This window comes from Janthinobacterium sp. TPC_1, from assembly GCF_056037845.1.
Map to the genome: position 1 here is coordinate 803,784 of NZ_CP195157.1, position 222,632 is coordinate 1,026,415.

The window sequence follows — 222,632 nt, forward strand, 5'->3', positions numbered from 1 at the left end:
CCAGTCTTCCGCTTTTTCCGCCGTCAGTTTTTCGCCGAGCATGGCCAGGCCCATGGCGCGCGCCGAACCGATCAGCCGTGGCAGGAAGAAGGTGCCGCCCGTGTCCGGGATCAGGCCCAGCTTGCAGAACACTTCGACGAAACTGGCCGACTTGCCGGCGATGACGATGTCGCAGGCCAGCGCCAGGTTGGCGCCCGCACCCGCGGCCACGCCGTTAACGGCGCAGATCACTGGCATAGGCAAGGCTTTCAAGGCCAGCACCAGCGGCGCGTAGTTCTTTTCCACCGACTCGCCCAGGTCCACGCCCTTCGAACCGGGTTCCACGGCGCGGTCGGACAAATCCTGGCCCGCGCAAAAGCCGCGGCCCGCGCCCGTCAGCACGAAGACGCGCACGGTGCTGTCGGCGTTCACTTGCGCAATCGCGTCGCGCACTTCCTCGTGCATGGCTTGCGTAAAGCTATTGAGCTTGTCGGGACGGTTCAGGGTCAGAGTGGCGATACCCTGCTCGATGGTGAAGAGGATGTTTTGGTAGGTCATGGCGTCTCGCTTTTGTAATGGATACGGCAGGGCGTCAGCCCTGCGCCGGCTTTATTCAGCCTGGTCGAAGTCCACCACGACCTTGTCGGTCAATGGAAAACTCTGGCAACTGAGGACGAAGCCGCGCGCCACTTCGTAGTCTTCCAGCGCGTAGTTGACGTCCATCTCGACCTTGCCGTCGAGGATCTTGCAGCGGCAGGTCGAGCACACGCCGCCCTTGCACGAGTAGCGCATGTCCAGCCCATGGCGCAGGCCCGCGTCGAGGATGGACTCCTTGTCCTTGTCCATCGTGAAGGTAGTGTGGTTGCCATCCATGATGACGGTCACTTCCGTTTCCTGCACCGCATCCGCAGCCAGCTGGGCGCGTGGCTTGTGGGCGTTTTTCGGGATGCTGGCGGCGAACAGTTCAATCTTGATGTTCTGCTTGGGCATGCCGGCTGCCTGCAGGGCGGCGGAGACACCGAGCATCATGTCTTCCGGGCCGCAGATGAAGGCGTTGTCGTAGTCTTCGACCTTGATCCAGTGCTGCAGGAATTGCTCGCATTTTTCCTGCGTGATGCGGCCGTTGAACAATTCGATGTCCTGCTGCTCGCGGCTCATCACGTACACCAGGTTCAAGCGCTCCAGGTACACATCCTTCAAATCCGTCAATTCTTCCTTGAAGATGACGGACGACGAGGCGCGGTTGCCGTAGAACAGGGTGAAACGGCTCAGGGGTTCCGTCAGCAGGGTCGTCTTGATGATGGAGAGGATGGGCGTGATGCCGCTGCCGGCCGCAAACGCCAGGTAGTGCTTGCGGTTGACGCAATCGAGCGGCACGTTGAAGTGGCCCATGGGCGGCATCACCTCGATGGTGGCGCCGGCTTTCAGGGTATCGTTGGCCCAGGTGGAAAAGGCGCCGCCCGGCGTGCGCTTGATGGCCACGCGCAGGGTGCCGTCCTGCACCGCCGAACAGATGGAATACGAACGGCGCACGTCTTCCGCATTGATATTGGCGCGCAGGGTCAGGTGCTGGCCCTGCTGGAAGCGGAACTGCTGCTGCAGTTCCGCTGGCACGTCGAACGTGACGGCGATGGTGTCGCGCGTTTCATTGCGCACGTTGGCCACGGACAGCGGATAAAATTTACTCATGCTTCATCTCCAGTTTCTTCGGAACGTGTGCCTGATTTTTTTAGTGGCACTTGAAGTAGTCAAACGGTTCGCGGCAAGCCAGGCATTTGTACAGTGCCTTGCACGGCGTGGAGCCGAACTGGCTGGTCAGCTGCGTATGCGTCGAGCCACAGTTCGGGCAGATCACGTCCAGCTTCGGCATCGGTTGCCGTTTCACGCCACCACGCAAGCCACTGATGTCGATCACCTGCTGCTGCGGCGGGGCGATGCCATAGCCTTTCAGCTTGGCCTTGCCCGCTTCGCTCATCCAGTCCGTGGTCCAGGCGGGCGCCAGCTGGTTCACCAGGGTCACCCTGGCCACGCCATGGCTGCGCAAGGCATCGGTGACGGCGTCGGCGATCACCTGCATCGCCGGGCAGCCCGAATACGTGGGCGTGATCGTCACGACGCACTCTTCGCTGCTGACGACATCAACGGCGCGCACGATACCCAGGTCCACCACCGAGATGACGGGGATTTCCGGGTCGGGCACCTCGCCCAGCCAGGTCCAGACCTGTGCCGCGTCCAGCGCTGCGGCGCCACCGGCCGTGTTCATTACCACTCCGCCCCGGGATAGGCGCGCTGCAGGAACTGCATCTCGGCCAGGATAAAACCCAGGTGCTCCGTGTGCGTGCCCTGCTTGCCGCCCTTTTGCATCCAGGCGTCGGGCGCCGGCATGACCAGCGTCGCTTCGGCGAATATCTCGGCCACGTGTTCGAGGAAGGCCCGGCGCAGCACGTCCGATGGCGGCGCGATGCCGGCGGCGACCATGGCCTGGTCGACGGCGTCGTACGTGAACATCTCGCCCGTGTACATCCACAGCTTGTCGGCCGCGGCCTGCGTTTTCGCATGGCTGTCCGCCGTGCCGTCGCCGAGACGCACGATCAGGTCGCCGCTGCGACGCAAGTGATAGGTCACTTCCTTGATCGACTTTTGCGCCACGTCGACGATGCGGGCATCCGCCGATTTTGTCAGTTCCAGCAGCTGAAAGTAGTGCCAGCTGTCGAAGAAGAACTGGCGCATCATGGTGTCGGCGTAATTGCCGTTCGGCTGTTCGACCAGCAGGCAGTTCTTGAAATCGTGGGCATCGCGCAAGAAGGCGATGTCGTCCTCGTCGCGGCCGGCGTTTTTTCCAGTTCGGCCGCATAGCTGAACCACAAGCGCGTCTGGCCCAGCAAGTCGAGCGCCACGTTGGTCAGCGCCATGTCTTCTTCCAGCGCCGGGCCCTTGCCGCACAGCTGCGACAGCTGCTGGCTGAGGATCAGGGCATTGTCGCCCAAACGCAGGAGGTAGTTGACCTTGTCATCCATTGCAGGCGCTCCCATCACAGATTCTTGACTTCTTCCGGCATCGGGAAGAAGGTGGGATGGCGGTACACCTTGCTGTTCGACGGTTCGAACAGGGCGCCCTTGTCACCGGGGCTGCTGGCGACGATATCGGCCGCGCGCACCACCCAGATGCTCACGCCTTCATTGCGGCGCGTGTAAACGTCGCGCGCATGGTTGACCGCCATGGCGGCGTCGGAAGCGTGCAGGCTGCCCACATGCTTGTGCGCCAGGCCGTGCTGGCTGCGGATGAACACTTCCCACAATGGCCATTCTTTGCTCATGTTGCTATCCCCTTTTTATAGATATTTCAGGCTGCCGCTTTGCTAGCGGCTTGCTTGTCTGCATACGCGACCAAGGCATCGCGGAACCATGCACCGTCTTCATACGCTTTCACGCGCGTTTGCAAACGCTCGCGGTTGCACGGGCCGTTGCCCTTCAGGACATTGTTGAACTCGGACCAGTCGATCTCGCCGAATTCATAGTGGCCCGTTTCCGCATTGAACTTCAGGTCGGGATCGGGCACGGTCAAGCCCAGGTATTCGATTTGCGGCACGGTCTGGTCGACCATGCGCTGGCGCAATTCATCGTTCGAAAACAGCTTGATGCGCCATTGCGCCGATTGGGCGCTGTTGACGGAGGCGGCGTCGGACGGGCCGAACATCATCAACGATGGCCACCACCAGCGGTTCAAGGCATCCTGCGCCATGGCTTTCTGCTCGGGCGTGCCCTTGCACAGCGACATCATGATGTCGTAGCCCTGGCGCGCATGGAACGATTCTTCCTTGCAGACGCGGATCATGGCGCGCGCATACGGACCGTAGGAGCAGCGGCACAGGGGAATCTGGTTGATGATGGCGGAGCCGTCGACCAGCCAGCCGATGGCGCCCATGTCGGCCCACGACAGGGTGGGATAGTTAAAGATGCTGGAATACTTGGCTTTGCCCGAGTGCAAGGCGGCCAGCAAGTCGTCGCGCGAAACGCCCAGGGTTTCCGCGGCGCTGTACAGGTACAGGCCGTGGCCCGCTTCGTCCTGGATCTTCGCCAGCAGGATCGACTTGCGTTTCAGGGTCGGCGCGCGCGTGACCCAGTTACCTTCAGGCAATTGGCCGACGATTTCCGAGTGCGCGTGCTGCGAAATCTGGCGGATCAGGGTCTTGCGGTAGGCGTCCGGCATCCAGTCCTTGGCCTCGATCTTGATGCCTTCGTCGATGCGCGCCTGGAAAGCGCGCTCTTCCTGGCCCATGTCGTCGATGGAGCGGACGTTCTTGAGGCCGGTTTCAACCATTTGTGCGTACATGATCTGTCTCCCATGTCTTTGATTTTGCGCAGTAACGCGGTGCGATGAACAGATAATACGATACAAAAAACGATTTGCATACACTTGATGTGAGTCATTTTAAAAAATCGTATCTTGTGCAGCTTTTTTGTGCGTATGATATTGCTTATCAGAAAACACTACGGAGCGCCCCCAGCGCTTCCGGCAAATTATTGCCGCGCTACCCGCGCAGCCAAGTAAACTGCTGCTTTTATTGAACCGACCGCAACACGGCCAGACCGGAACCTCATGAAGAACACCCGCTGCACGGCATGGATAGCCGATTTCCTGGAAAGCGACCCACCGCGCTCGAAGTCCCTGGTGATGACCATCTTTGGCGACGCCATCGTGCCGCGCGGCGGCGCCATCTGGCTGGGCAGCCTGATCGAACTGCTGGCGCCATTTGGCGTCAATGACCGGCTATTGCGTACCAGCGTGTTCCGCCTGGCACAGGAAGGCTGGCTCAGCTCACAGCGCGACGGCCGCCGCAGCGCCTATACGATACGCCCGGAGGCGCTGGCCCGCTTCGAACGCGCCTACCGCCGCATCTATGCGCCGCTGGTCGTGCACTGGGATGGCAGCTGGACCCTGGTGATCGGCCCGGCCGGCAGCATCGGCGCGGCCGAACGGGGGGCGCTGCGCAAGGAATTGTTATGGGCCGGCTATGGCTTGATCTCCCCGGGCATCTTTGGCCACCCGGCCAGCAATACGGAAGCGCTGGAAGATATCCTCGTGCGCAACGAGGTGCAAGGCAAGCTGTATGTCTGCCACACAACAGAGTTGCCGGGTGTCAGCACACGCCCCCTGCGCGACATGGTGGGCGAATGCTGGGACTTGTCGGAAGTGATGGCCGGCTACGAAAAATTCATCGCCAGCTTCCAACCCCTGCTGACCCTGCTACAGGAAGCGCCCGTCTTCGATGCGGAGCAAGCCTTCGTCATCCGCTCGCTGCTGACGCACGCCTACCGTCGCGTGCAATTACACGACCCGCAACTGCCCGTCGAACTGCTGCCCGAACCGTGGCCCGGCACGCAAGCCTATGCGCTGGCGCGCGACCTGTACCGCATCACCCATGCGGCCGCCGAGGAACATATCCTGGCCACCCTGCGGCGCGAGGATGAGCATGTGCCCGACGTGGAGCCGTGGTTTTTTGAACGTTTTGGCGGACTGAACACCTGATAAAACGTCCATGGCGGCGTTGCAGGGCCTGGGCGTACGTTCGTACTGCCTGCGGCCCTGCGCCTTGCCCTGGCCATTTTTCAGGTGTTCAGGAATAAGAACACCTATCAAAACCTACTGCGCGTCGGTATTTGCGGCCTGCGATGCTCACTGTACCTTCGTACAGTTGCGCTTCTCAACCACAACTCCCTTCCGCTCGCTACGGTTTTGTTAGGTGTTGTAAGTCACCGCCTGCTCACTGTTTTGCCACCACCTGCTTGGCCCCTGCCAGCAAATCCTGCCCTAGCTTTTCCAACGCATTGGCCTGCACCAGCATGGTGTCAAGGATGGCGGCGTTGAAGGTGAACTCGGCCGGCGTCGTATAGCCGGGGAAACGTATGATGCGCAGCAATTCCTGCAAGGTCGTGCCCTTGCCCAGGTGCGCCAGGGCGTCGCTGAGGGCGCTGATTTTCTTTTCCAGTTCGCGTATGTGGTTGCTATGGTCGTCCATGATGATCTCCCCATGTCGGAGCTTCCACGTTAGCAAAGCACGTCCGTCGTCGTTTGCGCCAGCACAAAGGCGTGGCTAAAACGGGTATCATCGCGCCATTGCACACGATGCAAAACCCATATGTTTTTATCAGGAACACTCATGACCATTAAAATCAGCCAGCAATTCGACGCCGGCGCGATCGAGGTGCTGCGCGCCGACGATGCCCAATCCATCGAGCTGAACATCCGCAAGGATTCCCACGCCGACATCACGCAGTGGTTTTATTTCCGCCTGCAAGGCGCGCAAGGCGAGGCGTGCACGATCCGCTTCATGAACGCAGGCAAGTCGGCCTACCCGGACGGCTGGAAAGATTACCAGGCCGTGGCCAGCTACGACCGCGAAACCTGGTTCCGCGTGCCCACCAGCTTTGACGGCACGGTGATGACCATCGAACACACCCCCGAGGAAGAAAGCGTCTACTACGCCTACTTCGAGCCGTATCCATGGGACCGCCACCTGGCCCTGATCGACAGCGCGCAAGCATCGCCGCTGGTGCGCCTGATCGACCTGGGCAGCACCGTGGAAGGCCGCGACATGAACCTGCTGGTCGTCGGCGACGCCGATGCCGAGAAAAAAGTCTGGGTCATCGCGCGCCAGCATCCGGGCGAAACGATGGCCGAGTGGTTTGTCGAAGGCATGCTCGAAGCCTTGCTGGACCAGGCCAATCCGTTTGCCCGCCAATGCCTGCAGGACGCCGTCTTCTACGTGGTGCCGAACATGAACCCGGACGGTTCCGTGCATGGCAACCTGCGCACCAACGCGGCCGGCGCCAACCTGAACCGCGAGTGGATGACGCCGACGATGGAGCGCAGCCCGGAAGTACTCCTGGTGAAACAGAAAATGCATGAAATCGGTTGCGACCTGTTCCTCGACGTGCATGGCGACGAAGGCCTGCCCTACGTCTTCGTGGCCGGCAGCGATGCGCTGGAAAACTTCACTGCTGAACAAAAGGCCGAGCAAGACCGCTTCATCGCCGACTTCAAGGTGGCCAGCCCCGACTTCCAGGATGAGCACGGCTACGAAGACGGCCCGTTCACGCCGGAAGTGCTGACCATGGGCTCGCCCCACATCACCCATGCCTTCGGCTGCCTGTCGCTGACCCTGGAATTGCCGTTCAAGGACAACGCCAACGATCCCGATGCCCAAACGGGCTGGAGCGGTGCCCGCAGCGCCGCCCTGGGCGCTGCCGTGCTGCAGCCTATCCTGTCCACCTTGCGCGCCTGAGCGCCAGGGCCGACACGGCCCGCCTGATCCCATGCCCCGCTCGCCGGGGCTTTTTTTTTTTGACCGCACGACAAGCGTTGCTGGCCGAGCAGATTTTTTTCTTAACATCTTGCTTGCCAGAAATTATCGTCCTACACTAAGCAACAGAATCGGGCCGCGCCACGCTGCGCGGCCCCGCAAGAATATCTCGCCGGGCGGGTCGCCATGACTTCCCGGCCACCGGCAATACGCATCCACGGCCTTGTCCCTGCCGAATTAGCTTTCTGTAACGCAAACTGACCGCATCAGCATCGTCTTGAATGGACACCGCCTGTCCGCGGGACGATTCCCTGCGCACGCTTTCCGCTTTTCGCCGAGGATGAATGACCTATGTCTAAGCTTAAAATCAGCACCCGCCTGGCCTGCAGTTTCGGCCTGATCATTATCCTGCTTGCCATGGTGGCATTTGTTTCCGTCAGCCGCATTCGCAACATCAACACCTCGACGGAAAAAATTCTCAACGACCGCTACGTCAAGGTCATGCTGTCGAATACGATACAGTCCGAGGTCAATATCCAGGCCCGACTGCTGAGCATCGCCATCATCGGCGCCAACGATGCTGACGAAGTCAGCAGTTCCGTGACCAAGATTCAGGCCTCGGTCAAAAAGAACCTGGAACTGCTGGCGCGCCTGAAAACCATGGTCAATACGCCCAAGGGCCAGGAACTGTTACAGGCCGTGATGACCAGCCGTGAAAGCTATGCCAGGACGCGCGATGCGAATATCAAGCTGTTACAAGAAGGCAAGTCGGAAACGGCGGGCATCTTCCTGTTGACTCAGCTGCGCTATCCGCAAGAAAAATTCTTGACTGCTCTGGCGGCCATGGCCAGCTTCCAGGAATCGCTGATGGAAAGCGAAGGCAAGCAAGCCGCCGCCGATGGGCGCATGGCCATCATCCTGACCTTGTCCCTGTCCATCGCGGCGACGGCCATTGCCATCGCGCTGGCCGTCCTGATCAGCCGCTCCATCAGCCGGCCCATCGCCGAAGCCGTCAAGGTGGCGCAACGGGTGGCGGCGGTGACTTGTCGGTCAGCATCGACGCGCGCGGCAACGATGAGACGGGCCTGCTGCTGCGCGCCCTGAAAGACATGAACGACAATCTCCAAGGCATCGTGGCCCGCGTGCGCCATGGCACGGATGCCATCGCCCATGGCTCGCGTGAAATCGCCTCCGGCAATATGGACCTGTCCTCGCGCACGGAACAGCAAGCCAGCTCGCTGGAAGAAACGGCCTCGTCGATGGAAGAACTGACGTCGACCGTCAAACAGAATGGCGAAAACGCGCGCCAGGCCAACCAGATGGCGCAATCGGCCTCCAGCGTGGCCAGCAAGGGCGGCCAGGTGGTGGCGGAAGTGATCACGACCATGGACTCCATCAATGCCTCGTCGAAGAAAATCGTCGACATCATCAGCGTCATCGACGGCATTGCCTTCCAGACCAATATCCTGGCCCTGAATGCGGCCGTGGAAGCGGCCAGGGCGGGCGAACAGGGACGGGGCTTTGCCGTGGTAGCCACGGAAGTGCGCAACCTGGCCCACCGCTCCGCCTCCGCCGCCAAGGAAATCAAGATCCTCATCGATGATTCCGTGCACCAGGTCAGTCTCGGCAGCACCCTCGTGAACCAGGCGGGCAGCACCATGGAAGAGATCGTCAATAGCGTGCGGCGCGTCACGGACATCATGGCCGAGATCACGTCCGCCAGCAACGAACAGGAAGCGGGGATCGAACAAATCAACCAGGCCATCACGGAAATGGATGCCGTGACCCAGCAAAATGCCGCCCTCGTGGAAGAAGCGGCTGCCGCCTCCGAAGCGCTGCAGGATCAGGCAGGCATCCTGGCCGAAGCCGTCAGCGTGTTCAAGCTCGACGGCACGCAGGCGCTGCCAGCCACCGCGCCAGCACCGCGGCCGGCGCCAAAGCCGGCGCCACAGCCCGCAGCCACCAAGGCGGTCCAGCCCCGTCTCGTCGCCCAGGCGCCCGCCAGCCGCAAGAGCGCCGCACCCGCCATGGCGGAGGAAGGCGAGTGGGAACAATACTGACCGAGCCGCAGCCAGCCGCCCGTGCCGCCCTCTGGCACGGCGGGCGGCACCGCCATGGCGCAGCGCAGCATCGCAAATCGTTGCCACACCGGCCATTGCTGCCTATACTGGGCGCAGCATTGCCTGTCCCTCACCTTGCCGATAGCGACCCCACCTATGACCATCAAAGACCAGCCACGCGCTGAGGCGCGATTTTCACCGACCCGATTTGCACACGTGTGCATATTCTTGTTTCTTGGCGCGTACGGCATGCCGGGCACGGCGGCCGAACTCAGCCCTGCCGCACAGCTGGGGCAGCGCATCTTCCACGATGCCGGCCTGTCCGCCTCGGGCAAGCAGTCGTGCGCCAGTTGCCATGACCCGGCCCATGCTTACGCGCCAGCCAACAAGCTGGCCGTGCAACTGGGAGGGGCCGATGGCCAGACGCACGGCTACCGCGCCACGCCATCGCTGCGCTACCTGGAACACAATCCGCCCTTCCGTTTTGACGAGGAGGGCGCGCCCAACGGCGGCATCAACCGCGACGGCCGCGCCGCCAGCCTGGCGGAACAGGCGGAACGGCCTTTCCTGGCAGCGCACGAAATGGCCAATGCCAGCACGGATGAAGTGGTGGAACGGCTGCGCAACGGCAGTTACGCGGAAGCATTCCGGCACGTCTTTGGCGACGCCATCTTTGCGCAACCGCAACAAGCATTCCGCCGTATCACCTATGCCTTGCAGCAATTCCAGCAGGAAGAGCCGGACTTCCACCGCTACGATTCCAAATATGACCTCTACCTGGCCAACAAGGTTCCGCTGGAGCTCGCGGAATTGCGGGGCCTGGCCCTGTTCAACGATGAACGCAAGGGCAATTGCGCCGCTTGCCACCCCAGCGTGCGGGGCGAACATGGCGCACCGCCCTTGTTTACGGACTTCAGTTTCGACAATCTGGGCGTGCCGCGCAATACGCGCATTCCCGCCACCGCCGATTCCGCCTACTTCGACCTGGGCTTGTGCGGCCCCGACCGCACGGACCTGGCAACAAAAACAGCGTTATGCGGCGCCTTCAAGGTGCCCAGCCTGCGCAATGTGGCCACGCGCCAGGTGTTTTTTCATAATGGCGTGTTTGACAACCTGACGGATGCCCTGCGTTTTTACGTGCGGCGCGATACGCATCCACAAGAATGGTATCCGCGCGACAAGCGGGGAAAAGTGCGGAAATTCAATGACCTACCCGCCAGATACCGCGCCAACGTGAACGTCAGCGAAGCGCCGTTCGACCGCAAGCGCGGCATGGCGCCCGCGCTGACGGCGGGCGAGATCGAGGATATGGTGAAGTTCCTGGCCACGCTGACGGATGGCTATCAAGTCCAGCAGTAAAGCGTGGGGCGCCTGCCCGGCGTTGCCGCGGCGGGCAGGCAAGCGCTCAGCCGCCGGCCACCACCATGCGCTCGATGAGGATGGAACCCGTCTCTTTGGTGCCGCGGCGCAAGACGTCGGCGCCGCCCACGGCAACGATGTTGCGCAGCATGTCCTTCATGTTGCCGGCGATGGTGATTTCTTCCACAGGGTATTGAATCACGCCATTTTCCACCCAGAAACCGGAGGCGCCGCGCGAATAGTCGCCCGTCACGTAATTGGTTCCCTGCCCCATCAATTCCGTCACCAGCAAGCCCGTGCCCAGCTTTTTCAGCATGGCACTGAAATCGTCGCTGGCAGCCGTCTGGGAAGACGTCAGGTACAGATTGTGCGAACCTCCCGCATTGCCCGTCGTCTGCATGCCCAGCTTGCGGGCCGTATAGGTCGACAGAAAATAGCCTTGCACCACGCCATCCTTGACGACGTCGCGGCTGACGGTTTTCACGCCCTCTTCGTCGAACGGCGCGGAACCGACGCCGCCGATCACATGCGGGTCTTCGAAGATCTGCACGTGCGACGGCAGCACCTGCGTGCCCAGGGAATCGTTCAGGAAAGTGGATTTGCGGTACAGGGCGCCGCCCGAGGTCGCTTGCACATAGGTACCCAGTAAACCAGCCGCCAGCGGCGCCTCGAACAGCACGGGGCAAGTGCGCGTGCCCAGTTTGCGCGCATTCAGGCGCGACAGGGCGCGCTCGGCGGCGTAGCGGCCGATGGCTTCCGGGCTCGACATTTTGGCGGGGTCGCGCACGGACGAATACCAGTCGTCGCGCTGCATCTTCGCGCCCTTGCCCGCGATGGGTGCCACGGACAGCGTATGGCGCGAAAACGGGTAACCGCCGATGAAACCGCGCGAATTGGCGGAAACAAAGTGCGATTGCTGTACGTGCACGCTGGCGCCCTCGCTGTTCGTGATGCGCGGGTCGACGGCAAAGGCGGCCGCTTCGGCCCGCTGGGCCAGGGCGACGGCTTCCTCGGTCGAAATGAGCCAGGGATAGAACAGTTGCAAATCGCGGGGAGACATTTCCAGCATGTCCGCGTCCGCCAGCCCCGCGCAATCGTCCTCGGCCGTGAAGCGGGCGATATTGTAGGCGGCGTCCACCGTGGCGCGCAGGGCGGACGGCGAAAAGTCGGAGGTGCTGGCATTGCCGCGTTTCTTGCCGACAAACACGGTCACGCCCATGCCCTTGTCCTTGTTTTGCTCGATCGTTTCGATCTTGCCTTTTCGTACAGAAACGGACAGGCCGCCGCCTTCGCTGACTTCGACGGCAGCGTCGGTGCCGCCCGCTTCCCGCGCAAAAGACAACACATCACGGGCCAGTTGCTGCAATTGCTCTTGACTATGGGTAAATACGGAGTCGTTCATGCGCTGTTTTCTTCGGAAAGCCGCTAAAAAGGTTATCATAGCAGTCGTTTACAGTTTACAGGTGCGGCCTACGCGGCCAATCCCGCCTTATCATGCCAAATCCAAACCGGGGAGCTTGCGGCTTCCAATCCACCGAATTCGAACAGGAATATGAACGTCCGTCGAAGTCGGAACTCAAGCGCCAGATGACCGTCCTGCAAAAGCTGGGCGAAGAACTCGCAAATGAGGCACGTGACCGCGTCAAGCGCGTCCCGATGCCGGAAGACGTGCGCGACGCCATTCTCGAATGCCAGCAAATCAAGGATCACGAAGGCCGCCGCCGCCAGCTGCAATACGTGGGCAAGAAAATGCGCACCCTGGATGAAGAAGAAGTTGCCGCCATCCAACGCACCATCGATAGCTGGAAAGGCTTGTCGAAAGCCGACACGGCCAATATGCACGCGATGGAGCGCCGCCGCGACAAACTCTTGACGGATGACAAGGCCCTGACCGTCTTGCTGTCGGAAAACCCGGAACTGGACGTGCAGCATCTGCGCACCCTTATCCGCAATGCCCGCAAGGAGCAAGCCGAGAACAAGCCGCCGAAAGCCTACCGCGAAATCTTCCAGATCTTGAAAGAGATCGCCAAGAAGAACAATAGCGGCAAGAAAGATGCCGATGAAGATGGCGTCGAGCCGGAAGAAGACGAATAAGCAACTGGGTCTGACCCGCGGGTCTGACCCGAAAGTAGCTAAAAACCGGGATCAGCCCGGTTTTTTTACGACATAGACAGGTGCCCCATGACCACGATAGAAGACGAATTGATTATCGGCCTCGTGTCGATCTCCGACCGCGCCAGCGGCGGCGTGTATGAAGACCAAGGCATCCCGGCCCTGGAAAGCTGGCTGTCCGCCGCCATCCGCACGCCTTTCCGCCTGGAAAAACGCCTGATTCCGGACGAGCGCTCGCAGATTGAAAACACCCTGATCGACATGGTCGACCTGAATCACTGCCATCTGATCCTGACGACGGGCGGCACGGGCCCGGCACGGCGCGACGTGACGCCGGATGCGACCTTGACCGTCGGAACCAAGGAAATGCCCGGTTTCGGCGAACAGATGCGCCAGATCAGCCTGCAATTCGTGCCGACGGCGATCCTGTCGCGCCAGGTGGCCGTGATCCGCGAGACGCCCGAGCGCGCTTGCCTGATCATGAACTTGCCGGGCCAGCCGAAAGCCCTCAAGGAAACCCTGGAAGGCTTGAAGGATGTTGATGGAAATCAATTGGTGAACGGCATCTTTGCCGCCGTGCCGTATTGCATCGATCTCATCGGTGGCCCCTACATGGAAACCGACCCGGCCATCTGCAAGGCCTTCCGTCCCAAATCGGCGCTGCGTCCGGCGCAACCATTACCTGAGGAAAATACATGAGCACCTTGCTGGAAACCATAGAACTCGACAGCGCACCGAATCCCACCGTTTCCATCATCTGGATGCATGGCCTGGGCGCCGACGGCAACGATTTCGTGCCCTTGGTAAAAGAACTCGATTTGCGCGGCTGCCCCGCCATCCGCTTCATTTTCCCCAGCGCCGGCACCATGCCCGTCACCATCAACAATGGCTACGTGATGCGCGCCTGGTACGACATCCTCGTGAACGACCTCGTGCGCCGCGAGGACGAGGCTGGCCTGCGCGCCTCGCAGGGACAAATCGAAGCGCTGATCGCGCGCGAAAAGGCGCGCGGCATTCCCGCCAGCCGCATCATCCTGGCCGGCTTCTCGCAAGGCTGCGCCATGACCCTGCAAACGGGCTTGCGCCACGCAGAACCGCTGGCCGGCCTGATGTGCCTGTCCGGCTACCTGCCGCTGGCCGACAAGACGGCTCTTGAGCGCACGCCAGCCAGCCTGCAGACGCCCATCTTCATGGCGCATGGCACGGCCGACCCCGTGGTGCCGATTACCCGCGCGCAGCAATCGCGCGACTTGCTCACCGGCATGGGTTACAAGGTGGAATGGCACGAATACATGATGCAGCACTCGCTGTGCCAGGAAGAAATCGACGCCATCGGCGCCTGGCTGAAAAAAATATTGGCTTAAAGTAAAACAGGCGCGGTGTGCGCCGCGCCTGTTGTCATTCGGAACGCCGGGAACGATCAGTTCGCCGGCGTTTTTTCATTCCAGACTTTCAACATGTCGGGCGACGCTTCCGAACGGATACCGTTGTCCGTCAGCACCGATTCCGTCGCTGCCAGCATGTCCTTGCGGGGCACGACGAGCATTTCCGCATCGCGCTGCTGGAAGCGGAACGTCAGCAATTCGTCCGTCTGGTCGCGCAGCAAGGCCACCAGGTGCGCCAGGCTGCGCACGCGCACGCCGTTGACGGAATCGACGACCGAGAAGAAACGGGTGCTGTAGCCGTTCATCAGCTTGTGCGGGAAGAACGGCGCGGCGATCACCACCAGCTCTTCGCGCTCGCTGTCGGGCGCATCCCCGCGCCGCGTGGCCAGTGGATTGCCGGCAAACGCCATGCCGCCCAACATTGCCGGGTTGCCATTCGGCGCGGCCATGAATTCCGTGGTGGCGCGCGAAAACACCATCGGGCCGAAGATGAAATAGGACGGATAGTTGCCCTGCAGACCGCTGATGAGCATCGGGTGCGCCGCCGAGACGGGCACCTTGATTTTCAGGGGCGCGCCCTGGCGCACCACCGTCAACGGCAATTGCCCGTCTTTCGCCAGCTGCTGCTGCACGCGGTACTGGAAGCGCACGCGGCTGTTGGCATTCAGCTTGACCATGCCCTGGTTGTCGATAGGAAATTCACCGATATGCGTGATGACATCCCACTCCTTGAGCGGATAGGCGGCATCCTTGCTGGCCGGCGTCATCACGACGGCGCCCTCGACACCCTTGGCCAGCTTCAGATACGTGCGCAGCGCGGGATTTTCCAGCGTTTGCGTCACGTCGCGCATGGCGGGCTTGCCCTTGGGCGCGCCACTTTCCTGGTCGCGCAGGAACAGCTCGATTTCCTCGTTGGGAATGATGTAGCCGATGTTTTGCGCATTAAGCATGCCGGCAAAGGCCAGGCCGATCATCTTGTCGCCCGCAATCACGGGGCCGCCGCTGTTGCCGGGGTTGATGGCCGCATCGATCTGGATGCGCAGGCCGGAGACGGGAAAGTTGTAGCGCACGAATTCGATGCGCGACACGATGCCCTTGGTGATCGACAGCGAGGTGCCGCCCGTCGGCCATAGCCATACGCCAGCACGGCATCGCGCACGTCGGGCAGGACGTTGGCGCGCGGCACGGCTTTATGGCTGGCGAAAAAACTGTCATCGTCGATTTTCAGCAAGGCCAGGTCCATGCCGCGCGAAATGGCCAGCACGGTCGCCGGTATCTTGTCGCCCGCGCCATTCGCCTGGATCTGCACCTGGCTGGCATAGCCGACCACGTGCGCATTGGTGAGGATGCGGCGGCCCTCGATGACGACGCCGGAGCCCGTCACCTCTTGCGGCGCGGCCTTGCTCCAGGGTTTATAGGGATCCGGCCCGCGCAGGGTGGAAAACACCTTGACGACGGAATTTTCCAGCGCGGAAGCGCTGGGGTTAGCCGTAGCGGCGGTCTCGGCGGCAAGCGCCCGTACCGTCATCAAGGGGCAAAAAGAAAGGGCCAGCGCCAGGAAGGCGCGGCCCATCAGGGTGATGCACGGACGAGTTTTCATTGAGCTAGTGGGCAATGGAAGGGAAGTAAATTATATATTGAATAATTTCAACTTCATTACACTTTGCCCATCTTTGCCCGAAGAACTATTCTAATCGGGCAAAGGCGCGACGCCCAAGGCGGGCACCGCCGTCTGCGCCCCATTCATCACCATGGCCAGGAAAGTATAGTAGCCATTGATGCCCATCAAGTCGACCACGCCATGCTCGCCGAACAGGGCCAGCGCCCGTGCATACGTGGCATCGCTGACGCGCTTGTTCTGCTGCAACTCGATACAAAAGTCATGCACGGCTTGCTCATCTTCCTTCAGGGCAAGCGGCGCGCGCCGCGCCGCGATGGCGTCCACGGCCGCTTGCGCGATGCCGTTCTGCACGGCCAGCGGCGCGTGGATGGCCCACTCGACTTGCTGATCCCACTGGCGCGCCGTCACCAGGATCGCCAATTCCGACAGGCGCGTGCCGATGGCGCTGCGGTAGCGCAAATATTCTCCCATGCGCTGCGCCGTTTCCATCAGCTCGGGGCTGCGCATCAGCGGCACGAAGGGGCCATACAGCGCCCCGCGCGGACCGTCGATGATGGCTTGCGCGGCCGCACGCTGCTGCGGGTCCAGTTGCGCCAAAGGCAACGCGGGCAAACGGTCGATAGCGCTACCGGCCATCAGGCAGTCCAGGCGACGACGTCCTGCTGCTGTTCGCCCAGGCCGGCGATACCCAGGCGCATGCTATCGCCTTTTTTGAGGAAACGCTGCGGCTTGCGGCCCTGGCCCACGCCCGGCGGCGTGCCCGTGGCGATGACGTCGCCCGGTTCCAGGGTCATGAATTGCGACAGGTAGCTGACGATCTGCGCGACAGTAAAAATCATGGTTTGCGTATTGCCCGTCTGCATGCGCTTGCCGTTGACTTCCAGGTACAGGTCCAGGTCTTGCTCGTCGATGACTTCATCGCGCGTCACCAGCCACGGGCCGACGGGGCCGAAGGTGTCGCAGCCCTTGCCCTTATCCCACTGGCCGCCCCGCTCCAGCTGGAACGAGCGCTCGGAAATGTCGTTGACGACGCAATAGCCGGCCACGTATTTCAAGGCGTCCTCTTCGCTCACGTACTGTGCGCGCGTACCGATGATCACGCCCAGCTCCACTTCCCAGTCCGTCTTCTTCGAACCTTTCGGCAGCACAACATTGTCGTCCGGGCCGTTCAGGCAAGTGATGGCCTTCATGAAGACGATGGGTTCGGCCGGGATCGGCATGCCGGACTCGGCCGCGTGATCCGCGTAGTTCAGGCCGATGCCGATGAACTTGCCGACTTTCGCCAGCGGCACGCCGAAGCGCGGATTGCCGCGCACGAGGGGCAGCGTCTTTTCGTCGATCTTGGCCAGCTTGCGCAGGGCCTTGTCGGACAGTTGCGCGCCGTCAATATCCGCGATCACGCCGGACAGGTCGCGCAGTTTGCCTTCTTCATCGATCAGGCCCGGTTTTTCCTTGCCTGGACGTCCATAACGAACGAGTTTCATAGTCTTCCTTGGAGTTGATCATCATTGCCGCTGTGTGCAGGCTGCCATTTTACCGGATGGCCCGGCACGCCTGTAGTGGTTGATGAAAAACATCGCAAGTCCCGGCAGTTGCAAGGCGGCCAGCACGCCAAACGCCACCTGGTACGCCTGCGGCGGATACTGCTGCAGGCTGTTCAGGGGCCAGCAGCCGAGGATCAGGCCAAAGCCCGCCTGCACCAGGAAGGCGCCCGTAAAAATGAGCAGATTCAAACAGGTGGCCGCCCTGCCCGTCAAGCTGGCCGGCATGCTTTGCGCGACGATCGCATATTCGAGGCCCGTCACCGTGCCCAGCAAGGTAAACAGCACGGACAGCAAAGGCAGGCCGGGCACCACATTGCACGCCATCGCCACTTGCACGGCGACAAACAGGACGATGCCGGCGGCCGCCACTTGCATGGGTGCAATGCCACGCCGGCCCGCCCACTCCGTCAGCATGCCCATGCCGATGGCGCCGAAGATGACGGCCGCCATGCCCAAGTACAACAAATACGCCACGCTGTCATCGGACAAGCCGCCCACGTCGGCCAGCCAGCGCCCCACCCACAAGCCCTGCACGCCAAAAAACACCGTGTGCGGCAGCAGGATCAGCGCGATGGTGCGGCGAAAGCCGGGATCGCGGTACACGCTCCAGACGCTGACCTTGCTCGCCTGGTTCATGCCTGCGGCAGCGGCGGGCATGGCCGGCGACAGCAGGCGGATCAGCAGGCCGATGGCCAGCGCCGCCAGCGCCAGCCCCAGGAACACGCCGCGCCAGTCCGTGTAATGCAGGGCCAGCTTGACGGGCATCGTGGCCGTGGCCGCGCCCAGGCCGCCCACGGCGATCAGGTAGCCATGCACGGAGGGCAGGCGCGATGGCGCGATGGCGCACGAAATCGCTTTCACGGCGGCCATGAAACAGCCGCCCAGCCCGGCGCCCATGATGGCGCGGGCCCACATCAGCTCGGCAAAGCTGTGGCCCCGGCTGAACAGCCACACGCCCAGGGCCGCCAGCGCCAGCAGCCACAGTTGCACCGTGCGGGGGCCATAACGGTCGAGCGCCATGCCAACCGGCAATTGCACCAACGCAAAGGCGAGAAAAAAGGCGCTGGTCAGCAGGCCCAGCTGCGCTGGCGTCAGGGCGATGGCGCCCAGCAACTCCGCCGTCAGCACGGCATTCACGCCGCGCAGGAGGCACGACAGGTAATGCCCGAGCGCGAACGGCAGAAATACCAGGCAGAACACGGTCACGCCGGAGCGGGCAGGCGCACCGGCGGCAGGCATGCTCAGGCAGCCTGCGCCAGGCGGATGATTTTGTGCGGCATGTGCGGTAGAGGTTCATCCGTTTCAAAGAAAAACTTCTCGTGGCCAAAGGCCGGCTTCAAATCGTCCATCCACGTCGCTTCCGCGTCGAACTTCGCATAAAACGGCCGGCGTACCCAGTCCGGGTTGCGCGCCTGCAAAAATTGCAGGGCAAACAGTTTCTCGCCATTGATGCTGACGATGCCATCGATGACAATCTTGCCGGGAAACGCGCTCATGGATGGCCCACGCACCGTGCGCGACAGGCCGGACACCATCTGGTAGGCGGCCTGGAAGACTTCGTACGCCTTCGCCAGCGGCAACTCGAAATAGCCGCGCGGCCCCGTGTCGCGTTCGACAAACATGTAATACGGAATGGCTCCCAGGCGCGTGCCCGTCTGCCACAGCTCGGCCCAGCATGCCGGATCTTCATTGATGTGGCGAATCAGCGGCCCCTGCGTGCGCAGGGTGGCGCCCGTGGAAACGATACGTTTCACGGCTTGCTGCGCGATGTCCTGGCGCAACTCGACAGCGTGGCTGTAATGGCCCATCACGGCCAAGTTCTTGCCCGCCTTGACGATGCGCTCGAACAGGCGCATCAAGTCATCCGCATCGCGGTCCGAGACAAAGCGCTGCGGCCAATACGCCACCGCCTTGGTGCCGATGCGAATGTTCTGGATATGTTCCAGGCCCGGCGCCAGCAGCGGTTCCAGGTAGGCCGCCAGTTGCCGCGTGTTCATGATCATCGGGTCGCCGCCCGTGATCAGCACGTCCGTCACTTCCGGATGCAGTTTCAGGTAGGCAACCAACTCATGCGATTCGCGCGCATCGAATTTCATGTCATCCATGCCGACGAACTGGGGCCAGCGGAAGCAAAAGGTGCAATACGCGTGGCAAGTCTGGCCCGCGCTGGGGAAAAACAGCACCGTTTGCGCATATTTATGCTGCAAGCCGCGCACAGGCGCATCATTGACCCTGGGCACGTTATGCGTCATCTGCCCGGCCGGATGGGGATTCATGCCCAGGCGAATACCGTGTACATAGGCATCAATGGCAGCCTTGTCCCGCTGCACCAGCACCAGGTCGCGCAAATGCGCATATTGCTCCGGCGGCAGCATGTCGCGGTGGGGAAAGACGAGACGGTAGATAGGATCGTCAGGGATGTTGTTCCAGTCGATCAGCTGATCGAGCACATATTCATTGGTGCGAAATGGCAAGACGTGCGAAACCACTTGCACGGCTTCACGCTGCTCTTCCGGCAGCCATTCCCACTGCCGCGCCTGTTGAATGGTTTGCCGCGTGTACGGCTTGAACTTGGGTGAAAACGGCTCGGTAGTGAATGCGGACACGGTCGGCTCCTTGCCATAAATAGCGACAACTTCCATGAAATCAGCCGTATATCAGCCAATTTCACCCTTTATACCCCCATGCCAACCCAGCGCGGCATGCTGTGAAAGTCATCATAATTCTTGCTGCATGGAACCTAATTGCTACATATCAACAAGCCCGTCGATCCGTTGCACGCTGCCTACAAGCAACACCTTAGTTTGTTCCACCGCAATTTGATGCCGCCGACGGCGACGTAAATTACGACTTGGCAACACATCCCTCGATACCACAAGGAGCTTTCATGAAACGCTTATTCACGGGTAGCCTGCTGTGCCTGGCATTTGCCGGCGGCAGCGTCAGTGCCGCGGTCGAACCAACGGAAAAAAGACGCCATCGCCATGGCCGAACGGGGCGCCGCCTTCATGAAGGCGCATGGCAAGGAAGAAATGATGAAGAAAATCACGGCGAAAGACCCGGACTTCGTCCAAGGCTCGCTGTATGTGGACATGCGCGACATCAAGACGGGCATCGTGCTGGCCCACCCCATCAATCCTTCCATCGTGGGCAAGGATTTGACGGATGTGCCCGATGCGAATGGCAAGAAATATCGCCGTGAAATCATTGAGCTGGCGCAAAAACAGGGCAAGGGCTGGGTCGATTATCAGTACAAGAATCCCACCACCGGCAAGATCGAGCCGAAGACCACGTACATCCTGCGCGTCAACGATGTGGTGCTGGAAGCGGGTATCTACAAAAAATAAGGCAGGGGCGGCGCGCGCGCTCGCCGCGCGCCGCCTGCCGTTCGAACAGCCACTGCCAGGAGTCAAGCATGCTCAATCAATTACGCATCGGACCAAAATTGTTGCTGGCGCCCGCTCTGGTCTTGCTGCTGCTGATACTCAGCTCGAGCGGCGCCTGGTATGGCATGGTGCGGCAAAATGCCTCGCTGGAAAACATGGTGCGGGTGCGCATCGCGCATTTGAAAGCTGCCGCCGACGTACTAGGCGACGCCAGGCATGTGCATGGCAATATGTACCAGTTGCTGTCGTGGACGAATGGCAGCTTCGCCAAGGCCCGCCTCGATACGCTGGAGCAGCAGATCAAGGCGCGCCATGCAGCCATCGGCACCCAGCTGGCCACCTTGCGCGCCACGGCCACGGGCGCCGAGCGCAGCCTGGTCGATGCGGCCATCGCGGCCCTGGCCGGCTACCGCAAGGCCGTGCTGGAAACCATGGAAATGGCGCAGATGGACCAGTCGATCGCCACCAATTCCATGCTCAAGGCGGAAACGCAATTCGGCCAGTTCAATACGCAGCTGGCGCAGCTGTCGGCGCTGGAAACGACGCTCAGCAGCCAGGCCCATGCGACGGCCAGCGCCGAGTTTCGCCGCCTGGGCTGGAGCCTGTTGCTGACGGTGCTGCTGTCCATTCTCGTCTCCATCGTGGTCACCATGCTGGTGCGCCGCGCCATGCTGGTGGAAATCCGCGGCATTGCCGACGCCGTGCAAGACCTGGCGGCAGGCAAGCTGATGGCCGGCGCTCCCAAGCAGGGCAATGACGAAATCGCCGCCACCTCGCGCGTGCTGGACCAGACCATCGCTCACCTGAACCAGACCTTGCGCACCATCATGGGCGCCGTGCAATCGATCGACACGGCCTCGCGCGAAATTGCCACCGGTAATCTGGACTTGTCCGCGCGCACGGAAATGCAAGCCAGTTCACTGGAAGAAACGTCGAGCGCCATGGAAGCGCTGACGCAAGCCGTCAATGACAACGCCGACAACGCCCAGCTGGCCTGCGAGCTGGCGGGGCAAGCGTCCACCCTGGCCGTGCAAGGGGGCATGTCGATGCAGCAAGCCGTGACGACGATGGCGACAATTCGCGCCAATTCGCGCCAGATCGTGGATATTATCGGCGTGATCGACGGTATTTCCTTCCAGACCAATATCCTCGCGCTGAATGCGGCGGTGGAAGCGGCGCGTGCGGGCGAGCAGGGCCGCGGCTTTGCCGTGGTGGCGTCGGAAGTGCGCACCCTGGCGCAGCGCTCGGCGCAGGCGGCCAAAGAGATCAAGACACTGATCGCCACGTCCGTCACCACCATCGACGGCGGCAGCGTGGCCGTGCAGCTGGCGGGCGACAGCATGGGCGCCATCGTCGCCTCGGTGCAGCAGGTCAACGAGATCATCCAGCGCGTGAAAGAGGCCAGCGCCGAGCAGGCGTCCGGCATCACGGAAGTGAACCAGGCGGTGGCGCAAATGGATGACGTCACGCAGCAAAACGCGGCCCTGGTGGAGCAGGCGGCAGCGGCGGCGGCCAGCTTGCAGAACCAGGCCGTCAAACTGTCGGCGGCGGTCAGCGTCTTTACCCTGGATCCAGCCACACGGCGGCGCCCGCCAGCGCGGACAGCGACGCCTTTCAAGACCCCGCCAGGACGCCCGGCCAGGAACGGCGCGCGTTGCACAGCCCGCTGCGCGGCATGTCCGGCAAGCGTGGCGCCAAGGATGCGCCGCAGCGCCGGCGCGGCTAGCGAGGTGACTCAATGACAGGCGTGCGCATCGGTTTGCTCAGATAGCGCGAACCGGCCAGCACGAAGCGCCACGGCGTGTCCATCGCCCTGGAAATGCCGATGCGCGGGCCCGCCTGCACAGCAAACTCTTCCTCGCGGGCCAGCAGGGTGAACGGCGGCGCATCGAGCGCCAGCCGGTTCTGCAGATGGCTCACACCGAGCGCCTGGCACACCTTGCCCGGCCCCGAGCACAGCAGTCGGGCATCCTCGACGCCGCGCCGCTGGCGCATGGCATCGAGTCCCGCCACGGGTTCGATGGCGCGTATCAGCACGCCCGCCCCATGCCCCGCTTCGCGGCAGACAAAGTTCAAACACCAGTGGATGCCGTACGAGCGGTAGACATAGGCGTGCGCGGGCGGGCCGAACATGGCCGCATTGCGCGGCGTCAAGCCCCCATACGTGTGCGAAGCGGGGTCCAGCCGGTCATACGCTTCCGTTTCCACGATGCGCCCGCCCACGCCATCGACCAGCACGGTCACGCCGATCAACTGGCGCGCCACGCTGCTGGAATCGTCCGCAAAATCGATACCGGCGAGGATTTTTTTCATCCGGTAATTGTACTGCCGCACTGTCCGCCGCACGCCTGGCCCCACCTTGAAAACAAATAAAACTTGATTTTTTCATCATGAATGCCGGGATAGGGAGCGTCGTAAAATGTGGAAAACAGGGGATGGAGCAGGCCAGAATGGGGATTTTTTCCAGAATAATTTGCAGAGACGAACTATTGCTATGCATAAACAGCGATAATCGTCGGGCACTGCGCCAGACGCCCACGAGGCCGGCAGCGACAGTGCGCAACAGAATAACCACAGGCAAGGCAATGATGATGAGAGCGGCAGCGCAAAAGCAGGTAGTGCAGGAAGATCCGGTTGACGCCCTGATGCGTTCCATCCGTATCCCGCCGCGTCCCAGCCTGCTGGTCGACTTGCAGAGCGAATTGGCAGAAGAAGACCCGTCGCCGCGGAAAATTGCACGCATTATCGCCGACGATGTCGGCATGTCCGGCGCCCTGCTGAAGCTCGCCAATTCGCCATTCTATGGCGCCGCGCGCAAGGCCAAATCCGTCGAGCAAGGCATCAATTTTCTCGGCATCAACCAGTGCAGCGCCATGATGACGGGGCTGCTGGCGCGCCAGGCGCTGGAAGCGGAAGGCGTGGAACTGACCAATTTCTGGGATGTGTCGGCCAAGCGCGCGCGCGCCTTGGTATTTACCTCGCGCAAGCTGCGCATCGCCCCGCCCGACATCGCGCATACCTTCGGCCTGTTCTGCGATATCGGCGTGCCCCTGCTGATGAACCGCTTCCCCGACTACGTCAAGACGTACGCGGCGGCCGCCAACGATGCGCACAACTGCTTTACCAGCCTGGAAGACGCGCGCCACCAGACCAACCATGCGGCCATCGGCTGCTTGCTGGCGCGCAACTGGGGCCTGTCCTCCGACGTCTCCTGGGCGATTTTGCACCACCACGACTACACGGTGCTGGCCGACCCGTCCACGGACGACGCCATCCGCTCGCTCGTCGCCCTGTCGCTGCTGGCCGAAAAGGGCATTCAGCGCTACCATGGCAACAGTACCTCGCTCGAATGGGACAAGGGCGGCGAACTTGCTTGCCAGCATCTTGGCCTGTCGCAGGAAGAAGCCGCCGACCTGCTCGACGAGCTGCACGAGATGTTCGATACCGACCATTGAGGTATCAGGCGGCCGCGGCCGCCTGTATGATCCGTCCCGGCGCCTGGCAGAGTCCTGGCGCCCGTTTCCGTTTGCCTGACCGTATTTCTTAACCTGTTGATCGCCATGCCCAAAAATAAGCGCCCTGTCCCCCGTAAATCCGCCAACACGCCAGAAGACAAGGATGAGTCCGTCACGCGCATGCTATGCACGATGGCCCTGAATCTGGCGGAGCAGGAAGACAGCGAATCGCAGGGTACGGTGCTGGCCGAGCAAGCCGTCGAGTTCGGCCGCCTGATCCGCAAGGCCTTGAATCAAAAGAAGGATGAAATCCTGTACGACGCCATCGAGCGTTCCAAGTACGAAGACGTGGGCGCCTACCAATACCTGCGCAGCCATATCGAGGAAGCGGCCTCCATTTCCGTGATCCGCCGCGAAAACGCCCCGGCCATGGAAATCAACGCCTTCGTCGTACCCCTGCTGGTGCAAAGCACGGGCGGCCTGAAGGAAGCGGACAGTTTCCAGGACCAGGATGCGTTCGAAGCGCTGGTAAAAAGTTTCCAGCAAGCAGAATTGGAAAGCGCCAAGGCCAAGGTGGTCCTGATGAGCCATGCCTACGACCTCGATGAAATCGACCGCATCACCTACAGCCACCTGCATGACATGGTGCGCGATGCGTATTCGTCAATGACGGACAAGAAAATCGTCGCCACGCCGGGCCTGGAAAGCAGCATCGCCGGCTGGAGCGAAACGGCCTTCGGCCCGCAGGACACGGCCGTCGAACTGCGCTTCCTGCTGGGCTTTGCCCTGAAGCGCGTGGACGACCCGTTCTATGCGGAACCGAAGGATGAAGCGGCGCTCGACGCCTGGTTCGACGCACGCATGGCCCGCTACCAGCAGTGGACGACGGAAGTGGGCGACCTGGTGAAACGCTGCCTGGCGCCGGCCGGCAGCGCCCTGGAAGTCAGCTTCCTCTACCAGGATCTGTTCCATGGCGGCAAGGAACAAGGCATGAGCGAGTATGCGATGCTGCTGCAAATGATGTCCGGCATCAACCATGCATTGGCGGAAAACAACGTCGATGCGGGCGACGTCGCGGTGGTCGTCGGCCCGGCCGATGAACACGGCGAAATGTTGTTGCGCGTCAACGTCAGCACGGCGGGCGGCGCACTGCTGCACAGCGCCGACAAGCCGCTGGACCTGGCCGCCGACCTGCAGGACGAAGTCGACGACATCTGCGATGCGCTGGCCACCATCGGCGTGACGCAACTGTCCGTGGCGCTGAAGTTCGATGCCAAGGGACAGCCGCTGGAAGTGCAAGCCTACGCGCCAGCGTAAAGCCGGCAACACGATCAACGCGCGGCCGGCTCCCGTTGGCCGCGCAGCGACAGCCACGCCTGCAATTTCTGCGCATACGCCAAGGTATAAGCCGGGCTGCTCGACGGCAAGCTGACGATGCGGTAGCGCTGCGCGTGCTCGCCCAGCACCTTGACGCCCAGCTTCGCGGCCGTGCCGCCGTTGAAGGCGATCGTGTGCAATTGCGGCAAGCTGGCGGCCAATGCCACCAGGTCATTGTCGTCGCGGGCGCGGATATTGCTGTCCAGGCTGCCCGTGCGCTGCGCCTGCGCCACCACGTCCCACAGGCCCACGCCGTGCGCCAGCAAGCTTGCCAGACGCGCCTCATAGGGCAAGCTCTTCAAATCCACGTCCAGCACTTCGCCCAGCAGCATCCAGAACTTGTTTTGCGGATGCGCATAGTACTGGCTGTGCGCCAGCGATTTTTCGCCGGGCAGGCTGCCCAATATCAATAAGCGCGTGCCGGCATCGACGACGGGATCGAAACAGCGTTTAAGCGGGTCGGCGCTTTCGTCTGGCAAGAAGGCTGGGCTATTCAAATCAGATATCCGGAAGGAAAGACGAAGGACCATTTTACCCGGCCACGCGACGGTGTAGAATTCCCGCACAACCCTCCCTCTACAAGAGACCGCCCATGCGCACCATCGACACCCTGCTGGCCCAGTATGGCGAAAGCCACCGCAACCACGTCAATGAATGGGTGCACATCGTGTGCGTGCCGCTGATCGTTTTCAGTCTGCTGGGGCTGCTGTGGAGCGCGCATCCCAGCGTGGCGCTGCTCGGCAGTATTCTTGCCTTATACTATTATTACAAGCTGTCGCGCCCGTTTGCGGCGGGTATGCTGGCGATGCTGGCCGCCATGCTGGGCCTGCTGCTGCTCATGCCGGCGCTGACCATTCTGCCCGTGTCGCTGGCGCTGTTCGTGCTGGCCTGGATAGGCCAGTTCATCGGCCACCAGATCGAAGGCAAGAAACCGTCGTTCCTCGACGACTTGCGCTTTTTACTCGTGGGCCCGCTGTTCGTGCTGGGATTTTTGTACCGGCGCCTGCGGCTGGCGTACTGAGCGGCAAGACGTCACGCGTAACCGGTAACAGATTTTTACTATTCGCAACTAGTTATATGAGGCAAGTGTCCTTATGATAAGTCATCATCTGCCGGTCAATGTAATCGGCAACTAACTTTTGTCCAAGGGAGTTCCACATGAAAGCACCAATTATTGCAGTGGCATTGCTGGCCACCCTGGCCGGCTGCGCCGTACAACCGAACTCGGCGAATGTGTACAACGCGCGCCAGGCGCAGAATGAACAATCGGTTCGCATGGGCACGGTTGAATCCGTGCGCCAGGTCACTATCGACAAGGGCGAAACGGGCACGGGCGTGCTGGCTGGCGCGGCGCTGGGCGGCGTGGCCGGCTCGACCGTCGGCGGCGGCAAGGGCGCCATCGCGGCCAGCATCCTGGGCGCGGTTGCCGGTGGCATGGCCGGCAAGAGCATCGAAGCGAATGCCTCGAACAAGCCTGGCCTGGAAATCACCGTACGCCTGGACAATGGCGACATGCGCGCCATCGTGCAAGACGCGGACGAACTGTTCCGCCCGGGCGAGCGCGTGCGCCTGCTGTCGGATGGCCGCAAGACCCGCGTCACGCATTGATCTGCATGCCGGCGCATGGGCTTTAACCGAAGGCGCCGGCAGCCATCAGCAAGGCCGAGGGCGACATGCCCTCGTGCAGCCAGATGGCCATCAAGGTTGCCACGACAACATACACAAGCACGCTCCATACTTTGATCTGCAGTGAGGCTGGCATGGCGGTCTCCGCTCAAAGATGCAATTCAGAAAATATTTACTTGATATTAATGTAAATATTTTCATAAATTCAACATTCTCCAGAAGCACTGCGCTGGCTCAATACCGGAGTGTCTCCTCGTGCGCATGCCGCCCATCCAGATGGCAAGCTCGACCGGGAGACGCTATGCCCGTATACTTGCGCGATGTCCTCTCCTCTCCTGTTCATCATTGCCTGCCTGATCTGGGGCTCCACCTTCTGGGCCATCACCTTGCAGCTGGGCGATGTAGCCCCCGCCGTGTCCGTCGTCTACCGCTTCGGCCTGGCGTCCGCCACCCTGTTCGCCTGGTGCGCGCTGCGCGGCGACCGCCTGCGCCTGCCCTGGCGCGCGCAAAAATGGATGCTGCTGCAGGGATTGGCCTCGTTTGCCCTCAGCTATGTGTGCACCTACAGCTCGGAGCAATACCTGGTCTCGGCCCTCGTCAGCGTGCTGTTCGCGCTGATGGTGTTCTGGACGCCCTTGCTCAACCGCATCGCCTTCGGCACGCCGATCACCTGGAGCACCTGTTGCGCGGCGTTTGTCGCCATCTGCGGCATCGTGCTGCTGTTTTACCAGTCCATCGGCGCGGCGCTGCACGATATCCTCGGCGGCGGCAACGGGCATTTCCTGCTCGGTTTCATGCTGGCCCTGGTGGCCACCGTCTCCAGCACGGCAGGCAATGCCCTCGTCATGAAAGTGCGCGAACAGTCGGGCAACGTGATGCTGACCATGGCCTGGACCATGCTGTGGGGCACCTTGATGGTGGCTGCCTGGGCCATCGCCACGGGCCAGTCCTGGCAGCTGCCCGCGCGCGCCAGTTACTGGATGGGATTGCTGTATCTGGCCCTCTTCGGCTCGGTGATCGCCTTCAGCGCGTATTTCACTTTAATCGCGCGCATCGGCACGCAAAAAACCGTGTATATCGGCGTCGTCACGCCCGTCATTTCCGTGCTGCTGTCGGTACAGTTCGAACACTACCGGCCCGCCCCCATCGAATGGGTGGGCATGGTGCTATGCCTGTCCAGCGTGGCATGGGCACTGACGTCGGGCGCGCGCAAGACGGCTGTCGCATCCTCTCTTTCCACCACTCCATCCGCAAAGGCAACATGAGCACCTCTTCCTCCCTCGCCATCCGTCCCGCGACCGCATCCGACGTAGCCGCCATCTTCGGCATGATCCATGAACTGGCCGTGTTTGAAAAACTCGAACACATGATGATCGCCAAGGAATCCATGCTGCACGACAGCCTGTTCGGCCCGCACCCCGCGTGCGAAGCACTGGTGGGCGAGGAAAACGGCGAGGTGGTGACGTTCGCCTTGTTCTTCCACAACTTTTCCACCTTCCTGTGCCGCAAGGGTCTGTACCTGGAAGACCTGTATGTAAAGCAATCGGTGCGCGGCAAGGGCTATGGCAAGCAGATGCTGGTGGCGCTGGCGCAACTGGCCGTCGAACGCGATTGCGGCGCGTTTCGAATGGTCGGTGCTGGACTGGAATGAAAACGCGATCAACTTCTACAAGGGCATGGGCGCGGACGTGATGCCGGACTGGCGCATCTGCCGGGTCGCGGGCGATGCCTTGACGCAATTGTCGGCAGGCACGCCAAAAACCATCGCATTGGAACCGTCAGAGTAAGTTCCCCAAAAAAAATCCCCGCGGGCTAGCGGCACCGCGGGGTGAACCCATTGTCAAGTGGGAGGGGGAGAATGCAATCAACGGTTATCAATATAAACGCTACGACTGGTCACCGCGCCGACCTTTACATTTGCTTACCGGGCCTTACATTTTCCTTAAAGCTGACACCTAACTGTCCACCATTTGCGACAGTTTATTTCCGTGGCTCAATCAATGTGCCGTGCAAGCCGATATGTTGTTGCGCAACCCCACTGCCACCCTGCGCATTTTTATAGATTTGGTACACTGTCAGGCAGGCAATGCAGCCAGCAACCACGGCAAAAATGACCATGCAACGCTCCTTGAGTATGCTTGATGGGATCAGGGCTCGCGGCTGATGACGTCCAGGCGAGCAGGGAAGATTCAGTGTGGCATCTTCGACGTTGGGGGCATTGCGCAATGTCAAACGCGCCAATGTGACGGGGTCAAGGCGTTTGATATGACGCAACGTGGCGGCATTCCGCTCACACAAAATGAACGCATCGTTACGCACCTGGGAGCCACATCATGAATGTCTCTGCCAAACCGCTCGTCATGAAAATCTACCGCGCCTATCTGCGTTCCCGCCTGGAACGCTACACGCGCGACTTGCAAGCCATCGCGGAACAGCGCGAAAACGACTTCCAGGCCGAACGCATCCTGCACCAGGCCGTCGTCTCGGTGCGTTCCAAACTGCACTCGCTGTAACCGTGATGCCGTCAGTGCTGCCGGCCGGCCACGGCCCAGCGCTCCACCAGTTCGAACAGGCCCTGCGTCAGCAGGGCCAGCACGGCTGCGGGGATCGCGCCGGCCAGCAGCATGTCGTTGTCGTTCAGGGCCAGGCCGATGGTGATGCGTTCGCCATAGCCGCCCGCGCCGATGAAGGCGGCGATGGTGGCCGTGCCCACGCTCATCACGGCCGCCGTTTTCACGCCCGCCAGCATGACGGGCAAGGCCAGCGGCAAGTCCACGTGCAGCAGCCGGTCGCGCCGGCTCAGGCCCAGCGCCAGCGCCGCCATGCGCAAGCCTTGCGGCACCTGCAAGATGCCCGTGCACGTGTTGCGCACGATGGGCAGCAAGGCGTACACGAATAGCGCCGCCAGCGCCGGCACGGTGCCGATCATGCCCAGCACGGGGATCAATATCGCCAGCAGGGCCAGCGACGGCACCGTCTGCAGCACGCCGACCAGCGCCAGCACCGTTTGCCGCAGCGGCGCCGAAAATGCCGCCAGCACGCCCAGCGGAATGCCGGCCAGGCAAGCCAGCGCCACCGACAGCAGCACCAGCGTCACATGCTGGCGCGTCAGGGTCCACAGATCGTCGCCGAGGATTTTATCGAGCAGGCCGCTGCGCGCGGCCGCCGGCTTATTCGCCCGCGTGCCGGACGCCAGCCACTGCCGCGCCACGCCGGCAAAGCTCTTGCCGTCGATTTCCACGGCCGCATTCATGGCGATCATGTCGGCCTCGCTGATGCGCCCTTGCAGCGCCTGCAAGGCTTGCCAGGCGGCGGGAAAGCGCCGCGGCACGTCGAGCCGGTACAGCAGCATGGCGTCGTAGCGGGGAAAGTACTGCTGCGTGTCGGCCAGCACGCGCAAGCCATACTGGCGGATCTTCGCATCCGTCGAATAGATGTCGATCACATCCACCTGGCGCTGCGCCAGCGCTTCATAGGCGATGCCGTGATCGAGCCCGCGCGGGCGCTGCGGCAAGCCATAACGCGCGGCCAGGCCCGGCCAGCCATCGATCCTGCCGATGAATTCATGCGACAGGCCGAATGTCAGGGATGGGTGCTGGGCCAGCTGCGCCAGGTTCGTGATGGATGTTTCATCGCCGCGCACGGCCAGCGCATAGGTATTATTAAAACCCAGCGGCACGGCCACGCCCAGGCCCAGCGGCGCCAGCTCGCGCCGCATCTGATCCAGATCAATCGGTTTGTCGTGCTTGAGGATTTCGCTGGCGATGGTGCCCATGTATTCGGCATACACGTCGATGCTGCCCGCCTGCAGCGCGGCCAGCACGATGGCCGTATTGCCCAGGCCCTGGCGGTGCTGCGCCGCCACGTGCGGCGCGGCGCTCTGCTTGACGATTTCGCCGAGGATGTACGATTCCGTAAAGCGCTTCGAGCCCACCTTCAGGGTGCCGCCTTCGACGGCATGCGCGGGCGCGGCGACGCTGAAAACAAGCAGCAACAACAGGTAAACACAACGCACGCGGCGCTCCAGGACGGATGATCAATCCGGCAAGCTTACCACCGGCGCGCGCCAGACACCGCCGTACACCACGCCCGCGCACGGGTTCAGGCCCAGCGCATACGCCAGGTCGGCCGGGCGCGCGATGCGCCACAGGGCGAAATCGGCGCGCTTGCCCACCGCCAGGCTGCCCGTGTCGTGCTGCTGGCCCAGCGCGCGCGCCGCATGGATCGTGCATCCAGCCAGCGCTTCCTGCGGCGTCAGCCGCCACAGCGTGCACGCCATGTTCATCGCCAGCAGCAAGGACGTCATGGGCGAGGTGCCCGGGTTGCAATCGGTGGACACGGCCATCGGCACGCCGGCCGCGCGCAGCGCCGCCACGGGCGGCGGCTGCGTCTCGCGCAAGAAGTAATACGCGCCCGGCAGCAGCACGGCCACCGTGCCGTGTTCCGCCATGGCGGCGATGCCCCCGTCAGACAAAAATTCCAGGTGGTCGGCCGACAGGCCGCCGTAGCGGGCCACCAGCGCCGCGCCGCCCAGGTCCGACAGCTGCTCCGCATGCAGCTTGACGGGCAAACCCAAACCTTGCGCCGCGTCAAACATGCGCTGCGTTTGCGCCGGCGTAAAGCCGATGCGCTCGCAAAACGCGTCGACGGCGTCGACCAGGCCATCGCCGGCCAGCTTGGGCAGCATCTGCGCGCACAGCAGGTCGATATAAGAGTCGGCCTGGCCCGCGTATTCGGGCGGCAGCGCATGCGCGCCGAGGAAGGTCGTGCGCACGGATACAGGTAGCTGTTCGCCTATCCTGCGCGCCACGCGCAGCATCTTCGCCTCGCTGTCCACAGCCAGGCCGTAGCCGGACTTGATTTCCAGCGTCGTCACGCCCTCGGCCAGCAGCGCCAGCACGCGGGGCAGGCTTTGCCGCAGCAATTCGTCGTCGCTGGCCGCGCGCGTGGCGCGCACGGTGGACATGATGCCGCCGCCGGCACGGCTGATGTCTTCATAGCTGGCGCCATTCAGGCGCGCCTCGAATTCATCGCTGCGGTTGCCCGCGTGGACGATGTGCGTATGGCAGTCGATCAGGCCCGGCGTCAGCCAGCAGCCCTGCCCATCCTGCAGCACCGCGCCGCTGGCCGGCAGCTCGTCGCCGGGGCCGATCCAGGCGATGCGGCCATCCTTGACGGCGATGGCCGCGTCGAGCAGCTCGCCATAGCCGTGCTCCATGGTGGCCAGGTGGACGTTGTGGATGACCAGGTCCCAGTCTTGCATCGTTTTTACTCCCTAGGTAAACAGGTCGACGCACAACACGGCCGAACGCTGCAAGGCATCGAGCCGCCATTCCTGCGCATCGTCGGCGTCCAGCAGCAGCGCATCATGGCGGGCCAGCGCAAACTGCTGGTCGCTTGAGCGCGCCAGCACGGCACCATCGCCGGCGACAAACAGCAAGGTCATCTCGCTGCGCCGCACCAGCCGGCCCGGCGCCGTGATTTTTTCCAGCTGGTGGCGGCAGCGGTCGCGCCGCGTCATCACGTTGAAATCCGTCGTCGTCCCCTTGACTTGCGCCTCCACGGCGGCCTCGCCGGGAAACCACAGCATCGGCTGCGCCGCGCTCAAGGTCACCTTGCGCGTGCCGTCGAGCGTCAGCTGCACGCTGTCGCCATCGACCAGCATCAGGCTGCGGTCGATGCCGGGAAAGCTGGAAAACGGCCCGCTGGCCGTGATCGTCGCCAGGCTGATACGCCAGTCAAAATCGTCGAAACCGGCGTCCGGCGGAGAAATGGCGATTTCCGTCGTGCTGCCGCCGCCGTTTTTCCACGGTGCGGCGCGCAGGTATTCCTGTGGGATGAAGGTCGCCATCAGAGCGCCCTCAGTTGCGCCAGCGTACGCCGGTAGGCGGTGGCGATGGCGTCCTGCGCCACGTGGCGTCCATCGCGCACCTGCCACTGGCCGCCGCACAACACGTCGCGCACCAGGTTGTCGTTGCCGCAGAAGAGTACGCTGCCCAGCACATCGGCGATGGCCACGCCGCACAGGTTCACGTGCGCGTCGTCGAGCACCAGCAAGTCGGCGCGGCAGCCCGGCGCCAGCGCGCCCAGCTTGCGCCCGGCCGCCTGCGCCCCGCCCCGCAAGGCCGCTTGCCACAGGTAGTCGCCCACATGGCGTTCATCCGGCGTGGCGGCGACATTGCGCTGCTGGCGCTGCAAGCGCTGGCCGTATTCGAGCCAGCGCAATTCTTCCACCGGCGACTGCGATACGTGGCTGTCGCTGCCGACGCCGAAACGCCCGCCGGCGGCGATGAATTCGGCCAGCGGGAACAGGCCGTCACCCAGGTTCGCCTCCGTCGTCGGGCACAGGCCCGCCACGGCGCCGCTGGCCGCCATCCGCGCCACCTCGTCAGGCTGCACGTGCGTGGCGTGCACCAGGCACCAGCGCGCATCGACGTCGAGCTGATCGTACAAATACTGCACCGGGCGCCGGCCGCTGTAATCGAGGCATTGGCGCACCTCGTCCTGCTGCTCGGCGATGTGGATGTGGATCGGGCGATCCACAGGCAGCGCTTGCGCCACTTCGCGGATCTGCGCCACACCGGCCGCGCGCAGCGAATGCGGCGCAAAGCCCACTTCCACCTGCCCGCCGCGCTGCGGCGCCAGCGCCTCGACGATGCGCAAGACATCGTCCGCCCCCGTGCGGAAGCGCGCCTGCTCGGGTTTCAGCGGCTGTGCGCCGAAGCCCGCATGGCTGTACAGCACGGGCAGCATGGTCATGCCGATGCCGCTGAGGCGCGCCGCGGCCAGCACCCGTTCGGCCGTTTCGGCGGGACGCGCATACAGGGCGCCTGCCGTATCGCGCTGCAGGTAGTGAAATTCGCAGACGGACGTGTAGCCATGGCGCAGGCATTCGGCAAACAGCTGCGCGGCGATGGCCTCCATCTGCTCCGGCGTGATGTGGCGCGCGAAGCGGTACATCAAGTCGCGCCAGGTCCAGAAGCTGTCCACTACATGATTAACCTCGTCGCCTGCAACCTCCGTCATGCCGCCCAGCGCCCGCTGGAAGGCATGCGAATGCAGGTTGACCATGCCAGGCAAGACATATTCGGCCACTTCCGCACCGGCGGGCGGCATGGCGCCCTCCTTGACGTGGGTCAAGTCGCCGGCCGCATCCCATTCCAGCAGCACGTCGCGGCGCCAGCCCTGCGGCAGCAGCGCGTGGCGCGCGAACAGACAGGTACTCAATGCGCCACCCATGCCACGGCCGCTTCCATCATCTGGCGCAGCAGCGGCTGCACCCGGGCCGCCAGGTCGGGCCGGTAGCCGAATGGCGCCGCTTCGTCCATGCCAGGTTCATTCATGTACAGGCACTGGCACATCTCGAGCTGGATCGCATGCACGCGCTTGTCCGGCTGGCCGTAATGGCGCGTGATGTGGCCGCCCTTGAAGCGGCCGTTGAGCGCCACGGTAAATTGTTCCTGCGCGCGCGCGATGCCGACCACGACGGACGTCAGGCCCGCATCGCAGCTGGCGCCATCGGCCGTGCCGAAGTTCAGGTCGGGCAGCTTGCCGTCAAAGAAGCGCGGCACGCGCGAGGCGATGGAATGGGCATCCCACAGCACCACGGCGCCATGCACGCGCAACAGCCGGTCCAGTTCCGCGCGCAGCTGCGCATGATACGGCGCCCAGTAGCGCTGCAATCGGCGCTGCACGTCGGCCGCATCAGGCTCCTTGCCGGCCAGGTATAGCGGCTCGCGGTGGAAGGTATCGTTGGGCAGCAAGCCCGTCGTATCCTGGCCCGGATACAGATTCGTGTCTTCCCGCGGGCGGTTCAGGTCGATGGTGTAGCGCGACCAGCGCGCCGACAGCACGGACGCATCCATCTCCTGCAAAAAACCATACAGCTCGCGCAAATGCCAGTCCGTGTCGGCCTTGATCAAGGCTTGCGGCGTCATGCGCGCGGCGATATCGTCCGGTATGTCGGTGCCCACGTGGGGCATCGATACGAGCAGCGGGATGCTGCCCTCATTAAAGCGGAAATCCATGCTTGTCTCCTTGCGCCCGCTCAAGCGTACAGCGGGGCGAACAAATTCTTGCAGGTGCTGCTCAACTCACCCTGCAGCACCATCTGCTTGGCCGCTTCGATATCGGGCGCAAAAAAACGGTCGGCGTCGAAGAACGGCACCTTCTGGCGCAGCTGGTGGTGCACGTGTTCCAGGTGCGGCGAAGTTTTCAGGGGACGGTGGAAATCGATGCCCTGCGCGGCGGCCAGCAGCTCGATGCCGACGATGACGGCCGTGTTGTGCGCCATGTCGTCCAGGCGGCGCCCGGCGAACGTGGCCATGCTCACGTGGTCTTCCTGGTTGGCGGACGTGGGCAGGCTGTCGACGCTGGCCGGATGGGCCAGCGACTTGTTTTCCGACGCCAGCGCGGCCGCCGTCACGTGGGCGATCATGAAGCCGGAATTGACGCCCGGGTCGCGCACCAGGAACGGTGGCAGGCCGGAGAGCGTGGCGTCGATCAGCAGCGCGATGCGGCGCTCGGCCAGGGCGCCGATTTCGGCGATCGCCAGCGCCAGGGTGTCGGCCGCAAAGGCGACAAGTTCGGCGTGGAAGTTCCCGCCCGAGACGATTTTCGCCTGGCCGTTGGGGCCATCCTGGAAGATCAGCGGGTTATCCGTGACGGCATTGGCTTCGATCAGCAGGGTACGCCCCACGTTGCCGATCAAATCGAGGCAGGCGCCCATGACCTGCGGCTGGCAGCGCAGGCTGTACGGGTCTTGCACGCGCTCGTCGCCTTCCAGGTGCGAGGCGCGGATGGCGCTGTTGGCCACCAGCTGGCGGTACATCTGCGCGGCCAGGATTTGCCCCGGCTGCCCCCGCACGGCGTGCACGCGCGCGTCGAACGGCGAGTCGCTGCCCTTGGCCGCGTCCAGCGACAGCGCGCCCGTGACCATGGCCGCTTCCAGCAGGCGCTCGGCCATGAACAGGCCATGCAGCGCCAGCGCGTTCGACACCTGCGTGCCGTTGATCAGCGCCAGCCCCTCTTTTGCCGCCAGCACGACGGGCGCGATGCCCGCCTGCGCCAGCGCTTCGGGCGCCGGCATCAATTCACCGTTGACGCGCACCTCGCCCACGCCCAGCATGGCCAGGGTCATGTGCGACAGGGGCGCCAGGTCGCCCGAGGCGCCGACGGAGCCCTTGGCGGGAATGGCCGGCATGATGCCCGCGTTGTACAGGGCGATCAGGGTGTCGACGATCAGCGGGCGCACGCCGGAAAAGCCGCGCGCCAGGCTGCCGATCTTCATCAGCATGATCAGGCGCACGACGGCGTCCGACAGCAGCTCTCCCGTGCCGACGGAATGCGACAGGATCAGGTTGCGCTGCAATTGCTCGAGCTTTTCATCGGGGATGCGCGTCTTGGCGAGCAGGCCGAAGCCCGTGTTGATGCCGTAGGCCGCATCGCCCTTGGCGACGATGGCTTGCACGGCGGCGGCCGACGCCTCGATGACGGGATAGGCCTCGGCGGCGAGGATCAGTTTCGCGGGTGCGGCCCAGACGGCGCGCAGGTCGCCCAGGGTCATCGCGCCCGGCTTCAGGGTCCAACTTTTGGCATGCTGTGTCATAGTCATTCGCATCAAGGTCTCAAGGAAGCATTGGAAGAATCAGGCCGTTGCGCTTGGCGCAGGCGGCCGCGGTTTCGTAGCCGGCATCGGCATGGCGCATCACGCCCGAGCCGCTGTCGTTGACCAGCACGCGCGCCAGGCGTTTCGCCGCCGCTTCGCTGCCGTCGGCCACGATGACCATGCCCGCATGCTGAGAATACCCCATTCCCACGCCGCCGCCATGGTGCAGCGAGACCCAGGTGGCGCCGCCGGCAGTGTTCAGCATGGCGTTCAGCAGCGGCCAGTCGGAGACGGCGTCCGTGCCGTCCTTCATGCTTTCCGTCTCGCGGTTCGGGCTGGCGACGGAACCCGTGTCCAGGTGGTCGCGGCCGATGACGATGGGCGCCTTCAGCTCGCCCGTGCGCACCATCTCGTTGAAGGCCAGGCCGGCGATGTGGCGCTCGCCCAGTCCCAGCCAGCAGATGCGCGCCGGCAGGCCCTGGAAGGCGATGCGCTCGCGCGCCATGTCCGCCAGTGGTGCACCTGCTTGTGGTGCGGGAACAGCTGCTTGATCTTCGCATCCGTTTTATAGATGTCTTCCGGGTCGCCGGACAAGGCCACCCAGCGGAACGGCCCCCGCCCCTCGCAGAACTGCGGGCGGATGTAGGCTGGCACGAAGCCGGGGAAGTCGAAGGCATTCTGCACGCCCTGGTCAAACGCCACCTGGCGGATGTTGTTGCCGTAATCGACAGTGTGCACGCCCATGGCGTGGAAATCGAGCATGGCTTGCACGTGGGCGGCGCAGGAATCGGCGGCAGCCACCGTCAGGCGCGCGTGGCGCTGCGGGTCTTGCTGCGCGGCCTTCCAGTCCGACACGCTCCAGCCGCGCGGCAGGTAGCCGTTGACCAGGTCGTGCGCGGACGTCTGGTCCGTCACCAGGTCCGGCACCAGGCCGCCCGCCTTGGCGCGGCGCACCAGTTCCGGCAGCACTTCGGCCGCGTTGCCCAGGAGGCCGATGGAAATGGCTTCCTTGCGCTCCGTATGGTATTTCACCAGTTCCAGGGCTTCATCCAGGCTGGCCGCCTGCTTGTCCAGATAGCGCGTGCGCAGGCGGAAATCGATGCTGCTTTGCTGGCATTCGATATTGAGCGAGACGGCGCCCGCCATGGTGGCGGCCAGCGGCTGCGCGCCGCCCATGCCGCCCAGGCCCGCCGTCAGGATCCAGCGCCCGCCCCAGTCGCCGCCGAAATGCTGGCGGCCCGCCTCGGCGAAGGTTTCATACGTACCCTGCACGATGCCCTGCGTGCCGATGTAGATCCAGCTGCCGGCCGTCATCTGGCCGTACATGAACAGGCCCTGGCGATCGAGTTCGTTGAAGTGTTCCCAGTTGGCCCATTTCGGCACCAGATTGGAGTTCGCGATCAGCACGCGCGGCGCGTCGGCGTGGGTCTGGAACACGCCCACCGGCTTGCCGGACTGGATCAGCAAGGTCTGGTCGTCTTCCAGTTCGCGCAGCGAGGCGAGGATCTGGTCGAAGCAGGCCCAGTTGCGGGCGGCGCGGCCGATGCCGCCGTAGACGACCAGGTGCTGCGGATTTTCCGCCACTTCCGGGTCCAGGTTGTTTTGCAACATGCGGTAGGCCGCCTCGGCCTGCCAACTCTTGCAAGCCATGACCGTGCCGCGCGGCGCGCGGATGGTACGGCTGGCATCAAAGCGTGGATCGGTGTCCATTGTGCTGTTCATGCTGTCTCCTCGTAGGGTGCGAGCGGGCGTATTTAGCCCGCTCTTGTGCTCCCAGCATAGGTTGTCTATACAACCAAGTCAACAGGTTTTTGCAAGCGCAAACTGCCTATTTTTTCTCGAACACGCGCTTGCCCGCCACCCACGTCTGCAGCACCTGCGTCTTGCCGATGGCCTTGGGGTCGACCTTGAACAGATCCTGGTCGATGACGACGAAATCCGCCCATTTTCCCACTTCCAGGGTGCCGATGACCTTTTCCTGGTGCGCCGCCCAGGCCGCGTCCAGCGTGAAGCAGCGCAGCGCTTGCGTCACCGTCATCGCCTGCTGCGGATACCAGCCGCCGGCCGGGAACCCCTCGCTATTTTGCCGCGTGACGGCCGCGTGGATACCCTCGAACGGATTCGGCGACTCGATGGGGAAGTCCGATCCGCAGGCGATGCGCGAACCCTGCTGGAGGAAGGTGCGCCACGCATACGCGCCCTTGATGCGCTCGTGGCCCACGCGCTGCTCCGCCATGTTCTGGTCGGACGTGGCGTGCGTGGGCTGCATCGACGGGACGATGCCCAGCACCTTGAAACGGGGGATGTCGGATAATTGCACCACCTGCGCATGCTCCATGCGGTGGCGCAGGCCCACGCTATGGTATTGCGCGGTCAAGGCCTGGTAGCCGTCGAGGATTTGATGGTTGCCCGCGTCGCCGATGGCGTGCACGTTCACCTGGTAGCCGGCGCGCATGGCTTTTTCCATCTTCGCGCGCATGGCGTCGTCCTTGTAGAACAGCAGGCCGCTGGTAGAAGGATCGTCGCTGTAGGGCGCCAGCAGGGCCGCGCCGCGGCTGCCCAGGGCGCCGTCGGACAGCAGTTTGACGGCGCGCAAGGCGTACATGTCGCGCGCATAGCTTTTTAATGGGCCGTTTTTCGACAGCGCGTCGAAGTCTTCCGTCGTGTCGGCAATCATGCCGTAGACGCGCACCGTCAGCTTGCCGTGGTCCGCATAGTCGCGGAACAGCCGGTCCTGCATCTGGCCGATGCCCGCATCGTGCACGCTGGTCAGGCCCGCCTGCGACAGCTGCGCCAGCGCGCCATCGAGGGCGGCGCGGTTTTCCACGTCGCCCGGCTTGGGCAGCACGGCATCCACCAAGTCCATGGCGTTATCGACCAGCACACCGGTGGCATTGCCATCCGCATCGCGCTCGATCTTGCCGCCGGACGGGTCTTGTGTGGCGCGCGTGATGCCGGCCAGCGCCAGCGCGCGGCTGTTGGCCCAGCCCGCGTGGCCGTCGACCGGCGCAGCCACACGGGCCGCGCGCTTTCCGCCGCATCAAGTTCCGCGGCCGTGGGAAAGCGCCCCAGCTTCCAGATTTCCTGGTTCCAGCCATTGCCGACGATCCAGCCGCGCTCGGGATGCGCGCGGGCGAATTCGCCCACGGCCTGCACAGCGGCCTGCAGCGACGACGAACCGTACAGCATCACGCCGCTGGCAATCGTCCCCAGGCCGAACACGTGGCCGTGCGCGTCGATCAGGCCCGGCAGCACGGTCTTGCCCTGCACGTCGACGTGCAGAGCGCCCTTGGCCGCCTTGCGTTTCACCTGCGCGGCGCTGCCGACGGCGAGCAGCTTGCCCGCGTCGTCAAATGCCAGCGCCGTGAAGCGAATCACCTTGCCGGCAGCATTGAGCGTGTAGCCATTGGCGTTGTCGATGATGGTATCGGCGTGGGCGTGGGCCAGGGCGCCAAGGCAGGCGAGCGTAAGCAGGGTACGGCGCAAGGGCAAAGTCGGCATTTCCATCTCCAGGTCTTTTAGTCGTTAGCAAAAAGACGAGTGTATAGAAATTGGCAAAATGGTCAATCAGGCAGCAGATGGTTGCCGCAGCATCAGCCAGTAATCGCAGCCCGTGACGGCTTCCGCGTAACGCCCCGCCACCACGAAACCCAGGCGGGCATAAAACGGCAGGCTGCGCTCATTGTAGGTCTCCAGGAAGCACGCGGCACCCGCCGCATCGACGGCCGCCAGGCCAGGCGCCAGCACGGATGCGCCCAATCCCCGCCCCTGCGCGTCCGGGGCGATGCCGGCGATCGACAGATACCATGCGTGCTGCAGACCGTGCGACGCCAGCGCATGCTCCATGTTCTCGACGATGGCCGAAAAATGCGCGAAACCCTGCTCGCCCAGCAGCACGCGCAAGGCGTCTTCGCGCTGCGCATACGCGGCCTGGCGCCGGGCTGCCGGCGTATCCGTCGTCCAGATGGCCGCGCCATTGCGCCCGTCATCAGCCAGGTCGACGCGACCCGCCTGCCAGCCTTCGGCCAGTGCCAGCGCGAAGTAGGCTTCCAGCATGGCCAGCCGCGCCGCTTCTTCGTCGCCGCAGGCCACCGTGACGGCGCGGTAAAACGGGTCGCCGATCAGGGCGGCGGCCAGGCTGCGGGCGGCTTGCGATGCTTGAGTATGGGGTGCGCTGGGCATGGATTCTCTTTCTTTTCATCGTAACGGGGAAACGCCCGGCATCTTAACGCAAGCGCCCAGGCCTTGCGCCCAGTCAATACCTCCCCGCCGCCGCTGGCTTAGGCTGAGGTTTTAAGACGGAGGTTCCATGGCCAGGCACCATGTCATCAGCACCACCGCGTGCGACGTGTTCTTCAAGCTCGTGGCCCACCAGAAGAAAAGCCTGGGCGCGCGCTTCGACAGCATGATCGTCACCTTCAGCGCCAACGGCCGACCCGTGCTGGGTGCCACCCTGCGCAACGCGACAAGCGGCTGCGAACTGCACCGCCTGGCCGGCCAGCCCGACGAATGCTGGTGCTGCGGCTACGACGAGCAGCTGGAATTCGTCTCGCAAAACAAGGTGCCGCTGGCGCACGCCGACTACCGGCTCACCTTGAGCAATGGCGAAACGTGGACGGGGACGACGGATGCGAAGGGGCGCACGGGGCGCGTCGCCAGCAAGCGGGAGGCGCAAATTACCCAGGCCGAATTCCTGCCGCACGCGGACAAATCGCCATGCTGCGCCGCCGCCCCGAAACACGCGGCGCCTGCAGTCAAGGTCATTCAGCTGGAAGGCATCAAGACGACCGACAAGGACGTCGGTTCGTCCGTCAAACAGGTCAAAGTCAAGGACAAGGTTCGCCCGCTGACCAGGGGCGAGATCGACATGGCGTGGATGCTGTTCCAGGATGCGATCGACTACAGCAAGGTCAAGGTGCATGGCGAGCCGTATTTGTGGTTCGGTTTACAGCCGAAGAACGTGGCCATGACGCCGGATGGGGAGATGTATTTTCATGAGTCGGAGTATCGGGAGGATTTTTCCATAGCTCAGCCAATAGACAAAAACTGGTTCATGCATGAAATGGTCCATGTCTGGCAGTATCAATTGGGCTATCCGATTGCATTGCGTGGGGCGATCCGTTTCGGATTGAATTACACGTATTTTTTAAAGCGAGGAAAAAAACTATCTGACTTCAACATGGAGGCACAGGGCAACTTACTGGCAGATTATTTCGGACTAAGGTATTTGAAAACACCAAAAGCTATGAATCAAAAAGAATACCGGAACTCCCTGATTCTCTACGAAGAGGTGATCAATGAATTTCTTAAAAATAGAAAAAGCAAGACCAATCTTCCTGGAAATGACATTGACCATGAGCCTTTGTTTGACATGCCGTGACGCGTACCCGATGTCCCGCATGGCCGAAGCCGAGATTAGCGCATTCAAAGGCATACCATGCTTTACCATTTCAAAAAAAGAAGAACGCCGCAATGGAACGCCAATGCTGGGCGCACTCATGGTTTACGATATTTCCATAAAGCCGCCTGTAGAGGTCTGGTCCTTCATTCTCCCTGGAGCGACGACCCTACCCATGCATGCAAAAACCTGCTATTTGTATGGCCAAGTACCAGCAGGAGCCGAATCGACTGCCGCGACGATGTTGAAAACAGGCAGGATGTACAGCGTCTTTTTGAATGGCAGGCCGGATGACCCATCTGACTCGACCTACGGCTACAAAGGGAAATTCTGTCTCATCACGACAGCTAACTACGGCCAACAGGTCATTCCCATCAAGCGCGACATGCAAGCCTGGATCGATGAAGTTTGTCCAGCAAACCTCCAAGCACAAAAGGGCCAATAATGCCCAACTGCCACAAGACCCAATTGATGCTTATCTTTCTGACCAGCATGAATGCCTCGGCCACCTCCCGCATGGCATACGCGGAAGTACAGCTAAAAAATGGCACTCCCTGTTTCACCATTTCGCAAAAAGAAGAAGCACGCAACGGGCTTCCTCGGATTAGTGCGATCGTACTGACAGATGTATCCGTCAAGCCTGCAGTAGAAGTATGGTCTTTTCTTTTACCGGGCACAGCAACTATCCCTGTGCATGCCAAGTCCTGCCTTTTGTATGGGCTTGCTCCAGCAACGGCAGAGGTCAAGCCACCCAAAGCGCCGCCGCTGAAAACGGGGCGCATGTACGACGTCTTCCTGAACGGTGGGCCAGCCGATCCTTCAGATCCTACTCGCGGCTACGTCGGGAAATTTTGCTTAATGACAGGTATCTCCGGGGAGCGCAAGATTCTTCGTATCGACAGCGATAGCCAGGCCTGGATAGATGAAATCTGCCCCGTTCAGAAATAGGAAAAAGAGGATGTCCTTGCAGCAGAATGCCCTGTTCATACTGTTCATGTTCCTCAGTCTGCATGCCTGTGCGACATCGCGCATCGCCGATGCTGAAATCAGTTCAATTGACGGCGTACCGTGTTTCACAATCTCGCAGAAGGAAGAAAGTCGCAACGGCCAGCCACTCCTGGGAGCACTCAGCATTTCAGACCTGTCAGAAAAGCCCGTCGTTGGTGTGTGGAGTTTTTATATGACTGGTGGAAAAAAAGTACCGCTCTCGTCAAAAAGCTGCCTTCGGTATGGTGATCTTCCTCAGGGAGCGAACGGCATGCCCGCCCCTGAACTGCAAACAGGACGGGTCTACAGCATTTTCCTCAATGGAAGACCAAATGATCCTGCAGACCCTACCTATGGCTACATGGGAAAGTTTTGCATAGTAGCCACGGCCACTGGTGAACGAAAAATCATCGCCATTGGCAGCGACACGCCAGCGTGGAAACAGGGTAGTTGCCCGGAACATTCGCTCATCAGATAGTGCGGGGATCGCCATGCCATATCGTCACACACTGCTATTCCTGCTTGCCACGCTGACGACTATCAATGTCTCGGCGTGGTCGCGCATCGCTGATGCCCACATTCACTCTGTCAACGGCATACCGTGCTTTTCAATTACAAAAAAGGAAAGAGGCACGCAATGGCCTGCCATTTCTTGGCGCAATCATGGTTTCTGACATGTCCGTGCAACCGGTAAAAGAAGTATGGGGATTCTCCCTACCGCCAGAAATGGCGCTACCCATCCGTGCCAGCACATGCATCCGCTATGGAAACGTGCCTGCCGGCGCGACGGACATACGCGCTGAAAAACTGATACCCGGGCATTTTTATCATGTGTTCTTGAATGGCAGCCCCAAAGATCCGTCCGATCCAACGTATGGCTATCAAGGAAAATTCTGCGTGAGAACTATGGCTGCTGGCGGCCAGCAAGTCATTCCCATCAACAGCGACATGCAGGCCTGGATCGATGAAGTCTGCCCATCCCTTCCCTAGCAATTTCCCGGCTTGGATGGCACCACTTGACTCGTCGATTCCTCCCCCCGCTTCGCCGGCGCCCTGAACCATTCACCGGGCGGCACCACGTGCGATTCTTTCGGGTCGTCGATGTAGTGCGGCGAGGTGATTTGCACGTCGAATTCGTTGAAGACGTCGATGATGTTCTGGTGCAAGCGGTTCAGTACTTCGGCGCGCTGGCGGGGCACTTCGGCGCTGGCGTAGGCGACGAGGCGGTATTGCACGTAGTAATCCTGCAACGCCAGCTGCATCACGTACGGTTTCGGCGTGGTCGACAGCTCCGTCGTGCGCGATGCGGCCAGTTCCAGCATGGCGTGCACTTGCCGCCATGGCGTGGCGTAGCCGATGGTGACGGTGGAGTCGAGCACGAAGCCGCCGCCGGGCTGGGCGCGCGAATAGTTTTTCGTCGTTTGCGACATCACCCACGCGTTCGGCAAAGCGACCTCTTCACCTAGTCCCGTGCGCAGGCGCGTCTCGAACATGCCGACGTCGACCACGGTGCCCTCGCTGTCGCCCACGCGCACATATTCTCCCTTGCGCAGGGCCCGCGTGTACATGAGGATCAGGCCGCTCGCGCCCTGGCCAACGATGCTCGACGCGCCGATCGACACCATCAGGCCCACCAGCACGGAGAGGCCCTGGAAAGCGGCCGTGTGCGAACCGGGCAGATACGGATACGCCATGGCCAGCGCGAACAGCCAGATCACCACGCTGGCGATGCGGCGCGTGGGCAGGGCCGTGTCCTTGTCCAGCCAGCCGATCTGCAATTCGCCGCTTTCCACGCGCTTGAACAGCGAGGCGGCCGTGGCGGCGATCAGGCGCGCGATGGCGAAGATCACGCACACCAGCACCAGCCCCGGCAAGGCGCCGATGATGGCGTGGAAGACGTCGGCCGCCACGTCGAACAGGTAGCCGCTCAGGCTTTCGCCCCACGAGCGCGTGTACGGCAGGCGGCCCAGCACGAAGGCGGCCCACAGATAGGTGGCCATCAGGCGCAAGCCCCACAGCACGGCGCTCAGCAGTTGATACGCGAAGGCGATGTAGTGCTCGGCGTCGAGCACGCGCACGTTTTTCAGGCGCACGTCGCGCAGGCGAGAAGCCAGCAGGATGCCGCTGCGGCGCTTGGCCCAGCGGTACAGACGCGTCAGGCCCAGCCACACGAGCCAGAACACGAGGGTAGCGGCCGCGCACACGGCGGCGGCGATTGCCAGGTAGCGCCAGCTGCTCTGCTCGCGATAGTCAAAGACGGCCTTGCTCAGTTCCTCGGCCGCCGTTTTCGCCACGCTTTCCGTCGTATCGCCGGCCAGCTGGTTGACGTCGCCAGGCACGACGACGAACAGCTGCACGCCGTCGAGCAGCACCTGCGTGCCTTCGGGAATCATGCGCGTGCTTGCCTGCAAGGGGCCGTTCTTGGCCAGCACGCCGTCCAGACGGCGCTGCGCGCCGATGGCCCGTTCATCGGGCGGGTAGCCGGCCAGCGCGGCGCGGAAGACGAACACCTTGCGGTTGGCGAACATCAATGGCGCCGTCCTGGCCGCCGCGGCATGCGCCGGCGCGATGGCGGTCGCAGCCTCCGCAACGAGCGATGGCGCAGCGTCCTGCGCATGGGCCACGGGCAAGAGGAAGATCGTCAACAGGCACAACAGGCGGAGCAACGCGGACATGGCAGAAATGAAAGAGTGACAAGGAGTAGCCATCATGCCATGTAATTGCGGAAACTCAAGCGCCGCACCTACCGTTCAGCTCGCATCATGGAAAATGATGCCCAGGGTGTGGCGCATGCCCGAGCGCAGGCGCGACACGCCATGGCGCATGTTGACGCGGTAACTGCCCCGGGTGCCGTTGACGGGACGCTGCGCGACAGGAAAGAGGACGGCGTCGCCCTGCGCCAGCGGCACGACCTCCAAGCGCGACTGCATGCGCGGGCGCTGCTCCGTCAGCACGAACTCGCCACCCGTGAAATCGACTTGCGGGCGCGACAGCAGCACGGCCAGCTGCAGCGGAAACACGTGCTCGCCATACAGGTCCTGGTGCAGGCAGTTGTAATCGTCCTTGCGGTAGCGCAAGAGCAAGGGCGTGGGCCGCGTCTGCCCCGCCGCATGGCAGCGCGCGCCAGGAAGTCGGCGTGCGCCAAAGGAAAACGGCTATCGAGGCCCATGCTGGCGTGCCAGCGGTTGGCAATCGCCGCCAGCGGCCCGTACAGCTGTTCGCGCAAGGCGGCCACCACAGCGGGCAGCGGATACGCCCAGTACTGGTACTCGCCCTGGCCGAAACCGTGGCGCTGCATCACCACCCTGCTGCGGAAATGCGCCGCATCGTCGTACTGCGCCGCCAGTGCCGCGCAGGCATCCGCAGCCAGCAAGCCCGGCACGACGGCGCAGCCGTATTGATTCAGCTCATCCTCGATCTGCCGCCAATCGAGCGCCCTCACCGTCCGCCCTCGCGTTCCAGCAACGCCTGCTTGCGCTCCACGCCCCAGCGGTAGCCGGACAGCGCGCCATCGTTGCGCACCACCCGGTGGCAGGGGATGGCGACGGCCAGGGCATTGGCGGCGCAGGCGCCCGCCACGGCCCGCGCGCCTTGCGGGGCGCCGATGCGCCGCGCCAGTTCGGCATAGCTGACCGTGCTGCCGGCAGGAATCTCGCGCAAGGCTTGCCACACGCGCTGCTGGAACACGGTGCCGCGCACGTCGAGCGGCAAGTCCAGGCCGATCGCCGGCGCCTCGACGAGGCCCACCACCTGCGCCACCGTCCGTTCATAGTCAGGCTCGGCGCCGCGCAGTTCGGCCCGGGGAAAACGGTCCTGCAAGTCGCGCAGCAGCACTTCCGGGTCGTCGTCGATCAAAATCGCGCAGATACCCTTGTCCGTGCTGGCCACGAGGATGGCGCCCAGCGAGCAGGCGCCGATGGCAAAGCGGATCACGGCGCCGCTGCCGCCGTCGCGGAATGCGCCCGGCGTCATGCCCAGCAAGCCCGGCGTGGCCGCATACAGGCGGCCGCTGGAATTGAAACCGGCCGCATATAACGTTTCCGTGACGTTCGCCGCGCCCTGCAAGCCGGCCTTCAGGCGCTCGCCGCGCCGCGCCGCCGCGTAGGCTTTCGGCGTGATGCCCGTGTGCGCCTTGAAGACGCGGTGAAAGTGAAAGCGGCTCATGCCGGCCGCATGCGCCAGGCTGTCCAGGTCGGGCAACTCGTCGCTGGCGTCGATCAGGCGGCAGATATCGGCCACGATGGCCGCCTGGCGCTGGGCCAGGGGCGGCAAGTCCGGTTTGCAGCGCAGGCAGGGGCGGAAACCGGCCGCCTCCGCCTCTTCGCACGTGGCGTGGAAAGCCACGTTGCGGCGCAAGGCGGGGCGCGCCGCGCAGGAAGGGCGGCAATACACGCCCGTCGTGCGCACCGAGTAATAAAAAACGCCGTCGGCGTCGGGGGCGCGCCGCTGCAGCGCATCCCAGCGTTCATCGTCAGTCAGGTAAGCGTGTTCCATGGCGAACTCCGTGCAAGTCAAGGATAAGTCACCAGCATAGCCAGCGCCAAGGCGCGCCACACTCCGGCGCTTGCTTTTGAATTCAAAAAAAGGCTGGCGGCAGGCATCGCGCTCGGTGCTAAAATCGGCCATCGCGCCTCCAGCCGGCGGCGCGCCCTGCCCGCGCCCCGGAGAAACCGCATTGGACGATCACAATACCCAGGAAAATACGCCCATTTTCCAGCGCATCAAGGATTTTCTGCTGGCCGGCATCGCCGCCGGACGCTGGAAGGAAGGCGACGTGATTCCCTCCGAGCAAGCCCTGGTGAAACAATTCGGCGTCTCGCGCATGACGGTCAACCGCGCCGTGCGCGAACTGACCAGCGAGCAAATACTGACGCGGCGCCAGGGTTCCGGCACCTATGTGGCGCAGCAAAAATACCAGGCGACCTTGTTGGAAATCAAGAGTATCGCCGATGAAGTGCGCGCGCGCGGGCATATCCACCGCAGCAGCCTGCAATTGCTGGAGCGCACCAAGGCGTCCGATTTGCTGGCCAAGCAATTCGGCCTGCCGCCGGAGCACCCGCTGTTCCATTCGCTGATCGTGCATTTCGAGAACGGCGTACCGATCCAGGTGGAAGACCGCTGGGTCAACCCCGAGTGCGCGCCCGACTACATGACGCAGGATTTTTCCAGCATCACGCCAAACGAATACCTGATGGCCGCCGCCCCCCTGCAAGGCGCCACTTACAGCATCGAAGCGCTGTCGGCGCCGCGCGACATCGCCGAAATGCTGGCCATCGACACGAAACAGGCGTGCCTGGTGCTGCGCCGCCAGACGCGCTCGGGCGGCAGGATCGCCTCGATCGCCACCATGTGGCATCCCGGACACCGCTATCAGTTTGCGGGAAGTTTCGCCTGAGGCTATCAGCTCGATTGCGTAGCACGATTTCGCGCCAACTTTCTCACGAATTCTCACCAAATCGCGAAAAAAACAGCCATTCCGGGGCAAAAAAAATCCCGTTTTGGCTGTTTCAGAACTTAACTACTCCGACTAAATATTCGATGCTATAGTTGCCGCCAGAAAGCGCCGCAGGCGTTTATTTGAACGCGCATCATGCACTGCCAGCCCCGTCCAATCACGCCCCAGAAAGGGATGCATTTGTCGTATTGCAGCCACACGAGTTTCGGCGCACCACGCCCACGGCGCCCTGCGCTGCACCGGCTCGCGCGTACGATGCTGGCGGCGGGCATGGCATTCTCGCTGCCGGTGCAGGCGGCGGCACCCGGCATGGCGCCGGCACTGCTGTGGCCGTATGCAGCCGCCAGCGCCACCGCCCTGGCGGGACTGGCTTGCTGGCAAGCCTGGCGCCTGCGCCGGCAGTTGCAGCGCCAGCCCCTGCCCGCCCATGCCCTGGCCGAACACGATGCCATGCAAGCCTTGCGCGGCGCCATCATGGCTGGCTGGACCTGGCGGCGCCAGTCCGACCGGCTGCAATTCGCGCCCCAGTACCAGGACGTGCTGGGCGACAAGAATGCCAGGCTCGAGCATGCACTGGCCGACTGGCTGGCCGAAGTCCACCGCGACGACCGCGCACGGCTGAGCCTGGCCTTTCGCCAGCATCTGGATGGGCAAGCGCCCGGCACCTTCAATTGCGAATTCCGTTTGCGCCACAGCGACGGCCACTGGCGCTGGCTGCTGGCGCGCGGCGCCGTGCTGGCGCGTGCCTCGGATGGCGCCGCCACGCAGGCCAGCGGCATCGTCTGCGATATCAGCGAGCGCAAGCAGGACGAGGAATCGCGCATGCGCTCGATGCTGGAAGCGGCGCCCGAAGCCATGCTGGTGGCCGACGTCGAGGGCAAGGTGCATTACGCCAACCAGATCGGCGCGCGCTGCTTCGGCTATCCGCTGGCCGAATTGACGGGTATGTCGCTGGAACAATTGGTACCGGAAAGCACGGCCAGCCACTCCGTGGGCGACCCGCAAGGGCGGCACAGCCTGCCAGGCCGGGTGATGATGGCGCGCCGCCGCGACGGCACGCATTTCCCGGCCAAGGTCAGCCTGTCGCCGCTGCGCATGGCCGGGCAAGTGTTTTCCATCGTCTCGCTGCGCGACATGACGCAGCGGCAACGCGCCGAGGAAGCGCTGCACGCCAGTTCGGAACGCTACCGCCTGATCGTGCAGACGGCCGCCGAAGGCATCTGGATGACGGATGCGAACGGCAAGACCACCTTCGTCAACCCGAAGATGGCGCACATGCTGGGCTACACGGTGCAGGAAATGCTGGGCCGCCCCCTGCTCGACTTCATGGACCGCGACAGCCAGCTGCTGATGCAGCGCCGCCTGGCCAGCCACGGCAATGCCGCCAGCCAGCCGGACCAGGTCGATTTCCGCTTCTTCCGCAAGGACCAGTCCAGCCTGTGGGGCTTGCTGTCGAGCACCAGCATCCAGTCGGACAACGGCGAGCCGGGCGGCACGCTGGCGATGATTACCGACATCACGGAACGGCGCCAGGCGTCGATCGCCCTGTCGAACTCGAGCCAGCGCATGGCCTCCGTCTTCGGCGCCGTGACCAACGGCCTGGTGGTGCAGGACAGCCACGGCCACATCCTGGAAAGCAATGCCGCCGCCGAGCGCATGCTGGCGGCCAGTCCTGCCGGCAACAGCCTGTGGCAAGCCATCCGCGAAGACGGTTCCGCCTTCGACCAGCGCAGCCATCCCGTGCACATCACCCTGTCGACGGGCGAGGCCATGCGCGACGTGCTGATGGGCGTGCAGCAACCCGACGGCAGCCTGTCGTGGCTGTCCGTGAATACCGAGGCCATCCGCGATGAATACGGCAAGGTGGGCATGGTGGTGGCCAGCCTGACGGACATCACGTATCACAAGCGCAGCGAGAGCGCCTTGCGCGAGCTCAATGAACATCTGGAAGAGCGCGTGGCACAGCGCACGGAGCAGCTGGACCAGGCCAAGCAGGTGGCCGAAGAGGCGAGCCTGGCGAAGGGACAATTCCTGGCCAACATGAGCCATGAAATCCGCACGCCCATGAATGGCGTGATCGGCATGGCCTACCTGGCCCTCAAGACGGACCTGGAACCGCGCCAGCGCGATTACCTGGAAAAAATCCGCTTCGCCGGCGAACATTTGCTGGGCATCATCGACGACATCCTCGACATCTCGAAAATCGAGGCGGGCAAGCTGGAAATCGAGCGCGTCAACTTCAGTTTCGACCACGTGGTGCAAACCCTGATGACGGTGGTGGCGCCGCGCGCCGCCGGCAAGAACCTGGAATTGCTGTTCGAAATCGACCCGCAGTTGCCCGCCGTGCTGGTGGGCGACCCGTTGCGCCTGGGGCAAGTGCTGATCAACTACGCCAATAATGCCATCAAGTTCAGCGAACAGGGCAGTATTACCGTGAAAGTGCGCAAGGTGGTGGCGGACGCCAGGCACTGCCTGGTGCGCTTTGAAGTATGCGACCACGGCATCGGCCTGTCGCAGGATGAAATGAGCAAACTCTTCCAGTCCTTCCAGCAGGCCGACACCTCCACCACGCGCGAGTACGGCGGCACGGGCCTGGGCCTGGCCATCTGCAAGCAGCTGGCGCAGCTGATGGGCGGCGACGTGGGCGTCGACAGCCGTCCCGGCGCCGGCAGCACCTTCTGGTTCACGGCCAACCTGGGCATTTCCGACCAGGCGGCGCCCGCCATGCTCGACAGCATGGTGCAGACGGCGGCCGCCATGCGCGCCAGCGCCGACGCGGCCCTGGTGATGCGCACGCTCAAGCATGCGCGCATCTTGCTGGTGGAAGACAACACTTTTAATCAGCAGGTGGCGCTGGAGCTGCTGGAGGAGGCGGGCGCCTCCGTCTGCCTGGCCAACAATGGCGAAGAGGCACTCGATTTGCTGCGCCAGACGCAGTTCGACTGCGTGCTGATGGACGTGCAGATGCCGCTGATGGACGGCTTGCAGGCGACGCGCCACATCCGCGCCGACCCGCAGCTGGCGCACCTGCGCGTGCTGGCCATGACGGCCACGGCCACCAGCGAAGACCGCGTGCGCTGCCTGGACGCGGGCATGGACGATTTCATTTCCAAGCCCATCCAGCCGGCCATGATGTACCAGACCATCGCCAGCTGGCTGCCGCGCGCGCGACACGCCGCCACCGCCGGCGCGCAGCCGCGCCGCGCCCGCCTTCAAGACCACGCTGGCGGGCGATCCTCAGGTGATCGACCTGTCCATCCTGGCAAAGTTGCTGGGTTACAACCCGGAAAAGGTGCGCAAATTCGCCTTCAAGTTCCTGCAGACCACGCAGGATGGCTTTGGCGACATCGATGCGGCCCTGGCGCGCGGCGACGTGCACCAGGTGCGGGAACTGGGGCACCGCATCAAGTCGTCGGCGCGCACCGTGGGCGCCCTGGGACTGGCCGAGCTGTGCCACAACCTGGAAACCCTGGCGCCGGGCGAACCGGCCGACGAGGCGGAACGGGCCCGGCGCATCGTGGCGCGCCTGTGGCCCCTGCTGGAACAGATTACCGAACAAATCATGAATAACACCAGCTTTGCCAATGACGATTAGCTACCGCCAAATTCCGTTAAGGCAAGGTATCGGCATCGACAGCGATGCAGCATATCAATAGAAAGACAGGACGATGAACACTGTATCAAACCAAGCAAGCCGGGAACACAACGAAGCAGGCCTGGCGCCATTGCGCGTGCTGCTGCTGGACGATGACGTCTTCATGCTCGACGTGCTCAGCGACATGCTCGAGCAAATGGGCCCCTTCGACATCCGCTGCGAGTCGCACAGCGAACAGGCGCTGGCCACCCTGAAGCAGCACCAGCCCGACCTGCTGATCTGCGACCTGTCCATGCCCGACATCGACGGCATCGAATTTTTGCGCATGGCGGCGGACAATGGCTTCCGCGGCGGCGTGGTCCTGCTGTCGGGCCTGCATTCGGCCGTGCGCCTGGCAGCCGAACGCCTGGCCGTGGCCAATGGCCTGCATATATTAGGCACCTTCCGCAAGCCGATGGAAAGCGCGGAATTGCAGCTGATGGTGAACTTGCAACTGCAGCACACGGCGCGTCAGGCCAGCGTACAAGCCTGATCGCGGAGGGCGGGCATGGCGCTGCAGGCCAGCAGGCATGCGGCTTTGCCGCCCTGCCGGCACGTGCGGGGACGATATGCCTCAAGTTTTTCTGCAATAATCGCCACGCTTTGAAAAAATGGGTTATTATTTCAGCCATCCCCGCCTGCATACCTCTGGTCGCACCTTCCAAGAACATTGAAGTCGTGCCCATTGCCCCCATCTGCTAGCTGTACTCCAGGAAGCATGGATGGCGAACCAGCGTATGGTGAATTCCAGGCATTATTGATCCCACCCTCATTTGAGGAAAATATGAGCGAAAATATCAAACACATTAGCGATGCATCTTTTGAAGCAGACGTCCTGAAATCCGACTTGCCCGTCCTGGTGGACTTCTGGGCCGAGTGGTGCGGTCCCTGCAAGGCCATCGCCCCGATCCTGGAAGAAGTGGCCAAGGAATACGCCGGCCGCATCGTGATCGCCAAGATGGACGTGGACGCCAACCAGGCAGTGCCTGCCAAGTTCGGCATCCGCGGCATCCCGACCCTGATCCTGTTCAAGGATGGTGTTGCAGCAGCTCAAAAAGTGGGCGCCATGGCCAAGGGCCAGTTGACCGCTTTCGTCGACAGCAACATTTAATGTATGATAGGCAGCGCTGCGCCCGCAGCGCCGCCTGACTGGATAGACCGGGAAGCACTTTGCCATCATTCGTGCACAGCCTTCCCCAATAATTAATCAACGCCACGCAGTCCCCTCCCCTACCTTTACATCCCGTCTCGGGACACTCAACACATATGCATTTATCCGAACTAAAGGCCTTACACGTATCCGCCCTGCTTGAGATGGCGATCGGTCTTGACATTGACAACGCAGCCCGCTTGCGCAAACAGGAGCTGATGTTCGCTATCCTGAAGAAACGCGCCAAGTCCGGCGAACAGATTTTTGGCGACGGCGCCCTGGAAGTGCTGCCTGACGGCTTCGGCTTCCTGCGCTCGCCCGACGCCAGCTACATGGCGTCCACCGACGACATTTACATCTCCCCTTCGCAAATCCGCCGCTTCAATCTGCACACCGGCGATTCGATCGAAGGCGAGGTACGGACCCCGAAAGATGGCGAACGCTATTTCGCACTGGTCAAAGTAGACAAGGTCAACGGCGAATCGCCGGAAGCCTCGAAGCACCGCATCCTGTTTGAAAACCTGACGCCGCTGCACCCGAACGAGCCGCTGCGCCTGGAACGTGAAATGAATGGCCAGGAAAACATCACCGGCCGCATCATCGACCTGATCGCCCCGATCGGCAAGGGCCAGCGCGGCCTGCTGGTGGCATCGCCGAAATCCGGCAAATCCGTGATCCTGCAGCACATCGCGCATGCGATCACGGCGAATCACCCGGACATCACCCTGATCGTGCTGCTGATCGACGAACGTCCGGAAGAAGTTACCGAAATGCAACGCTCCGTGCGCGGCGAAGTCGTCGCCTCGACCTTCGACGAGCCGGCCACGCGCCACGTGCAAGTGGCCGAGATGGTGCTGGAAAAAGCCAAGCGCCTGGTCGAAATGAAAAAAGACGTGGTCATCCTGCTCGACTCGATCACCCGCCTGGCGCGCGCCTACAACACCGTCATCCCTGCCTCGGGCAAGGTCCTGACCGGCGGTGTCGACGCGAACGCGCTGCAACGTCCAAAACGCTTCTTCGGCGCCGCGCGCAATATCGAAGAAGGCGGCTCGCTGACCATCATCGCCACGGCGCTGATCGAAACGGGTTCGCGCATGGATGACGTGATCTTTGAAGAATTCAAGGGCACCGGCAACATGGAAGTGCACCTGGAACGCCGTTTGGCCGAAAAACGTGTCTATCCGGCAATCAACCTGAACAAATCGGGCACCCGCCGCGAAGAACTGCTGATCAAGCCGAACGAGCTGCAAAAAATCTGGATCTTGCGCAAGTTGCTGTACTCGATGGACGAGATCGAGGCGATGGAGTTCATTCTCGACAAGATGAAAGCCACGAAGAACAACGCAGAGTTCTTCGACATGATGCGCCGGGGCGGTTAATTTGCTGTGAACCCGTGAACCGCCGGGGTCGGACCCTGAGGGTCCGACCCCAGTTTCCGCCTTGGGTTATCGATACAAGCCGCTCATTGAGCGGCTTTTTTATTGCCTGCTGCGGGAAAGCGCTATATAATCGACGGTTGCATTATTTTAAACCCTGGCAAGTGATCGGCAATCGGGTCAAGAAGCAGGACGACCGACGAAGTGCTGTTTGGCTACCAAACTAGAGAGAAGACCATGAAAGTCGATACCCATCCAGAATACCGCGAAGTTGTTTTCCACGATCTGTCGTGCGATTTCAAATTCGTTACCCGCTCGACCATCCAAACCCGCGAAAAAATCACCCACGACGGTAAAGAATACCCACTGGTGAAGATCGAGGTTTCGGCTGAATCGCACCCATTCTTCACGGGCAAGCACAAAATCGTCGATACCGCCGGTCGCGTCGAGAAGTTCCGTCAGAAGTTCGGTTCGGTTGGTTCGAAAACCGCAGTCGCAGCAGCTGATTTTTGCCGCTTTGCGGCAAAAAAGGGCAGCTTCGGCTACCAGAGAAAAAGGCAGCCACGGCTGCCTTTTTTGTCTTTGGCCGCTTTACTTTATACTCGCGCATACCCGACGCCATTCGTCGCGTCTTGCCACTATTCTGATACCGATTATCGATGAAGCCAGTCCGCCTTCCCGCCGCTGCCACACTCGCGCTGCCACGATGGGCCTTGTTTGCGCTCGGCCTGCTGTACATCCTGCCTGGCCTGATCGGCCGCGAACCGTGGAAGAACGATGACGCCGCCAGTTTCGGCATCATGTGGACCATGGCACATGGCGGCCTGAACGACTGGCTGTGGCCCAACGTGGCCGGCCTGTCGCTGCCCGATGAAGGCCCGCTGGCCTTCTGGCTGGGCGCCATCTTCATCAAACTGTTCGGCTGGATCGACGGCGACGTCTTCGGCGCGCGCATGTCGACCATCGGCATCTTCGTCGTCAGCACCCTGTCCGTCTGGTACACGGCCTTCAATCTGGGCCGCCGCAACGACGCCCAGCCGCTGCGCCTGGCCTTCGGCGGCCAGCCGGAGCCGGACGATTTCGGCCGCACCCTGGCCGATGCCGCCGTGCTCATCTACCTGGGCTGCCTGGGCCTGCTGCAGCACAGCCACGACATCACGGCCGAAGCGCTGTACGTCTCCCTGATGGCTTATTTGCTGTACCGCGCCGTGCGCTACATGGAAGGCCCGTCCGTGCGCAATGCGGCCCTGCTGGGCCTGGCGATGGGCGGCCTGACCCTGGCGCGCGGCTGGATCACGCCGGCGGCGCTGAGCATCGCCTTGCTGCTGTGCACCGTCTTCCTGCGCCTGCCCTTGCTGCGCAGCATACGCCACCTGGCGCTGGCCATCCTGATCGGCGTCGCGCTGACCCTCGTCTGGCTGCTGCCGGGCGAATGGCTGCAGCCGTACGGCCATTCGCCGCTGCAAGCCTGGATGGAATGGAATTGCCGCCAGTTCAGCGCGCCCAGCCTGAAAAGCGTGCAATATTTCTTGCGTGTCGGCATCTGGTTCTTCTGGCCTGCCTGGCCGTTCGCCGCCTGGGCCGTGTATGCCTGGCGCCGCCAGCACCACGTGCTGCATATCGTCGTGCCGCTGACCTTTGTCGCCATGCTGGCCATCCTGGGCCTGTGCCATCCCGATCCCGACCCGAGCCAGCTGCTGCCCCTGCTGCCGCCGCTGGCCGTCATGGCCGCGTTTGGCTTGCTGACCATGAAACGGGGCGCCATCAACGCCATCGACTGGTTCTCCGTGATGGTGCTGACCATCTGCGCCCTCGCGCTGTGGCTGTTCTGGTTCGCCATCCTGACGGGCTGGCCGCCGAAACTGTCGCACAATGCCCTGAAACTCATGCCGGGCTTCAAGCCTGAACTGGACTTGCTGGCCTTTTTCGTGGCCGCCTGCGCCAGCGCCGGCTGGGTAACGCTGGTGCACTGGCGCATCTCGCGCCAGCCTGCCGTGCTGTGGCGCGCCGTGGTGCTGTCGTCCGGCGGCCTGATCCTGATCTGGGTGCTGATCATGACCCTGTTCCTGCCGCCGCTGAACTACAGCAAGAGCTACGCCAGCGTGGCGCACCAGATTTCCATTCACCTGCCGCCAGGCAGCAGTTGCATCAACAGCAACGTCGGCGCCGCACAGCGCGCCTCGTTCGCCTACTTCGGCCACCTGCCGTTTGCCAGCGTGGGGCAACAGCAGTGCGATGTGTTCCTGTTGCAAGACAGCATCAAGGTTCCCGACAGCAAGGAGAAACTGCCCGAGCACCATGGCGCGGACTGGATCAAGCTGTGGGAAGGGCGCCGCCCCACGGATGACGTGGAACGTTTCCGCCTGTACCAGCGCGTCAGGTAGCACATGAAAAGAACCGGGCTAGCCCGGTTTTTTCTTGCCCGTAAAGCAAGCTTTGCAAACAGCAAAAGTGTTGCTTTTAAATATACTTAATTACCTAAATTGAACTAGAATTGTTTTTTAGATTATAATGATGGCTTGCGCGATGGCGGTGTCTTGCTTTCCCGCCCGATTCGTCCCCCCATTCACCATGAGATTGTCCATGAAATTATTTGCTACACGCACCTTGCCGCTCATCAGCGCCGCCCTGTTCGCTTTCTCCTTCAGCGCCTCGGCCCAGGCGACCGTGATTGACCTCGGCGTCGCCAACGGCTACTCGGCCTTCATCTTCGGCAACATCGGCAGCGGCTCGGCCAGCGGCTTCACCAGCGTCAGCGGCAGCCTGGCCGCTGGCGGCAATATCTACCTGGACAACTACAACGTTGGCACGAATAAAAAACCAGGCAGCGCGACCAACGCCATCGTTGCTGGCGGTAACCTGAACACGGGCTGGGGCACCATCGTCGGTTCCTCCGTGTATGGCGTCAGCAACCCCAACGCCACCTTGACAGCCCCACAATGGTTCCCAACCAGCAACATCAGCAAGGGCAATGCCTCCACCCTGGACTTTGCGGCCGCCCAGCAACAGCTGACGACCCTGTCGGGCGACGTTGCCAAGCTGCAATCGAACGGCACCGTGATTTCGCAATCGGGCGGCTTCAAGCTGGTGGGCGACGTCAACGCCGACGTGAATGTCTTCACCATCGCTGCAAACGACCTGCATAACCTGACCCTGGACGTGTCGTCGCTGAAAAGCACGGCCAGCATCATCATCAACGGCACGGCCACCAACATCACCATGAGCGGCGGTTTCGACAATTTCGGCAGCTTCGCCGACCGCACGCTGCTCAACTTCGCCAATGCCACCACCACCAACCTGAACAACGTCGGCATCAACGGCAGCATCCTGGCGCCGAACAGCGCGTTTTCCGGTTCGGGCAGCATGAACGGCACCCTGGTCGCCAATTCGGTCAGCTCGATCAATTATGGCCACGTCTCGATGAACGGCGCCGGCTTCAATACGGTGAACGTGTCGGCCGTGCCGGAACCAGGCACCTACGCCATGCTGCTGGCCGGCCTGGGCTTGCTGGCCTTCGTGCGCCGCCGCACGCCAGCGCGCGCACCGCAAGCGCAACTGGCTTAAGCTTTACGCAGGATCAATAAAAAACACCGGGCCGCGCGAGCGTCCCGGTGTTTTTTTATGCGCGGGCGAAAGACTTAGTCCCCGCTCAGCCCCAGATCCGTCGCCACCTGCTGGCGCAACAGGTATTTCTGGATCTTGCCCGTCACCGTCATGGGGAATTCCTCGACGAAACGCACATAGCGGGGAATCTTGTAATAGGCGATCTGCCCGTCGCAAAAGGCGCGGATATCCTCGCTGGTGGCCTGCGTGCCCGGGCGCAAGATGATGCAGGCGCACAATTCTTCGCCATACTTGGCATCGGGCACGCCCACGCATTGCACGTCGAGCACGCTCGGGTGGCGGTACAGGAATTCCTCAACTTCGCGCGGGTAGATGTTTTCGCCGCCGCGTATCACCATATCCTTCGAGCGGCCCACAATACTGCAAAAACCGTTGTCGTCGATCACGGCCAGGTCGCCCGTGTGCATCCAGCGCGCCGCGTCGATGGCTTCGGCTGTTTTTTCCGGGTCGCCCCAGTAGCCCTGCATCACGGAATAGCCGCGCGTGAGCAATTCGCCCTTCTCGCCGCGCGGCACGATGCGGCCTTCCGCATCGACAATCTTGACTTCCAGGTGCGGGTGGACGCGGCCGATGGACGACACGCGCATCTCGCGCGGGTCTTCGATCGACGTCTGGAAGCTGACGGGTGACGTTTCCGTCATGCCATACGCAATCGTGATTTCCGCCATGTGCATCAATTCGATGACCCGCGTCATGACTTCCATCGGGCAGGGCGAGCCGGCCATGATGCCGGTGCGCAAATTCGACAGATCGTATTGCTTGAAATCAGGATGGTCGAGGATGGCGATGAACATGGTCGGCACGCCATGCAGCCCCGTGCAGCGCTCGGCCTGCACCGTTTCCAGCACGGCTTTCGGATCAAACCCTTCGCCGGGAAACACCATGGCCGCGCCGTGCGTGACGCAGGCCAGGTTGCCCAGCACCATGCCGAAACAGTGGTACAGGGGCACGGGGATGCACAAGCGGTCCTGTTCGGTCAGGCGCATGGCTTCGCCGATGAAAAAGCCGTTATTCAGGATATTGTGATGCGTCAAAGTGGCGCCTTTCGGCGCACCCGTGGTGCCGGAAGTGAACTGAATGTTGACGGCATCGTCAAACTGCAAGGTAGCGCTCACTTCTTCCAGGCGCGCCAGGTCGGCATCCGTGATGCCATCCATCAGGGCGTCGAAGCTGTGCATGCCCGGCGTGGCGGCCGCGCCCAGGCGGATGACGTGGCGCAATTGCGGCAGGCGCGGCGATTGCAGGGCGCCGGCGCGCGAACGGGCGATTTCCGGCACCACGTCCTGCACGATGGCCAGGTAATCGCTGGACTTGAAGCTGGGCGACAGGATCAGCGCGCTGCATTGCACCTTGTCGAGCACGTATTCGAGTTCCGAGGCCGGTAGGCGGGGTTGATGTTGACCATGATCAAACCGGCTTTCGCCGTGGCAAACTGCGTCAGCACCCATTCCGCGCAATTCTGCGACCAGATGCCGACCCGGTCGCCCGGCTGCAAGCCCAGTTTCAACAGGCCGGCGGCCAGGCGGTGTACGCGCTGCTGGAATTCCAGATACGTCCAGCGCACGTTCTGGTGCGCCACGATCAGGGCGTCGTGCTGGCCATAGCGGGCGGCGATACCGTCCAGGTAGGCGCCTATCGTTTCGCCGATCAACGGCGTCTCGTGGGCGCCGTGTACATAACTCATTACTTGCATGCTGTCTCCGGGGTGGGTGGCGCGCTGCGCTCTTGTTATCGTCTTCGATGCAGAAAATTATAGCCGCAACCGCCCCCGCCCTGCATCAGCTTGCTGTAATGTGCAGGCCAGCACACCAGACACTCACGCACCATGACAGGCAACGCGCAGCACCCGCCCGAACAGGGCTTTATCTTGACCCGCCACTGGCGCGACACGCGCGATGGCACGGAGGTCGATTTCTGGCTGGCAACGGATGCCGGGCCCCGCCATGTGCGCCTGCCCGTGCAGACGGCCGTCGCCTTTATCCCCATGGAGCAGCAGGAACAGGCGCAACAGCTGCTGCGCGGCGAGCGCCATGCCGAGCTGCGGCCCCTGTCGCTGTGCGATTTTCACCACCGTCCCGTGCTGGGGCTGTACTGCAAGCAATACCGGCATTTGCTGAAACTGGAAAAGCAGCTGCGCGCACACGGCGTCGACGTGTACGAAGCGGACATCCGCCCGCCCGAGCGCTACCTGATGGAGCGCTTTATTACGGCGCCGGTGACATTCAGCGGAGAAACACTGCAGGAAGTGCAGTTGAAACCGGCCCCAGGCTACCGCCCCACATTAAAACTGGCATCGCTCGATATCGAGACGACGGCGCATGGCGAGCTGTATTCGCTGGCCCTGGAAGGCTGCGGCCAGCGCCAGGTCTACATGCTGGGGCCGCCAAACGGCGGCGACGAGCTACTCGACTTCGACCTCGCATACTGCGACACGCGCGCGCAGATCCTCGAACGCCTGAACACGTGGATGGAAACGCACGATCCGGACGCCATCATCGGCTGGAACCTGGTGCAGTTCGACTTGCGCGTGCTCAAGGAACATGCTGAGCGTTATCAAGTGCCCTTGCGGCTGGGCCGCGGCGGCGCCGTGATGGAATGGCGCGAGCATGGCGGCAAGCAGGAGCATTACTTTGCCGCCGCCGCCGGACGCCTGATCATCGACGGCATCGAAGCCTTGCGCTCGGCGACGTGGAATTTTTCGTCGTTCAGCCTGGAAAACGTGGCGCAGACCCTGCTGGGCGAAGGCAAGTCCATCGACAACCCCTACCAGCGCATGGCCGAGATCGACCGGCGTTTCCGCGAGGATAAACCTGCGCTGGCCCGCTACAACCTCAAGGATTGCGAGCTGGTCACGCGCATCTTCGCCAAGACCGAGCTGCTGACCTTCTTGCTGGAACGGGCCAGCGTGACGGGCCTGGCGGCCGACCGCAGCGGCGGCTCCGTGGCCGCCTTCGAACATTTGTATTTGCCGCTGATGCACCGGCAGGGCTATGTGGCGCCCAACCTGGGCGACGTCTCCGGCGACAACAGCCCCGGCGGCTTCGTCATGGATTCGCAGTCGGGCCTGTACGATTCCGTGCTCGTGCTCGACTATAAAAGCCTGTACCCATCCATCATCCGCACTTTCCTGATCGACCCCGTGGGCCTGGTGGTGGGCACCAGCGGCGACGAAGCCGACACCGTGCCCGGCTACCGGGGCGCGCAGTTTTCCCGTGTAAAACATTGCCTGCCGGCCATCGTGGAACAGGTGTGGCAGGGCCGCGAGGCGGCCAAGCGCGAACGCAACGCACCGCTGTCGCAAGCGTTAAAAATCATCATGAACGCGTTTTACGGCGTGCTGGGCTCCAGCGGCTGCCGCTTTTTCGATCCGCGCCTGGCTTCGTCGATCACCTTGCGCGGCCACGACATCATGCACCGCACGCGCGAGCTGATCACCGCACAGGGTTACCAGGTGATCTATGGCGACACGGATTCCACGTTTGTCTGGCTGAAAACGGCGCATAGCGACGAAGAAGCGGGCAAGATCGGCCGCGCCCTGGTGGCGCACGTGAACGCCTGGTGGGATGCACATCTGCGCGAGGAATTCGGTCTGGACAATGCGCTGGAGCTGGAATTCGAGACGCATTACCGGCGTTTCCTGATGCCCACCATCCGCGGCTCGGAAGAAGGCAGCAAGAAGCGCTACGCGGGCCTCGTCGGCAAGCCCGACGGCAGCGAGGAGATGGTCTACAAGGGCCTGGAAACCGTGCGCAGCGACTGGACGCCGCTGGCGCAGCAATTCCAGCAAGAGCTGTACCGGCGCATCTTCCAGCGCGCCGCCTACCAGGACTACGTGCGCGACTACGTGGCGCGCACGGTGCGCGGCGAATGCGACGCTTTATTGGTCTACCGCAAGCGATTGCGCCGCCCGCTCGACGATTACCAGCGCAACGTGCCGCCCCACGTGCGCGCGGCGCGCACGGCCGACGCCTACAACCTGGCGCAGGGACGGCCGCTGCAATACCAGAACGGCGGCTGGATCAGCTATGTCATCACGGTGGCGGGGCCGGAACCGCTGGAAACGCAGCGCTCGCCCATCGACTACCAGCATTACCTGACGCGCCAGTTGCAGCCCGTGGCCGACGCGATACTGCCCTTCCTGGGCGACGATTTTTCGCGCCTGGTCTCGGGGCAGCAGGATTTGTTTTAGGTCAATTTTTCTGACCAGCATGGCCAAGCTGGGGTAATATCGGCGCCTGCCGGGCCAGTCCGCGGGCGCTGTGCGCCGCGGCAGCGTAAAATACGCCATGGCGAAAGAATAAGAGCTCCACCGCAGAAGAAGATGCCATTCCAGACGAGAATCGTTCGCAAGAAGATTTTTACGGCTGAAATGGCGCATAATTTACAACTATGTTGAACCTGCAGGCAGCGCGTTTAGCCGTCTGCCCTGCTAATTTTTGAATGAATTGACACCATGACCGAGATCACGTCCCTGAGAGACATCCCGCAAAAAAATATCTTCCGCAAGGGCGACACCTTTGTGCTGTTCGGCGAGCTGTTCGGCCGCGGCTATGTGAATGGCTTGCTGGACGAAGCGCGCAAGGCGGGCATGAATATCGTCGGCATGACGGTCGGCCGCCGCGATGAAAACATGGCGCTGCGTCCGCTGAACGCGGAAGAGCTGGCCGAAGCCGAAGCCAACCTGGGCGGGCGCATCATCAATGTGCCGCTGATGGCCGGTTTCGACCTCGACGCGCCGGCCGGCGAACCGACGCCGACGGCCCTGCTGGCCGACATGACCCTGAAAAGCTGGCAGGAAGACAAGCTGGACTGGGCGCAGATCGAACGCTGCCGCGAAGCCGGCATCGCCCGCTTCAGCGCTTCCGTGGCAAAAGCCATGGCCGAGCTGGACAGCCTGATTCCTGACGGCAGCAATGTGTATTTCGCCCACACCATGGCTGGCGGCATTCCGAAGGTCAAGGTCTTCCTGGCCATCGCCAACCGCATCTACAAAGGCCGCGGCGAGCGCTTCATGTCTTCGCGCGCCCTGCTCGACAGCGACCTGGGTAAATTGATCCTGATGAACTTCGACGAAGTCACGGCCAACACCCTGCAACACCTGATCGACGGCAGCGCCGCCATCCGCGCCCGCATCGAGCAAACGGGCGGCCAGGTGCGCTACAGCGCCTACGGCTACCACGGCACCGAGATCTTGATCGACGGTAAGTACCAGTGGCAAACCTACAGCAACTACACGCAAGGCCTGGCCAAGATGCGCCTGGAAAACGTGGCCAAGGCCGCGTGGGAAAAAGGCATCAAGGCGACCGTCTTCAATTGCCCGGAAATCCGCACGAATTCGTCCGACATTTTCGTCGGCGTGGAACTGTCGCTGTTCCCCCTGCTCGACGCGCTGAAAAAAGAAGGCGGCGGCGCCTGGGCCGAAGAGCAGTGGAAAATCTGCCAGGGCTTGCTGGAAGACGGCGTGTCGCTGCAAGACTTGCTCGACCGTATCGCCGCCTACAACGGCGACGCCACCAGCGTGCAGTTCCGCAACTTCGCCGCCTGGCCGATGGACAACACGCCAGAGCTGGCCGACGTCATGATCGGCACCTCGGACGACATCACCAAGCTGCACAAGGACCGCAAGGAACTGATCACCGACCACCTGAGCTCGCTGGTGCTGGAAGGCACGGGTCCGCTGATGTTCCACACCATGTCGGAACCGCCAGCGCCCGTCGTCTGGCTCAACCACGACATCATCGCGCGCCAGCTGAACTCGGTTCACAACTGAGCTTGATGTAGCGTAAGGTAAGCTGCAAGACACCGACGGCCCGGCTCATCCCCGGGCCGTCGGCGTTTCTGCGCATGCCTTATGCGCGCACGACGGACACGCCGCCATCGGCCAGCAGCGCCGTGCCGGTGGTAAAGCTCGATGCATCGGACGCCAGGTACAGCGCCGAGCGGGCGATCTCGTCCGGCGTAGCCAGGCGTTTTAACGCATGCAAGCCCGCCACGAAGGCCAGCGCTTCGGGCGTGGCGGCCACCGCGCGCCCCATGGGCGTATCCGTGCCGCCCGGCAACAGGGCGTTTACACGCACGCCGGCCGCGCCATACTCGGCCGCCAGGGCCTTCGTCAAGCCGATCACGCCCGCCTTGCTGGCCGCATACGCGGCCATGCCGGCCATGCCCAGCGTATGGCCGACAAACGTGGAGGTGAAGATCAGCGAGCCGCCGCCGCGCGCCGCCATGGCGGGCAGCTGGTATTTGGCCGCCAGGAAGGCACTGGTGAGATTGGTGTCGATCGCCGCTTGCCAGTCTTCCAGCGCCAGCTCCGGCGTGGGCCCCATGGGCCCCAGGCTGCCCGCATTGTTAAAAGCGATATCGAGGCCGCCAAAGCGTTGCAGCGCCAGCGCCAGCGCCACGGCCCCTTGCGCGCACGCGGCGTCGGCCACATCGCCCACGCAGGCCACGGCCTGCGCGCCGCCGTCCGCCAGCTGCGCCACCAGCGCCTCAAGTTCCTTCCGCCGCCGCGCCACCAGTACCAGCCGCGCGCCCTCGCCCGCGAACAGGCGCGCCGCCGCGTGGCCGATGCCCGAGCTGGCGCCCGTGATGATGACGACCTTATTTTCCAGTTGCAACATTTGCTTCCCCTTCAAGTGGTTGAAAGGGAAAAGATAGGCCGGCAAGCCGGGCGCGGCACTCCGCTTCTTGCGCTGGAATCGGCATCGTCACAGATTCGCCAGGCTTGGGCAAAACGCACGCCAAGCATAAAACTTGCCAGATTGTGACAAATCAGTGATAATGCGTCTCGCGTTGCCGGGATGGCGGAATAGGTAGACGCACGGGACTCAAAATCCCGCGCTGGAAACAGCGTGCCGGTTCGATTCCGGCTCCCGGCACCACAGAACATATCAAAGAAGTACCGATCAAGCCATTAAATCCAATAAAATCAAGGATTTAGTGGCTTTTTTCTTGCCTGATCAAGCCGATCACTCCCGATTAAACCCGATAAGAACGGATGGGCGTTACGCCATGAAACGCTCAGGGGACTGGTGCGCGGAAATTGCCGTACTCGCGTTCGAACGCTGGCGTGATCAAGTCTCCGCGCGCAAAGAAACGCCCGCTCAACTCAAAGCCAGCGGCAATTTGCCCATGCCCTGAGCAAGGGCCATGAAGCACATCAAGGCAATGCCTGATGGCATGCCGATGCGGCCCTGGCCGCATCGGCATGCCATCAAAGGAAGGTCATTTCCAGACCGGCCATCCTGACGACGAAGAAGGTGACGATCCCCAAGGCCAGCAGCAATAGCATGAAGACTGCGACCACCTTGCCGCTTGCGCGCAGCACCGCGCGGTTCTGCTTCGCCTTATCCTTGTCCTTCTTCCCTTGATCGTAATGCCACTTGATGCGAAGAACATGCCCGTGCAGAGCACGAAAGCCTTGAAGGTAACGAAGACTATAGGAGTCCAATCGATCATTTTGCGTATTTCCAGTCTATTACTTGACACTATCTATCGCGGGGAGCACTGCCTCAACACGCCGCTTCAGCAGCTGCTGCTCAAACCATCCCCCCGGCATTCCCGGTTTGAGTCTTTCATTATATCCAGCTATGAAATAACCATGGCATCTTGCCCATTGATTTGCCGAATGCAAAGGAGAGAGGAGAAAACGTCAGCAACTGCCATGCAAGGATGGTGCTGCTGTACGTTCTGATGCATACTACCTGAAAACAATTTCCATACATTGAGACAAAATGTCCCAGTTAAAAACCATACAAGATGAACATTTGACTATCTGGATGCCCCGCCTGGCCGGGAACAAAGGGCCACGTTTTTTGCAGATTGCGGATGCCTTGCAAGCGGCGCTGGCAGTCGGATCGGTGAAGCCGGGCGACCGCCTGCCTACGCAGCGCCAGCTGGCGGCACAGCTGGACGTCGACCTGACGACGATCACGCGCGCCTACGACGAAGCCAGACGCCGCAACTTGCTCGAGGGCCGCGGCGCCCGCGGCACTTATGCCGCGGCGCCGAAAGTCGAATTGACCGCCATCCTCGACCTGAGCATGAATACCCCGCCACCGCCGGATGGCGTGGACTTCGACGACATGTTGAAACAAGGTTTGTCGCAAGTATTGATGAGGTCAGACAATGAATTGCTGATGACTTATCACCTGGGCGGGGGAAGCGACTCCGACCGCAAGGCTGGCGCCACGTGGCTGGCACCGATGTTCGGAGATCTGGATGCTCGGCAGGTTGTCGTGTGTCCGGGTGCGCAAGCGGCGATCGCCGCATTGATCCTTGCGCTGACGGAGCCTGGCGAGGTCATCCTGACCGAGCCAATCAGTTATCCCGGCTTGCGTACCGCAGCGACCCAATTCGGCCGGCACCTCATTGCCGTCGAAGCGGACAAGCACGGGATGCTGCCCCAGATGCTGGAGGAAGCGTGCCGCCGGCACAAGCCCGGGCTGGTCTACCTCAATCCGACCTTGCACAACCCGACCGCCATCACCATGCCGGAACACCGGCGCAAGGAGCTCGCCAGCGTCGCGCAGCGCTGCAATGTACGCATCGTCGAGGACGATCCCTACTGGCTCCTTGCCGAGGCCCCACCGCCGCCGATTGCCACGTTTGCCCCGGAACAGGTGGTCTACATCTCCACCCTGTCGAAATGCCTGACGCCCGGCTTGCGTGTCGCCTTCGTGCTGCTACGCGACCCGTTCGAGCGCGAACGCTTCCTGGTCGCGCTACGATCCTTTGCGCTGATGGTCGCGCCTCTGACGGCCGCACTGGCCACGCAGTGGATACTCGACGGTTCGGCTGACGGCTTGATGGAAGGCGTACGCAAGGAGGCGCGCCTGCGCCACCGGATGGCGCGCGATATCCTGGCGGGGCGCTACAGCGGCGCGGAAGACGGCCTGCATGTATGGATCGAGTTGCCGGCGTACTGGAACTCCTCGCAGCTGGCGCATGCCGCCGCCAGCTCCGGCATCGCCGTCACGCCGGCGGAGGCATTCGCCACCGGCGGCGCATCCGTGAATGCCATTCGGATTTCCCTGGGCAGCATCAAGGACCGTGGCCGCCTGCAGGCGGGTCTGCAACGACTGTCCCATCTGCTAGCGCGGCGGCCCGAGTCGTTCAGCGCCGCCGTGGTGTAACTGACCAGGAAACACGGCGAGAAAGCCACGCCAGCCGCCGGCGACGATGCGCACCGAGTGCACGCCGAGGCACAGCAGCAAACCGGGTATCAGCACCGTCATCGTCCACTCCTCCAGTCAATGCCCGCTACCGGGCATGGCCGACGCCATGGCCGGCGTCGTGCGCGCAGATCAACGCTCCTCGCGGTAGTAATCGCAGCCCTCGAACGTGGTGCGCAGCGCCTGCTGCAGCTGGGCGTAGCGCTCGGGCGTCAGGTTGAAACGCACGTCGATCTGGCCGTCGTCATCCATCTGCATGGCGGCCTCGGCATCCATCTGCACGGACAGGCGGTTCGGATGCAGGATCACGGCGTGCATGTGGCCATACCACGCAAATTCCTGGCCGCAGTATTCGATATACGGCTCGTCCATGCCCGTGGCCACGTCCTGCTCGTCGTATTCGTCGGCGCGCTGCAGCATCAGGTAGACGGGCTCGCCTTTGCCGGCTGGCGCGGCCAGGGTGGTGATCAGGGCGTCGTCTTCATGGATGACGGACAATTCGGTGGCGGTAAATCCTGCGGACATGGCATGCTTTCAACAATTCTAGGGATGGCGCCACGATAGCGCAAAAGCGCCGCGCACGACATAGGGCGCGGCGAATAAAGCGTGCCGCCCCCAACCGCGCTGGCCGCCTATAATGGCCATTCCATCCATATTGCACAGGAGAACGCCTTGTCCGCAGCATCGTCCTACACCACCCGCCTGGCCATCCCCGCCATCGCCACCTACCAGCAGCTGCGCGTTGCCGCCGGGCTGAGCGCGAAAAGCACGGAGGCGGCGGCCAAGGGCTTGCCGAATTCCCTGTTCGCCGTGCAAGTGCTGCTCGGCGACACGGTGGTCGGCATGGGCAGGGTCATCGGCGATGGCGGCTGTTTTTACCAGGTGGTCGATATCGCCGTGCTGCCGGCTCACCAGGGCAAGGGCCTGGGCAAGCTGATCATGCGCGAAATCCGCCAGTTCATCGACAGCGACGTGCCGGACAGCGCCTACGTCAGCCTGATCGCCGATGGCCAGGCGCAAGACCTGTACGCGCAGTTCGGTTTCCAGCATACGGCGCCCGCCTCCGTCGGCATGGCGCTGAAGCGCTAGGCGCCCGATGCCTGCCTGGCTGCTGTGCAGCATGGCGCTGGCGCTGCTGCTGGCGGCCGGCGCCTGGCGCGCCGAGCCTATGCTGCAGCGGCGCGGGCGCGCGACACGCTGGCTGTGGCTGGCGGCCATCGCCGCGTCCGCCATCGTGCCCCTGGCGTGGCTGCCCGGCGTGCTGAAGGCCATGCCGGCGGAGCAGGCGCAGCTGAAACTGGGCTGGTTTATGGTGTCTGCAGGCATGCTGACGCTGCTGGCGCTGCGCAGCGTCTGGCTGCTGTCGCACCAGCGGCGCTGGCAAAAAACATCGCTGCTGGGCACGCCCGTGTACTTGAGCGGCGGCATCGGCCCCTGCGTGGCAGGCTTGCTGCGCCCCCGCATCGTGATGCCCGTCTGGCTGCAACTGATTCCTCCCCAGCAACAGGCGCTGCTGCTGGCGCACGAGCAATGCCGGCTGGCCGCGCGCGACCCGCAGCTGCTGGCCCTGGCCTACGCCTTGATCCTGATCATGCCGTGGAACCTGCCCCTGTGGTGGCAGCTGCACCGGCTGCGCTTTGCCATCGAGGTCGATTGCGACGCGCGCATGCTGGCGCACGGCCACGCGCTGCGCGACTACGCCACCGTCCTGCTCCGGCACGGCCAGTACTATTCGGGCTTGACGGGCGCCTCGCCCATCGTGCTGAACGACCCGCGCGCACTGCGCCGGCGGCGCCGCCTGATGGCCAGATTTACCCGGAACCAGGCGGCGAACTTGCTATAGTAGCGGCAACGCCGCGCAATGCGCCCGCGCCACCGGCTTCCCCTTCAGAAATCAGAGAGATACCATGCTTTACCTGCTTGCCATCGTGATCGTCATCGCCCTGCTGTACTACGTCTTCAGCGGCCGCACACCCGTCAAACCGCTGCACAAGCCGCTCGTCTCCGTGCGCCAGTACGTGCCGGCGATCCCTGCCGGCGCACCGGCGCACCACTGGAGCGATGAGGGGCGCTTTGCGTCGGAAGTGGAAAACGAAGCGATGTACCAGCCCGCCATCGCCAGGCTGGCCGGCGAGCACGGTCCCGGCAACGCGGAAGAAAAATGCCTGGCCCTGCTCGTCTGCGACGATGCCAACCCGTTCCAGGACAAGGCCATCGCCGTCTTCATCGATGGCCAGCTGGTCGGCTACCTGTCGCACAACGACGCGTTGCGCCTGCGCCGCAACCTGGGCCGCATGGATCTGGTGGGCCAGCTGACCTCGTGCGACGCCGTCATCCGCGGCGGCGGCCTGTGGAATGGCAAGCGCCTGTCGTACGCCGTCTGGCTGGACTTGCAGCCGTACAACTAATGACCGCTATGCCGCGCGCGCCAGCCTGACGGCCCGCGTGGCAATAAAGCTGGGCAGATACTTTTCAATTTCAAAGCGCGGGTGGGGATGCATTTCCTCGTGGTAACCCGCCAGCATGAAACCCGCCGCCAGCTGGCCGCCGATCTGGCTGTCCAGGCCATGGCCGAAGACCAGCGCCTCGCCCTTCTCCATGCGCGCCGCCAGCGCATCGGCATCCATATCCTCCACATCCGAATACGGCAGCACGAAACGGGGGCGTATCAAGCCCTGCTGTGCCCATTGCGGATCGCGGTCGCCGATGAAGACGGCCGGATTGAAGAAACTGCTCAGCAACACACCGCCATCGGCCAGCACGCGCGCGGATTCGCGCCACACGGGGGCGATATCGGGCACGTACTGGTTCGACACGGGGTGGATGATGACATCGAAGCTGGCGTCGGCAAAGCGGGCCAGGTCGCGCATGTCGCCCTGGACGGTGTCCAGTTGCAAGCCGTCGCGTTCAGCCACCATACGGTCTTGCGCGAGCTGCTGTTCAGACAGGTCGAAGACGGTGACGTGCGCGCCGGCGGCGGCCAGCACGGGCGCCTGCTGCCCGCCGGCGCCGGCCAGGCACAGGATGCGCTTGCCGCGCACCTCGCCCAGCCAGCCGGCCGGCAAGGGGCCGGGCGTCAGATGGATTTGCCACTGCCCGGCACGGGCCGCGGCGATGGTGGCGCTGTCGACGGGCTGCGACCAGGGACTGTTGCGTGCAGCCTGCGCATCCCAGGCTTGCTGATTGTGCTGCAAGAAGTTGTTACCGTGATTACCTAAAGGCATCGTCATCCTTTCAGAAAAACAGGATGCGAATGTAGCATGACTCCAGGCAAGGCGCCGAGAAGTGAACTCCCGCCACGGCCAGCGTTGTTGCGTCACACAAGGAAGTGCCGGACAGATGGCGCCGGCGCCGTTGCAGACCACTGGAAGGGCAAGGAGTTCAAGGCCATTATGGCTGGTGGCGGACCCGGCATTTTGATGCACATCAAACACCTCGCAATTTCCTGGCGGCGGCCTTGCGAAAGGTCATGGCCCGTGTTTTTTTGACCCACGTCAAGCGCCGCATAAGAAAACCGCCGTCCAGCACGGCAATGCTGGACTTGCCCGTGTTGCCGTTCTAGCCTTGTTGCCATCCTGACTAGCGAATGACACCATGGCCTACAAATCCATCCTCGTCCACGCCGACCTGTCGCGCCATGCGCCGCAGCGCATCGCCATCGCGGCGCGGCTGGCGCACGCGCACCAGGCGCACCTGATCGGCGCCGCCATGACGGGCATGTCGCGCTTTACCCTGCAAAACAACCGCGGCATGCGCGGCAGCGCCGTGGCAGCGCAGATCAATGCCCTGCACGGCCAGGCGGAGCAGGCGCTGGACCAGTTCGAAACGCTGGCGCGCCAGGCCGGCGCCGTCTCGCTGGAACGGCGCCTGATCGAAGACGATGAAGATGGCGGCATGGCCGTCAGCGCCCGCTACAGCGACCTGACGGTGCTCAGCCAGCACGACGCCAGCGAGGCGCTGCCCGGCGCCATGAGCGACCTGGTGCCCTACGTGATGCTGAACGCGGCCCGTCCCGTGCTGATCGTGCCGCACAGCGGTCAATTCGCGCAAGTGGACAACACGGTCGTGGTGGCCTGGGACGGCAGCATGGAAGCGACGCGCGCCATCGGCCACGCCCTGCCGCTGCTGCGCGCGGCGCGCCTTGTGGTGCTGGCCCTGCTGCACCCGCCCGCGGGCCATGCGCAACCGGCCCGCCATCCGGGCGCCGACATCGCCGCCTACCTGAGCCGCCATGGCGTGCCCGTCGAGGTACGCCAGACCGTCGCCATCGGCGACATCGGTGCGGCGCTGCTGGCCATGGCCGCCGAGGTGCATGCGGACTTGCTGGTGATGGGCGGCTACGGCCACGCCCGCTTCCGCGAAATCCTGCTGGGCGGCGTGACGGAAACCGTGCTGCGCCAGATGACCTTGCCCGTGCTGATGGCGCACTGAGGTTCCGCGCGCCACGTTCTGTTGCACAATGGCTATACTTGCCTGATTTTCCATATCAAGGCAATGTAGATGAAGCAACAACTGATCAATTGGGGCAGCGCCCTGGCGCCGTTCGGCAGCGACCTGCTGTGGACCGTCCTGCCGTGGCTGCTGCTGTATGGCGTGCTCGGCTTTGTGCTGGCGCTCGGCATCTGCCACCAGCTGGCCAAAAAATGCCTGCTGGTGCGCCGTCCGCCCGCCTGGCATGTGGCCGCCAAGCTCAGCTATGTGTTGATCCTGCTCGCGCTGCCGCTCCTCGGCAGCGGGTTTGGCGCCGTGCACAGCGTGCACCGCGTGGTCAACCAGGCCCTCGAGCGCGACCTGCAGCCCGTGGTAGAGGCACAGATGCCGGCGCTGCGCGTCTACCTGGAGCAGCAGGTCAAGCTGATCGCCCCGGGCCAGCCCATCAGCGTGCGCAGCCTGCTCGAGCCCTTCGTGCAAGGCATGTATTACCAGCCCACGTCCAGCAGCTACTGGGAACGCAGCAAGGCGCGCTGGATCAATGAATTCATCCTGCGCCGCGGCAGCGTGCTGCTGACGCAAGTGCTGCAGGAACAGCTGATCGCCAGGGTCGGCCTGCTCGGCGAAGCGCTCAAGGGCGCCAACTTCCGTGGCCAGGCGACGGGCGAGCTGGCCGCGCTGGGCACCGATCTGGCCGTGCGCCTGACCACCGACGTGGCGCGCCAGGCCGACTTCAGCAAACTCGACAAGTCAGTGCCGATGATCTTCATCATCGACGCCATCAAGCGCCAGGCCGGCGCGTATTTCAATTCGCTCAAGATCACGCTGGGCCTGTTCGCCCTGCTAACGCTGCTGCTGGTGTGGGGCGAAATCTTGCTGTACCGCCACTATTACCTGCGCCGCCAGCCGGCCGCCACGGCCCTGCCCGTGCCACCGATGTAAAAAAGCCGCGCCCCCTTGCGGATGGCGCGGCTTTCAAGCAACAGCTAAGAGCTTAGGCTTTGCGCTGCGCCACGGCGTCGACGACGCACAGGGCCGTCATGTTGACGATGCGGCGCACGGTGGCCGATGGCGTCAGAATGTGCACGGGCTTGGCGCAGCCGAGCAGGATCGGGCCGACGGCGATGCCGTTGCCGGCCGCCGTCTTCACCAGGTTGTAGGCGATGTTGGCCGACTCGATGTTCGGCATGACGAGCAGGTTGGCGTCGTTCTTCAGTGCCGAATTCGGCATGAGTTTTTGACGCAGCTTGCTGTCGAGGGCCGTATCGCCGTGCATTTCGCCGTCGATTTCCAGGTCCGGCGCGCGTTCCTTGACGATGGCCAGCGCGGCGCGCATCTTTTGCGCCGAGACGCTGTCGCTGGAACCGAAGTTCGAGTGCGACAGCAGGGCCGCGCGCGGCGACAGGCCGAAACGGGTCATTTCTTCGGCGGCCATGATGGTGATCTCGGCCAATTGGTCGGCATCCGGGTTTTCGTTGACGTGCGTGTCGACCATCACCAGCTGGCGCTCCGGCATGATCAGCACGTTCATGGCGGCGTAGACATTGCTGCCCGCGCGCTTGCCCAGCACCTGGTCGATGTATTTCAGGTGCAGCTGGGTGGTGCCGAAGGTGCCGCAGATCATGCCGTCCGCGTCGCCCTTGTGGATCATCATCGAACCGATCAGGGTGTGGCGGCGGCGCATTTCCAGTTTAGCGTATTCCTCGGTGACGCCTTTGCGGCTCGTCATGGCGTAGTACGTATTCCAGTAATCGCGATAGCGCTCGTCGAAGTCCGGATTGATGACGTCGAAGTCGACGCCTTGCTTGAGGCGCAGGCCGAACTTCTGGATGCGCGCTTCGAGCACGGGCGGACGGCCCACCAGGATGGGACGCGCCAGTTTTTCATCGACCACCACTTGCACGGCGCGCAGCACGCGCTCTTCTTCGCCTTCGGCGTAGACGATGCGTTTCAGTTCGGCCGGCGTGGATTTGGCCATCAGGAACAGCGGCTTCATGAAGGTGCCGCTGCGGTAGACGAATTGCTGCAGGCTGTCCGCGTACGCCTGCAAGTCCTTGATCGGACGCGTGGCGACGCCGGAATCCTCGGCCGCCTTGGCCACCGCTGGCGCGATCTTGATCAAGAGGCGCGGGTCGAACGGCATCGGGATCAGGTATTCAGGGCCGAACGACAGGTTGCTGATGCCATAGGTGGTGGCGACGATGTCCGACTGCTCGGCGTGCGCCAGGTCGGCGATCGCGTGCACCACGGCGATTTCCATTTCGCGCGTGATGGTGGTGGCGCCGCAATCGAGGGCGCCGCGGAAGATGTACGGGAAGCACAGCACGTTGTTGACCTGGTTCGGATAGTCCGAACGGCCCGTGGCGATGATGGCGTCGCTGCGCACGGCCTTGACTTCTTCCGGCAGGATTTCCGGATTCGGATTGGCCAGCGCCAGGATCAGCGGGTTCGGCGCCATCTTGCGCACCATGTCCTGTTTCAGCACGCCGGCGGCGGAAACGCCGAGGAAGATGTCGGCGTCCGGGATGACTTCGCCCAGGGTGCGCAGCGGCGTGTCTTGCGCGAAGCGTTCCTTGTCCGGGTCCATCAGTTCCGCGCGGCCCTTGTAGACGACGCCGGCCAGGTCGGTGACGTAGATATTTTTCAGGGGGAAGCCCAGGTCGACGATCAGGTCCAGGCAGGCCAGCGCCGCGGCGCCCGCGCCCGAGACGACCAGCTTGCAGTCCTCGATTTTCTTGCCGACGGCTTTCAGGCCGTTCAGGATGGCCGCGCCGACGATGATGGCGGTGCCGTGCTGGTCGTCATGGAAGACGGGAATCTTCATGCGGTCGCGCAGCTGGCGCTCGATGTAGAAGCACTCGGGCGCCTTGATGTCTTCCAGATTCACGCCGCCGAAGGTCGGTTCCAGCGAAGCGATGATGTCGACCAGTTTATCCGGGTCCGATTCGTTGATTTCGATGTCGAAGACGTCGATGCCGGCGAATTTCTTGAACAGCACGCCCTTGCCTTCCATCACCGGCTTGGCGGCCAGCGGGCCGATATTGCCCAGTCCCAGCACGGCCGTGCCGTTGGTGATGACGGCCACCAGGTTGCCGCGCGCCGTGTATTTATAGGCGTTCGCCGGATCGATGACGATTTCTTCGCACGGTGCCGCCACGCCTGGGGAATAGGCCAGCGCCAGGTCGCGCTGGTTGGTCAGTTGTTTGGTGGGCGTCACGCTGATTTTGCCGGGGCGCGGGCACTCGTGGTACTCGAGTGCGGCCAAGCGCAATTGTTGACGCAATTCTTCTTTTTTATCAGATGACGAATCCATGCTGTGCTGCCTTCCTGTTTGGTCGATCGGGGTGCTTCCGATTTTATCAGACCGAATCTTTCAATTAGCTAGGTATTTTCCGCTAGCCACAGTCTGATATCACGAAAACGCATAACCTAGCATTGTAAGGCCGTCCGGCGGCACAAACGTCCTCAACAGGAAAAACTATCAAATTTTAGATTTCAATTAGTTTTTATGATGACTGGCCGGGCGCGCGCCACAGCGGCAGCGCGGCGACGGCGCGCTCGAGATCGTCCATGTCGTCGTCGCCCAGGCGGGTGTCGAATGGCGCGGACAGGATGCGGCGCATCAGCGCCAAACGCGTCGTGGCTTGCTCTGCGTCGATGAAGCGCGTCGTTTCGGCGCAATACCGTGCGCGGCGCTGGGCATCGGCGCCGTCATCATCGCCGTCGGGATAATAATGGCGGCCGATGTTATTGAGCGATATCAACAAAAATTCGATCTCGCGCAGGATGCGCAGCGCATCCTCGCCGGACAGCACGATGCGGCGGTTGGCGGGCAGCAGGGAGGGCGGCGCGGCCGGACTATTCAAAATTGTCCTCGATCAGGAAGCCGTAGTCCTCATCGATCAGCATTTGCAGATAGGCATCGAAACTGTCCGCGATAACCTGGTAATTGTCGGGATCGTGCAGGAAGCGCACGACCTGTCCCACCTTGCCCGACGCCGCGGGCGTGAAATCGACATACAGCCGCGAGGAGCCGCCGTTGTTCATGCAATGCGAAAAACACAGGCGCTGGCCCTGTTTGATGCCCGCGTCGATGCGGGCGTCGACGATGCCGGGGTCGTCTTCCAGGTAATGGCCGTAAATATCCGCGATGCTGCGCTGGTTCGCTTGCCGGTCTTCCAGGATCTGTTCGACGGAACTCAGGTAATACGGGTACTCGAACACGTCCGAGCCCAGCATGTACACCAGCACCATGCCGCCCGCATATTCCTGGTAATAGGTGCCGTTGTAGTGGCCCAGCAGGCGCAGCAGGCTGTCCGGGCACAGCGGATACGCCTGGCGCAAGCTGTCCAGTTGCTCCGCGCTGGCGCCGCTGGCCAGCGCCAGTTCCGCCAGCGGCTCCGGCGGCATGGCCTGGCGCAAGCCGGTTAAATAGTGGTCGACAATGTTCATAGCCGAAATATATCAGTTGGCCGATCCGCCATGCGCACGCTAGCGCATAGCGGCCAGCCGCGCCCCCGGCGCAAAGCGCGTGGCAATCAGCAGCAACAGCACCACGCCGCCCGCCATCACCATCCACGCCTGGGCCAGGCTGGACGAATGCTGGCGGATCAACCCGGCGATGAACGGCATGCTGCTGGCGATGATGTAGCCGCCGCCCTGCACGAAACCAAGCAAGGCGCCGGCGCCGGCAGGCTCAACCACGTGATCCATGCTGACGATCAGCGACAGGGGAAACAAGGAGCCGATGCCGCAGCCGAGCAGGATCACGGCGGGAATGGCCAGTTGCGCGGGCGCCACGATCAGGCAAGCGAGGCCGGCCAGCACGGCCAGCAATACCGACAATAACAGGATGCGGCGGTCGGGAAAGCGGTGGATGACACTGGAAATGACCAGTCCCGCCAGCACTTCCACCAGGGTCAGGGCGCCCAGCAGCAAGCCGCTGTCGGCCGCGCTCCAGCCCAGTTCCGTGTAAAACGGCGGCAGCCAGGCCAGCACCAGCGTGTAGGCGCCCGTGCCGACGCCAAAGAACACCATCAGCAGCCAGGCCCGTGTGCTGCCCACGGGCAGGCGAGCGCCCGCGCCGCCGGCCACGTCCACGCGCGCGGCGGCGGCGCGGCGCCACAGCAGCGCGGCGGCCACGGCGGGCAGCGCCCACAGGGCCAGCAGCGCCTGCCAGCCCAGCGACTGCGCCAGCGGTGAAGCGGACGCGGCGGCGATGGCCGCGCCGCCCATGATGCCCGTCGTATAAAAGCCCATCAACTGGCCCGCCCGCTCGGGGAAATGGCGCTTGATGAAGGCCGGCAACAGCGCCTGCACCAGCGCGATGCCCAGGCCGCCCAGGGCCGCCGTGGCGATCAGGCCGCCGCTGCCATGCAAGGGCCAGCGCAGCGCGCAAGCGGCAGCGATGATGGCGATGCCGATACCGATGCCGCGCGCCACGCCCAGGCGGCGCTGCAGTTGCGCGCCCGCCAGCGCGCACAGGCCCATGGCGAACACGGGCACGGTGGTCAGCAAGCCCGCGTTGGCATTGCTGATGCCCGTGCTGGCCTGGATGCTGTCGAGCAAGGGACCGATGGCGGCCAGGATGGGCCGCAAATTCAGGCCCAGCAGGATGATGGCGGCCACCAGCAGGGCGGACGAGGGCAGCGGGGAAGATACGGGGCGTTCAACAGGCATGGCAGAGTTGTCCTTGCCTCGCAGGGAGGCACATGGTTTAATGCGTGACATAATCACTTGATGAAAAGTATCTTAACATAAAGATAGAAATCTATCTTATGTCGAGATACATGCCTACGCCATGACGGATACCCCGCAAGAACACACGCGCGCGCAATTTGCCGCAGCACAATGGCAGCGCGAACTGCCGCAGATGGATACCGCCGCCATGCAGCTGGTGGGCCAGCTGGGCACGGTGGCGCAGCTGATGGCGCGCGACTGGCTCAACCCGCTGTTCGCCGAACACGGCTTGCAGCCGGGCGAATTCGACGTGCTGGCGACCCTGCGCCGCTCGGGCGCGCCCTACAGCCTGACGCCGACGGCCCTGTACGAGGCGGCCATGCTGTCCTCGGGCGGCATGACCAACCGCATCGACCGGCTGGAAGCGGCCGGCCTGATCGAACGGCAGAAACACCCGACGGACCGGCGCGGCGTGCTGGTGGCCCTGACACACAGGGGCCTGGAATTGATTGAAAAACTGGTGCTGCTGCACGTGGAAAACGAACGCGCCATGCTGTCGGCACTCAGCGCGGACGAGCAGCGCCAGCTCGACCAGTTGCTGGCCAAGCTGCTGCACGGCATGGCGCAGGCGAAGAAAGGCTAGGAAAGCAGCTGCGCCAGCTCGCGCAGCGCTGCACTGCCGCGCCGGGCCAGGCGCTGCAGGTCGGCAGGATCGCGGCTGTCGTACAGGGCCTGGACATGGCCCACGCTGGCGGCGCGCAAGTCGATATCGCTGTCGCGGTCCGCAAGCTCGGCATCGGCCACATGGCCCTCGACCAGGGTCAGATAGTAATGGCGGGGCTTGCCGCGCAAATTGGCGGCAAACTGCAGCACCAGGCCGCTGTCGAACAGCAGGGCGCCGCTGCGGCCGCCCTGTTCCAGCAGCACGCGAAACGCCGGCAACGGTTGCCGCGCCGCGCGCAGGAAACCGGCCAGGTGCACCTGGTAACCGAGATCGAGTCCATTCGCGCCCAGCTGGCCGCGCTGCAGATACGCCTTGAACGACGCCAGCACGGGACGCTGGCCCCTGCGGAACAGGCGTTCGTCCTCGTACAGGCACAGCTGGCCGCCGTCGCTGATGGCGTCGAAGCCCCACGCCACCAATTCCTGCGCCTCGAAGGTGGCCAGGCCGACGGCTTGCGGGTCGCGCAGCCAGCCGTGATCGAGCCAGGATTGCAGTAAGACGTGAATATCGAGAATAGGCATGGCAAGTTGTTCGGCAGTGGCAAAGACCCGTATTGTAGGCCAGCCTATAATAGCCGGGCCACACCATCATTCAACGACCAGACTACGCCATGGCCCCACACGACGCGCTTTCCGAATTCGACCTGATCAAACACTATTTCGTGCGCCAGCGCCCCGGCCGCGCCACCCTGGGCATCGGCGACGATTGCGCGCTGATGACGCCAGCGGCCGGCAAGCAGATCGCCATCTCCTCGGACATGCTGGTCGAGGACCGGCACTTCTTTGCCGGCGCCGACGCCCGCATGCTCGGCCACAAAAGCCTGGCCGTGAACCTGTCCGACCTGGCCGCGATGGGCGCGCGCCCCGTGGCATTCACTTTGGCCCTGGCCCTGCCGCAGGCGGAGCGCGCCTGGCTGGCCGGCTTTGCCGAGGGCCTGTTTGCGCTGGCCGACGCCTTTGATTGCGAACTGATCGGCGGCGACACCACCAAGGGCTCCTTAAATATCTGCATCACCGTATTCGGCGAACTGGCGCCGGGCCAGGCCCTGCGCCGCAGCGCGGCCGTGGCGGGCGACGACATCTGGGTCAGCGGGACTGTCGGCGACGCGCGCCTGGCGCTGGCCGGCTACCGCATGGAGCACGAATTGGCGCCAGCGGACCTGCTGACGGCGGCCGCGCGCATGCACACGCCGACGCCGCGCGTGGCGCTCGGCTGCGCGCTGGCCGAAGCGGGCCTGGTGCATGCAGCCATCGATATTTCGGATGGCCTGGCGGGCGACCTGGGGCACATCTTGAAAGCGTCGCAGGTGGGTGCCACCCTCGACGTCGACGCCCTGCCGGCAGGCCCCGTGCTGGCGCGGCAAGCCACCGCCCGCGCCGCCGCTACACGGCCGCCGGCGGCGACGACTATGAGCTGTGCTTCACGGCGCCAGCGTCCTCGCGCGAGGCCATCGCCGCGCTGGCGCTCAGCTGCGGCACGCCCGTCACGCGCGTGGGCCGCATCGAGGCGCAATCAGGCTTGCGGCTGGTCGACGCGCAGGGACTGCCGCTCGATCTGCAGTTATCGTCGTTCGACCACTTCAGCGATTAACTCGGCTAGCGCACCGCCGTGCGCGCCAGCCCCGGCTGGTTCACCATCCAGTAGTGCTGGAAGGCCAGGCGGATATTGTCGCGCAGCTGGGTGTCATCCCACGGTTTCGTATAAAAACGATAGATGGCGCCCCGGTTGATCGAGTCGAGCACGGCTTCCAGGCCCGTGTAGCCGGACAGGATGATGCGGATGGTTTCCGGATACAGCTCCTTGACCTTGCTCAAGAACTCCGTGCCGCTCATGCTGGGCATGCGCTGGTCGCAGACGATGACGTGGACCCTGTGCAGGGCCAGCATTTCAAAGCCTTCGGCCGGCGTGCTGGCCGTGAGGATCTGGTAGCCCTCGGGGCGGAACAGGCGGTGCAGCGAGGACAGCACGTTGACGTCGTCGTCGACGATGAGCAGGGTTTGCGCGGACTGGGCGGCCGGGTCGTGGCCGGGCGGCAGACCGGCGCCGGCGGCGATCATCTGCCCCAGTTCCAGCGCCGGCAGGGCGCGGCTGAAATAAAAGCCCTGGATCTCGTCGCAGCGGTTGCGCCGCAGATATTCGAGCTGCGGGCGCGATTCCACGCCCTCGGCCACCACGCTCAGTTTCAGGCTGTGCGCCATGCTGACGATGGCCAGCGCGATGGCCGCGTCGTTCGGGTTGCTGGTGATGTTGCGCACGAAGGCGATGTCGATTTTGAGCTTGTCGATGGGGAAGCGCTGCAGATACGCCAGGCTCGAATAACCGGTGCCGAAATCGTCGATGGCCACCTTCACGCCGATTTTCTTCAATTTGCTCAGCACGACGATGGTGCGCTCGGCGTTCGACATCAGCGCCGTTTCCGTCAATTCCAGTTCCAGCAATTCCGGCGCCACACCGTACTGCGCCAGCGCGCGCGTTACTTCGCCCTCCAGATCGCCCTCGGCAAACTGGCGGCTCGACACATTCACGGCCACGCGCACGGGTCCCACTTCGCTGTCGCGCCATTCGGCGATCTGGCGGCAGGCAGCCTGGATCACCCAGGCGCCCACGCGCACGACCAATCCCGTGTCTTCCAGCACGGGCACGAATTCAGCCGGCGCCACCAGGCCATAGCCGGGGCGGCGCCAGCGCAGCAGCGCTTCCACGCCGCTGATGCGGCCCGTGCGCAAATCCACCTTGGGCTGGTAGTACAGGATGAACTGGTCGTGCTCGAGCGCATGGCGCAGCGCCAGTTCCAGGTCCAGGCGCGCCAGTACCTGCACGTTCATGCCGGCCGTGAAAAAGCGGTAGCCGTCGCGCCCCGCCTGCTTGGCGCCGCCCATGGCCGTATTCGCGTATTTGATCAGCGTTTCCGGGTCGGTGGCGTCGTCCGGATACATGGCGATGCCGATGCTGGCCGTCAGGGTGGCAGCATGGCCGCGCAGGTCGAACGGCGCGCGCAAGGCTTCGCGCACCTGGTTGGCCACGGCCACGGCTTCCTGCTGGTTGCGGCTCATGGTCAATATCAGTGCGAATTCGTCGTTGCCCAGCCTCCCCACCGTGTCGCGCAGGCGCACGCATTCGACCAGGCGGTTACTGAACTGGCGCAGCAGTTCGTCGCCCAGCGCCGCGCCCAGGGTGTCGTTGATGCTTTTGAAGCGGTCCAGCGCGATGAACAGCACCACGATGCGCCAGCTTTTTTCCTGCGCCAGTTCGACGGCCTGGGCCAGCGTCTGGTAAAACAGGCTGCGGTTCGGCAGCCCCGTCAAGCCATCGTAATGGGCCAGGTGCTTCAGGCGCTCCTGCGCCTGGCGCCGTTCGCTGATGTCGCGCGCCACGGCGATCAGCAGCAGGCCGCCCGTGCCAGGGGTACCAGGATGGCCGCCCGCCACGGGCGCCTGCGCATACCAGTGCCAGCCCAGTTCCACGGGCACCAGGCTCAGGTCGCGCCGCACCAGCTCGCATTCCGTCACTTCCGTGGCCAGGTGGGCCGGGCCGCCCGGCAGCGCGGCCAGCGGCGGGGCCGGCGGCGACGGCAGCAGAGTGCCGGGCGCCAGCGCCAGCAGTTCGGCGCGCGCATAGCCGAGCAGGCGGCAGGCGCCGTCGTTGGCGTCGACCAGGGCCATGCCCAGCACGTCGACGAGGAAGATGGCGTCGCTGGTGGCGTCCATGGCGCCGCGAAAGCGCTGCAATTCGGCCGTGCGCTGGCCCACCGTGCGTTCGAGCAAGGTGTTGTAGTGGCGCGCGGCGCGGTGCAGCAGCCGCACTTCGAGCATGTTGCGGATGCGCGTGAGCACCTCGAGCGCATCGAAGGGCTTGCTGATGAAGTCGCGCGCGCCCGCTTCCAGCGCCGCCAGCTTGGCGTCCGGGTCGGCGGCGATCACCAGCACGGGCAGATAGCCTTCCAGTTCCAGCGGGCGCAAGGTATCCATCACCTCATAGCCGCTCATGCCGGGCATCACCAGGTCGAGGATGATCAGGTCGAACTGCTGGCGCTGGTGCAGGCCGGCCACGGCGCGCGCGTCGAGGGTGCTGCTGATGGCCGTGTAGCCGCCGCCTTCCAGCAAATGCGCGAGCAGGCGCAAATTGACTTCCTGGTCGTCGACGATGAGGATTTTCGCCGCATAGATATCGGCCTGGCTGATCACGGCGCCCCCTTGCCTTTCTGCCGGCGCTGCTGTGCCACATAGGCCAGGGTGCTGTTGATCGCCTCGGTAAATTCATCGAGGTTGATCGGCTTGGTCAGGTAGCGGTAAAAGCCCAGCGCCATGCTGCGCTCGACGTCGCCCGGCATGGCGTTGGCCGTCAGGGCGATGACGGGGATGTGCGCCGTGCGCGGATCGGCGCGCAGCAGCTTCAGCGCATCCGTGCCATTCACGTGCGGCAGGTTGATGTCCATCAAGATCAGCTGCGGCAGGTGCGTGCGCGCCATCTCCACGCCCAGGCGGCCATCCGTGGCCGTCAGCAGCTGCAATTGCGGGCAGTAGCGCACGATTTCCTCGACCAGGGTCAGGTTGGCGGGATTGTCTTCCACGTACAGCAAGGTCACGGGAGCGCTGTGCTCGAGCAGCGCGCCGGCCAGGTCCGGGCGCGGCAAGGCCAGCGGTGCGGGCGCGGGCAAGGCATCGACCACGCGCAGCTCGATCCAGAACGTGCTGCCTTCGCCTGGCGCGCTGGTCACGCCGATGCTGCCATCCATCAGCTCCACCAGGCGCTTGGTGACCACCAGGCCGATGCCGCTGCCCTCTTCCGTGCCGCCTTCCTGCCCCAGCCGGTTGAAGGGCTGGAACAGCAGCGCCACCTGTTCGGCATCAAGGCCCACGCCCGTGTCACGCACGCTGCTGATGCGCACCCGCCCGCCCGCGTGCGGCGCGCAAGCGATGGCCACCTGCCCCTGCTCGCGGTTGTACTTGAGCGCATTCGACAGCAGGTTCAATAAAATCTGCTTGAGGCGCGTGCGGTCGGCCAGCACGTTCAGGGGGCAGGCATCGGGAAAGTCCATGCCGATGCCGCGCTGGCTGGCCAGCGGCGCGATCATGTCGCGGCATTCCTGCAAGATGGCGTCCAGCGCCACCGGTTCCAGCGACAGGCTGACCGTGCCCGATTCCACCTTCGCCAGATCGAGAATTTCATTGATCAATGTCAACAAGTGACGCCCCGATTTCAGGATATGGCCGGCGAATTCCTTCTTTTGTTCCAGGGTCGACGGCAGGCGGTCGGAACTGAGGATTTGCGCGAAGCCCAGGATGGCGTTCAGCGGCGTGCGCAATTCATGGCTCATCGACGACAGGAAGGCCGACTTGGCATAATTGGCGCTGCGCGCCTCTTCCATCGCCATGGCCAGTTCGCCATTCGTCATTTCCAGCTGCATCGTGCGCTCGTGCACGCGCACTTCCAGCTCCTGGTTCAGGCGCATGACTTCCTGCTGCGCCTGGGTGCGCTGCTCGCCCTCGCGCGCCAGCTCGCCGTTCGAGCGCTCCAGCGCCTGCGTGCGCAGCTCGATCTCGGCCAGCATCTTGTTGAAGGAATCGACCAGCTGCGCCACTTCGTCGACGCTGAGCTTGCGCGCGCGGCGCGAGTAGTCGCCCGTCTCGATCACTTCACGCGCCACGTCGGCGATATCGAGGATGGGCTGGGTGATGACGAAATCGAGGCGGCGCAGCAGCAGCAAGGCCACCAGCAGCGCCAGCACCGTCACGCCCAGCGCGATGGCCAGGTAATCGGCCGTGCGGCCGGCCAGCTCGTAATCGGCGCGCAGGTAGACGGTGCCCAGCAGTTCGCCATTGTCGACGATGGGCTTGAACAATTCCACCGAACTGCCCTGGATGGTTTCGCCTTCCTTGCCCACCTTCGCCGGCAGCTCGCCCACCTGCTCGTTTGCGCGGTAGCTGGCAAACAGGCTGCCGTCGGCCTTGTACAGGGCGCCGGCCGTCACGCGCGGGCGGATGCGCATCAGGTTGAGGTTTTCCAGCGCCAGGCGTTCGTCGTCGAAGGCCAGCGCGGCCGAACTCATGTGCCCCAGCAGCTCGGCCTGGGTACTGATGTCGGCCACCAGGTTGCGGTGGTAGGCGCGCAAGTCGTAGACGACGATGGTGCCCAGCGAAATGACGAGCGCCACCAGGGTGGTCAGCAAGACCACCGACATCAGCTTGTGGCGGATGGAACGCAGTCGTATCATCAGGCGCCTCCCGTCTGCACGCGGTAGGCGGCCAGCAGCATGCGCGCGCTGATGCGGATATGCGCCAGCGCCACGGGTTTTAAGGCCACGTCGAAGCGCACCTTGTCTTCGGCCATGACAAAATTGATCATGCTGCCCATCGCGTAGACCTCATCCGAATCGGATACCGTCAACAACGCCAGGCCACGGCTGGCGGCCAGCATCTCCTGCAGCGCCGTTTTCTCCAGCGCGCCCAGGTACAGCACGTGCAGCCCGGCCAGCGCTTCGCCGCGGCGCACTTTTTTCACCTGCACGGCGCGGCCGTTGACGCTGTGCCCGGCCACGCTCTGTTCGAGCTGCTCGGCCAGCGCATCGGCGCCCGCCACGCCGATCACCAGCGGCGAGTCGGGCCGGGCAAAGCTGCCCTCGGGCCATTCGACATAGCCGGCAAACTTGTACAGGTACGCGGCCTTGACCTGGCGCTCCAGGTCGCCCGGCACTTGCGCCTGCGCCTCGGCGCACAGCGCGCCCAGGAGCAGCAATAGCCAGCCCCAGTGCAGGGAGCGATGGCCGCCGCGCACGGTGCGGCGCAGGGGGCCAGGATGACGCCACCAGGTCCAGTTCAGAATTGCCATGACAACCGAGTAAAGATAATGCATACGAAGGCGCGGCACCATGCCGCGTGCCTGTTCGGGCGATGCGCACCAGGGTAGCGCAGCGACAGAGCGCCTGCCGGACCGAAGTGGTAGCAAATGTATAAAAGAGTGTACGCATTTTCGCTGGTACCGGGGAAAGTTTCTTTTACCGTGGGCCATGCTACAGTCTTGCCACCCTTTTCCACCGCCTGCAGGAGTCATCCATGAGCAACGAACGCGTCCCCCTCTCCACCGCCGTCGGCCAGGCCCTGCAGGCGAAGGGCTTGCTGCTGGCCACGGCCGAATCGTGCACGGGCGGCGGCGTGGCGCAAGCCGTCACCGACGTCAGCGGTTCGAGCGCCTGGTTCGAGCGGGGCTTCGTCACCTATTCGAACGGGGCCAAGAGCGGCATGCTGGGCGTGCCCGCCGAGCTGATCGCCGCCCACGGCGCCGTCAGCGAGGAAGTGGCCGCCGCCATGGCGCAAGGCGCGCTGGCCCACAGCGAAGCCCAGGTGGCCGTCTCGACCACGGGCATCGCCGGCCCCACGGGCGGCGTGCCGGGCAAGCCCGTCGGCACCGTCTGCTTCGGCTGGGCCATGGACGGGCGCGTGCAGACGCAGCGGCTGGTGTTCGCGGGCGACCGCCAGGCCGTGCGTGAACAGGCGGTGGCGCACGCCCTGCGCGAACTGCTGCCTTTTATCCGGTAGCGTCGGCGATGCAGGCGCGGTCGCGCCCGGCCTGCTTGGCCGCGTACAGGGCACTGTCGGCGCGCATCAGCAATTCATGGCGGCCGGCGCCGTGGCGCGGATACTCGGCGATACCGGCGGAAAAAGTGCAGCCGGACAGGCTGTGCGGCGCCTGCTGGATCAGCAGCTGGCGGTAGCGCGCGGCGATGTCGTCGATCTTGTGCGCGGCGATGCTGCTGTCGGCTTCGCGCAACAGCAGGCAGAATTCCTCGCCGCCATAGCGGCACACCATGTCGCTGCCGCGCAGCTGGCTCTCCACCAGGCGCGCGAACTGGATCAGCACCTCGTCGCCAAAGTTGTGCCCGTACGTGTCGTTGACGCGCTTGAAGAAATCCAGGTCGATGATGGCGATGGCCACGGGCGCGTTCGCGTCGGCCGCGTGCAGGATGGCATTGAGGCAGGTTTCGAAATGGCGGCGGTTGTACAGGCCCGTCAGGTGGTCGCGCATGGCCTGTTCCTTCAGGCTGTCCTGCAGGGAATTGACGTGCAGGATCTGGTGCGCCAGTTCGCGGTTCAGGTGCTCGAGCTTGGCGTTTTCCGTTTCGCGCGCCGCCTGCAGCTCCAGCGCCTTGTCGCGCTCGGCTTTCAGGCTGTGCATTTCCTTTTCCAGGTTACGCATCAGGCTGCGCGAGGCGCGCGCCGACTTGCTGCTGGCCTCGTACGCGGCCTGGTATTGCTGCAAAAAGCCATACGCGGCCTGCCATTCGCCCAGCTGGGCATTGATATCGGACAAACCGCGCAGGATCTGCTGCTGGTGGAACGGATTGCGCGTCCAGCTCAGCAGGCTGTGCGCCTGCGTCAGCGACGCCAGCGCCTGCGCCGTCTGGCCCGCGTGCAGGTCGAGCTTGCCGCGCACCAGCCACGCGTGCATCTGCTCTTCCAGGTCCTGGCCGCGGCGCGCATACTCTTCGGCGCGCAGCAGCAGTTGCAGCGCGCTGTCGGGCCGCTGCAGCAGGATGGCGGCGTGGGCGGCGATGCAGAACAAAAAGGCGCGCACGGCCAGGTCTTCTTCCGGCCACTCGTAAAACGGTTCCACCAGCGCCAGCGCTTCGGCCGGCTTGCCCGTGGCTAATAAACACATGGCCAGGTTGGCCGAGACGATGGTTTGCTGGTATTTGAGCTTTTGCGTGCCGATGATCTCGAGCGCCTCGACCAGCAGGGGGATGGCGTCTTCGTCGTTGCCCAGGTCGTGCTGCGACGACGCCAGGTTCGACAGGCTGTTGACGCGGTGCGCGGGGCTGCCGAAACGCTCGGCGATGTCCAGCGCCAGCAAAAAATTGCGCGGGCCGTCCTGCGTGTCGCCACGGTTCAGGGCATCGACGCCCAGGCGCGCGTACAGCATGAATTTGTGCAGGGAATCGGGAATCTGCGCGGCCTGGCTGCGCGCCTGCAGGAAATGCTGCTCGGCATCGGCAAAATCGCCGCGCCGACTCGCGTACGCGCCCTGCAGGGCCGCCACTTCCATGCCCCCTTCCAGGTCGCCGCTGTGCTGGAAATACGCGCGCAGCTGCTCGCACGACGGTTCGGCTTCGCCCGCGTAATACGCGAGCCAGCAATGATTCAGTTCCGCATACGCGCCGCCGCGCGCATACTGTTGCCGTTGCGCCGCCGCCAGCGCCATCTGCGCCAGCCGCCGCGCCTGGCGGCGGTTGCCCACCAGGCAAGACAGGGCTTGCTGATTCAGACGGTCAATGTCGGCTTTATCGAGACTGGAGATCGGCACTGCGTCCTCATACACACGCTGGGGTGGATTTTTCACACAAAACTTGCTCTGTATCAATGGTATCCTGATTAACATCATAACCAGATTCGCTGTTCCGCATGGCATATTTGCAAAGGATTGTGGTAAAAATGCCAGTCGTGGCCTGGCCGGGCGCCTGCGCCGCTGTCACGGATCTTTGATTGTCACTGACGCAACAACTTGGAGTAGTCGCAATGCAAAACACGGTACATTTCATCCTGCAGGGCAAGGGCGGCATCGGCAAGACCCTCGTCTCGACCCTGCTGGCCCAGTGGATAGGCGGCAAGGACGACACGCCTTTGCGCTGTTATGACACCGACCAGGAAAACGCCACGTTCTCGCGCTACAAGGCGATGAATGTCAAACACGTGCCCGTGATGACGGATGCGCGCAACATCGACCCGAAGCGCTTCGACGCGCTGATGATCGACATCCTCGACACGGACGGCAACTGCGTGGTCGACAATGGCGCGAACACGTTTTCGCCGCTGATGGGCTACCTGCTGGAAAACGACTGTTTCTCGCTGCTGGAAGAATCGGGCCGCAAGGTGTACATCCACACCATCGTCGGCGGCGGCGACACCCTGCACGACACGGCCACGGGCTTCGTCGCCACGGCACAGGCGACGAAAGTGCCGCTGGTGCTGTGGCAGAACGAACACTTCGGCCTGCTGCAATCGGCGTCGGGCAAGCAGTTTGTCGAATCGCAATCGTATGCCGACAACCGCGCGCGCGTGAAAGGCAGCATCACCTTGAGCCAGCGCAATCCCGACACGTTTGGCGCGGACGTCAAGAAAATGAATACGGCGCGCCTGACGATGCAGGAAGTGTTGCAGAACGACAAGTTCAACATCATGGAAAAGCAGCGCATCAAGGTCGTCTACCGCGACATCTTCGAACAGCTTGACAAGGTGCAATGGTAGATGGACCAGCACAAACTGCGCAGCCACGTGTTCGACAAGACGGGCATCAAGATCGACGTCGATGACCCGATATTCGCCCTGGTGGCGCTGAACGAAGCCGTGCTGGCGGAAACCGTCGAGCGCCAGCTGGCCTTGCTGGACGCCGCCACCCAGGCGCTGGCCGCGCAGGCGCGCGCCACGGGCGGCTTGCCGCCCGAACCGGCACCAGCCATGCCCCGGCCCGCGCCGCAAGCGCCCGGGCCTGCCCCCCTCTTTACGCCGCGCGAATGGCGTTTGCTGGGCGCGGCGGCCCTCGTCTCCGTCGCCTGCGCCCTGCTGGTGCTGGGCGGCGCGGCCCTGCTGTATAAACTGTAGCACCGACCGTAGCACCATCGCGCTGGGCCAGCCACGAGCGGGCCGCAGCGTCTTCCCCACCCTAGCCTGGAAGCATGCATGAAACCGATCAAACTGCTGGCCATACCCGCCCTGATGCTGTCGCTGTACGGCGCCCCGCTCACGCTCGCCCACGCCGCCGGCGCCGCTGCCGCGACGGCAGCCACGGCCGTGCCAAATGTTGCCTACGAAAAATACACGCTGCCGAACGGCCTCGACGTGATTCTCGTGGAAGACCATAAATTGCCCGTCACGGCCGTCAACATCTGGTACCACGTGGGACCGGCGAATGAAGCGCCGGGCCTGACGGGCTTTGCGCATTTGTTCGAACACATGATGTTTGCCGCCACCAAGCACGTGCCGCGCGGCATGGCCGACCAGCTGCTGGAAGGCGCGGGCGCCACGGATTCGAACGGCAGCACGGATTTCGACCGCACCAACTATTTCGACACGGTGCCGTCGAACCAGCTGGAACTGGCCCTGTGGGCCCATTCCGACCGCATGGGCTACCTGCTGGACGTGCTCGACCAGACGGCGCTGACGAACCAGCAAGACGTGGTGCGCAACGAGCGGCGCCAGAGCGTGGAAAACGCACCCTACGGCATCGTGCAGGAAGCCCTGTACCACCAGCTGTTTCCGAAGACCCACCCGTATTACGCCAGCGTCATCGGTTCGCACGCGGATATCCAGAACGCGAAACTGGCCGACATCAAGGAATTCTTTACCCAATACTATGGCCCCAACAATGCCAGCCTGGTGATCGCGGCGACATCGACAAGGCAAAGACCAAGGAACTGGTCAACAAGTATTTTGGCAGCTTCAAGAGCGGCCCCGCCGTGGCCAAGCCAGACGTCGTGACGCCGCCCATCACGCAGGAACGCCGCATCGTGGTGCAGGACCGGGTCGAGCTGCCGCGCGTCTTCATGGCCTGGCTGACGCCATCGGCCTACGCCCCGGACGATGCGGAACTGTCGATGGCCGCGCAGATCCTGGCCGGCGGCAAGTCCAGCCGCCTGTATAAATCCCTCGTGTACGACAAGCAGATCGCGCAGGACGTGGGCGCCAGCCAGAGCTCGAACGCCCTCGCTTCCGTGTTCACCATCGACGTGACGGCCCGCCCCGGCCATCAGCCCGAGGAAATCGAGCAAGCCATGCAGGCGGAGCTGGAGCAATTGCGCGCCAAAGGCCCCAGCGAGAAGGAAATCGAGCGGGCCCGCAACAGCATCGAGACAGCCATGCTGAGCCAGGTGGAAAAAGTGGGCGGCAACGCCAACATGATGAACCAGTATAACCAGTACCTGGGCGACCCCGGCTACCTGGGCAAGGATATCGAGCGCTACCGCCAGGTGACGGCGGCCGGCGTGCAGCGCGCCGTCGACACCTACCTGAAAAACCAGGCGCGCGTGGTCGTGTATGGCGTGCCGGGCACGCCGGACCTGGGGCCGGAAGTGGCGACGCCGGCGCCGGGCAAGGTCAAGCCGGCGCCGGGCACGGCCATCAATGCGGACGAGCCATGGCGTAACAAGGTGCCGGCCGCCGGTCCCGCGCCGAAGATTGTTCTACCGCAAGCGACGTCCTTCACCTTGAGCAATGGCTTGACCGTGATCCACAACTACAACCCGGCCGTGCCGCTGATTTCCAGCCAGCTGGTAGTAAAAAGCGGTTCGGGCGCCAATCCGCTGGCGCAGCCGGGCTTGTCGGGCTTTACGGCGCAATTGCTGCAGGAAGGGACCAGTACGCGCAGCGCGCCGCAGATCGCCGATGACGTGGCGCAACTCGGTGCTTTTCTGGGCACGGGTTCCGGCGCCGATGCCTCGTTCGCCCAGCTGACGTCGCTGAAAACCACCTTCCCGCAAGCGCTCGACGTGCTGGCCGACGTGGTGCAGCACCCGCAATTCCCGCAAGATGAAGTGGAGCGCCAGCGCGCCAGCCGCATCGGCGAACTGGCGCAGCAGCGCGAAAACGCGGGTGCCGTGGCGGCCCGCGTGGAAGCGGCCGCCCTGTACGGTCCGCAGCATCCGTACGGCTATATCCAACTGGGCACGGAAGCGGCCCTGAAAGCCACCAGCCGCGCCGACCTGCAGGCGTTCTGGCAGCAGCATTATGTGCCCAACAACGCGGCGCTGATCGTCTCGGGCGACATTGATGCAGCGCAATTGAAGAGCCTGGCGGAAGCCAAGTTCGGCAGCTGGAAGGCGGGCGCGGTGGCGCCGTCCGTGACGGCGGCGCCGGCCACGACGAAAGCCAGGCTGATCCTCGTCGACAAGCCGGGCGCGCCGCAGACGGCCGTGCGCCTGTCGACTATCGCCGTGGCCCGCGCGACACCCGACTATGCGCCGCTGCAAGTGATGAACGCGGCGCTGGGCGGCTTGTTTACGAGTCGGCTGAGCAATAACCTGCGCGAAGAGAAGGGCTACACGTATGGCGTGCGCTCGCAATTCCAGTACCGCAGCCAGCCGGGACCGTTCTCGATTGCCGCCGGCGTGCGCACCGACGTGACGGGCGCGGCCGTGTCGGAAACCTTCAAGGAAATCCGCGCCATGATCGCCAAGCCGTTAAGCGCCAAGGAATTGTCGAATGCGCGCAATTCGCAGGTGCTGTCGCTGCCGGGCCAGTTCGAGACGAATGCCAGCATCAGCGCCAGCATGGCCAACACGTATATCTATGGCCTGGGTCTCGACTACTACGCGACCTTGCCGCAGCGCTTTGCCGGCGTGACGGACAAGCAGGTGCAGCAGGTGGCGAAGAAATACCTGCAGCCGGAAAAGCTGATCGTCATCGGCGTGGGCGACAAGGCGAAGATCGCCCCGCAGTTGAGCAAGCTCAAACTGGCGCCCGTGGAATTGCGCGATGCGGAAGGGAACGTGAAGTAAGGACTAGCGGCGCTTGAACAGCGCCAGCTTGTCGATGAACGCCGCCACGGCCACCCCGGCCGTGTAGGCGATCAAATCGCCCCAGCCGAAGGTGGAACCGAGCACCAGGTGCCCCAGCGGATGCGCGCGCAGCGCGACGAGCCAGGGCGTCTGGAGCAGCTGGCCGAATTCGACGGCAAAGCAGATCAGCAGCGCAGTCAGCGCCAGCTGCCACGTGCGCATGCGCGTGGCGAAGATGCCCAACGCAAAGACGATCATCATGGCCCACAGGGCGTCGCCCGGATACTTGCCGAGCGCGGCGGGGAGGAATTGGGGATAGGCGCGCGAGGCCAGGCCCAGCGCGATGACAGCCACGGTTGCGCCCACCTGCAGCAGGCGGCGGCGTTCAGGTTTTACCAGGAACATATTTCCATTCAAAGGCACAATACGGGCCGAACCATTGCGGCCCGTCCGATATTGTACTGCGCGGCCGCGTCCGGCTGCAGCCTAATCGCCTGAACACGCTCAGTCCAGCGCGACGTGCTGCGCCAGGAAGTCGAGAAAGACGCGCACGCGCAGCGGCACGTGCCCGCCCTGCCCCACGAAGACGGCATGCACGTCTTCGCTGTCGCCCGGATTGAATTCTTCCAGCACGGCCTGCAAACGGCCCGCCGCGATATCGGCGCGCACCTGGAAGGCGGCCAGGCGCGCCAGTCCCAGTCCTGCCAGCGCCAGTTGCCGCAAGGCTTCGCCATCGCTGGCCTGGGCATTGCCCACGACCGGCACGACGATGTCGCCCCCGGGCAGGCGCAGCGGCCAGCCCGAGCGGGCGCGCGCGTAATTGGCGTCGAGCAGATTGTGCGACGCAAGGTCGGCCGCTGCCTGCGGCGTGCCGCGCCGCGCCAGGTAGCTTGGTGTGCCGCCACGATCGCCATGCGCGTCTGGCCCAGCTTGCGCGCCAGCAAGTTGGAACTTTTCAGGGGACCGGCCCGCACGGCCACGTCCGTGCGCTGTTCGAGGATATCGACGACGGCATCGGTCAGCACGATGTCGAGCGTCACCTCGGGATAGCGCTCCAGGAACAGCGGCGCCAGCGGCAGCAAGAAATGCTGGCCGAACGGCACGTTGGCATTCACCCTGATCTTGCCGCGCGGCACATCCTGCACGCCCGCGCAGCGCTCGGCCTCGTCCAGCGCCGCCAGCACCTGCATGCCCCGTTCATACAGGCCGCAGCCTTCGGCCGTCAGCTGCAGCTGGCGCGTGGAGCGGTTCAGCAGGCGCGCGCCCAGGCGCTCTTCCAGCCGGGACACAAGCTTGCTGACGGCCGACGGCGTCATGCCGCAGGCGCGCGCGGCGGCGGAAAAACCGCCCAGCTCGACGACGCGCACAAACACTTCCAGCTCGCCGGAGCGGTTACTTCGAGTCTGGCCATTGTGAATTCAACTCATAAATGTTCTTCGATAGGATAGTCTAGTGCATAAATGGCTTTGCTTGCATCATGCGCACATTCCCCTTGATGAAGCGAGCCGCCATGCAACGATCTTCCCTTCTCCCCACCGCCCTGCTGAGCCTGGCACTGGGCACCAGCCCAGCCCAGGCCGCCAACAACGATACCAGCTGGCTGGCCAGCTGGACGGCCAGCCCGCAAGCCGTGTGGGGCAGCGACTTTGTGCTTCCCGCCAACGTGCCCGCCGTGCTGCACGAACAAACCGTGCGCCAGGTGGCGCGCCTCAGCGTGGGCGGCCCGCGCGTGCGCATCGTGCTGTCGAATGCATATGGCAAAGTGCCGCTGCGCATCGGTGCGGCCAGCGTAGCCCTGGCGGCGAACGGCTCGGCCATCGAAGCGGGCAGCCTGCGCACGCTGACCTTTGCCGGCCAGCCGGCGGCCACCATGGCGCCGGGCGCGCCGCTCGTCAGCGACCCTGTCGACCTGTCCGTGCCGGACCTGGCCCGGCTGACGGTGAGCGTGCACCTGCCGCAAGCCAGTCCCGTCGCCACGTTCCACTGGGATGGCCGCGAAACGGCGTGGATCGCGCCGCATGACCAGACGCGGGCCGCGCGCATTGACGAGGCGCAAACGGGCGTGCAGACCACCACGGCGCGCCTCTTGCTCAGCGCCATCGAAGTGGCAGCGGCGCCGGCGGCGCAAGCGGTGGCCATCCTCGGCGATTCGATCACCGATGGCGCCAGCGCCAGCCTGGGGATGGATGCGCGCTGGCCCGATTTCCTGGCCGAACGCCTGGCGCCGCACGGCGTGGCCGTGCTCAATGCGGGGATTTCCGGTGGACGGTTGCTGTCCGACGGCATGGGAGAGAACGCCCTGGCCCGTTTCGGGCGCGACGTGCTGGCGCAGCCTGGCGTGCGCACGGTGGTCGTCTTGATCGGCATCAATGACATCAGCTGGCCCGGCACGGCGTTTGCGCCACGGGAACAGCGTCCCACCCTGGAGGAATTAACGGCCGGCTACGCCCAGCTGGTGGCCCAGGCGCGCAGCCGCGGCGTGCGCGTGGTCGGCGCCACTGTGACGCCGTTCGCAGGCGCCCTGCCCGGCACGCCATTGAGCGACTATTATCAAAAGGAAAAAGATGCGCTGCGCCAGCAACTGAACGCGTGGATACGCGCCAGCGGCCTGTTTGACGCCGTGCTCGACTTCGACGCCTGGGCGCGCGACCCGGCATATCCGCTACGCCTGCTGCCCGCCTACGACTCGGGCGACCACCTGCACCCGGGCGACGCGGGCAACCGGGCGCTGGCGGAAAGAATCGACCTGTCGCTGCTGTTTAATAAAAATCAGTCGCCCAGGCCCGCGTACAAAGCCGTGCTCAAGTAGCGCTCGCCGAACGACGGGATGATGGTGACGATGGTCTTGCCCGCGTTTTCTGGACGGCGCGCCACTTGCAGGGCGGCCCACAGGGCGGCGCCCGACGAAATGCCGACCAGCAAGCCTTCATCGCTGGCGGCCAGGCGCGCCGTGGCAAACGCGTCGTCATTCTTGACGCAGATGATTTCGTCGTAGATAGCCGTGTTCAAAATCTGCGGCACGAAACCGGCGCCGATGCCCTGGATCGGATGCGGCCCCTTGGTGCCTTTCGACAGCATCGGCGACGCTTCCGGTTCCACGGCGATCACTTGCAGGCCGGGCTTGCGTTCCTTCAACACTTCGCCGATGCCGGTGATCGTGCCGCCCGTGCCCACGCCGGCGACGACGATGTCCACTTGCCCATCCGTGTCGCGCCAGATTTCCTCGGCCGTCGTGGCGCGGTGGATGGCGGGATTGGCGGGATTATTGAATTGCTGCAACATCAAATAGCGCGGGTCGGCCGCCACCAGCTCTTCGGCCTTGCGGATGGCGCCCAGCATGCCTTCGCTGCCGGGCGTCAGCACCAGCTCGGCGCCGTAGGCGCGCAGCAGGATGCGCCGTTCGCGGCTCATGGTGTCGGGCATGACGAGGGTGCAGCGGTAGCCGCGCGCGGCGCAGACCATGGCCAGCGCAATGCCCGTGTTGCCGCTGGTGGGCTCGACGATGACGGTATCGGGATGGATCTTGCCTGCCGCTTCCGCGGCGACGATCATGGACAGGCCGATGCGGTCCTTGACGCTGTGGGCGGGATTGTAGAATTCGAGTTTGGCCAGGATGGTGGCCACACTGCCGGCGGCGATGCGGTTGATGCGCACCAGGGGGGTGTTGCCGATCAGTTCAGTGACGTCGTTGGCGATGTTCATGGGAGTCTCCACAGCAATTACAGAAGAAACCAGTCTACCGCTTTTTCACGGCAGCGCACGTGGTGCGCTGCCGAAACTGAACAATTACTTCACGTCCAGCAGTTCCACGTCGAAGATCAGTGCCGAGTTCGGCGGAATGTCGCCATTGCCGGCGCCGCGCGGACCGTAGGCCAGTTCGCCAGGAATGATCAGGGGTGCGCTTGCCGCCCACTTTCATGCCCGCCACGCCCTGGTCCCAGCCCTTGATGACCATACCCTTGCCCAGCGGGAAGTCGAACGGGCCACGGCCCACGGAGCTGTCGAACTTCTTGCCGCGCGAATCTTTCGCCAGCGGACGGTACAGCCAGCCCGTGTAGTGCACGACCACGGTATTGCCGGCGGACGCTTCCTTGCCCGTGCCGACCTTGTTGTCGATCAAGATCAATTTATCGGCGACAGGGCCGGGGCTCAGCGATACGGCCGAGGCGGGAACAGGCGCTGGCGCCTGTGCCTGCGCCAGCGACGCGGCGACGGAGCAGATCAGGGCAAACAAAACGGAGCTACGCGTCATGATGTATTCTTTCAGTGAGTTTCGGTGAGATCTCTGCCAATGCAAGAGGCAGGGAACGCCAATCATAGCAAACCGCCGCAACGATAGGAAAAACTTGTCGCCCGATATCCATAGTCCCCGCCTGTTTTACGCGCTGTGGCCCGATGCGGCCACGCGCACGGCCCTGGCCGCCTGGCAGGCGTTGCTGGACGGCAAACCTGTGCGCCCGGAAAAGCTGCACCTGACCCTGGCCTTCCTGGGCCAGCGCCCGGCCAGCGAGCTGCCGGCCCTGCAAGATATCCTGGAACAATTGCCGGCGCGTCCCATGCCCTTGCTGTTCGACCACGCCAGTCATTTTACGCAGCTGGCGCTGGCCTGGGCCGCCCTGGCGCAACCGTCGCCCGCCTTGCTCGACTTGCGCGCGGCCTGCATGCATGCGCTGGCGCAACGGGGCCTGGCGCCCCGCTTTGAGCACGACCGTTTTACGCCGCACGTGACCCTGGCGCGCCAGGCGCCGCCGCCGGCCAGCCAGGATTTCGCGCCCATCGCCTGGCAGGCGGACGAGCTGGTGCTGGTGGAATCGCTGAAAAGCAGCGGCGACTACCGCATCGTGGCCAGCCGCAAACTGACTTAGGCGGTGAACTTAAGCAGCGTCCGGCACTGGCACTTCAGCAACTTTGTCCTGGCGCAAGCTTTTCAGCGCATGGGCGGCCGCCACCATGCCGAAGCTGGCCGTCACCACCACGCTGGAGCCGAAGCCGGCGCAATTGAGGCCCGTCACGCCGGCAGGCGCGCTGCCATCGATGGCGCATGCTTCCGCGCTCTCTGGCGTGCTCAGCGGTTCCATGGAAAACACGGCGTCGACATTGAATTTGTTTTTGATGCCACGCGGAAAGCCATATTCGGTGCGCAACAGTTTGCGCACGCGCTTGAGCAGCGGTTCCTGCTCCGTCTTCGACAGGTCGCGCACGGCGATCAGGGTCGGGTCCGTCTGCCCGCCCGCGCTGCCGATGGTCAGCATCGGTACATTGCGCGCGCGGCAATACGCAATCACGGCCGCTTTCGCCTTGGCATTGTCGATGGCGTCGACCAGGTAATCGAAATCGCGCCCGCCCAGCAACTGCTCCAGATTATCGGGGGTAATGAAATCCTCGATCTGCGTGACCTGGCAAAACGGATTGATCAATTCGATGCGTTCGGCCAGGGCCGTGATCTTGGCCTTGCCGATGGTGTCGCTCATGGCCTGGATCTGGCGATTGATGTTCGATTCGGCAACATTGTCGAGGTCGATCAGGGTCAGGCGGCCGATGGCGCTGCGCGCCAGCGCTTCGACGATCCAGGAACCGACGCCGCCCACGCCGATCACGCACACGTGGGCGGCGCGGAAGCGTGCCAGCGCAGGTGCGCCATACAGGCGGGCAATGCCGCCGAAACGCCGCTCAAAATCGATCTCGGTCAAGTCCATGGAAATTAGTTCATTGGTGGAGGTATGCATGGCGCCATTTTAACGGACACTGCGCTGGCGGATATTCTAAAATAGCCGGATTGACACAGCGACAAGGCCAGACTGTCGCCGCGCCCCCACACCGCCCACCACGAGAACTCGCCATGACCACTCCCCTGTTCGACTCCGTTCCCGGCTTTGACCAGCCCATCGCCGTGCTCAAGCATTGCCACGACAAGATCCGCAAGCAGCTGAGCACATTGCAAAACCTGCTGGCCCACCTGGTGCAGCACGGCAACACGGCGGACGCGCAGCAGGCGGCCAAGGCAGTGTTGCAATATTTCAATAAAGCCGCCCATCTGCACCATGACGATGAAGAGCAGGATCTGATGCCCATGCTGCAAGCGACCGCTACGGGCGACGATGCGGCCCTGCTGGCGACGCTGGTGCCGGAAATCCTCGCCGACCACCAGCGCATGGACCAGGCCTGGCTGACCCTGCGCCCGGAACTCGATGCCATCGCCGCCGGCACGGGCGTGCAGCTGTCGGCCCATGGCGTGCGCGACTATGTGGCCGCCTACCAGGCCCACATGAGCAAGGAAGAGGGCCAGCTGGCGCCGATGGCCAAGCGCCTGTTCAGCGCGCAGCAGATGGAGCAGCTGGGCACGGCCATGCAGCGCCGCCGCGGCATCGCGCCCGATGCAGCGGAAGCCCCCGTGCAGGCAGCAGACCCGGCCGCCGTGCTGGCAGCCATGCGCACCGATTACGTCCAGTCCAGCCTGAGCGAGACGGATGTGCTGGCCGATCCCATCGCCCAGTTCCAGAAATGGTTTGCCGAGGCCGTCAACGCGCAAGTGATGGAGCCGAACGCCATGGACCTGGCCACCGTCAGTGCGGACGGCAAGCCCAGCTCGCGCATCGTGCTGATCAAGCAATTCGACGAGCGCGGCTTTACCTGGTACACGAATTATCAGAGCGACAAGGGCCGGCAGCTGGAACACAACCCGCACGCCGCCCTGCTGTTCTTCTGGCGCGAGCTGGAGCGGCAAGTGCGCATCGAGGGCACGGTGGTGAAAACCACGGCGGCCGAGAGCGACGAGTATTTCAATGTGCGCCCCCTGCAAAGCCGGCTGTCCGCCATTGCCTCGCAGCAAAGCGTGCCCATCGCCGACCGTGCCGCGCTGGAAAGCCATTACGAGGCCGTGGCCGCCGCCGTCGGCGACGCGCAGCCGCCGCGCCCTGCCCACTGGGGCGGCTACCGTTTGCAACCGGAACGCATCGAATTCTGGCAGGGACGCCGCTCGCGCTTCCACGACCGCATCGTGTTTACACGCGGTGCTGACGGGCAATGGAGCATGCAACGCTTGCAACCATAAGCAGGACAGTCAAGGCGGCGCAAAGCAAGCTGTGCAATATCAGTGTAGGCTATGAGGGTAGAAGTTACTAAATGACATTGTTTCTCAATTTGCGGCCGCAGCCTGGGCCGCATCATTGGAGGCCATTTTGTTTGTACAAAACCAACTCAAGTCCTGGATTGCCGGCATCCGCAGCAAGACCGCCTTGCCGCTGCGCATAGAATTATGGAACGGCCAGCACGTTGACCTGTCCAGCGAAGCGCCCCGCGTCACCATCCGCCTGCCGACCGTCGCCTCGGCCCGCTATCTGCTGAACCCCTCGCTGGCCAATCTGGGTTCGGCCTATGTGGAAGGCAATATCGAGGTCAGGGGACGGCGATGGACATGATTTCCATCTGCAATGCCCTGGCGCGCAACACCTTGAAACCGGAAGGCAAGCTGGCCCGCATCGTGCGCAGCTTTACGCACGACAAGAGCAAGGATGCCGAAGCCATCCGCTACCATTACGACGTGTCGAATGCCTTCTACGAGCAATTCCTCGACCCCGCCCTCGTGTATTCCTGCGCCTACTTCGAACACGGCGACGAAACCCTGGCGCAGGCGCAAGTCAAGAAGATCGACCATATCCTGAAGAAAATCCAGTTGCAGCCGGGCCAGACCCTGCTCGACATCGGCTGCGGCTGGGGCGCGCTCGTTATTCGTGCCGCGCAGCAATATGGCGCCCGCTGCGTGGGCGTGACCCTGTCGGAAAACCAGTACGCGCTGGCGCGTGAGCGCGTGGCGGCGGCCGGCCTGGCCCACCTGATCGATATCCGCCTGCAGGACTACCGCGACGTGACGGGCCAATTCGACCGCATCACCAGCGTGGGCATGTTCGAGCACGTGGGCCTCAAGCATTTACCCGAGTACTTTTCCATCGTCAACAAGCTGCTGGCGCCGGACGGCATGGCGATGAACCACGGCATCACCTCCACCGACCCGGAGAATGGCGAAACACCGTACGGGGGCGGCGAATTCATCGAAAAATATGTGTTTCCGCACGGCGAACTGGCGCACATCGGCAATGTCCTGAAAACCATGCAGCAAGGGGGGCTGGAAGTGCTGGACGTGGAAAACCTGCGGCGCCACTATGCGCGCACCTGCGCCCTGTGGACGGAGAATTTCGAAGCCCATGCCGAACAAATTCGTCCGCTGGCGGGCGAGCGGCGCTTCCGCATCTGGCATGTCTACCTGGCCGGCTGCGCCTATGCCTTCGAGCAAGATTTGATCAGCCTGTACCAGATCGTCTGCGTGAAGGCGGGCCGGCGCTCTTCCACGCTGCCCTGGTCGCGCAACTACATGTATGCGCAGGAGAATACGCAGGAAACAAGGCCGGCGCCCGTGCTCACGCCCTGACAGGCGCGCGGAGCGTTTACTTCAGGCGCCCCGCATACATGGCGCGGAATTTCTCCACCTTGGGCGCGACGACCAGGGCGCAATAGCCCTGCAAGGGATGCTGTTCCACATAATTCTGGTGGTAATCCTCGGCCCGGTAAAAGACTTGCGCCGACGCAAGTTGCGTGACGATCGGCGCATCCCATACGCCGGCCATCTCGGCCAGCACCTTGCGCGCCACTGTTTCCTGTTCGGCCGACTGGTAATAGATGACGGAACGGTATTGCGTGCCGACATCGTTCCCCTGGCGATTCAGGGTGGTGGGATCGTGCAGCGTAAAAAAGATTTCCAGCAAGTCGTGATAGCTGATGACGGCCGGATCGAATTCCAGGCGCACCACTTCCGCGTGACCCGTGTCGCCCGTGCAAATCTGCTCATACGTGGGGTCGGGCACACTGCCCCCCGTGTAGCCGGACTCGACGCGCGTCACGCCGCGCACTTCCCCGTACACGGCGGCCAGGCACCAGAAACAGCCACCGCCCAGTACCGCCACTTCCGTCTGTTGATTCATGATGTCCTCCCGCAACGCTACTGCGACTTATCATTTCACCACTGTAACGCAAAGCCCCATGGCCTGCAGCGCCGCTTGAAACGGTGCGTAGCGCACCGCACATAGGGCCAGGCCGGCCACGATTGCGCTGGCGCCGCCGATTTTTGGCATAATGTCAGCAAATAGACAGGTCACCCATGAACACACGCTCTCCCCGCGCGCCCGCGCAAGAATTCGATACGACACATTTCCGGCAGGCACTGTCGCAGTTTGCCACGGGCGTGACGGTCATCACGACGCGCCTGGCCGACGGCAGTTTCCGCGGCTTGACGGCCAGTTCCTTCAATTCCGTTTCGCTGTCGCCGCCTCTGGTGCTGTGGAGCCTCGGTTCCGTGGCGAACAGCATGCCCATCTTCAGCGGCAACTCGCATTACGTCATCAATGTGCTGGGCGCCGAGCAGGCGGAACTGGCGACGCGCTTTTCGCGCCGCACGCCAAATCCCTTCGACGACGTCGAGTACGAACTGTCGCGCACGGGCCAGCCCATCCTGAAAGGCGCGTCGGCCTGGTTCGAATGCCACAACCGCAGCCGCTATCCGGAAGGCGACCACGTCATTTTCGTGGGCGAAGTGGAACAATGCGCGTTTGCCGCGCAAGCGCCCTTGATCTTCCACAATGGAAAGTTCAATACACCGCAAGCCTGAGCCGCGGCACAAAAAAAAATCCGCCGAGGCGGATTTTTTTTACATTACAGGGTGAAGTTATACCCGATGCTGATGCTCACGGCGAGCGGATCGAGCTTGATGTCCTGCGTCTGCCCCGTCGAGAATTTCGCCTTGGTTTTCAGGAAGGTCTTGACCACGGCCACGTCGGCAAACCAGCGCTCGTTGAGGGCCAGGGTGCTGCCGACCACCAGGCTGCCTGCCAGCTTGTTGTCCATGCGGTAGGTAACGGGCGATCCACCCGGATCCAGCAAGGCCGTCATCTGGCCCGAGCCTTTTTCCTTCTGGAAATAGGCATACGTCAAGCCCGCGCCCACGTAAGGACGGATCATCGCATTGGGCTGGAAGAAACGGTACTGGATGAAGGCCGTCGGCGGCAAGGCTTCCGCCGTGCCCAGCTTGCCCGTGCCCTTGATGGAACCATCGCCGATCAAGTCATGCTTGTACGGCACGCCCAGGATCATTTCAGCAGAAATATTGTCCGTGATCATGTAGGCAAAGGTCAGGATGGGCTTGGTATCCGCCTTGACATCGGCCTTCGTGCCCGGCAGTGCAGGCGCGGAAATGTCGCCACTGTCCACGTGCGGCGTGATCTTGTTGAGGCCAGCCTTGGCCATCCAGGTGCCTGCGCTTTGCGCCGAAGCGCCCGTCGCCATGGCCATCGCGGCAGCCGCGGCCAGCACGCGTACGGCGGTATTCAAACGATTCTTCATCTTGTCTCCTGATTCAGTATGTGCGGAGTGTTCCGCTTTCGAGTCTTGTCGCTGCCGGCACCGGCCGCGCCTCGCAGGCACAGCCGGTGCGGCCATCCCTTACAGCCAGCCCCGCACGACCATGTCCTTGGCCACATAACGGGCCAGCAACAGGTTGTTGAACGGCGTAGGATGCACGTCGTCGGCATACGAGTAGTGGCTGACGTCGCCTGCCTTCAGGTTCGTGCCATTGCACACGAGCGAGCTGCCCAGGAGATTGCCTGGCGCGTTCAGGTCGCACGCCGTTTCCGTGACGTTGGTCAAGCCGTACGGGCCAGGATTGACGCCCTGGTCATGGCTGACGGCAAACACGTCGACCAGCAAGACTTTCGCATTGCCATTCAGGCCGCCGCTCAGTTCGCCGTTGAAGGCGCTGACCATGGCATTGATGAGCGCCTTGGTATTGGCATCCTTGCCCAAGCCCGATGGCGTGCCGGCCACGTCCGGCAGATTGTTGACGATCACATAATTGGCGCCCTTGGCGATGATCTGGTCCTTGACCAGTGCCACCAGTTCGATTCCCGCCTGTTTCATGGCGCCAACCAGTGCAGGGCCATTCGCCGCAGCGTAATCGGCGCCGGCCTTGGCACCGGCGGCGTTGCCGGTGACAGTGGCGTCGGCCTTGGCCTTGGTTGCGGCGGCGGCCGCCAACGCTGGTGCATTCAGATTGCCCGCCATGTAAGCGGCAGTGGCAGCAGCTGTCACCACGGACGCGTCCGTGTGGCCGGGACGTGCATTTTCCGTCACAATCGCCGCTGCGATGGCCTGCACCGCCGTCGAGGGAACGGTAGCGCCGGCGGCCAGAGCCGTCGCCAGATTGGTAACAAAAGCCTGCGCACCGGCGGTCGCACCGGCAGCCAGGCCAGCAGCGGTCGCCTTCGCTTGCAAGTCACTCAGCAGGAACAGCACGTCATTACCGCCGGCCATCACGAAGACGGCTTCCGTGCCGCTGAACTTGCCGCCGGAGACTGCCAGGTGGTTCGCGATCTGCGTCACCACGGGCACGGTCAGGGCGCCCAGCGTACCGCCTGCCAATTTATTGTTCGGGCCGACGGGGTTGGTCACGCGCGAACCGCCCATGGCGTAGCCGAAGCAGCCGGCATGCTTGACGCGCGGCACGGACAAGCCCTTCGCCGCATCGCCCTCCAGACCGGTCTCGGCGGCGCATGGCGCGGCCAGGCCGAATTGCGCGGCCAGGTGCTCGGTCCAGTTCTTGCCCGTCAGTTCAGGATTGATCTTGGTATTGTCGCCATTGATGGTGAACTTGCCGCCACCGAGCTTGGCCACGGTGCCCACGGCATACGAACCGACGTCGGACAGGCTGTCGCCGAACGACACCTGCGCCGTGTATTTGACTTTCAAGGCTTGATCACCGCCACTGGCGCCGCCGCAACCTGCCAGGACAGCCGCAGCCAGCACGGCCAACGCGAATTTTGTTTGATGCATTTTGTCTCCTCGGTCTTTTTTTGGTTTCTAAACGAACGGACGTGCTATTCGCTACCCAACTAATATGCCATCGTTCCTCGGGCTTGCATAGAAAATATGTTTTAAAAATCAACGAAATAACAACACCGACAGCGCCCTGTCACGACCGGACGATCCGCTGAATTATGGAGGATTTAATATGGTTCGTGGCAAGCATCTCTATTGCGCTGCATCAAGAAAAAGCCCCTTGCGGGGCTTTTTATGATGCGGATAGAAATTGCTGCAAGATGCCACTCGAGCCGAAGGCGGCGCGCCGCAAACGGTCGTTGATGCCCAGCCACGCGGGGCCGGTGGGCGGTGCTTCGACGAGTATCAGCTCGGCGCCGACCTGGTCCATCGTGCGCAGCGAGGCATACAGCGCATGTGCGTAATTTTCCGGGTTGGCCGCCAGGCGCACGCTGGCGCTGGCCGGCGGCAGATCCGAGTAGTGGATCAGGGCCACGCGGCGTCCGTCGTTGAGCAGGCGGTTCAAGGTGGCGCGCACCTCGTCGCTGTGCTGCATCGCAACAGGCGTATGTGGCGCGTAGTGCGATTCCAGCGTGCCCGAGGCGCGCGGCGCGGCCGCGTCCGCCACGGCCGGCGCGCGGCCGATGACGGCGGCGATCTGTTCGCTGCTGATATGGCCGGGACGCAAGAGCACGGGGCCATGCGTGGCCAGACGCGACAGGTCGACGATGGTCGACTCGATGCCCACGTCGCTCTGGCCGCCATCGAGGACCAGGCCCAGCAAGCCGCTATCGAGTTCCGCCGCGAATTCATCGCGCACGTGCTGCGCCGTGGTGGGGCTGACGTTGCCGAATTTGTTCGCCGACGGCGCCGCCAGGCCGCCCTTGCCGCCCTTGAAGGTGCGTAGCAATGCGATAGCCACCGGATGCGACGGGCAGCGCAAGCCCACCGTATCCTGGCCGCCGGAAACGGCATCGGGAATATGCGCGGCGCGCTTGACGATCAGGGTCAGCGGACCGGGCCAGAAGGCGGCCACCAGCTGCCGTGCTTCCTCGGGGATGTCGTCGGACCAGTGCCCCAGGTCGGCGCCGGGCGCCACGTGCACGATCACGGGGTGGTCCGAAGGCCGCCCCTTGGCTTCGTAAATGCGCGCCACGGCGGCCGGGTTTTCCGCATCGGCGCCAAGGCCATACACCGTTTCCGTCGGGAAAGCGACGAGGCCGCCCGCTTCCAGCACGGCGGCGGCCGCCGCCAGGTCGTGTGCGGGCACGCTCACGGCGCGATTCCCAGGATCAGGCAAGCGTCGCGCAGGCGCTGCTGCGCCTCTTGCAAGCTGGCCGCGATGAAGGTCAGGTGGCCCATCTTGCGGCCACGGCGCGGATCGTCCTTGCCGTACAGGTGCAAACAGGCGCCCGGCAGGGCCAGGATGCGGTCCCAGGCCGGTTCGCAGGCAACATCGCTGCCGTCGGCAAACCAGGCGTCGCCGAGGATGTTGAGCATCACGGCCGGCGAATGCTGGCGCACGTCGCCCCAGCGGCAGGCGCGCCATGGCCCGCACCTGCTGCGCAAACTGGCTGGTGACGCAGGCATCCATCGTGTAGTGGCCGCTGTTGTGTGGACGCGGCGCCATCTCATTGACCACCAGGCTGCCATCTTCCAGCACGAAAAATTCAATGCACAGCACGCCGACATAGCCAAGTTCGGCAACCATCGCCTGCGCCGCCCGCTGCGCCCTGGCGGCGCAATCGTCGGACACGTTCGGGCCCGGCACCGTGGTGGTAAACAAGACGCCGTCGCGGTGCACGTTTTCGGCGATCGGATACACGACCGATTCGCCGTCCACGCCGCGCGCCGTCAGCACGGACACTTCATACGCCAGCGGCAGCATCTTTTCCAGCAGGCAAGTTACCTCGCCCATTTCCGCGAACGCGGCGCGCACGTCGTCGCGCGTGCGCACGCGGAACTGGCCCTTGCCGTCATAGCCCATGCGCACGGTTTTCAAAATGCCTGGCAGCAAGTCGTCACCAATGGCGTCAAATCGGCCTGCGTGGCGATGACCATGTGCGGCGCCGGCAGCACGCCCGATTTCGGAGCGCAGTCGACAAAGAAACGCTTTTCCGCGATGCGGTCTTGCGCCACCGACACGCCGTGGGCATTCGGCGCCACAAACACGCGTTCGGCCAGGCGCGACAGGCTGCCGGCCGGCACGTTCTCGAATTCGGTGGTGACGGCCAGGCATTGCGCCGCCAGGGCGTCAAGCCCGGCTACATCGCTGTAGCCGGCATTCACCAAGCGCTGCGCCACCTGCCCCGCAGGGCAGGCGTCCGATGGTTCCAGCACGGCAACCTGGTAGCCCATGCTCTGGGCGGCCTGGGCAAACATGCGGCCGAGCTGGCCGCCGCCCATCACGCCCAGCCACGCCGGTGGGTTGGCGGCGGGCAGCAATGGGGAAGTCGATTTACTATTCATTATTTTTCAAACACATTATTCAGGCAAGACCATGGCCTTGGCGGCGGCCGTTTGCGTCACGCGGAACGCTTCCAGCCGCTCGGCCAGGGCGTCGTCGTTGGCGGCAAGCATCGCCACGGCCGTCAGCGCCGCATTCGCCGCGCCCGCTTCGCCGATGGCGAAGGTGGCCACCGGCACGCCCTTGGGCATTTGCAGGATCGACAGCATGGAATCCTCGCCGCGCAGGTATTTCGACGGCACGGGCACGCCCAGCACGGGCACGATGGTCATCGCCGCCACCATGCCAGGCAGGTGGGCGGCGCCGCCGGCGCCGGCGATGATGGCGCGCAAGCCGCGCGCGCGCGCGCTTTTCGCGTACGCATACATCTCGTCGGGCATGCGGTGCGCGGAAATGACTTGCGCTTCGTACGGCACGCCAAACTGTTTCAGCATGGCAACAGCGTTCTGCATCACGTCCCAGTCCGAAGACGAACCCATGATGACGCCGACCAGCGGCTTATTCTGCTCGCTCATCTCAGGCCTTCAGCTTCTCGCCCGTCAGGCGTTCGATGGCTTCAAAGTACTTGGCCTGGGTTTTTTCGATGACGTCGGCCGGCAGCGCGGGCGCCGGTGCGGTCTTGCCCCAGGTCAATGTTTCCAGGTAGTCGCGCACGAATTGCTTGTCGAACGATGGCGGCGAGATGCCAGGCTGATACGAATCGGCGGGCCAGAAGCGCGACGAGTCAGCCGTCAGCACTTCATCCATCAGATGCATGACGCCATTGTCGTCCAGGCCGAATTCGAACTTGGTGTCGGCGATGATGATGCCGCGCGTGGCAGCGTACTCGGCGGCCGTCTTGTACAGCGCGATGGCGACGTCGCGCATCTTGGCGGCCAGGTCGGCACCGATGCGCTCTTCCATTTCAGCAAAGCTGATGTTTTCGTCATGCTCGCCCAGCTCGGCCTTGGCCGCCGGGGTGAAGATCGGTTCCGGCAGCTTTTCCGCCTGTTGCAGGCCCGCTGGCAGCTTGATGCCGCAGATGCTGCCCGTGTCCTGGTAATCCTTCCAGCCCGAACCGATGATGTAGCCGCGTACGACTGCCTCGACCATGATGGGCTTCAAGCGCTTGGCCACGACGGCGCGGCCTTGCACTTGCTCCACTTCCTCGGGCGCCACCACGGATTCCGGCGCCACGCCGGTCAGGTGGTTCGGCACGATGTGGCCCAGTTTCTCGAACCAGAAATCGCTCATCTGGTTGAGGACCTTGCCCTTGCCGGGGATAGGCTCGTTCATGACGACATCGAAGGCCGACAGGCGGTCCGTGGTGACGATCAGGATCTTGTCGTCGCCAACGGCGTAGTTGTCGCGGACCTTGCCGTGGCCCAGCAATGGCAGGGAATGGATAGAAGTCTGATAGAGGCTGTTCATAGCGGGGGAATAGTTGGATGAAACGAAACCGGCAGGCAGGGAAGGCGCCCGCCGGTCGAGAAAATCGGGCACGGAGCATTGCTTCCGGCCCGTTCCAGACAGAATTTTACTTCACAATTTGCGACAGCTCGCCGGCCTTGTAGCGCTCGGCCATTTTTTCCATCGTGATGACCTTGATCTTCGACGCCTGGCCTTCGCAGCCGAAAGCCTGCATGCGCGCGCGCACGATTTGCTCGGCGGCAGTGCGGGCTGGCTTCAGGAAGTCGCGCGGGTCGAATTTCGACGGGTTCTCGAACAGGTATTTGCGGATCGCGGCCGTCATCGCCAGGCGGATATCGGTATCGATGTTGATCTTGCGCACACCGTGACGGATGCCTTCCTGGATTTCTTCGACTGGCACGCCGTAGGTTTCCTTCATGTCGCCGCCGAATTCGCGGATGATGGCCAGCAATTCCTGCGGCACCGACGACGAACCGTGCATGACCAGGTGGGTGTTCGGGATGCGCGCGTGGATTTCCTTGATGCGGTCGATGGCCAGGATGTCGCCCGTCGGCTTGCGCGTAAACTTGTAGGCGCCGTGCGAGGTGCCGATGGCGATCGCCAGGGCGTCGCACTGGGTGCGCTGCACGAAGTCGGCCGCTTGCGCCACGTCCGTCAGCAGCGTTGCTCGCGGGTCATGGTGCCGTCGGCGCCGTGGCCGTCTTCCTTGTCGCCCTTCATGGTTTCCAGCGAACCGAGCACGCCCAGTTCCGCTTCCACCGTCACGCCGATGGCGTGCGAGAATTTCACCACTTCACGCGACACTTCCACGTTGTATTCGTAGGAAGCCACCGACTTGCCGTCCGCTTCCAGCGAACCGTCCATCATCACGGAAGTAAAACCCGAGCGGATGGCGGCCATGCAGACGGCCGGCGACTGGCCGTGATCCTGGTGCATGACGACGGGAATGTGCGGATACGCTTCGACGGCGGCGTCGATCAGGTGGCGCAGGAACGCTTCACCGGCGTACTTGCGCGCGCCAGCGGACGCCTGCATGATCACCGGGCTGTTGAGCGCATCGGCGGCAGCCATGATGGCTTGCACTTGCTCCAGGTTGTTGACGTTGAAAGCAGGAATGCCATAACCGTTTTCGGCGGCATGGTCCAGCAGTTGACGCATGGATACGAGAGACATGGTAATACTCCAGAGAACAATAGAAACCGTTGCGGCGCTTCGCGGTTCATGACCGCGGCGGCGCCTGAATTCTTACGTTTAGTCGAATTCGCCTACTTTGACAATTTTCAAGGCATTCGTGCCGCCCACCTGGCCCATCGGCTCGCCCCAGGTGACGACGATCATGTCGCCCTTCTTGACGATGCCCTGCGCCACCAGCAGCTCTTCCGCCTGCTTCAGCACTTGCGCGCTGGGGGCGTTCTGCATCAGATGATACGCCCGAACATTGCGGTACAGCGCGGCTTTGCGCAAAGTCGTCACGCTTGGCGTGAGCGCGTAGATCGGCGTATCGATACTGTGGCGGCTCATCCACAAAGCGGTGGAACCGGATTCCGTCAACGCCACGATGGCTTTTACGCGCAGGTGGTGGGCCGTAAACAGCGCGCCATAGGCAATCGACTGGTCGATGCGGGTAAACGTAACGTTGAGGAAGTCGGCGTCGAGCTTGTTGTATTCGGACTGTTCCGCTTCCACGCAGATGGCGGCCATCATTTCCACCGTCTCGATCGGGTACTTGCCCGAGGCCGTTTCGGCCGACGTCATGACGGCATCCGTGCCGTCGAGCACGGCATTCGCCACGTCGGACACTTCCGCGCGGGTCGGCACGGCGTTGACGATCATCGATTCCATCATCTGCGTTGCCGTAATAGCAAGTTTGTTCGACGCGCGCGCCATCTTGATCATGCGTTTCTGCAAGGCCGGCACGGCCGCATTGCCCACCTCGACCGCCAGGTCGCCGCGCGCCACCATGATGCCGTCGGACGCGTCGAGGATTTCTTGCAGGGCAGGAATGGCTTCCGCGCGCTCGATCTTGGCGATCATCATCGGCTTGTGGTGGTACGGTTCGCCGGCGATATTGGCCAGCTGGCGCGCCATTTCCATGTCCGTCGCGCATTTCGGGAAGGAAATGGCCAGATAGTCGGCCTGGAAACTCATGGCCGTCTTGATATCTTCCATATCCTTGGCCGTCAGCGCGGGCGCGGACAGGCCGCCGCCTTGGCGGTTGATGCCCTTGTTGTTCGACAACTCGCCGCCAATCTTGACGGTGGTGTGGATTTCGCTGCCTTGGATGCGCTCGACGATCAGCACGATGAGGCCGTCGTTCAGCAGCAGCACGTCGCCCTTGTGCAAGTCGCGCGGCAGGGCCTTGTAGTCGAGGCCGACCCGCTCCTGGTTGCCCAGCTCGCCGTTTTCGCCCCACTTGGCGTCGAGGATGAAGCGCTCGCCCGCTTCCAGCTCGATGCGCGTGTTTTCAAACTTGCCGACGCGAATCTTCGGCCCTTGCATGTCGGCCATGATGGCCACTTCGCGCCTGCACTCGGCCGCCGCCAGGCGCACCAGCGCCGCGCGGTCGATATGGTCTTGCGCCTTGCCATGGGAAAAATTCAAGCGCACCACGTCGACGCCCGCACGTATCATTTTGACCAGGATATCGAAGTCGGTGGAGGCGGGCCGATTGTTGCTACGATTTTTGTACCGCGTGGCATAGGATTCCTTGTGCGCGAGCGAAGGTGAGCAAGGCCGGTTGATCAGGCATCCGGCAAGGTAAAAGCGCAGCGGTCAGGCTGCGCTTGGTATTGCACGACAGTCAGGCTGGATCAGCCAGCACGTTGCATGAGAATTTCCACTGCAGGCAAAGTCTTGCCTTCCAGGAACTCCAGGAAAGCGCCGCCGCCCGTCGAGATATAGCTGATTTGATCGGTAATGTCGTATTTGGCAATCGCCGCCAGGGTGTCGCCACCGCCGGCGATCGAGAACGCTTTCGACTCGGCAATGGCCAGGGCCAGGGTCTTGGTGCCGTTGCCGAACTGGTCGAACTCAAACACGCCGACCGGGCCGTTCCACACGATGGTGCCAGCGGCAGCGATCTGCTGCGCCAGCAGGGCGGCCGTTTTCGGGCCGATATCGAGGATCATGTCGTCGTCCGCCACGTCGGCCACGTCCTTGACGGTGGCGGCAGCCGTCGGCGAAAACTCCTTGGCGCACACGACGTCGACGGGAATCGGCACTTGCGCGCTGCGCTTGGCCATGATCTCGATGATGGCTTTCGCTTCCTCGACGAGTTCCGCTTCCACCAGCGACTTGCCGACGTTCAAGCCGACGGCCTTCATGAAGGTGTTGGCGATGCCGCCGCCGACGATCAGGTTATCGACCTTGTCGGACAGGGCTTTCAGGATGGTCAGCTTGCTCGACACTTTCGAACCGGCGACGATGGCCAGCAGCGGGCGGGCTGGCGCGTGCAAGGCTTTCCCCAGCGCATCGAGTTCGGCGGCCAGCAGCGGACCGGAGCAGGCGACGGGGGCAAACTTGGCGATGCCGTGCGTGGACGCTTCGGCGCGGTGGGCCGTGCCGAACGCGTCATTGACGTAGATATCGCACAATTTGGCCATTTTTTGCGCCAGCTCATCGCTGTTTTTCTTTTCGCCCTTGTTGACGCGCACGTTTTCAGCAGGACGACCTGGCCGGCAGCCAGGTTTTCCAGGCCGGCGCCATCGACCCAGTTTTGTTTCAGTGCAACTTCCTGGCCCAGCAGCTCGGACAGGCGGGCCGCCACGGGCGCCAGGCTGTCGGCTGGCTTGAACTCGCCTTCCGTCGGACGGCCCAGGTGCGACGTCACCATGACGGCGGCGCCAGCGTCGAGGGCGGCACGGATGGCCGGCACCGAGGCGCGGATGCGCGTATCTTCGGTGATCTTGCCACTGTCATCTTGCGGGACGTTCAGGTCGGCGCGGATAAACACGCGCTTGCCTTGCAGTGCATTTTGGGCGATCAAATCTTGCAGACGGATGAAGTTGAGAACAGCTGACATGGCGATCCAGATGACGAGTGGAAGGAAGTGCGCTATTTTACCGCAATGACCAGAGCAAATCCCCGATTTGTCCTGCTTTACTGAAAAACGTGCAACAGTCGCAAGCCCGTGAAAACCAGCATGCCGAAGACGATGGTTTGCAGCATATTGCGGCGAATCACAAAAAAGAGCGTGGCGGCAATACCGGACAAGAGTTTCAAATTGGACAAGTCGAAGTGCACTTGCTGCCCGTCCATCAGCATGTCGGGCGCAATGATGGCCGCCAGCGCGCAGGCCGGCGCATAGCGCAGCATCTCGCCCACGCGGCGCGGAATGGTGATGTGGTGGCCGATCAGCCAGAAGGTGCTGCGCGTGGCGGCCGTGGCCACCACCAGCACGGCGATGGCGATCCACACGTCGGCCCTGCCCCAGTCTATGCCGTCAAACATGGCGTTTTGTCCATTTTTCTGTCAATTCTTCCACGGCCATGGCGCTGACCATGCCCGCCACCACAGCCACCAGCAAGCCCAGCTTATACGGCAGGCTGAAGGCCAGCACGGCCACCGCGCCCGCCACCAGCACGCCGCACAGGGCGGCGCGGCTGAGGATCAGCGGCACCGTCACGCACAGGATCGCCAGCGTGCCCGCAAAACCCAGCCCCCCCACTCGGCCGGCACGACGGCGCCCAGCACGATGCCGATGAAGGAACCGGTTTGCCAGGCCAGCCAGTTGGGGTAGATCAAGCCTTTCAGGAAAGGCAGCTTGGCCGGGTCCGGCGTTTCATGCGGGTAACGCTGCAGGAACAGGCCCACGGTGATGTCGCCCGCCACATAGCCGAGCGCAAAGCGCTGGCGCCACGGCAGATGCGCGAAATGGGGAGCCAGCAGCACGGAAAAGATAACAAAACGCAAATTGACGACGAGCGCCGTGGCGAAGATCACCCACACGGGCGCTTGCGCGGCCAGCAGGGGCAGGGACGCGAGCTGGGCCGAGCCGGCAAAGACAAACAGGGTCATGGCCCCAGCCTGCGCCACCGTCAGGCCGCTTTTCACCATGGCCACGCCTACCACCATGCCCCAGGCGGCGATGCCCAGCAAGGTGGGCGCCCCCAGGTTCAGGCCGGCGCGCCAGGCGTCTTTCAGCAGGGCATCGTCCTTGCCGGCCAGCACGGCGTTCACGCGGGTGTTCATGCGAGCCCCCGGCAGGCTGGGTGTGGTAACTGCACAACAATGGTGCATGGCGACAAGGGCGGCAACGGTGATACCGGCAAGGCAAATCCAGTCAGTGTGGCGCTGCAGCCGCCATATTTCCGCAAAAAACCGCGCCGCAGCCGTAGATGATCGAGCCGACATTTTAGCCATGATTTTTGCTGTCTGCCTGAATCCGTTAAAATCGTACTTTTGGCAGCAGCCGACTTCCTTCCATACAGCCTCACGGAGCATGACAAGATGACAAAAACCACCCAGCCAGCGGTCGAACTCGACAGTAAAGACTTGCCAGCCCACTGCCCTAACCCGGCCATGCCGCTGTGGTCGTCGCATCCGCGCGTGTTTCTGGAATTCAACAAAGACGGTATCGCCAAGTGCCCGTACTGCGGCACGGCCTACACCCTGAAGGAAGGCGCCAGCGCCGGCCATCATTAAACTGCCCTGCCCAGCGGCGCGCCCCCAGCGCGCCGTTTTCATTTGCACCAGCCCGGAGTCGTCATGAAACGTCTGAAAGAACTCAATGGCAGCGCCGCGGAAGTCGAAGCGGCGTTCTACGATGCCTTGCACCGCGCCGACCTCGAAGCGCTGATGGCGCTATGGGCCGACGATGAAGAGATCGTCTGCATCCACCCGGGCGGCGCGCGCCTGATCGGCCATGCCGCCATCCGCGCCTCGTGGGAAACCATCCTGGCTGGCGGCGGCCTGCACATCGTGCCGGCGCAACTGCATGAAACGCACAACCTGATGAGTTCAGTGCACACGGTGATCGAAGGCGTGACCCAGGAAGAAGGCGGCCCGGCGCACTTGCTGGCGACAAATGTGTACGTGAAAACGCCGCGCGGCTGGCGCATCGTGCTGCACCACGCCTCCATCGCGCCCGGCGGCGCGCCGGCCGACGCTGCGGGAGCGCAGATCCTGCACTGATGTCTTTATCTCATTCCTACACCGCCCCCGTGTGGCTGCCCGGCGGCCATGCACAGACGATTTATCCGGCCGTGTGCCTCGCCAAGCCGGCCGTGGCCTTCCGCCGCGAACGCTGGCAAGCGCCCGATGGCGACTTCGTCGACGTCGACCTGGTCGACGGCCAGCCGGGCCAGCCCTTCGTGGTGCTGTTCCACGGCCTGGAAGGTTCATCGAACAGCCATTACGCGCGCGCCCTGATGGCCGAGGTGGCCGCACGCGGCTGGTCGGGCGCCGTGCCGCATTTTCGCGGCTGCTCAGGCGAAGCCAACCTGGCGCCGCGCTTTTACCATTCGGGCGATGCGCAGGAAGTGGACTGGGTCGTGCGCACACTGCGCCCGCGCGCCACGGGCAAGTTTTATGCGGCCGGCGTGTCGCTGGGCGGCAACGCCCTGCTGTGCTGGCTGGGCCAGTCGCAGCACCAGGCCGAGATCGTCGATGCGGCGGCTGCCGTGTCGGCGCCCCTTGATCTGGCGCAAGGCGGCAAGGCCTTGTCGTCCGGCGCGAACCGGCTGTACACGCGCATGTTCCTGAACACCTTGAAACCCAAATGCCTGGCCAAGCTGGAACAGTTTCCCGGCCTGTTCGCGCGCGAGGCCATGCTGGCCGCGCGCGACTTGCACGCCTTCGACAATGTCGTCACGGCGCCCCTGCACGGCTACCGCGACGCCGACGATTACTGGCACCGCGCCAGCGCCAAGCACGTCTTGCACGACATCACCGTGCCGACCCTGGTGCTAAATGCGCAGAACGACCCCTTCCTGCCCGGGCGCTTCTTGCCGCGCAGCGCCGCGCCGACGGTCACGCTCGAGTATCCGCGCCACGGCGGCCACGTCGGCTTTGCGGCAGGCAAGTTGCCGGGAAGCACACGCTGGCTGCCGCAGCGCCTGATGCATTTTTTTGAAGGCGGCAACACGGCGCCATCAGCGCCGCAAACCTGTCACGCTGGCGCTGCGCGCACTCACACGGAAAACGCTACACATGGATGAACTCGTCAAGCAGGCCCTGGCCAAATGGCCGAACGTGCCCCACTGCTACGGCTGGCTGGGCCTGGATGCGCGCGGCCACTGGCGCATGCGCGACCAGCAGGCGCAACAGCAGCAACTGCCTGGCGACAAGATCGCCCACGTGGCCCTGTTGAGCTTTATCAACCGCAATTATGACCATGACGAACGCGGTTGCTGGTTTTTCCAGAACGGCCCGCAGCGCGTCTACCTGAACCTGGAAGCGACGCCGTATATCGCCCGCAGCGATCCACGGCACGGTTTTGTCTTGCAGACGGGCGCGCCGCTGGCGGCCATCGAGGCAGCGTATCTGTGCGACAACGGCGCCTTGATCTTGCGCAACGATCATATCGTGGCGCAGGTCGATGACCGCGACATGGCGCAAGTGCTGGCATCGCTGCGCCTCGATGGACAGGCGGCCAGCGACGAGGCCTTGCTGGCCTGGCTGGAAGCGGGACAAGGAAGCTTGACCTTATTGCATGACGGCAAGGAGATCGCCGTGCAGCCGCTGCGCTACGATGCAGTGCCGACCACCTTCGGCTTCCAGCGCGCGCCGCAAGCCGAATAAAAACTAGCCCTTCTGATCCTTGATCTGTTCGCGGCGTTTTTCCTGCAGTTCCCGTTCGCGCGCATCGATCACGGCCTGGTCATAGAAGGTCGCGTCCGTCGACTTGCGGGCGATCGTCAGCTGGTCCAGCGCGGCCATGGTGGCGCCCTGCAACACGTAGGATTCGGCCAGGGCCATGTGCTGCAAGGTCATCTTGCCCTGGTCCGCATAGGCTTTCGCCAGTAAATCGTACAATTCCGGCTCTTCCTTGTAGAGCTGCACCTGATCGCGCAAATACAAGGTTGCCTGCTCCAGCTTGCCGGCAGCCATCAGCGCTTCCGCATACTGGTGGGCAATGCCGCGCGAGAGGGGAAACTGCTGGCGCGCAGAGTCCGCCGCCTTCAGGGCTTGCTGCGCCACTTCCTTCTTTTGCGCCGGCATCAACAGCACTTCCAGCCCCATCGCCGCCAGCAGCGAATTGGGGCCCTGCGTGCCGCCGGAGGTAAACACGTTGGGCCCGGCCGGCTGCTGCAGGGCGGCATTGGCCGCATCGAGTTCCTTCTGCGCCTCCGCCGGCTTGCCCTGCTTGACGGCGACAAAGGACAAGCCGTAATGGGCGGCCACCACCTGGAAGCGGCTTTGCTGTTCCAGCTGCGTCTTGAAGACGGCGCCGGCATTCAACAGGCCTTGCACGCTTTCATCCTGCAGCACGCGGGCGCGCGCCCGGGCCAGGTGGAAACTCAGGCTGTCCGGACGCTGCTTGTAGGGCTGCTCGCGGATGCGCGCCTGGATGTCGGCGATGCGTTCCGTCGTCAGCGGGTGGGTCTGCAGGTAGGCGGGCATCAGGTCGCTGTACGAGCGGCTGGCCGCCTGCATGCGGCCGAAGAAGGCCACCATGCCGGTGGTATCGAAACCGGCTTCGCCCATGATCTGGAAACCGATGCGGTCCGCCTCGCGTTCGGCGTCGCGGCCGAAATTGAGCTGGCGCTGGATGGCCAGGCCCTGGCCGGCGGCAAACACGCCCATGGCCACGTCGCCGCCCGCCCGCGAAGCGAGCGCCGCCAGCAGCATGGCCGCCAGCGGCATCAGGGCATCCTGGCGCTGCTGGCCCAGCATGCGCGCGATATGGCGCTGCGCCACGTGGCCGATCTCGTGCGACAGCACGGACGCCAGTTCCGCCTCCGTTTGCGCCGCCAGCACCAGCGCCGAGTGCACGCCGATGAAGCCGCCCGGCAAGGCAAACGCATTCAACTGGGGATCGCGCACGGCAAAGAAGAAATAATCGTAATTCGTTTCGCCGCGCACGCTGGGGCGCGCCGCCACGAGGGCGTTGCCGAAGGTATTCAGGTATTCGAGCAGCGGGGCGTCATCGAGATAGTCGCGGTCGCCGCGGATGCCGCGCATGATTTCCTCGCCGATCTTGCGCTCCATCGCCGGCGACAGGTCTTCGCGCGACGTATCGCCCAGGTTCGGCAGGTTCGGCGCCGGCGGCACGGCCAGCGGCGTCCAGCTGGAGGCCGGCTTGGCGGCAGCGCCGGCTACCGGCGCCGCAGGGGCGGACGCATAGGTTTGCGCCAGCGCAAACGGCGCCGCCAGCCACAATGCGGCCAGCATGGATGCGCGCCGGGAGCCGCGCCGCCATGCCGCACCGGCGTTTTCAAGTACGATCGGAAGGGGAGTTTTTGAATTCACGGGTGCTATCATACCTTGTTCGCGGCGCCGTTTCCGCGCGACAGGCATGCGATATGCTTGTGGCACGGCTTTGCATTCCGGCATGCCGCACCCTCATTCCCCGACCCTATTTTGACGCCATGACAACAGCAGACAAGCAAGCCCCCGCCGGGGAACTAACCCATTTCGACGCCACGGGCCAGGCCCATATGGTCGACGTGGGCAGCAAGGAAGACACGCGCCGCAGCGCCGTGGCCGCCGGCACTATCCGCATGCAGCCCGCCACCCTGGCCTTGATCATTTCCGGCAATGCCAAAAAGGGCGACGTGCTGGGCATCGCCCGCATCGCCGCCATCATGGGCGCCAAGCGCACCAGCGACCTGATCCCCCTGTGCCACCCGCTGGCCCTCACGCGCGTCACCGTCGACTTCGAAGTGGATGAAGCGGCCAACAGCGTGCACTGCCGCGCCCAGGTCGACACGACGGGCAAGACGGGCGTGGAAATGGAAGCGCTCACGTCCGTGCAGATCGGCTTGCTGACCATCTACGACATGTGCAAGGCCGTCGACCGGGGCATGGTCATGACCAACATGCGCGTGCTGGAAAAGCATGGCGGCAAGTCGGGCGATTGGCACGCCGAGGTGTAATTATGCTACTTGGCGCGCCTGCTGGCCTCGGACGCGGCGCAAGTCGCGCAGCAGCCATAGGGCGCACGCCAGGCACAGCCCGATGATGGCGACCGACAGGGGCAGGTGGAACTGTTCCTGTCCCGCAGCGCAAAGCCGGCGTGAATGAGAAAGGTGCCCGCGCCCAGCGCGGCGCACACTGCCGCATAGCGGGGCGCCAGCCGGGTGTCCAGCAGCACATGCCGGTAACCAGCCAGCACCAGGGCAATGGCCGCCAGGTTAAACACCAGAAAACCCTGCACGCCGCCCGGCACATGAAACATTTCCCATTCCCGCCAGTAAGCCGCATCGATCTGGTGCAGGATCAATGACAACATCGTCCAGAAGTAGCTGCGCGACATAAGGTTTACATTCGTTAATATTGACGCAATTGTAAATCTTATGTCGCGGACCGTCACGCACGGTATTCTTTGATAGCAATATCAATTTCATTGATATAAGTGCTTTTTCATCAAGAAATCATGCATACTGCGTATCGACAATATTCAGATGAGCATCGCATGACTAGCAACAAACCCGCCGCGGAAAGCAAGCTCCAGGACTTCGAATTCGAGGCCATGAATCTGCAGGTGGGTGGACGCATCCGTTTCATCACGCATCGCACCATCAAACCCATCCAGCATTTCTCGACCCTGATCGGCTATGTGAAGGACGAGTACCTGATCGTCAAGATTCCCATGGAAAACGGCGCGTCCATCGTGCTCAACGAGGGCGACAAGCTGACCATCCGCGTGTTTTCCGGCGTCACCGTGTGTTCGTTTTCCTGCAGCGTGCTGCGCATCTTCGGCCGCCCGCTCAACTACGTGCACCTGAGCTTTCCCGATGCCATCCAGGGCACCAGCCTGCGCACGGCCATGCGCGTGAAAGTGGAGATTCCCGCGCAGCTGAGCTACCGCGACGTGGCGGCCGTGCCCGTCTTCATCGTCAACCTCAGCGTCTCGGGCGCGCTGATCGAGGCGCCCGGGATGCTCACGCCCGACGACGACGGCGTAGCGCTCAGCTTTACCCTGCTGGTGCAGCCGAACAAGCATCAGATGCGCGTCAATACGCGCGCCCGCATCCAGAACGTCAGCGTGGGCAAGCCTCGAACGAACGGCCACGCCGCCGAAGTAGCGGAAATCTATACGTATGGCGTGCAATTCATCGACCTGGAACCGACCCACTACACGCTGCTGCAAAACCTCACCTATGAAGCGCTGATCGCGGACCGGCAAAAAATCGTCTGACGCTGGCGCGGCAGGTGCTGCTCACTGCGTCGCCACCACCTTGGGAATATTGTTCCTGGTAATGGCTTCCTTCGCCGCCGCATTCGTCACGCTGGTGCTGTTAAACCAGCTCAGGCTGCTGGAGCCGACCTGCAGCTCCATGCTCACCGTCTGGCCGCCCATGCCGCTGCCCAAGTCGCCCGCCAGGGTCAGTTCGATATTGCCCTTGTCGACCTTGCCGCTGGCCACTTCGCGCGTCGGACTGAACAAGGGGATGGCGCTGGGCACGGCCTGGGTGGGCGTGCTGCAGGCGGCAGCCAGCCCGCCGTTTTCCTGCACGCACAGGGCCACGGCCGTTTTCAACGGTGCGGCGGCGGCCAGCACGTTGCTGACCTTGGCCCGCATCGTGTAGTCGCCGTACTGGGGAATGGCCACGGCCGCCAGGATGCCGGCGATGGCCACCACGATCATCAGTTCTATCAGGGTAAATCCGCTCTGCGCGCGCATTGCATCCTCCCGGGGTGCAGTTGGTCACGCCCTGCACGGTGCAAGCGCCATGCCAGCGGCACGCCCGGGCAGCGGCGATACACATGGAAAGAAAAGCGACACTTTTTGGCAGGTTCGGACCGACGCCGTCGCCCCAGGCCGGAAAGCGGCATGTCGTGCGGACAAAAAAAAGGAGCCGAAGCTCCTTTTTTGTCCTGCATCAATACCGGGCTGAAATTACAGCATGGCTTTCAGCAGACGCGCCATTTCCGACGGGTTTTTGGTCACGGTGATGCCGCAAGCTTCCATGATTTCCAGCTTGGCTTGCGCCGTATCGGCACCGCCCGAGATCAGCGCGCCGGCGTGGCCCATGCGCTTGCCTGGAGGAGCCGTCACAGCGATGAAGCCGACGACCGGTTTTTTCATGTTGTCTTTGATCCAATAAGCCGCGTTGGCTTCGTCCGGACCGCCGATTTCGCCGATCATGATGACCGCGTCGGTATCCGGATCGTCATTGAACATCTTCATGATGTCGATGTGCTTCAGACCGTTGATCGGGTCGCCGCCGATGCCGACTGCCGACGATTGGCCCAGGCCCAGTGCGGTCAGCTGACCCACTGCTTCATAGGTCAGGGTGCCCGAACGCGAAACCACGCCGATACGGCCCTTCTTGTGGATGTGGCCTGGCATGATGCCGATCTTGATTTCGTCTGGCGTGATCAAGCCTGGGCAGTTAGGGCCCAGCAGCAAGGTTTTGCTGTTGGCTTTAGCCATGCGGTCTTTCAGGGCCATCATGTCACGGACAGGAATGCCTTCGGTGATGCAAATGGCCAGATCCATTTCAGCTTCGACAGCTTCCCAGATCGCCGCTGCCGCGCCTGCTGGCGGCACGTAGATCACGGAAACGTTGGCGCCGGTTTCTTTTTTCGCTTCGGTAACGTTAGCGAAAATTGGAATGCCTTCGAAATCTTCGCCGGCTTTCTTCGGGTTCACGCCTGCCACGAAGGCAGCTTTGCCGTTCGCGTAGTCGCGGCAACCGCGGGTGTGGAACTGGCCGGTCTTGCCGGTGATCCCTTGGGTAACGACTTTGGTATCTTTATTGATCAGAATGGACATGTTGATTCCTTAATTAAGCTTGACCGGCAGCAGCGGCAACGACGCTCTTGGCTGCATCTTCCATGGTGTCGGCTGCGATGATAGGCAGACCGGAATCGGCCAGCATCTTTTTGCCCAGGTCTTCGTTGGTGCCCTTCATGCGCACCACCAGCGGTACGTTCAGCGAGACGGCTTTCACCGCGGCGATGACGCCTTCGGCGATCACGTCGCAACGCATGATGCCGCCGAAAATGTTCACCAGGATGGCTTTCAGGCCTGGGTTTTTCAGCATGATCTTGAACGCTTCGGTCACTTTTTCTGCCGTGGCGCCGCCGCCGACGTCCAGGAAGTTGGCTGGCTCGCCGCCGAACAGTTTGATCGTGTCCATGGTGGCCATGGCCAGGCCGGCGCCGTTCACCAGGCAACCGATGTTGCCGTCGAGCGAGATGTAGGCCAGGTCGAATTTCGACGCTTCGATTTCAGCTGGATCTTCTTCGTCCAGGTCGCGCAGGGCGACGATTTCCGGATGACGGAACAGGGCGTTCGGGTCAAAGTTGAACTTGGCGTCCAGGGCGATGACCTTGCCGCTGCCGGTAACGATCAGCGGGTTGATTTCGGCCAGCGAGCAGTCGGTTTCCCAGTAGGCTTTGTACAGGCCTTGCAGGTTGACGCGGGCGTCGGCGATGGAGCCGGCAGGCACGCCGATCTTGGCGGCGATGTCGTCTGCCTGGGCATCGGTCAGGCCCGTGCCCGGATCGATGGTCACGTGGTGGATTTTCTCAGGGTGGCTCTCGGCCACTTCTTCGATATCCATGCCGCCTTCGGACGACGCCATCAGGACGATTTTCTGGGTAACGCGGTCGGTGACCAGCGAAACGTACAGTTCTTGCTTGATGTCGGCGCCTTCTTCCACCAGCAGGCGGTTGACTTTCTGGCCTTCGGCGCTGGTCTGATGCGTGATCAGCTGCATGCCCATGATCTGGTCAGCGTATTCCTTGACCTGTTCCATCGATTTTGCCACTTTCACGCCGCCGCCCTTGCCGCGGCCACCTGCGTGGATCTGCGCCTTGACAACCCATACCGGGCCGCCCAGGGTTTCCGCAGCCTTGACGGCTTCTTCGACGGACATGCACGGAATACCGCGTGGTACCGTCACTCCGTGCTGCCGGAGGATTTCTTTGGCTTGATACTCATGGATTTTCATGCTGGCTTCCCTTCTGATACTGATGTGTAAAAATACGGTTAGTGGTGCAAAAAAACAGGAAATACAGCGCCGGGGTCACGCTTTGGCTACCCAGCGCGGGTAATACTGTGCAACCGCCCCGCCATCGGTGCGCAGGGCGTGGCATTTGTCGAGTTGAAACGGCTTTTCATGCGATAAGTCAGCATTCGCACCGTCACGGGTCGACCAGACATCGCCGGCAAATGCCTGAACCGTCGCAGTCGGCAAGACTTGCGCCAGTTCGGTCAAATGGGTACAGCCGGCGATTCCCGCCAAGCGCTGTTTCAAGTCGCGGCGGAAATTCTTCAATAAATTCAGACCGATCAGCGCCCTGTAAGCGGGCCCGATGGTATCGCAAAAACCGGGATAGGGCACGGCATCGGAGGCAGCTTCGGCCTCGACGATGGTCAGTTCGCGATCGACGGTAATACGCAAGTGGAGGTCATGCAGAGGGGCGCCGGCGGGACGCGGGCCGGAGGCCAGGGTCGCGTCATAGCTTTTGATATCGGTGATATGGGCGTCAATATCCCACAGGCCGTCGTCGCGCATATACGCTTGGACGTCGATAACGCGGGAGTGCCGTAGGGCGCGCCGGGATACGGGAGTTGACAGGGGCATAAGACCGATGCCGCTTGCGCGGCCATAATTAGTAAGCAGCCATGTGCCTAAAGCACTCTGTTCGCAGCTTCTACGAACAGCAACCGCACCTGCGGCGCCGCAAAAACCCTAAAAGTGTAGCACACAGGGCGCTAGTTGCGCCGCAACATAATTTTTTATTGGTCTTGCCGCCTGCAACAAACCATCAATGAAAACCACAAAATGAATGACAAACATTCACAATTCAAATAACTTGGGGACAGGCATGCCGGCGGCGTCAACCTGGCCGCCGCCACGCCTCAGTCAGTCACGCCCAGCGCGCGCAATACAGGCAAGGTGCGCGCATAAAAATGCTGCGCGTGCGCCAGCAGTTCGGCCAGGTTTTCCTCTTCCGTCAACAAGGGCTGCTCGTCCCGCGTCAATAGCTGGTTCAGGCGCAGCAGCACAGGCCACGTCGCACGCACCCATTCTTGCGGGGGCTTGCCAACCTTGCAGTTTCGCCCACAGGAATAGCTGTTGTAAATGCGATACAGCCACGCCGCTGCCCGTCATGGGACTGGCAAGGATGGTCAAATCAGTTCTTGCCAGTGCCTGTTCCAGCAGGTGCGCATTCAGGCGCGCCGTCTGCGGGCGCGCCACGGCGATGTCGGCCTCGTCCTGGACGGCCAGCACGCTGCCCTTGCTGATCAAGATCAACATGATCTGCAACAAGGCGGCCAGGCTGGCTTCTGTGCCAGCCAATTGCTGCTCCAGCTCACCTATCGTGTACACGCGATGGTCAGCCATGGCATCGAGCACGGGTGCATACACGCGCTCGTCCATATCGGCGTCGCCCAGCACGCCATGCACGCTCAACACCACCTCGTCGCGCGGCACGGCCAGCATCACGCGCACGGCCCGCAAGGCGCTGGCCTGGGCGAACGGCGTGAGCGTGCGCGCACCCTTGACCCAGTAATCCTTGCGGAACTGCTCGTTGACGAGAAAGGCCCGCGTCGTCTCACGAAAGATGGGATCTGGTATCTCGGCCAGGAACTGCTGGTGCTCGGCCGTAAGGTTCAGCATGTCGACCAGGGCGGTATAGGTAGCGGATGCGGCAAACTCGAGCTTGGCCTCGCCCAGCATGGCCGCAACACTGGAAAAGGCCATCGGCTGCCAGTCGGCATTGAAATATTCGTGGGCAAGATAATGCCCATCCATCGTCTTGAGCTTTTCGAAGCGTTCCGCCAAATGCGGGTTGGCCTCCAGGTAACGCGGTTGCGCGGCGATCATCCTGCCGACAAAATCGATGGCGCCATCGACTCTGGCCAGCACGCCTTGGCCCGGGGCACTCATGACGCGGCTATGCTCCGCCATCAGGTCGCGCATCGGCATCATTGCGGCCCAGCCTGGCTGCGTGTTGTAACTGATGTAGACGACACCGCCCACTTTCAGTTTGCGCCGCAGAAAATCGACGATCAGGGCGCGATTTTCCGCCGAGATCCCAGCTCCAGATCCCATGCAAGCAGATAAAGTCGAAATCGGGCAAGTCGTCGCGGCGACAAAACTGCGCGAACGATTCGTCCGTCAACTGCGCGCCAGCGCCAGCCGCGCCGGCCAGCTCCTGCGCGAAGGCGGCCTGGGATGCATTGAAATCATTGCCATGCCAGCGCGTGGCGGACGCCGCCGCATGGATATTGGCGCTGATGCCCTGGCCAAAGCCCAGTTCGCAAGCCGTGCCGCTGGCCGGCAAGGCAAGGCCGGCGGCCAGCAGGGGTAGCCGCAGGCGCAGAGGATTCAATTCTTCGTAATAGCCATAGGTATAGGCGATTTCGGCCACATAGCCGGCATTCCAGTTGCTCATCTTACATCCTGTCACGATCAGTGGTGCTGCGCGCATCGCACAGCGTTCGAGCGCCAGCATACCCGATCGCGCGGCGTCACCATACTGGAATCAGACGACGTTTGAAAGCGCAGTTCTTGGCGGCACGGCGTGGCGGCCGGCCAGCCCTGGATGACCTATTCCTCGTCGGGATCCAGCCCCTTCAAGGCTACCTGCACGGCGCGCTGCGAAAAGCCGCGCTGCATCAAAAACCGCATCTGCTTGTTGCGCTGCTCGGCATCCTGCGCCACCTGGCCAAACTTGCGGCGCCACACCTCGCAGGCACGCGCCACTTCCCCTTCGGCCAGGCCCGCCTTGAGTTCCTGCAATGCCTCACCGCCTATGCCATGGCTTTGCAGTTCCGCCATGATGCGGCTATTGCCAAAGCGGGCCGAGCGGCGGTGGATCAGCGACTCGGAAAAGCGCTCCTGCGACAGCCAGTTGGCTTGCTCCAGGCTGTCGAGCAAGGCTTCCAGGTCATCGCCCTCCTGCGCATGGCGCTGCAGCTTGCGCCGCAATTCCATGCGGCTGTGTTCGCGCATCGACAAAAAGCGTAGCGCCCTGCCTTTCAGACTTAGTTGTACTGCGGCCATACCCCCACCTTGTCTTTCATTCCACGATCACATCACCCAAACACAATCGCCGCCCGGCGCAACAGCGCGGGACGGCGATCATGGTCACACCTTGCCAGCCGCCAGCCGCAAGCGCGAATGGTGGCTGACGGCAGCTTACTCGGCGGCCTTGGCTTCCGCCTTGGCAGCCTTGTCAGCGGCTTTATCCGCTTTTTCCGGCTTTTCAGCAGCCAGCGGCGGCAGTTCGCGCACGCCCAGCGAAGCGCGGACCTTGTTTTCGATTTCGCGGGCCAGCGCCGGACGCTCTTGCAGGAAGGCGCGGGCGTTGTCCTTGCCCTGGCCGATGCGTTCGCCGTTGTAGCTGTACCACGAACCGGATTTTTCCACGATCTTGGCATCCGAACCCAGATCCAGGATTTCGCCTTCGCGCGAGGTGCCGGCGCCGTACAGGATGTCGAAGTGCGCTTCCTTGAACGGTGGCGCGATCTTGTTCTTGACGACCTTGACCTTGGTTTCGTTGCCGATCACTTCATCGCCGGACTTGATCGAGCCCGTGCGGCGGATATCCAGGCGCACGGAAGCGTAGAATTTCAGCGCATTGCCGCCCGTGGTCGTTTCCGGGCTGCCGAACATCACGCCGATTTTCATGCGGATCTGGTTGATGAAGATGACCAGGGTATTCGTGCGGTTGATGGAGCCGGTCAGCTTGCGCAGCGCTTGCGACATCAGACGCGCTTGCAGGCCTGGCAGGGAATCGCCCATGTCGCCTTCGATCTCGGCGCGTGGCGTCAGTGCGGCCACGGAGTCGATGACGACCAGGTCGACGCTGCCCGAACGCACGAGGGCGTCGCAGATTTCCAGTGCCTGCTCGCCCGTGTCCGGTTGCGAGATCAGCAATTCATGCAGGTTCACGCCCAGCTTTTGCGCGTAACCGACATCGAGCGCGTGCTCGGCATCGATAAAGGCGCAGGTGCCGCCCAGTTTTTGCATTTCGGCGATGGTTTGCAGGGTCAGCGTGGTTTTACCCGACGATTCCGGACCGTAGATCTCCACCACGCGGCCGCGCGGCAAGCCGCCCACGCCCAGCGCGATATCGAGGCCGAGCGAACCGGTCGACACGACTTGCACTTCTTCGATCGGTGCGCTGGCATCCATGCGCATGACCGAACCTTTGCCAAACTGCTTCTCGATCTGCGCCAGTGCGGCGGCGAGCGCCTTGGCTTTTTCCGATGCGGGTACTACAGCTTTTTTATCGTCCATATGTTCTTTCAGCCGTTCTACAGTTGCGGATTCAGTGGAATCCGGCAGCCTGCGATAGCGCCAGTGGGTTAAATTCTTTACACAGACAGTACTGTATAAAAAAACAGTGATCAATGCAAGCGGAACGTGGATTTGTTTTGAAACAGATCAATACAAGCCTGGTTTCTCACAAAAACTCGCCACCTTGCGGGAAATGAAACACAATACAAACTTCTACCGCCGCAAGCATAGGAAGTGCACCATGCGTATTTTACTTGCCGAAGATGACAGCGTGCTGGCCGATGGCCTGGCCTGACCCGCTCGCTGCGCCAGTCCGGTTATGCGATCGACTACGTCAAGACCGGCCAGGAAGCCGATACGGCCCTGTCCACCCAGGAATTCGACCTGCTGATCCTCGACCTGGGCCTGCCGAAGATGTCCGGCCTGGAAGTGCTGCGCCGCCTGCGCGCGCGCGCCTCGCTGTTGCCCGTGCTGATCCTGACGGCCGCCGATTCCATCGAACAACGCGTGAATGGCCTCGACCTCGGTGCCGATGATTATATGGCCAAGCCGTTCGCCCTGTCGGAACTGGAGGCAAGAGTGCGCGCCCTGACGCGCCGCGGCGCCGGCGGCGGCGCCACCATCATCAAGCACGGCCCCCTCAGCTATGACCAGGTGGGGCGCAGCGCCTACATCAACGACCAGATGCTCGACTTGTCCGCGCGCGAACTGGGTTTGCTGGAAATCCTGCTGGGCCGCACGGGCCGCCTCGTTTCAAAAGAGCAACTAGTCGACCACCTGTGCGAATGGGCGAGGAAGTGTCGAACAATGCCATCGAAGTATATGTGCACCGCCTGCGCAAGAAGATCGAGGTGGGCGGCGTGCGCATCGCCACCGTGCGCGGCCTCGGCTACTGCCTGGAGAAATATTCGGAAGCGGCGCGCCTGCAAGCCGAAGCGGGCGAGGCGGCAAGCCCGGCCAACGGCCCCGCCAGCAAGTGAAGGCGCGCGAGGCGCCAGCGGACGAGGCGGACGACGACGACTGGTTCGAACCGCCCACCACGGAGCAGGATGACACCATCGAGCATTCGCTGTTTGGCGAAATCCTCGACTGGATGCTGGCGCCCCTGCTGCTGCTGTGGCCGATGAGCATCGCCATCACCTATCTGGTGGCCAAGGGCATCGCCAATCAGCCGTTCGACCATGCGCTGGAAGACAGCGTCACGGTGCTGACGCAACAGGTCAAGCAGGCCGATGGCGCGCTGCTGCGCCGCGTGCCGGACAAGAACAGCAATAACAAGGGCCGCGACTTCCTGCGCGGCGACGATATCGACACCCTGTATTACCTGGTGGTGGGCCCGCGCGGCGAATACCTCGACGGCGACCGCGACTTGCCGCCGCCGCAAGACCCCGACAAATACCGCAGCGGCATGGTACTGTTTCGCAACGACACCATCCACGGCGCGCCCGTGCGCGTGGCGTTCAGCTATCTCGACATTCCTGGCGGCAGCGACGACGACGCGCACCGCGCGCTGGTGCAAGTGGCCGAGACGCTGGAAAAGCGCGCCCAGCTGGCCAATGAAATCATCAAGGGCGTGATTTTGCCGCAGTTCATCATCCTGCCCGTGATCCTGGCCCTGGTCTGGTTTGCCCTGGCGCGCGGTCTGTCGCCGCTGGCCCAATTGCAGGAACGCATACGCGCCCGGCCGCCCGACGATTTATCTCCCATCGAATCGGGGCAAGTGCCCGAGGAAATCACGCCGCTGGTCGGTTCCCTCAACGAGATGCTGGCGCGCCTGTCGCTGTCGATCGACATGCAGAAACGCTTCATCGCCGATGCGGCGCACCAGATGAAGACGCCGCTGGCCGGCATGCGCATGCAATCGGAGCTGGCCCTGCGCCAGACCGACCACGATGAGATCCACCGCTCGCTGCTGCAGCTGGCGAAAAGCTCGGAAGCGGCCACGCGCCTGGTCAACCAGCTGCTGGCCCTGGCGCGCGCGGAAAACCAGCCGCAGGCGGGCACGGCCTTCGAGCCGATCGAACTGAGCGAACTGGCGCGCGGCGTGGTGCAGGACTGGGTGCAAGCCTCGTTTGCCCAGCATATCGACCTGGGCTTCGAACAGCCCGCGTATTCAATCATGATTTCCGGCAATGCCATGATGCTGCGCGAGCTGCTGAGCAATCTGATCGACAATGCCCTGCGCTACACGCCGGCTGGCGGCAGCGTCACGGTGCGCGTGCGCAGCACCCTGGAACTGGCCATCCTGGAAGTGGAAGACACGGGCCCCGGCATTGCGCCGGCCGACGGGCGCACGTGTTCGAGCGCTTTTACCGCATTCTTGGCAGCAATGTCGACGGTAGCGGCCTGGGCCTGGCCATCGTGCGCGAGATTGCCCAGCAGCATGGCGCCGAAGTCGATATTTTTAACAATCCGCGCGCCACTTCACCCAAGCTGCCAGGCACCCTGCTGCGCCTGAGCATCGCCCTGCTGTTGCCGGAAGCGCCAGAAGAGGATGACATCACGTATGGATAAGCCCAGCCTTCCCACGGCGCCGCTGCAGCCGGCGCGCGCGCCCGGCCCCGAGCTGCAGGCGCGCCGCGACGCCCACTGGCGCAAGACGCGACGCCTGACGGCCATCCTGCTGCTGGTCTGGCTGCTGACGGGCTTCCTGACCGTGTTCTATGCGCGCGAGCTGTTGCACCTGAACCTGTTCGGCTGGCCCCTGCCCTTTTATATGGCGGCCCAGGGCGCCTCGCTCGTGTACCTGGCCATCATCGCCTTGTATGCCTGGCGCATGCATGCAGCGCCTCGACCGGGCTTTTCATGCAGAGGAGCACGCATGAGCGGCCAGCGCAGCTTCTTTGCGCGCCTGTGCCGCTACTATTTGCTGTTTACCGCCGGTTTCGCCGCCTTCCTGCTGGCCCTGTCGGTGCTGGAACAGGAAGGCATGCCGCGCGCGTGGATCGGCTACCTGTTCATGCTCGTCACCATCACCCTGTACGCCACCATCGGCGTCATCAGCCGCACCTCGAACGTCACCGAATACTATGTGGCGGGGCGCCGGGTGCCGGCCATGTTCAACGGCATGGCCACGGCCGCCGACTGGATTTCGGCCGCCAGCTTCATCAGCCTGGCCGGTGGCCTGTACCTGAACGGCTTCGACGGCCTGGCCTTCATCATGGGCTGGACGGGCGGCTATTGCCTGGTGGCGCTATTGATCGCGCCCTACCTGCGCAAGTTCAGCCAGTACACGATTCCCGATTTCCTCGCCGCCCGCTACGGCAGCGGCACCGACAAACGGGGCGCCAGCGTGCGCGTGGTGGCCGTGGCCGCCACCATCATCGTGTCGTTTACGTATGTCGTGGCGCAGATCTACGCCGTCGGCCTGATCGCCTCGCGCTTCACGGGCGTGGATTTTTCCGTCGGCATCTTCCTGGGCCTGGCCAGCATCCTCGTCTGCTCCTTTCTGGGCGGCATGCGCGCCATCACCTGGACGCAGGTGGCGCAGTACATCATCATCCTCGTCGCCTTTCTGATTCCCGCCATGTGGCTGTCGGTCAAGCATGCGGACAATCCCGTGCCGCAGATCGCCTATGGCAAGGTGCTGCCGCAACTGAGCGCGCGCGAACACGTGCTGGAAACGGACCCGAAAGAAAACGAAGTGCGCGCCATCTTCCGCCAGCGCGCGCACAGCTACCAGGCGCGCATCGACGGCTTGCCCGGTTCCTGGGAGCAAGGCCGCCTGGCGGCCCAGCGCCAGCTCGATAGTTTGCGCCAGCGCAATACCTCGCTGTTCGACATCCGCAACGCGGAGCGCTACCTGATCGCCTATCCCAAGAGCCCAGACGAGGCACGCGTGCTGTGGCAGGCGATGCAGGCGCAAAACCAGAAACGCGCCGAGCCGATCATTCCGCACGCGCAGCCGTTTCCCGCCGCCGACCGCGAGCAATCGGACATCAAACGCAACAATTTCCTGGCCCTCGTGTTTTGCATGATGCTGGGCACGGCCGCCCTGCCGCATATCCTGATGCGATCGTACACCACGCCGTCCGTGCACGAAACGCGCGTGTCCGTGTTCTGGACCCTGTTCTTCATCTTGTTGATCTACCTCACGATTCCCGCGCTGGCCGTGCTGGTCAAGTACGATATTTACTCGGCCTTGGTCGGCACGCAATACGCGAACCTGCCCACCTGGGTGTCGTACTGGGCCAACGTGGACAAGCTCAGCCCCCTGATCAGCATCGTCGACGTCAACCGCGACGGCATCGTGCAACTGGCGGAAATTTCCATCGATGCCGACGTGCTGGTGCTGGCCACGCCCGAGATCGCCGGCCTGCCCTACGTGATTTCCGGCCTGGTGGCGGCCGGTGGCCTGGCCGCCGCCCTGTCGACGGCCGATGGCTTGCTGCTGGCCATTTCCAACGCCCTGTCGCACGACGTCTATTACAAGGTGGTCGATCCCAGCGCGTCGACGCAAAAGCGCGTGACGATTTCCAAGTTGCTGCTGCTGGCCGTGGCCTTCATCGCCGCCTATGCCGCCTCGCAAAAGCCGGCGGACATTTTGTCGCTGGTGGGCGTGGCCTTTTCACTGGCCGCCTCGACCCTGTTCCCGCCGCTGGTGCTCGGTGTCTTCTGGCAACGCGCCAATTACCAGGGGGCACTGGCCGGCATGCTGACGGGCTTTGGCGTCTGCCTGTACTACATGCTGCACACCAGCACCATGCTGGGCGGCAATGCCAGCGGCCAATGGTTTCACATTGCGCCTATTTCTGCCGGCATCTTCGGCGTGCCGGCCGGCCTGGCCGCCGCCGTGCTGGTCAGCTGGCTGACGCCGGCGCCGGGACGGCGCAGCAGGGGACTGGTCGAGCATATCCGGGCGCCGGAATGAATAGGCAGGCAGGCCCGCCAGATCAATTCCCCTTGCGGCATAGGGAAAAGACAGCGCCCCGCTAAAAAAGGAGTAGGCTGGAGGGCCGTTTTACTTACGAGGAGATCCCATGCCGTCTGGAAAAATTCTTGTTGCCCAGGGAGGCGGCCCCACCGCCGTCATCAACCAGTCGCTGGTGGGCGTGGTGCTCGAATCGCGGCGTTTCCAGCATGTCACGCGCGTGTATGGCGCCCTGCATGGCGTGCGCGGCATCGTCAATGAAGAGTTTGTTGATCTGACGCAGGAAACCAGCCATAACCTGGAACTGGTGGCCGCCACGCCCTCGTCGGCGCTCGGCTCCACGCGCGACAAGCCCGATATTGCCTACTGCCAGCAAATCTTCGAGGTGCTGCGCGCGCACGAGATCGAACACTTCTTTTACATCGGCGGCAACGACTCGTCCGACACGGTGCGCATCGTCAGCGAAGAAGCGCACAAGGCCGGCTATCCGCTGCGCTGCGTCCACATCCCGAAAACCATCGACAACGACCTGGTCGGCAGCGACCACACGCCCGGCTTTCCCTCGGCCGCGCGCTTCGTCGCGCAAGCGTTCGCCGGCGCCAACCTCGACAACGCGGCCTTGCCCGGCGTCTACGTGGGCGTGGTGATGGGCCGCCATGCGGGCTTTTTGACGGCCGCCTCGGCGCTGGGCAAGAAGTTCCCCGACGACGGCCCGCACCTGATCTACCTGCCCGAGCGCGTCTTTGTCCTGGAACAATTCCTTGCCGACGTGAAGGCCACCTATGAAAAATACGGCCGCTGCGTGATCGCCGTGTCGGAAGGCATCCACGACGCCTCGGGCGAACCGATCGCCAGCCTGCTCGCCAAGGAGGTCGAACGCGATGCGCACGGCAATGTGCAATTGTCGGGCACGGGCGCGGGCCGACCTGCTGTGCGATGAAATCAAGGCCAAGCTCGGCATCAAGCGCGTGCGCGGCGATACCTTCGGCTATCTGCAGCGCTCCTTCATCGGCTGCGTCTCTGATGTAGATCAACGCGAAGCCCGCGAAGTGGGCGAAAAAGCCGTGCAGTTCGCCATGTGGGGCGACCGCGACGGCTCCGTCGCCATCAAGCGCACGGGTTTTTATTCCGTCGATTACGAACTGCTGCCGTTGACCGACGTGGCGGGCAAGACGCGCACCATGGAAGACGAGTTCATCAGCGCCAGCGGCACGGACGTGACCGATGCTTTCAGGCTGTATCTGCGCCCGCTGCTGGGCTCGGGCATGCCCGATGCGTTCCGCCTCAGGGCGGCGAAAGTGGCGAAGGTCTTGAAACCCTAGCTGGACTCCGCCAGCAGCAGCGGCCGCAGTTTCACGGCCGCTTCCTTCAGTTGCGGCACGTGCTGCAGCAGCTGCTCCACGGACTTTCGCGCCACGGGCGCGTGGCAGGCGACGGCCGCCACGATGCGCCCGTCGGCCGCGCAGATGGGGACGGCCACGGCCACCATGCCGTGCACGAATTCCTCGTCGTCGATGCCGATGCCCAGCCGGGCGATGCGCACGATCTCGCGTTCCAGCAGCGCCGGGTCGGTGATGCTTTTCGGCGTGCGCGCCTGCAGGCTCAGCATGGCCAGCAATTCGCGCCGCTCCAGCAAGGTCATGTGCGCCAGGAATAATTTTCCGCTCGCCGTGCAATGCATGGGCGCGCGCGTGCCCAGCACCAGGTGCAGGCGCAGCGGTTCCTGCGTTTCCACCCGGTCTACATACACGATCGCATTGCCCTCGGGAATGGCCAGATTGCACGTCTCGCCCGTGGCCGCCACCAGGCTGCCCAGGATGCTGCGGCTCACGCGGATCAGGGCATTGTTGCGCAGGGTCGCCAGCGCCAGGTTGGTGGACGCCGCCCCAGGCACATAGCCGCGTCCGACGGGCGTGCGCAGCACGTAACCGTGTTGCTCCAGGGTATCGAGCAAGCGCATCATGCTGGCCTTGGGTACCTGCATGCGCGCCGCCAGTTGCGACAGGGTCAAGGGCTGGCTGGCGCTGGCCAGGTGTTCGATCAGGCGCAGCACGCGCAAGCCCCGCGCCTCGTCGCCATGGCTGGCCGCCGTATTCGTCGCCACCGCGCCCCCCGCCGGGCTGTCTTCTTCGGCCTCGGCCGGCCGTTTTTGAAACGCATCATGCATGTTCTGTTTCACCTCTCGCGTATGCGGTGGTTTCCGCTTGTCCCGGTGCTGCACGTCTTTTATAAATGGAACCAGACGTTCCAAAAATAACCAATAAAGACCAGTGTATCGCAAAAAACGCCCGCCGAGGCGACGCGATACCGCAACGCAGGAGACAAGAGTAATGTTGCAAACACACTACGATTACATCGTCGTCGGCGCCGGTTCCGCCGGCTGCGTGCTGGCCAACCGCCTGTCGCACGACAGCAACCACCAAGTATTGCTGCTGGAAGCGGGCGGCAAGGACAACAATCCTTGGATACACGTGCCGGTCGGCTATTTCAAGACCATGCACGACCCGAAGCTGGACTGGTGCTACCGCACGGAAGCGGATGCCGGCATCGCCGGGCGCCAGTTGCAATGGCCGCGCGGCAAGGTGCTGGGCGGCTCCAGTTCGCTCAACGGCCTGCTGTACGTGCGGGGACAGAAGGAAGATTACGACCGCTGGGCCGAACTGGGCAATGCAGGCTGGAGCTATGCCGAGGTGTTGCCCTACTTCAAGAAATCGGAAGACCAGGAACGCGGTGCCAGCGACTACCACGGCGTGGGCGGCCCGTTAAAAGTGTCGGACCTGCGGCTGCGCCGCCCCATCGCCGAACACTTCATTGCCGGCGCCATGGAAAGCGGCATTCCCTTCAATGCCGACTACAACGGCGCCACGCAGGAGGGCGTCGGCTACTTCCAGCAGACGGCCAGCAAGGGCCTGCGCTGGAGTACGGCGAAAGCCTTTCTGCGTCCCGCCCGCAAGCGCGCCAACCTGCGCGTGGAAGTGCGCGCGCAAATCACGCGCGTGCTGTTCGAGGGCAAGCGCGCCGTCGGCATCGAGTTCCGGCAGGATGGCCAGCTGCGCCAGGCGCGCGCCAGCGGCGAAGTGATTTTATGCGCGGGCGCCATCGGCTCGCCGCAAATCCTGCAATGCTCGGGCGTCGGACCGCGCGCCCTGCTCGAGGACGTGGGCGTACCAATGGTGCACGACTTGCCCGGCGTGGGACAGAACCTGCAAGACCATCTGCAAATCCGCCTCGTCTTCAAGACGCGGCTGAAAACCCTGAACGATGAAGTCAACAGCCTGTGGGGCAAGCTGTGGGTGGGCATGCAATATGTGTTTTCCCGCTCCGGCCCTCTCACCCTGGCGGCCAGCCAGGTGACGGTGTTTACCCGATCCTCGCCCGAGGTGGAGCGGCCCGACATCCAGTTCCACATGCAGCCGCTGAGCGCCGACAAGCCGGGCGAAGGCGCGCATCCGTTTTCCGCCTTCACGTCATCCGTGTGCCAGCTGCGCCCGCACAGCCGCGGCCACGTATCGATCAAGTCCGCCGACCCCCTCGCCTATCCGGGCATTTACCCGAACTACCTGTCCGACCCGCGCGACCAGCAGACGGCCGTTGCCGCCCTGCGCGTGGCGCGCAGGATCGCCGCAGCGCCGTCGCTGGCGCCGCACATCATTTCAGAGTTCGTGCCCGGTCCGCAGTTCGAGACGGATGCGCAGCTGCTGGAGGCGGCGCGGCGCTTCAGCCAGTCGATCTACCACCCGAGCGGCACCTGCAAGATGGGCCACGACGCCATGGCCGTCGTCGACGACCGCCTGCGCGTGCACGGCATGCAGAACCTGCGCGTGGTCGATGCGTCGATCATGCCGGAAATCGTCTCGGGCAATACGAACGCGCCCACCATCATGATCGCCGAAAAAGCGGCCGACATGATCCTGGCGGACGCCGTGCGGCTGCCGCAGGCGGCCTGACCCACCCATTCCATTTCCGGCAAGGAGGATGCCAGCGGCGGGCAGGCGGCCCCGCACACAATGACCCGGCGACAAGCCGAGCATCAAAAAATACATAATCGATATCGATTGGAGACTAGATATATGGATAACAATCCGAACAATCCCAAAAAGGCCAAAGAGCTGCGGAAAGTCGTGATGGCCAGCGTGATCGGCGCCACCATCGAGTGGTATGACTTCTTTTTATACGGCGTCGTCGCCGGCATCGTATTCAGCAAGCTGTATTTCCCGGGCGGCGATCCGCTCGTCTCGACCATGCTGGCCTACGGCACCTTCGCCGTGGGCTTTCTGTCGCGTCCCATCGGCGGCGTAATCTTCGGCCACTTCGGCGACAAGATCGGCCGCAAGAGCATGCTGGTGATGACCCTGATGATAATGGGTATCTCCACTTTCCTGATCGGCGTGCTGCCGACCTACGACCACATCGGCTACTGGGCGCCGGGATTGCTGCTGTTCCTGCGCGTGCTGCAAGGCATCGGCCTTGGCGGCGAGTGGGGCGGCGCCGTGCTGATGGCGTATGAATATGCACCGCCAAAGGAGCGCGGCTTCTACGCCAGCCTGCCGCAGATCGGCCTGGCCATCGGCCTGTGCCTCGCATCGGGCGTGGTGGCAATTTTGTCCTACAGCCTGACGGATGCGCAATTCCTGTCCTGGGGCTGGCGCGTGGCCTTCATCCTGTCGGCCGCTCTCGTCTTCATCGGCATGTGGATACGCCTGAACGTGATGGAAACGCCCGAATTCCAGGCCGTCAAGGAAAAGAACGCGGAGACGCAAATCCCATTTTTCGACCTGCTGAAGCGCTATCCGGGCAATGTATTGAAGGGCATGGGCGCGCGCTACATCGACGGCGTGTTCTTCAATATCTTTGGCGTGTTTTCCATCACCTACCTGACCAACACCATCAAGATAGACCGCACGGAAGCGCTGATGGGCGTGATGGCGTCGGCCGTCGTGATGTGCTTTTGCATCCCCTTCTTTGGCCGCCTGTCGGACCGCATCGGCCGCAGCAAGGTGTTTTTCTGGGGTTCATTGATCACGGGCGTGTCGGCCATCCCCGCCTTCTGGATCATGCTCAACCACGCCGACAATCCGCTGCTGCTGTGGTGTTCCGTGATCATCCCGCTGGGCGTGCTGTATTCAGCCGTGTACGGCCCGGAAGCGGCCCTGTTCTGCGACCTGTTCGACGCCAAGGTGCGCTATACGGGCATTTCCTTCGTGTACCAGTTCTCCGGCATCTTCGCCAGCGGCCTGACGCCCATCATCGCCACCTACCTGCTGAAAACGGGCAATGGCGAGCCATGGCACATCGTCGGCTACATCCTGTTCGCCTCCCTCGTCTCGGCCGTCAGCGTGGCCATGATCGGGAAAGGAGGCTCGCAACCGGATGGCCGCATGAAGCCGGCGCACGCAAGGTAAGCGGTAAGATATATCGCGGCGTAAAAAAAGGCAGGCCTCTCGCGAGTGCCTGCCTTGTTTGTTCAAGCGACAGCTTAGATAACAATGGTTTGATGCTCATCACCCACGCGGGCGCGGATGGTGCCGATGCGCGAGACGGTTTCGCCGGCCGCTTGCAATTGCGCGATGGCGGCATCCGCGTTTTCCTGCGAGACGATGACGGTCATGCCGATGCCGCAGTTGAAGACGCGGTGCATTTCGGCGTCAGCCACGCCGCCGTGCTGTTGCAGCCACGTGAACAGCGGCGGCATGGTCCATGCCTTCGAGTCCAGCTCGGCCACCAGGCCAGGCTGCAGAACGCGCGGGATGTTTTCCACCAGGCCGCCACCGGTGATGTGCACCATGCCCTTGACTTCCATGGCATCCATCAGGGCCAGCAGTGGCTTGACGTAGATGCGCGTCGGCTGCATCAGCACGTCAGCGAGTTTACGGCCATGGAAGTCGCCTTCCAGGTCCGGTTTTGCCACTTCGATAATCTTGCGCACCAGCGAGTAACCATTCGAGTGCACGCCCGACGAGGCCAGACCCAGCACCACGTCGCCTGGGGCGATCTTGGTGCCGTCGATGATTTTCGATTTTTCCACGGCGCCGACGGCAAAACCTGCCAGGTCGTATTCGCCGGCCGGGTACATGCTCGGCATTTCCGCCGTTTCGCCGCCGATCAGCGCGCAACCGGCTTGTTCGCAACCCTGGGCGATGCCCTTGATGACGTCGGTGGCAATGGCCACATCCAGCTTGCCGCAAGCAAAGTAGTCGAGGAAGAACAGCGGTTCGGCGCCTTGCACCAGGATGTCGTTGACGCTCATGGCGACGAGGTCGATGCCGACCGTGTCATGGCGGTTCAGTTCGAACGCCAGGCGCAATTTGGTGCCGACGCCGTCGGTGCCCGAGACCAGCACCGGTTCCTTGTACTTCTTGCTGATTTCAAACATGGCGCCAAAACCGCCCAGGCCGCCCATCACGCCTTCGCGCAAGGTGCGCTTGGCAAACGGCTTGATTGCTTCGACTAAAGCGTCGCCTGCGTCGATATCGACGCCAGCGTCACGGTAGGAAAGGGAAACATTAGAAGTCTGGTTCATGGTGTGGTGGCAGCGGAGGCGGTAAAATAGAAGGCGGATACCCGCCGGCACGCGCGCGCAAGCATGTTTTTCAACATCGTGCGGCAGGACGCCAGCGGGTGAATTCGGTCGATCAAGTCGCTATTTTATCAAACTGCCCCGCCATTTCGTAATTAACTGCCTTTTTTTAACGCAACAGCACAAACTACATGCCATTCGCCATCACCGCCGAGCAGAAGCAAACAGCATTTTGGATCGCGGTCTGGCTGGCATTCTTGCTGCTGCTCGTCAGCCTGGGTCCTATCCTGACGCCCTTCCTGGCCGCCGCCATCCTCGCCTACGTGCTCAATCCCGGCGTGGACCGATTGCAGCGCCTGCATTACAAGCGTTTTTACGTGCCCCGCCCGCTTGCCGTGCTGGTCGTCGTAGTGTTGTTTTTCCTCGCCATTACGGCGCTGGTGCTCATCGTCGTGCCCGTGCTGCAAAAGGAAATTCCCCTGCTGCAGGCGCAAATCCCGCAATTTCTGAGCAAGGCGAACGAGTTCCTCGCGCCGAAACTGCGCGACCTGGGCATCCGCGTGCGCCTGGACGGCACGGGCATCAAACGCATGCTGAGCCAGCAGATGGCCACCAGCGGCGATGAAATCTGGAGCACCGTGCTGGCCTCGGCGCGCATCGGCGGCACGGCCGTGCTGGGCTGGCTGGCCACCGTGGTGCTGATTCCCGTGGTGCTGTTCTACCTGTTGCTGGACTGGCATCCGATGCTGGCGCGCATCGCCGGCGCCGTGCCGCGCCGCTGGGTCGGCCGCACTGTGGGCATGGCGCAGGAAGTCGACACGCTGCTGGCGCAATACCTGCGCGGCCAGTTGCTCGTCATGCTGGTGCTGGCCACGTATTACTCGGTGGCGCTGGCCATCGCCGGTTTTGAAGTTGCATTGCCCGTGGGCATCATCACGGGCTTGCTCGTATTCATCCCCTACCTGGGCTTCGGCCTGGGCCTGATGCTGGCGCTGATCGCCGCCCTGCTGCAGTTCGCCGACTGGAGCGGCGTCATCGCCGTCGCCATCATCTATGGTTGCGGCCAGGTCATCGAAGGCTTTTTCCTCACGCCGCGCCTGGTCGGCGAGCGCATCGGCCTGAACCCGCTGGCCGTGATCTTCGCCTTATTGGCCTTCGGACAACTGTTCGGTTTCGTCGGCGTTTTGCTCGCCTTACCCGCTTCTGCCGTCCTGATGGTCGCTTTTAAGCATCTAAGACGCCACTACCTCTCCAGCAGCTTCTATAATACCTAGTAAAAGCGGATATCATATCAACCTAGCAATACCACGATGCACATGCAGTAATGAAAAACAGGACAAGGCGTACGCCATGAAACAACTGGTGCTCGATTTAGGCACAGACCAGGCGCACAGCCTCGATACCTTCGAGGTGGGACAGAATGCCGAAGTGGCGCAGCTGATGCGCCAGTTCGCCGCGCGCACGTCGCGCGAACATTTTGCCTACCTGTGGGGCGAACTGGCCGCCGGCAAGAGCCACCTGCTCAAGGCCCTGGCCAGCACCGAGCGCGCGCGCTACATTTCGCCATTCTCGATCGAGTCCGAATTCGTGTATTCGCCCGATGTGGATTTATACCTGCTCGACGACTGCGAAAAGCTGTCGCCGCTGGCGCAGATCGACGCCTTTGCCCTGTTCAATGAAATCCGTGCCAACCAGGCGTTCATGGTGTGCAGCGGCGCCGTCCCGCCCGCCGTGCTGCCCGTGCGCGAAGACTTGCGCACGCGCATGGGCTGGGGCCTGATCTACCAGATCCACGGCTTGACGGACGATGAAAAAATCGCCGCCCTGACCCAGGCGGCCACCACCCGCGGCTTGACCTTGTCACCGGGCGTGTTACCCTATCTGCTGTCCCATTTCCGGCGCGACATGCGTTCGCTGTCGACGATGCTGGACTCTCTCGACCTCTACTCCCTTGAAACCCAACGCCCGATCACCTTGCCATTGTTGCGCGAGTTGCTGCAGGCGGAAGCGAAAGAATGATGAATCTGGCCCTGTTTGACCTCGACCACACCCTGCTGCCCATCGACTCGGATCACGAGTGGGGCGAATTCCTGGTACGCATCGGTGCCGTGGACGCCGCCGAATTCACCCGCCGCAACGACGAATTTTTCGCGCAATACCAGGCCGGCACGCTCGATCCGGTGGAATACCTGGAATTTTCCCTCGGCACCCTGGCGCAATTCCCGCGCGAACGCCTGGAAGCGCTGCACCGCCAATTCATGGCCGAAGTGGTCTTGCCGGCGATCCGCCCGGAAGTCGTTGCCCTGCTGAAACAACACCAGGACGCGGGCGACCTGCTGGCCATCGTCACGGCCACCAACCATTTCATCACCAAACCCATCGCCGATGCACTGGGCGTCGAACACCTGCTGGCCGCCATGCCCGAATATGACGAGCAAGGCAATGTCACGGGCAAGCTGCTGGGCACGCCGACTCTGGGCGCGGGCAAGCTGACCCACACCCACGCCTGGCTGGAAAAGATGGGCAAGGAACTGGGACAGTTCGAGCGCAGCTATTTTTACAGCGATTCGCACAACGACATTCCCCTGCTGTCGGTCGTGACCCACCCGGTCGCAACCAATCCCAATGCCGCGTTGACAGCACACGCATCCCTCCACGGCTGGCCATCACTCCACTTATTCAATGATTAAAAAATTCATCCGCAAGATCCTCGGCGTTAAAAAAGAGGCAGCGCGCGACACCACGGCTCCCATCGTGCTCGGTCCTGCGCAACACGGAATCGACCCGAAACTGGTGTCGTCGAATGCCATCCGCGTCACCAGCAGCCTGCAGGAAGCGGGCTTCGAGGCCTTTGTCGTCGGCGGCGCCGTGCGCGACCTGCTGCTGGGCGTGAAACCCAAGGACTTCGACATCGCCACCAACGCCACGCCGGAACAGGTCAAGCGACTGTTCCGCCGCGCCTTCATCATCGGCAAGCGCTTCCAGATCGTGCATGTGATGTTCGGCCAGGATTTGCTGGAAGTGACGACCTTCCGCGGCGCCGGCGCCGACTCCGCGCCCAAGGATGAACATGGCCGCGTCCTGCGCGACAACACCTTCGGCCTGCAGCACGAAGACGCGCTGCGCCGCGATTTCACCATCAACGCCATGTACTACAACCCGGCCACGCAGGAAGTGCTCGATTACCACGGCGGCGTGGAAGACATCCGCGCCAAGACCCTGCGCATGATCGGCAAGCCGGAAGAACGCTACCGCGAAGACCCCGTGCGCATGCTGCGCGTGGTGCGCTTTGCCGCCAAGCTGAAATTCACCATCGAGCCGCACACGGCCGCGCCGATTCCCATCATGGCGCCGCTGATCAACAACGTGCCGGCGCCGCGCGTGTTCGACGAGATGCTGAAACTGCTGATGAGCGGCCATGCGCTGGCCTGCCTGCAGCAGCTGCGCAAGGAAGGCTTGCACCACGGCTTGCTGCCGCTGCTCGACGTGGTGCTGGAGCAGCCGCTGGGCGCGAAATTCGTCACCCTGGCGCTGGACGCGACCGACCAGCGCATCGCCGCCGGCAAGACCGTCTCGCCGGGCTTCCTGTTTGCCTCGCTGCTGTGGCACCAGGTGCTGGAAAAATGGACGGCCTACCGCGCCGCCGGCGAGTCGACCATCCCCGCGCTGCACCTGGCGGCCGACGACGTGCTCGACTCGCAAACGGAAAAACTGGCCCTGCAGCGCAAGATCGGCTCCGACATGCGCGACATCTGGTCGATGCAGCCGCGCTTCGAGCGCCGCGTCGGCAAAGCGCCGTACAAATTGCTCGAACACCTGCGCTTCCGCGCCGGCTACGACTTCCTGCTGCTGCGCTGCGCCTCGGGCGAGATCGACATGGATATCGGCGAATGGTGGACCGCGTTCTATGAAGGCGACGAAGAAACGCGCGAAGCGCTGCTCGTCAGCGCGAATGCAGCACCGGGCGCCGTCAAGAAGAAGCGCCCGCCGCGCCGCAGCACGCGCAGCAAAACGGGCGGCGGCACCACCACTGGCGGCACCAGCGGCGAATAATGCCAGTGATTGCTTACATCGGCATCGGGGCGAACCTGGGCGACGCGCGCGCGAATGTACAGGATGCGCTTGCGCGCCTGGCGCGCCTGCCCGGCGCATCCCTCGTGGACGCCTCGTCCAGCTACCGCACGGCGCCCATCGATTCCAGCGGCGACGACTACATCAACGCCGTGGCGCGCATCACGACCACCCTGCCGGCAGAGGAACTGCTGCTGGCCCTGCACGCCATCGAGGCGGCGCACGGGCGCGAACGGCCCTACCGCAACGCCCCGCGCACCCTGGACCTGGACTTGCTGCTGTACGGCGAGGAACAGATCGCCAGCGCCACACTGACGGTGCCCCATCCGCGCCTGACAGAGCGCGCCTTCGTGCTGGTGCCGCTGCTGGCCCTGGCGCCCGACATCGCCGTGCCAGGACGCGGCCCCGCGCAAGGCTATCTGGCGGGCGTGGCGGACCAGGCCATCAGCCAACTCTGAGCGCCACGCGGCATTGCTCTACAATGCCGCCCCTGCACGCCGCCCTATAAAGTACTACACTAGCGGCGTCGCAATAGCATCACACCCCTTTCACTCTAGAGAATACCTATGTCCGCTTATTTGCAAGGAACAGATCTGGCCGCAAAAGACAAGGCCGCCACACCGGCGCCGGCGCCATCCAAGCCTGTCGCCAACAAGGCCGTGACCATCCATACCCTGGCCACGTTGCGCGCCGCCGGTGAAAAGATCTCCATGCTGACCTGCTATGACGCCAGCTTCGCGTCCCTGATGGATCGTTGCGGCGTGGAGATCCTGCTGATCGGCGATTCGCTCGGCATGGTCTGCAACGGCCTCAACTCCACCCTGCCCGTCACCGTGGCCGAACTGGCTTACCACACGGCGTCCGTCGCGCGCGGCAGCAAGTCGGCCATGATCCTGTCCGACCTGCCGTTCGGCGCGTACGGCACGCCTGAAACGGCTTACGCCAACGCTGTCATCCTGATGCAGGCGGGCGCGCACATGATCAAGATCGAAGGCGGCGCCTGGCTGGCCGAGACCGTCCGTTTCCTCACCGAGCGCGGCATCCCCATCTGCGCCCACATCGGCCTGACGCCGCAATTCGTGCACCAGCTGGGCGGCTATAAGGTGCAGGGCAAGAGCACGGAAAGCGCCGCCGAGCTAAAAAACGACGCACTGGTGCTGCAAAACGCGGGCGCCGCCATCGTGCTGATGGAAGCCATGCCGTCGCAACTGGGCAAGGAAGTGACCGACATGCTGACGATCCCCACCATCGGCATCGGCGCCGGTCCCGATTGCTCGGGCCAGGTCCTCGTCATGCACGACATGCTGGGCGTCTTCCCAGGCCGCAAGGCGCGCTTCGTGCGCAACTTCATGGAAGGCGCGGCCAGCATCGACGAAGCCGTCACCGGCTACGTCAAAGCCGTCAAGGACGGCAGCTTCCCGGCGCTGGAACACTGCTTCTGATTGCACTTAGCGAGCCACTGATTGGCGCTTTAGTCCGCAGATGAAAGCCAGGGTCAGACCCGTCGGGTCTGACCCTGGCTTTTAGGCCAACAATACGCCTACCCCACCTGTATCCACGTCGTCTTCAGCTCCGTGTACTTGTCCAGCGCGTGCAGCGACTTGTCGCGCCCGTTGCCCGACTGTTTATAACCGCCGAACGGCACGGTGATATCGTCGCCGTCGTACTGGTTGACGTGCACGGTGCCCGCGCGCAGGGCGCGCGAGGTCTGGATGGCCTTGGTGATGTCCGAGGTCCACACGGCCGCCTGCAAGCCGTAGGGCGTGGCATTGGCCTGTTGGATGGCTTCCGCGATATTCGTAAAGCCCAGCACGGACAAGACGGGCCCGAAAATCTCTTCGCGCGCGATCGTCATGCCGGCGTCCACGCCGAAGATGGTCGGCTGCACGTAGTGGCCGCCCGTATCAAGGCGCACGGCCTCGCCGCCGCCCAGCAGCTGCGCGCCTTCGCTCTTGCCGGCCGCGATATAGCCCATCACCGTTTGCATCTGCGTGGCGTCGACGATGGCGCCCATGACGGTGGCTTCGTCGAGCGGATCGCCTGGCTGGAAGCGGGGCAGCATGGCCAGCGCCTTGGCGATAAATGCATCCTTGATCGATTCTTCCACGAACAATCGCGAAGGCGCATTGCAGCTTTCGCCCTGGTTGAAAAAGATGGAGCCGACGGCGGCCGCCACGGCCTTGTCCAGGTCAGGACAATCGGCGCACACGATGTTGGCGGACTTGCCGCCCAGTTCCGTCCACGCCCGTTTCAAATTCGACTGGCCCGCCATCTGCACGATCAATTTCCCCGTGCGCGTGGAGCCCGTAAAGCCGATGCAATCGACATCCATGTGCAGCGCCAGCGCGGCGCCGGCCTCGTTGCCGTAACCTGGCAGCACGTTGAAGACGCCCGCCGGCACGCCCGCCTCCAGCGCGATGTCGGCCAGGCGCAAGGCCGTCAATGGTGATTTTTCCGACGGTTTTAATATGACGCTGTTGCCGGCCGCGAGGGCCGGCGCGATCTTCCAGGCGGCCATGATCATCGGATAATTCCACGGCACGATGGCGGCGACGACGCCCACCGGTTCGCGCGTGATCAGGGCCAGGCTGTTGGCCGGGGTCGGGGCGATTTCATCGTAGACCTTGTCGATCGCCTCGCCGTACCAGCGCAGGCAATTGGCCGTGGCGCCCACGTCCACGCTCTGGCTGTACTTGATCGGTTTGCCCATGTCCAGGGTTTCCAGCAGGGCCAGCTCGGGACCGTATTTCTGCACCAGGTCGGCGAACTTGATCAATACCCGCTTGCGCTGCGCCGGCGACTTGCCGGCCCAGCGGCGGTCGTCAAAAGCGGCGCGCGCGGCCTGCACGGCCGCCTCCACGTCGGCGCCGTCGCAGCGGGCCACTTGCCCCAGCGAGCGCCCGTCGATGGGCGACAGATTGTCGAAAGTCTGGCCGGCCCTGGCCGCGACCCGTTCGCCGTTGATGACGGCGCGCCCATCGATCTTGATCGCTGCGGCCCGTGCGTGCCAGCTGGTGTTTTCCGTCATGGTCGTCTCCTGTGTCAGTTTACAAGCAGCTTACTCCTGGTCCAGCGAATACGCCGCGGACATCTGTTTGCGGCGTCTGCGGTCGGCGCGCGCCAGCATCAAGGCATACGCGATGACGGCGATGGTCACGACGAGGATGGTCAGCGCGGCGATGGCATTGACGCGCGGGTCGAGCCCCAGGCGCGCGCGCGAAAAGATCACCAGCGGCATCGTCGTCGAACCGGGACCGGACAGGAAAGCGGACAGCACCACGTCGTCCAGCGACAGGGTAAACGTCAGCAGCCAGGCTGAGGCCAATGCCTGCGTGATGTTCGGCAGGGTTACGAGGAAAAACACCTGGTGCGCGCGGCAGCCCAGATCCATGGCCGCTTCCGCCAGCGATTTGCTCATTTCCTGCAGGCGCGACTGCACCACCACGGCCGCATACGCCATGCCCAGCAGGGTGTGACCGAGCCAGATGGTCAGCACGCCCCGCTCGGGGAAACCAAAGACCTTTTGCATGGATACCAGCATCAGCAGCAGGGACAGGCCGATGATCACTTCCGGCATCACCAAAGGCGCGCTGACCATTGCGGAAAACACCGTGCGGCCACGGAAGCGCTGGTAGCTGGTCAGGGCAAAGGCGGCAAAGGTGCCGAGGATGACGGAAGACGTCGCCGACATAAAGGCGATCTTCAGGGATAAACCGAAGCCCGAGATGATTTCCGCATCGTTCATCAACTCGCTGTACCAGCGCAGCGAAAAGCCGCTCCACACCATATCCTGGCGCGAGCTGTTGAACGAGAAGACGATCAGCACGATGATGGGCAGGTACAGGAACAGGTAGCCCAGCGAGAGCCAGCCGCGCCCGAACCAGCGCTGCAGGAAGGTACGTCCGTTCATGTGCGCTCCTCCGCGTCCTGGTCGGTCTTGTATTTGTTAAAAATGGCCATCGGCACGAGGATCAGCAGGATCACCAGCACCGTCACGGACGAGGCCATGGCCCAGTCGTTATTGGTGAAATATTCATCCCACAGCACTCTGCCGATCATCAGGGTTTCCGGACCGCCCAGCAACTCGGGAATCACGTATTCGCCGACGGACGGAATGAACACCAGCATGGCGCCGGCGATGATGCCCGACTTCGACAGGGGCACGGTGATGCGCCAGAACGCATGCAGGGGCGTGGCGCCCAGGTCGGCCGCCGCTTCCAGATAACGCACGTCCATTTTCACCAGGTTCGCGTACAGGGGCAGGATCATGAACGGCAGATAGGCATACACCATGCCGACAACCAGCGAAAACGAGGTGTTCATCATGTGCAGCGGTTCGCTCACCACGCCCAGCGCGAGCAACAGGTCGTTGAGCAAGCCGTGGTTGGCCAGGATGCCCTTCCACGCATACACGCGCAGCAGGAACGAGGTCCAGAACGGCAGCATCACCAGCATCATCAGCACGGGCCGGATCGATGGCCTGGCGCGCGCCATGAAGTAGGCGAACGGGTAGCCGATGAAGAGGCAGATGGCCGTGGTGATGGCCGCGTATTTGATGGAACTGAGGTAGGTGAGCAGATACAGTTCGTCGGCGGCGATGAACAGGTAGTTGGCGATTTTCACCTTCAGCACGACGATACCGTCGACGTACGACAGCAGGCCGCCGAACGGGCTGCCCGCCGTGTCCATGTCGGACAGGCTGATACGCAGCACGATCAGGAACGGTACCAAAAAGGCGGCCGTCAGGAACAGCGCGGGCACGGCGATGACGGCGTTGCGCCCAGTGACCCAACGCAGGGTGACGAGCTTGCGCAGCGATTGCAGAATGGACGTCATGGTAGCCTCAGCTGGTCAGCACGACGATGTCGGCGCCATCCCACCACACCCACACGCGCTGTTCGCGCTCGAGGCGCGCGGCGTCGTGGCGGGCCGCGTTGGTACGCGAGACTTTCACCACCGTGCCGCTGTCGAGGCGTACGTGGTAGCTGGTTTCATTGCCAAAATACGCCATGGCGACGATCACGCCCTGGGCGCAGTTGTAGCCGTGTTCCGCTGGCGAAGCGCGTTCTTCCAAGGCGGGCGGTTCGGTCTGGATGCCGATCTTTTCGGGGCGCACTGCCACCGAGACATCCATGCCCAGGTTGCCCGTGATGCCATGCGCGACATAGTGGCGGCCGTCGGGCGTGTCGATGACCACGTGATCGGGTTCGTCTTCCGTGATGCGGCCATCGAACAGGTTGACGCTGCCGATGAAGTCGGCGACGAAGCGGCAGTTCGGCGTCTCGTAGATTTCACCCGGCGCGCCCACCTGCAGGATGCGCCCCTCGCTCATGACGGCGATGCGCGTGGCCATGCTCATGGCTTCATCCTGGTCGTGCGTGACCATCACGCACGTCACGCCCACCTGCTCGATGATGTTGACCAGTTCCATCTGCGTGCGCTCGCGCAGTTTTTTATCCAGCGCGCCCAGCGGCTCGTCGAGCAGCAGCAATTGCGGACGCTTGGCCAGGCTGCGCGCCAGCGCCACGCGCTGCTGCTGGCCGCCCGACAGCTGGTGCGGCTTGCGCTTCGCGTACTGCCCCAACTGCACCAGCGCCAGCATCTGTTCGACCCGCGCCGCCACTTCCGCTTTCGGCAAGCCGTCGCGACGCAGGCCGAAGGCGATGTTGTCCCACACGGACAAATGGGGGAACAGCGCGTACGACTGGAACATCATGTTGATGGGCCGCTGGTGCGGCGGCACGTCGACGATGCTGTTGCCCGCCAGGGCGATGCGCCCCGAGGTCGGCGTCTCGAAACCGGCCAGCATGCGCAGCAGGGTCGACTTGCCGCAACCTGAGCTGCCCAGCAGGGCGAAAATCTCGCCCTTGTTGATCGTCACGGAAATGCCATCGACGGCACGCACGCCATCGAATTCCTTGACCAACTGATCAATCAGCAAGAAAGGCGCTTGGGCGTCGCTGGCCGACGCGGCAGGTGTTGCTATCGTCATGTGTGGGTAGCTTCTAGGTAAAAGGGTGTCAAAATGAAAAACTGGCCGCTGTAGTAGCGGCCAAGATGGAAGTTTAGCGGAACTCACCCGCATGTGCTGTGAAAATTATGATTTCTGTGGCGCATTCAGCAGAAATCCGGGGTCAGTCGCTTCGCGATCGGAATACGTCCCACCGGGACGTATTCCCCCGGCGGGTCTGACCCCGGTATTCTTGCGTTTGGGTTCAGCCAGAACCTACACCCAGCCCTTCGCCTTCACCTCGTCATACGTCTTGTCCAGGCACAGCCGTATCAGCGCCATCATCTCATCGATCTGCGCGCGCGTCATCACCAGCGGCGGGGCGACGATCATGCGTTCGCCCACGGCGCGCATGATGACGCCGTTGTCGAACATATGGCCGCGGCAGATCATGCCCACGCCCTGCCCCTCGTCGAACAGCTCGTTGTCGTGCACGGTGGCGCCCTTGCGGCGCACCAGGTTCAGGCCCGCGACGAGGCCGCAGCTGTCCGCATAGCCGACCAGCGGATGCTCACCCAGGCTGGCGAAGCACTGCTTCAGGTACGGTCCCGTGTCCTCGGCCACCTTGGCCACCAGCTGCTCTTCCTCGATGATGCGGATGTTTTCCAGCGCGGCCGCGCAAGCGACTGGATGGCCCGAATACGTGAAACCGTGCGTGAATTCGCCGCCCCGCTCGATCAATACCTTGGCCACCCTGTCGCCCACCAGCACGCCGCCCAGGGGCACGTAGCCCGAGGTGACGCCCTTGGCAAACGTGATCAGGTCGGGCTTGATGCCGAACAGCTCGGAGCCGAACCAGCGCCCCAGGCGGCCGAAGCCGCAGATGACTTCATCCGCGATCAGCAAGATGCCGTACTTGTCGCAGATGCGCTGGATTTCGGGCCAATACGTCGATGGCGGGATGATGACGCCGCCGGCGCCCTGCACCGGTTCGCCGATAAAGGCGGCCACCTTGTCGGCGCCGATTTCGAGGATCTTGTCTTCCAGCCAGCCAGCCGCTTTCAAGCCGAAGGCTTCCGGAGACAAGCCGTGGCCCGATTCCAGGTAATTGGGCTGGCCGATATGCGCGATGCCCGGTATCGGCAAGCCGCCCTGCGCATGCATGCCGTCCATGCCTCCCAGCGACGCCCCCGCCACCGTGCTGCCGTGATACGCGTTGTGGCGGCTGATGATGGTGTGGCGTTCCTTGTAGCCGAGGATATCCCAGTAGCGGCGCACCATGCGCAGGTTTGTGTCGTTGCCCTCGGAGCCGGAACTGGTGAAGAACACGTGCTGGAACTGCGGCGGCGATATCTGCGCCAGCTTGGCCGCCAGTTGCGCGGCCGGCACGTTCGTCGTGCCAAAAAAGCTGTTATAGAAGGGCAGCGTCTCCATTTGCCGGTACACGGCTTGCGAGATCGACGTGCGGCCGTAGCCCACGTTCACGCACCACAGGCCCGACATGCCGTCGACGATCTTCTTGCCCTGGCTATCCCACAGGTAGACGCCGTCGCCGCGCACCATCACCCTGGCGCCCTTGCCTGCCAGATCCTGGAAATCGGTGAACGGATGCAGGTAGTGGGCCGAGTCCATTTTCTGGATGGCTGCCGTGTCATACACCTGCGGCGCCGCGTTTTTCTGCGCCACGGAGGCTACAAAAGCGGCGCCTGGCGCCAGCGGATTGTTTGTTATGCTCATGCGTGTTCCTTTTAAACGTGTAACAACAAGTGTTCGCGCTCCCACGGACTGATGACGGTCATGAATTCCTGGTGCTCGAGGTCCTTGATGGCCGCATACACGTCGATGAAGCGCTCGCCCAGCACCGTGCGCAGCTTGTCTTCCGCACGCAGCAGCTGCAGGGCTTCGGGCAAGCCTTGCGGCAGCTCGAACTTCATGTCGTAGGCGCTGCCCACCATCATCGGCGTCGCTTCCAGCTGTTCCGTCATGCCGAGATAGCCGCAGGCCAGGGTGACGGCCAGGGCCAGGTAAGGATTCGCGTCGGCGCCGATGATGCGGTTTTCCACACGCCGGTCCTGCACGCCCGACTCGGGCACGCGGAAGCCCACCGTGCGGTTGTCCAGGCCCCACTGGATGTTGATCGGCGCGGCCGTGTGGCGCACGATGCGGCGGTAGGAATTCACGTAGGGCGCGACGATGGCCATGGCCGACGGCATGTAGCGCTGCAGGCCCGCGATGTAATGCTTGAAGATGGGCGCGGCCGAACCGTCCTCGTTGCTGAAGATGTTCAGGCCCGTCTTCGCATCGACGACGCTCTGGTGCACGTGCATGGCGGAACCCGGCTCGCCCGCCATGGGCTTGGCCATGAAGGTGGCGTACATATCGTGTTTTAACGCCGCTTCGCGCAAGGTGCGCTTGAAGAAGAAGACCTTGTCGGCCAGCCCCAGCGGATCGCCGTGCAGGAAGTTGATTTCCATCTGTCCCGCGCCGATTTCGTGGATCAGGGTATCGACGTCAAGGTTCATCAGTTCGCAGTAATCGTAGATGTCCTCGAACAGCGGATCGAATTCGTTGACGGCGTCGATGCTGTACACCTGGCGGCTCGTCTCGGCCCGGCCGCTGCGCCCGATGGGCGGTTTCAATGGCAAGTCGGGGTCCGTGTTCTTCGCCGTCAGATAGAACTCCAGCTCCGGCGCCACCACGGGTTTCCAGCCCTTGTCCGCATACAGTTTCAGCACGCGCCGCAGCACGGAGCGGGGAGCGAAATCGACCAGCATGCCGTCGGCAAAATAGCAGTCGTGGATGACTTGCGCGGTGGGATCGGTAGCCCACGGCACCATGGTGATGGTGGTGGGATCGGCCTTTAAAATCATGTCGCGGTCGGTGCTGGAAATGGCGCGGTCATAGCCGCCGTCGTCGACCGGATAATTGCCCGTCACCGTCATGCCCAGCACCGCCTCCGGGATGCGCATGCCGCGCTCCTGGGTGAATTTCCCGCGCGGCAGGATCTTCCCCCGCGCCACGCCCGTCAAGTCGGGCACCAGGCATTCGATTTCCGTGACGCGCTTTTCATTGAGCCACAAATCCATATCCGTATAGGTGAAATTTTCGCGTATTGCCATGCTTCCCTCTCGCTGGTCTTGATCAAACGCCGCGTGCTGCGGGCGGCGCGCCTGTCATTCTGTCTTTCTGTGCTGCTCCTGGTAATCGCGGCACGCCTGGCCGAAGGCGCCGAACAGCCGCATGGACTGCGGATTGTCTTCCACCTGCCATTCCGGGTGCCATTGCACCGCCAGCGCAAAGCCGGCGGCGCTGGCCACCGTATACGCTTCCACCAGGCCGTCGTCGGCCAGCGCTTCCACCAGCAAGCCATCGGCCAGCCGCGCGATGCCCTGGCCATGCAGGGAATTGACCATCATTTCGCTCTCGCCGCCCAGCAGCCGTGACAGCACGCCGTCGGGCATCAGCTTGATGCGGTGCGCGGGCGCGTACTGGCGCGCCAGGGGATCGAGCACGTTCTCGCGGTGGTCCATCATGCCCGGTACCGCCTGCACGGCCTGGTGCAGGCTGCCGCCCAGGGCCACGTTGACTTCCTGGAAGCCGCGGCAGATGGCGAACAGCGGCAGTTGACGCACCAGCGCGGCGCGGATCAGGGGCAAGGTGGTGGCATCGCGCGCGGGGTCTTGCGGCAGGTCGGGATGCAAGATCTCTTCGCCGTACAGGCGCGCATCAACGTTCGAGGCCGAGCCGGTCAGCATGATGCCGTCGGCGACCTGCAGCGCCGCTTCCAGGTCGGCGTCGGCGCCCAGGGCGGGCAGCAGCAGCGGCATGCAGCCGGCGCCGCGCAGCACGGCGTGCAGGTATTTGTCCTGCGCCATGTGCCAGGCGGCTGCCCAGCTGGCGCTGGCAGGCGGGAACGAGAACGATGGGACGGCGCATGGTGCTACCTCGCTGGCGTGACGATCCAATGACAGCGCCATGACAGCGCTGCCGCTCGCTACACTGTACAGCAGAGCCGGTAGAAACGGCCACACGTGGCCAACGGCGGCACACATCGCCTACACTACGGCCTTGCTTTATTAAAATCATCATATGCCCGTCCGGCGCCAAACACCAGCGCCACCGGCAAAGTCCCTTACTTTCCCATGCATCCACACCGCTTTCCAGCCTTCCGAAACTCCTTTTTCACCCTGCGGGGACAGCCATGAAGCACATGCCATGGCGCGACTTCTTTGCCCTCGTGGTCAGCATCGGCGTGGTCGGCCTGGGCCTGGGCGCGACCATGCCGTTGACGGCGCTGACCCTGCACCAGCGCGGCGTGGGCACGGACATCATCGGCATGATCACGGCCGTCAGCGCGCTCGGCATCCTGGCCGCCTCGCCATTCGTCTCGCGCTGGGTGGGGCGCTTCGGCGCGCGCGCCACCATGCTGGGCGCCGTCTGGGTGGCGTTGCTGGCGACGATCACCATGCAGTTCACCGATCATCTGCTGGCGTGGAGCGTGCTGCGTTTCCTGTTCGGCGGCGCCATGGGCGTGCTGTTCACCATCGGCGAAGCGTGGGTGAACCGCCTGGCGCCCGACAATTCGCGCGGACGCGTGGTGGCCATGTACACCACCAGTTTTACCTTCTTCCAGCTGATCGGCCCTGCCCTCGTGGCCCTCTTCAACGACAAGATCAGCTGGAGCTTCGCCGCCTGCGGCCTGCTGTTTTTGCTGGCCGTGCCGGGCCTGATGCTGATCTCGAACGGCGGCCCGGAACGCGAACCGGAGGAACAGGGCGTGAAGTGGACCCTGATCCTGCCGCGCATGCCGATGATCGTGCTGGGCGCCGCCTTCTTCGCCCTGTTCGACACGCTGGCATTGAGCTTGCTGCCGCTGTATGCGATGGAGCACGGCATCGGCACCGACCTGGCCCTGCTGTCGGCCACCGTGGTACTGGTGGGCGACACGGGCCTGCAATTTGCGCTGGGATGGATGGCCGACCGCTTCGGCCGCGCCAGGGTGCACGCGGGCTGCGGCGTGGCCGTCTGCCTGCTGCTGCCGCTGCTGCCGTTTGCCGTCGGCACGCCGTGGCTGTGGTGGACCTTGCTGCTGTTGCTGGGCGCGGCGGCGGGCGGCATCTACATGCTGGCGCTGGTGGCCTGCGGCGAGCGTTTTACGGGCTTGTCGCTGACCAGCGCCAGCGCCATCGTCAACGCCACCTGGGGTGTGACCAGTGGCGGCGGCCCCTTGCTGACGGGCGTGCTGATGCAATCAGTCGGCGTGAACGCCCTGCCTGCCGTGATGTGGGTATGCTGCGCCATTTTCGTCGGCAGCGCCGTGTGGGAACGCAGGAAGGGGATCGTGTAACGCGCTACTTTTTTTCCAGGCGCTGCCGCAGCTCGTCGGCCACCGGATAATCGGGATAGACCTGCCGGAACGCTGTCCACTCCTCGTGCGCCAGGGTATCCTCGCCCGCCTTGAGCAGGGCGTCGATCTTCACCAGCCATACGGAGGCGTCGAGCTTTGCGGGCGGCGGCAGTGGCGCCGACTTTGCCGCGACGGGCGCGGGCATGGCCAGCGCGCGCTGCACGGGCGCCGAGCGTTGCAGGCCGGCTTCAGCCTGCATGGCGGCTTGCTGCTCCATTGCCGCAGCAGGCGCCGGCGGTGGCGGCGGCGCAGGGGGAGCAACGGGTACTGACACGTGCGCTGGCACCGGCTCGGCCTGCGCCGGCGACCTCGGTGCCGCCTTGGTCATGGCGCGCGGTGCTGGCCGCGGTGGCGCAGACTCAGTGGCAGGTGCAGCGGCCGGTGCGGACATCACCTCCTGCGTGAGCGGTTCCCCGACGACGGGAAATTGCGCCGGTTTCGACCCGAACCAGTCCACACCGATCAGGTTTACCGTCAACAGCACGGCGGCGGCCAGTCCCAGCGGCACGCGCCAGCGCTGCAGGTAATCGGGCGATTTCTTGGCCGGCAAGGTGCGCCGCACGCCATCGGCGCTGTCGTTCGCGGCAACGGGTTTTGCCAATGCTTTTTCAGCGTCGGCCAGGATGGCCGCATCGAGCGCGCTGGAAGGCGCGGGCTGCGGCAGGCTGGCCAGCAACGCGTTCAATTCCTCGTCATTCGGTTCGTCGTGATTGTGCGTATTCATGCCTGTCCTCCCGCGCCAGCGGCGCTGTCCAAGCCCGCGCGCAATTTCTGCATGGCGTAGCGCAGCCGGCTCTTGACGGTTTCCGCTTCTGCCCCCGTCACCACGGCGATCTCGAGGATGCTCATGCCGCTGAACTGCTGCAGCACCAGCGCTTCCTTCTGTTCCGCCGGCAGCGCGGCGATGGCCGCATGCAGCCGTGCATGCTGCTGTTTCTGCTCCAGCGATTGCGGCGGCGAGGCGCCCTCGTCCGCCAATTCGCCCACGCCGTCGTGTTCCAATCCTTCCCGCTGGCGCAGGAGGTCGATCAGGCGGTTGCGCGCGATCTGGTACAGATAGGTACGAAACGCCGCATGCGGCTGGTAGCCGGCGCGCGCCGCATGCAGGCTGGCCCACGCATCCTGCACGATCTCGTCCACCCACGCGCGGCGCGGCGAACGCCAGGCCACGAAGCGGTACAGCCCCTGGCTGTGGCGCCGGTACAGCTCGCGAAACGACGGCAGGTCGCCGGCGCTGTAGCGCAGCATCAGGTCTTCATCCGTCGCGGTCAATAAAGTGTCGGGCATGCGAATCAGTGTAGCCGAACTACGCGGCAGCGGCAATTTCCCGACGCCGTCAGCGTACAGTGGGCGCGATGGGCGCATAGCTGATGCGGCGCACTTCGCGGATCTGTCCATCCCTGAGCGCCCCTTCCACCAGTTCATAGCCGAGCAAGGCGAAGACCCGGCCCTGCAGGAACAGGGGCCGCGCATTGCCATACCAGTCCACGCAGGACGCGCGGCAGCCGTCGTCCGGCGCCTGGCCCGGCCGCGCGGCAAGCGCGCCCAGTTCCGTCAATGTCAAACCGCTGTTGCGCAGATACAGGACGGAGGCGGCTGACTTGTTGAGGCCAGGCCGCTCGTCCGCGCCCAGGATGGGCAAGCCGATCAGGCCCTCATTTTGAGCTTGCGGCTTGTAGAAAAAGCCGTGGCTGCGCGACTCGCCCTGCGCCGCGTCGGCGCGGATGTAGCGCGTGGCGACCGCCGCCTGCGCCCCCAGGCCGATGGTGCTGAAGTGCAAATCCCTGCCCTGTGCGCCAATCACCACCGCATCATTGCCCAGCGCCTCGATGCGCTCCACGCCGTGCGGCAGGGACAAGGCTTGCACGCCGCCCGCGTCGGCCCAGCGCACGGCGTACAGGGGCTGGCGCGGCCAGGCCTGGTCGGCCTTGCGGCGTCCCGCATTGCCCGGATTTCCATACAACAGATACGGCCCAACATAACGGTTCTGCAGGCCGTAGCCGCCACCACCGGGCAGCGGCTTGTAGCTGCCGGCGGGCGCACTGTCGCGGCCATCGGAAAACGACGCCAATGGCACGCGCAGCAGGGCCATGTCGCCCCGCCCCCGCGCGCCATCCCACATGGCGTCGCCCTGGCCCTCGGCGCGCAGCAGGACGTTCAAGTGGCCATCAGCGCTTTCCAGGAACGAGAACTGGTCGACGGGCGCCCCCGCCACCTTCAGGGCGCTGGGCGCCGTGCCATCGAGGGGAATGCGGAACACGCCCGAGTCGCTGCCGCGGCGCGTGGTCCACACGAAGACGGATTCGCCGGACACGTAAAACACGCGCCCCTGCGGCCCCATCACGGCGGTCGCTTCACAGCGCATGTCGCGCTGTGCCAGGTCGCACACGGTGACCGTATGCAGGGTCAGACCAAAGCCTGGTTCGGGCTCGTCATCGGTGCGGTAGATGCGCGTGGCAGGGGCGATGCGCTTGAAATCGGACGGCACGGCATCGGGGCGCCAGCGGCGCAGCGCGGGGAAGCCGCCGAACGGGTCGCCCCGGCGCAAGTTCAGCGACAGGGGCGAATAGAACACCAGTTTGCTGCCGATCAGGCGGCTAGCGTAATTGCGCGACGAGTAATAATCGTTGGAGCGCAAATGGTAAGTCGAGCGGTAGGCCAGCTTGCCGTCCGCGTCGATGTCGAACAGGCCGATTTCCGTGCCGCCCCGGCTGTAGCTGTAGCCGATCACCACCACCGTGTCGCCATCGATCAGCATCTCGTCATACCAGCTGCCCGACGGGTCGCTGCCGGGCGCGAACGCGTCGAGCGAGGCGACTGGCTGCAAAGCATTGCCGCCCACCTGCACGGTAAACAGCTTGCCGCGCCGGAGCATCACCAGGTGCCTGCCGTGCAGCTTGACGATGCCGCCTTCGTCCACGCCCGCCGTCTGCACATTGGTGACGGATTCGGCCGCCTCTGCCGATGCCGCCGGCGCCGCTTTCGCCGCCATCGGCGCGGGAGGGGCCGGTGGCGCCGACATGTACTGCGCCGTGGCGCGCTGCAGTTTCTGCTGCTCCCTTTGCAGCGCCGCCTGGCGCGCCTGCAGCTGCTGCAGGTAGCTGCTCAAGGCTTGCTCGCTGGCGAACGGCGCCAGGGTCTTGCGCGGCGCCGTGCCGGCGGCGTGGCTGCCTGCCGACAGCAACAGGGACAGTATCAATGTGATCTTGAGAGCACTGGACATCGCTTCTTCTCCGGTTGGCTGGGGTGTCCAACATGAAACGCAGCGGCGCAGAAAAAGGGGTTAAATTTGCGCAAAAATATGCACGTGGCTGCCGTCTTACTCAAAACCCCGTATGCGGTCGCCGTTGAAATTCGGCAGCCGCCACTCGAAATGCAACGCCAGGAAACGGAACAAAAAGCCCGCGCCGATGGACGCCAGCTGCGCCACCGAGCTGTCGACCTTGAAGTGCAGCAGGCCAACGTACAGGGCACCCGTGAACAGGGCCACGGTGGCATACACTTCGCGCTGCAGCACGAGGGGAATCTGGTTGCACAGGATATCGCGCAGCAGGCCGCCGAAGACGCCCGTGATCATCCCCGCCAGCACGACGATGGCCGGATGCATCTTGGCCGACATGGCGATGTCGCAGCCAATCACGCAAAACGCCACCAGGCCCAGGCCGTCGACCAGCAAAAAGATGGCGCGCAGATGGTGCAGGTAGCGTGCGACAAAGGCCGTCACAATGGCCGCGCCGATGGTAAACAGCAGGTATTCGGGATGCGCGATCCAGCCCAGCGGATAGTGCCCCAGCAGCACGTCGCGCACGGTGCCGCCGCCCAGCGCCGTGACGGTGCCGATCATGCAAATGCCGAACAAATCCATGCCGCGCCGCATGCCCATGATGGCGCCGGACATCGCTTCGGCGACAATCGCCACCAGGTAAATCGTATATAGCAGCATGGTCTTACTCTTCCGAAAATGATTTGAGAATTTGTTCGCGTTCGCGCGCTTCGCTCAGGGTGCGCGCCTCGCTCGTGCCCGTGCTGGAGCCGCCATCGCCCGCTTCACCGTGGGCCATGCGCGTATCGGCACCGGCGCTGCCGCAGCCGACGCTGCTGTGGATAAAGGCGAAGTTATCCTTCAGGCAGTCGCCGGCCAGGTATTCGGCATACACATAGTCGCCGTCGAGCAGGGCCAGGCCTGGCGGTTCGGCCAGCACCTGCTCGCGGCGGCCCTGCACGGCCACCTGCATGTAGTCGCGCCAGACGGGCAGCGCCAGGGTGCCGCCGGTGGCATTGCCCAGGCTTTTCGGCTGGTCGTAGCCTAGCCAGACGACGGACACCAGGCCCGAGGAATAGCCGGCGAACCAGGCGTCGTACGCATTGTTCGACGTGCCCGTCTTGCCTGCCGCGTCGCCGCGCCCCAGCGCCAGCGCGCCGCGTCCCGTGCCGCTCTTGACGACGTCGCGCAGCATGCTGTCCATGACGTAGGCATTGCGCGTGGAGATGACCTGCGTGCCCGCTGCCGGCACGCCTTTGGCGCGCGGCGCCGCGTCGCTGAACAACACCGCGCCGCTGCGGCTGCGCACTTCCTTGATCAATTTGGGCGGCATCTGCACGCCGCCGTTGGCGAACACGGCATACGATTGCGCCAGCTGCAGCGGCGTGACGGCGCCCGCGCCCAGCGCCAGCGGCAGGGAAACGGGATTGCGCGCGCCCTCGAAGCCGAAGCGCGTGGCGTAGTGCTGCACGTAGCCGGGCCCCGCCGCCTGCATCAGACTGACGGCCACCAGGTTTTTCGAGCGCACGAGGCCGCGCCGCACGCTGATGAAGCCTTCATAGTTGTTGCCGTAATTGCGCGGACGCCACGGCTGCGCGCCCGTTTCCTGCGGCAGCAACAGGCGCTGCGTATCGTCCACGGACGTGCCGGGGAAATATCCCTTTTCCAGCGCCGCCGAATACACGAAGGGCTTGAAGCTGGAACCGGCTGGCGGTAGGCTTGCATGGCGTGGTTGTAGTGGTTGCGGTAGAAATCGAAGCCGCCCGCCATGGCGACGATTTCGCCGCTGTGCGCCTCGACGGAAATGAGCGCGCCTTCCATCTCGGGCAGCTGGCTCACGAGCCAGCGGTTTTTCGCCGCGTCGTGCACCACGCGGATCACGCTGCCCTCGACGATGGCGCGCTTGCCATCCCACTGCAGCTTGCCGCCCAGGCGCGCATCCGACGCCGTCAAGGTGATCTCGTCGCCATTGCGCAGCTGCGCCGTCAGCTGGCGCTTGCCGCCGCTCTCCACCTTGCGCACCAGCGCGGCGCGCACTTCTCCGCTGTCCGGGTAGGCGGCCAGCTGGCGCGCCACGCTGTCTGCGGAGGCGGCCAGGCGCGCTTCCGGGCCGCGATAGCCGCGCCGCGCCTGCGCATTCAATAGCCCATCGCGCAGCGACTTGTCGGCCGCCCGCTGCGGCGCCATGCGGATGGTGGTCGTCACGTCCAGGCCCATGCTGTAGGCACCTTCCGGGTAGCTTTGCAATATCAGCTGGCGCGCTTCCTCGACCGCATACGCGGCCGCGTGCACGGAGCTGTTGCGGTCCTTGTTCAGGGCCAGTTTTTCCGCCACGGCGGCGTCGTATTCGGCCGGCGTGATGTAGCCGAGTTCGCGCATGCGCTGCAGAATGTAGTGCTGGCGCACGGTGGCGCGCTGCGGATTGGCGACGGGGTTGTAGGCCGACGGCGCCTTCGGCAAGCCGGCCAGCATGGCCGCTTCCGCGATGCTGACGTCGGCCAGCGGCTTGTCAAAATAAATGTTCGAGGCGGCGGAAAAGCCGTAGGAACGTTCGCCCAGGTAAATCTGGTTCATGTACAGTTCCAGCAGCTTGTCCTTGCCGTAGTGCTGTTCCAGCTTGTAGGCGAGCAGCATCTCCGTCAGTTTACGCTGCACGGTCTTTTCGCGCGACAGGAAAAAGTCGCGCGCCACCTGCATGGTGATGGTGCTGGCGCCCTGCGCGTGGTGGCCCGTGACGACGTTGGCCAGGGTGGCGCGCGTCAAGCCATAAAAGTCCACGGCGCCATGCTCGTAGAAGCGGGCATCCTCGATGGCCAGCAAGGCCTGGCGCATGCGCAGCGGGATCTCCTTCAGGGGCAGGAACTCGCGGCGCTCTTCGCCGTACTCGGCCAGCAGCTCGCCTTCGCTGGAAAAAATGCGCAGCGGCAGCGCGGGCTTGTACTGGGCCAGGTGCTCGACGGGCGGCAAGTCTTGCCACGCCTGGCGCAGCCACCAGCCGCCCGCCAGCGCGGCGGCCATGCCCAGGCCCAGGGTCAGTCCCAGGCCGAATTTCAGATTGCGCGCCAGCTTAGACTGCGGCTTGCGGGGGGTATGGTCGTTCGCTTGTGCTTCCATGGTGGTATTCCCTTGCTGCCAGGAGGCCGCGCGCGGCACTCCATCAAAGAGGCATTGTGCACTGCAACACACCCATCCTTATGAAAAGTAAGTATTATTTAGTATTGATAAATTTTTCTTATGTTAGGCAGTGGTCATGGATCTCAATCCCAAGCACACGGAAGCGTTCCGCGCCGTCGTCGAAACGGGCAGTTTCGAACAGGCCGCGCTGCGGCTGCACCTGACGTCGCCCGCCATTTCGCAGCGGGTGCGGGCGCTGGAAAGCCAGCTCGGTAATGCCTTGATCGTGCGCAGCCGTCCCGCGCGCGCCACGCGCATGGGCCAGCGCCTGATGCAGTACCTGAAGCGCGCCAAGCTGCTGGAAGCGGACTTGCAGGCGGAACTGGCGGTGCAGCAGGATGCCCCGCTGACGCTGGTGCTGGCGCTGAATGCGGATTCGATGGGCACGTGGTTCTTCCCCGCCCTGTCCGAGGTGCTGATACGCGAGCGCGTGCTGCTCGACCTGACCGTGGAAGACCAGGATCACACCTATACTTTGCTGGAGACGGGCATGGCGATCGGCTGCATCAGCACGGAAGCCAAACCCATGCGCGGCTGCACGGCCGAGCCGCTGGGCGTGATGCGCTACTGGCTGGTGGCCACGCCCGCGTTCCGCCAGCAGTGGTTCGCGCACGGGCTGACGCGCAAGGCGGCGCGCACGGCGCCCGTCGTCGCCTACACGCGCAAGGACACCCTGCAGTCATCGTTCCTGCAAGAGGCGCTGGGGCTGCCCGAAGGGGCCTACCCCTGCCATTACGTGCCGGGCGCCACCTCGCACTTCAACGCCATCCGCTACGGCCTCGGCTACGGCATGGTGCCGGAATTGCTGCTGAAGGCGAACACGGATGGCGAGCTGGTGGAAATGCTCACCCCCAAGACGCCGGCCGACGTGGCCCTGTACTGGCACACGTGGAAGGTGCAGTCGCCGCGCATGGAGCAGCTGTCGCGGCAAATCATCGCGGCGGCGCGCAAGATCCTGAAATAAGTATGGTGAGATAACTACCGCTGCATGCCCCAGCGTTTCAGGGTCACGCGCTCCAGGGTGCGAAAAAGCCGATGTTTTCCACGATTAAACCGATGACGATGACGGCCGCCAGGCCGGCAAACACCTTGTCCGTGTACAGCTCGTTACGGTTCTGGAAGATATACCAGCCCAGGCCACCCTGCCCCGACGTGGTGCCAAATACCAGCTCGGCCGCGATCAGGGTGCGCCAGGCGAATGCCCAGCCTATCTTCAAACCCGAGACGATGGACGGCAAGGCGCCCGGCACGAGGATGTGCAGCACCAGGCGCAAGCCGCTCAAGCCATAATTGCGGCCCGCCATGCGCAGGGTCTCGGGCACGCCCTGGAAACCCGCATACGTGTTCAGGGCCAGCGGCCACATCACGGAATGGACGATGACAAAGATCAAACTCGCACGTCCCAGGCCAAACCACAGCAAGGCCAGCGGCAGCAAGGCGATGGCCGGCAAGGGATTCAACATGGCCGTCAGGGTTTCCAGCACGTCGCGCCCGATGCGGCTCGACACGGCCAGCAAGGTCAGCACGAAGGCGGCCAGCACGCCCGCCGCATAGCCTTGCAGCAACACGACGAGGGACGCGGCCGTGCGCGTCAGCAATTCACCGCTGGCGATGCCGCCGATAAACGCCTGCGCCGTCTGCAGAAAACCGGGCAATAATAAATCGTTGTTTGTCCAGCGCGCCGCGCCTTCCCACAGCAGGGCCAGGCTGAGCAAAATCAAGGCCTTGCGCCACAGCGCGTGCTGGCTCCAGCGCTGCCAGCGCGACAGCGGCAGCTCGACGGTGACGCCGGCCGGCGGCGGCGCCGCATACACGACCTCCTGGCGAATCGGTGGTTCCAGCAGCGCGCTCATCCGGCCTCCCGCTGCGCCGTATCCGCTTGTTGAGCAGGATCAACCTCCTCATCGAACAGCAAGCCGTGGATGCGGCTGCTGGCCGCCTGGAATTCCGCACTGCCCGCGCTGTGCAAGCCGAACTGATGGCTGTTGAGTTCGGCACGCACCCGGCCCGGATGGGGCGACAGCAGCAGGATGCGGTTGCCCACGACCAGGGCTTCCTCGATCGAATGCGTGACGAAGACGAGGGTAAAGCGCAGCTCCTCCCACAGGCGGCTCAGCTCTTCCTGCATCTTGCGCCGCGTCAAGGCATCGAGGGCGGCAAACGGCTCGTCCATCAACAGCACTTCCGGCTGCATGGCCAGGGCGCGGGCGATGGCCACCCGCTGCTTCATGCCGCCCGACAAGGTATGCGGATGGGCGTCCTCAAAGCCGGCCAGGCCCACCTTGGCGATCCAGTGATGGGCGCGCTCGCGGGCCGCCTGCTTGTCCAGCCGCTTGCTGGCCAGCAAGGGGAACATGACGTTTTCCAGCACGGTCTTCCATGGCGGCAACTGGTCGAATTCCTGGAACACGACGACACGGTCCGGCCCCGGTTTGTGAATGGGCTGGCCCTGCATGGCGATGCTGCCCGCGCGCGGCGCGATGAAGCCGGCCACGGCTTTCAATAAGGATGACTTGCCGCAGCCGGATGGCCCCAGCAGCACAAAACGGTCGCCCCGAAAGACGTCGAAACTGACGTCGTGCGTGGCGCGCACGGTGCGCTGCTCCGTGCGGTATTCCAGGCTGACATGCTTGACGCTGAGCAAAGGCTGTAAGGTGACAGGAGGGCGTACCAGGTGAAAAGCGGGCGCATTCATGTCAGCCTCCTTGCGTAATGGCAGGGTCGTCAAAGAAATAGTCGCGCCAGCTGTCGGGCAGGTTGCGGATGGCGCTCACGCGGTGCAGGAATTGCGCCAGGCCATAGGTGTTTTGCGGCGCGATCTTGAATTGCACTTGCGGATTGGCAAAGATTTTCAGCAGCAGATTGCGGTCCACCTTGCTTTTATTGACCTTGATATAGATGTCGGCCGCGCCCTGCGGATTGCTGCTCGCATACTGCGCCGCTTCGGCCAGCGCGGCGATGAAGGCGCGGTACGTCTTCGGGTTGTCCTTGCGGTACTTTTCCGTCGCATACAGCAGGGTCGACGAGCTGGGCCCGCCCTGCACGTCGTACGAGTTCAGGATGATGCGGGTGTTCGGGTTTTGCGCCAGCTCCTGTTCCTGGAACGGCGAATTGCCGAAGTGGCCCGTCAGCTCCGTGCCGCCGGCGATGATGGCCGCCGCCGCATCGGGGTGCGGCAGGGTTTGCGTGATTTTATCCAGACGGGAAAATTCCTTGTCGCCCCACTGCTTCGCCACGGCCATCTGCAATATCCTCGCCTGGACGGACACGGAGACGGCGGGCAAGGCGATGCGGTCCTTGTCCGTCAAGTCGGCCAGGGTTTTCACCTTGGGATTGTTGCTGATCAAGTAGTAGGGGAAATTACCGAGCGAGGCCACGCCGCGCACGTTCTGCCGGCCTTTGGTGCGGTCCCAGATGGTCAGCAGCGGCCCCAGGCCGGCCCCCGCGATATCGATATTGCCCGACAACAAAGCGTCATTGATGGCGGGGCCGCCGGACAGGGTGATCCACTCGACCTTCACATCGACGCCCTGCTGCTTGCCATGCTTTTCGATCAGCTTTTGTTCCTGCGCAATATTGAGCAGCAAGAAGGTGATGCCATGCTGGCCCGCGATGCGGATCTGGCCTTCGGCCCGGGCCATGGGCATGGCCATGCACAGCACGACAATGGTGGCGAGCAGGCGGCGGGAAAAGGTCAAGATCGGCAACATGGACACTCCTTGGGTCAGATCAACAGTAGAAATCAGTACGGCGCATCGCCTTCGATGGTTGTACGGTAGAGTTTGCGGCGCTGCTCGGGCGGACACCCCGTCGCCAGATGCATCAGGGAACGGTTGTCCCAGAACACCAGGTCATGCGGCTGCCAGCGGTGCACGTACAGGTGTTCCGGGCGTACGCTGTGCGCAAACAGTTCGTCGAGCAGGGCGCGGCTTTCATCGTCAGGCAAGCCGACGATGCGCGTGGTGAAATGTTCGCTGACGAACAGGGCGCGCCGTCCCGTTTCCGGATGCACGCGCACCACGGGGTGCGTCACGGGTGTGACTTCATCGATCTGCGCCTGCGTCAGCGCGGGCCGCCACGGGTTGCGGCGGCGCAACTCCTCATACTGGCTCAGATAGCTGTGCTCGGCGCGGGCGCCGCGCACGGCATGGCGCAGCGCGGCCGGCAAGCTTTCCCAGGCCAGGTGCATATTGGCAAACACGGTATCGCCGCCCTCGTCCGGCAATTCCTGCGCGTGCAGCATGGAACCGAGGCTGGGCACTTCCTTGTACGACAGGTCGGAGTGCCAGAAATGGCCCGCGTCACCCAGACCGATGGGCTGGCCATCTTCGACGATGTTCGAGATGATCAGCACCTCCGGCTGCGTGGGCAGCTGGAACTGGCGCAGCACGTGGATTTGCAGGGGGCCGAAGCGGCGGCTGAAATCGACTTGCTGCTGCGGCGTGATGCGCTGGTCGCGGAACACCAGCACGTGATGGTCGAGGTGGGCGTGGTGCAGGCGCTGGAAGTCGCCCAGCGACAGCGGCTGCGCCAGGTCCAGCCCCAGCACTTGCGCGCCCAGCGGCGCGTCGAACGTTTCGATACGGAACTGGCTGGAAGAAAACGCGGATTTCAGGACGGCCGACATGGGAACTCGACTAGAGTCTGGGGAAGTCCACTGTATGCCTGCGCATCGATCCTGCAAACGAAGCATTTACTATATGGATATGCGCGGCGCGTTGCGCCACGCTGCAACAGGCACTGTCACGCAATGGCACAGCAGTAACGGCTTCGCCCGGGAATGGCGCTAGCACGCAACTTGCTTATCTACCAATCTTCAATTGTTGATCAGGAAAGCCATGCCCACCGTCGCCCTGCTGCTCGCCTTGCTGCTCCCTGCTTTCGTCCACGCCCAGGACGGCCAGGGTGAAAGTGATCTCAGCTACAAAGCCTATGTGCACAGCGAGAAGCGCATCAAGTGTTTATATGGCTATGCGGCCGACAAGACGGGCGACCATGCGGCCGCCGTGGCCATCTTTGAAGATTGCATCCGGCGCTGGAACGATGTGTATTCGATGATTTGGCTGGCCCAGCTGTATGAAACGGGCATCGGCGTGCCGAAGGACCTGGCGCAGGCGACGGCGCTGATGCGGCGCGGGGCCCATACCAACGATGACGCCGCCTATGCGCGGCTGGCGCGCTATCACTATGGAGTAGCACTGGCCGAAGGCCGGGGCACGCCCCGGGATATTCCCCAGGCAAAAACCTGGCTGCGCCAGGCGGCGCAGGAAGGCGTGCGGGAGGCGGCCGATTACCTGGGCCGCCTGGAAGGCGCCGCGCCCTAGGCGCTGCGCCGGTGTTGCCTACGCCGTCGCTTCGTAGCGGGCCAGGCGCGTTGCCATGCGCGGCGCCAGCTCGTGGCCCGCCGTGACGGTCACTTCCAGGTCGTTCAGCAAGCCATCCTTCAAGCCATAGACCCAGCCGTGGACGCTGAGTTCCTGGCCCCGTTCCCACGCATCTTGCACGATGGTGGTCTGGCACACGTTCAAGACTTGCTCGACCACATTCAGTTCGCACAGGCGGTCGCCGCGCTGGCGGCTCGTCAGCACGTCGCCCAGGTAGCGTTCGTGCTTCTGGCCCACGTCCTGGACGTGGCGCAGCCAGTTGTCGACCAGGCCGATACGCGTGCCCGTCATGGCCGCATGCACGCCTTTACAGCCGTAATGACCGACGATGATGACATGTTTGACTTTCAGCACGTCCACGGCAAATTGCAGGACGGACAGGCAATTGAGGTCGGAATGCACGACCACGTTGGCGATATTACGGTGCACGAACACGTCGCCAGGCGCCATGCCCAGCAGCTCGTTGGCGGGCACGCGGCTGTCGGAGCAGCCGATCCACAGGTATTCGGGCGAGGTCTGCGCTTCCAGGTTCTTGAAGAAGTTCGGGTCTTTCGCCACCATCGAGTCGGCCCAGCGGCGGTTACGCTGCAGCAGTTCCGCCAGGGCCAGGCCATTTTTCTGTTCGGTCATATCGCTCCCATTGTGTAATACGACTGAATTGACGGCAGATCGCGCCCATAGGCCGGCGATGTGCGCACATTTATCAGTCGCAGTGAAAAAAACGCCGGGATGTTTCAGCATCCCGGCGCATGGTATTACGTGTGCTTACTCAAAAAAGTCCTTGACCTTGTCCTTCCAGGTCTTGCTTTGCGGACTGTGCTTGGCACCGCCCTCGGTGGTCGACTTTTCAAAGTCGCGCAGCAGGTCTTTCTGTTTTTCCGTCAGTTTGACGGGCGTTTCGATGGCCACGTGGCAGAACAGATCGCCCGCATAACCGGAGCGCACGCCCTTGATGCCCTTGCCTTTCAGACGGAAGGTCTTGCCCGACTGGGTCCCTTCCGGGATCGTGAACGACACTTTGCCGTTCAGGGTCGGCACTTCGATTTCGCCACCCAGGGCCGCCTTGGCGAACGAGATCGGCATTTCGCAATGCAGGTCGTCGCCTTCGCGCTGGAACACGGCGTGCGGCTTGATGTGGATTTCCACATACAGGTCGCCCGACGGGCCCCCATTCGTGCCCGGTTCGCCATTGCCGGACGAACGGATACGCATGCCGTTGTCGATACCGACTGGAATTTTCACTTCCAGGGTCTTGTTGCGCTTGATGCGACCGGCGCCGCCGCACGGCGTGCACGGGTCGGTGATGACCTTGCCGCTGCCATGGCATTTCGGGCAGGTTTGCTGGATGCTGAAGAAACCTTGCTGCATGCGCACCTGGCCGTGGCCACCGCAAGTACCGCAGGTGGTCGGCGAGGTGCCCGGCTTGGCGCCGCTGCCGTGGCACGTGTCGCACTTGTCCCAGCTCGGCACGCGGATGGTCGTGTCGAAGCCGTGAGCAGCTTGCTCCAGTGTAATTTCCAGGTTGTAGCGCAAGTCGGCGCCACGGTACACCTGTGGCCCCGCATTGCGGCTGCGTCCACCGCCACCGCCAAAGATGTCGCCGAAGATATCGCCGAAGCTGTCGGCAAAGCCGCCAGCACCGCCGCCGAAGCCGCCACCGCCGCCCATGTTCGGGTCCACGCCGGCGTGACCATAACGGTCATACGCTTCGCGCTTTTCCGGATTGGTCAGCATCTCGTAGGCTTCTTTGACTTCCTTAAACTTTTCTTCCGATTCCTTACTATCCGGATTGCGGTCCGGATGGTATTTCATCGCCAGTTTACGGTAAGACTTTTTGATCTCTTCTTCCGAAGCATTTTTTGCGACACCGAGTGTCTCGTAAAAATCACGCTTTGCCATGTTGTCGGCACCTTGCAGTCTATCTACTGATGTAAAAATTACACGAAAAAGCCGAGTCGAGTGCTGCACTGGGCAACGACTCGGCTCGGCCGGTCTTCGCGGCTAATCCCGCGATGTAGCGTTCAGCCCGGCTGCCCCCGGTGAAGGGGGCGCAAGACAATTACTTGCTGTCTTTGACTTCTTTGAAGTCAGCGTCAACAACGTCGTCTTGCTTGGCACCTGCGTCCGATGCGCCAGCAGCTTGCTGTGCACCTTCCGCGCCGCCGGCAGCTTGCTGCGCTTGCATGTCGGCATACATTTTTTCGCCCAGTTTCTGCGATGCGCTCGACAGTGCTTCCACCTTGGCGTCGATCTCAGCCTTGTCGCCCGCCTTGATGCTTGCTTCCAGGTCGGTGATCGCCGCTTCGATCTTCTCTTTCTCGCCCGCATCCAGCTTGTCGCCGTATTCGGTCAAGGATTTCCGGGTCGAGTGTACCAGAGCATCGGCCTGGTTGCGCGACTCGGCCAATTCTTTGACCTTTTTGTCTTCTTCCGCGTTCAACTCGGCGTCTTTGACCATCTTCTGGATTTCAGCCTCGGTCAAGCCGGAATTGGCCTTGATCGTGATCTTGTTTTCCTTGCCGGTGGCCTTGTCTTTCGCGCCGACGTGCAAGATGCCGTTGGCGTCGATGTCGAAGGTCACTTCGATCTGTGGCGTACCACGCGATGCTGGCGGGATGCCTTCCAGATTGAATTCGCCCAGACCCTTGTTGCCGGCGGCGATTTCGCGCTCACCCTGGAAGACCTTGATGGTCACCGCAGGCTGGTTGTCGTCGGCCGTCGAGAAGACCTGGCTGAACTTGGTCGGAATCGTCGTGTTTTTGTGGATCATCTTGGTCATCACGCCGCCCAGGGTTTCGATACCCAGGGACAGAGGAGTGACGTCCAGCAACAGCAAGTCTTTGCGTTCGCCCGACAGGACCGAACCTTGAATCGCTGCGCCCACGGCAACGGCTTCGTCCGGGTTCACGTCCTTGCGTGGATCCTTGCCGAAGAATTCCTTCACTTTTTCCTGCACCTTCGGCATACGGGTCATGCCGCCGACCAGGATGATGTCATCGATGTCCGACACTTTCACGCCAGCATCTTTGATGGCGGTACGGCATGGTTCCATCGTCGCCGTGATCAGCTCTTCCACCAGCGATTCCAGCTTGGCGCGGGTCATCTTCAGGTTCAAGTGGACCGGTGCGCCGTTCGCCATGGCGATGTCGGGCTCGTTGATCTCGGTTTGTTGCGACGACGACAACTCGATCTTCGCGCGCTCGGCCGAAGCCTTGATGCGCTGCAGGGCGATCGGATCTTTTTTCAGGTCGATGCCGTTGATCTTCTTGAACTCGTCGATGATGTAATCGATGACGCGCTGGTCGAAGTCTTCGCCGCCCAGGAAGGTGTCGCCGTTGGTCGACAGCACTTCAAATTGTTTCTCGCCATCAACATCTGCGATTTCGATGATCGACACGTCGAACGTACCGCCACCCAAGTCATACACGGCGATTTTACGGTCGCCTTTTTCGGTCTTGTCCAGGCCGAACGCCAGCGCTGCCGCGGTTGGCTCGTTGATGATGCGCTTGACGTCCAGACCAGCGATACGGCCGGCATCCTTGGTGGCTTGACGCTGCGAGTCGTTGAAGTACGCAGGCACGGTGATGACGGCTTCGGTGACTTCTTCACCGAGGTAGTCTTCTGCCGTTTTTTTCATCTTGCGCAGGACTTCAGCCGAAATTTGCGGCGGCGCCAGTTTTTTGTCGCGTACGCCGATCCATGCATCGCCGTTGTCGGCTTTCATGATTTGGTACGGCATCAGCGCGATGTCTTTTTGAACTTCTTTTTCGTCGAACTTGCGACCGATCAAACGCTTGACTGCGTACAGCGTGTTTTTCGGATTGGTCACGGCCTGGCGTTTCGCTGGCGCGCCGACAAGAATTTCGCCATCTTCTTGATAAGCAATAATCGACGGCGTCGTGCGTGCGCCTTCAGCGTTTTCGATTACCTTTGGTTGACCGTTTTCCATGATGGAAACGCAGGAATTCGTGGTTCCCAGATCGATACCGATAATTCTACCCATGATTTTTTTCCTTTTATTTGCTAGATTTCAGATGGTTCTTATATGTGGCAAAGCGGCATGGTTTCAAGGCTTGCTTGATGCCGCCCTCTGATTATTTTGCTTGCGCGGTCGTTACAATGGCTGGACGCAGCAGGCGGTCCGCAATCATATAGCCCTTTTGCAAGACTGATACGATGGTATTGGCTTCCTGCTCCGCTGGCACCACGGCAACAGCCTGGTGTTTCATCGGATCGAGCTTTTCACCTTGCACTGGCAACACTTCCACCAGGCGGTTGCGCTCGAACGCGGCGTTCAGTTGCTTCAGTGTCATCTCGACGCCTTCTTTCAGCGATTCGATGGTCGGTGCTTCCACCGTCAGCGCCGTTTCCAGGCTGTCTTTGACCGGCACCATGGCTTCGGCAAAGCTTTCCACTGCGAATTTATGCGCTTTAGCAACATCTTCCTGCGCGCGGCGGCGGATATTTTCGCCATCGGCTTTGGCACGCATGAAGGCATCGTGCATCTCTGCCAGACGCGCTTCGGTACTGGCCAGCTGCTCTTCCAAAGTAGGCTCTGCGGGAGTCGATGGCGCAGTCGTCGCGGCGTCCGCTTGCGGATTAGGTACAGCTTGGTTTTCCTGATCTTGCATCTAGAAAGCTCCTACAATCAATGACTTAAATGGGTTAGGCTATACATCTTTACAACACTAACCGGCAGATGGGGCTATATCCTACTGTTTCAAGGGGTATCGGCGCGAGCGCCAAGGTTTACGTCAGCTAATGTTACAGCTTATTACATTTCGTTTCCCATTTCGGGCCGCGAGCCGTGCGCGCCGTCTGATACAGCCGTCATCCCCAGCGAAGCCGGCATTCTACCAGTCCCGACCAAGCCATTGCCACTGACGGTGTTGCTATTTGGAAAACCTCGGTGGATGCGAAAAATGACAAAGCCGCGCAAGCGCGGCTTTACATGGCAGAAAAACATGCCTCTTGCTTCTAATTCGCTGCGCCCAGGGCCAGAGCCGCCGCGCGCGCCTGCTCGCCCGCTTTCTTGTCCGCCTCGCGCTGCGGCGCCGTCTTCATCGTCGGCCAGCCGATCATGTGTTGCTCGGCAATTTCCGCCATGCCGGCGATCCAGGCCGGCGTTTCGTTCAGGCAAGCAATGTATGAAACTGCTGACCGCCAGCCGTTTCGAAATCATGCTTGGCTTCCATGGCGATCTCTTCCAGGGTTTCCAGGCAATCGCTGGTAAAGCCCGGGCACAGCAAATCGACACGCTTGACGCCCTGTTGCGCCAGCGCCACCAGGGTCGGCGCCGTGTATGGCTGCAGCCATTCGGCCTTGCCAAAGCGCGACTGGAAAGTCACCACATATTGCTCTTTAGTTAATTTCAGTTTTTCCGCCAGCAATCGCGCCGTTTTCAGGCATTGGCAGTGATACGGATCGCCCAGCAGCAAGGTGCGCTTGGGCACGCCATGAAAACTCATCACCAGTTTTTCCGGACGGCCATGCGCTTCCCAGTGGTTCAGCACGGAATCGCGCAAGGCGTCGATATACGTGTCGTGCTCGTGATATTGCTTGATAAAACGCAATTCCGGCACATTGCGCACGGTGGCGTAATGGGCGAATACGGCGTCGTAGATGGAACCCGTCGTCGTGCCCGAATATTGCGGATAGGCCGGCAGGATGGCGATGCGCTCGCAGCCTTCGCTTTTCAGCTTGGCCAGCACGTCGGGCAAGGAAGGCGAACCGTAGCGCATGGCCATGGCTACCGTCACCCCGTCATGGCCCCGCTCGGCCAGGGCGCCGGCCAGCAACTTGGCTTGCTTTTGCGTGTGCACCTTCAGGGGCGAGCCGTCGCGCGTCCAGATCGACGCGTATTTCTTGGCCGACTGGCCCGAACGGAAGGGCAAGATGATCAGGTTCAGGATGAACCACCAGACGATGCGGGGTATCTCCACCACACGCGGATCCGACAGGAATTGTTTCAGATAGCGCCGCACGGCAGACGAGGTCGGCGCATCGGGCGTGCCCAGGTTGACCAGCACCACGGCGCTGCGGTCGATGCTGCCATGCGTGTACGGCGGTTCAGTTTGAAATGACATGAAGGCTCTTCGAAGGCGTTGGATGGATCAGCCGCCCATTATAGTTACATTGCGTCAACATCGGGAGTACTGCCAGACGATGGCAGCACGCCTGCCACATCCCAGGTCAAATCGCGAGCAATTCGCGCGCATGCTTGCGCGTGGTGGCCGTGATTTCCAGGCCGCCCAGCATGCGCGCCACTTCTTCCACGCGGGCCTTGGCGTCGAGCATGTCGATGCGCGAGGCCGTCTTGCCGTTGTCCAGGGTACTTTTTGCCACCTGGAAATGCTGATTGGCCTGGCTCGCCACTTGCGGCAAGTGGGTCACGCACAGCACTTGCCGCCCTTGTCCCAGGCGTTTCAGCAAGCGCCCCACGACTTCGGCGACGGCGCCGCCGATGCCGCTGTCGACCTCGTCGAAGATCAGGGTCGGCGTGGTGGTGGCGTGCGAGGTGATGACAGAAATGGCCAGCGCGATGCGCGCCAGTTCGCCGCCGGACGCCACCTTGGCCAGCGAACGGGGCGCCGTGCCCGCGTGGCCGGCGACGAGAAATTCCACTTGCTCGAGGCCATGGGCGGCCGGTTCGCGCACGGGTGCAGCGCAATTTCAAAGCTGCCGCCCGTCATGCTCAGTTCCTGCATGGCGCGCGTGACGGCTTGCCCCAGTTCCAGGGCGGCGGCGCGGCGCGTGGCGGACAATCGCTCGGCGACGCCGCGGTACTCGGCCTCGATCTTCGCTTCCTGGCGCAGCAAACCTTCGATATCGGAAGCGTCGGCCAGGTGCTGCAGCTTTTCCGACAGTTTAGAATGTTCCTCAGGCAACTCTTCGGGCGTGACGCGGAATTTGCGGGCCGTGCTGTGCATGGCCTCCATGCGCGCGTCGAGCTGGTGCAGGCGCTCCGGGTCCAGTTCCACCCGGTCCAGGTAATTGTTCAACGCATACACGGATTCCTGCAGCTGGATGCGCGACGATTCGATCAGGTCGACGATCGGCTGCAATTCCGCATCGACGGACACCAGCTTGCCCAGCTTCTGGTTCAGGCCCGACAGCTGCGACACGATCGGATGATCTTCCTGTTCGAATGATCGCCAGGGCTTCCTGCGCCCCTTCCAGCAGGCTGGCCGCATGCGACAGGCGGCTGTGCTCGTTCGTGATGTCCGTCCATTCGCCGGGCTTGGCGGCCAGTTTTTCCAGTTCTCCCACTTGCCATTCCAGCCGTTCGCGTTCATACAGCACGTTGGCGGCATTCGTTTCGAATTCCTCGCGCTGGCGCACGAGGGCGCGCCAGCGCTTGTGCAGCGCCGCCACTTGGCGCGCATCCTGCTCCGCGCCCGCTTCGCGCGCCGTCGCCTGGCCGTCGAGCAAGGCGCGCTGCGCTTCGCTTTTCAGCAAGGACTGGTGCGCGTGCTGGCCGTGGATGTCGACCAGCATGTCGCCCAGTTCGCGCAGTTGCGCCGCCGTGGCGGGGATGCCGTTGATATACGCTTTCGAGCGGCCCGCATTGTCGATCACGCGGCGCAGCAGGGCGCCGCCATCGTCGTTGGCGAATTCATTGGCCACCAGCCAGGCCTGCGCCACCTCGCTGACGGAAAAATCGGCCGTGATGTCGGCCTTGGCCGCGCCTTCGCGCACCACGCTGGCGTCGCCGCGCCCGCCCAGCGCCAGGGTCAGCGCATCGATGAGGATGGACTTGCCGGCGCCCGTCTCGCCCGTCAGCACGCTGAAGCCGGCGGAAAATTCCAGTTCAATGGTATCGACAATGACAAAATCGCGAATGGACAGTGTATGGAGCATGGCTTCAGTGGTTAGGCGGCGCACCGCGGGTTGAGGTAGGGAAACTTATTAGCTGAGCTTGCCCTCGCCCGACGGGTACTCGTTCCAGTGCAGTTTTTCACGCAGGGTGTTGTAGTAGCTCCACCCTTCCGGATGCAGGAAGGTAATCGTGTGCGGCGAACGGCGGATGAGGATGCGGTCTTGCTGCACCAGGCTGGCAAAGGTCTGCATGTCGAAATTGACGCTGATATCGCGTCCGCGGACGATTTCCACCACGATCTGGCTGGAATCGGGCAAGACGATGGGGCGGTTCGACAGCGCGTGCGGGGCGATCGGCACGAGCACGATGCCGCCCAGGGTCGGGTGCAGCAAGGGGCCGCCGGCCGACAGCGAATATGCGGTCGAGCCCGTGGGCGTGGAAATGATCAAGCCATCCGACCGCTGGTTGTACATGAAGTGGCCATCGACCTCGACACGCAATTCGGCCATGCCGGCGCCGCCGCCGCGCGAAACGACGACGTCGTTGACGGCCATGCCCACGTGGATCGATACGCCGTCGCGCAGCACACTGCCTTCAAGCAAGGTACGGCGCTCGGCCTTGAAGCGCCCGCCGAGGATTTGCGCCAATACAGGCAGCATACGCTCAAGCGGAATATCCGTCATGAAGCCCAGCCGCCCTTGATTGATACCGATCAAAGGGACGTCGAATGGCGCCAGCTGGCGCGCAATGCCGAGCATGGTGCCATCGCCGCCCATGACGATGGCGCAATCGGCGGCGGCGCCGATCTCGGCCGCGGACATGGCGCGCACGCCGGGAAACGCCAGGTTCAGGTGCGCAGCCGTCTCCGCCTCGAAGACCACCGTGTGGCCCAGCACTTGCAGGAAATCGACGATGCTTTTCACGGGTTCGGCAATGCCATCCGTATTCTGGCGCACGACCAGGGCGATGGTCTTGGCGCCCAGGTTGAAGCGCTCGCCCGGGGCTGGCAAGGTCGCGGCTGGCTGTTCGGCTCGCTGGTCGGCGTAGTTATCGACGGGCATAAAAATCTCGGTAGTGAATTCGGTGGCAAACCGCCCCTGGCTGTCGCATCGCACGCCGGCATCGCATGATACTGTATATATGCACAGTATAGTGCGGCTGCCGCGTGCCCGCAAGGGGCGTTCCTGGTGTTGCACGCAGTGTAGCGCAGAAAAAGAATCGTCCATGCGTGCGCCAGCGCTCCGAACATGGACAAATCCGCTTGCAGGCGGCTTGCCGCGGCGGGACACTGCTTACACTTTACTGTCAGGAGGCCATATGGTTAGCCAGCATAGCGAACGCAAGATCAATACCGATGCAAAGGTCCAGAATGACGGCGTCGACCGCCTGCCGCATGAGCGCGACGAGTCGCCTGACGCGCAGAACGTGCGGCCGCGCAAGATCATGCAACAGGCGGCCAGCGACCTGGAACAAGGCCTGGTCGATACGGACCGCCACGCCCAGCCCGGCGCGGAAAAGGTCAAGCCCGCCGCGCCGCAGCAAGCCCGTCCCGACCCGCAACTGGAACCAAAGAAGGCGCGCTGACTCCAACTGTCACGCACTGCTCATGTTCCGGAGTACGCCATGTATCGTTACGCCTGTTCCTTCCTGCTGGCCGCTGCCTGCGGCGCCCATCTCGCGCACGCCCAGGCGCCCGCCATGCCCGTGGGCTTCGGCCCGCAGCCCGTGCTGCCCGCGCCGGACAAGCAACTGATTCCCACAGTCAATGTTGCCCCCGTGCAGCGCTGGACGGCCGGGCAGCGCCCCGCTGTCGCGGCAGGCCTGGCCATCCATGCGTATGCGCGCGATCTCGACCATCCGCGCTGGCTGTACGTCTTGCCGAATGGCGACGTGCTCGTGGCGGAAACGAATGCCCCGCCGAAACCGGACGACAGCAAGGGCATCAAGGGCGCCATCATGCAGATGCAAATGAAAAAAGCGGGCGCCGCCACGCCCAGCGCCAACCGCATCACCCTGCTGCGCGGCGTCGATGCGCATGGCGTGGCCCGGATGCGCAGCCTGTTCCTGCAGGGACTGAATTCGCCATTCGGCATGGCCCTGGTGGGTAACGAACTGTACATCGCCAATGCCGACGCCCTGCTGCGCTTTCCTTACGTCACCGGGCAAACGGCCATCACGGCGCCGGGCACCAAGGTGATGGATTTACCGGGCGGGCCCATCAATCATCACTGGACCAAGAACGTCATCGCCAGCCCCGACGGTAAATTTCTCTATGTTGCCGTCGGTTCCAACAGCAATGTGGGCGAAAACGGCATGGCAGCCGAAGATGGCCGCGCCGCCATCTGGCAAGTCACGCGCGCCACGGGCAAGGCGCGCGTGTATGCGACGGGCTTGCGCAATCCCGTCGGCCTGGCCTGGCAGCCCAGGACGGGCGCCCTGTGGACGACCGTCAATGAGCGCGACGAGCTGGGCAACGACCTGGTGCCCGACTACATGACCTCCGTCAAGGAAGGTGCCTTCTATGGCTGGCCCTACAGTTATTTTGGCCAGCACGTCGATGCGCGGATCCAGCCGCCCCGTCCCGAACTGGTCGCCACGGCTGTTGCGCCCGATTATGCGCTCGGCGCGCACACGGCCTCGCTGGGACTGGCGTTTTATGACGCCACCCTGCTGCCCGAACGCTACCGGGGCGGCGCCTTCATCGGCCAGCACGGCTCGTGGAACCGCAAGCCTTTCAGCGGCTATAAAGTCCTGTATGTGCCCTTCGCCAATGGCGTGCCCAGCGGACCGCCGCAGGACGTCATCGCCGGTTTCCTCGACAGCAATGGCAAGGCGCAGGGGCGCCCCGTGGGCGTGGCCGTCGACAAGGCGGGCGCGCTGCTGGTGGCGGACGACGTGGGCAATGTCATCTGGCGCGTGACGCCGGCGCCGTGAGCGTATTGACGCCGCGCATGCGCCCCCTGTGTGGCGCAACGAACGGAAGCGCAAGGGTGGGGCGCGCATGATGGACCTTCGAACCACGCAAGGAGTACATCATGAAAAAAACAGGATCAGCCGTCTGGAGTGGCGGCCTCAAAGATGGCAAAGGATTCATTTCCACCGAAAGCGGCGCGCTCGACAATGTGGCGTACGGCTTCAACACGCGCTTCGAAGACGGTCCCGGCAGCAACCCGGAAGAACTGATCGGCGCGGCCCATGCGGCCTGCTTCACCATGGCCCTGTCGGGCCAGCTGGGCGAGGCGGGCTTGCGCGCCACGGCCCTGAAAACCACGGCCGAGGTCAGCCTGGAAAAGATCGATGGCAGCTATGCCATCACGGCCGTCCACCTGACCCTGGTGGCCACCATTCCCGGCGCCACCGACGCAGCGTTCCAGGATGCGGCCCTGCGCGCCAAGCTCGGCTGCCCGGTATCGAAGCTGCTGGCCACGGAAATCACGCTGGACGCCCATCTGGAGTAAATCCGGAGGCATTGACGTCACCGCCCGCTGCTGTCCTGCACCGGGGCAGCCAGGGCGGTCTCGGCAAGAAAGCCGTAAAACGCATAAAATCCTGCCATTCCCCTATTCATATCAAGGATTTACGATGCGTATTTTGCACACCATGTTACGGGTCGGCGACCTGCAGCGCTCCATCGATTTTTACACGAACGTCCTGGGCATGAAGCTGCTGCGCACCAGCGACAACCCGGAATACCAGTACACCCTGGCCTTCGTCGGCTACGGTTCGAACCCCGACCACGCGGAACTGGAACTGACGTATAACTATGGCACCACCAGCTACGAGCTGGGCACGGCATACGGCCACATCGCCATCTCGGCCGACGATATCGTCGCCGCCTGCGATGCGGCACGCGCGAATGGCGGCAACGTCACGCGCGAACCGGGCCCAGTCAAGGGCGGCAACACGGTGATCGCCTTCATCACCGACCCGGATGGCTACAAGATCGAATTGATCGAGCGCAAGTTCGACGGCCAGGGCGGCGGCCTGTAATACCTCAGCCTGGCTCGGCGGCCCTGGCAATGGCCGCGCGCAGCCAGGCGATGCCCGCATCGCCGTCCGTGCGGCGGTGCCGTATCATTTCAAACGCAAACGGCGCGATGGCGAACGGCGCAGAATGCTGCGCCAGCCCCTGCGGCGCGCTCCCCTGCACGCCGCGCCGCGCCACCGTCAGGATCAAATCCGTCCCCATCAATACTTCCGGCGCGACCGTCCAGTACGGCACGCGCACGGCGATGCGGCGCGCCTGGCCCAGCTGCGCCAGCGCCCCATCGACTTCAGCCGCCATACCGTCTTCGCCGGATGCCACCAGCACGTGCGGGCGCGCCAGATAGGTGTCCAAACTCAACATTTCACCGGCCGCCAGGCTGGCCGGATCGAGCGCGCACACGAAGGTTTCCTCGAATAAGGTTTCTCTGTGTAACTGTTCAGGCAGTTGCGGGAACACGCCCAGCGCCAGGTCGATGTCGCCCTCCTGCACGCCAGCGATCACGGCCGGGCGGCTGGCATAGCTGACTGCCAGGTCGATGCCCGGTGCTTCCACGCGCAAACGCCGCAGCAAACGGGGCAAGATCAGCGCCGCGCCGTAATCCGACATGGCCAGGCGAAACACGCGCTGCGCCGTGGCCGCCTCGAAGACGGCGCCGCCGAGCACGGAGCGCACGCTTTGCAAGGCTTCGGCCAGCGGCCGCGCCAATTCCAGGGCGCGCGCCGTCGGCTGGAAACCGCCCTTGCCGCGCAGCAGCAACGGGTCGTCGAGCAGATGGCGCAGGCGCGCCAGCGCATGGCTGACGGCAGGCTGGCTCATGTGCAGGCGTTCCGCCGCGCGCGACAAATGGCGCTCGCTGAGCAGCGCGTCCAGGATCACCAGCAAGTTCAAATCGACGGCGCGCAGATTATTCGTTTGGTGCATAGTTGGATGACAAACTACGAATTGGATTTAATCATGACAGCATAATACGATGACGCCATCAACTCAACACGCAGGGAGTCGCACATGAACGGATGGATCACCTTGTTTGCCCCGCTGGCCATGCTGGCCGGCGCCGTCGTCCCCTTCCAGGCGGGCGCGAATGCGGCGCTGGGCCGCAACCTGGGCCACCCGCTGTGGGCCACCCTCGCCTCGCTGGCCGTCAGCGCCGCGCTCGCTTCACTGGTGATGCTGGCCTGGAGAATCCCGGCGCCCGATCTCCACCTCGCCGTGCGCGGGCCGGGCTGGTCCTGGCTCGGTGGCGCGGCCGGCGTGTTTTATATTACGGCCGCGCTGATGCTGGCGCCGCGCATGGGGTCCGGCCCCTTCATGGCGGCCGTCATCGGCGGGCAGATGCTGGCCGCGCTGGCCATCGACCGCTACGGCTTGCTGGGCTTTGCCGTGAAGCACATTTCTCCGCTGCACTGGGCGGGTGCGGGACTGGTGGTGGCCGGTGTGGTGCTCACGCAGATTGCCAACAGCCGCGCCGTGTGACAACAACGCCAGACGAAAAAAAAACCAGCGCCGTTGCCGGGGCTGGTTTTCATGTAGAGCAAGAGCGCGCTTACTTGACGAGCAAGGCGTTGACGGGCATCAAATCCGTTTCCTTCAGCGTGCCGGCGGCGGCCTTCAGGCGCAAGCCGTTCATGATGGTGTCGTAGCGGGCTTTCGACAGGTCTTTTTGCGTCGAGAACAATTGTTTCTGTGCATTCAGCACGTCGATATTGATGCGCACGCCCACCTGGTAACCGAGCTGGTTCGACTCCAGCGCCGATTTGCTCGACACTTCCGCCGCTTCCAGCGCCTTGACCTGGGCCAGGCCGCTGTTGACGCCCAGGAATGCCTGGCGCGCGCCTTGCGATGCCGTGCGGCGTGCCGTTTCCAGGTCGTTGCGGGCCTTGTTTTCCAGCGCGATCGATTCGCGCACCTTGCTGGTGACGGCAAAGCCGCTGAAGATCGGGATGCTCCACTGCACGCCAATGGCATTATTGTTATTCCCGTTGCCATTGCCGCCACCGGACGTGTAGCTATGGCCCGTGTTGGCGATCAGGTCCAGGGTCGGGTAGTGGCCGGCGCGGTTGCGGCCGATGTCGCGCTTGGCCGATTCCACGTTGAACTGGGCCGTGACGACGCCGTAGTTCTGCTCTTCGGCGGACGACACCCACGGCTCGACGGCAGCCGGTTCCGGCGCGCTGATGACGACGCCCGCGCGCATCGGCGCCAGGGTGGTCGGCGCTTCGCCGATAATGGTTTGCAGCGCGCTGCGCTTGTTGGCTAGGTCATTGATGGCGGCAAATTCCTGCGCCACCACCAGGTCGTAGGCCGCTTGCGCTTCGTGCGTGTCGGTAATCGTTTGCGTGCCGACTTCAAAATTGCGCTTGGCCGATGCCAGCTGCTCCGTCGTGGCGACCTTTTGCGCCTGCGTGGCGCCCAGGTTGTCCTGCGCACTGAGCACGTCGAAATACGCCTGCGCCACGCGCGTGATCAGGTCTTGCTGAACTTGTGCAAATTGCGCTTCCGCAATCGCCTGCGCCAGCTTGCTTTGCTGATAGGTTTCCCAGCGATCCCAGCGGAACAGCGGCTGCGCCAGGGTCAGGTTGTAGCTGTTCGTGCGCACGTTGACGGACGGCGAGGTGATCTTGTTGCCGCCATTGTTCTGGATAATCTGTTCCTGATTGCCACGCGTATTGCTGCCCGACGCGGAGACTAACGGCAGCAAGCCTGCCAGCCCTTGCGGAACCCGCTCCATCCCGGCCGACAGGGCCGCGCGCGCGCTGGCGTACTGCGCGTCATTGGCCAGCGCCTGCTGGTACACCTGGATGAGATCGGCCGCCTGCGCTTGCAGCGAGCATGTCATCGAGACAAAGGCGCTGGTCATCAGCACGGCGATTAGGGGTTTCCGCATTGCATTTCTCCGTTGGAGTCGTCAAAAGTTGATGGAATCAAAAATCTGCTACCGCTTGCCTTGCGCCCGCCGGGTGAGCGGGGTACAGGCCTCCGCAGGCATGCAGAAAAACATGCCTGGGTGCATCTACTGCAACATAACTTAGTATTTAGGCATCGCGCTGTCGACTTGCAGCGCCCAGGCATGCACGCCGCCCGTCAAATTACTGATCTTGCCAAAACCATTGCGCTCCAGGAAGGCCGCCACTTGCATGCTGCGCATGCCGTGATGGCAGATGCAGACGATCTCGGCATCTTCATCGAGGTCATCGATGCGCGCAGGAATCGAGTTCATCTGCATCAAGGTGGCACCGTCGAGGTGGCACAGGTCGAACTCCCACTGTTCCCGCACGTCCAGCAAAACAGGACGGGGGCGGGAAGGGTCAGCCAGCCAGGCGGCCAGCTGCGGTGCACTCAAATGCTCCATCGAATCGGTCGCCTCAGAACTGGAAATGCGACGGTGCCACGGCTTGCAGCGGCGTGACATTGGTTTCAAACAGCTTGCGCGTGTCGTAGGCCTTGTCCGAGCTGCGCGTGATCAAATGCGCCGACATGATCGGCGCTTCGCCGATGATGGCCAGGATGCGGCCGCCGACTTTTACTTGTTGCAACAGCGCTTCCGGCAACACGGCCAGGGCACCGGACACGACGATCACGTCGTACGGTGCGCCCTTGCTCCAGCCTTGGGCGCCGTCACCCAGTTCCACGGTCACGTTGGTCACGCCGTTGGCGGCCAGGTTCTGCTCGGCCAGGGTTTTCAATTGGGGAACGATTTCCACGCTCGTCACATGACGCGCCTTGTGCGCCAGCAAGGCGGCCATGTAACCGCTGCCGGTACCGATTTCCAGCACATTTTCATGCTTCTTGACGGCTACGTCTTGCAAAATGCGCGCTTCCAGCTTTGGCGTGAACATGCATTCGCCGCCGCCCAGTGGAATTTCCGTATCGACGAAGGCCAGATTTTTATAGGCCGCAGGTACGAAATCCTCACGCTTAACCACGTTCAACAGCTCCAGCACGTCGATATCCAGTACGTCCCATGGACGGATCTGCTGTTCGATCATATTGAAGCGGGCTTGTTCGATATTCATCTTTGGACTCGGTAAGTGAAGTAATAATCCGCCATTTTATCGTTGAACTGGCTGAAAGCACATGTTAACCATAAAGGCGGGGAATGGAGGAAATTTGCGACGATCTGCAGATTTGGGGGGGCGAACCTTGGAAAAGGGGCAACTGAACGGTGGAAGCAGGCCCAGCGGATCAGCTTTTCCCGGGTGCCTCCGCCTGCAGGCTGCGCAAGCTCATGTCGATAAAGGCATCCATATAGGCAAGCGGATCGATATTCTTGACCTCGCATGGCAGGAAAGAGTGTGTCCACATCATCAGCATGGTGACGGGCGCGCTGAGGATGGTGCTGACCAGCACGGGATCGACCTGGCGGAATTCGCCGCGCTGCATGCCCCGTTCCAGCAGGGTGGCGATCAGCGCATTGCCGCGCGCGACCACCTCTTCGTTGTAAAACTGCGCCAGTTCCGGGAAATTGTTCGCTTCGGCAAGCATCAGCTTGGTCAAACCGGCCAGCTTGGTGGCGCCGAATTCTTCCCACCATTGCATCATCATGCTGCGCAGCAAGTCGGCGCTGGTGCTGTCCGAGGCGGCCATGCTGTCTTCCGCCTCGCCGATCGATTGCACGATATTGTCGCGCACCACGGCCTTGAACAGCTCTTGTTTATTCTCAAAGTACAAGTACAGGGTGCCTTTCGACACGCCGGCCCGTTTGGCCACATCCTCCAGGCGCGTCGATGCGAAACCCCGTTCGACAAACAGGTCGAGGGCGGCGGCGAGCAATTCCTGCGGGCGGGCATCCTTGCGCCGCTCCCAGCGGGGCTTGGTATCAATCGGGGCTTGCATGTATCTTTCCAAGTAACTTACTTTTGAGTCATTAATAGTAGCCCTGTCTATCGGCAAGGTCAAGCGCGGGGCACCGCCCGGCACGCCGAACACGGGTATTGTACGCTCCGTGCCGGCGTTGGCGACACCTCCACTGCCGCCGGACCTGTCGCGCCGGGTGAAGCAGAATGCGTTTCAGCCCCCGTTTTGCGCAGTTCATCGCATTTCCCCTCAGCTAGCGTGTCGGATTTGCTACCTTGCCATCGACAGCACGGCAGCCGCGGGGCGGCAGCCGGCTTTTTTCTTGTTCCGAACTAAAACAATCATAAAGGAAACACCATGCGTACCCTGCTGGCCCTGTGCTGTGCCCTTGCCCTCGGCGGTTGCGCCATCGTCATCAACCCCAACGATGGCGAAGTGCGCTATGCCGACTCGGGTGGCAATACCATCCAGGGCAACGAACAAGTGAGTCGCGACGCGCGCCAGGTCAGCAACATCGACACGCTCGACATCGACAGCATGCATGAAGCGCATCGATCTGAAAATCGACGTGCGCGTGGGGCCGGCAACATCGCTGGTGATCGAGGCGGACAGCAACCTGCAGCCGCGCATCCATAGCGAAGTGAGCGGCAATACCCTGCGCATCTGGAGCGATACGAACATTCGCAGCAGCAATGGTATCCACGTCATCTATACGACGCCGCAATTGAGGAAAATCAACATTTCCGGCTCGGGCCGCCTGGTGGCAAGTGGTTTCAATGGCGAGGATTTCAGCCTGGAGCAGCGCGGTTCGATGAAGAGCGAACTGTCGGGCACGGTGGGACGCCTCGACGTGGCCAACAATGGCTCGGGCAGCATCAACGCGGCGGCCCTCGCCAGCGGCAACACGGACGCGGTGCAGAACGGTTCCGGCAATATCCAGCTGGGCGGCGTGCGCGGCGAACGCATCAACGTGGCCGTCAACGGCTCGGGCAGCATCAGCGCCAGCGGCGCCGTGCAGCGTCTCGATGCCAACGTGAATGGCTCGGGCGACATCAACCTGGCCGCCCTGCGCAGCGACGTCGCGTATCTGGCGAGCAACGGTTCCGGCGACATCGACGTCACCGTCCAGAATGAAGTCAACGCCCGCGCCAGCGGTTCCGGCCGCATCACCGTACATGGCGACCCGGCCCGCCGCACCCTGTCGGGCAAGCGCGTCAGCATCGTGCGTTAAACACCGCCCTGGCGAGACACGGGGGCCGGCTTGCTATACTGTCGGCTCCTCACCCGCTCGTCTGAAATCCCATGTCACCATCTGCCACCCTGGCATGCCGTCCATCCTGCGGCGCCTGCTGCACCGCACCGTCCATCACCAGCCCGATTCCCGGCATGCCTGATGGCAAGCCTGCGGGCGTGCGCTGCATCCAGCTGGCCGACGACAACCGCTGCAATATCTTTGGCCAGCCGGAGCGGCCCGCGTTTTGCTGCGGCTTGCAGCCATCCGAGGATATGTGCGGCAGCAGCCGCGAACATGCCATCCGCTGGCTGGCGGAGCTGGAACGGCTGACGGCCCCCTGAGCGGCTTGGCGGCGCGCACCGCTCCAGAATCAGTATTCCTGATGACCATCCATGGCCGCGCATAAGGCTGCGGCTGACAGATAACTGTTGACCACATTTGCACGTTTGCGTATATTCATGCACATTCCTGCACGTTTCAGAAATATACCAATGTCCGCCACCCTGCTCCTCAAACAACGCCACGCGCTGATCCAGCAACAATTGCATGCCGACGGCCGCGTGCTGGCGCTGGACCTGGCGCGCCAGCTCGATGTCTCCGAAGATACGATACGGCGCGACTTGCGCGAGATGGCGGCCGCCGGCCTGTGCCAGCGCGTGTACGGCGGCGCCCTGCCGCTGGCGCCCGATGGCGGTACCTTGACGCAACGCAAACAGGAAGCGCCGGAACGCAAGGCGCGCCTGGCGCAGGCCGCCGTGTCACTCGTGCGCACGGGCCAGGTGCTGTTTCTCGATGCGGGCTCGACCAATCTGGCCATCGCCTGCGCCTTGCCGCAGTTGGCGCTCACCGTCATCACCAACGCCCCATCCATTGCCATGGCCCTGATGGAACGTCCCGAAATCGAGCTGATCATGGCCGGCGGCAGGGTCGACCGCCGCGCCGGCGCCAGCCTGGGTCCGCAGGCGCTGCGCACGGTCGAGCGCATGCATCCCGACCTGTGCTTCCTCGGTGCCTGCGGCGCCGATGCGGACGCGGGCGTGACGGCGTTCAATTACGACGAGGCCGAGTTCAAGCGCAGCATCGCCGGCGCCAGCAAGGCCGTCGTCGTGGCCGTCACCAGCGACAAGCTGGGCACTGCCGCACCGTTCGGCGTGCTGGCGACTGGATTGCTGCAGCATCTGGTGCTGGAAGCCGATGCCGACGCTGCCCACATCGCCGCCTTTGAACGGCTAGGTGTGCAAGTGCTGCGCGCCCGCGCCTGATTTTATCCACCCCGATTCTTGAAAAGCTTCCCCATGCACCTTACCGGCACCCTGCAAACAACGCGCTACGCGCCTGGTCTTCTTCGCCGCAGGCCTCGGCATGGCCGCCTGGGCCCCGCTGGTTCCCTACGCCAAGTCGCGCCTGGGCCTCGATGAAGCGACCCTGGGCATCCTGCTGCTGTGCCTGGGCGCCGGCTCGCTGTGCGCGATGCCGTTTACGGGCATGCTCACGGCACGCTTCGGCTGCCGCAAGGTCATCTGCAGCGCCGGCTTGCTGCTGACCGCCATCCTGCCCGGCCTGGCGCTGGCTGCCACGCCGCTGCAACTGGGCCTGGTGCTGCTGGTGTTCGGCGCGGCCATGGGCACGTTTGACGTGGCCATCAATATTCAGGCCGTGATCATCGAAAAGGCCAATGGCGGCGCCATGATGTCGGGTTTTCACGCACTGTTCAGCGTGGGCGGCTTTGCCGGCGCGGCCTGCATGGCGCTGCTGCTGTGGCTGGGCCTGACGCCGGCCTGGTCGTGCGCGGTGGTGATGCTGCTGCTGTGCGGCGTCTGGGCGCTGCGCAAGGCCATCTGCTGCCGACGGCATCCGCTTCCGGCGAAAAGACGCCGCTGTTCGTGATGCCGCACGGCGCCGTCATTTTCATCGGCTTGCTGTGCTTTATCGTCTTCCTGGCCGAAGGCGCGATTCTCGACTGGAGCGCCCTGTTCCTTACCACCACGCGCGGCGTGGAAGAGGCCAAGGGCGGCCTCGGCTACGCCGCCTTCGCCATCGCCATGACGGTGGGCCGCTTCACGGGCGACAAGGTGGTCAGCCGCTTTGGCGGAAAGCGGGTGCTTACTTTCGGCGGCTTGTGCGCGGCCAGCGGCTTTTTCCTGGCCGTGCTGGCGCCGCACGCCGGCCTGGCCATGGCCGGCTTCGTGCTGATCGGCCTGGGCGCTGCAAACATCGTGCCCATCCTGTTTACGGCGGCGGGCAACCAGCATGCGATGCCGGCCAGCCTGGCGGTGGCGGCCATCACCACCATCGGCTATGCGGGCATCCTGGCCGTCCGGCCGTGATCGGCTTCGTGGCGCACGCCACCAGCCTGAATATCGCCTTCGCCATGCTGGGCGCCGCCCTGCTGCTGGTGGCGGCCAGCGCGCGCCTGGCCGCGCCGGCAAAACAGGCTTCCTGAACTCTCCCCTTGCCTGGCGGGCAGCGGCAAAAAACCGCTGCCCGCCAGCGCCCAAATCGGCTCGACGGGCCTCCGGCATGGTAAGCTTCGACCCCGCGCACATTGCTGGCGCCACGCGGTCACCCCATCCTGTCACTTATACCCGTTTATACATCTATGGATCTCATTCTTGCGTTAAAAGCCATCATCATGGGGCTGGTCGAAGGCTTTACCGAATTCTTGCCGATTTCCTCCACGGGTCATTTGATCCTGGCCGGCAGCCTGCTCGACTTTACCAAGGATGTTTCGAAAGAAGTCATGGATGTCTTCGAGATCGCCATCCAGGCCGGCGCCATCCTGGCCGTGTGCTGGGAGTACCGCCAGCGCATCGGCAGCGTGCTGACCACCTTCAGCACCGAGGTCAAATCGCGCAAGTTCGTGCTGAACGTGGCCATCGCCTTCCTGCCGCTGGCCATCATCGGCCTGGCGATTGGCAAGATGATCAAGCATGCGCTGTTCAAGCCAGTACCGGTCGCCATGGCCTTCATCATCGGCGGCATCGTGATTTTGCTGGTGGAGCGCCGCGCGCGCACCAATCCCGTCACCGTGCGCGTCAACTCGGTCGATGAAATGACGCCGTTCGACGCCCTGAAGGTGGGTTGCGCGCAAGCGTTCGCGCTAATTCCCGGCACCAGCCGCTCCGGCTCGACCATCATCGGCGGCATGCTGCTGGGCCTGTCGCGCAAGACAGCCACCGAATTCTCGTTCTTCCTGGCCATCCCGACCCTGCTGGCGGCCACCTTCTACTCGCTGTATAAAGCGCGCGACATCCTGTCGGCCACCGACGTGCCCCTGTTCGGCCTGGGCACCGTAGCCGCCTTCATCTCCGCCTTCCTGTGCGTGCGCTGGCTGCTGCGCTACATCAGTTCGCACGACTTCACGTTTTTTGCCTGGTACCGCATCGTGTTCGGCTTGCTGGTGTTGGCCAGCGCCCACTACGGCTGGGTTGTTTGGGCAGAATAAGGCACTATGAATCAAGATCTTAACCAGCGCGCGCTGCACCTGCTGCAGACCGTTTTCGGCTACCCGGCCTTCCGCGGCCAGCAGGCCGACATCGTCGACCACGTCAGCCATGGCGGCGACGCGCTGGTGCTGATGCCCACCGGCGGCGGCAAGTCGCTGTGCTACCAGATCCCCGCCCTGCTGCGCGATGGCGTCGGCGTCGTCGTCTCGCCGCTGATCGCCCTCATGCAGGACCAGGTGGACGCGCTGGAGGAAGTCGGCGTGCGCGCCGCCTTCCTCAATTCCACGCAAACCTACGAAGAGGCGAGCCGCATCGAGCGCCTGGTGCGCACGGGCGGCATCGACGTCGTCTACGTGGCGCCCGACGTGGCGCCCGAGCGCCTGATGACGCAGCGCTGCCTGGACCTGTTCCAGGCCTCGAAGATCTCCCTGTTCGCCATCGACGAGGCGCATTGCGTGGCCCAGTGGGGGCATGACTTCCGTCCCGAGTACATCAAGCTGTCGGTGCTGCACGAGCAGTTCCCGGACGTGCCGCGCATCGCGCTCACGGCCACGGCCGACCCGCAGACGCGCGCCGAAATCGCCCTGCGCCTGCAGCTGGAAGACGCGCGCCAGTTCGTCTCGTCCTTCGACCGCCCGAACATCCGCTACCAGATCGTGGAAAAGGCGAACGGCCGCAAGCAGCTGCTCGACTTCATCAACACGGAACACGCGGGCGACTGCGGCATCGTCTACTGCCTGTCGCGCAAAAAAGTTGAAGAGACGGCGGAATTTCTGAACCAGAGCGGCATCCGCGCCCTGCCCTATCACGCCGGCATGGAGTACGCCAAGCGCAGCGCCAACCAGGCGCGCTTCCTGCGCGAGGAAAACATCGTCATGGTCGCCACCATCGCCTTCGGCATGGGTATCGACAAGCCCGACGTGCGCTTCGTCGCCCACCTCGATCTGCCGAAAAGCATCGAGGGCTATTACCAGGAAACGGGGCGCGCGGGCCGCGACGGCATGGCCGCCAACGCCTGGATGGCGTACGGCTTGCAGGACGTGGTGCTGCAGCGGCGCATGATCGATGAATCCGAAGCGGACGACACCTTCAAGCGCGTGCTGGGCGTGAAACTCGACGCCATGCTGGGCCTGTGCGAAACGCTCAGCTGCCGCCGCATGCGCCTGCTCGAATACTTCGGCGAACCGGCTTCGCCATGCGGCAATTGCGACACGTGCCTGGTGCCGCCCGTATCGTTCGACGGCACGGTGCCCGTGCAAAAACTGCTGTCGGCCATTTACCGCGTCGACCAGCGCTTCGCCGGCGGCCACGTGATCGACGTGCTGCGCGGCGTGGAATCGGAACGCATCAAGACCTGGCACCACGATTCGCTGTCTGTCTTCGGCATCGGTTCGGACCTGGGCGAAGCGGAATGGAAATCGATTCTGCGCCAGGCCATCGCGCTCGGTCTCGTCTCGGTCGACCATGAACAATACAGCTCGCTGAAACTGACGGACGCCTCGCGCCCCGTGCTCAAGGGCGGCCAGAAAGTGCAACTACGCCAGTACCAGAAACCGGTGAAAACCAGCAAGCGCAGCACCAGCGTGGCAAAAGGCTATGTCGAGACGGACTTGTCTACCAGCGAGCAGGCGATCTTCGACAAGCTGCGCTGGTGGCGCGTGGAGACGGCGCGCACGCACAACGTGCCCGCCTACGTGATTTTCGTCGACGCCACCCTGCGCGAAATCGCCAAGGCCAAGCCCACCTCGCTGGAACAGATGCGCGGCGTGAGCGGCGTGGGCGAGAAAAAACTGGCCTCGTACGGCGACGAAATCGTCGCCATGATCCTGGAGATGATTTAATGGAAGCACTCTCGCCGGACCTGATTTACCAGGCCGTGAAAATCCTCGGCGCCCAGCCCGACGCTGATGACGCGGTGGAAGCGCAAGTCCGTACCCTGGTCGGCGACGACCTGACGGTGCGCCGCCTGGCCGACGTGGTGCCGGAAGCCTTCGGCCTGGTGCTGGCGTCGCACCTTCCCGGCGCCGAAAACATGACCTTGCCCGACACCTTCCGCGCCCAGGATGAGGATGGCGAGTGGGTGGAGTTCCCCCTGCGCCGCGAACCGATCTTTGTCGTCGCCGCGGACATCGCCCAGCATACTTTCCACAACGGCCCGCGCGCCCTGATAAAAAATCTCGCCGACCGCAGCTCTTTGCTGTCGGCCATCAACAAGGCCCTGAACGCGGGCGGCTCGCTCGACGGCACGACCCTGGCCCCCGCCGTCCTTCTTCGGCCTGCCCGCCGCCCTGTACCAGCCGGCGGCCGCACCCGATACGCCCTGACCACGTCATCTTGCCCCTGCCCTTGATAAGAGAACGCTGCCGCGATGGAAACCAAATGGCTGGAAGACTTCATCTCGCTCGCTGAAACGCATAATTTCAGCCGTTCCGCGGCCCTGCGCCACGTCACCCAGCCGGCCTTCTCGCGGCGCATCCAGTCGCTGGAAAACTGGCTCGGCATCGATCTGGTCGACCGTACCTCGTACCCGACGCGGCTGACGCCGGCCGGCGCCGTGTTCTACGAACAGGCGCTGGAAATGCTGGGGCAAATCAACGGCGTGCGCGCCCTGTTGCGCGGCAAACGCGCGGCCACGCAAACGAGCGTCGATTTCGCCGTGCCGCATACCCTGTCGCTGACCTTCATGCCGAAGTGGCTGACGGCGCTGGAGGAAGGTTTTGCACCGATCAACAGCCGCCTGATGGCGCTGAACGTGCACGACGCGGTGCTGCAGCTGGTCGACGGCGGCTGCGACCTGCTGCTGTGCTATCACCATCCGCGCCAGCCGGTGCAGCTCGACCCGGGCCGCTACGACATGCTGGTGATGGGCCGCGAAACCGTGCGCGCGTATGCGCGCTGCGGCCAGGACAAGGTGCCGGACTTCGTCCTGCCCGGCAGCGCCAAGGAGCCGCTGCCCTTCCTCTCCTACACCAGCAATGCCTACCTGGGACGCATGGTGGAACTGCTGGTGGCCGACGCCAAGGCACCCCTGTTCCTGGAAACCTGCTACGAAACGGACATGGCCGAAGGCCTCAAAATGATGGCGCTGGAGGGGCGCGGCATCGCCTTCCTGCCCGAATCGGCAGTCATGCGCGACGTCAAATACAAGCACCTGGCGCGCGCCGACGGCGGCGCGCCAGGCTGGGAAATCGAGCTGGAAATCCGCCTGTACCGCGAGCGCCCGTCGGGCCTGCGCCCCGGCAAGCAGATCGTCGAAAGCCTGTGGCAATACCTGGTGCAGGCGCAGGAAAGCGCCGCGCGCGGCGGAAAAAAACGCCGGCGTGCAGCCTTCACCACAATTCCATCCTGACCTCCAATCTATGCAATAAATGCATAACCGGATGCGCACAAAGCATTGGCCGGGGCATGAGGCTATCGCCTACGATGCGGTTCCGCTGCGCGCAGCTGCATCTCGGCTGTGCCTCTAACGTATTCGTATTGTCCAGGAGCTTATCAAGCATGACCAGCAAGCACGCACTTCCTTCCTACCTCAATCCTGAAGACCTTGGCCCATGGGGCGTCTACCTCGAGCAGATCGACCGCGTTACGCCGTACCTGGGCAACCTGTCGCGCTGGGTGGAAACGCTGAAGCGTCCAAAGCGCATCCTGACGGTCGACGTGCCGATCGAGCGCGATGACGGCACCATTGCCCACTACGAAGGCTACCGCGTGCAGCACAATCTGTCGCGCGGCCCCGGTAAAGGCGGCGTGCGCTTCCACCAGGACGTGACCCTGTCGGAAGTGATGGCGCTGTCGGCCTGGATGACGGTCAAGAATGCAGCAGTCAACGTGCCATACGGCGGCGCCAAGGGCGGTATCCGTGTCGATCCGAAGACCCTGTCGCGCAACGAACTGCAACGCCTGACGCGCCGCTACACGAGCGAGATCAGCATGATCATCGGACCGAACAAGGATATCCCGGCGCCGGACGTCAATACGAATGAGCAAGTCATGGCGTGGATGATGGACAGCTATGCCATGATCGGCGGCAATATGTCGACCGGCGTGGTAACGGGCAAGCCAATTTCGCTGGGCGGCAGCCTGGGCCGCCGCGATGCGACGGGCCGCGGCGTGTTCGTCGTCGGTTGCGATGCGGCCGCCAAGGTCGGCATGTCGCTCGAAGGCGCGAAAGTCATCGTGCAAGGTTTCGGCAACGTGGGCGGCGTCGCTGCACGCATGTTCGCTGAAGCCGGCTCGAAAGTCGTGGCGGTGCAAGACCACAAGACCACCGTCGTGCACGCCGGCGGCCTGAACATCCCGCAACTGCTGGCACACGTGGCCGAAGTGGGCAGCGTCGAAGGCTTCCCGGGCGCCGAGGCATTCGTGCCGCGCGAAGATTTCTGGGGCATCGATTGCGACATCCTGATCCCGGCCGCGCTGGAACAGCAAATCACGGCCGAACGCGCACAAGTCATCCGCGCCAAGATCATCCTGGAAGGCGCCAATGGCCCGACCCTGCCGGCCGCGGACGACATCCTGACCGACCGCGGCGTGCTGATCGTGCCGGACGTGCTGGCCAACGCCGGCGGCGTGACCGTCAGCTACTTCGAATGGGCGCAAAACTTCTCGAGCTTCTTCTGGACGGAAGAAGAGATCAACAGCCGCCTGACCCGCATCATGCGCGAAGCGTTCGACGCGGTCTGGCAAGTGTCGCAAGAGAAGAAAGTGTCGATGCGTACCGCCACCTTCATCCTGGCGTGCACGCGCGTCCTGCAAGCGCGCGAAGTGCGCGGCCTGTACCCATAATGGCTGCCTGAGAAAAAGCCTGGGGCGTTGTCGCTTCGCCTCGCCGTACTTGCGTACTGTCTTCGGCTTTGCGCCTAGCCCTGGGCATTTTTCAGGCGCCATTGGGTTGCTGGCGCTCTAAAAAAATCCCGCCACACTTTTGTGTGAGCGGGATTTTTTTACATCTACCGGATTTTCTACACTGCGTAGCCTTGCGGGTTCTGATGCTGCCAGCGCCAGTGGTCGCGGCACATGTCGTCGATATTTTTCTGCGCTTGCCAGCCCAGCAATTCCTTCGCTTTGTCGGCCGAGGCATAGCAGCTGGCGATGTCGCCCGGGCGGCGCGGCACGATGTCATAGGGAACCTTGCGGCCGCTGGCGGCCTCGAAGGCGCGCACGGTGTCGAGCACGCTATAGCCGTGTCCCGTGCCCAGGTTGACGGTAAAGCCGCCCTCGGTGGAAAACAGGCGGTTCAACGCCGCCACATGGCCCAGCGCCAGGTCGACCACGTGGATGTAGTCGCGCACGCCCGTGCCATCGGGCGTAGCGTAGTCGTTGCCGAACACGGCCAGGCGCTCGCGGCGGCCCACTGCCACCTGGGCGATGAAGGGCATCAGGTTATTCGGGATACCGGCAGGATCTTCACCGATCAGGCCACTGGCATGCGCGCCCACCGGGTTGAAGTAGCGCAACACACCGACTTGCCATTGCGCGTCGGCATGCACGAGATCGGCCAGGATCTGCTCGACCATCAGCTTCGAGCGGCCGTACGGATTGGTCACGGACAGGCGCGACGTTTCCAGGATCGGCAAGGCTTCCGGATCGCCATACACGGTGGCCGACGAGCTGAAGACAAAACGCTTCACGTTCGCCGCCGCCAGCACTTCCAGCAGCGCCACGGTGCCCGATACATTGTTGTCCATGTACATCAGCGGCTGGGCCACCGATTCACCCACGGCTTTCAAGCCGGCGAAATGGATCACGGCATCGATGGCGTGCTCGCGCAAGACGGCCGCCATGGCCATGCGGTCGCGCACGTCCGCTTCATAGAAGGGCACGCTTTTACCGGAGATGCGCTCCACGCGCGCCATCGCTTCGCGCGCGCTATTACACAGATTATCCACCGCGATGACCTCAAAGCCTGCAGCCAGCAATTCGACACAGGTATGCGAACCGATGAAACCGGATGCGCCGGTCACGAGTATTTTCTTGGACATAATATTACTCAATGCAAAAAAGATAAGACTACCGTAATTCCCGCGCCCTGCCTAGCCAGCGCACGCTAGCGTGCGCATGAAAAAAGCCTGCGGCGTCACCGCGGCAGGCTTGTTCTCGTGCAAACGGCACAGGTGGGCAAACCGCCAAAGAAATTTACTTCTTGATGAACACCAGATCCCACACGCCATGGCCCAGCTTCAGGCCGCGGTTTTCAAACTTGGTCAGCGGACGATACGCCGGCTGCGGTGCATAAGCATCGGCGCTATTGCGCAGCTGCGGCTCGGCACCCAGCACATCCAGCATTTGCACCGCATAATCTTCCCAGTCTGTGGCGCAATGCAGATAGCCACCCGGCGCGAGCCGATCGGTCAATTGCTTGACGAATGGCGACTGGATCAGGCGGCGCTTGTTGTGGCGCGCCTTGTGCCACGGATCGGGGAAGAAAACGTGGATACCGGCCAAGGAATTGGCTGGGATCATGTGCGTCAGCACTTCCACGGCATCGTGCTGCAGCAGGCGCAGATTCGTCAGCGACTCTTCACCGATCAGCTTCAACAAGCTGCCCACACCGGGCGTATGCACTTCGACGCCGATAAAATCCTTCTCCGGCATGGCTTTGGCGATATGTGCCGTCGTCGCGCCCATGCCAAAACCGATTTCCAGGATGACCGGCGCCTTGCGCCCGAATACCTGCTCGAAATCCATGGAGTCCTTGGCGAAAGGCAGCAGGAACTGCGGCCCCAAGGTCTCAAGCGCGCGCGCCTGCGCGACAGACAACCGTCCCGCGCGGGTCACGAAGCTGCGGATGCGGTGTTCGGTCGGATCGTACATCATCGGCCGCGCCGGGCCGTTTGCTGGGGTATCAGAGGACATGGGAATGAAGAAAATAGTGGCCGCGCCGCACAAAACCAGGCGCCAGCGAAAAATGGAGCGGGTGAAGGGAATCGAACCCTCGTCGTAAGCTTGGGAAGCTCGACAAGTAACTCAACAACCATGCGGGCTTGCGCCCCGTTTCTGCTCCGCAAAAGCAACATTATAGCAGCCGCACAAGCAGCCATCTATGCGAACAGAATATGGTTTGTGGAGCAGCAAGCCTAAACACCCCATGATCTAACAAGTGGATCAAACTGTTTGAAAAATTCTTCAAGATGCAAAAAAGCCACGTTTAGAACGTGGCTTTTTTTCTACCAAAACAACTAAATCTACTTCGATTTAGTTGGTTTTCCAACAGGAACAGTCATCACAACTGTGGTTTTCGGATGAGACTTTGCATACTCAGGTGTCACAATACGACCAGTGACTGCGCTGATAGGCATTTGTTTGGTTGGTGTCGGTTTGGTTGCCATGAGATGACTCCTAATATTCAAATTTCACAATGCAACATGTATCAACTAATGATAAATAAAAGATGATAAATGTCGATTTTTTGCTTAGAATGGAGTCATGACCGCTTAACAAGCGCCATGACTCGCAACAACCTACGATCTCCTGATCATATGGGTTTTTGCCATATACGATCCCTGCCTTTCTAGCTCCATTGCTAGTTATGTTCCGCGTGTCAGCGGCTGGGTTCAAATTCGAAGTAACTAGCGTTCCAAGGCGCTAGTTACTTCACCTTCACAGCGCAAAATCCACTAACAAGTCTCCCTACATATAGTGGTTTTGCTACCGAACTGAGCTAATTGTAGTGATGGTCGAAAAACGATGCAATACTTTCTTTCATAAAACCGTGTAATTTTTTTGACATTTTATGTGCGTAAATTGTTGACTTTTCAGGCAACGCATAAGCCGCCCACTACGCACTAAGTAAGCACTAACTCCCATTAATTGCATTGCAATATCTCGATCTTAATAAAGCTTTGCAATTGATTGCAATTTAAACGAAAATTTCAAGAAAGTTTCATTACTGACATCTTTGTTTCTCAATTTGAAATAATAGGCCACAGTGCACTCAATCTGGCCGAGAAATCATCTAACATCAGAGAAGGCTCGGGCGACTCGCCCTCACAAAGCAAAGCCATAACTGTGCGAAATTGCAAAATTGCCATCACTATTCCTGTGACGTTCAAAGCCGGAAAGTACAGTCCGCCCATCTCTATTTACAGATAACTCGAGATAGATGAAGTCATGCATATTGCGCGTAAGGCAATGCTCGATGCCGACCTGTTCGAATGGCATGCGGTGAGCACGGAATTAATCCGTAGCGCGGATGGCTCGCAGGTTGCCGCGCGGCTGGCCAGCACTGAATAAGCACGGGCTGTGCGGCTGCAATACAGCCCTGCCAGCGCACAAAAACAGCCCTTCTTAGCTTTCACACCACCCGCACGAAAAACCGCTCAAAGTGCGTCAAAATGCGTCAAATCTCACTCCCCCTCTTCGCCCCGCCGCGCCAGTCCTCATGCGCCTTCGGCCATGGCGCAAATTTGAGTCAAAAGACCCCTATATAGCGGGCAGGTGTGGAGGGGGGACAACTGCGCGCGCCGGGTCGAAATGGGCTTTTTTCTTGTGTTTGATGCAACATAAATCGACAGGGCGTGAAAAAGCCGCCTCGTGGGCGGCTTGTGTGGTGGCTGGGGCACTCCGGCGCGGCTGGACTGTCGCGGCCCTGCCCCGCTGGCTAGCGCGGCGTGGCGCTCATCCTGGGCGGCCGGCGCGCGCCATGGCCGCCTGTTCCTTGTCGTAATCGTCGCGGCAATCCACATCGCAGAACAGCAGCGCGGGCACCAGCGCCTCGGCGCAGTAGTGGCAGCATCCGTGCGCCACCAGGGCGGGCCGGCCACGCACGGCAGCCAGGCCGCGCGCCACCTCCGCAAAGATGATCTTGTCGGTGTTGTCTACGTGGTCGCTCATTGCGCGCCCTCCCCGCCCGTGGCCAGGTCATACGGGGCGAAGCGCACCACTTCCACGCCGGCCCATTCATTGATCGCTTCAAACTGCGCCTGCAGCGGCACCAGCTCGTTGCGGGCGAAGACGCGCGCGGCCGGTTCCACCGCGCCGAAGCCGCCGGCATTGTTCGGCAGGATGCCCATGAGCTGCGGCGGCACGCGGTGCGCGGCCAGCTGGTCGTCGCGCGTGACGCTCTTGATGTTGAAAAACTCGTCCTTGGCGGCCACGTCCGACACGGGCAGAATCTGGATGCCATCCTTCTTGCCGTTCGGCGCGTACATGAACAGGTTGCGGAAGTTGCCCGGCCCCTTGCTGTCGCGCATGGCCTGGCGCAGGTTGTCCACGTCCTGCGTGTTGGCGGCCGCGTCCGTCATGTAGAACACGAAACCCGCATGCGAGCCGTTCTTGTAGTACTTGCGACGGAACAAGGTGGCCGCCTCGTTGAGCCAGGCCGATTGCAGCGCGCTCAGGTACTGCGGCACGCCGTACAGCTCCTGGTTGACGTCCGGTTCCATCAGGTGGAAGACGCGGCCCTTGTCGAACTGGTGCACGGCCTGGTAGCCGTTGACGAAGAAATAGGTATCCAGATCGACGCCGCGCCGCATGTACTTGGCCAGCGCGTGCTGGTACGCCAGCGCCTTGCCGCTGCGGCTGGGCCGGTCTTCCAGGTAGGCGTTACCGAACGTCAGGAAGTCCAGGGCCATGCGCTTGAAGGCATCGCGCGACAGGTACTTGCTGGGGATCAGGGTAGATGCCAGCACGTTGGCCTTGAAGTGGATGGCGCTGCTGTGGTGCACGCCGGCATTAAAGGACTTGGCCAGGCCGGCCAGGTTGACGGGCGGCTCATACCAATGGCCGTTCTTCCAGCATTCGAAGCAGTCGAGAATGTCGGCGTGCTCGAGCACGGGCGTCGGGTCGCCGAAGGAAAACGCCTCGATGCTGGCGGCGGCCGGCGCCGTGGCCGCTGTTGATGGGGCGCCCTGGGCCTGCCGGCCGCGCGCGCGCAAGTGTCGTGCTTTGCTCAAGAATAAATCTCCATGAAAGAGTGGTGGTTGTCGGTGGTGCCTTCGAATGGCTCGTGATCGAGGGCGTGCATGCAGGCCCATGCCAGGTCGGCGTGGCCGGTTTCATCGCTGCGGCCGGCGACATAGGTCACATGCCGTCCGCTGGGGGTAAGGGTCTTGTGGATGGCCATGAAGGACTGCGCGATGTCCGTCCAGCCGGCGTCGAATTCCAGCCGGCCCTTGCTGATGATGTTTTTGGCCTTCAAGACCATGCGCGTTTTGACTTCGGGCGAGTAATTCAGGGCCGTGACGGCCGGGAAGAAGCCGCGCACGATGGGCAGCACGCCGATGCCCATGCCGGTCGTGTCGATGCCGATGTACTCGACGTTGTAGCGCTGAGTCATCTGACGGATGGCGTCGGCGTGATCCTCGAAGCTCTGCCCGCGCCACTGGTGGCGCTCCAGAATGCGGAACTTGCCGCCGGTCGTCATGGGCGGCGCCAGCACGACGCAGCCGGCGCTGTCGCCGTTCAAGGCCGGGTCGTAGCCGATCCACACGGGTCGGTTGCCGAACGGGCGCAGGCCCAGCAGCGGCTTGTAATCGTCCCACTCCACCCAGGAATCGACCATGCAGCGCTGCAGCTCGGCCAGTGGAAAGACCGAGGCCGAGTCGTCAATAAAATTGCACATCAGCAGGTTGTCGAACTGGTCGGGGCTGTATTCGAAGTTGCGCAGCTCATCGATGTCGAACAGGTTGCAGCCGCCGCGCTCGGCGTCCAGGATGGTGACGATCTGGCGCCAGATCTTGTCCTCGCCGGTAAAACCCGACGACAGGCGGCCGTGGCTCACGTCGATATTGACCTGGTCCGCCTTGGCGCGGCGCTTGTTGAACAGCTCGCCCGTCCAGAACGGATAGGCCTGATGCGTGGTCGAGGATGGCGTGGAAAAATACGTCTTGCGCCATTTCTTGTGGATGGCCATACCCGAGGCCACCTTGTTGAGTTCCTGGAAGTTCTGCGTCCAAAAGAATTCATCGAAGTAAAAATTGCCGTGGTAGCCCTGCGCCGTGCGCGCGTTGGTGCCCAGGAAATACAGGTGGGCGCCGTTCGGCAGCACGATGGGGTCGCCCGTCAGCTCGATGCCAGCCGCCTCGCGCGCGAATTGCACGATGTATTGCTTGAAGACGTGGGCCTGGCTTTTTGAGGCGGACAGGAAAATCTGATTGCGCCCCGTCGCCATCGCATCGGCCAGCGCCTCGCGGGCGAAATACCAGGTAGCGCCGATCTGGCGCGACTTCAAAATGGCGCGCGTGCGCTGGTCTCCGTTGCGATACCAGACCTTTTGATAGTCGAAGAGCGAATCCTGGAAGGCGTCGAGCAGCTGGATTTTCTGTTCTTCGCTGAAATCGTTGCGCGTCGGCTTCTTCTTCGGCCCCGCGTTACGGTTCGCCAGTTTGGGGTTGAGATCGACCTCGTTGCCACCCGGCTGCTCGTAGCGGCGCACGCGCGCCATCTGCACGATGGTGCGCGCCAGCAAGTCGATTTCCTTGTAGTCGCTGCCGCTCTTGACCTCTTTTTCGATCAGTTTCACGAGGCGCAGCTCGGCCGACGCCTCGACGTGCTCGATGGCCTGCGCCTTGTCCCATTCGTCGCGCTCTTTCCAGCTATTGATGGTGCTGCGCTTGATTCCCAGGTGGCGCGCGATGGACGAAATGCGCCAGCCCTTCCAGTACAGAGCGCGCGCGGCGCGGCGTGGCTCGGATTCGGGCACGGCCAGTTCGGCGATTTTCTCTTCGGTTTTTTGTTCAATGACTAGCATGCCGCCAGCGTAGGCCGCGCGCGCGCGGAGCGGGGAAAGGCAAAAGTCGCTATGCCCCATAGCAACCCGCAGCGCATTGAATCGCAGCGCCAAGACGTTGACCATGGCGTTATCCGATCAACCGAGAACGCCCACCATGTCCAAATCGAAATTTTTCCGCGTCGCCACCGAAGGCGCCACCACGGACGGCCGCAACATCGACCGCGCCACCATCGAACAGATCGCCGCCACCTACAACCCGAAGACCTACGGCGCGCGCATCTGGCTCGAGCACATTCGCGGCATCCTGCCCGACAGCCAGTTCAAGGCTTACGGCGACGTGATCGCGGTGAAAGCCGAGGAAGTGAACACGGACAGCGGCAAGAAACTGGCCCTGTTCGCACAGATCGAACCCACGCCGGAACTGGTGGCCATCAACAAGGCGAAACAAAAGCTCTATACCAGCCTGGAAATCCAGCCGGATTTTGCCAACTCGTCGCAGCCCTACCTGGTCGGCCTGGGGGTCACGGACAGCCCCGCCAGCCTGGGCACCGAAGCGCTGCAGTTCTTCTCCGCCGGCCGCAAGCAGCAAAGCACCAACCTGTTTACCTCCGCCGTCGAGGTGACGCTGGAGTTTGAAGAGCAGGGCATCAAGCTGGCCGACGCCGTGAAAAACCTGCTGTCGCGCTTCTCCAATAAATCCGGCGCCGACGCCGCGCAGTTCGCCGACATCAGCGAAGCCGTGCAGGAACTGGCCGGCCACGTCGTCACCGCCAACGACAACTATGCCGATGCCCTCAAGCGCCTCGATGCCGCGGAAAAGGCGCAGAAAGCGACGCAGGACGAGCTGGCCACCTTCAAGGCGCAGATGGACGAAACGCCCGGCAACGGCCCGCGCCGCCCGGCCGCCACCGGCAACGACGGCGCCGTGCAGACCGAGTTCTAAGCGCCCTCGCCCTTTCTTCCCCCCATTCAACAACGGAGCACTGATTTATGAAAAAGCAAACGCGCCAGGTCTTTGGCCAATATGAAACCCGCCTGGGCCAACTGAACGACACGGACAACGTGGCCAAGACCTTCAGCGTCACGCCCAGCGTGCAGCAAAAGCTGGAAACGAAGATGCAGGAATCGAGCGAGTTCCTGTCGAAGGTCAACATCATCGGCGTGACCGAACAGGAAGGCGAAAAGCTGGGCCTGGGCGTGTCCGGCCCGATTGCCGGGCGCACCAACACCAAGGACAAGGAACGCAAGACGCGCGACCTGTCCACCCTGGACGGCACCAAGTACCGCTGCGAGCAAACCAACTTCGACACGCACCTGAACTATGCCAAGCTTGACGCCTGGGCCAAGTTCCCCGATTTTCAATCGCGCGTGGCCAATGCCATCCTGACGCGCCAGGCGCTCGACCGCATCGTCATCGGCTTCAATGGCGTGAAAGCCATGGCCGACACCGATCTGGACGCCAATCCGCTGCTGCAGGACGTGAATAAAGGCTGGCTGCAGCACCTGCGCGAGCTGGCGCCCGAGCGCGTGCTGGGCCTGGTGGCCGCCGGCATGCCTGGCAAGGTCATCATCGGCGACGTGGACGGCGCCGACTATGCCAACCTGGACGCGGCCGTCACCGATGCCGTCAACCTGCTGGATCCGTGGTATCAGGAAGACACCAATCTGGTGGCCATCGTCGGACGCAAGCTGTTGAACGACAAGTATTTTCCATTGGTCAACGCCAAGCAGGCACCCACGGAAACCCTGGCGGCCGACATCATCATCAGCCAGAAACGCATCGGCGGCTTGCCGGCGGCGCGCGTGCCCTACTTCCCGGACAACGCCATCCTGATTACCCGTTTCGACAATCTGTCGATCTATTTCCAGGAAGGTGCGCGCCGCCGCCGCGTCGAGGACGTGCCGAAACGCGACCGCATCGAGAACTACGAGTCGTCGAATGACGCCTACGTGATCGAAGACCTGGGCCTGGCCGCGCTGGTGGAAAACATCGAGCTGAAAGACAAGTGATGGCGAACCAATCCCCCGCCCTGCGCCACCGCGCGCGCATGCTGGCCGAGCGCACGGCCGGCGCCGCCGCGCCGCAGGGCGTCACCACCGGCACGGCCTACGACCTGATGCTCTACAAGCTGTCCGACGACCGCCGGCGCCTGAAATCCATCCAGTCGGTCGAACGCAAGATCGAGGTCAAGGCCACCTTGCTGCCGGATTACGCGCAGTGGATCGATGGCGTGCTGGCGGGCGGCAAGGGTGCGCAGGATGACGTCTTTGCCACCCTGCTGGTGTGGCACATCGACACGGGCGAGTACGAGCGCGCCCTGGTCATGGCGGAATACGCGCTGGCGCACAAGTTCACCCTGCCCGACACCTACAGCCGTGACATCGCCACCCTGATGCTGGACGAATTTGCCGAGGGCTTCCTGCACGGCAAGCTGGCCGCCGACCCGCAGCATGCGGCCCAGGTGCTGGGCACCGTCGAGCATCTGACGGCCGCCAGCGACGCGCCCGACCAGGCGCGCGCCAAGCTGCACAAGGCCATCGGCCTCGCCATGATCGCCGTGCTGGATCAGGCCGACGAGACGGACATCGCCCCGGCGCTGATGGCGCAGGCGGAAGCGGCCATGGCCCAGTTGAAACGCGCCCGCGCGCTGTCCGAATCGTGCGGCGTCAAGAAAGATATGGAAAAGCTGGAACGGCGCATCAAGCGCGCGGCCGGTTCCACGTAAAGAGCATCCCCCGCAGCACGGCGGCACGGGGGGATTCTGGCCAACCCTTTGACCTGATGAACCCCGTCCACCGCCCCATTTTTGAAAGCGCCCCGTATGTCCTTCATGGCCCTGCCCCCGTCCATCCCGCCCGGCGCCACGCCCGTGCCGCCAGCACCGGCCGCCGGCGTCATCGAGAACGAGGGCTGGTTTCCCGATATTGCCCTCGCCGATATGCGCGACGCCATGCGTCTGGATGGCACGGTTACCGACGCGCGCCTGGTGCAAGCCGTGGTCGATGCCATCCTGCAGGTCAACCGCGAATTGGCCGACTGGCAGGGCAAGCAGGCCGCTACCGGCATCACCGCCCTGGTGGACGTGCCGGCTACGCGCATCAACCGCGAATCCCGCCTGATGGCGCAGTACCGGCGCGCCGTCTACAGCACGGCGAAAGCCGACCTGATCGAGCGTTACCGCGACTACGACAGCACGGCCACGTCCGTCAGCGACAAGAAAAGCATGGAGTGGCTCGACGACGCCCCCGGCGCGCAACGGCGCAATGCGCAATGGGCCATCGCCGATATCGTCGGCCGCACGCATCTGACCGTGGAGCTGATCTGATGCAGGTGCGCACGCGGCAGCACGACACGGTGGACGCCCTGGTGTGGCGCTACCTGGGCGACGGTGCGGGATACGTCGAGCAAACCCTGGAAATGAATCCCGCGCTGGCGCGCCACGGCGCCGTGCTGCCTGCCGGCCTGGTCGTCACCCTGCCGGAACCTGCCGCCAACGTGGCCGCCGTTGCCGATCTTGTGCAGCTATGGGACTAACTTTTTTAACAACACCTCTACTTATCCTCATCATGGAGAAACAAGCAATGTCCGCAGAATCGTTTGGTGGTTTCGCCACCCTGGTCAAACTGTACGGCTTCAAGGCGGCGCTGGGCATGGTCGGCGCGGCCATGCTCTACATCGTGCTGCCGCCGCTGAATGCCGACGGCACCTTCAACAAGGGCGAATTCGTCGCCCGCCTGGCCTGTGCCGGCGTCTTCTCGTGCCTGCTGGGCGGCACCGTGTACCAGCTGCTGTGCGCCCAGCTCCCGGCCATCGGCGCCATGGTCAACGCCTCCGCCATCGACCTGATTGTGGGCGCCCCCGGCTGGTGGGTATCGCGCGCCGTGGCCCTGTGGTTCCAGCGCCGCAGCGACAAGGACATCGCCGAGCTGGTCAAAGACGCGAAGGAACACTGATGGCCACCATTGAAAACCCGCTGATCGCACGCGTCATCGACGCTATCCTGCGCGCCGAAGGCGGCTACGTGAACGACCCGCAAGACAAAGGCGGCGAAACCAATTTCGGCATCACCGTGGTGGTCGCACGCGCCAACGGCTATCAAGGCCCGATGCGCGATCTGCCCGAGGCAGTGGCGCGCGCCATCTACACGGCCCGCTACATCACGGAACCGAAGTTCGACCAGGTGCTGGCCATCCATGCCGGCATCGGCGCCGAAGTGATCGACACGGGCGTGAACATGGGGCCGCACCGCGCGGCCGAGTTCCTGCAGCGCTGGCTGAACGGTTTCAACGACACGGGCGCGCGCTATCCCGCCCTGTTTGTCGATGGCCGCCTGGGCGCGCAGTCGATGGGCGCTCTTGCATCCTTCCTGAAATGGCGCGGCCAGGACGGCGCCACCGTGCTGCTGCGCGCCTTGAACGGGCTGCAGGCGGCGCGTTACCTGGAAATCACCGAAGCCAACAAGAGCCAGCGCCGCTTTCTGTTCGGCTGGATCAAGGAACGGGTGGCCATGTGAGCACGACCACCTGGCGCCCACTGGCCGCCTGCCTGCTGTGCGGCGCCCTGGCGGGCTGGACGGCGCAGGGCTGGCGCAAGGATGCCAGCATCGCCGCACTGCAGCGGGCGGCCGCTATCCAAACATCCACCGCCGCCACCGAACTGGCCCAGGCCACAGCCCGCGTGCTCACGCTGGAGCGCGCCGCCGGCGCCGCCCTGGCGCAACGCGCCGACCAACTCAACCAAGAACAAACCCATGCGAAAACCGAGCGTGACCGTTTTAACGATGGCGTGCGCAGCGGCGCTGTGCGCCTGTCAATCCCCGTCGCCAGCGGCCAGTGCGCCGCAACTGCAGATGCCGCCGCTGCCGCAAGCGATCAGCACCAAACGCGCGCCGAACTTGACCCAGCGACTGCGGCAGCTCTTGACGCCATTGCCGGCGACGCCGACGACGCCACCCGCCAGCTGAACGCCTGCATCGACGCCTACAACCTAGTACGAGACACCTACCATGTACAAACCGAATAGCCTGCGCCAACACCTGGCCACTGCCATCCCCGATCTGCAGCGCGATCCCGACCGCCTGCTGGTCTTCGCCGACGAGGGCAACGTGGTGGCGTCAGCCACCGCCTCGCTGTCCTTCGAATACCGCTTCAAGCTCAACCTGATCGTGACCGACTACGCGGGCGACGCCGACGCCATCATGGTGGCCCTGATCGCCTGGCTGAAAGTCCACCAGCTCGACCTGATGGCCAACGAAGAAACCCGCAAGCACGGCATCGCCTTCGAAGTGGACTTCAACAACCACGAGACGGTCGATATCTCGATCAAGCTGGACCTGACCGAACGCGTGACCGTCAAGACAGGCGAAGCGGGCCGTCTGGACATCAAGCACCTGGCGGAGATACAGCACATGCCGACCTATGCAGACGAGTTCTGGAAGCTGTACGACGGCGAGACCCTGCTGGCAGAATGGCGCACGCCCGAGGCGACGCCATGAGCGACGACCTGCACGCGCTGGAAGCCTGGGCCGGCACCCTGCTGGCCAAGCTGCAGCCGGCCCAGCGCCGCGCCATCAATCACAAGGTAGCCATCGACCTGCGCCGCAGCCAGGCGCAGCGCATCAAGGCGCAGCAGGGACCGGACGGCACGGCCTATCCGGCGCGCAAGCGGCGCAAGGAATTCAAGGGCAAGAACGGGCGCATCAAGCGGCAGAAGGCGGCGATGTTCGCCAAGATTCGAACCGCCAAGCACTTGAAAGTAAAGGCGACCGGCGATCAGATCGAGGTCGGGTTCTTTGGCTGGGTGGCGCGCGTGGCGCACGTGCATCAGTTTGGCCGGCAAGAGCGAGTTACCAAGAAAGGGCCGGTCTACAAGTACCCGGAGCGGCCCCTGCTGGGGTTAAATGAACCGGATCGGACGTTGATACGCGAATCGCTGCTGCGTCACATGGAAAAAAACTAAGATGCATCAATGCAAACTTCACCTGACATTAGTTGTCAAATGAGATAGAGTCGCATCATACTGCCCTCTACCCGCGCGCCCTACCTATCCATTCAATTAAATTGCCGACGAAAACCATCGAAAGAAGTTACATGTCACTCTTGCAACAAATAGTTGATGAAGCAATATCTAAGGACTCTAGTGTTACCCGATTGCTTCGCCTCTGTATGGTATTGGCTCATGACCTAAAACACGAGCCGCTTTCGACATGGATTAAGCATGAGCTTGAGGGCTATCCTGACGATGTCAGTGTTCCGCCTTACCGGATTTTTGTAGGGACGATTAAAGGAAATATGATCGGAAGACTCGAAGGAGTTGTACAGCTATCGGCTGCTGTATTGCCGGAGGATATTCGCAAGGCTTTTGAGGACATTCAGTATCGCAGGCCAGTTGCAGAGTGTGCACAGATGGTAGAAGCAAGTGAGGGGAAAGGCACTTTCAAAAGGGATTGGCCTATCGCTTTGGCAATTCAGTACGGCTCGGCAATGACACCAGGGTCACATTGCACAGGAGCTTGGATGGAGCTCCCTATAGCACATTTGACGTCGTTGATTGATCAAATAAAAACAAAGATTCTTGCATTTTCGCTTGAAATAAAATCGACGTATCCTGATGCTGGGTTGGTACCAGCACATGATGAAAATTTGAGGGAAAAGGAGAAAATAGTGAGTCAAATATTCAATACAACAATAAACGGTGGAAATGTTAGTGGTGTGGCGTTCGGAAATCATTCCGTCGAGCAGAGCATAGTAAACGGCATAAAACCGGGCGACCTCCCCTCGCTCATTGCGGCACTTGAGAAAATAGGCTTGCCGAAGGAAACTGCAGCAGATCTAGCGAACAATGCCAATGCCGATAGAATATCTGGCGAGAAAGGAATAGGTTCCAAGGTCAAAGCTTGGTTTGAAAAGACCAAAGGTGCTGCAGTCGATATAGTGGCGGATAAAACTATCGAGCAGATTATCACTTACGCTACCGCTGCAATCTTAGCGTTTGCGCCATAGTCGATTTTGACAACGCGGCTTGGCATAGTCGCTAATCGGCTTATCAACCCGCCCCCGCGTGCATCCGCACGCGGACTTCGGCAACATGCATTGCATGAACGCCGACCTGTCCGACCTCCTCCGCTTGCTGCAAAACCTGATCCGCCTGGGCACCATTGCCGAGGTCAAAGGGGCCAAGGCGCGCGTGCGGCTGGGGCCGACACTCACCACCGAATGGCTGAAATGGGCCACACGGCGCGCCGGCAGCACGCGCACCTGGTCGGCGCCCACTGTGGACGAACAAGTCATCGTCTTTTCCCCGGGCGGCGACCTGACGCGCGGCATCATCCTGCCGGCGCTGTACTCGCAGGCATTTGATACACCCGAAACCAGCGACAGCATCCACACCACGCACTACCCTGACGGCGCCGTGGTGCAGTACGACCATGCGGCCCACACCCTGACGGCCACCCTCCCCGGCGGCACGGCCACCATCACGGCCGACAAGGTGACGTCGAACGCGCCCAGCACCATCTGCACGGGCGACCTGACCGTCATGAAAAACCTGATCGTCATGCAAGCGGCCACCGTCAACGGCGCCACCGCCCTGAACGGCGGCGTGAACGCCAAGGCCGGCGCCGCTGGCGGCGTGGCCATGGCCGTGCAAGGGACGATCAAAGCCAGCGAGGACGTGCTGGCCGGCGCCATCAGCCTGGCCAAGCATCCGCACGGCGGCGTCAAGCAAGGCAGCGACCAGTCGGATGGGCCATTGCCATGATGGGCATGCACGCCGCCACCGGGCGCAGCCTGACCGGCCTGGGCCACCTGCGCCAGTCGGCCACCGACATCCTCACCACGCCCATCGGCTCGCGCATCCGGCGTCGCCGCTATGGTTCCGAAGTGCCCGAGCTGATCGACCAGCCCCTGAACAGCGCCACGCAGTTGCGCATCTACGCCGCCACCGCCTTCGCCCTGCGCCGCTGGGAGCCGCGTTTGCAACTGTCCAGCGTGCAGCTCACGCGCGACACGGACGGCGCCATCGCGCTGCTGCTCGATGGCACGGCGAATGGCCAGGCCATCACCATGGCCGTACCCGTCAAGCAAGGCGGCGCTGTATGAGCACGCCCATCGACCTGACCCAATTGCCCGCGCCCAGCGTGGTCGAGGTGCTGGACTTCGAAGCCATCCTCGCCACACGCAAAGCCCACCTGGTGAGCCTGCTGCCGAAGCCGGAAGCCGAGCGCGCCGCCGTCACGGCCCTGCTGGAACTCGAATCGGAACCGGCCACCAAGCTGCTGGAAGAGAACAGCTATCAGGAAACCATCCTGCGCAACCGCGTCAACGAGGCGGGCAAGGCCGTCATGCTGGCGTTTGCCCTTGATGGCGACCTGGATCAATTGGGCGCCAACGTCAACGTGGCGCGCCTGGTCATCACGCCGGCCAATCCGAACGCCCTGCCACCTGTGCTTGCGGTCATGGAAGACAACGACGCCTACCGCCTGCGCATCCAGGAAGCGCCGGACGGCCTGTCCGTGGCCGGCCCGAAAGCCTCCTACGAATTCCACGCCCGCAGCAGCGACGGCCGCGTCAAGGACGCGAGCGCCACCAGCCCCACGCCGGCCAGCGTCACCGTCACGGTGCTGGCCAACAACGATACCGGCATTGCCGGCGCGGATCTCTTGGGCACCGTGGCGCGCGCGCTCAACGCCGAGGACGTGCGCCCCTTGGGCGACCGCCTGAGCGTGCAGGCCGCCCAGGTCATCGACTACCAGATCGAGGCGACCTTGTATATCGGCGTCGGGCCGGAAGTGCCGATTCTGCTGGACGCCGCGCGCGCCAACGCCGTGCGCGTATCGCAGCCGCGCCGCCCGCTGGGGCACAGCATCTACCGTTCCGCCTGCAGCGCCGCCGTCCACGTCGAAGGCGTGCGCAAGGTCGTCTTGACCAGCCCGGCGGCCGACATCGAACTGAACGCTACCCAGGCCGCGCGCTGCACGGCCATCAAGCTCAATGTCGTGGTGCGCGATGAATAACTTTGTGCCGACCCTGCCGCCCAACACCACGGCGCTGGAACGCGCCATCGCCGTGGCATGCGCCGAGCTGGTCAACGTGCCCGTGCCGCTGCGCGACCTGTGGAGCGCCGACCGCTGCCCGGTCAACTTGCTGCCGTTTCTGGCCTGGGCCTGTTCCGTGGATCGCTGGGACGATGCCTGGCCCGAATCGATCAAGCGCGGCGCCATCAAGGCGTCCTATTTCATCCACAAGCACAAGGGCACGATTGCCGCCGTGCGCCGCGTGGTGGAATCCCTGGGCTATTTGATCCGCATCACCGAATGGTGGCAAACCACGCCACCGGGAGTGCCTGGTACGTTCCGACTCGACGTCGGCGTGCTCGATACCGGCATCACCGACGCCATGTTTCAGGAAATGGAACGCCTGATCGCCGACGCCAAGCCTGTCAGCCGCCACATGACGGGCCTGGCGATTTATCTGGAAAGTCGCGGCACGGTTTACACCGGCATTGCCGCGTACCACGGCGACGTCATGACCGTCTATCCGTGGATCGCGGAAACCATCGAAGTGCGCGGCACGCTGTTGCTGGCCGGCGCATCCCATACCATCGACACCATGACCATCTATCCATGAGCACATATTTCGCTATTCTGACGCAGGTGGGCGAGGCCAAGCTGGCCAATGCCATCGCCCTGGGGCAAACCCTGAAACTGAAAAAAAATGGGCGTCGGCGACGGCAACGGCACCCTGCCGGTTCCCGACCGAGGACAAAAGGCGCTGCTACGCGAGGTGCACCGCGCCGACTTGAACAAATTGGACAAAGACCCGGCCAACAGCAGCCAGATCATTGCCGAACAAGTGCTGCCCGAGAACGTGGGCGGCTGGTGGATGCGCGAACTCGGCATCTACGACGAGGCGGGCGACCTGTGCGCGGTGGCCAACTGCCCGCCCAGCTACAAGCCATTGATGGCCGAGGGCAGCGGGCGCACGCAAGTGGTGCGCATCGTGCTGATCGTCGCCAGCACGGCCGCCATCGAGCTGAAAATCGACCCGTCCATCATCCTGGCAACACGCCAGTATGTCGATGAACAGATCATTACCGTGCGCGCCTACAGCGACGCGCAACTGGCCAGGCACCTGGCTGCTCTTGATCCGCATCCGCTGCTGGCCAAGGTCGCCTATGTCGATCAGCAGGACGCCAGCGCACGCGCCTATGGCGACCAGCAACTGGCCAAGCATCAGGCGGCTCTTGACCCGCACCCGCTGCTGGCGAAGGTCGCCTATGTCGATCAGCAAGACACCAGCGCGCGCGCCTATGGCGATCAGCAACTGGCCAAGCACCAGGCTGCTGCAGATCCGCATCCGCTGCTGGCCAAGGTCGCCTATGTCGATCAGCAGGACAGCAACGCCCGCGCCTATGGCGACCAGCAACTGGCCAAGCACCAGGCTGCTGCAGATCCGCACCCGCTTCTGGCGAAGACCGTCTATGTCGATCAGCAGGACGCCAACGCGCGCACCTATGGCGATCAGCAACTGGCCAAGCACCAGGCCGCCGCCGATCCACATCCACTGCTGGCGAAGGTCGCCTACGTCGATCAGCAGGACACCAGCGCCCGCACCTATGGCGATCAGCAACTGGCCAAGCACCAGGCTGCTGTCGATCCGCACCCACTGCTGGCCAAGGTCGCCTATGTCGATCAGCAGGACACCAGCGCGCGCGCGTATGGCGACCAGCAACTGGCCAAGCACGCGGCCGCTCTTGACCCGCATCCGCAATACAGCATGAAAGAAGTGGCGACGCTTAAAAAATTTGAAGCCTCGAAGAAACTGGCCAGCGCCGAGTTTGTACAGCAGGCACAAGGCAGCATGGTGAAATACGTTGGCGTGAATGCCGACCGCATCTTGACAGCGGACGACATGGGCGCCGCCCTGTACTTTACCGCCCCTGGTCTGACCCTCACCATTCCCAGCCCGGACTCGCTGGGCATTCCCGCCAATTCGGGCAAGTACTTCAAGCTCTTCGGCCTGAACCAGTCGCCAGGCACGATTGCGTCCGGAGCCGGCGTGGTCATTGGCTATGACGTTGGCGACGTGAAAAAAATCATCATCAAACAAGGCCAGTTCATCACCGTAATGGCAACAAGCGGCCAAGTCTGGCAAGTCATCGATGCAACCGCCGAAATGGGGCGCAATGCCGACTTTTCGTCAAAGTTGGTTGGAAGTAACGGCCACCAAAAACTGCCAGGTAATTTCATCATGCAATTTGGCGATGCCACCGCGACGCCTGCAGGAAGCTTCATTACATTCGATATCGCCTTCCCTGTGGAGTGCTTCGGCGTCTGCCTCACCGGCGCCAACAACGACGCCGTCAATCGCCTGGGAACCGGCAAGCCAACCAGGACGGGCTTTGCTGCGTACTCGTCCGATTCCACTCCGGCCACTCGTTACATCGCTTTCGGGAAATAACATGACCATCTTCTATTCCAATACCACCCGTGGGTTTTATCCCGAGGATATGCGTGCCGACTACGAGCAGGCCGGCACCTGGCCGGCCGATGGCGTCGAGGTGACGCCCGACGACGAAACCATGCTGCGCGAGGCAATCACCGCCGGCGCGACCATCCGCAAGAAGTCCGGCGGCAAGTGGAGTATCACCGCGCCACCGCCGCCACCGTTTGCCGTGCTGGCCGCGCCCTACCTGGACAGCGTGCGCCAGGCGCGCGACGCCATCCTCAACCGCCTGGCCGGCATCGGCTTTGCCGCCATGGCCAGCGGCGACGCGGCAACCGCCCAAGCCATCGCCACGGCGCGCACCGGTCTGCTCGACATCACCACCTGCGCGACGGTCGCCGCCGCACAGGATCTGGATGCCCTGCAAGCGGCCGTCAGCGCCGAATTCCAGCGCATCGCCGACGCCTTGCCGGATGAGGCGCGGCGCGCCTTCGATGATGCGGGCACGGCAGCGCCCCAGTAACGTCTTTTCACCACTCACCAGGAGAGCCCTATGGCCACCGACTACCACCATGGCGTGCGCGTCATTGAAATCAACGAGGGTTCGCGCCCGATTCGCACAGTCTCCACCGCCGTGCTGGGCCTGATCGCCACGGCCGAGGATGCCGACCCTATCGCTTTTCCACTGGATACGCCCGTGCTCGTCACCAACGTGCTGGCCGCCATGGGCAAGGCCGGCAAGACGGGCACCCTGTACCGCAGCCTGGCGGCGATTGCCGCGCAAACCAAACCGCTGACCATCGTGGTGCGCGTGGCCCAGGGCGAAACGGAAGCGGAAACCACGACCAATGCCGTGGGCGGCGTGTCGCCCGATGGCAAGTACCTGGGCGCCCAGGCGCTGCTGGCCGCGCAAAGCAAGCTTGGAGCGAAACCGCGCATCCTGGGCGCGCCTGGCCTCGACACCCAGGCCGTCACCAATGCCCTGGCCAGCGTGGCACAGCGCCTGCGCGGCTTCGTGTATGCGTCGGCCTATGGCTGCGCCACCGTTACGGCGGCCACCGCCTATCGCGGCCAGTTCGGCCAGCGCGAAATCATGATGATCTGGCCCGACTTCGTGAACTGGAATACCGCCCTTGATGCCGAGGCCAGCATTTCGGCCGTGGCCTACGCCATGGGCCTGCGCGCCAAGATTGACGAGGAAACAGGCTGGCACAAGACCTTATCGAACGTGGTCGTCAACGGCCCGACCGGCATCACCAAGGATGTGTTTTTCGATCTGCAAGACCCGGCCACCGACGCTGGCGTACTCAACGCCAAGGAAGTGACCACCCTGATTAACATGGGCGGTTACCGCTTCTGGGGTTCGCGCACCTGCGAGGCGCCGGGCGGCTTCTTCTATTTCGAAAGCTATACGCGCACGGCCCAGGTGCTGGCCGACACCATTGCCGAAGCGCATTTCGCCTATGTGGACCTGCCCTTGCATCCGTCCCTGGTGCGCGACCTGCTGGAAAGCATCAACGCCAAGTTCCGTGACTTGAAATTGCAGGGCTACATCATCGACGGCCATGCCTGGTATGACGAGCAATACAACGACAAGACGGCGCTGAAAGACGGCAAGCTGGCCATCGACTACGACTACACGCCCGTGCCGCCGCTGGAAAACCTGAAATTCCAGCAGCGCATTACCGACCGCTACCTGGCCGACTTCGCCTCGCGCATCGCCGCATAGTCGTACTGGCGTCGCCATCACCACCCTGCCCGCGCTTGCGCGGCGCATTGAACTACTGGAGAAATTATGGGCCTGCCCCGCAAACTGAAAAATTTTAACTTGTTCCAGAACGGCGTCTCCTTCATGGGCATGGTGCCCGAAGTCACCTTGCCGAAACTGAGCCGCAAGATGGAAGAGTACCGCGCCGGTGGCATGAGCGGCCCCGTGTCCGTCGACTTCGGCAACGAGGCGCTGTCGCTGGAATGGAGCGGCGGCGGCCTGATCGCCGAAGCCCTGAAACAGTACGGCGCGCACACGCATGGCGCCGTGCAACTGCGCTTTGCCGGCGCCTACCAGGAAGACGATGACGGCACGGTCGCCGCCGTGGAAGTGGTCGTGCGCGGCCGTTACAAGGAAATCGATATGGGCGGCGCCAAGATGGGCGACGACACCACGCACAAATACACGATGGCGTGCAGCTATTACAAGCTGATGATCGACGGCGCCACCGTCATCGAACTGGACTTCATGAGCGGCACCGAGAACTTTGGCGGCGGCGACACGAATGCGGCCATCCGCAAGGCCATCGGCCTGTAATCCCTTTTTATTCACTACCACCCCACCACAAGGAACACAGCATGAACAACGATACCCAAAACCAAGCCGTCATCGAACTGGACGAGCCAATCAAGCGCGGCGACAGCTTCATCACTTCGCTGACCGTGCGCAAGCCCAAGGCGGGCGCCCTGCGCGGCATTTCCCTGATCGAGCTGGCCAACCTGAACGTGTCGGCCCTGCAGATCGTGCTGCCGCGCATCACCGAGCCGACCCTGACCGCGCACGACATCGCCAACATGGACCCGGCCGACCTGCTGGCCGTGGGCGCCGAGGTTGCCGGTTTTTTGGCGAGCAAAGCCGATCGCCTTTCGGTATCCCCGGCGAAGTAGAAGACGCCATGGCCGACATTGCCGGCGTCTTCCACTGGACGCCGGCAGCGATGGACGGTTTTACGATAGATGAACTGATGGCCTGGCGCGAACGCGCCAGGCAGCGAAGCGGAGCGGAATAGATGGCTGGTCGGGATTTGAAACTACAGGTGGTATTTGCGGCACTGGACAAGATCACCGGCCCGCTGAAAAAGATCATGGGCAGTTCCAGCGATACGGCCAAAGCATTGAAGGCGACCAGCGACCGCTTGCGAGACCTGAACGCCCAGCAAAAGAACATCAGCAAATTCCGCGAGCTGCACGGTGGCCTGGACGCCACCCGCAGCAAGCTGGAAGCGGCACAGCAGAAGGTGGCCAGCCTGGCCACCAAGATGAAACAGGCGGAGGCGCCCACGCGCGCCATGACGCGCGAATTTAACGCCGCCGTCAAAGCGGCTGGTGCCTTGAAGACGGCCGGCCAGCAGCAGGCCCAGCAACTGCAGGTCATGCGCGAGCGCCTGGCAGGCGCCGGCATCGGCACCAAAGACCTGGCCAACCACGAGCGCACCTTGCGCCGCGAAATCGAGGCCACCAACAAAACCATGACCTTGCAGCAGCAGAAGCTGGCCAACTGCAACGCCGCCGCCAAGCAGCAGCGCGTCACCAATGCCACCCAGCACGCCGACAAGCTGCGCAACAAGGCGGGCAATCTGGCCATGGCCGGCGCTGGCGCCACCGCCACAGGCGCCGTCATCGGTGCGCCCGTGGTCAAAGGGCTGAACGAGGCCAAGCACTATCAAACGGAAGTGGGCAGGGTCAACGCGCTGGGCCTGGGCGACAAGGTGTCAGCCGAGGCCGTCGCCTTCGCGCGCAACATGAAGACCTACGGCACCAGCCAGCTCGACAACCTGCAGCTCATGCGCGACGGCATGAGCGCCTTTGCCGATGTGCACCACGCGGAAATGGTGGCGCCTACCCTGGCGAAAATGAAGTTTGCCAATCACGCCTTCTTTGGCGAAGAAGAAGGCGCCGACAACGAACGCAAGTTCATGGACATGCTCAAGGTGATCGAGCTGCGCGGCGGCCTGGAGAGCAAGGAAAAGTTCGAAGCCCAGGCCAATATCGTGCAACAAGTCATCACCGCCACGGGCGGGCGCGTCGGGCCGAATGAATGGCTGAACATGATCAAGACGGGCGGCATTGCGGCCAAGGGCTTGAAAGATGACGCCTTTTACTACCAGATGGAACCGCTGGTGCAGGAAATGAGCGGCAACCGCGTCGGCACGTCCCTGATGAGCGCCTACCAGAACTTGTACCAGGGCCGCACGACGAAACGGTCGGTCAAAAAGCTGGATGAGTTTGGCCTGATTGGCGACAAAAGCAAAGTCACGCCTGACAAGGCGGGGCAAATTGCATTCCTTGATCCCGGTGCGCTGCTGGGTTCCGAGCTGTTCCGCGAAAATCAGTTCGAATGGATGGAAAAAGTGCTGTTGCCGCAACTGGCCAAGAAGGGCATCACGGAGAAAAAGCACGTGCTCGACGCCATCGGCAGTATCTTTTCCAACCGCACCGCGTCGAACCTGTACTCGCAGATGTACTTGCAGCGCGTGCAGATCCACAAAAACGAAAAGCTCAACCGTGGCGCCGCCGACATCGGCACCCTCGATAAGCTGGGGCGCGACTCGGCCGCCGGCAAGGAACTGGAAGCGCAATCGAAGCTGGCCAACTTGAAACTGACCATGGGCGAAAAAATCCTGCCGCTGTATGCGCAGGGACTGGAACTGGCGATTTCCGCCGTGCAGCGCCTGAACGGTTTCATGGAACGCAACCCGACCGTGGCCAAGCTCATGATTACCGCCTTTGCCGTGCTGGCCGGCCTGCTGCTGGTGCTGGGGCCGCTGATGCTGGGCATTGCCGCCATGATCGGCCCGTATGCCATGCTGCACGTCATGTTCGCCAAGATGGGCGTGACGGGCGGCGTGCTCACGCCCATCCTGCGCAAGCTGGGCGGCGCTTTCATGTGGGCCGGCCGCGCCGTGCTGTGGCTGGGCCGCGCTCTTCTGATGAACCCGATTGGCATCGCCATCACGGTCATTGCCGGCGCCGCCTTCCTGATCTACAAGTACTGGGAGCCGATCAAGGCTTTCTTTGGCGGCCTGTGGTCAGACGTCAAGGCGGCGTTTGCCGGCGGCTTTACCGGCATCAATAGCCTGATCGCCGACTGGTCACCGCTGGGATTGTTCTATCGCGCCTTCGCGGGCGTGCTGGGCTGGTTCGGTGTTGCGCTGCCGGCCAGGTTCACCGACTTTGCGGCCAGCATCCGGGGCCGCTTTGCCAAGGGACTGGCGCCGCTGGCTGGCCTCTTCACTGGTATCTGGTCGCAGATCAAGACCGCATTTGCCGGCGGCATAGGCGGCGTCAGCGCGCTGATCGTCAACTGGTCGCCGCTGGGCCTGTTCTATCGCGCCTTCGCTGGCGTGCTGGGCTGGTTCGGCATCGCCCTGCCGGCCAAATTCACCGACTTCGGCGCCAGCATCCTGCAGCGCATCACCGCATCCTGGGCGCCTATCGCCGCCTTCTTTGCCGATATCTGGTCGCGCCTACGCACGGTCTGTGCCGGCGGCATGGGCAGCATCACGGCCCTGATTATCAACTGGTCGCCGGTCGGCGTGTTCTACCAGGCGTTCGCGGGTGTCATGAGCTGGTTCGGCATCCAGCTGCCGGCGCAGTTCACGGAGTTTGGCGCCAACATCCTGCGCGGCCTGGTCAACGGCATCACCGGTTCCATGGGCGCCGTCAAGGACGCCATCAGCAATGCCGGTTCCAGCACCATTGCCTGGTTCAAGGAAAAGCTGGGCATCCACAGCCCGAGCCGCGTGTTTGCCCAGCTCGGCGACTACACCATGCAAGGCCTGGCCGTGGGCCTGGACCGCAGCGAGGGCGCGCCGATTGCCAAGGTGTCTACCCTGGCGCAGCGCCTGACGCAGCTGGGCGCCGGCATCGCCATCGGCACGGCCTCCGCCCTGCCCGCCAGCGCCTTCGACACACGCGCCCCGCTGTCCCAGGGCACGTTCGGCTCCGGCATGACGATTCAGGGCGACAAGATCGAAATCACCTTCCATGTGCAGGCTGGCACGATCCCCAGGCCATCGCGCGCGCGGTGAGCGTGGCGCTCGATCAGCGCGACCGCGAAAAGGCCGCACGCATCCGCTCGTCCCTGCGCGACCACGATTAAGAAAGAAGCACCACCATGATGATGATTTTAGGAATGTTCGTGTTCAGCCTGCCGACGCTGGCCTATCACGAGCTGCAGCGGCAAACAGAATGGAAGCACGCCAGCACGGCCCGCGTGGGCCTGCGCGACGCGCACCAGTACGTGGGGCCGGGTGACGACACCATCACCCTGTCGGGCTGGGTGGCGCCGGAACTGACCGGCTCCCTGTACTCGCTCGATGCGCTGCGCATGATGGCCGACACGGGGAAATCGTGGATTCTGATCCAGGGCACGGGCCGCATACTCGGCTCCTACCGCATCACCAGCATGACGGAGGGCCGCACCATCCTGGACGGCAGCGGCGGCGCGCGCCGCGTCGAGTTCTCGATTGCACTCAAGCGCGACGACGACGGCGTGCTGGCCATGCTTGGCCTGGGCGACATCGGCGACCTGAAAAACATGCTCAGCATTGACGGCATGACCAGCAGCATTGCCGGCGCGGCCAAGAGTGCAGTGGGCAGCGTCGTGGGCAATGTGGTCGGCGGCATCACGTCGAAGTATGGCGGCGTCGTCAGCGAAATGAAGGACAAGATCGGCGGCAGCATCAGCGGCGCCATCGGCAGCGCGGCGGACAAGTTCAAATGAGCGAGCATATCCCCGCCTTCAAGGTCAGCATCGAGGACAAGGATTTGACGGCCATCGTTTCGCCGCGGCTGATTAATTTGACCTTGACCCTGTGCCGTGGCGACGAGAGCGACCAGCTCGATATATCGCTCGATGACAGCGATGGCAAGCTGGCCCTGCCGCCGCGCGGCGCGCAGATCGCCCTGGCGCTGGGCTGGCAAGCGTCCGGTCTGGTGGATATGGGCAAGTTCACCGTCGACGAGGTGGAGCACAGCGGCGCGCCCGACACCATCACCCTGCGCGCCAGGTCGGCCAACCTGATCGACACCTTCAAGCAGCAGCAGGAATACAGCTTTCACAAGACCACCCTGGGCGCCATCATCGAGGCCATCGCCTTCCGCAACGAGCTGGCGTCGGGCGTGTCCGCGCGCCTGCGCGATACCGCCGTCGAGCACATCGACCAGACCCACGAAAGCGATGCGGCCTTCCTGCGCCGGCTGGGCAGGAAATACGACGCGGTGGCCACCGTCAAGAATGACACCCTGCTATTCATCCCCATCAACCAGAGCCGCACGGCCAGCGGCAAGGCGCTGCCGGTCATCGACATCACGCGCGCCCTGGGCGATGGCCACCGCTACCACAGCGCCGAAAGCGACGCCTACACGGGCGTGCGCGCCTTCTGGCACGACGAGCGCTACGCGCGCCGCCGCAGCGTGGTGGCCGGCGTGCCCGGCAACAGCAAGCGCCTGCGCACCACCTTCGCCAACGAAACGGACGCGCGCGCGGCGGCAGTGGCCGAATGGCAGCGCATCCTGCGCGGCCTGGCCACCTTTGAAATGAGCCTGGCCCTGGGCAACCCGGCCGTGTTCCCGCAATCGCCCGTGACCGTACAAGGCTTCAAGCCCGAGATCGACGCCACCGAATGGCTATCGGTCAAGGTCACGCACAGCCTGGGCGGGAACGGCTTTACCACGCGGGTGGAGTTTGAAACGAAGACGGAAGCGGTCGAGGCCGAGCGCGAGGAAGAGAAAGATCCGGACGAAGGCGTCACGGGCGTGGTGGCCAAGTGGAAGGACGTGGCGGCGAAGAAGAAAAAGGCGGGGCAGGAGCAGGCAGGCACTACGGGCACGCTCAAGACACTGGAGCATCTTTACAAAAGTAAGGGCGGCGCCAAGCGAGCGGCAAAACTGGCTTGGGAGCACATCAAGGAGGTGCGCGAAATCATTTGGGAGAACAGCGAGGAGCCATGGAAGCCGGCGGAAACGGCTTCCAAAACGCAGGCGTGACGAACTACGGGAGGGTGACGGACTTTATCAGGACGCTCAATACTTCATTTGTTACACCCTTGAGTGTCTCCATAGTTCCGGCCTTCACTGATTGCACCAATCTCTCGCCCAAGGTAACGCGGCTGACCAGACTATCGGGGACAGCTTTGAGGGCGGTCAAACCTTTTTCGGAAAGTACCGCATCCGAAAAGCCTGTGGCTGTCTTGCTATTGGGGCGTACGGAAATGTACCCCTCTTGCACCAACCATGTGGCGGTGTTGATAAATGCCTCTGCCGGAGGAGTCAGTTCGGCACCTGTGAAGCTGTCAGCATTGAAGCAAGCAGCTTCGCCACCCTCCACAAATCGTCTCGCATCCAGGTAGATTGGTTTCGGGAAATTTTCGTACAGTTTTGCAAAAATATGGCCAGTTAATACATCAAAAGCATCAATATTGGAGAGTGTCATGATCAACAGAAATTTAGAAGAAGTAGAACGCCAAGAAAACGAAATTCGGCACCATATTCATCGGCAGATATTAGGAATATCTGACCAGGTGCGTTCCAAAGAAATATGGCTTAGGATTCTGGAGACAGCAAATCCGGAAACCATTGCAACCGCTCTGAGCACACAGCTCACGCATTTCAATTACCAACAGGTGATGCTATGCAAAGCCTGCAACTGTGTGAAAGTGATATAACTTATGCCCAAGGATTGGGTGGAGAAGGTCTCCATTCAGAAAAATAGTGTCTCAGTATCGGATTATCATCTTCACTTTGATAATTTACGGGATCAATATATTTCTCAAATAACTGACTTCGGCAGAGGGCTTCCCCCTCTACCGAGGTGCACTCAACCTCTACGTACTTAGCTCCCATCCCACGCAGTGCCTCTACTCCAGCTATTAGCAGTTGGGAACCAAGACCCTGTCGTCTAAAAGAAGGCTCAATCTCGATAATGTGAATTTCTCCACCGTCAATATACATTTGGAATACGACGAAACCGACCGTCCTTCCCGCAACCATATAGCACAGTCCATCGCCACGGGAAAACAACCTCTCAATAACATTTCTATTGCAATAAAATCCTGTGCCGTCACGATCATTTTCAGCCTTAAGCCACTCAAGCACTTCAGGGAAAAATTCTGCTCTTGCCGGTTTGATTACATCCATAAGACTCTCTTTTCAGCAGTTTCAGAGGAGGAATTTTTCATCAAGGGGTTTGAGGCTCAGGTCTGCCATTCCGACACAGGCCCAGCTAGGCATGCAGGCGCTCTCACCTTTGCGCTTGATATGCATAGTTGAATATTTTGCCAAAGGGAGGCGCCCGGCTCGCCAGCGTCAATCGCTCGCTTCCGAGGATTCCAGCTGCTGAAAATTATGCAGAACAAACAAGCAGCAATTACAATAAGCATAAGAAGATCAATCATTTGCAGACTATTTTTCCTTTTTTCGTCCGCTGCCGGCCACATTAAAAGTCTGCGGCCCAATGATATTCCCCACGAAATTTTGCCCAATCTTGCCGTGGGTTTCAACGTGTGGCGTATTCCCTGCAAGAGATGCCTGGGGCATTGGCAGGCGCATGCCGCCAATCATTCCAAGAACACCAGCTCGTCCGCGTGCGTCCAGGTTTCGGAAACCAGAAACTAATTCACTTTCATCCGGACTGAGCGCCGCAGCTGAAACGCTGCCAGTCATTACATACCAAACGTCTACGCCAATCTCTAATAGCGCACATAGGTAGACAGCATCCGGGGATCGCTCATCTTTTTCATACGAAATTTGAGCGCGCTTTTTGACCCCGCCAACCGCTGCGAAGTCATCTTGATTCATGCCCAGACGTTGACGCTCTTGCTTTAATCTTTCACCAAACATGCTCATACTCACATCTTTTTGTTGACTAGTGCGCTTTTGGACACTATAGTTACGCCATCCTGTAGCGATTACACATCATAACATTATGAAAAACGTATCCAATGCCAGGCGTACTGCCAAGGGCGTCACGACAAAGCCCCTTGGCGTCCGCCTGACGCCTGATGAGGTTGACGAAGTCGAAGGCTACGCGGAGAAACTTGAGCGCTCCCGTGCCTGGTTCCTCCGCTTCCTGATCCTGCGCGGCCTCGCCGACTACAAGCGCGAACTCGCATCCAAATCCACCCACTAAGGACAACGTCATGTACCCCGATGCAAAACGTATCCGCAGCCACCGCGTCATGCTGCGCCTGGACGATTACGAGCACCAGCTCGTTTCCTCGATCGCCAACTACCAGGGCGAAGAGCTTGCGGTGCTGGTGCGCCAGATCGTGATGCGTGAAGCCTTGGCCGTGATCGCCTTGGATGACGCCACCATCGACAGCGTACAGCGTCGCAGCGTTTAAACCGAGTCACTTTTGAGCAACTCTAAAGTTACAGAAAATGCCAGACCATCAAATTAACCTCAATGACGAAGAGCGCGCAGTGCTGGAACTCGTGCGCCAACGCCAGGGGCTGGCAAGTATCGATCAGGCGGCCGAATGGCTCGTCAAGTCGCGCTTACGCAAGCAGTCAAAAAACATGACAGGTCGCGGTCGCGCCCTGTACCAAGTGGAAAGAAAGCTGAAATGAGAGTCATCGGCCTGCCCTGCCCGCATTGCGAAAATACCGTCCGCGCCGTCAAAAGCCGCATGATGTCCGCGATGTTCAAGGAAATCACCTACATGTGCCAGAACCCCGAATGCGGGCACTCCTTCGTGGCAGGCCTGGAAGTGCTGCGCACCCTCTCGCTGTCCGCCATGCCCAAGCCGGATATCCGCATCCCGATGTCCCAGCATGCGCGCGCGGCGGCCACCAGCCAGCTGGCCCTGGACCTGACTGCGGGCTGCTGATGACTATCCCAATCCTCGCGCCGCCGTAACCCGGCCGCCGTAACTCCCCTCTTTTGCTGTGCCCTGCTGCGCTCCCTTTTGAGCGTGCGGGATTCGTTCAACCTGAAATAAGGAAAACCGATGGAAAACACGCTGCACGCCACCAGTCATGCCGACCAATCCATGGCATCAAGCACGATCCGCCCGACCTTGCAAAATTGTATTGTCCCCGTGGCGCCAACGTGTTTTCTGCTGCAGGCCAGTGCGGGCATCGGCATCGCGGCGCTGACCGCCCGCATCCATGAGGTTGCCAAGACCTATCACGCCTACGGCGCTGCCAATCTCACCTTCATCGTCAGCGATGCGCAGGCACTGGAGCGCGACGGATTTTTCGCGCCAGCCAAGCAGCGCGCCCTGGTCGGCAAGCTGCCCATCGAGGTGAACTACATTTTCGCCAACGAAGCGGGTTCCCGGCACTGCTGCGGCACATCGCACACGCTCCCGTATTGGGCAGAACATTTTCTCAAGGCAGGGGCACGCTAATGCAGCGCCTTGCCAAAACCTGCGGCATCTGGCTGCTGTCGCTCCTGATCGTCATCACCCCTGCCGTGCTGCAGGCCATAGGCGCCATCAAGGACTGAAACATGCCGGCGTCCCTTATCGACAATCACCTGTCCTTCCAGCCTGCCGCCGAGATTTTGGCAGCGCGCGACAAGGATATGCCGACGCCACCAGGCGCCGGGCATGCGCTGGCCGCTATCGCCGAAGCCAAGGCCCAGCTACGCAGCATCAAGCCGCGCAATCTGGCGCCCTTCATGGCCCAGGCCTGGGGATTGTCGCCGCGTGGCGCGCGCCGCTCCGTGCTGATCGCCGCCGGCCTGGACGCCGAGCGCTGGGAATCGCCGATCCACTCATTTACCGAGGAAGAGCGCATCGCGCTGCGCGCCGCCACCTCTGCCGCTATCCGTGTGTACGAAAGACTGTTGAATGCAATCTAAACAAATCCTGCTGCCTGCCCCGCAGCGTCACGAAGCCTTTTTGCGATCCGCGCAGTTCGCGCCCGAGCTGGCCCGCATTCCCTACAAATGGCGCAACCGTGTCATCACGGCCGCCCTGGCCAAAATGGCTTGGTCGTCCTGGTACAAAGTCTATGAATCCGTCGCCACCGGCTTTGTACGCGAGTTCGCCGACCTGTACGTGCCGGCCGGCGTCGACCTGTCGCAGAGCGATGCCGACATCGTGGCCACCGCCGAACGCGCAGCGGCCGGCGTCACCAAAATGCTTTGGATGGCCGTGTCCGACACGCACGCGTTGCAGATCATGGAAGACGAATGCGCCTCGTATGGCATCGAGCTGCCCGAGTTCGACGCGCTGACCGACACCATCGCACGCCTGGTGGACGCCCGCTGGTGGCGCCGCCAACTGCGCAAGCGCGTCAAGCGCGCCTTTGAAGCCGGCAATATCCGGCTGGGGTACGTGAACTATCGCACCGAACCCTACGCCAGCAACGATGCCGTGCTGTCGCGCCTGGCGCAGAACCGCCGCAATGCGGCAGCGCTGGCCGCCACCCTGGTGCAGAACGAGAACGGCCAGCAATTCAGCATCGCCGAGCTGGCCGAGAAGACCACCGCCAACAAGGCCATCCGGCGCGGCGAACTGATGTTGCGCATCAACGGCTTTGAGCAGATCGCCCGCGAGTGCGGCGACCAGGGCATTTTCATCACCTGGACGTGCCCATCGCGCTTTCACGCCATGCAGCATAGCGGCAAGCCCAACGACAAGTTCGACGGCTCCACGCCGCGCGAGGCGAATGCCTACCTGGGCAAGATGACATCGCTGTGCCGCTCCGCGCTGGCGCGCCGGGGCATCGGCCTGTACGGCTTTCGCATTGCCGAGCCGCATCACGATGGCTGTCCGCATTGGCATCTGCTGCTATTCGTGCGCCCCACCGCAAAGTACAAGACGGCCCACCTGCAGGACGTAGCGGGCCGCGCCATCCGCATCATGAAGCGCTACGCCTGGCGCGTGGACCGTGGCGAGCCGGGCGCCTTCGCGCGCCGCCTGGACGTGAAACGCATCGACTGGGCCAAGGGCAGCGCCGCCGGCTACATCGCCAAGTACGTGGCCAAGAACATCGACGGCGTGGCCGAACACAAGACGAAAGAAGGCTATGTCGTCACGGCCGACACCGAAGGCGATGTCGAGCTGACGCCATCGGCGCGCGTCGAGTCCTGGGCCGCGTGCTGGGGCATCCGCCAATTCCAGCAATGGGGCGGCGCTCCCGTCACCGTCTGGCGCGAACTGCGCCGCATCGAGGAAAGCATGCTCAACGAAGCCCCAGCCGCCATGCGCCGCGCCTGGGACGCCGTGCAAAAGATCGACGGCGAAAAGCGCGCCTGCTGGGCCGAATACCTGCGCGCCCAGGGCGGCGCCCTGGTGCCGCGCAAGGAGCTGGTCGTCACGCTGGCCAAGGACGAAAAGACCGTCATCGGCCGCTATGGCGAAACGCTGCGCACCACGCCCTACGGCGTGCGCTGCAGCGACCTGATCGGCGTGGTCTTCAAGTCCGTGCGCCATACGTGGACGCCGGTACAGGCCACAGGCGGGCGCGGGGTGGCTGTTGGGGTTGCCGTTCCTCGGACTCGTGTAAATAACTGTACGCACCCCGACCGCCCTGCCCCGGCCACGCCGCCGGAGGCGCGCCAATCCCTAATTTGTCTGACGAGGCAAAAACAGCGCTGATTGCCGCCTGGGCGGCCGTCAACGCCTGCCCGTGGCCCCGGCTGATCGTCCCCGACACCCCACCCGATGAAGGAACTGGCACATGAGCACCTATGCCGTGATCGTTCGCACGCAAACCGAACGCTTTGAATTTTTTGAGGTTGCCGCATCCAGCGGCGACGTGATCGACGCCGCCATCGACCGCTACGGCGTGTGCGGCGTTACCGCAAAACTGAAAGGAGCACCGCAATGCTGAACACCCTGACC

Annotated in this window: 203 protein-coding genes, 1 tRNA gene and 29 pseudogenes (2 of these 233 cut by a window edge); 122 read left to right on the top strand and 111 right to left on the bottom strand. The window is 63.0% G+C overall.

Annotated elements, in window-relative coordinates; translation table 11 throughout:
* From paaG to paaA, 6 genes and pseudogenes are all read right to left on the bottom strand, one after another.
* A protein-coding gene (gene paaG, locus ACQVLG_RS03910) for a 2-(1,2-epoxy-1,2-dihydrophenyl)acetyl-CoA isomerase PaaG (RefSeq protein ID WP_230538980.1) crosses the window boundary here: on the bottom strand, nucleotides 1-537 show its 5' portion. Its footprint begins 255 nt before the window's first position; the window shows 537 of its 792 coding nt (coding positions 1-537); its start codon is at nucleotides 535-537; its stop codon lies beyond the left edge, outside the window.
* 51 nt (nucleotides 538-588) lie between these two features.
* Nucleotides 589-1,668 carry a 1,2-phenylacetyl-CoA epoxidase subunit PaaE gene (gene paaE / locus ACQVLG_RS03915; RefSeq protein ID WP_474292903.1) on the bottom strand — a complete coding sequence of 360 codons (1,080 nt, stop codon included), beginning with the start codon at nucleotides 1,666-1,668 and terminating at the stop codon, nucleotides 589-591.
* Between the two features lie 40 nt (nucleotides 1,669-1,708).
* The gene (gene paaD / locus ACQVLG_RS03920; protein WP_474292905.1) at nucleotides 1,709-2,242 is read right to left on the bottom strand and encodes a 1,2-phenylacetyl-CoA epoxidase subunit PaaD; all 534 of its coding nucleotides are present in this window, start codon (nucleotides 2,240-2,242) and stop codon (nucleotides 1,709-1,711) included.
* Nucleotides 2,242-2,996: pseudogene (paaC, locus tag ACQVLG_RS03925) on the bottom strand (1,2-phenylacetyl-CoA epoxidase subunit PaaC). Before paaC ends, paaD begins: the two are co-directional and overlap by 1 nt.
* A gap of 14 nt (nucleotides 2,997-3,010) precedes the next feature.
* Nucleotides 3,011-3,295, bottom strand: coding sequence for a 1,2-phenylacetyl-CoA epoxidase subunit PaaB (gene paaB, locus ACQVLG_RS03930; RefSeq protein ID WP_070224239.1), 285 nt, complete (start codon nucleotides 3,293-3,295; stop codon nucleotides 3,011-3,013).
* Nucleotides 3,296-3,321: 26 nt separating this feature from the next.
* On the bottom strand, nucleotides 3,322-4,311 hold the full coding sequence (gene paaA / locus ACQVLG_RS03935) for a 1,2-phenylacetyl-CoA epoxidase subunit PaaA (RefSeq protein ID WP_474292907.1): 990 nt from the start codon (nucleotides 4,309-4,311) through the stop codon (nucleotides 3,322-3,324).
* Nucleotides 4,312-4,578: 267 nt separating this feature from the next.
* Here paaA and paaX point away from each other — a divergent pair, with 267 nt between their 5' ends.
* Nucleotides 4,579-5,508: a phenylacetic acid degradation operon negative regulatory protein PaaX gene (gene paaX / locus ACQVLG_RS03940; protein ID WP_474292909.1), complete on the top strand. Its 930-nt coding sequence runs from the start codon at nucleotides 4,579-4,581 to the stop codon at nucleotides 5,506-5,508.
* 235 nt (nucleotides 5,509-5,743) lie between these two features.
* Here the strand turns inward: paaX and ACQVLG_RS03945 are convergent, their stop codons facing one another.
* Nucleotides 5,744-5,998 carry a hypothetical protein gene (locus ACQVLG_RS03945; RefSeq protein ID WP_230538985.1) on the bottom strand — a complete coding sequence of 85 codons (255 nt, stop codon included), beginning with the start codon at nucleotides 5,996-5,998 and terminating at the stop codon, nucleotides 5,744-5,746.
* A gap of 141 nt (nucleotides 5,999-6,139) precedes the next feature.
* Between ACQVLG_RS03945 and ACQVLG_RS03950 the strand changes: the two genes are divergently transcribed.
* The 3 genes and pseudogenes from ACQVLG_RS03950 (at nucleotide 6,140) to ACQVLG_RS03960 (ending at nucleotide 10,701) form a co-directional block, all read left to right on the top strand.
* On the top strand, nucleotides 6,140-7,264 hold the full coding sequence (locus ACQVLG_RS03950) for a M14 family metallopeptidase (RefSeq protein ID WP_474292912.1): 1,125 nt from the start codon (nucleotides 6,140-6,142) through the stop codon (nucleotides 7,262-7,264).
* 369 nt (nucleotides 7,265-7,633) lie between these two features.
* Nucleotides 7,634-9,342: pseudogene (locus ACQVLG_RS03955) on the top strand (methyl-accepting chemotaxis protein).
* Nucleotides 9,343-9,591: 249 nt separating this feature from the next.
* Nucleotides 9,592-10,701: a cytochrome-c peroxidase gene (locus ACQVLG_RS03960; RefSeq protein WP_474292914.1), complete on the top strand. Its 1,110-nt coding sequence runs from the start codon at nucleotides 9,592-9,594 to the stop codon at nucleotides 10,699-10,701.
* Between the two features lie 46 nt (nucleotides 10,702-10,747).
* On the opposite strand, the gene pmbA is transcribed toward ACQVLG_RS03960, so the two are convergent.
* Complete coding sequence (gene pmbA / locus ACQVLG_RS03965; RefSeq protein ID WP_474292916.1) at nucleotides 10,748-12,103, bottom strand: metalloprotease PmbA; 1,356 nt, start codon at nucleotides 12,101-12,103, stop codon at nucleotides 10,748-10,750.
* A 92-nt stretch (nucleotides 12,104-12,195) separates the two neighbouring features.
* Between pmbA and yjgA the strand changes: the two genes are divergently transcribed.
* The 3 genes from yjgA (at nucleotide 12,196) to ACQVLG_RS03980 (ending at nucleotide 14,177) form a co-directional block, all read left to right on the top strand.
* Complete coding sequence (gene yjgA, locus ACQVLG_RS03970) at nucleotides 12,196-12,795, top strand: ribosome biogenesis factor YjgA (protein WP_474292918.1); 600 nt, start codon at nucleotides 12,196-12,198, stop codon at nucleotides 12,793-12,795.
* Between the two features lie 87 nt (nucleotides 12,796-12,882).
* Nucleotides 12,883-13,512, top strand: a complete 630-nt coding sequence (gene mog / locus ACQVLG_RS03975) for a molybdopterin adenylyltransferase (RefSeq protein WP_474292920.1) — start codon at nucleotides 12,883-12,885, stop codon at nucleotides 13,510-13,512.
* Nucleotides 13,509-14,177: an alpha/beta hydrolase gene (locus tag ACQVLG_RS03980; protein WP_474292922.1), complete on the top strand. Its 669-nt coding sequence runs from the start codon at nucleotides 13,509-13,511 to the stop codon at nucleotides 14,175-14,177. Before mog ends, ACQVLG_RS03980 begins: the two co-directional genes overlap by 4 nt.
* Before the next feature lie 56 nt (nucleotides 14,178-14,233).
* Here the strand turns inward: ACQVLG_RS03980 and ACQVLG_RS03985 are convergent, their stop codons facing one another.
* The 6 genes and pseudogenes from ACQVLG_RS03985 to ACQVLG_RS04010 form a co-directional block, all read right to left on the bottom strand.
* Complete coding sequence (locus tag ACQVLG_RS03985) at nucleotides 14,234-15,172, bottom strand: PDZ domain-containing protein (protein WP_474295536.1); 939 nt, start codon at nucleotides 15,170-15,172, stop codon at nucleotides 14,234-14,236.
* A 15-nt stretch (nucleotides 15,173-15,187) separates the two neighbouring features.
* A pseudogene (locus ACQVLG_RS03990) lies at nucleotides 15,188-15,798 on the bottom strand (S1C family serine protease); the annotation flags it as partial.
* Nucleotides 15,799-15,888: 90 nt separating this feature from the next.
* Nucleotides 15,889-16,455: a carboxymuconolactone decarboxylase family protein gene (locus ACQVLG_RS03995; RefSeq protein WP_474292924.1), complete on the bottom strand. Its 567-nt coding sequence runs from the start codon at nucleotides 16,453-16,455 to the stop codon at nucleotides 15,889-15,891.
* Entirely contained in the window at nucleotides 16,455-17,303 is an 849-nt protein-coding gene (locus ACQVLG_RS04000; protein WP_474292926.1) for a fumarylacetoacetate hydrolase family protein, read from the bottom strand. Before ACQVLG_RS04000 ends, ACQVLG_RS03995 begins: the two co-directional genes overlap by 1 nt.
* Before the next feature lie 21 nt (nucleotides 17,304-17,324).
* Complete coding sequence (locus tag ACQVLG_RS04005; protein ID WP_474292928.1) at nucleotides 17,325-18,602, bottom strand: MFS transporter; 1,278 nt, start codon at nucleotides 18,600-18,602, stop codon at nucleotides 17,325-17,327.
* Nucleotides 18,603-18,604: 2 nt separating this feature from the next.
* The gene (locus ACQVLG_RS04010; RefSeq protein WP_230538996.1) at nucleotides 18,605-19,969 is read right to left on the bottom strand and encodes a KamA family radical SAM protein; all 1,365 of its coding nucleotides are present in this window, start codon (nucleotides 19,967-19,969) and stop codon (nucleotides 18,605-18,607) included.
* 339 nt (nucleotides 19,970-20,308) lie between these two features.
* Here ACQVLG_RS04010 and ACQVLG_RS04015 point away from each other — a divergent pair, with 339 nt between their 5' ends.
* Together ACQVLG_RS04015 and ACQVLG_RS04020 are read left to right on the top strand one after the other, a co-directional pair.
* The gene (locus ACQVLG_RS04015) at nucleotides 20,309-20,710 is read left to right on the top strand and encodes a cache domain-containing protein (RefSeq protein WP_474292930.1); all 402 of its coding nucleotides are present in this window, start codon (nucleotides 20,309-20,311) and stop codon (nucleotides 20,708-20,710) included.
* A gap of 68 nt (nucleotides 20,711-20,778) precedes the next feature.
* A complete protein-coding gene (locus ACQVLG_RS04020; RefSeq protein WP_474292932.1) occupies nucleotides 20,779-22,491 on the top strand; it encodes a methyl-accepting chemotaxis protein in 1,713 nt (570 codons plus the stop codon).
* On the opposite strand, the gene ACQVLG_RS04025 is transcribed toward ACQVLG_RS04020, so the two are convergent.
* Nucleotides 22,472-23,062 carry a DNA-3-methyladenine glycosylase gene (locus ACQVLG_RS04025; RefSeq protein ID WP_474292934.1) on the bottom strand — a complete coding sequence of 197 codons (591 nt, stop codon included), beginning with the start codon at nucleotides 23,060-23,062 and terminating at the stop codon, nucleotides 22,472-22,474. The genes ACQVLG_RS04020 and ACQVLG_RS04025 overlap by 20 nt on opposite strands.
* Nucleotides 23,063-23,337: 275 nt before the next feature.
* Here ACQVLG_RS04025 and ACQVLG_RS04030 point away from each other — a divergent pair, with 275 nt between their 5' ends.
* Entirely contained in the window at nucleotides 23,338-24,204 is an 867-nt protein-coding gene (locus ACQVLG_RS04030; RefSeq protein WP_474292936.1) for an HDOD domain-containing protein, read from the top strand.
* Nucleotides 24,205-24,309: 105 nt separating this feature from the next.
* Nucleotides 24,310-25,521: a hypothetical protein gene (locus ACQVLG_RS04035; protein WP_474292938.1), complete on the top strand. Its 1,212-nt coding sequence runs from the start codon at nucleotides 24,310-24,312 to the stop codon at nucleotides 25,519-25,521.
* A gap of 14 nt (nucleotides 25,522-25,535) precedes the next feature.
* Here the strand turns inward: ACQVLG_RS04035 and ACQVLG_RS04040 are convergent, their stop codons facing one another.
* The gene (locus ACQVLG_RS04040; RefSeq protein WP_474292940.1) at nucleotides 25,536-26,078 is read right to left on the bottom strand and encodes a DNA-deoxyinosine glycosylase; all 543 of its coding nucleotides are present in this window, start codon (nucleotides 26,076-26,078) and stop codon (nucleotides 25,536-25,538) included.
* Between the two features lie 95 nt (nucleotides 26,079-26,173).
* On the opposite strand from ACQVLG_RS04040, the gene ACQVLG_RS04045 reads away from it, so the two are divergent.
* A complete protein-coding gene (locus ACQVLG_RS04045; protein WP_474292942.1) occupies nucleotides 26,174-26,602 on the top strand; it encodes an Mpo1 family 2-hydroxy fatty acid dioxygenase in 429 nt (142 codons plus the stop codon).
* Between the two features lie 137 nt (nucleotides 26,603-26,739).
* Entirely contained in the window at nucleotides 26,740-27,189 is a 450-nt protein-coding gene (locus tag ACQVLG_RS04050) for an outer membrane lipoprotein (protein ID WP_034780449.1), read from the top strand.
* 22 nt (nucleotides 27,190-27,211) lie between these two features.
* Here ACQVLG_RS04050 and ACQVLG_RS04055 read toward each other — a convergent pair whose 3' ends face one another.
* Nucleotides 27,212-27,343, bottom strand: coding sequence for a hypothetical protein (locus ACQVLG_RS04055; RefSeq protein WP_268993776.1), 132 nt, complete (start codon nucleotides 27,341-27,343; stop codon nucleotides 27,212-27,214).
* Nucleotides 27,344-27,527: 184 nt separating this feature from the next.
* Here ACQVLG_RS04055 and ACQVLG_RS04060 point away from each other — a divergent pair, with 184 nt between their 5' ends.
* A complete protein-coding gene (locus tag ACQVLG_RS04060; protein ID WP_474292945.1) occupies nucleotides 27,528-28,472 on the top strand; it encodes a DMT family transporter in 945 nt (314 codons plus the stop codon).
* Nucleotides 28,469-28,994 (top strand): annotated as a pseudogene (locus ACQVLG_RS04065) (N-acetyltransferase family protein). Before ACQVLG_RS04060 ends, ACQVLG_RS04065 begins: the two are co-directional and overlap by 4 nt.
* 193 nt (nucleotides 28,995-29,187) lie before the next feature.
* Here the strand turns inward: ACQVLG_RS04065 and ACQVLG_RS04070 are convergent.
* Nucleotides 29,188-29,526 (bottom strand): hypothetical protein, encoded by a 339-nt coding sequence (locus ACQVLG_RS04070; protein ID WP_474292947.1) that lies wholly within the window; start codon nucleotides 29,524-29,526, stop codon nucleotides 29,188-29,190.
* 14 nt (nucleotides 29,527-29,540) lie between these two features.
* Here ACQVLG_RS04070 and ACQVLG_RS04075 point away from each other — a divergent pair, with 14 nt between their 5' ends.
* Nucleotides 29,541-29,720: a hypothetical protein gene (locus tag ACQVLG_RS04075; protein ID WP_034746290.1), complete on the top strand. Its 180-nt coding sequence runs from the start codon at nucleotides 29,541-29,543 to the stop codon at nucleotides 29,718-29,720.
* Between the two features lie 11 nt (nucleotides 29,721-29,731).
* Here ACQVLG_RS04075 and ACQVLG_RS04080 read toward each other — a convergent pair whose 3' ends face one another.
* The 9 genes and pseudogenes from ACQVLG_RS04080 to ACQVLG_RS04120 form a co-directional block, all read right to left on the bottom strand.
* A complete protein-coding gene (locus ACQVLG_RS04080) occupies nucleotides 29,732-31,222 on the bottom strand; it encodes a glycine betaine ABC transporter substrate-binding protein (protein WP_474292949.1) in 1,491 nt (496 codons plus the stop codon).
* A 21-nt stretch (nucleotides 31,223-31,243) separates the two neighbouring features.
* Entirely contained in the window at nucleotides 31,244-32,470 is a 1,227-nt protein-coding gene (gene hutI / locus ACQVLG_RS04085; RefSeq protein WP_474292951.1) for an imidazolonepropionase, read from the bottom strand.
* A 12-nt stretch (nucleotides 32,471-32,482) separates the two neighbouring features.
* Nucleotides 32,483-33,058, bottom strand: a complete 576-nt coding sequence (locus ACQVLG_RS04090) for a HutD/Ves family protein (protein WP_230539005.1) — start codon at nucleotides 33,056-33,058, stop codon at nucleotides 32,483-32,485.
* Nucleotides 33,058-34,446, bottom strand: coding sequence for a formimidoylglutamate deiminase (locus ACQVLG_RS04095; RefSeq protein WP_474292954.1), 1,389 nt, complete (start codon nucleotides 34,444-34,446; stop codon nucleotides 33,058-33,060). The genes ACQVLG_RS04090 and ACQVLG_RS04095 overlap by 1 nt, the downstream gene beginning before the upstream one ends.
* Complete coding sequence (hutG, locus tag ACQVLG_RS04100) at nucleotides 34,431-35,234, bottom strand: N-formylglutamate deformylase (protein WP_474292956.1); 804 nt, start codon at nucleotides 35,232-35,234, stop codon at nucleotides 34,431-34,433. The genes ACQVLG_RS04095 and hutG overlap by 16 nt, the downstream gene beginning before the upstream one ends.
* A 20-nt stretch (nucleotides 35,235-35,254) precedes the next feature.
* Nucleotides 35,255-36,814 carry a histidine ammonia-lyase gene (hutH, locus tag ACQVLG_RS04105; RefSeq protein WP_474292958.1) on the bottom strand — a complete coding sequence of 520 codons (1,560 nt, stop codon included), beginning with the start codon at nucleotides 36,812-36,814 and terminating at the stop codon, nucleotides 35,255-35,257.
* Between the two features lie 19 nt (nucleotides 36,815-36,833).
* Nucleotides 36,834-38,524, bottom strand: a pseudogene (gene hutU / locus ACQVLG_RS04110) (urocanate hydratase).
* 118 nt (nucleotides 38,525-38,642) lie between these two features.
* Nucleotides 38,643-40,315, bottom strand: a pseudogene (locus tag ACQVLG_RS04115) (amidohydrolase).
* 66 nt (nucleotides 40,316-40,381) lie between these two features.
* Nucleotides 40,382-40,996 (bottom strand): GNAT family N-acetyltransferase, encoded by a 615-nt coding sequence (locus tag ACQVLG_RS04120; protein ID WP_474292960.1) that lies wholly within the window; start codon nucleotides 40,994-40,996, stop codon nucleotides 40,382-40,384.
* 166 nt (nucleotides 40,997-41,162) lie between these two features.
* On the opposite strand from ACQVLG_RS04120, the gene ACQVLG_RS04125 reads away from it, so the two are divergent.
* From ACQVLG_RS04125 to ACQVLG_RS04145, 5 genes are all read left to right on the top strand, one after another.
* Entirely contained in the window at nucleotides 41,163-42,194 is a 1,032-nt protein-coding gene (locus tag ACQVLG_RS04125; RefSeq protein WP_474292962.1) for a hypothetical protein, read from the top strand.
* 19 nt (nucleotides 42,195-42,213) lie between these two features.
* Nucleotides 42,214-42,657, top strand: a complete 444-nt coding sequence (locus ACQVLG_RS04130; RefSeq protein ID WP_474292964.1) for a hypothetical protein — start codon at nucleotides 42,214-42,216, stop codon at nucleotides 42,655-42,657.
* Between the two features lie 47 nt (nucleotides 42,658-42,704).
* Nucleotides 42,705-43,160: a hypothetical protein gene (locus ACQVLG_RS04135; RefSeq protein ID WP_474292966.1), complete on the top strand. Its 456-nt coding sequence runs from the start codon at nucleotides 42,705-42,707 to the stop codon at nucleotides 43,158-43,160.
* Between the two features lie 16 nt (nucleotides 43,161-43,176).
* A complete protein-coding gene (locus tag ACQVLG_RS04140) occupies nucleotides 43,177-43,677 on the top strand; it encodes a hypothetical protein (RefSeq protein WP_474292968.1) in 501 nt (166 codons plus the stop codon).
* Between the two features lie 92 nt (nucleotides 43,678-43,769).
* Nucleotides 43,770-44,189 (top strand): hypothetical protein, encoded by a 420-nt coding sequence (locus ACQVLG_RS04145; protein ID WP_474292970.1) that lies wholly within the window; start codon nucleotides 43,770-43,772, stop codon nucleotides 44,187-44,189.
* Here ACQVLG_RS04145 and ACQVLG_RS04150 read toward each other — a convergent pair.
* The 3 genes and pseudogenes from ACQVLG_RS04150 to ada all read right to left on the bottom strand — a co-directional run bounded on the left by ACQVLG_RS04150 (nucleotide 44,186) and on the right by ada (nucleotide 47,693).
* Nucleotides 44,186-45,874 carry a mechanosensitive ion channel family protein gene (locus ACQVLG_RS04150; protein ID WP_474292972.1) on the bottom strand — a complete coding sequence of 563 codons (1,689 nt, stop codon included), beginning with the start codon at nucleotides 45,872-45,874 and terminating at the stop codon, nucleotides 44,186-44,188. The two genes, ACQVLG_RS04145 and ACQVLG_RS04150, sit on opposite strands and share 4 nt — an antisense overlap.
* 75 nt (nucleotides 45,875-45,949) lie before the next feature.
* Nucleotides 45,950-46,689, bottom strand: a pseudogene (locus tag ACQVLG_RS04155) (2OG-Fe(II) oxygenase).
* Entirely contained in the window at nucleotides 46,638-47,693 is a 1,056-nt protein-coding gene (gene ada, locus ACQVLG_RS04160) for a bifunctional DNA-binding transcriptional regulator/O6-methylguanine-DNA methyltransferase Ada (RefSeq protein WP_474292974.1), read from the bottom strand. The pseudogene ACQVLG_RS04155 and the gene ada overlap by 52 nt, the downstream one beginning before the upstream one ends.
* A 181-nt stretch (nucleotides 47,694-47,874) precedes the next feature.
* Here ada and hutC point away from each other — a divergent pair, with 181 nt between their 5' ends.
* The 9 genes and pseudogenes from hutC to ACQVLG_RS04205 all read left to right on the top strand — a co-directional run bounded on the left by hutC (nucleotide 47,875) and on the right by ACQVLG_RS04205 (nucleotide 58,378).
* A complete protein-coding gene (gene hutC / locus ACQVLG_RS04165; RefSeq protein ID WP_230539019.1) occupies nucleotides 47,875-48,594 on the top strand; it encodes a histidine utilization repressor in 720 nt (239 codons plus the stop codon).
* Between the two features lie 534 nt (nucleotides 48,595-49,128).
* A pseudogene (locus ACQVLG_RS04170) lies at nucleotides 49,129-51,741 on the top strand (PAS domain S-box protein); the annotation flags it as partial.
* A 286-nt stretch (nucleotides 51,742-52,027) separates the two neighbouring features.
* Complete coding sequence (locus ACQVLG_RS04175; protein WP_474292976.1) at nucleotides 52,028-52,249, top strand: Hpt domain-containing protein; 222 nt, start codon at nucleotides 52,028-52,030, stop codon at nucleotides 52,247-52,249.
* Between the two features lie 73 nt (nucleotides 52,250-52,322).
* Nucleotides 52,323-52,781, top strand: coding sequence for a response regulator (locus ACQVLG_RS04180; RefSeq protein WP_230539021.1), 459 nt, complete (start codon nucleotides 52,323-52,325; stop codon nucleotides 52,779-52,781).
* Nucleotides 52,782-53,072: 291 nt separating this feature from the next.
* The gene (trxA, locus tag ACQVLG_RS04185; RefSeq protein WP_071075390.1) at nucleotides 53,073-53,399 is read left to right on the top strand and encodes a thioredoxin TrxA; all 327 of its coding nucleotides are present in this window, start codon (nucleotides 53,073-53,075) and stop codon (nucleotides 53,397-53,399) included.
* Between the two features lie 155 nt (nucleotides 53,400-53,554).
* Nucleotides 53,555-54,817, top strand: coding sequence for a transcription termination factor Rho (rho, locus tag ACQVLG_RS04190; protein ID WP_010401543.1), 1,263 nt, complete (start codon nucleotides 53,555-53,557; stop codon nucleotides 54,815-54,817).
* Nucleotides 54,818-55,051: 234 nt separating this feature from the next.
* Nucleotides 55,052-55,315 (top strand): annotated as a pseudogene (locus tag ACQVLG_RS04195) (type B 50S ribosomal protein L31); the annotation flags it as partial.
* A 158-nt stretch (nucleotides 55,316-55,473) separates the two neighbouring features.
* Nucleotides 55,474-57,198 (top strand): ArnT family glycosyltransferase, encoded by a 1,725-nt coding sequence (locus ACQVLG_RS04200; RefSeq protein ID WP_230539022.1) that lies wholly within the window; start codon nucleotides 55,474-55,476, stop codon nucleotides 57,196-57,198.
* A 199-nt stretch (nucleotides 57,199-57,397) separates the two neighbouring features.
* A complete protein-coding gene (locus ACQVLG_RS04205) occupies nucleotides 57,398-58,378 on the top strand; it encodes a choice-of-anchor A family protein (protein WP_230539023.1) in 981 nt (326 codons plus the stop codon).
* A gap of 74 nt (nucleotides 58,379-58,452) precedes the next feature.
* Here the strand turns inward: ACQVLG_RS04205 and ACQVLG_RS04210 are convergent, their stop codons facing one another.
* Both ACQVLG_RS04210 and ACQVLG_RS04215 read right to left on the bottom strand, forming a co-directional pair.
* A complete protein-coding gene (locus ACQVLG_RS04210) occupies nucleotides 58,453-58,905 on the bottom strand; it encodes an AMP-binding enzyme (protein WP_474295538.1) in 453 nt (150 codons plus the stop codon).
* Between the two features lie 45 nt (nucleotides 58,906-58,950).
* A pseudogene (locus tag ACQVLG_RS04215) lies at nucleotides 58,951-60,131 on the bottom strand (AMP-binding protein); the annotation flags it as partial.
* Nucleotides 60,132-60,263: 132 nt separating this feature from the next.
* Between ACQVLG_RS04215 and ACQVLG_RS04220 the strand changes: the two are divergent.
* Together ACQVLG_RS04220 and ACQVLG_RS04225 are read left to right on the top strand one after the other, a co-directional pair.
* The gene (locus ACQVLG_RS04220) at nucleotides 60,264-62,627 is read left to right on the top strand and encodes a DNA polymerase II (protein WP_474292980.1); all 2,364 of its coding nucleotides are present in this window, start codon (nucleotides 60,264-60,266) and stop codon (nucleotides 62,625-62,627) included.
* Between the two features lie 264 nt (nucleotides 62,628-62,891).
* Nucleotides 62,892-64,208, top strand: coding sequence for an enoyl ACP reductase FabMG family protein (locus ACQVLG_RS04225; RefSeq protein WP_436541339.1), 1,317 nt, complete (start codon nucleotides 62,892-62,894; stop codon nucleotides 64,206-64,208).
* A gap of 79 nt (nucleotides 64,209-64,287) precedes the next feature.
* Here the strand turns inward: ACQVLG_RS04225 and ACQVLG_RS04230 are convergent, their stop codons facing one another.
* Nucleotides 64,288-65,058 carry an SDR family oxidoreductase gene (locus ACQVLG_RS04230; RefSeq protein ID WP_474292983.1) on the bottom strand — a complete coding sequence of 257 codons (771 nt, stop codon included), beginning with the start codon at nucleotides 65,056-65,058 and terminating at the stop codon, nucleotides 64,288-64,290.
* Nucleotides 65,059-65,232: 174 nt separating this feature from the next.
* Between ACQVLG_RS04230 and ACQVLG_RS04235 the strand changes: the two genes are divergently transcribed.
* Nucleotides 65,233-65,319, top strand: a tRNA-Leu gene (locus tag ACQVLG_RS04235).
* A gap of 332 nt (nucleotides 65,320-65,651) precedes the next feature.
* Here ACQVLG_RS04235 and ACQVLG_RS04240 read toward each other — a convergent pair.
* A pseudogene (locus ACQVLG_RS04240) lies at nucleotides 65,652-65,896 on the bottom strand (hypothetical protein).
* A gap of 275 nt (nucleotides 65,897-66,171) precedes the next feature.
* On the opposite strand from ACQVLG_RS04240, the gene ACQVLG_RS04245 reads away from it, so the two are divergent.
* Nucleotides 66,172-67,572, top strand: a complete 1,401-nt coding sequence (locus ACQVLG_RS04245; RefSeq protein ID WP_230539029.1) for an aminotransferase-like domain-containing protein — start codon at nucleotides 66,172-66,174, stop codon at nucleotides 67,570-67,572.
* A 171-nt stretch (nucleotides 67,573-67,743) separates the two neighbouring features.
* Here ACQVLG_RS04245 and ACQVLG_RS04250 read toward each other — a convergent pair whose 3' ends face one another.
* Nucleotides 67,744-68,136 (bottom strand): Imm10 family immunity protein, encoded by a 393-nt coding sequence (locus ACQVLG_RS04250; RefSeq protein WP_474292985.1) that lies wholly within the window; start codon nucleotides 68,134-68,136, stop codon nucleotides 67,744-67,746.
* 147 nt (nucleotides 68,137-68,283) lie between these two features.
* Here ACQVLG_RS04250 and ACQVLG_RS04255 point away from each other — a divergent pair, with 147 nt between their 5' ends.
* The 3 genes from ACQVLG_RS04255 (at nucleotide 68,284) to ACQVLG_RS04265 (ending at nucleotide 70,019) form a co-directional block, all read left to right on the top strand.
* Nucleotides 68,284-68,700 (top strand): GNAT family N-acetyltransferase, encoded by a 417-nt coding sequence (locus tag ACQVLG_RS04255; protein ID WP_474292987.1) that lies wholly within the window; start codon nucleotides 68,284-68,286, stop codon nucleotides 68,698-68,700.
* 7 nt (nucleotides 68,701-68,707) lie between these two features.
* Nucleotides 68,708-69,454 carry a M56 family metallopeptidase gene (locus tag ACQVLG_RS04260; RefSeq protein ID WP_474292989.1) on the top strand — a complete coding sequence of 249 codons (747 nt, stop codon included), beginning with the start codon at nucleotides 68,708-68,710 and terminating at the stop codon, nucleotides 69,452-69,454.
* A 64-nt stretch (nucleotides 69,455-69,518) separates the two neighbouring features.
* Nucleotides 69,519-70,019: a hypothetical protein gene (locus tag ACQVLG_RS04265; RefSeq protein WP_230539031.1), complete on the top strand. Its 501-nt coding sequence runs from the start codon at nucleotides 69,519-69,521 to the stop codon at nucleotides 70,017-70,019.
* A 6-nt stretch (nucleotides 70,020-70,025) separates the two neighbouring features.
* Here ACQVLG_RS04265 and ACQVLG_RS04270 read toward each other — a convergent pair whose 3' ends face one another.
* Entirely contained in the window at nucleotides 70,026-70,835 is an 810-nt protein-coding gene (locus ACQVLG_RS04270; protein WP_474292991.1) for a class I SAM-dependent methyltransferase, read from the bottom strand.
* Nucleotides 70,836-71,205: 370 nt separating this feature from the next.
* Here ACQVLG_RS04270 and ACQVLG_RS04275 point away from each other — a divergent pair, with 370 nt between their 5' ends.
* Together ACQVLG_RS04275 and ACQVLG_RS04280 are read left to right on the top strand one after the other, a co-directional pair.
* A complete protein-coding gene (locus ACQVLG_RS04275) occupies nucleotides 71,206-72,042 on the top strand; it encodes a universal stress protein (RefSeq protein WP_230539033.1) in 837 nt (278 codons plus the stop codon).
* Nucleotides 72,043-72,111: 69 nt separating this feature from the next.
* Nucleotides 72,112-72,984 (top strand): hypothetical protein, encoded by an 873-nt coding sequence (locus tag ACQVLG_RS04280; RefSeq protein WP_474292993.1) that lies wholly within the window; start codon nucleotides 72,112-72,114, stop codon nucleotides 72,982-72,984.
* A gap of 52 nt (nucleotides 72,985-73,036) precedes the next feature.
* On the opposite strand, the gene ACQVLG_RS04285 is transcribed toward ACQVLG_RS04280, so the two are convergent.
* The 4 genes from ACQVLG_RS04285 to ACQVLG_RS04300 form a co-directional block, all read right to left on the bottom strand.
* The gene (locus ACQVLG_RS04285; protein ID WP_474292994.1) at nucleotides 73,037-75,355 is read right to left on the bottom strand and encodes an NADP-dependent malic enzyme; all 2,319 of its coding nucleotides are present in this window, start codon (nucleotides 75,353-75,355) and stop codon (nucleotides 73,037-73,039) included.
* Nucleotides 75,356-75,548: 193 nt separating this feature from the next.
* Nucleotides 75,549-75,908 (bottom strand): hypothetical protein, encoded by a 360-nt coding sequence (locus tag ACQVLG_RS04290; protein WP_474292996.1) that lies wholly within the window; start codon nucleotides 75,906-75,908, stop codon nucleotides 75,549-75,551.
* On the bottom strand, nucleotides 75,901-76,494 hold the full coding sequence (locus ACQVLG_RS04295) for an SMI1/KNR4 family protein (RefSeq protein WP_474292998.1): 594 nt from the start codon (nucleotides 76,492-76,494) through the stop codon (nucleotides 75,901-75,903). The genes ACQVLG_RS04290 and ACQVLG_RS04295 overlap by 8 nt, the downstream gene beginning before the upstream one ends.
* Nucleotides 76,495-76,533: 39 nt before the next feature.
* On the bottom strand, nucleotides 76,534-77,721 hold the full coding sequence (locus ACQVLG_RS04300) for an MFS transporter (RefSeq protein ID WP_474293000.1): 1,188 nt from the start codon (nucleotides 77,719-77,721) through the stop codon (nucleotides 76,534-76,536).
* 121 nt (nucleotides 77,722-77,842) lie between these two features.
* Between ACQVLG_RS04300 and ACQVLG_RS04305 the strand changes: the two genes are divergently transcribed.
* On the top strand, nucleotides 77,843-78,364 hold the full coding sequence (locus tag ACQVLG_RS04305; protein WP_474293002.1) for a MarR family winged helix-turn-helix transcriptional regulator: 522 nt from the start codon (nucleotides 77,843-77,845) through the stop codon (nucleotides 78,362-78,364).
* Here the strand turns inward: ACQVLG_RS04305 and ACQVLG_RS04310 are convergent.
* The gene (locus ACQVLG_RS04310) at nucleotides 78,361-78,966 is read right to left on the bottom strand and encodes a hypothetical protein (protein WP_474293004.1); all 606 of its coding nucleotides are present in this window, start codon (nucleotides 78,964-78,966) and stop codon (nucleotides 78,361-78,363) included. The two genes, ACQVLG_RS04305 and ACQVLG_RS04310, sit on opposite strands and share 4 nt — an antisense overlap.
* Before the next feature lie 89 nt (nucleotides 78,967-79,055).
* On the opposite strand from ACQVLG_RS04310, the pseudogene thiL reads away from it, so the two are divergent.
* Nucleotides 79,056-80,035 (top strand): annotated as a pseudogene (gene thiL / locus ACQVLG_RS04315) (thiamine-phosphate kinase).
* 5 nt (nucleotides 80,036-80,040) lie between these two features.
* Here the strand turns inward: thiL and ACQVLG_RS04320 are convergent.
* The 3 genes from ACQVLG_RS04320 to ACQVLG_RS04330 are packed head-to-tail and all read right to left on the bottom strand — an operon-like array spanning nucleotide 80,041 to nucleotide 85,273.
* A complete protein-coding gene (locus ACQVLG_RS04320) occupies nucleotides 80,041-82,629 on the bottom strand; it encodes an EAL domain-containing protein (protein WP_474293006.1) in 2,589 nt (862 codons plus the stop codon).
* On the bottom strand, nucleotides 82,626-84,659 hold the full coding sequence (locus ACQVLG_RS04325) for a sensor histidine kinase, YfiR-like protein-associated (RefSeq protein WP_474293008.1): 2,034 nt from the start codon (nucleotides 84,657-84,659) through the stop codon (nucleotides 82,626-82,628). The genes ACQVLG_RS04320 and ACQVLG_RS04325 overlap by 4 nt, the downstream gene beginning before the upstream one ends.
* Nucleotides 84,659-85,273 carry a TOL_0243 family YfiR-like periplasmic protein gene (locus ACQVLG_RS04330; protein ID WP_230539044.1) on the bottom strand — a complete coding sequence of 205 codons (615 nt, stop codon included), beginning with the start codon at nucleotides 85,271-85,273 and terminating at the stop codon, nucleotides 84,659-84,661. Before ACQVLG_RS04330 ends, ACQVLG_RS04325 begins: the two co-directional genes overlap by 1 nt.
* 224 nt (nucleotides 85,274-85,497) lie before the next feature.
* Between ACQVLG_RS04330 and ACQVLG_RS04335 the strand changes: the two genes are divergently transcribed.
* On the top strand, nucleotides 85,498-85,980 hold the full coding sequence (locus ACQVLG_RS04335) for a CinA family protein (protein WP_474293010.1): 483 nt from the start codon (nucleotides 85,498-85,500) through the stop codon (nucleotides 85,978-85,980).
* Here the strand turns inward: ACQVLG_RS04335 and ACQVLG_RS04340 are convergent.
* The gene (locus ACQVLG_RS04340; protein ID WP_474293012.1) at nucleotides 85,970-87,742 is read right to left on the bottom strand and encodes a GGDEF domain-containing protein; all 1,773 of its coding nucleotides are present in this window, start codon (nucleotides 87,740-87,742) and stop codon (nucleotides 85,970-85,972) included. The two genes, ACQVLG_RS04335 and ACQVLG_RS04340, sit on opposite strands and share 11 nt — an antisense overlap.
* A gap of 212 nt (nucleotides 87,743-87,954) precedes the next feature.
* Here ACQVLG_RS04340 and ACQVLG_RS04345 point away from each other — a divergent pair, with 212 nt between their 5' ends.
* From ACQVLG_RS04345 to ACQVLG_RS04360, 4 genes are all read left to right on the top strand, one after another.
* Nucleotides 87,955-88,683, top strand: a complete 729-nt coding sequence (locus ACQVLG_RS04345; protein ID WP_101482913.1) for a P-loop NTPase family protein — start codon at nucleotides 87,955-87,957, stop codon at nucleotides 88,681-88,683.
* The gene (locus ACQVLG_RS04350; protein ID WP_230539048.1) at nucleotides 88,684-89,037 is read left to right on the top strand and encodes a hypothetical protein; all 354 of its coding nucleotides are present in this window, start codon (nucleotides 88,684-88,686) and stop codon (nucleotides 89,035-89,037) included.
* Between the two features lie 78 nt (nucleotides 89,038-89,115).
* Nucleotides 89,116-89,913, top strand: coding sequence for a M16 family metallopeptidase (locus tag ACQVLG_RS04355; protein ID WP_474293015.1), 798 nt, complete (start codon nucleotides 89,116-89,118; stop codon nucleotides 89,911-89,913).
* Entirely contained in the window at nucleotides 89,850-91,928 is a 2,079-nt protein-coding gene (locus tag ACQVLG_RS04360; RefSeq protein ID WP_474295539.1) for a M16 family metallopeptidase, read from the top strand. Before ACQVLG_RS04355 ends, ACQVLG_RS04360 begins: the two co-directional genes overlap by 64 nt.
* 3 nt (nucleotides 91,929-91,931) lie before the next feature.
* On the opposite strand, the gene ACQVLG_RS04365 is transcribed toward ACQVLG_RS04360, so the two are convergent.
* The 3 genes and pseudogenes from ACQVLG_RS04365 to ACQVLG_RS04375 all read right to left on the bottom strand — a co-directional run.
* Nucleotides 91,932-92,333, bottom strand: a complete 402-nt coding sequence (locus ACQVLG_RS04365; protein ID WP_474293017.1) for a ribosomal maturation YjgA family protein — start codon at nucleotides 92,331-92,333, stop codon at nucleotides 91,932-91,934.
* A 99-nt stretch (nucleotides 92,334-92,432) separates the two neighbouring features.
* Complete coding sequence (locus ACQVLG_RS04370; protein ID WP_474295541.1) at nucleotides 92,433-92,813, bottom strand: LysR substrate-binding domain-containing protein; 381 nt, start codon at nucleotides 92,811-92,813, stop codon at nucleotides 92,433-92,435.
* Nucleotides 92,814-92,863: 50 nt separating this feature from the next.
* A pseudogene (locus ACQVLG_RS04375) lies at nucleotides 92,864-93,301 on the bottom strand (LysR family transcriptional regulator); the annotation flags it as partial.
* A 137-nt stretch (nucleotides 93,302-93,438) separates the two neighbouring features.
* Between ACQVLG_RS04375 and ACQVLG_RS04380 the strand changes: the two are divergent.
* Nucleotides 93,439-94,737, top strand: coding sequence for an SGNH/GDSL hydrolase family protein (locus ACQVLG_RS04380; RefSeq protein ID WP_474293019.1), 1,299 nt, complete (start codon nucleotides 93,439-93,441; stop codon nucleotides 94,735-94,737).
* Here ACQVLG_RS04380 and cysK read toward each other — a convergent pair.
* Both cysK and ACQVLG_RS04390 read right to left on the bottom strand, forming a co-directional pair.
* Entirely contained in the window at nucleotides 94,698-95,630 is a 933-nt protein-coding gene (gene cysK, locus ACQVLG_RS04385; protein WP_230539053.1) for a cysteine synthase A, read from the bottom strand. The genes ACQVLG_RS04380 and cysK overlap by 40 nt on opposite strands.
* A gap of 84 nt (nucleotides 95,631-95,714) precedes the next feature.
* A pseudogene (locus ACQVLG_RS04390) lies at nucleotides 95,715-96,081 on the bottom strand (FKBP-type peptidyl-prolyl cis-trans isomerase).
* A gap of 193 nt (nucleotides 96,082-96,274) precedes the next feature.
* Between ACQVLG_RS04390 and thpR the strand changes: the two are divergent.
* The gene (gene thpR, locus ACQVLG_RS04395) at nucleotides 96,275-96,793 is read left to right on the top strand and encodes an RNA 2',3'-cyclic phosphodiesterase (RefSeq protein ID WP_474293021.1); all 519 of its coding nucleotides are present in this window, start codon (nucleotides 96,275-96,277) and stop codon (nucleotides 96,791-96,793) included.
* Between the two features lie 9 nt (nucleotides 96,794-96,802).
* Here thpR and ACQVLG_RS04400 read toward each other — a convergent pair whose 3' ends face one another.
* Nucleotides 96,803-97,654: a tRNA threonylcarbamoyladenosine dehydratase gene (locus ACQVLG_RS04400; RefSeq protein ID WP_474293023.1), complete on the bottom strand. Its 852-nt coding sequence runs from the start codon at nucleotides 97,652-97,654 to the stop codon at nucleotides 96,803-96,805.
* Nucleotides 97,655-97,767: 113 nt separating this feature from the next.
* Between ACQVLG_RS04400 and pdxH the strand changes: the two genes are divergently transcribed.
* Both pdxH and ACQVLG_RS04410 read left to right on the top strand, forming a co-directional pair.
* Nucleotides 97,768-98,979 carry a pyridoxamine 5'-phosphate oxidase gene (gene pdxH, locus ACQVLG_RS04405; RefSeq protein WP_474293025.1) on the top strand — a complete coding sequence of 404 codons (1,212 nt, stop codon included), beginning with the start codon at nucleotides 97,768-97,770 and terminating at the stop codon, nucleotides 98,977-98,979.
* A 127-nt stretch (nucleotides 98,980-99,106) separates the two neighbouring features.
* Nucleotides 99,107-100,353: pseudogene (locus ACQVLG_RS04410) on the top strand (class I SAM-dependent methyltransferase).
* A 16-nt stretch (nucleotides 100,354-100,369) separates the two neighbouring features.
* On the opposite strand, the gene msrA reads toward ACQVLG_RS04410, so the two are convergent.
* On the bottom strand, nucleotides 100,370-100,903 hold the full coding sequence (gene msrA / locus ACQVLG_RS04415; RefSeq protein ID WP_230539059.1) for a peptide-methionine (S)-S-oxide reductase MsrA: 534 nt from the start codon (nucleotides 100,901-100,903) through the stop codon (nucleotides 100,370-100,372).
* Between the two features lie 176 nt (nucleotides 100,904-101,079).
* Here msrA and ACQVLG_RS04420 point away from each other — a divergent pair, with 176 nt between their 5' ends.
* On the top strand, nucleotides 101,080-101,586 hold the full coding sequence (locus ACQVLG_RS04420) for a flavin reductase family protein (protein WP_474293027.1): 507 nt from the start codon (nucleotides 101,080-101,082) through the stop codon (nucleotides 101,584-101,586).
* Between the two features lie 44 nt (nucleotides 101,587-101,630).
* Here the strand turns inward: ACQVLG_RS04420 and ACQVLG_RS04425 are convergent, their stop codons facing one another.
* From ACQVLG_RS04425 to ACQVLG_RS04475, 11 genes and pseudogenes are all read right to left on the bottom strand, one after another.
* Nucleotides 101,631-102,317, bottom strand: coding sequence for an OmpW/AlkL family protein (locus ACQVLG_RS04425; protein WP_230539061.1), 687 nt, complete (start codon nucleotides 102,315-102,317; stop codon nucleotides 101,631-101,633).
* 99 nt (nucleotides 102,318-102,416) lie between these two features.
* A complete protein-coding gene (locus tag ACQVLG_RS04430; protein WP_474293029.1) occupies nucleotides 102,417-103,802 on the bottom strand; it encodes an SGNH/GDSL hydrolase family protein in 1,386 nt (461 codons plus the stop codon).
* A gap of 238 nt (nucleotides 103,803-104,040) precedes the next feature.
* Nucleotides 104,041-105,063, bottom strand: a complete 1,023-nt coding sequence (locus ACQVLG_RS04435) for an L-threonylcarbamoyladenylate synthase (RefSeq protein WP_474293031.1) — start codon at nucleotides 105,061-105,063, stop codon at nucleotides 104,041-104,043.
* Nucleotides 105,060-106,256: pseudogene (locus tag ACQVLG_RS04440) on the bottom strand (5-(carboxyamino)imidazole ribonucleotide synthase). Before ACQVLG_RS04440 ends, ACQVLG_RS04435 begins: the two are co-directional and overlap by 4 nt.
* 15 nt (nucleotides 106,257-106,271) lie before the next feature.
* Nucleotides 106,272-106,769 (bottom strand): 5-(carboxyamino)imidazole ribonucleotide mutase, encoded by a 498-nt coding sequence (purE, locus tag ACQVLG_RS04445; protein ID WP_230539065.1) that lies wholly within the window; start codon nucleotides 106,767-106,769, stop codon nucleotides 106,272-106,274.
* 1 nt (nucleotide 106,770) lies between these two features.
* Nucleotides 106,771-107,664 carry a phosphoribosylaminoimidazolesuccinocarboxamide synthase gene (locus ACQVLG_RS04450; RefSeq protein ID WP_230539066.1) on the bottom strand — a complete coding sequence of 298 codons (894 nt, stop codon included), beginning with the start codon at nucleotides 107,662-107,664 and terminating at the stop codon, nucleotides 106,771-106,773.
* A 106-nt stretch (nucleotides 107,665-107,770) separates the two neighbouring features.
* A pseudogene (fba, locus tag ACQVLG_RS04455) lies at nucleotides 107,771-108,837 on the bottom strand (class II fructose-bisphosphate aldolase).
* 78 nt (nucleotides 108,838-108,915) lie between these two features.
* Nucleotides 108,916-110,363: pseudogene (gene pyk / locus ACQVLG_RS04460) on the bottom strand (pyruvate kinase).
* 111 nt (nucleotides 110,364-110,474) lie between these two features.
* Nucleotides 110,475-111,685 (bottom strand): annotated as a pseudogene (locus tag ACQVLG_RS04465) (phosphoglycerate kinase).
* A 77-nt stretch (nucleotides 111,686-111,762) separates the two neighbouring features.
* The gene (locus tag ACQVLG_RS04470; RefSeq protein ID WP_230539069.1) at nucleotides 111,763-112,113 is read right to left on the bottom strand and encodes an AzlD domain-containing protein; all 351 of its coding nucleotides are present in this window, start codon (nucleotides 112,111-112,113) and stop codon (nucleotides 111,763-111,765) included.
* Nucleotides 112,106-112,854, bottom strand: a pseudogene (locus tag ACQVLG_RS04475) (AzlC family ABC transporter permease). The gene ACQVLG_RS04470 and the pseudogene ACQVLG_RS04475 overlap by 8 nt, the downstream one beginning before the upstream one ends.
* 258 nt (nucleotides 112,855-113,112) lie before the next feature.
* Between ACQVLG_RS04475 and ACQVLG_RS04480 the strand changes: the two are divergent.
* The 4 genes from ACQVLG_RS04480 to ACQVLG_RS04495 all read left to right on the top strand — a co-directional run bounded on the left by ACQVLG_RS04480 (nucleotide 113,113) and on the right by ACQVLG_RS04495 (nucleotide 115,404).
* On the top strand, nucleotides 113,113-113,307 hold the full coding sequence (locus tag ACQVLG_RS04480; protein ID WP_034780619.1) for a zinc-finger domain-containing protein: 195 nt from the start codon (nucleotides 113,113-113,115) through the stop codon (nucleotides 113,305-113,307).
* 63 nt (nucleotides 113,308-113,370) lie between these two features.
* Nucleotides 113,371-113,796, top strand: coding sequence for a YybH family protein (locus ACQVLG_RS04485; protein ID WP_230539071.1), 426 nt, complete (start codon nucleotides 113,371-113,373; stop codon nucleotides 113,794-113,796).
* Nucleotides 113,796-114,821, top strand: a complete 1,026-nt coding sequence (locus ACQVLG_RS04490; protein ID WP_474293034.1) for a YheT family hydrolase — start codon at nucleotides 113,796-113,798, stop codon at nucleotides 114,819-114,821. Before ACQVLG_RS04485 ends, ACQVLG_RS04490 begins: the two co-directional genes overlap by 1 nt.
* Nucleotides 114,814-115,404 carry a DUF2946 family protein gene (locus ACQVLG_RS04495; RefSeq protein WP_474293036.1) on the top strand — a complete coding sequence of 197 codons (591 nt, stop codon included), beginning with the start codon at nucleotides 114,814-114,816 and terminating at the stop codon, nucleotides 115,402-115,404. Before ACQVLG_RS04490 ends, ACQVLG_RS04495 begins: the two co-directional genes overlap by 8 nt.
* Before the next feature lie 3 nt (nucleotides 115,405-115,407).
* On the opposite strand, the gene ACQVLG_RS04500 is transcribed toward ACQVLG_RS04495, so the two are convergent.
* A complete protein-coding gene (locus ACQVLG_RS04500) occupies nucleotides 115,408-116,997 on the bottom strand; it encodes a M48 family metallopeptidase (RefSeq protein WP_474293038.1) in 1,590 nt (529 codons plus the stop codon).
* Nucleotides 116,998-117,194: 197 nt separating this feature from the next.
* On the opposite strand from ACQVLG_RS04500, the gene moaC reads away from it, so the two are divergent.
* Nucleotides 117,195-117,701 carry a cyclic pyranopterin monophosphate synthase MoaC gene (moaC, locus tag ACQVLG_RS04505; RefSeq protein WP_474293040.1) on the top strand — a complete coding sequence of 169 codons (507 nt, stop codon included), beginning with the start codon at nucleotides 117,195-117,197 and terminating at the stop codon, nucleotides 117,699-117,701.
* Nucleotides 117,702-117,706: 5 nt separating this feature from the next.
* On the opposite strand, the gene ACQVLG_RS04510 is transcribed toward moaC, so the two are convergent.
* On the bottom strand, nucleotides 117,707-118,081 hold the full coding sequence (locus ACQVLG_RS04510; protein WP_474293042.1) for a DUF6713 family protein: 375 nt from the start codon (nucleotides 118,079-118,081) through the stop codon (nucleotides 117,707-117,709).
* Nucleotides 118,082-118,240: 159 nt separating this feature from the next.
* On the opposite strand from ACQVLG_RS04510, the gene ACQVLG_RS04515 reads away from it, so the two are divergent.
* Complete coding sequence (locus ACQVLG_RS04515; protein WP_474293044.1) at nucleotides 118,241-118,966, top strand: flagellar brake protein; 726 nt, start codon at nucleotides 118,241-118,243, stop codon at nucleotides 118,964-118,966.
* Between the two features lie 21 nt (nucleotides 118,967-118,987).
* Here the strand turns inward: ACQVLG_RS04515 and ACQVLG_RS04520 are convergent, their stop codons facing one another.
* From ACQVLG_RS04520 to recA, 8 genes are all read right to left on the bottom strand, one after another.
* Nucleotides 118,988-119,452 (bottom strand): pilin, encoded by a 465-nt coding sequence (locus ACQVLG_RS04520; RefSeq protein WP_230539078.1) that lies wholly within the window; start codon nucleotides 119,450-119,452, stop codon nucleotides 118,988-118,990.
* Nucleotides 119,453-119,668: 216 nt separating this feature from the next.
* A complete protein-coding gene (sucD, locus tag ACQVLG_RS04525) occupies nucleotides 119,669-120,547 on the bottom strand; it encodes a succinate--CoA ligase subunit alpha (protein ID WP_474293046.1) in 879 nt (292 codons plus the stop codon).
* Nucleotides 120,548-120,560: 13 nt separating this feature from the next.
* The gene (gene sucC / locus ACQVLG_RS04530) at nucleotides 120,561-121,730 is read right to left on the bottom strand and encodes an ADP-forming succinate--CoA ligase subunit beta (protein ID WP_230539079.1); all 1,170 of its coding nucleotides are present in this window, start codon (nucleotides 121,728-121,730) and stop codon (nucleotides 120,561-120,563) included.
* 75 nt (nucleotides 121,731-121,805) lie between these two features.
* The gene (locus ACQVLG_RS04535; protein WP_230539080.1) at nucleotides 121,806-122,366 is read right to left on the bottom strand and encodes a DUF2889 domain-containing protein; all 561 of its coding nucleotides are present in this window, start codon (nucleotides 122,364-122,366) and stop codon (nucleotides 121,806-121,808) included.
* A gap of 282 nt (nucleotides 122,367-122,648) precedes the next feature.
* Entirely contained in the window at nucleotides 122,649-123,719 is a 1,071-nt protein-coding gene (locus ACQVLG_RS04540) for a methyltransferase regulatory domain-containing protein (RefSeq protein WP_474293049.1), read from the bottom strand.
* On the bottom strand, nucleotides 123,685-124,185 hold the full coding sequence (locus ACQVLG_RS04545; protein WP_474293051.1) for a hypothetical protein: 501 nt from the start codon (nucleotides 124,183-124,185) through the stop codon (nucleotides 123,685-123,687). The genes ACQVLG_RS04540 and ACQVLG_RS04545 overlap by 35 nt, the downstream gene beginning before the upstream one ends.
* A 155-nt stretch (nucleotides 124,186-124,340) precedes the next feature.
* Nucleotides 124,341-124,796, bottom strand: coding sequence for a recombination regulator RecX (gene recX, locus ACQVLG_RS04550; RefSeq protein WP_474293053.1), 456 nt, complete (start codon nucleotides 124,794-124,796; stop codon nucleotides 124,341-124,343).
* Nucleotides 124,797-124,931: 135 nt separating this feature from the next.
* Nucleotides 124,932-126,035 (bottom strand): recombinase RecA, encoded by a 1,104-nt coding sequence (gene recA, locus ACQVLG_RS04555; RefSeq protein WP_230539082.1) that lies wholly within the window; start codon nucleotides 126,033-126,035, stop codon nucleotides 124,932-124,934.
* A gap of 241 nt (nucleotides 126,036-126,276) precedes the next feature.
* On the opposite strand from recA, the pseudogene ACQVLG_RS04560 reads away from it, so the two are divergent.
* The 4 genes and pseudogenes from ACQVLG_RS04560 (at nucleotide 126,277) to ACQVLG_RS04575 (ending at nucleotide 132,227) form a co-directional block, all read left to right on the top strand.
* A pseudogene (locus ACQVLG_RS04560) lies at nucleotides 126,277-127,015 on the top strand (response regulator).
* A pseudogene (locus tag ACQVLG_RS04565) lies at nucleotides 127,012-128,549 on the top strand (sensor histidine kinase N-terminal domain-containing protein). Before ACQVLG_RS04560 ends, ACQVLG_RS04565 begins: the two co-directional pseudogenes overlap by 4 nt.
* Nucleotides 128,542-130,905, top strand: coding sequence for a VC_2705 family sodium/solute symporter (locus ACQVLG_RS04570; RefSeq protein WP_474293055.1), 2,364 nt, complete (start codon nucleotides 128,542-128,544; stop codon nucleotides 130,903-130,905). Before ACQVLG_RS04565 ends, ACQVLG_RS04570 begins: the two are co-directional and overlap by 8 nt.
* Before the next feature lie 109 nt (nucleotides 130,906-131,014).
* A pseudogene (locus tag ACQVLG_RS04575) lies at nucleotides 131,015-132,227 on the top strand (6-phosphofructokinase).
* Here the strand turns inward: ACQVLG_RS04575 and ACQVLG_RS04580 are convergent.
* Nucleotides 132,224-133,072, bottom strand: coding sequence for an IclR family transcriptional regulator (locus ACQVLG_RS04580; protein WP_474293057.1), 849 nt, complete (start codon nucleotides 133,070-133,072; stop codon nucleotides 132,224-132,226). The pseudogene ACQVLG_RS04575 and the gene ACQVLG_RS04580 overlap by 4 nt on opposite strands.
* 163 nt (nucleotides 133,073-133,235) lie before the next feature.
* Here ACQVLG_RS04580 and ACQVLG_RS04585 point away from each other — a divergent pair, with 163 nt between their 5' ends.
* Entirely contained in the window at nucleotides 133,236-134,852 is a 1,617-nt protein-coding gene (locus tag ACQVLG_RS04585; protein WP_474293059.1) for a GMC family oxidoreductase, read from the top strand.
* Nucleotides 134,853-134,975: 123 nt separating this feature from the next.
* Nucleotides 134,976-136,307, top strand: a complete 1,332-nt coding sequence (locus ACQVLG_RS04590) for an MFS transporter (protein ID WP_474293061.1) — start codon at nucleotides 134,976-134,978, stop codon at nucleotides 136,305-136,307.
* A 74-nt stretch (nucleotides 136,308-136,381) separates the two neighbouring features.
* Here ACQVLG_RS04590 and purM read toward each other — a convergent pair whose 3' ends face one another.
* Nucleotides 136,382-137,425, bottom strand: a complete 1,044-nt coding sequence (purM, locus tag ACQVLG_RS04595; protein ID WP_034788683.1) for a phosphoribosylformylglycinamidine cyclo-ligase — start codon at nucleotides 137,423-137,425, stop codon at nucleotides 136,382-136,384.
* A gap of 188 nt (nucleotides 137,426-137,613) precedes the next feature.
* Here purM and ACQVLG_RS04600 point away from each other — a divergent pair, with 188 nt between their 5' ends.
* From ACQVLG_RS04600 to panB, 6 genes are all read left to right on the top strand, one after another.
* Nucleotides 137,614-138,696: an AI-2E family transporter gene (locus ACQVLG_RS04600; RefSeq protein ID WP_474293063.1), complete on the top strand. Its 1,083-nt coding sequence runs from the start codon at nucleotides 137,614-137,616 to the stop codon at nucleotides 138,694-138,696.
* A gap of 76 nt (nucleotides 138,697-138,772) precedes the next feature.
* A complete protein-coding gene (gene hda / locus ACQVLG_RS04605; RefSeq protein ID WP_230539092.1) occupies nucleotides 138,773-139,441 on the top strand; it encodes a DnaA regulatory inactivator Hda in 669 nt (222 codons plus the stop codon).
* Nucleotides 139,441-140,112: a histidinol-phosphatase gene (locus ACQVLG_RS04610; protein ID WP_076566473.1), complete on the top strand. Its 672-nt coding sequence runs from the start codon at nucleotides 139,441-139,443 to the stop codon at nucleotides 140,110-140,112. The genes hda and ACQVLG_RS04610 overlap by 1 nt, the downstream gene beginning before the upstream one ends.
* Nucleotides 140,105-141,475 carry a polynucleotide adenylyltransferase PcnB gene (pcnB, locus tag ACQVLG_RS04615; protein ID WP_474293065.1) on the top strand — a complete coding sequence of 457 codons (1,371 nt, stop codon included), beginning with the start codon at nucleotides 140,105-140,107 and terminating at the stop codon, nucleotides 141,473-141,475. The genes ACQVLG_RS04610 and pcnB overlap by 8 nt, the downstream gene beginning before the upstream one ends.
* Nucleotides 141,475-141,951 (top strand): 2-amino-4-hydroxy-6-hydroxymethyldihydropteridine diphosphokinase, encoded by a 477-nt coding sequence (gene folK / locus ACQVLG_RS04620; protein ID WP_474293067.1) that lies wholly within the window; start codon nucleotides 141,475-141,477, stop codon nucleotides 141,949-141,951. Before pcnB ends, folK begins: the two co-directional genes overlap by 1 nt.
* Nucleotides 141,952-142,059: 108 nt before the next feature.
* Nucleotides 142,060-142,935, top strand: coding sequence for a 3-methyl-2-oxobutanoate hydroxymethyltransferase (panB, locus tag ACQVLG_RS04625; protein WP_230539095.1), 876 nt, complete (start codon nucleotides 142,060-142,062; stop codon nucleotides 142,933-142,935).
* Between the two features lie 98 nt (nucleotides 142,936-143,033).
* Here the strand turns inward: panB and ACQVLG_RS04630 are convergent, their stop codons facing one another.
* The 7 genes from ACQVLG_RS04630 to ACQVLG_RS04660 all read right to left on the bottom strand — a co-directional run bounded on the left by ACQVLG_RS04630 (nucleotide 143,034) and on the right by ACQVLG_RS04660 (nucleotide 151,420).
* Nucleotides 143,034-144,521: an aldehyde dehydrogenase gene (locus tag ACQVLG_RS04630; protein WP_474293069.1), complete on the bottom strand. Its 1,488-nt coding sequence runs from the start codon at nucleotides 144,519-144,521 to the stop codon at nucleotides 143,034-143,036.
* 30 nt (nucleotides 144,522-144,551) lie between these two features.
* Entirely contained in the window at nucleotides 144,552-145,403 is an 852-nt protein-coding gene (locus ACQVLG_RS04635) for an ABC transporter permease (RefSeq protein ID WP_474293071.1), read from the bottom strand.
* Nucleotides 145,400-146,329: an ABC transporter permease subunit gene (locus ACQVLG_RS04640; RefSeq protein ID WP_474293073.1), complete on the bottom strand. Its 930-nt coding sequence runs from the start codon at nucleotides 146,327-146,329 to the stop codon at nucleotides 145,400-145,402. The genes ACQVLG_RS04635 and ACQVLG_RS04640 overlap by 4 nt, the downstream gene beginning before the upstream one ends.
* 7 nt (nucleotides 146,330-146,336) lie before the next feature.
* Nucleotides 146,337-147,485 (bottom strand): ABC transporter ATP-binding protein, encoded by a 1,149-nt coding sequence (locus tag ACQVLG_RS04645; RefSeq protein ID WP_474293075.1) that lies wholly within the window; start codon nucleotides 147,483-147,485, stop codon nucleotides 146,337-146,339.
* Nucleotides 147,486-147,719: 234 nt separating this feature from the next.
* Complete coding sequence (locus tag ACQVLG_RS04650; RefSeq protein WP_474293076.1) at nucleotides 147,720-149,180, bottom strand: aspartate aminotransferase family protein; 1,461 nt, start codon at nucleotides 149,178-149,180, stop codon at nucleotides 147,720-147,722.
* A gap of 11 nt (nucleotides 149,181-149,191) precedes the next feature.
* Nucleotides 149,192-150,562 (bottom strand): glutamine synthetase family protein, encoded by a 1,371-nt coding sequence (locus ACQVLG_RS04655; RefSeq protein ID WP_034788700.1) that lies wholly within the window; start codon nucleotides 150,560-150,562, stop codon nucleotides 149,192-149,194.
* A gap of 54 nt (nucleotides 150,563-150,616) precedes the next feature.
* Nucleotides 150,617-151,420 carry a gamma-glutamyl-gamma-aminobutyrate hydrolase family protein gene (locus ACQVLG_RS04660; protein WP_474293079.1) on the bottom strand — a complete coding sequence of 268 codons (804 nt, stop codon included), beginning with the start codon at nucleotides 151,418-151,420 and terminating at the stop codon, nucleotides 150,617-150,619.
* A gap of 224 nt (nucleotides 151,421-151,644) precedes the next feature.
* Between ACQVLG_RS04660 and ACQVLG_RS04665 the strand changes: the two genes are divergently transcribed.
* Complete coding sequence (locus tag ACQVLG_RS04665) at nucleotides 151,645-152,790, top strand: MFS transporter (protein WP_474293081.1); 1,146 nt, start codon at nucleotides 151,645-151,647, stop codon at nucleotides 152,788-152,790.
* 4 nt (nucleotides 152,791-152,794) lie between these two features.
* Here the strand turns inward: ACQVLG_RS04665 and ACQVLG_RS04670 are convergent, their stop codons facing one another.
* From ACQVLG_RS04670 to ACQVLG_RS04690, 5 genes and pseudogenes are all read right to left on the bottom strand, one after another.
* Entirely contained in the window at nucleotides 152,795-153,574 is a 780-nt protein-coding gene (locus ACQVLG_RS04670) for a hypothetical protein (RefSeq protein ID WP_474293083.1), read from the bottom strand.
* Nucleotides 153,571-154,137 carry a sigma-70 family RNA polymerase sigma factor gene (locus tag ACQVLG_RS04675; protein WP_474293085.1) on the bottom strand — a complete coding sequence of 189 codons (567 nt, stop codon included), beginning with the start codon at nucleotides 154,135-154,137 and terminating at the stop codon, nucleotides 153,571-153,573. Before ACQVLG_RS04675 ends, ACQVLG_RS04670 begins: the two co-directional genes overlap by 4 nt.
* Before the next feature lie 49 nt (nucleotides 154,138-154,186).
* Complete coding sequence (locus ACQVLG_RS04680; protein ID WP_474293087.1) at nucleotides 154,187-156,073, bottom strand: beta-propeller domain-containing protein; 1,887 nt, start codon at nucleotides 156,071-156,073, stop codon at nucleotides 154,187-154,189.
* Nucleotides 156,074-156,169: 96 nt separating this feature from the next.
* Nucleotides 156,170-156,793 (bottom strand): trimeric intracellular cation channel family protein, encoded by a 624-nt coding sequence (locus tag ACQVLG_RS04685; protein WP_035822575.1) that lies wholly within the window; start codon nucleotides 156,791-156,793, stop codon nucleotides 156,170-156,172.
* A gap of 4 nt (nucleotides 156,794-156,797) precedes the next feature.
* Nucleotides 156,798-159,226, bottom strand: a pseudogene (locus ACQVLG_RS04690) (penicillin-binding protein 1A).
* Between the two features lie 130 nt (nucleotides 159,227-159,356).
* Here ACQVLG_RS04690 and ACQVLG_RS04695 point away from each other — a divergent pair.
* Nucleotides 159,357-160,250, top strand: coding sequence for an HTH-type transcriptional regulator ArgP (locus tag ACQVLG_RS04695; protein WP_474293089.1), 894 nt, complete (start codon nucleotides 159,357-159,359; stop codon nucleotides 160,248-160,250).
* Between the two features lie 14 nt (nucleotides 160,251-160,264).
* Here the strand turns inward: ACQVLG_RS04695 and ACQVLG_RS04700 are convergent.
* The 4 genes and pseudogenes from ACQVLG_RS04700 to ACQVLG_RS04715 form a co-directional block, all read right to left on the bottom strand.
* Nucleotides 160,265-161,139: pseudogene (locus tag ACQVLG_RS04700) on the bottom strand (ABC transporter permease).
* Nucleotides 161,136-161,981 (bottom strand): ABC transporter ATP-binding protein, encoded by an 846-nt coding sequence (locus tag ACQVLG_RS04705; RefSeq protein WP_474293091.1) that lies wholly within the window; start codon nucleotides 161,979-161,981, stop codon nucleotides 161,136-161,138. Before ACQVLG_RS04705 ends, ACQVLG_RS04700 begins: the two are co-directional and overlap by 4 nt.
* A gap of 1 nt (nucleotide 161,982) precedes the next feature.
* Nucleotides 161,983-162,996: an ABC transporter substrate-binding protein gene (locus ACQVLG_RS04710; RefSeq protein WP_474293093.1), complete on the bottom strand. Its 1,014-nt coding sequence runs from the start codon at nucleotides 162,994-162,996 to the stop codon at nucleotides 161,983-161,985.
* A gap of 32 nt (nucleotides 162,997-163,028) precedes the next feature.
* A complete protein-coding gene (locus tag ACQVLG_RS04715) occupies nucleotides 163,029-163,913 on the bottom strand; it encodes a TauD/TfdA dioxygenase family protein (RefSeq protein ID WP_474293095.1) in 885 nt (294 codons plus the stop codon).
* Between the two features lie 211 nt (nucleotides 163,914-164,124).
* On the opposite strand from ACQVLG_RS04715, the gene ACQVLG_RS04720 reads away from it, so the two are divergent.
* The gene (locus tag ACQVLG_RS04720) at nucleotides 164,125-164,610 is read left to right on the top strand and encodes a tetratricopeptide repeat protein (protein ID WP_474293097.1); all 486 of its coding nucleotides are present in this window, start codon (nucleotides 164,125-164,127) and stop codon (nucleotides 164,608-164,610) included.
* Nucleotides 164,611-164,628: 18 nt separating this feature from the next.
* Here the strand turns inward: ACQVLG_RS04720 and can are convergent, their stop codons facing one another.
* From can to ACQVLG_RS04755, 7 genes and pseudogenes are all read right to left on the bottom strand, one after another.
* Entirely contained in the window at nucleotides 164,629-165,300 is a 672-nt protein-coding gene (can, locus tag ACQVLG_RS04725) for a carbonate dehydratase (protein ID WP_131685712.1), read from the bottom strand.
* Between the two features lie 135 nt (nucleotides 165,301-165,435).
* Complete coding sequence (dnaJ, locus tag ACQVLG_RS04730; RefSeq protein ID WP_474293099.1) at nucleotides 165,436-166,569, bottom strand: molecular chaperone DnaJ; 1,134 nt, start codon at nucleotides 166,567-166,569, stop codon at nucleotides 165,436-165,438.
* Between the two features lie 160 nt (nucleotides 166,570-166,729).
* Nucleotides 166,730-168,673 carry a molecular chaperone DnaK gene (dnaK, locus tag ACQVLG_RS04735; RefSeq protein WP_474293101.1) on the bottom strand — a complete coding sequence of 648 codons (1,944 nt, stop codon included), beginning with the start codon at nucleotides 168,671-168,673 and terminating at the stop codon, nucleotides 166,730-166,732.
* A 91-nt stretch (nucleotides 168,674-168,764) separates the two neighbouring features.
* A complete protein-coding gene (gene grpE / locus ACQVLG_RS04740) occupies nucleotides 168,765-169,301 on the bottom strand; it encodes a nucleotide exchange factor GrpE (RefSeq protein ID WP_230539110.1) in 537 nt (178 codons plus the stop codon).
* A gap of 346 nt (nucleotides 169,302-169,647) precedes the next feature.
* Nucleotides 169,648-170,756, bottom strand: a pseudogene (gene hemH / locus ACQVLG_RS04745) (ferrochelatase).
* Nucleotides 170,757-170,862: 106 nt separating this feature from the next.
* Nucleotides 170,863-172,530 (bottom strand): annotated as a pseudogene (recN, locus tag ACQVLG_RS04750) (DNA repair protein RecN).
* A 48-nt stretch (nucleotides 172,531-172,578) separates the two neighbouring features.
* A complete protein-coding gene (locus ACQVLG_RS04755; RefSeq protein WP_230539113.1) occupies nucleotides 172,579-173,550 on the bottom strand; it encodes an NAD kinase in 972 nt (323 codons plus the stop codon).
* A gap of 256 nt (nucleotides 173,551-173,806) precedes the next feature.
* On the opposite strand from ACQVLG_RS04755, the gene ACQVLG_RS04760 reads away from it, so the two are divergent.
* The 4 genes from ACQVLG_RS04760 (at nucleotide 173,807) to gloA (ending at nucleotide 176,479) form a co-directional block, all read left to right on the top strand.
* On the top strand, nucleotides 173,807-174,073 hold the full coding sequence (locus tag ACQVLG_RS04760; protein ID WP_230539114.1) for a hypothetical protein: 267 nt from the start codon (nucleotides 173,807-173,809) through the stop codon (nucleotides 174,071-174,073).
* Between the two features lie 39 nt (nucleotides 174,074-174,112).
* Nucleotides 174,113-175,423 (top strand): PQQ-dependent sugar dehydrogenase, encoded by a 1,311-nt coding sequence (locus ACQVLG_RS04765; RefSeq protein WP_474293104.1) that lies wholly within the window; start codon nucleotides 174,113-174,115, stop codon nucleotides 175,421-175,423.
* A gap of 101 nt (nucleotides 175,424-175,524) precedes the next feature.
* Entirely contained in the window at nucleotides 175,525-175,947 is a 423-nt protein-coding gene (locus ACQVLG_RS04770) for an OsmC family protein (RefSeq protein ID WP_230539115.1), read from the top strand.
* A 124-nt stretch (nucleotides 175,948-176,071) separates the two neighbouring features.
* A complete protein-coding gene (gene gloA / locus ACQVLG_RS04775) occupies nucleotides 176,072-176,479 on the top strand; it encodes a lactoylglutathione lyase (protein ID WP_070311709.1) in 408 nt (135 codons plus the stop codon).
* Nucleotides 176,480-176,483: 4 nt separating this feature from the next.
* Here the strand turns inward: gloA and ACQVLG_RS04780 are convergent, their stop codons facing one another.
* A complete protein-coding gene (locus ACQVLG_RS04780) occupies nucleotides 176,484-177,398 on the bottom strand; it encodes a LysR substrate-binding domain-containing protein (RefSeq protein WP_474293106.1) in 915 nt (304 codons plus the stop codon).
* A gap of 84 nt (nucleotides 177,399-177,482) precedes the next feature.
* On the opposite strand from ACQVLG_RS04780, the gene ACQVLG_RS04785 reads away from it, so the two are divergent.
* The gene (locus ACQVLG_RS04785; protein ID WP_474293108.1) at nucleotides 177,483-177,950 is read left to right on the top strand and encodes a DMT family transporter; all 468 of its coding nucleotides are present in this window, start codon (nucleotides 177,483-177,485) and stop codon (nucleotides 177,948-177,950) included.
* Nucleotides 177,951-178,020: 70 nt separating this feature from the next.
* On the opposite strand, the gene ACQVLG_RS04790 is transcribed toward ACQVLG_RS04785, so the two are convergent.
* The 4 genes from ACQVLG_RS04790 to ACQVLG_RS04805 form a co-directional block, all read right to left on the bottom strand.
* On the bottom strand, nucleotides 178,021-179,361 hold the full coding sequence (locus ACQVLG_RS04790) for a TolC family outer membrane protein (protein WP_474293110.1): 1,341 nt from the start codon (nucleotides 179,359-179,361) through the stop codon (nucleotides 178,021-178,023).
* A 141-nt stretch (nucleotides 179,362-179,502) separates the two neighbouring features.
* On the bottom strand, nucleotides 179,503-179,826 hold the full coding sequence (locus ACQVLG_RS04795; protein ID WP_219132534.1) for a rhodanese-like domain-containing protein: 324 nt from the start codon (nucleotides 179,824-179,826) through the stop codon (nucleotides 179,503-179,505).
* 13 nt (nucleotides 179,827-179,839) lie between these two features.
* A complete protein-coding gene (locus ACQVLG_RS04800; RefSeq protein ID WP_215403331.1) occupies nucleotides 179,840-180,490 on the bottom strand; it encodes a protein-L-isoaspartate O-methyltransferase family protein in 651 nt (216 codons plus the stop codon).
* Nucleotides 180,491-180,659: 169 nt separating this feature from the next.
* A complete protein-coding gene (locus tag ACQVLG_RS04805; RefSeq protein ID WP_474293113.1) occupies nucleotides 180,660-181,310 on the bottom strand; it encodes a TetR/AcrR family transcriptional regulator in 651 nt (216 codons plus the stop codon).
* Between the two features lie 318 nt (nucleotides 181,311-181,628).
* Here ACQVLG_RS04805 and ACQVLG_RS04810 point away from each other — a divergent pair, with 318 nt between their 5' ends.
* The 10 genes and pseudogenes from ACQVLG_RS04810 (at nucleotide 181,629) to ACQVLG_RS04855 (ending at nucleotide 190,736) form a co-directional block, all read left to right on the top strand.
* The gene (locus ACQVLG_RS04810; RefSeq protein WP_474293115.1) at nucleotides 181,629-181,907 is read left to right on the top strand and encodes a hypothetical protein; all 279 of its coding nucleotides are present in this window, start codon (nucleotides 181,629-181,631) and stop codon (nucleotides 181,905-181,907) included.
* Nucleotides 181,813-182,502, top strand: coding sequence for a head GIN domain-containing protein (locus tag ACQVLG_RS04815; protein WP_474293117.1), 690 nt, complete (start codon nucleotides 181,813-181,815; stop codon nucleotides 182,500-182,502). Before ACQVLG_RS04810 ends, ACQVLG_RS04815 begins: the two co-directional genes overlap by 95 nt.
* 71 nt (nucleotides 182,503-182,573) lie before the next feature.
* On the top strand, nucleotides 182,574-182,846 hold the full coding sequence (locus tag ACQVLG_RS04820) for a YkgJ family cysteine cluster protein (RefSeq protein WP_474293119.1): 273 nt from the start codon (nucleotides 182,574-182,576) through the stop codon (nucleotides 182,844-182,846).
* Between the two features lie 150 nt (nucleotides 182,847-182,996).
* The gene (locus ACQVLG_RS04825; RefSeq protein WP_474293121.1) at nucleotides 182,997-183,767 is read left to right on the top strand and encodes a DeoR/GlpR family DNA-binding transcription regulator; all 771 of its coding nucleotides are present in this window, start codon (nucleotides 182,997-182,999) and stop codon (nucleotides 183,765-183,767) included.
* A 100-nt stretch (nucleotides 183,768-183,867) separates the two neighbouring features.
* Nucleotides 183,868-184,948 (top strand): annotated as a pseudogene (locus ACQVLG_RS04830) (MFS transporter).
* A 156-nt stretch (nucleotides 184,949-185,104) separates the two neighbouring features.
* Entirely contained in the window at nucleotides 185,105-185,950 is an 846-nt protein-coding gene (locus ACQVLG_RS04835; RefSeq protein WP_230539125.1) for an undecaprenyl-diphosphate phosphatase, read from the top strand.
* A 6-nt stretch (nucleotides 185,951-185,956) separates the two neighbouring features.
* Nucleotides 185,957-187,792, top strand: coding sequence for a DNA helicase RecQ (gene recQ / locus ACQVLG_RS04840; RefSeq protein WP_474293123.1), 1,836 nt, complete (start codon nucleotides 185,957-185,959; stop codon nucleotides 187,790-187,792).
* Complete coding sequence (locus tag ACQVLG_RS04845; protein ID WP_474293125.1) at nucleotides 187,792-188,301, top strand: hypothetical protein; 510 nt, start codon at nucleotides 187,792-187,794, stop codon at nucleotides 188,299-188,301. The genes recQ and ACQVLG_RS04845 overlap by 1 nt, the downstream gene beginning before the upstream one ends.
* Before the next feature lie 18 nt (nucleotides 188,302-188,319).
* Complete coding sequence (locus ACQVLG_RS04850) at nucleotides 188,320-189,300, top strand: LysR family transcriptional regulator (protein ID WP_474293127.1); 981 nt, start codon at nucleotides 188,320-188,322, stop codon at nucleotides 189,298-189,300.
* Between the two features lie 149 nt (nucleotides 189,301-189,449).
* A complete protein-coding gene (locus tag ACQVLG_RS04855) occupies nucleotides 189,450-190,736 on the top strand; it encodes a Glu/Leu/Phe/Val family dehydrogenase (protein ID WP_034785857.1) in 1,287 nt (428 codons plus the stop codon).
* Nucleotides 190,737-190,912: 176 nt separating this feature from the next.
* On the opposite strand, the gene galE is transcribed toward ACQVLG_RS04855, so the two are convergent.
* Both galE and trmB read right to left on the bottom strand, forming a co-directional pair.
* Complete coding sequence (gene galE, locus ACQVLG_RS04860; RefSeq protein ID WP_230539129.1) at nucleotides 190,913-191,932, bottom strand: UDP-glucose 4-epimerase GalE; 1,020 nt, start codon at nucleotides 191,930-191,932, stop codon at nucleotides 190,913-190,915.
* A 154-nt stretch (nucleotides 191,933-192,086) separates the two neighbouring features.
* Nucleotides 192,087-192,767, bottom strand: coding sequence for a tRNA (guanosine(46)-N7)-methyltransferase TrmB (gene trmB, locus ACQVLG_RS04865; protein ID WP_230539270.1), 681 nt, complete (start codon nucleotides 192,765-192,767; stop codon nucleotides 192,087-192,089).
* Nucleotides 192,768-194,060: 1,293 nt separating this feature from the next.
* On the opposite strand from trmB, the gene ACQVLG_RS04870 reads away from it, so the two are divergent.
* On the top strand, nucleotides 194,061-194,183 hold the full coding sequence (locus ACQVLG_RS04870; protein ID WP_474293130.1) for a hypothetical protein: 123 nt from the start codon (nucleotides 194,061-194,063) through the stop codon (nucleotides 194,181-194,183).
* 384 nt (nucleotides 194,184-194,567) lie between these two features.
* Here ACQVLG_RS04870 and ACQVLG_RS04875 read toward each other — a convergent pair whose 3' ends face one another.
* Genes ACQVLG_RS04875 through ACQVLG_RS04885 form a run of 3 tightly spaced genes read right to left on the bottom strand, consistent with a single transcriptional unit; the run spans nucleotide 194,568 to nucleotide 197,640 of the window.
* The gene (locus ACQVLG_RS04875; protein ID WP_474293132.1) at nucleotides 194,568-194,783 is read right to left on the bottom strand and encodes a hypothetical protein; all 216 of its coding nucleotides are present in this window, start codon (nucleotides 194,781-194,783) and stop codon (nucleotides 194,568-194,570) included.
* Complete coding sequence (locus ACQVLG_RS04880) at nucleotides 194,780-195,844, bottom strand: phage portal protein (protein ID WP_474293134.1); 1,065 nt, start codon at nucleotides 195,842-195,844, stop codon at nucleotides 194,780-194,782. The genes ACQVLG_RS04875 and ACQVLG_RS04880 overlap by 4 nt, the downstream gene beginning before the upstream one ends.
* Nucleotides 195,841-197,640, bottom strand: a complete 1,800-nt coding sequence (locus ACQVLG_RS04885) for a terminase ATPase subunit family protein (protein ID WP_474293136.1) — start codon at nucleotides 197,638-197,640, stop codon at nucleotides 195,841-195,843. The genes ACQVLG_RS04880 and ACQVLG_RS04885 overlap by 4 nt, the downstream gene beginning before the upstream one ends.
* 136 nt (nucleotides 197,641-197,776) lie before the next feature.
* Between ACQVLG_RS04885 and ACQVLG_RS04890 the strand changes: the two genes are divergently transcribed.
* The 24 genes from ACQVLG_RS04890 (at nucleotide 197,777) to ACQVLG_RS05005 (ending at nucleotide 216,825) form a co-directional block, all read left to right on the top strand.
* The gene (locus ACQVLG_RS04890) at nucleotides 197,777-198,565 is read left to right on the top strand and encodes a GPO family capsid scaffolding protein (RefSeq protein WP_474293138.1); all 789 of its coding nucleotides are present in this window, start codon (nucleotides 197,777-197,779) and stop codon (nucleotides 198,563-198,565) included.
* Between the two features lie 47 nt (nucleotides 198,566-198,612).
* A complete protein-coding gene (locus ACQVLG_RS04895) occupies nucleotides 198,613-199,632 on the top strand; it encodes a phage major capsid protein, P2 family (protein WP_474293140.1) in 1,020 nt (339 codons plus the stop codon).
* Nucleotides 199,632-200,348: a phage terminase small subunit gene (gpM, locus tag ACQVLG_RS04900; RefSeq protein WP_474293142.1), complete on the top strand. Its 717-nt coding sequence runs from the start codon at nucleotides 199,632-199,634 to the stop codon at nucleotides 200,346-200,348. Before ACQVLG_RS04895 ends, gpM begins: the two co-directional genes overlap by 1 nt.
* Nucleotides 200,349-200,444: 96 nt before the next feature.
* Nucleotides 200,445-200,948, top strand: coding sequence for a head completion/stabilization protein (locus ACQVLG_RS04905; RefSeq protein ID WP_474293144.1), 504 nt, complete (start codon nucleotides 200,445-200,447; stop codon nucleotides 200,946-200,948).
* The gene (locus ACQVLG_RS04910; RefSeq protein ID WP_465046584.1) at nucleotides 200,948-201,157 is read left to right on the top strand and encodes a tail protein X; all 210 of its coding nucleotides are present in this window, start codon (nucleotides 200,948-200,950) and stop codon (nucleotides 201,155-201,157) included. Before ACQVLG_RS04905 ends, ACQVLG_RS04910 begins: the two co-directional genes overlap by 1 nt.
* Nucleotides 201,158-201,204: 47 nt before the next feature.
* Nucleotides 201,205-201,576, top strand: coding sequence for a hypothetical protein (locus tag ACQVLG_RS04915; protein WP_070224671.1), 372 nt, complete (start codon nucleotides 201,205-201,207; stop codon nucleotides 201,574-201,576).
* The gene (locus ACQVLG_RS04920; RefSeq protein ID WP_474293146.1) at nucleotides 201,576-202,136 is read left to right on the top strand and encodes a glycoside hydrolase family 108 protein; all 561 of its coding nucleotides are present in this window, start codon (nucleotides 201,576-201,578) and stop codon (nucleotides 202,134-202,136) included. Before ACQVLG_RS04915 ends, ACQVLG_RS04920 begins: the two co-directional genes overlap by 1 nt.
* Nucleotides 202,133-202,645 carry a lysis system i-spanin subunit Rz gene (locus tag ACQVLG_RS04925; RefSeq protein WP_474293148.1) on the top strand — a complete coding sequence of 171 codons (513 nt, stop codon included), beginning with the start codon at nucleotides 202,133-202,135 and terminating at the stop codon, nucleotides 202,643-202,645. The genes ACQVLG_RS04920 and ACQVLG_RS04925 overlap by 4 nt, the downstream gene beginning before the upstream one ends.
* Nucleotides 202,629-203,117, top strand: a complete 489-nt coding sequence (locus ACQVLG_RS04930; RefSeq protein WP_474293150.1) for a phage tail protein — start codon at nucleotides 202,629-202,631, stop codon at nucleotides 203,115-203,117. Before ACQVLG_RS04925 ends, ACQVLG_RS04930 begins: the two co-directional genes overlap by 17 nt.
* The gene (locus ACQVLG_RS04935; protein WP_474293152.1) at nucleotides 203,114-203,581 is read left to right on the top strand and encodes a phage virion morphogenesis protein; all 468 of its coding nucleotides are present in this window, start codon (nucleotides 203,114-203,116) and stop codon (nucleotides 203,579-203,581) included. Before ACQVLG_RS04930 ends, ACQVLG_RS04935 begins: the two co-directional genes overlap by 4 nt.
* Before the next feature lie 131 nt (nucleotides 203,582-203,712).
* Nucleotides 203,713-204,624 carry an AbiTii domain-containing protein gene (locus tag ACQVLG_RS04940; protein WP_474293154.1) on the top strand — a complete coding sequence of 304 codons (912 nt, stop codon included), beginning with the start codon at nucleotides 203,713-203,715 and terminating at the stop codon, nucleotides 204,622-204,624.
* 58 nt (nucleotides 204,625-204,682) lie between these two features.
* Nucleotides 204,683-205,381 (top strand): phage baseplate assembly protein V, encoded by a 699-nt coding sequence (locus tag ACQVLG_RS04945; protein ID WP_474293156.1) that lies wholly within the window; start codon nucleotides 204,683-204,685, stop codon nucleotides 205,379-205,381.
* Nucleotides 205,378-205,722, top strand: coding sequence for a GPW/gp25 family protein (locus ACQVLG_RS04950; protein WP_474293158.1), 345 nt, complete (start codon nucleotides 205,378-205,380; stop codon nucleotides 205,720-205,722). The genes ACQVLG_RS04945 and ACQVLG_RS04950 overlap by 4 nt, the downstream gene beginning before the upstream one ends.
* Complete coding sequence (locus tag ACQVLG_RS04955) at nucleotides 205,719-206,636, top strand: baseplate assembly protein (RefSeq protein WP_474293160.1); 918 nt, start codon at nucleotides 205,719-205,721, stop codon at nucleotides 206,634-206,636. The genes ACQVLG_RS04950 and ACQVLG_RS04955 overlap by 4 nt, the downstream gene beginning before the upstream one ends.
* A complete protein-coding gene (locus ACQVLG_RS04960) occupies nucleotides 206,629-207,249 on the top strand; it encodes a phage tail protein I (protein ID WP_474293162.1) in 621 nt (206 codons plus the stop codon). Before ACQVLG_RS04955 ends, ACQVLG_RS04960 begins: the two co-directional genes overlap by 8 nt.
* An 87-nt stretch (nucleotides 207,250-207,336) precedes the next feature.
* Complete coding sequence (locus ACQVLG_RS04965; protein ID WP_474293164.1) at nucleotides 207,337-209,082, top strand: phage tail-collar fiber domain-containing protein; 1,746 nt, start codon at nucleotides 207,337-207,339, stop codon at nucleotides 209,080-209,082.
* A 1-nt stretch (nucleotide 209,083) separates the two neighbouring features.
* On the top strand, nucleotides 209,084-209,590 hold the full coding sequence (locus ACQVLG_RS04970) for a hypothetical protein (RefSeq protein WP_474293166.1): 507 nt from the start codon (nucleotides 209,084-209,086) through the stop codon (nucleotides 209,588-209,590).
* A gap of 30 nt (nucleotides 209,591-209,620) precedes the next feature.
* Nucleotides 209,621-210,796 (top strand): phage tail sheath protein, encoded by a 1,176-nt coding sequence (locus tag ACQVLG_RS04975; protein ID WP_474293167.1) that lies wholly within the window; start codon nucleotides 209,621-209,623, stop codon nucleotides 210,794-210,796.
* 66 nt (nucleotides 210,797-210,862) lie between these two features.
* Entirely contained in the window at nucleotides 210,863-211,372 is a 510-nt protein-coding gene (locus tag ACQVLG_RS04980; RefSeq protein WP_046682355.1) for a phage major tail tube protein, read from the top strand.
* A gap of 41 nt (nucleotides 211,373-211,413) precedes the next feature.
* A complete protein-coding gene (locus ACQVLG_RS04985) occupies nucleotides 211,414-211,722 on the top strand; it encodes a phage tail assembly protein (RefSeq protein WP_070346127.1) in 309 nt (102 codons plus the stop codon).
* Between the two features lie 8 nt (nucleotides 211,723-211,730).
* On the top strand, nucleotides 211,731-211,844 hold the full coding sequence (locus tag ACQVLG_RS04990) for a GpE family phage tail protein (protein WP_071650284.1): 114 nt from the start codon (nucleotides 211,731-211,733) through the stop codon (nucleotides 211,842-211,844).
* Between the two features lie 27 nt (nucleotides 211,845-211,871).
* Entirely contained in the window at nucleotides 211,872-214,865 is a 2,994-nt protein-coding gene (locus ACQVLG_RS04995; RefSeq protein ID WP_474293170.1) for a phage tail tape measure protein, read from the top strand.
* An 86-nt stretch (nucleotides 214,866-214,951) separates the two neighbouring features.
* Complete coding sequence (locus ACQVLG_RS05000) at nucleotides 214,952-215,560, top strand: phage tail protein (protein ID WP_474293172.1); 609 nt, start codon at nucleotides 214,952-214,954, stop codon at nucleotides 215,558-215,560.
* Complete coding sequence (locus ACQVLG_RS05005; RefSeq protein WP_474293174.1) at nucleotides 215,557-216,825, top strand: phage late control D family protein; 1,269 nt, start codon at nucleotides 215,557-215,559, stop codon at nucleotides 216,823-216,825. Before ACQVLG_RS05000 ends, ACQVLG_RS05005 begins: the two co-directional genes overlap by 4 nt.
* A gap of 4 nt (nucleotides 216,826-216,829) precedes the next feature.
* Here the strand turns inward: ACQVLG_RS05005 and ACQVLG_RS05010 are convergent, their stop codons facing one another.
* Nucleotides 216,830-217,270: a hypothetical protein gene (locus tag ACQVLG_RS05010; protein ID WP_474293176.1), complete on the bottom strand. Its 441-nt coding sequence runs from the start codon at nucleotides 217,268-217,270 to the stop codon at nucleotides 216,830-216,832.
* Between ACQVLG_RS05010 and ACQVLG_RS05015 the strand changes: the two genes are divergently transcribed.
* Nucleotides 217,269-217,502, top strand: a complete 234-nt coding sequence (locus tag ACQVLG_RS05015; protein ID WP_474293178.1) for a hypothetical protein — start codon at nucleotides 217,269-217,271, stop codon at nucleotides 217,500-217,502. The two genes, ACQVLG_RS05010 and ACQVLG_RS05015, sit on opposite strands and share 2 nt — an antisense overlap.
* A gap of 1 nt (nucleotide 217,503) precedes the next feature.
* Here ACQVLG_RS05015 and ACQVLG_RS05020 read toward each other — a convergent pair whose 3' ends face one another.
* The gene (locus ACQVLG_RS05020) at nucleotides 217,504-217,974 is read right to left on the bottom strand and encodes a GNAT family N-acetyltransferase (protein WP_474293179.1); all 471 of its coding nucleotides are present in this window, start codon (nucleotides 217,972-217,974) and stop codon (nucleotides 217,504-217,506) included.
* A gap of 264 nt (nucleotides 217,975-218,238) precedes the next feature.
* Nucleotides 218,239-218,682 (bottom strand): helix-turn-helix domain-containing protein, encoded by a 444-nt coding sequence (locus ACQVLG_RS05025; RefSeq protein WP_474293181.1) that lies wholly within the window; start codon nucleotides 218,680-218,682, stop codon nucleotides 218,239-218,241.
* 79 nt (nucleotides 218,683-218,761) lie between these two features.
* On the opposite strand from ACQVLG_RS05025, the gene ACQVLG_RS05030 reads away from it, so the two are divergent.
* From ACQVLG_RS05030 to ACQVLG_RS05070, 9 genes and pseudogenes are all read left to right on the top strand, one after another.
* The gene (locus ACQVLG_RS05030; RefSeq protein ID WP_474293183.1) at nucleotides 218,762-218,965 is read left to right on the top strand and encodes a hypothetical protein; all 204 of its coding nucleotides are present in this window, start codon (nucleotides 218,762-218,764) and stop codon (nucleotides 218,963-218,965) included.
* 10 nt (nucleotides 218,966-218,975) lie between these two features.
* Nucleotides 218,976-219,179 (top strand): hypothetical protein, encoded by a 204-nt coding sequence (locus tag ACQVLG_RS05035; RefSeq protein WP_035820909.1) that lies wholly within the window; start codon nucleotides 218,976-218,978, stop codon nucleotides 219,177-219,179.
* A 79-nt stretch (nucleotides 219,180-219,258) separates the two neighbouring features.
* On the top strand, nucleotides 219,259-219,405 hold the full coding sequence (locus ACQVLG_RS05040) for a hypothetical protein (protein WP_474293185.1): 147 nt from the start codon (nucleotides 219,259-219,261) through the stop codon (nucleotides 219,403-219,405).
* Nucleotides 219,402-219,665 carry an Ogr/Delta-like zinc finger protein gene (locus ACQVLG_RS05045; protein WP_474293187.1) on the top strand — a complete coding sequence of 88 codons (264 nt, stop codon included), beginning with the start codon at nucleotides 219,402-219,404 and terminating at the stop codon, nucleotides 219,663-219,665. Before ACQVLG_RS05040 ends, ACQVLG_RS05045 begins: the two co-directional genes overlap by 4 nt.
* A gap of 120 nt (nucleotides 219,666-219,785) precedes the next feature.
* The gene (locus tag ACQVLG_RS05050) at nucleotides 219,786-220,187 is read left to right on the top strand and encodes a hypothetical protein (RefSeq protein ID WP_474293188.1); all 402 of its coding nucleotides are present in this window, start codon (nucleotides 219,786-219,788) and stop codon (nucleotides 220,185-220,187) included.
* A gap of 101 nt (nucleotides 220,188-220,288) precedes the next feature.
* The gene (locus ACQVLG_RS05055) at nucleotides 220,289-220,642 is read left to right on the top strand and encodes a hypothetical protein (RefSeq protein ID WP_474293190.1); all 354 of its coding nucleotides are present in this window, start codon (nucleotides 220,289-220,291) and stop codon (nucleotides 220,640-220,642) included.
* Nucleotides 220,632-222,448 (top strand): annotated as a pseudogene (locus ACQVLG_RS05060) (replication endonuclease); the annotation flags it as partial. The gene ACQVLG_RS05055 and the pseudogene ACQVLG_RS05060, both read left to right, overlap by 11 nt.
* Before the next feature lie 20 nt (nucleotides 222,449-222,468).
* Nucleotides 222,469-222,621, top strand: a complete 153-nt coding sequence (locus ACQVLG_RS05065) for a hypothetical protein (protein ID WP_175539401.1) — start codon at nucleotides 222,469-222,471, stop codon at nucleotides 222,619-222,621.
* Nucleotides 222,615-222,632, top strand: the 5' end (the start) of a protein-coding gene (locus ACQVLG_RS05070; protein ID WP_474293192.1) for a hypothetical protein. Its footprint extends 195 nt past the window's final position; only the first 18 of its 213 coding nucleotides appear in the window; its start codon is at nucleotides 222,615-222,617; the stop codon falls past the right edge of the window. Before ACQVLG_RS05065 ends, ACQVLG_RS05070 begins: the two co-directional genes overlap by 7 nt.

What these genes read in the sequence shown, in the direction of transcription:
- ACQVLG_RS04480 (WP_034780619.1), top strand. Translation starts at nt 113,113, where the DNA reads ATGACAAAAACCACCCAGCCAGCGGTCGAACTCGACAGTAAAGACTTG.
- ACQVLG_RS04670 (WP_474293083.1), bottom strand. Translation starts at nt 153,574, where the DNA reads ATGAATACGCACAATCACGACGAACCGAATGACGAGGAATTGAACGCG.
- ACQVLG_RS04270 (WP_474292991.1), bottom strand. Translation starts at nt 70,835, where the DNA reads ATGCCTTTAGGTAATCACGGTAACAACTTCTTGCAGCACAATCAGCAA.
- ACQVLG_RS05000 (WP_474293172.1), top strand. Translation starts at nt 214,952, where the DNA reads ATGATGATGATTTTAGGAATGTTCGTGTTCAGCCTGCCGACGCTGGCC.
- ACQVLG_RS04870 (WP_474293130.1), top strand. Translation starts at nt 194,061, where the DNA reads ATGCATATTGCGCGTAAGGCAATGCTCGATGCCGACCTGTTCGAATGG.
- ACQVLG_RS04920 (WP_474293146.1), top strand. Translation starts at nt 201,576, where the DNA reads ATGGCCACCATTGAAAACCCGCTGATCGCACGCGTCATCGACGCTATC.
- ACQVLG_RS05055 (WP_474293190.1), top strand. Translation starts at nt 220,289, where the DNA reads ATGCCGGCGTCCCTTATCGACAATCACCTGTCCTTCCAGCCTGCCGCC.
- ACQVLG_RS04285 (WP_474292994.1), bottom strand. Translation starts at nt 75,355, where the DNA reads ATGGATTCGTCATCTGATAAAAAAGAAGAATTGCGTCAACAATTGCGC.
- panB (WP_230539095.1), top strand. Translation starts at nt 142,060, where the DNA reads ATGTCCGCTTATTTGCAAGGAACAGATCTGGCCGCAAAAGACAAGGCC.
- trxA (WP_071075390.1), top strand. Translation starts at nt 53,073, where the DNA reads ATGAGCGAAAATATCAAACACATTAGCGATGCATCTTTTGAAGCAGAC.
- ACQVLG_RS04835 (WP_230539125.1), top strand. Translation starts at nt 185,105, where the DNA reads ATGGATCTCATTCTTGCGTTAAAAGCCATCATCATGGGGCTGGTCGAA.
- ACQVLG_RS04955 (WP_474293160.1), top strand. Translation starts at nt 205,719, where the DNA reads ATGAGCACGCCCATCGACCTGACCCAATTGCCCGCGCCCAGCGTGGTC.
- ACQVLG_RS04260 (WP_474292989.1), top strand. Translation starts at nt 68,708, where the DNA reads ATGCCTGCCTGGCTGCTGTGCAGCATGGCGCTGGCGCTGCTGCTGGCG.
- ACQVLG_RS04845 (WP_474293125.1), top strand. Translation starts at nt 187,792, where the DNA reads ATGGAAGCACTCTCGCCGGACCTGATTTACCAGGCCGTGAAAATCCTC.
- grpE (WP_230539110.1), bottom strand. Translation starts at nt 169,301, where the DNA reads ATGCAAGATCAGGAAAACCAAGCTGTACCTAATCCGCAAGCGGACGCC.
- hutG (WP_474292956.1), bottom strand. Translation starts at nt 35,234, where the DNA reads ATGGATTTCCGCTTTAATGAGGGCAGCATCCCGCTGCTCGTATCGATG.
- ACQVLG_RS04020 (WP_474292932.1), top strand. Translation starts at nt 20,779, where the DNA reads ATGCTCAATCAATTACGCATCGGACCAAAATTGTTGCTGGCGCCCGCT.
- hda (WP_230539092.1), top strand. Translation starts at nt 138,773, where the DNA reads ATGAAACAACTGGTGCTCGATTTAGGCACAGACCAGGCGCACAGCCTC.
- rho (WP_010401543.1), top strand. Translation starts at nt 53,555, where the DNA reads ATGCATTTATCCGAACTAAAGGCCTTACACGTATCCGCCCTGCTTGAG.
- purM (WP_034788683.1), bottom strand. Translation starts at nt 137,425, where the DNA reads ATGAACCAGACTTCTAATGTTTCCCTTTCCTACCGTGACGCTGGCGTC.
- ACQVLG_RS04420 (WP_474293027.1), top strand. Translation starts at nt 101,080, where the DNA reads ATGAACACACGCTCTCCCCGCGCGCCCGCGCAAGAATTCGATACGACA.
- ACQVLG_RS04825 (WP_474293121.1), top strand. Translation starts at nt 182,997, where the DNA reads ATGTCCGCCACCCTGCTCCTCAAACAACGCCACGCGCTGATCCAGCAA.
- ACQVLG_RS04580 (WP_474293057.1), bottom strand. Translation starts at nt 133,072, where the DNA reads ATGCATGATGCGTTTCAAAAACGGCCGGCCGAGGCCGAAGAAGACAGC.
- ACQVLG_RS04965 (WP_474293164.1), top strand. Translation starts at nt 207,337, where the DNA reads ATGGGCGTCGGCGACGGCAACGGCACCCTGCCGGTTCCCGACCGAGGA.
- ACQVLG_RS04960 (WP_474293162.1), top strand. Translation starts at nt 206,629, where the DNA reads ATGAATAACTTTGTGCCGACCCTGCCGCCCAACACCACGGCGCTGGAA.
- ACQVLG_RS04335 (WP_474293010.1), top strand. Translation starts at nt 85,498, where the DNA reads ATGAGCAACGAACGCGTCCCCCTCTCCACCGCCGTCGGCCAGGCCCTG.
- ACQVLG_RS03960 (WP_474292914.1), top strand. Translation starts at nt 9,592, where the DNA reads ATGCCGGGCACGGCGGCCGAACTCAGCCCTGCCGCACAGCTGGGGCAG.
- purE (WP_230539065.1), bottom strand. Translation starts at nt 106,769, where the DNA reads ATGAGCGAGCAGAATAAGCCGCTGGTCGGCGTCATCATGGGTTCGTCT.
- ACQVLG_RS04635 (WP_474293071.1), bottom strand. Translation starts at nt 145,403, where the DNA reads ATGAACGGACGTACCTTCCTGCAGCGCTGGTTCGGGCGCGGCTGGCTC.
- ACQVLG_RS04790 (WP_474293110.1), bottom strand. Translation starts at nt 179,361, where the DNA reads ATGCGGAAACCCCTAATCGCCGTGCTGATGACCAGCGCCTTTGTCTCG.
- ACQVLG_RS05065 (WP_175539401.1), top strand. Translation starts at nt 222,469, where the DNA reads ATGAGCACCTATGCCGTGATCGTTCGCACGCAAACCGAACGCTTTGAA.
- recQ (WP_474293123.1), top strand. Translation starts at nt 185,957, where the DNA reads ATGAATCAAGATCTTAACCAGCGCGCGCTGCACCTGCTGCAGACCGTT.
- ACQVLG_RS04655 (WP_034788700.1), bottom strand. Translation starts at nt 150,562, where the DNA reads ATGGCAATACGCGAAAATTTCACCTATACGGATATGGATTTGTGGCTC.
- hutH (WP_474292958.1), bottom strand. Translation starts at nt 36,814, where the DNA reads ATGACACAGCATGCCAAAAGTTGGACCCTGAAGCCGGGCGCGATGACC.
- can (WP_131685712.1), bottom strand. Translation starts at nt 165,300, where the DNA reads ATGACCGAACAGAAAAATGGCCTGGCCCTGGCGGAACTGCTGCAGCGT.
- ACQVLG_RS05015 (WP_474293178.1), top strand. Translation starts at nt 217,269, where the DNA reads ATGATCAACAGAAATTTAGAAGAAGTAGAACGCCAAGAAAACGAAATT.
- paaA (WP_474292907.1), bottom strand. Translation starts at nt 4,311, where the DNA reads ATGTACGCACAAATGGTTGAAACCGGCCTCAAGAACGTCCGCTCCATC.
- moaC (WP_474293040.1), top strand. Translation starts at nt 117,195, where the DNA reads ATGACAACAGCAGACAAGCAAGCCCCCGCCGGGGAACTAACCCATTTC.
- ACQVLG_RS04280 (WP_474292993.1), top strand. Translation starts at nt 72,112, where the DNA reads ATGAAGCAACAACTGATCAATTGGGGCAGCGCCCTGGCGCCGTTCGGC.
- ACQVLG_RS04300 (WP_474293000.1), bottom strand. Translation starts at nt 77,721, where the DNA reads ATGCCTGTTGAACGCCCCGTATCTTCCCCGCTGCCCTCGTCCGCCCTG.
- ACQVLG_RS04330 (WP_230539044.1), bottom strand. Translation starts at nt 85,273, where the DNA reads ATGGCAATTCTGAACTGGACCTGGTGGCGTCATCCTGGCCCCCTGCGC.
- ACQVLG_RS04500 (WP_474293038.1), bottom strand. Translation starts at nt 116,997, where the DNA reads ATGCTGGCCGCATTGTGGCTGGCGGCGCCGTTTGCGCTGGCGCAAACC.
- ACQVLG_RS04265 (WP_230539031.1), top strand. Translation starts at nt 69,519, where the DNA reads ATGCTTTACCTGCTTGCCATCGTGATCGTCATCGCCCTGCTGTACTAC.
- ACQVLG_RS04885 (WP_474293136.1), bottom strand. Translation starts at nt 197,640, where the DNA reads ATGCTAGTCATTGAACAAAAAACCGAAGAGAAAATCGCCGAACTGGCC.
- ACQVLG_RS04855 (WP_034785857.1), top strand. Translation starts at nt 189,450, where the DNA reads ATGACCAGCAAGCACGCACTTCCTTCCTACCTCAATCCTGAAGACCTT.
- ACQVLG_RS05020 (WP_474293179.1), bottom strand. Translation starts at nt 217,974, where the DNA reads ATGGATGTAATCAAACCGGCAAGAGCAGAATTTTTCCCTGAAGTGCTT.
- ACQVLG_RS05025 (WP_474293181.1), bottom strand. Translation starts at nt 218,682, where the DNA reads ATGAGCATGTTTGGTGAAAGATTAAAGCAAGAGCGTCAACGTCTGGGC.
- ACQVLG_RS04910 (WP_465046584.1), top strand. Translation starts at nt 200,948, where the DNA reads ATGCAGGTGCGCACGCGGCAGCACGACACGGTGGACGCCCTGGTGTGG.
- ACQVLG_RS04470 (WP_230539069.1), bottom strand. Translation starts at nt 112,113, where the DNA reads ATGTTTGACGGCATAGACTGGGGCAGGGCCGACGTGTGGATCGCCATC.
- ACQVLG_RS04705 (WP_474293091.1), bottom strand. Translation starts at nt 161,981, where the DNA reads ATGAATGCGCCCGCTTTTCACCTGGTACGCCCTCCTGTCACCTTACAG.
- ACQVLG_RS05010 (WP_474293176.1), bottom strand. Translation starts at nt 217,270, where the DNA reads ATGACACTCTCCAATATTGATGCTTTTGATGTATTAACTGGCCATATT.
- ACQVLG_RS04665 (WP_474293081.1), top strand. Translation starts at nt 151,645, where the DNA reads ATGAAGCACATGCCATGGCGCGACTTCTTTGCCCTCGTGGTCAGCATC.
- ACQVLG_RS04650 (WP_474293076.1), bottom strand. Translation starts at nt 149,180, where the DNA reads ATGAGCATAACAAACAATCCGCTGGCGCCAGGCGCCGCTTTTGTAGCC.
- ACQVLG_RS04490 (WP_474293034.1), top strand. Translation starts at nt 113,796, where the DNA reads ATGTCTTTATCTCATTCCTACACCGCCCCCGTGTGGCTGCCCGGCGGC.
- dnaK (WP_474293101.1), bottom strand. Translation starts at nt 168,673, where the DNA reads ATGGGTAGAATTATCGGTATCGATCTGGGAACCACGAATTCCTGCGTT.
- gpM (WP_474293142.1), top strand. Translation starts at nt 199,632, where the DNA reads ATGGCGAACCAATCCCCCGCCCTGCGCCACCGCGCGCGCATGCTGGCC.
- ACQVLG_RS04820 (WP_474293119.1), top strand. Translation starts at nt 182,574, where the DNA reads ATGTCACCATCTGCCACCCTGGCATGCCGTCCATCCTGCGGCGCCTGC.
- ACQVLG_RS04680 (WP_474293087.1), bottom strand. Translation starts at nt 156,073, where the DNA reads ATGTCCAGTGCTCTCAAGATCACATTGATACTGTCCCTGTTGCTGTCG.
- ACQVLG_RS04225 (WP_436541339.1), top strand. Translation starts at nt 62,892, where the DNA reads ATGACCGAGATCACGTCCCTGAGAGACATCCCGCAAAAAAATATCTTC.
- cysK (WP_230539053.1), bottom strand. Translation starts at nt 95,630, where the DNA reads ATGAACATCGCCAACGACGTCACTGAACTGATCGGCAACACCCCCCTG.
- ACQVLG_RS04875 (WP_474293132.1), bottom strand. Translation starts at nt 194,783, where the DNA reads ATGAGCGACCACGTAGACAACACCGACAAGATCATCTTTGCGGAGGTG.
- ACQVLG_RS04250 (WP_474292985.1), bottom strand. Translation starts at nt 68,136, where the DNA reads ATGTCCGCAGGATTTACCGCCACCGAATTGTCCGTCATCCATGAAGAC.
- gloA (WP_070311709.1), top strand. Translation starts at nt 176,072, where the DNA reads ATGCGTATTTTGCACACCATGTTACGGGTCGGCGACCTGCAGCGCTCC.
- sucD (WP_474293046.1), bottom strand. Translation starts at nt 120,547, where the DNA reads ATGTCCATTCTGATCAATAAAGATACCAAAGTCGTTACCCAAGGGATC.
- ACQVLG_RS04975 (WP_474293167.1), top strand. Translation starts at nt 209,621, where the DNA reads ATGGCCACCGACTACCACCATGGCGTGCGCGTCATTGAAATCAACGAG.
- ACQVLG_RS04585 (WP_474293059.1), top strand. Translation starts at nt 133,236, where the DNA reads ATGTTGCAAACACACTACGATTACATCGTCGTCGGCGCCGGTTCCGCC.
- ACQVLG_RS04150 (WP_474292972.1), bottom strand. Translation starts at nt 45,874, where the DNA reads ATGTCCGCGTTGCTCCGCCTGTTGTGCCTGTTGACGATCTTCCTCTTG.
- paaD (WP_474292905.1), bottom strand. Translation starts at nt 2,242, where the DNA reads ATGAACACGGCCGGTGGCGCCGCAGCGCTGGACGCGGCACAGGTCTGG.
- ACQVLG_RS04030 (WP_474292936.1), top strand. Translation starts at nt 23,338, where the DNA reads ATGATGAGAGCGGCAGCGCAAAAGCAGGTAGTGCAGGAAGATCCGGTT.
- galE (WP_230539129.1), bottom strand. Translation starts at nt 191,932, where the DNA reads ATGTCCAAGAAAATACTCGTGACCGGCGCATCCGGTTTCATCGGTTCG.
- ACQVLG_RS04990 (WP_071650284.1), top strand. Translation starts at nt 211,731, where the DNA reads ATGGCCGACATTGCCGGCGTCTTCCACTGGACGCCGGCAGCGATGGAC.
- ACQVLG_RS04515 (WP_474293044.1), top strand. Translation starts at nt 118,241, where the DNA reads ATGACTAGCAACAAACCCGCCGCGGAAAGCAAGCTCCAGGACTTCGAA.
- dnaJ (WP_474293099.1), bottom strand. Translation starts at nt 166,569, where the DNA reads ATGGCAAAGCGTGATTTTTACGAGACACTCGGTGTCGCAAAAAATGCT.
- ACQVLG_RS03945 (WP_230538985.1), bottom strand. Translation starts at nt 5,998, where the DNA reads ATGGACGACCATAGCAACCACATACGCGAACTGGAAAAGAAAATCAGC.
- recA (WP_230539082.1), bottom strand. Translation starts at nt 126,035, where the DNA reads ATGGACGATAAAAAAGCTGTAGTACCCGCATCGGAAAAAGCCAAGGCG.
- ACQVLG_RS04600 (WP_474293063.1), top strand. Translation starts at nt 137,614, where the DNA reads ATGCCATTCGCCATCACCGCCGAGCAGAAGCAAACAGCATTTTGGATC.
- ACQVLG_RS04400 (WP_474293023.1), bottom strand. Translation starts at nt 97,654, where the DNA reads ATGCATACCTCCACCAATGAACTAATTTCCATGGACTTGACCGAGATC.
- ACQVLG_RS04180 (WP_230539021.1), top strand. Translation starts at nt 52,323, where the DNA reads ATGAACACTGTATCAAACCAAGCAAGCCGGGAACACAACGAAGCAGGC.
- ACQVLG_RS04430 (WP_474293029.1), bottom strand. Translation starts at nt 103,802, where the DNA reads ATGCATCAAACAAAATTCGCGTTGGCCGTGCTGGCTGCGGCTGTCCTG.
- ACQVLG_RS04355 (WP_474293015.1), top strand. Translation starts at nt 89,116, where the DNA reads ATGAAACCGATCAAACTGCTGGCCATACCCGCCCTGATGCTGTCGCTG.
- ACQVLG_RS04495 (WP_474293036.1), top strand. Translation starts at nt 114,814, where the DNA reads ATGGATGAACTCGTCAAGCAGGCCCTGGCCAAATGGCCGAACGTGCCC.
- ACQVLG_RS04640 (WP_474293073.1), bottom strand. Translation starts at nt 146,329, where the DNA reads ATGACGTCCATTCTGCAATCGCTGCGCAAGCTCGTCACCCTGCGTTGG.
- ACQVLG_RS04850 (WP_474293127.1), top strand. Translation starts at nt 188,320, where the DNA reads ATGGAAACCAAATGGCTGGAAGACTTCATCTCGCTCGCTGAAACGCAT.
- ACQVLG_RS05045 (WP_474293187.1), top strand. Translation starts at nt 219,402, where the DNA reads ATGAGAGTCATCGGCCTGCCCTGCCCGCATTGCGAAAATACCGTCCGC.
- trmB (WP_230539270.1), bottom strand. Translation starts at nt 192,767, where the DNA reads ATGATGTACGATCCGACCGAACACCGCATCCGCAGCTTCGTGACCCGC.
- ACQVLG_RS04720 (WP_474293097.1), top strand. Translation starts at nt 164,125, where the DNA reads ATGCCCACCGTCGCCCTGCTGCTCGCCTTGCTGCTCCCTGCTTTCGTC.
- ACQVLG_RS04145 (WP_474292970.1), top strand. Translation starts at nt 43,770, where the DNA reads ATGCCCACATTCACTCTGTCAACGGCATACCGTGCTTTTCAATTACAA.
- ACQVLG_RS04915 (WP_070224671.1), top strand. Translation starts at nt 201,205, where the DNA reads ATGTCCGCAGAATCGTTTGGTGGTTTCGCCACCCTGGTCAAACTGTAC.
- ACQVLG_RS04795 (WP_219132534.1), bottom strand. Translation starts at nt 179,826, where the DNA reads ATGGAGCATTTGAGTGCACCGCAGCTGGCCGCCTGGCTGGCTGACCCT.
- ACQVLG_RS04000 (WP_474292926.1), bottom strand. Translation starts at nt 17,303, where the DNA reads ATGAAACTCGTTCGTTATGGACGTCCAGGCAAGGAAAAACCGGGCCTG.
- ACQVLG_RS04610 (WP_076566473.1), top strand. Translation starts at nt 139,441, where the DNA reads ATGAATCTGGCCCTGTTTGACCTCGACCACACCCTGCTGCCCATCGAC.
- ACQVLG_RS04755 (WP_230539113.1), bottom strand. Translation starts at nt 173,550, where the DNA reads ATGCCCGTCGATAACTACGCCGACCAGCGAGCCGAACAGCCAGCCGCG.
- ACQVLG_RS04090 (WP_230539005.1), bottom strand. Translation starts at nt 33,058, where the DNA reads ATGGCGACCTTCATCCCACAGGAATACCTGCGCGCCGCACCGTGGAAA.
- ACQVLG_RS04220 (WP_474292980.1), top strand. Translation starts at nt 60,264, where the DNA reads ATGACAGGCAACGCGCAGCACCCGCCCGAACAGGGCTTTATCTTGACC.
- ACQVLG_RS04715 (WP_474293095.1), bottom strand. Translation starts at nt 163,913, where the DNA reads ATGTCGGCCGTCCTGAAATCCGCGTTTTCTTCCAGCCAGTTCCGTATC.
- ACQVLG_RS04815 (WP_474293117.1), top strand. Translation starts at nt 181,813, where the DNA reads ATGAAGCGCATCGATCTGAAAATCGACGTGCGCGTGGGGCCGGCAACA.
- ACQVLG_RS04275 (WP_230539033.1), top strand. Translation starts at nt 71,206, where the DNA reads ATGGCCTACAAATCCATCCTCGTCCACGCCGACCTGTCGCGCCATGCG.
- ACQVLG_RS04305 (WP_474293002.1), top strand. Translation starts at nt 77,843, where the DNA reads ATGACGGATACCCCGCAAGAACACACGCGCGCGCAATTTGCCGCAGCA.
- ACQVLG_RS04365 (WP_474293017.1), bottom strand. Translation starts at nt 92,333, where the DNA reads ATGTTCCTGGTAAAACCTGAACGCCGCCGCCTGCTGCAGGTGGGCGCA.
- ACQVLG_RS04535 (WP_230539080.1), bottom strand. Translation starts at nt 122,366, where the DNA reads ATGCCCCTGTCAACTCCCGTATCCCGGCGCGCCCTACGGCACTCCCGC.
- ACQVLG_RS04035 (WP_474292938.1), top strand. Translation starts at nt 24,310, where the DNA reads ATGCCCAAAAATAAGCGCCCTGTCCCCCGTAAATCCGCCAACACGCCA.
- yjgA (WP_474292918.1), top strand. Translation starts at nt 12,196, where the DNA reads ATGCCAAATCCAAACCGGGGAGCTTGCGGCTTCCAATCCACCGAATTC.
- ACQVLG_RS04780 (WP_474293106.1), bottom strand. Translation starts at nt 177,398, where the DNA reads ATGCACCAAACGAATAATCTGCGCGCCGTCGATTTGAACTTGCTGGTG.
- pcnB (WP_474293065.1), top strand. Translation starts at nt 140,105, where the DNA reads ATGATTAAAAAATTCATCCGCAAGATCCTCGGCGTTAAAAAAGAGGCA.
- pmbA (WP_474292916.1), bottom strand. Translation starts at nt 12,103, where the DNA reads ATGAACGACTCCGTATTTACCCATAGTCAAGAGCAATTGCAGCAACTG.
- ACQVLG_RS04570 (WP_474293055.1), top strand. Translation starts at nt 128,542, where the DNA reads ATGGATAAGCCCAGCCTTCCCACGGCGCCGCTGCAGCCGGCGCGCGCG.
- ACQVLG_RS04890 (WP_474293138.1), top strand. Translation starts at nt 197,777, where the DNA reads ATGTCCAAATCGAAATTTTTCCGCGTCGCCACCGAAGGCGCCACCACG.
- ACQVLG_RS05005 (WP_474293174.1), top strand. Translation starts at nt 215,557, where the DNA reads ATGAGCGAGCATATCCCCGCCTTCAAGGTCAGCATCGAGGACAAGGAT.
- ACQVLG_RS04380 (WP_474293019.1), top strand. Translation starts at nt 93,439, where the DNA reads ATGCAACGATCTTCCCTTCTCCCCACCGCCCTGCTGAGCCTGGCACTG.
- ACQVLG_RS04205 (WP_230539023.1), top strand. Translation starts at nt 57,398, where the DNA reads ATGAAATTATTTGCTACACGCACCTTGCCGCTCATCAGCGCCGCCCTG.
- paaE (WP_474292903.1), bottom strand. Translation starts at nt 1,668, where the DNA reads ATGAGTAAATTTTATCCGCTGTCCGTGGCCAACGTGCGCAATGAAACG.
- ACQVLG_RS04810 (WP_474293115.1), top strand. Translation starts at nt 181,629, where the DNA reads ATGCGTACCCTGCTGGCCCTGTGCTGTGCCCTTGCCCTCGGCGGTTGC.
- paaB (WP_070224239.1), bottom strand. Translation starts at nt 3,295, where the DNA reads ATGAGCAAAGAATGGCCATTGTGGGAAGTGTTCATCCGCAGCCAGCAC.
- ACQVLG_RS04210 (WP_474295538.1), bottom strand. Translation starts at nt 58,905, where the DNA reads ATGCAGGGCTACTGGGGCGACCCGGAAAAAACAGCCGAAGCCATCGAC.
- ACQVLG_RS04450 (WP_230539066.1), bottom strand. Translation starts at nt 107,664, where the DNA reads ATGAACAGCCTCTATCAGACTTCTATCCATTCCCTGCCATTGCTGGGC.
- ACQVLG_RS05030 (WP_474293183.1), top strand. Translation starts at nt 218,762, where the DNA reads ATGAAAAACGTATCCAATGCCAGGCGTACTGCCAAGGGCGTCACGACA.
- ACQVLG_RS04785 (WP_474293108.1), top strand. Translation starts at nt 177,483, where the DNA reads ATGAACGGATGGATCACCTTGTTTGCCCCGCTGGCCATGCTGGCCGGC.
- ACQVLG_RS04325 (WP_474293008.1), bottom strand. Translation starts at nt 84,659, where the DNA reads ATGATACGACTGCGTTCCATCCGCCACAAGCTGATGTCGGTGGTCTTG.
- recX (WP_474293053.1), bottom strand. Translation starts at nt 124,796, where the DNA reads ATGGCCGCAGTACAACTAAGTCTGAAAGGCAGGGCGCTACGCTTTTTG.
- ACQVLG_RS04295 (WP_474292998.1), bottom strand. Translation starts at nt 76,494, where the DNA reads ATGAACATTGTCGACCACTATTTAACCGGCTTGCGCCAGGCCATGCCG.
- ACQVLG_RS04425 (WP_230539061.1), bottom strand. Translation starts at nt 102,317, where the DNA reads ATGAAGAATCGTTTGAATACCGCCGTACGCGTGCTGGCCGCGGCTGCC.
- ACQVLG_RS04130 (WP_474292964.1), top strand. Translation starts at nt 42,214, where the DNA reads ATGGCCGAAGCCGAGATTAGCGCATTCAAAGGCATACCATGCTTTACC.
- ACQVLG_RS03980 (WP_474292922.1), top strand. Translation starts at nt 13,509, where the DNA reads ATGAGCACCTTGCTGGAAACCATAGAACTCGACAGCGCACCGAATCCC.
- ACQVLG_RS04025 (WP_474292934.1), bottom strand. Translation starts at nt 23,062, where the DNA reads ATGAAAAAAATCCTCGCCGGTATCGATTTTGCGGACGATTCCAGCAGC.
- ACQVLG_RS04645 (WP_474293075.1), bottom strand. Translation starts at nt 147,485, where the DNA reads ATGACGATAGCAACACCTGCCGCGTCGGCCAGCGACGCCCAAGCGCCT.
- ACQVLG_RS04760 (WP_230539114.1), top strand. Translation starts at nt 173,807, where the DNA reads ATGGTTAGCCAGCATAGCGAACGCAAGATCAATACCGATGCAAAGGTC.
- ACQVLG_RS04905 (WP_474293144.1), top strand. Translation starts at nt 200,445, where the DNA reads ATGTCCTTCATGGCCCTGCCCCCGTCCATCCCGCCCGGCGCCACGCCC.
- ACQVLG_RS04545 (WP_474293051.1), bottom strand. Translation starts at nt 124,185, where the DNA reads ATGAGCAACTGGAATGCCGGCTATGTGGCCGAAATCGCCTATACCTAT.
- ACQVLG_RS04940 (WP_474293154.1), top strand. Translation starts at nt 203,713, where the DNA reads ATGTCACTCTTGCAACAAATAGTTGATGAAGCAATATCTAAGGACTCT.
- ACQVLG_RS04765 (WP_474293104.1), top strand. Translation starts at nt 174,113, where the DNA reads ATGTATCGTTACGCCTGTTCCTTCCTGCTGGCCGCTGCCTGCGGCGCC.
- ACQVLG_RS04970 (WP_474293166.1), top strand. Translation starts at nt 209,084, where the DNA reads ATGACCATCTTCTATTCCAATACCACCCGTGGGTTTTATCCCGAGGAT.
- ACQVLG_RS04230 (WP_474292983.1), bottom strand. Translation starts at nt 65,058, where the DNA reads ATGTTGCAACTGGAAAATAAGGTCGTCATCATCACGGGCGCCAGCTCG.
- ACQVLG_RS04675 (WP_474293085.1), bottom strand. Translation starts at nt 154,137, where the DNA reads ATGCCCGACACTTTATTGACCGCGACGGATGAAGACCTGATGCTGCGC.
- hutI (WP_474292951.1), bottom strand. Translation starts at nt 32,470, where the DNA reads ATGCAAGACTGGGACCTGGTCATCCACAACGTCCACCTGGCCACCATG.
- ACQVLG_RS04630 (WP_474293069.1), bottom strand. Translation starts at nt 144,521, where the DNA reads ATGACGGAAAACACCAGCTGGCACGCACGGGCCGCAGCGATCAAGATC.
- ACQVLG_RS04800 (WP_215403331.1), bottom strand. Translation starts at nt 180,490, where the DNA reads ATGAATATCGAACAAGCCCGCTTCAATATGATCGAACAGCAGATCCGT.
- sucC (WP_230539079.1), bottom strand. Translation starts at nt 121,730, where the DNA reads ATGAAAATCCATGAGTATCAAGCCAAAGAAATCCTCCGGCAGCACGGA.
- ACQVLG_RS04045 (WP_474292942.1), top strand. Translation starts at nt 26,174, where the DNA reads ATGCGCACCATCGACACCCTGCTGGCCCAGTATGGCGAAAGCCACCGC.
- ACQVLG_RS04245 (WP_230539029.1), top strand. Translation starts at nt 66,172, where the DNA reads ATGTCCCAGTTAAAAACCATACAAGATGAACATTTGACTATCTGGATG.
- ACQVLG_RS04075 (WP_034746290.1), top strand. Translation starts at nt 29,541, where the DNA reads ATGAATGTCTCTGCCAAACCGCTCGTCATGAAAATCTACCGCGCCTAT.
- folK (WP_474293067.1), top strand. Translation starts at nt 141,475, where the DNA reads ATGCCAGTGATTGCTTACATCGGCATCGGGGCGAACCTGGGCGACGCG.
- ACQVLG_RS04660 (WP_474293079.1), bottom strand. Translation starts at nt 151,420, where the DNA reads ATGGCGCTGTCATTGGATCGTCACGCCAGCGAGGTAGCACCATGCGCC.
- ACQVLG_RS04005 (WP_474292928.1), bottom strand. Translation starts at nt 18,602, where the DNA reads ATGCCTGCCGCCGGTGCGCCTGCCCGCTCCGGCGTGACCGTGTTCTGC.
- ACQVLG_RS03985 (WP_474295536.1), bottom strand. Translation starts at nt 15,172, where the DNA reads ATGATCGGCCTGGCCTTTGCCGGCATGCTTAATGCGCAAAACATCGGC.
- ACQVLG_RS04200 (WP_230539022.1), top strand. Translation starts at nt 55,474, where the DNA reads ATGAAGCCAGTCCGCCTTCCCGCCGCTGCCACACTCGCGCTGCCACGA.
- ACQVLG_RS05050 (WP_474293188.1), top strand. Translation starts at nt 219,786, where the DNA reads ATGGAAAACACGCTGCACGCCACCAGTCATGCCGACCAATCCATGGCA.
- ACQVLG_RS04590 (WP_474293061.1), top strand. Translation starts at nt 134,976, where the DNA reads ATGGATAACAATCCGAACAATCCCAAAAAGGCCAAAGAGCTGCGGAAA.
- ACQVLG_RS04135 (WP_474292966.1), top strand. Translation starts at nt 42,705, where the DNA reads ATGAATGCCTCGGCCACCTCCCGCATGGCATACGCGGAAGTACAGCTA.
- ACQVLG_RS04310 (WP_474293004.1), bottom strand. Translation starts at nt 78,966, where the DNA reads ATGCCTATTCTCGATATTCACGTCTTACTGCAATCCTGGCTCGATCAC.
- ACQVLG_RS04060 (WP_474292945.1), top strand. Translation starts at nt 27,528, where the DNA reads ATGTCCTCTCCTCTCCTGTTCATCATTGCCTGCCTGATCTGGGGCTCC.
- ACQVLG_RS05035 (WP_035820909.1), top strand. Translation starts at nt 218,976, where the DNA reads ATGTACCCCGATGCAAAACGTATCCGCAGCCACCGCGTCATGCTGCGC.
- ACQVLG_RS04770 (WP_230539115.1), top strand. Translation starts at nt 175,525, where the DNA reads ATGAAAAAAACAGGATCAGCCGTCTGGAGTGGCGGCCTCAAAGATGGC.
- ACQVLG_RS04485 (WP_230539071.1), top strand. Translation starts at nt 113,371, where the DNA reads ATGAAACGTCTGAAAGAACTCAATGGCAGCGCCGCGGAAGTCGAAGCG.
- ACQVLG_RS04685 (WP_035822575.1), bottom strand. Translation starts at nt 156,793, where the DNA reads ATGCTGCTATATACGATTTACCTGGTGGCGATTGTCGCCGAAGCGATG.
- ACQVLG_RS04980 (WP_046682355.1), top strand. Translation starts at nt 210,863, where the DNA reads ATGGGCCTGCCCCGCAAACTGAAAAATTTTAACTTGTTCCAGAACGGC.
- pdxH (WP_474293025.1), top strand. Translation starts at nt 97,768, where the DNA reads ATGACCACTCCCCTGTTCGACTCCGTTCCCGGCTTTGACCAGCCCATC.
- ACQVLG_RS04985 (WP_070346127.1), top strand. Translation starts at nt 211,414, where the DNA reads ATGAACAACGATACCCAAAACCAAGCCGTCATCGAACTGGACGAGCCA.
- ACQVLG_RS04510 (WP_474293042.1), bottom strand. Translation starts at nt 118,081, where the DNA reads ATGTCGCGCAGCTACTTCTGGACGATGTTGTCATTGATCCTGCACCAG.
- ACQVLG_RS04930 (WP_474293150.1), top strand. Translation starts at nt 202,629, where the DNA reads ATGTACAAACCGAATAGCCTGCGCCAACACCTGGCCACTGCCATCCCC.
- ACQVLG_RS04710 (WP_474293093.1), bottom strand. Translation starts at nt 162,996, where the DNA reads ATGTTGCCGATCTTGACCTTTTCCCGCCGCCTGCTCGCCACCATTGTC.
- ACQVLG_RS04895 (WP_474293140.1), top strand. Translation starts at nt 198,613, where the DNA reads ATGAAAAAGCAAACGCGCCAGGTCTTTGGCCAATATGAAACCCGCCTG.
- ACQVLG_RS03995 (WP_474292924.1), bottom strand. Translation starts at nt 16,455, where the DNA reads ATGGCCGGTAGCGCTATCGACCGTTTGCCCGCGTTGCCTTTGGCGCAA.
- mog (WP_474292920.1), top strand. Translation starts at nt 12,883, where the DNA reads ATGACCACGATAGAAGACGAATTGATTATCGGCCTCGTGTCGATCTCC.
- ACQVLG_RS04520 (WP_230539078.1), bottom strand. Translation starts at nt 119,452, where the DNA reads ATGCGCGCGCAGAGCGGATTTACCCTGATAGAACTGATGATCGTGGTG.
- ACQVLG_RS04345 (WP_101482913.1), top strand. Translation starts at nt 87,955, where the DNA reads ATGCAAAACACGGTACATTTCATCCTGCAGGGCAAGGGCGGCATCGGC.
- ACQVLG_RS04120 (WP_474292960.1), bottom strand. Translation starts at nt 40,996, where the DNA reads ATGCCCAGCGCACCCCATACTCAAGCATCGCAAGCCGCCCGCAGCCTG.
- ACQVLG_RS04950 (WP_474293158.1), top strand. Translation starts at nt 205,378, where the DNA reads ATGATGGGCATGCACGCCGCCACCGGGCGCAGCCTGACCGGCCTGGGC.
- ACQVLG_RS04935 (WP_474293152.1), top strand. Translation starts at nt 203,114, where the DNA reads ATGAGCGACGACCTGCACGCGCTGGAAGCCTGGGCCGGCACCCTGCTG.
- ACQVLG_RS04540 (WP_474293049.1), bottom strand. Translation starts at nt 123,719, where the DNA reads ATGATGCCGATGCGCGACCTGATGGCGGAGCATAGCCGCGTCATGAGT.
- ada (WP_474292974.1), bottom strand. Translation starts at nt 47,693, where the DNA reads ATGGAACACGCTTACCTGACTGACGATGAACGCTGGGATGCGCTGCAG.
- ACQVLG_RS04805 (WP_474293113.1), bottom strand. Translation starts at nt 181,310, where the DNA reads ATGCAAGCCCCGATTGATACCAAGCCCCGCTGGGAGCGGCGCAAGGAT.
- ACQVLG_RS04095 (WP_474292954.1), bottom strand. Translation starts at nt 34,446, where the DNA reads ATGGGTGGCGCATTGAGTACCTGTCTGTTCGCGCGCCACGCGCTGCTG.
- ACQVLG_RS04055 (WP_268993776.1), bottom strand. Translation starts at nt 27,343, where the DNA reads ATGCCAGCCTCACTGCAGATCAAAGTATGGAGCGTGCTTGTGTATGTT.
- ACQVLG_RS04350 (WP_230539048.1), top strand. Translation starts at nt 88,684, where the DNA reads ATGGACCAGCACAAACTGCGCAGCCACGTGTTCGACAAGACGGGCATC.
- ACQVLG_RS03950 (WP_474292912.1), top strand. Translation starts at nt 6,140, where the DNA reads ATGACCATTAAAATCAGCCAGCAATTCGACGCCGGCGCGATCGAGGTG.
- paaX (WP_474292909.1), top strand. Translation starts at nt 4,579, where the DNA reads ATGAAGAACACCCGCTGCACGGCATGGATAGCCGATTTCCTGGAAAGC.
- msrA (WP_230539059.1), bottom strand. Translation starts at nt 100,903, where the DNA reads ATGAATCAACAGACGGAAGTGGCGGTACTGGGCGGTGGCTGTTTCTGG.
- ACQVLG_RS04050 (WP_034780449.1), top strand. Translation starts at nt 26,740, where the DNA reads ATGAAAGCACCAATTATTGCAGTGGCATTGCTGGCCACCCTGGCCGGC.